218 protein-coding genes, 4 tRNA genes and 4 pseudogenes (2 of these 226 running past the window's edge) are annotated in these 226331 nt (G+C 60.1%); 131 read left to right on the plus strand and 95 right to left on the minus strand.

Annotation, left to right across the window (positions count from 1 at the left end):
• The 10 genes from HBO41_RS07445 to wecB form a co-directional block, all read right to left on the minus strand.
• Positions 1 to 333, minus strand: the beginning of a protein-coding gene (locus HBO41_RS07445; protein WP_017136099.1) for a glycosyltransferase family 4 protein. Its footprint begins 684 nt before the window's first position; the window shows 333 of its 1017 coding nt (coding positions 1-333); its start codon is at positions 331 to 333; its stop codon lies beyond the left edge, outside the window.
• Positions 330 to 1289 (minus strand): SDR family oxidoreductase, encoded by a 960-nt coding sequence (locus HBO41_RS07450; protein WP_138449026.1) that lies wholly within the window; start codon positions 1287 to 1289, stop codon positions 330 to 332. Before HBO41_RS07450 ends, HBO41_RS07445 begins: the two co-directional genes overlap by 4 nt.
• Positions 1290 to 1291: 2 nt before the next feature.
• Positions 1292 to 2470 (minus strand): glycosyltransferase family 4 protein, encoded by a 1179-nt coding sequence (locus tag HBO41_RS07455; protein ID WP_017136097.1) that lies wholly within the window; start codon positions 2468 to 2470, stop codon positions 1292 to 1294.
• A 7-nt stretch (positions 2471 to 2477) separates the two neighbouring features.
• Positions 2478 to 4106, minus strand: a complete 1629-nt coding sequence (locus tag HBO41_RS07460; protein ID WP_169985673.1) for a heparinase II/III family protein — start codon at positions 4104 to 4106, stop codon at positions 2478 to 2480.
• A gap of 60 nt (positions 4107 to 4166) precedes the next feature.
• Positions 4167 to 6008 (minus strand): asparagine synthase (glutamine-hydrolyzing), encoded by a 1842-nt coding sequence (asnB, locus tag HBO41_RS07465; protein WP_169985675.1) that lies wholly within the window; start codon positions 6006 to 6008, stop codon positions 4167 to 4169.
• Positions 6008 to 7630: an O-antigen ligase gene (locus tag HBO41_RS07470; RefSeq protein WP_099549092.1), complete on the minus strand. Its 1623-nt coding sequence runs from the start codon at positions 7628 to 7630 to the stop codon at positions 6008 to 6010. Before HBO41_RS07470 ends, asnB begins: the two co-directional genes overlap by 1 nt.
• A gap of 16 nt (positions 7631 to 7646) precedes the next feature.
• Positions 7647 to 8108 (minus strand): serine O-acetyltransferase, encoded by a 462-nt coding sequence (locus HBO41_RS07475; RefSeq protein WP_026013606.1) that lies wholly within the window; start codon positions 8106 to 8108, stop codon positions 7647 to 7649.
• Between the two features lie 2 nt (positions 8109 to 8110).
• Entirely contained in the window at positions 8111 to 9355 is a 1245-nt protein-coding gene (locus tag HBO41_RS07480; protein ID WP_017136092.1) for a hypothetical protein, read from the minus strand.
• A 136-nt stretch (positions 9356 to 9491) separates the two neighbouring features.
• Positions 9492 to 10757 carry a UDP-N-acetyl-D-mannosamine dehydrogenase gene (gene wecC, locus HBO41_RS07485; RefSeq protein WP_099549091.1) on the minus strand — a complete coding sequence of 422 codons (1266 nt, stop codon included), beginning with the start codon at positions 10755 to 10757 and terminating at the stop codon, positions 9492 to 9494.
• Positions 10754 to 11893 (minus strand): non-hydrolyzing UDP-N-acetylglucosamine 2-epimerase, encoded by a 1140-nt coding sequence (wecB, locus tag HBO41_RS07490; protein WP_099549090.1) that lies wholly within the window; start codon positions 11891 to 11893, stop codon positions 10754 to 10756. Before wecB ends, wecC begins: the two co-directional genes overlap by 4 nt.
• 1189 nt (positions 11894 to 13082) lie before the next feature.
• On the opposite strand from wecB, the gene HBO41_RS07495 reads away from it, so the two are divergent.
• Complete coding sequence (locus HBO41_RS07495) at positions 13083 to 15077, plus strand: nucleoside-diphosphate sugar epimerase/dehydratase (protein WP_099549089.1); 1995 nt, start codon at positions 13083 to 13085, stop codon at positions 15075 to 15077.
• Between the two features lie 111 nt (positions 15078 to 15188).
• Entirely contained in the window at positions 15189 to 15521 is a 333-nt protein-coding gene (locus HBO41_RS07500) for a helix-hairpin-helix domain-containing protein (protein ID WP_017136089.1), read from the plus strand.
• Positions 15522 to 15548: 27 nt separating this feature from the next.
• On the opposite strand, the gene HBO41_RS07505 is transcribed toward HBO41_RS07500, so the two are convergent.
• The gene (locus HBO41_RS07505; RefSeq protein ID WP_169985677.1) at positions 15549 to 16127 is read right to left on the minus strand and encodes a TetR/AcrR family transcriptional regulator; all 579 of its coding nucleotides are present in this window, start codon (positions 16125 to 16127) and stop codon (positions 15549 to 15551) included.
• Between the two features lie 133 nt (positions 16128 to 16260).
• Here HBO41_RS07505 and HBO41_RS07510 point away from each other — a divergent pair, with 133 nt between their 5' ends.
• The gene (locus HBO41_RS07510) at positions 16261 to 16905 is read left to right on the plus strand and encodes a GntR family transcriptional regulator (RefSeq protein WP_169985861.1); all 645 of its coding nucleotides are present in this window, start codon (positions 16261 to 16263) and stop codon (positions 16903 to 16905) included.
• A 15-nt stretch (positions 16906 to 16920) separates the two neighbouring features.
• Positions 16921 to 17769 carry a DUF1989 domain-containing protein gene (locus HBO41_RS07515; RefSeq protein ID WP_169985679.1) on the plus strand — a complete coding sequence of 283 codons (849 nt, stop codon included), beginning with the start codon at positions 16921 to 16923 and terminating at the stop codon, positions 17767 to 17769.
• Positions 17770 to 17775: 6 nt separating this feature from the next.
• Here the strand turns inward: HBO41_RS07515 and HBO41_RS07520 are convergent, their stop codons facing one another.
• Positions 17776 to 17943: a DUF2897 family protein gene (locus HBO41_RS07520; protein ID WP_017136085.1), complete on the minus strand. Its 168-nt coding sequence runs from the start codon at positions 17941 to 17943 to the stop codon at positions 17776 to 17778.
• Between the two features lie 111 nt (positions 17944 to 18054).
• Positions 18055 to 19419 (minus strand): ethanolamine permease, encoded by a 1365-nt coding sequence (eat, locus tag HBO41_RS07525; RefSeq protein ID WP_017136084.1) that lies wholly within the window; start codon positions 19417 to 19419, stop codon positions 18055 to 18057.
• 396 nt (positions 19420 to 19815) lie between these two features.
• Here eat and kdpF point away from each other — a divergent pair, with 396 nt between their 5' ends.
• The 6 genes from kdpF (at position 19816) to HBO41_RS07555 (ending at position 27819) form a co-directional block, all read left to right on the plus strand.
• The gene (gene kdpF / locus HBO41_RS07530) at positions 19816 to 19905 is read left to right on the plus strand and encodes a K(+)-transporting ATPase subunit F (protein WP_003218754.1); all 90 of its coding nucleotides are present in this window, start codon (positions 19816 to 19818) and stop codon (positions 19903 to 19905) included.
• A 9-nt stretch (positions 19906 to 19914) separates the two neighbouring features.
• Positions 19915 to 21615 carry a potassium-transporting ATPase subunit KdpA gene (gene kdpA / locus HBO41_RS07535; protein ID WP_017136083.1) on the plus strand — a complete coding sequence of 567 codons (1701 nt, stop codon included), beginning with the start codon at positions 19915 to 19917 and terminating at the stop codon, positions 21613 to 21615.
• Positions 21616 to 21636: 21 nt separating this feature from the next.
• Positions 21637 to 23694 carry a potassium-transporting ATPase subunit KdpB gene (gene kdpB / locus HBO41_RS07540; RefSeq protein WP_169985681.1) on the plus strand — a complete coding sequence of 686 codons (2058 nt, stop codon included), beginning with the start codon at positions 21637 to 21639 and terminating at the stop codon, positions 23692 to 23694.
• A gap of 75 nt (positions 23695 to 23769) precedes the next feature.
• Positions 23770 to 24315, plus strand: a complete 546-nt coding sequence (gene kdpC, locus HBO41_RS07545; protein WP_017136081.1) for a potassium-transporting ATPase subunit KdpC — start codon at positions 23770 to 23772, stop codon at positions 24313 to 24315.
• 125 nt (positions 24316 to 24440) lie between these two features.
• Positions 24441 to 27092 (plus strand): sensor histidine kinase KdpD, encoded by a 2652-nt coding sequence (locus HBO41_RS07550; protein WP_169985683.1) that lies wholly within the window; start codon positions 24441 to 24443, stop codon positions 27090 to 27092.
• A 37-nt stretch (positions 27093 to 27129) separates the two neighbouring features.
• Positions 27130 to 27819 carry a response regulator gene (locus tag HBO41_RS07555; protein ID WP_017136125.1) on the plus strand — a complete coding sequence of 230 codons (690 nt, stop codon included), beginning with the start codon at positions 27130 to 27132 and terminating at the stop codon, positions 27817 to 27819.
• Between the two features lie 122 nt (positions 27820 to 27941).
• Here the strand turns inward: HBO41_RS07555 and HBO41_RS07560 are convergent, their stop codons facing one another.
• A complete protein-coding gene (locus HBO41_RS07560; RefSeq protein WP_026013612.1) occupies positions 27942 to 28979 on the minus strand; it encodes a patatin-like phospholipase family protein in 1038 nt (345 codons plus the stop codon).
• A gap of 237 nt (positions 28980 to 29216) precedes the next feature.
• On the opposite strand from HBO41_RS07560, the gene HBO41_RS07565 reads away from it, so the two are divergent.
• The 3 genes from HBO41_RS07565 to HBO41_RS07575 all read left to right on the plus strand — a co-directional run bounded on the left by HBO41_RS07565 (position 29217) and on the right by HBO41_RS07575 (position 31187).
• Positions 29217 to 29495, plus strand: coding sequence for a hypothetical protein (locus tag HBO41_RS07565; protein ID WP_010176194.1), 279 nt, complete (start codon positions 29217 to 29219; stop codon positions 29493 to 29495).
• A 42-nt stretch (positions 29496 to 29537) separates the two neighbouring features.
• Positions 29538 to 30299, plus strand: coding sequence for a CHAD domain-containing protein (locus HBO41_RS07570; RefSeq protein WP_017136127.1), 762 nt, complete (start codon positions 29538 to 29540; stop codon positions 30297 to 30299).
• Between the two features lie 90 nt (positions 30300 to 30389).
• A complete protein-coding gene (locus tag HBO41_RS07575) occupies positions 30390 to 31187 on the plus strand; it encodes an acyl-CoA thioesterase II (protein WP_169985685.1) in 798 nt (265 codons plus the stop codon).
• Positions 31188 to 31193: 6 nt separating this feature from the next.
• Here HBO41_RS07575 and HBO41_RS07580 read toward each other — a convergent pair.
• From HBO41_RS07580 to HBO41_RS07590, 3 genes and pseudogenes are all read right to left on the minus strand, one after another.
• Positions 31194 to 31442: pseudogene (locus tag HBO41_RS07580) on the minus strand (terminase); the annotation flags it as partial.
• 109 nt (positions 31443 to 31551) lie between these two features.
• Positions 31552 to 33033, minus strand: coding sequence for a methyl-accepting chemotaxis protein (locus HBO41_RS07585; protein WP_138449876.1), 1482 nt, complete (start codon positions 33031 to 33033; stop codon positions 31552 to 31554).
• A gap of 210 nt (positions 33034 to 33243) precedes the next feature.
• Positions 33244 to 34065 (minus strand): TatD family hydrolase, encoded by an 822-nt coding sequence (locus HBO41_RS07590; RefSeq protein ID WP_099549080.1) that lies wholly within the window; start codon positions 34063 to 34065, stop codon positions 33244 to 33246.
• A 236-nt stretch (positions 34066 to 34301) separates the two neighbouring features.
• Between HBO41_RS07590 and HBO41_RS07595 the strand changes: the two genes are divergently transcribed.
• The 3 genes from HBO41_RS07595 (at position 34302) to HBO41_RS07605 (ending at position 36830) form a co-directional block, all read left to right on the plus strand.
• Entirely contained in the window at positions 34302 to 35723 is a 1422-nt protein-coding gene (locus HBO41_RS07595; RefSeq protein WP_017136131.1) for a transglycosylase SLT domain-containing protein, read from the plus strand.
• A 103-nt stretch (positions 35724 to 35826) separates the two neighbouring features.
• Positions 35827 to 36261 (plus strand): DoxX family protein, encoded by a 435-nt coding sequence (locus HBO41_RS07600; RefSeq protein ID WP_017136132.1) that lies wholly within the window; start codon positions 35827 to 35829, stop codon positions 36259 to 36261.
• A gap of 260 nt (positions 36262 to 36521) precedes the next feature.
• Positions 36522 to 36830, plus strand: a complete 309-nt coding sequence (locus HBO41_RS07605) for a hypothetical protein (protein ID WP_003172695.1) — start codon at positions 36522 to 36524, stop codon at positions 36828 to 36830.
• 7 nt (positions 36831 to 36837) lie between these two features.
• Here the strand turns inward: HBO41_RS07605 and HBO41_RS07610 are convergent, their stop codons facing one another.
• Genes HBO41_RS07610 through HBO41_RS07620 form a run of 3 tightly spaced genes read right to left on the minus strand, consistent with a single transcriptional unit; the run spans position 36838 to position 40220 of the window.
• A complete protein-coding gene (locus HBO41_RS07610; RefSeq protein ID WP_026013613.1) occupies positions 36838 to 38556 on the minus strand; it encodes a Gldg family protein in 1719 nt (572 codons plus the stop codon).
• Positions 38557 to 38571: 15 nt separating this feature from the next.
• Positions 38572 to 39297: an ABC-2 transporter permease gene (locus tag HBO41_RS07615; protein WP_017136134.1), complete on the minus strand. Its 726-nt coding sequence runs from the start codon at positions 39295 to 39297 to the stop codon at positions 38572 to 38574.
• A complete protein-coding gene (locus HBO41_RS07620) occupies positions 39294 to 40220 on the minus strand; it encodes an ABC transporter ATP-binding protein (protein WP_099549078.1) in 927 nt (308 codons plus the stop codon). The genes HBO41_RS07615 and HBO41_RS07620 overlap by 4 nt, the downstream gene beginning before the upstream one ends.
• A gap of 238 nt (positions 40221 to 40458) precedes the next feature.
• Between HBO41_RS07620 and HBO41_RS07625 the strand changes: the two genes are divergently transcribed.
• Together HBO41_RS07625 and greB are read left to right on the plus strand one after the other, a co-directional pair.
• Positions 40459 to 41505, plus strand: coding sequence for a hypothetical protein (locus HBO41_RS07625; protein ID WP_169985687.1), 1047 nt, complete (start codon positions 40459 to 40461; stop codon positions 41503 to 41505).
• A 126-nt stretch (positions 41506 to 41631) separates the two neighbouring features.
• Positions 41632 to 42105 carry a transcription elongation factor GreB gene (greB, locus tag HBO41_RS07630; RefSeq protein WP_056857197.1) on the plus strand — a complete coding sequence of 158 codons (474 nt, stop codon included), beginning with the start codon at positions 41632 to 41634 and terminating at the stop codon, positions 42103 to 42105.
• A 44-nt stretch (positions 42106 to 42149) separates the two neighbouring features.
• Here the strand turns inward: greB and HBO41_RS07635 are convergent, their stop codons facing one another.
• On the minus strand, positions 42150 to 44660 hold the full coding sequence (locus HBO41_RS07635; RefSeq protein WP_169985689.1) for an ABC transporter permease: 2511 nt from the start codon (positions 44658 to 44660) through the stop codon (positions 42150 to 42152).
• Positions 44660 to 45343: an ABC transporter ATP-binding protein gene (locus HBO41_RS07640; protein WP_017136140.1), complete on the minus strand. Its 684-nt coding sequence runs from the start codon at positions 45341 to 45343 to the stop codon at positions 44660 to 44662. Before HBO41_RS07640 ends, HBO41_RS07635 begins: the two co-directional genes overlap by 1 nt.
• A gap of 10 nt (positions 45344 to 45353) precedes the next feature.
• Here HBO41_RS07640 and HBO41_RS07645 point away from each other — a divergent pair, with 10 nt between their 5' ends.
• The 3 genes from HBO41_RS07645 to HBO41_RS07655 all read left to right on the plus strand — a co-directional run bounded on the left by HBO41_RS07645 (position 45354) and on the right by HBO41_RS07655 (position 47364).
• Positions 45354 to 45959: an arylesterase gene (locus tag HBO41_RS07645; RefSeq protein WP_017136141.1), complete on the plus strand. Its 606-nt coding sequence runs from the start codon at positions 45354 to 45356 to the stop codon at positions 45957 to 45959.
• Positions 45960 to 46017: 58 nt separating this feature from the next.
• Complete coding sequence (locus HBO41_RS07650; RefSeq protein ID WP_017136142.1) at positions 46018 to 46308, plus strand: hypothetical protein; 291 nt, start codon at positions 46018 to 46020, stop codon at positions 46306 to 46308.
• An 84-nt stretch (positions 46309 to 46392) separates the two neighbouring features.
• Positions 46393 to 47364 carry a L,D-transpeptidase family protein gene (locus HBO41_RS07655; protein ID WP_017136143.1) on the plus strand — a complete coding sequence of 324 codons (972 nt, stop codon included), beginning with the start codon at positions 46393 to 46395 and terminating at the stop codon, positions 47362 to 47364.
• A gap of 135 nt (positions 47365 to 47499) precedes the next feature.
• Here the strand turns inward: HBO41_RS07655 and oprI are convergent, their stop codons facing one another.
• Entirely contained in the window at positions 47500 to 47751 is a 252-nt protein-coding gene (oprI, locus tag HBO41_RS07660; RefSeq protein WP_003172710.1) for an outer membrane lipoprotei OprI, read from the minus strand.
• Positions 47752 to 48373: 622 nt separating this feature from the next.
• On the opposite strand from oprI, the gene HBO41_RS07665 reads away from it, so the two are divergent.
• Positions 48374 to 48655: a GNAT family N-acetyltransferase gene (locus HBO41_RS07665; RefSeq protein ID WP_003189869.1), complete on the plus strand. Its 282-nt coding sequence runs from the start codon at positions 48374 to 48376 to the stop codon at positions 48653 to 48655.
• A gap of 128 nt (positions 48656 to 48783) precedes the next feature.
• On the opposite strand, the gene HBO41_RS07670 is transcribed toward HBO41_RS07665, so the two are convergent.
• Both HBO41_RS07670 and HBO41_RS07675 read right to left on the minus strand, forming a co-directional pair.
• Complete coding sequence (locus tag HBO41_RS07670; protein ID WP_017136144.1) at positions 48784 to 49860, minus strand: 3-deoxy-7-phosphoheptulonate synthase; 1077 nt, start codon at positions 49858 to 49860, stop codon at positions 48784 to 48786.
• 130 nt (positions 49861 to 49990) lie between these two features.
• Positions 49991 to 50425, minus strand: coding sequence for a PilZ domain-containing protein (locus HBO41_RS07675; RefSeq protein ID WP_099549075.1), 435 nt, complete (start codon positions 50423 to 50425; stop codon positions 49991 to 49993).
• Here HBO41_RS07675 and HBO41_RS07680 point away from each other — a divergent pair.
• From HBO41_RS07680 to cysB, 5 genes are all read left to right on the plus strand, one after another.
• A complete protein-coding gene (locus HBO41_RS07680) occupies positions 50424 to 50810 on the plus strand; it encodes a co-chaperone YbbN (RefSeq protein WP_099549074.1) in 387 nt (128 codons plus the stop codon). The two genes, HBO41_RS07675 and HBO41_RS07680, sit on opposite strands and share 2 nt — an antisense overlap.
• Positions 50807 to 51760 carry a putative 2-dehydropantoate 2-reductase gene (locus HBO41_RS07685; RefSeq protein WP_017136147.1) on the plus strand — a complete coding sequence of 318 codons (954 nt, stop codon included), beginning with the start codon at positions 50807 to 50809 and terminating at the stop codon, positions 51758 to 51760. The genes HBO41_RS07680 and HBO41_RS07685 overlap by 4 nt, the downstream gene beginning before the upstream one ends.
• 16 nt (positions 51761 to 51776) lie before the next feature.
• The gene (locus HBO41_RS07690; protein ID WP_017136148.1) at positions 51777 to 52694 is read left to right on the plus strand and encodes a 5'-nucleotidase; all 918 of its coding nucleotides are present in this window, start codon (positions 51777 to 51779) and stop codon (positions 52692 to 52694) included.
• Between the two features lie 48 nt (positions 52695 to 52742).
• Positions 52743 to 53243: a universal stress protein gene (locus HBO41_RS07695; protein ID WP_099549072.1), complete on the plus strand. Its 501-nt coding sequence runs from the start codon at positions 52743 to 52745 to the stop codon at positions 53241 to 53243.
• A 103-nt stretch (positions 53244 to 53346) separates the two neighbouring features.
• A complete protein-coding gene (gene cysB, locus HBO41_RS07700) occupies positions 53347 to 54321 on the plus strand; it encodes an HTH-type transcriptional regulator CysB (RefSeq protein ID WP_003189876.1) in 975 nt (324 codons plus the stop codon).
• A gap of 135 nt (positions 54322 to 54456) precedes the next feature.
• On the opposite strand, the gene HBO41_RS07705 is transcribed toward cysB, so the two are convergent.
• Positions 54457 to 54939, minus strand: coding sequence for a GreA/GreB family elongation factor (locus HBO41_RS07705; protein ID WP_069788694.1), 483 nt, complete (start codon positions 54937 to 54939; stop codon positions 54457 to 54459).
• Between the two features lie 12 nt (positions 54940 to 54951).
• A complete protein-coding gene (locus HBO41_RS07710; RefSeq protein ID WP_069788695.1) occupies positions 54952 to 55332 on the minus strand; it encodes a hypothetical protein in 381 nt (126 codons plus the stop codon).
• A gap of 132 nt (positions 55333 to 55464) precedes the next feature.
• On the opposite strand from HBO41_RS07710, the gene earP reads away from it, so the two are divergent.
• Together earP and HBO41_RS07720 are read left to right on the plus strand one after the other, a co-directional pair.
• Positions 55465 to 56598: an elongation factor P maturation arginine rhamnosyltransferase EarP gene (earP, locus tag HBO41_RS07715; RefSeq protein ID WP_169985691.1), complete on the plus strand. Its 1134-nt coding sequence runs from the start codon at positions 55465 to 55467 to the stop codon at positions 56596 to 56598.
• Positions 56599 to 56647: 49 nt separating this feature from the next.
• Entirely contained in the window at positions 56648 to 57220 is a 573-nt protein-coding gene (locus tag HBO41_RS07720) for an elongation factor P (protein ID WP_017136152.1), read from the plus strand.
• 67 nt (positions 57221 to 57287) lie between these two features.
• Here the strand turns inward: HBO41_RS07720 and HBO41_RS07725 are convergent, their stop codons facing one another.
• The 3 genes from HBO41_RS07725 to HBO41_RS07735 all read right to left on the minus strand — a co-directional run bounded on the left by HBO41_RS07725 (position 57288) and on the right by HBO41_RS07735 (position 59440).
• Positions 57288 to 57707, minus strand: coding sequence for an organic hydroperoxide resistance protein (locus HBO41_RS07725; RefSeq protein ID WP_056857183.1), 420 nt, complete (start codon positions 57705 to 57707; stop codon positions 57288 to 57290).
• 250 nt (positions 57708 to 57957) lie between these two features.
• Entirely contained in the window at positions 57958 to 58410 is a 453-nt protein-coding gene (locus HBO41_RS07730) for a MarR family winged helix-turn-helix transcriptional regulator (RefSeq protein WP_017136154.1), read from the minus strand.
• A gap of 79 nt (positions 58411 to 58489) precedes the next feature.
• Positions 58490 to 59440, minus strand: coding sequence for a LysR family transcriptional regulator (locus HBO41_RS07735; RefSeq protein WP_017136155.1), 951 nt, complete (start codon positions 59438 to 59440; stop codon positions 58490 to 58492).
• 108 nt (positions 59441 to 59548) lie between these two features.
• Here HBO41_RS07735 and HBO41_RS07740 point away from each other — a divergent pair, with 108 nt between their 5' ends.
• On the plus strand, positions 59549 to 60298 hold the full coding sequence (locus HBO41_RS07740; RefSeq protein ID WP_065929730.1) for a sulfite exporter TauE/SafE family protein: 750 nt from the start codon (positions 59549 to 59551) through the stop codon (positions 60296 to 60298).
• Here the strand turns inward: HBO41_RS07740 and HBO41_RS07745 are convergent.
• The gene (locus HBO41_RS07745) at positions 60288 to 61169 is read right to left on the minus strand and encodes a LysR family transcriptional regulator (RefSeq protein WP_169985693.1); all 882 of its coding nucleotides are present in this window, start codon (positions 61167 to 61169) and stop codon (positions 60288 to 60290) included. The genes HBO41_RS07740 and HBO41_RS07745 overlap by 11 nt on opposite strands.
• A 70-nt stretch (positions 61170 to 61239) precedes the next feature.
• Here HBO41_RS07745 and HBO41_RS07750 point away from each other — a divergent pair, with 70 nt between their 5' ends.
• Positions 61240 to 61446: a DUF1127 domain-containing protein gene (locus tag HBO41_RS07750; RefSeq protein WP_026013616.1), complete on the plus strand. Its 207-nt coding sequence runs from the start codon at positions 61240 to 61242 to the stop codon at positions 61444 to 61446.
• Positions 61447 to 61491: 45 nt separating this feature from the next.
• Positions 61492 to 62664, plus strand: a complete 1173-nt coding sequence (locus HBO41_RS07755) for a winged helix-turn-helix domain-containing protein (RefSeq protein WP_169985696.1) — start codon at positions 61492 to 61494, stop codon at positions 62662 to 62664.
• Between the two features lie 172 nt (positions 62665 to 62836).
• Here HBO41_RS07755 and HBO41_RS07760 read toward each other — a convergent pair whose 3' ends face one another.
• Complete coding sequence (locus HBO41_RS07760) at positions 62837 to 64183, minus strand: class II 3-deoxy-7-phosphoheptulonate synthase (RefSeq protein WP_017136160.1); 1347 nt, start codon at positions 64181 to 64183, stop codon at positions 62837 to 62839.
• Positions 64184 to 64307: 124 nt separating this feature from the next.
• Here HBO41_RS07760 and HBO41_RS07765 point away from each other — a divergent pair, with 124 nt between their 5' ends.
• Positions 64308 to 65063 carry a spermidine synthase gene (locus HBO41_RS07765; protein WP_017136161.1) on the plus strand — a complete coding sequence of 252 codons (756 nt, stop codon included), beginning with the start codon at positions 64308 to 64310 and terminating at the stop codon, positions 65061 to 65063.
• A gap of 120 nt (positions 65064 to 65183) precedes the next feature.
• Here the strand turns inward: HBO41_RS07765 and HBO41_RS07770 are convergent, their stop codons facing one another.
• The gene (locus HBO41_RS07770; protein WP_017136162.1) at positions 65184 to 65975 is read right to left on the minus strand and encodes a crotonase/enoyl-CoA hydratase family protein; all 792 of its coding nucleotides are present in this window, start codon (positions 65973 to 65975) and stop codon (positions 65184 to 65186) included.
• Between the two features lie 424 nt (positions 65976 to 66399).
• On the opposite strand from HBO41_RS07770, the gene HBO41_RS07775 reads away from it, so the two are divergent.
• Positions 66400 to 68073: a DEAD/DEAH box helicase gene (locus HBO41_RS07775; protein WP_017136163.1), complete on the plus strand. Its 1674-nt coding sequence runs from the start codon at positions 66400 to 66402 to the stop codon at positions 68071 to 68073.
• Positions 68074 to 68270: 197 nt separating this feature from the next.
• Here HBO41_RS07775 and HBO41_RS07780 read toward each other — a convergent pair whose 3' ends face one another.
• Positions 68271 to 69038: a class III extradiol ring-cleavage dioxygenase gene (locus tag HBO41_RS07780; RefSeq protein ID WP_169985698.1), complete on the minus strand. Its 768-nt coding sequence runs from the start codon at positions 69036 to 69038 to the stop codon at positions 68271 to 68273.
• Between the two features lie 103 nt (positions 69039 to 69141).
• Here HBO41_RS07780 and HBO41_RS07785 point away from each other — a divergent pair, with 103 nt between their 5' ends.
• Entirely contained in the window at positions 69142 to 69798 is a 657-nt protein-coding gene (locus HBO41_RS07785) for a thiopurine S-methyltransferase (RefSeq protein ID WP_138451883.1), read from the plus strand.
• 133 nt (positions 69799 to 69931) lie between these two features.
• Here the strand turns inward: HBO41_RS07785 and htpX are convergent, their stop codons facing one another.
• Together htpX and HBO41_RS07795 are read right to left on the minus strand one after the other, a co-directional pair.
• Positions 69932 to 70819: a protease HtpX gene (gene htpX / locus HBO41_RS07790; protein ID WP_017136167.1), complete on the minus strand. Its 888-nt coding sequence runs from the start codon at positions 70817 to 70819 to the stop codon at positions 69932 to 69934.
• A 305-nt stretch (positions 70820 to 71124) separates the two neighbouring features.
• On the minus strand, positions 71125 to 72336 hold the full coding sequence (locus HBO41_RS07795; RefSeq protein ID WP_017136168.1) for a pyridoxal phosphate-dependent aminotransferase: 1212 nt from the start codon (positions 72334 to 72336) through the stop codon (positions 71125 to 71127).
• 202 nt (positions 72337 to 72538) lie between these two features.
• Between HBO41_RS07795 and msrB the strand changes: the two genes are divergently transcribed.
• The 3 genes from msrB to HBO41_RS07810 all read left to right on the plus strand — a co-directional run bounded on the left by msrB (position 72539) and on the right by HBO41_RS07810 (position 74111).
• Positions 72539 to 72931, plus strand: a complete 393-nt coding sequence (gene msrB, locus HBO41_RS07800) for a peptide-methionine (R)-S-oxide reductase MsrB (protein ID WP_017136169.1) — start codon at positions 72539 to 72541, stop codon at positions 72929 to 72931.
• Positions 72932 to 73137: 206 nt separating this feature from the next.
• Positions 73138 to 73623 (plus strand): glutathione peroxidase, encoded by a 486-nt coding sequence (locus tag HBO41_RS07805; protein WP_017136170.1) that lies wholly within the window; start codon positions 73138 to 73140, stop codon positions 73621 to 73623.
• Complete coding sequence (locus HBO41_RS07810; protein WP_017136171.1) at positions 73620 to 74111, plus strand: MarR family winged helix-turn-helix transcriptional regulator; 492 nt, start codon at positions 73620 to 73622, stop codon at positions 74109 to 74111. Before HBO41_RS07805 ends, HBO41_RS07810 begins: the two co-directional genes overlap by 4 nt.
• Here HBO41_RS07810 and HBO41_RS07815 read toward each other — a convergent pair.
• A complete protein-coding gene (locus tag HBO41_RS07815; RefSeq protein WP_169985700.1) occupies positions 74065 to 76374 on the minus strand; it encodes a response regulator in 2310 nt (769 codons plus the stop codon). The two genes, HBO41_RS07810 and HBO41_RS07815, sit on opposite strands and share 47 nt — an antisense overlap.
• Before the next feature lie 163 nt (positions 76375 to 76537).
• Between HBO41_RS07815 and HBO41_RS07820 the strand changes: the two genes are divergently transcribed.
• Both HBO41_RS07820 and HBO41_RS07825 read left to right on the plus strand, forming a co-directional pair.
• On the plus strand, positions 76538 to 77428 hold the full coding sequence (locus tag HBO41_RS07820; protein WP_017136173.1) for an ATP-binding protein: 891 nt from the start codon (positions 76538 to 76540) through the stop codon (positions 77426 to 77428).
• Positions 77425 to 77907, plus strand: coding sequence for a GAF domain-containing protein (locus HBO41_RS07825; protein ID WP_017136174.1), 483 nt, complete (start codon positions 77425 to 77427; stop codon positions 77905 to 77907). The genes HBO41_RS07820 and HBO41_RS07825 overlap by 4 nt, the downstream gene beginning before the upstream one ends.
• Before the next feature lie 25 nt (positions 77908 to 77932).
• On the opposite strand, the gene HBO41_RS07830 is transcribed toward HBO41_RS07825, so the two are convergent.
• From HBO41_RS07830 to HBO41_RS07865, 8 genes are all read right to left on the minus strand, one after another.
• Positions 77933 to 81568 carry a transporter substrate-binding domain-containing protein gene (locus HBO41_RS07830; protein WP_138450034.1) on the minus strand — a complete coding sequence of 1212 codons (3636 nt, stop codon included), beginning with the start codon at positions 81566 to 81568 and terminating at the stop codon, positions 77933 to 77935.
• Positions 81569 to 81576: 8 nt separating this feature from the next.
• The gene (locus tag HBO41_RS07835; protein WP_017136176.1) at positions 81577 to 82203 is read right to left on the minus strand and encodes a response regulator transcription factor; all 627 of its coding nucleotides are present in this window, start codon (positions 82201 to 82203) and stop codon (positions 81577 to 81579) included.
• A 256-nt stretch (positions 82204 to 82459) separates the two neighbouring features.
• The gene (locus HBO41_RS07840) at positions 82460 to 82855 is read right to left on the minus strand and encodes a response regulator (protein ID WP_138450038.1); all 396 of its coding nucleotides are present in this window, start codon (positions 82853 to 82855) and stop codon (positions 82460 to 82462) included.
• Between the two features lie 166 nt (positions 82856 to 83021).
• Entirely contained in the window at positions 83022 to 84353 is a 1332-nt protein-coding gene (locus HBO41_RS07845; RefSeq protein WP_017136178.1) for a deoxyguanosinetriphosphate triphosphohydrolase, read from the minus strand.
• Between the two features lie 71 nt (positions 84354 to 84424).
• Entirely contained in the window at positions 84425 to 85588 is a 1164-nt protein-coding gene (locus HBO41_RS07850) for an EAL domain-containing protein (RefSeq protein WP_169985702.1), read from the minus strand.
• A gap of 93 nt (positions 85589 to 85681) precedes the next feature.
• Positions 85682 to 86014, minus strand: coding sequence for a hypothetical protein (locus HBO41_RS07855; protein WP_017136180.1), 333 nt, complete (start codon positions 86012 to 86014; stop codon positions 85682 to 85684).
• On the minus strand, positions 86011 to 86400 hold the full coding sequence (locus tag HBO41_RS07860; RefSeq protein WP_017136181.1) for a phage holin family protein: 390 nt from the start codon (positions 86398 to 86400) through the stop codon (positions 86011 to 86013). The genes HBO41_RS07855 and HBO41_RS07860 overlap by 4 nt, the downstream gene beginning before the upstream one ends.
• 5 nt (positions 86401 to 86405) lie before the next feature.
• Positions 86406 to 86720, minus strand: coding sequence for a YqjD family protein (locus HBO41_RS07865; RefSeq protein ID WP_017136182.1), 315 nt, complete (start codon positions 86718 to 86720; stop codon positions 86406 to 86408).
• A gap of 352 nt (positions 86721 to 87072) precedes the next feature.
• Between HBO41_RS07865 and HBO41_RS07870 the strand changes: the two genes are divergently transcribed.
• Both HBO41_RS07870 and HBO41_RS07875 read left to right on the plus strand, forming a co-directional pair.
• Positions 87073 to 88281 carry an ammonium transporter gene (locus HBO41_RS07870; RefSeq protein ID WP_138450029.1) on the plus strand — a complete coding sequence of 403 codons (1209 nt, stop codon included), beginning with the start codon at positions 87073 to 87075 and terminating at the stop codon, positions 88279 to 88281.
• A gap of 89 nt (positions 88282 to 88370) precedes the next feature.
• Positions 88371 to 88607, plus strand: a complete 237-nt coding sequence (locus HBO41_RS07875; RefSeq protein WP_169985704.1) for a glutaredoxin family protein — start codon at positions 88371 to 88373, stop codon at positions 88605 to 88607.
• Between the two features lie 49 nt (positions 88608 to 88656).
• Here HBO41_RS07875 and lysA read toward each other — a convergent pair whose 3' ends face one another.
• A complete protein-coding gene (gene lysA, locus HBO41_RS07880; RefSeq protein WP_169985706.1) occupies positions 88657 to 89979 on the minus strand; it encodes a diaminopimelate decarboxylase in 1323 nt (440 codons plus the stop codon).
• A gap of 166 nt (positions 89980 to 90145) precedes the next feature.
• On the opposite strand from lysA, the gene HBO41_RS07885 reads away from it, so the two are divergent.
• The 3 genes from HBO41_RS07885 (at position 90146) to HBO41_RS07895 (ending at position 92473) form a co-directional block, all read left to right on the plus strand.
• The gene (locus HBO41_RS07885; protein WP_017136185.1) at positions 90146 to 91057 is read left to right on the plus strand and encodes a LysR family transcriptional regulator; all 912 of its coding nucleotides are present in this window, start codon (positions 90146 to 90148) and stop codon (positions 91055 to 91057) included.
• Positions 91058 to 91175: 118 nt separating this feature from the next.
• Positions 91176 to 91511, plus strand: a complete 336-nt coding sequence (locus HBO41_RS07890; RefSeq protein WP_003189932.1) for a hypothetical protein — start codon at positions 91176 to 91178, stop codon at positions 91509 to 91511.
• A gap of 71 nt (positions 91512 to 91582) precedes the next feature.
• Entirely contained in the window at positions 91583 to 92473 is an 891-nt protein-coding gene (locus HBO41_RS07895; protein WP_017136186.1) for a pseudouridine synthase, read from the plus strand.
• A 56-nt stretch (positions 92474 to 92529) separates the two neighbouring features.
• Here the strand turns inward: HBO41_RS07895 and HBO41_RS07900 are convergent, their stop codons facing one another.
• Positions 92530 to 92751, minus strand: coding sequence for a YgdI/YgdR family lipoprotein (locus HBO41_RS07900; RefSeq protein WP_017136187.1), 222 nt, complete (start codon positions 92749 to 92751; stop codon positions 92530 to 92532).
• A gap of 79 nt (positions 92752 to 92830) precedes the next feature.
• Positions 92831 to 93433: a molybdenum cofactor guanylyltransferase MobA gene (gene mobA / locus HBO41_RS07905; protein WP_099549058.1), complete on the minus strand. Its 603-nt coding sequence runs from the start codon at positions 93431 to 93433 to the stop codon at positions 92831 to 92833.
• Between the two features lie 76 nt (positions 93434 to 93509).
• Here mobA and moaB point away from each other — a divergent pair, with 76 nt between their 5' ends.
• Both moaB and glp read left to right on the plus strand, forming a co-directional pair.
• Positions 93510 to 94049, plus strand: a complete 540-nt coding sequence (gene moaB, locus HBO41_RS07910) for a molybdenum cofactor biosynthesis protein B (RefSeq protein ID WP_017136189.1) — start codon at positions 93510 to 93512, stop codon at positions 94047 to 94049.
• Positions 94050 to 94071: 22 nt separating this feature from the next.
• The gene (gene glp / locus HBO41_RS07915) at positions 94072 to 95259 is read left to right on the plus strand and encodes a gephyrin-like molybdotransferase Glp (RefSeq protein ID WP_050547735.1); all 1188 of its coding nucleotides are present in this window, start codon (positions 94072 to 94074) and stop codon (positions 95257 to 95259) included.
• Between the two features lie 118 nt (positions 95260 to 95377).
• On the opposite strand, the gene HBO41_RS07920 is transcribed toward glp, so the two are convergent.
• Positions 95378 to 95707, minus strand: coding sequence for an EscU/YscU/HrcU family type III secretion system export apparatus switch protein (locus HBO41_RS07920; protein WP_099549057.1), 330 nt, complete (start codon positions 95705 to 95707; stop codon positions 95378 to 95380).
• Positions 95704 to 97281 carry a flagellar hook-length control protein FliK gene (locus tag HBO41_RS07925; protein WP_169985708.1) on the minus strand — a complete coding sequence of 526 codons (1578 nt, stop codon included), beginning with the start codon at positions 97279 to 97281 and terminating at the stop codon, positions 95704 to 95706. Before HBO41_RS07925 ends, HBO41_RS07920 begins: the two co-directional genes overlap by 4 nt.
• A 200-nt stretch (positions 97282 to 97481) precedes the next feature.
• On the opposite strand from HBO41_RS07925, the gene ccmA reads away from it, so the two are divergent.
• The 10 genes from ccmA (at position 97482) to HBO41_RS07975 (ending at position 104828) form a co-directional block, all read left to right on the plus strand.
• The gene (ccmA, locus tag HBO41_RS07930) at positions 97482 to 98117 is read left to right on the plus strand and encodes a cytochrome c biogenesis heme-transporting ATPase CcmA (protein WP_138451781.1); all 636 of its coding nucleotides are present in this window, start codon (positions 97482 to 97484) and stop codon (positions 98115 to 98117) included.
• Positions 98114 to 98782, plus strand: coding sequence for a heme exporter protein CcmB (gene ccmB, locus HBO41_RS07935; RefSeq protein WP_014717701.1), 669 nt, complete (start codon positions 98114 to 98116; stop codon positions 98780 to 98782). The genes ccmA and ccmB overlap by 4 nt, the downstream gene beginning before the upstream one ends.
• 85 nt (positions 98783 to 98867) lie before the next feature.
• Complete coding sequence (locus tag HBO41_RS07940; RefSeq protein WP_169985710.1) at positions 98868 to 99623, plus strand: heme ABC transporter permease; 756 nt, start codon at positions 98868 to 98870, stop codon at positions 99621 to 99623.
• Positions 99620 to 99796: a heme exporter protein CcmD gene (ccmD, locus tag HBO41_RS07945; protein WP_017136196.1), complete on the plus strand. Its 177-nt coding sequence runs from the start codon at positions 99620 to 99622 to the stop codon at positions 99794 to 99796. Before HBO41_RS07940 ends, ccmD begins: the two co-directional genes overlap by 4 nt.
• A complete protein-coding gene (gene ccmE, locus HBO41_RS07950) occupies positions 99793 to 100248 on the plus strand; it encodes a cytochrome c maturation protein CcmE (protein WP_017136197.1) in 456 nt (151 codons plus the stop codon). Before ccmD ends, ccmE begins: the two co-directional genes overlap by 4 nt.
• A gap of 3 nt (positions 100249 to 100251) precedes the next feature.
• Complete coding sequence (locus HBO41_RS07955; protein WP_017136198.1) at positions 100252 to 102240, plus strand: heme lyase CcmF/NrfE family subunit; 1989 nt, start codon at positions 100252 to 100254, stop codon at positions 102238 to 102240.
• Positions 102237 to 102773 carry a DsbE family thiol:disulfide interchange protein gene (locus tag HBO41_RS07960; RefSeq protein WP_017136199.1) on the plus strand — a complete coding sequence of 179 codons (537 nt, stop codon included), beginning with the start codon at positions 102237 to 102239 and terminating at the stop codon, positions 102771 to 102773. Before HBO41_RS07955 ends, HBO41_RS07960 begins: the two co-directional genes overlap by 4 nt.
• Positions 102770 to 103243 (plus strand): cytochrome c-type biogenesis protein, encoded by a 474-nt coding sequence (locus HBO41_RS07965; protein WP_017136200.1) that lies wholly within the window; start codon positions 102770 to 102772, stop codon positions 103241 to 103243. Before HBO41_RS07960 ends, HBO41_RS07965 begins: the two co-directional genes overlap by 4 nt.
• Positions 103236 to 104420 carry a c-type cytochrome biogenesis protein CcmI gene (ccmI, locus tag HBO41_RS07970; protein ID WP_169985712.1) on the plus strand — a complete coding sequence of 395 codons (1185 nt, stop codon included), beginning with the start codon at positions 103236 to 103238 and terminating at the stop codon, positions 104418 to 104420. The genes HBO41_RS07965 and ccmI overlap by 8 nt, the downstream gene beginning before the upstream one ends.
• Positions 104421 to 104435: 15 nt before the next feature.
• Positions 104436 to 104828 carry a hypothetical protein gene (locus HBO41_RS07975; protein ID WP_099549051.1) on the plus strand — a complete coding sequence of 131 codons (393 nt, stop codon included), beginning with the start codon at positions 104436 to 104438 and terminating at the stop codon, positions 104826 to 104828.
• A 173-nt stretch (positions 104829 to 105001) separates the two neighbouring features.
• Here the strand turns inward: HBO41_RS07975 and HBO41_RS07980 are convergent, their stop codons facing one another.
• Positions 105002 to 106186 carry an MFS transporter gene (locus HBO41_RS07980; RefSeq protein ID WP_017136203.1) on the minus strand — a complete coding sequence of 395 codons (1185 nt, stop codon included), beginning with the start codon at positions 106184 to 106186 and terminating at the stop codon, positions 105002 to 105004.
• A gap of 110 nt (positions 106187 to 106296) precedes the next feature.
• Here HBO41_RS07980 and HBO41_RS07985 point away from each other — a divergent pair, with 110 nt between their 5' ends.
• Positions 106297 to 107199 (plus strand): LysR family transcriptional regulator, encoded by a 903-nt coding sequence (locus HBO41_RS07985; RefSeq protein ID WP_169985714.1) that lies wholly within the window; start codon positions 106297 to 106299, stop codon positions 107197 to 107199.
• Between the two features lie 121 nt (positions 107200 to 107320).
• Here HBO41_RS07985 and HBO41_RS07990 read toward each other — a convergent pair whose 3' ends face one another.
• Positions 107321 to 107596, minus strand: coding sequence for a DUF6124 family protein (locus tag HBO41_RS07990; RefSeq protein WP_138454414.1), 276 nt, complete (start codon positions 107594 to 107596; stop codon positions 107321 to 107323).
• A 663-nt stretch (positions 107597 to 108259) separates the two neighbouring features.
• Between HBO41_RS07990 and phnC the strand changes: the two genes are divergently transcribed.
• The 13 genes from phnC to phnP all read left to right on the plus strand — a co-directional run bounded on the left by phnC (position 108260) and on the right by phnP (position 118700).
• Positions 108260 to 109093 carry a phosphonate ABC transporter ATP-binding protein gene (gene phnC / locus HBO41_RS07995; RefSeq protein WP_017136206.1) on the plus strand — a complete coding sequence of 278 codons (834 nt, stop codon included), beginning with the start codon at positions 108260 to 108262 and terminating at the stop codon, positions 109091 to 109093.
• A 32-nt stretch (positions 109094 to 109125) separates the two neighbouring features.
• Positions 109126 to 110127 carry a phosphonate ABC transporter substrate-binding protein gene (phnD, locus tag HBO41_RS08000; protein ID WP_099549047.1) on the plus strand — a complete coding sequence of 334 codons (1002 nt, stop codon included), beginning with the start codon at positions 109126 to 109128 and terminating at the stop codon, positions 110125 to 110127.
• A gap of 147 nt (positions 110128 to 110274) precedes the next feature.
• On the plus strand, positions 110275 to 111057 hold the full coding sequence (phnE, locus tag HBO41_RS08005) for a phosphonate ABC transporter, permease protein PhnE (RefSeq protein WP_056857139.1): 783 nt from the start codon (positions 110275 to 110277) through the stop codon (positions 111055 to 111057).
• Between the two features lie 36 nt (positions 111058 to 111093).
• Positions 111094 to 111798, plus strand: coding sequence for a phosphonate metabolism transcriptional regulator PhnF (gene phnF / locus HBO41_RS08010; protein WP_169985717.1), 705 nt, complete (start codon positions 111094 to 111096; stop codon positions 111796 to 111798).
• A 3-nt stretch (positions 111799 to 111801) separates the two neighbouring features.
• Complete coding sequence (phnG, locus tag HBO41_RS08015) at positions 111802 to 112239, plus strand: phosphonate C-P lyase system protein PhnG (protein ID WP_169985719.1); 438 nt, start codon at positions 111802 to 111804, stop codon at positions 112237 to 112239.
• The gene (gene phnH / locus HBO41_RS08020; RefSeq protein WP_017136211.1) at positions 112239 to 112829 is read left to right on the plus strand and encodes a phosphonate C-P lyase system protein PhnH; all 591 of its coding nucleotides are present in this window, start codon (positions 112239 to 112241) and stop codon (positions 112827 to 112829) included. The genes phnG and phnH overlap by 1 nt, the downstream gene beginning before the upstream one ends.
• The gene (locus tag HBO41_RS08025; RefSeq protein WP_169985721.1) at positions 112829 to 113905 is read left to right on the plus strand and encodes a carbon-phosphorus lyase complex subunit PhnI; all 1077 of its coding nucleotides are present in this window, start codon (positions 112829 to 112831) and stop codon (positions 113903 to 113905) included. Before phnH ends, HBO41_RS08025 begins: the two co-directional genes overlap by 1 nt.
• Positions 113898 to 114764, plus strand: a complete 867-nt coding sequence (locus tag HBO41_RS08030) for an alpha-D-ribose 1-methylphosphonate 5-phosphate C-P-lyase PhnJ (RefSeq protein WP_017136213.1) — start codon at positions 113898 to 113900, stop codon at positions 114762 to 114764. The genes HBO41_RS08025 and HBO41_RS08030 overlap by 8 nt, the downstream gene beginning before the upstream one ends.
• Complete coding sequence (gene phnK, locus HBO41_RS08035) at positions 114725 to 115534, plus strand: phosphonate C-P lyase system protein PhnK (protein WP_169985863.1); 810 nt, start codon at positions 114725 to 114727, stop codon at positions 115532 to 115534. Before HBO41_RS08030 ends, phnK begins: the two co-directional genes overlap by 40 nt.
• A complete protein-coding gene (gene phnL / locus HBO41_RS08040; RefSeq protein ID WP_169985723.1) occupies positions 115531 to 116253 on the plus strand; it encodes a phosphonate C-P lyase system protein PhnL in 723 nt (240 codons plus the stop codon). Before phnK ends, phnL begins: the two co-directional genes overlap by 4 nt.
• Positions 116243 to 117388, plus strand: a complete 1146-nt coding sequence (locus HBO41_RS08045; protein WP_169985725.1) for an alpha-D-ribose 1-methylphosphonate 5-triphosphate diphosphatase — start codon at positions 116243 to 116245, stop codon at positions 117386 to 117388. The genes phnL and HBO41_RS08045 overlap by 11 nt, the downstream gene beginning before the upstream one ends.
• On the plus strand, positions 117388 to 117960 hold the full coding sequence (gene phnN / locus HBO41_RS08050; RefSeq protein WP_169985727.1) for a phosphonate metabolism protein/1,5-bisphosphokinase (PRPP-forming) PhnN: 573 nt from the start codon (positions 117388 to 117390) through the stop codon (positions 117958 to 117960). The genes HBO41_RS08045 and phnN overlap by 1 nt, the downstream gene beginning before the upstream one ends.
• Complete coding sequence (gene phnP, locus HBO41_RS08055) at positions 117951 to 118700, plus strand: phosphonate metabolism protein PhnP (protein ID WP_169985729.1); 750 nt, start codon at positions 117951 to 117953, stop codon at positions 118698 to 118700. The genes phnN and phnP overlap by 10 nt, the downstream gene beginning before the upstream one ends.
• 117 nt (positions 118701 to 118817) lie before the next feature.
• Here the strand turns inward: phnP and HBO41_RS08060 are convergent, their stop codons facing one another.
• Positions 118818 to 119549 carry a helix-turn-helix transcriptional regulator gene (locus HBO41_RS08060; RefSeq protein WP_169985731.1) on the minus strand — a complete coding sequence of 244 codons (732 nt, stop codon included), beginning with the start codon at positions 119547 to 119549 and terminating at the stop codon, positions 118818 to 118820.
• A gap of 74 nt (positions 119550 to 119623) precedes the next feature.
• Here HBO41_RS08060 and HBO41_RS08065 point away from each other — a divergent pair, with 74 nt between their 5' ends.
• The 3 genes from HBO41_RS08065 (at position 119624) to HBO41_RS08075 (ending at position 121465) form a co-directional block, all read left to right on the plus strand.
• Complete coding sequence (locus HBO41_RS08065; protein ID WP_138453469.1) at positions 119624 to 120745, plus strand: cytochrome P450; 1122 nt, start codon at positions 119624 to 119626, stop codon at positions 120743 to 120745.
• A gap of 115 nt (positions 120746 to 120860) precedes the next feature.
• The gene (locus tag HBO41_RS08070; protein ID WP_169985733.1) at positions 120861 to 121049 is read left to right on the plus strand and encodes a type II toxin-antitoxin system HicA family toxin; all 189 of its coding nucleotides are present in this window, start codon (positions 120861 to 120863) and stop codon (positions 121047 to 121049) included.
• Between the two features lie 11 nt (positions 121050 to 121060).
• On the plus strand, positions 121061 to 121465 hold the full coding sequence (locus HBO41_RS08075) for a type II toxin-antitoxin system HicB family antitoxin (protein ID WP_099489991.1): 405 nt from the start codon (positions 121061 to 121063) through the stop codon (positions 121463 to 121465).
• Here HBO41_RS08075 and HBO41_RS08080 read toward each other — a convergent pair.
• The gene (locus HBO41_RS08080; protein ID WP_169985735.1) at positions 121462 to 122658 is read right to left on the minus strand and encodes an MFS transporter; all 1197 of its coding nucleotides are present in this window, start codon (positions 122656 to 122658) and stop codon (positions 121462 to 121464) included. The genes HBO41_RS08075 and HBO41_RS08080 overlap by 4 nt on opposite strands.
• 178 nt (positions 122659 to 122836) lie before the next feature.
• Here HBO41_RS08080 and HBO41_RS08085 point away from each other — a divergent pair, with 178 nt between their 5' ends.
• Positions 122837 to 123451 carry a DUF5666 domain-containing protein gene (locus HBO41_RS08085; RefSeq protein ID WP_017136233.1) on the plus strand — a complete coding sequence of 205 codons (615 nt, stop codon included), beginning with the start codon at positions 122837 to 122839 and terminating at the stop codon, positions 123449 to 123451.
• Between the two features lie 144 nt (positions 123452 to 123595).
• Here the strand turns inward: HBO41_RS08085 and HBO41_RS08090 are convergent, their stop codons facing one another.
• The 8 genes from HBO41_RS08090 to gcl all read right to left on the minus strand — a co-directional run bounded on the left by HBO41_RS08090 (position 123596) and on the right by gcl (position 133049).
• Positions 123596 to 124600: a sulfate ABC transporter substrate-binding protein gene (locus tag HBO41_RS08090; RefSeq protein WP_169985737.1), complete on the minus strand. Its 1005-nt coding sequence runs from the start codon at positions 124598 to 124600 to the stop codon at positions 123596 to 123598.
• 96 nt (positions 124601 to 124696) lie between these two features.
• The gene (locus tag HBO41_RS08095) at positions 124697 to 125521 is read right to left on the minus strand and encodes an ion transporter (protein WP_017136235.1); all 825 of its coding nucleotides are present in this window, start codon (positions 125519 to 125521) and stop codon (positions 124697 to 124699) included.
• 31 nt (positions 125522 to 125552) lie between these two features.
• Positions 125553 to 126425 carry an urea transporter gene (locus HBO41_RS08100; protein ID WP_169985739.1) on the minus strand — a complete coding sequence of 291 codons (873 nt, stop codon included), beginning with the start codon at positions 126423 to 126425 and terminating at the stop codon, positions 125553 to 125555.
• A gap of 138 nt (positions 126426 to 126563) precedes the next feature.
• On the minus strand, positions 126564 to 127979 hold the full coding sequence (gene pyk, locus HBO41_RS08105) for a pyruvate kinase (RefSeq protein WP_099549034.1): 1416 nt from the start codon (positions 127977 to 127979) through the stop codon (positions 126564 to 126566).
• Positions 127969 to 129249, minus strand: a complete 1281-nt coding sequence (locus HBO41_RS08110; protein ID WP_099549033.1) for a glycerate kinase — start codon at positions 129247 to 129249, stop codon at positions 127969 to 127971. Before HBO41_RS08110 ends, pyk begins: the two co-directional genes overlap by 11 nt.
• Before the next feature lie 168 nt (positions 129250 to 129417).
• A complete protein-coding gene (locus HBO41_RS08115) occupies positions 129418 to 130308 on the minus strand; it encodes a 2-hydroxy-3-oxopropionate reductase (RefSeq protein ID WP_026013623.1) in 891 nt (296 codons plus the stop codon).
• Between the two features lie 172 nt (positions 130309 to 130480).
• A complete protein-coding gene (gene hyi, locus HBO41_RS08120) occupies positions 130481 to 131263 on the minus strand; it encodes a hydroxypyruvate isomerase (RefSeq protein ID WP_017136239.1) in 783 nt (260 codons plus the stop codon).
• Between the two features lie 10 nt (positions 131264 to 131273).
• Positions 131274 to 133049, minus strand: a complete 1776-nt coding sequence (gene gcl / locus HBO41_RS08125; RefSeq protein WP_099549032.1) for a glyoxylate carboligase — start codon at positions 133047 to 133049, stop codon at positions 131274 to 131276.
• Positions 133050 to 133305: 256 nt separating this feature from the next.
• Between gcl and HBO41_RS08130 the strand changes: the two genes are divergently transcribed.
• On the plus strand, positions 133306 to 133746 hold the full coding sequence (locus tag HBO41_RS08130) for a heme-binding protein (RefSeq protein ID WP_017136241.1): 441 nt from the start codon (positions 133306 to 133308) through the stop codon (positions 133744 to 133746).
• Positions 133747 to 133873: 127 nt separating this feature from the next.
• Here the strand turns inward: HBO41_RS08130 and HBO41_RS08135 are convergent, their stop codons facing one another.
• Complete coding sequence (locus tag HBO41_RS08135) at positions 133874 to 134332, minus strand: REP-associated tyrosine transposase (protein WP_099549031.1); 459 nt, start codon at positions 134330 to 134332, stop codon at positions 133874 to 133876.
• Between the two features lie 210 nt (positions 134333 to 134542).
• A complete protein-coding gene (locus HBO41_RS08140; protein ID WP_017136243.1) occupies positions 134543 to 135148 on the minus strand; it encodes a TetR/AcrR family transcriptional regulator in 606 nt (201 codons plus the stop codon).
• Positions 135149 to 135281: 133 nt separating this feature from the next.
• Between HBO41_RS08140 and HBO41_RS08145 the strand changes: the two genes are divergently transcribed.
• Both HBO41_RS08145 and HBO41_RS08150 read left to right on the plus strand, forming a co-directional pair.
• The gene (locus tag HBO41_RS08145; RefSeq protein WP_017136244.1) at positions 135282 to 136187 is read left to right on the plus strand and encodes a DUF808 domain-containing protein; all 906 of its coding nucleotides are present in this window, start codon (positions 135282 to 135284) and stop codon (positions 136185 to 136187) included.
• A 65-nt stretch (positions 136188 to 136252) separates the two neighbouring features.
• Complete coding sequence (locus HBO41_RS08150; RefSeq protein WP_169985741.1) at positions 136253 to 138250, plus strand: FUSC family protein; 1998 nt, start codon at positions 136253 to 136255, stop codon at positions 138248 to 138250.
• Between the two features lie 29 nt (positions 138251 to 138279).
• On the opposite strand, the gene HBO41_RS08155 is transcribed toward HBO41_RS08150, so the two are convergent.
• Positions 138280 to 139068, minus strand: a complete 789-nt coding sequence (locus tag HBO41_RS08155) for a VacJ family lipoprotein (RefSeq protein ID WP_017136246.1) — start codon at positions 139066 to 139068, stop codon at positions 138280 to 138282.
• On the minus strand, positions 139061 to 140359 hold the full coding sequence (locus HBO41_RS08160) for a serine protein kinase PrkA (protein WP_017136247.1): 1299 nt from the start codon (positions 140357 to 140359) through the stop codon (positions 139061 to 139063). Before HBO41_RS08160 ends, HBO41_RS08155 begins: the two co-directional genes overlap by 8 nt.
• 235 nt (positions 140360 to 140594) lie before the next feature.
• Here HBO41_RS08160 and HBO41_RS08165 point away from each other — a divergent pair, with 235 nt between their 5' ends.
• Positions 140595 to 140963: a hypothetical protein gene (locus HBO41_RS08165; protein ID WP_099549028.1), complete on the plus strand. Its 369-nt coding sequence runs from the start codon at positions 140595 to 140597 to the stop codon at positions 140961 to 140963.
• A gap of 113 nt (positions 140964 to 141076) precedes the next feature.
• Here HBO41_RS08165 and HBO41_RS08170 read toward each other — a convergent pair whose 3' ends face one another.
• Positions 141077 to 142630 carry a glycosyl hydrolase family 17 protein gene (locus HBO41_RS08170; RefSeq protein ID WP_169985743.1) on the minus strand — a complete coding sequence of 518 codons (1554 nt, stop codon included), beginning with the start codon at positions 142628 to 142630 and terminating at the stop codon, positions 141077 to 141079.
• A 332-nt stretch (positions 142631 to 142962) separates the two neighbouring features.
• On the opposite strand from HBO41_RS08170, the gene HBO41_RS08175 reads away from it, so the two are divergent.
• From HBO41_RS08175 to HBO41_RS08185, 3 genes are all read left to right on the plus strand, one after another.
• Positions 142963 to 143814, plus strand: a complete 852-nt coding sequence (locus HBO41_RS08175) for a glycine betaine ABC transporter substrate-binding protein (protein WP_017136250.1) — start codon at positions 142963 to 142965, stop codon at positions 143812 to 143814.
• A 226-nt stretch (positions 143815 to 144040) separates the two neighbouring features.
• Positions 144041 to 144352 (plus strand): DUF485 domain-containing protein, encoded by a 312-nt coding sequence (locus HBO41_RS08180; protein WP_017134441.1) that lies wholly within the window; start codon positions 144041 to 144043, stop codon positions 144350 to 144352.
• Positions 144349 to 146007, plus strand: a complete 1659-nt coding sequence (locus tag HBO41_RS08185) for a cation acetate symporter (RefSeq protein ID WP_017134442.1) — start codon at positions 144349 to 144351, stop codon at positions 146005 to 146007. Before HBO41_RS08180 ends, HBO41_RS08185 begins: the two co-directional genes overlap by 4 nt.
• 272 nt (positions 146008 to 146279) lie before the next feature.
• Here HBO41_RS08185 and gltA read toward each other — a convergent pair whose 3' ends face one another.
• A complete protein-coding gene (gltA, locus tag HBO41_RS08190) occupies positions 146280 to 147569 on the minus strand; it encodes a citrate synthase (protein ID WP_017134443.1) in 1290 nt (429 codons plus the stop codon).
• A gap of 364 nt (positions 147570 to 147933) precedes the next feature.
• Between gltA and sdhC the strand changes: the two genes are divergently transcribed.
• From sdhC to HBO41_RS08245, 11 genes are all read left to right on the plus strand, one after another.
• Positions 147934 to 148308, plus strand: coding sequence for a succinate dehydrogenase, cytochrome b556 subunit (sdhC, locus tag HBO41_RS08195; protein WP_016979564.1), 375 nt, complete (start codon positions 147934 to 147936; stop codon positions 148306 to 148308).
• Positions 148302 to 148670, plus strand: coding sequence for a succinate dehydrogenase, hydrophobic membrane anchor protein (gene sdhD, locus HBO41_RS08200; RefSeq protein ID WP_003172805.1), 369 nt, complete (start codon positions 148302 to 148304; stop codon positions 148668 to 148670). Before sdhC ends, sdhD begins: the two co-directional genes overlap by 7 nt.
• 3 nt (positions 148671 to 148673) lie before the next feature.
• Positions 148674 to 150446 carry a succinate dehydrogenase flavoprotein subunit gene (gene sdhA, locus HBO41_RS08205; RefSeq protein WP_017134444.1) on the plus strand — a complete coding sequence of 591 codons (1773 nt, stop codon included), beginning with the start codon at positions 148674 to 148676 and terminating at the stop codon, positions 150444 to 150446.
• An 11-nt stretch (positions 150447 to 150457) separates the two neighbouring features.
• Positions 150458 to 151162, plus strand: a complete 705-nt coding sequence (locus HBO41_RS08210; protein WP_003172807.1) for a succinate dehydrogenase iron-sulfur subunit — start codon at positions 150458 to 150460, stop codon at positions 151160 to 151162.
• 261 nt (positions 151163 to 151423) lie between these two features.
• Positions 151424 to 154255, plus strand: a complete 2832-nt coding sequence (locus tag HBO41_RS08215) for a 2-oxoglutarate dehydrogenase E1 component (protein ID WP_017134445.1) — start codon at positions 151424 to 151426, stop codon at positions 154253 to 154255.
• 44 nt (positions 154256 to 154299) lie between these two features.
• Positions 154300 to 155523, plus strand: coding sequence for a 2-oxoglutarate dehydrogenase complex dihydrolipoyllysine-residue succinyltransferase (gene odhB, locus HBO41_RS08220; protein ID WP_017134446.1), 1224 nt, complete (start codon positions 154300 to 154302; stop codon positions 155521 to 155523).
• A 99-nt stretch (positions 155524 to 155622) separates the two neighbouring features.
• The gene (gene lpdA, locus HBO41_RS08225; protein WP_017134447.1) at positions 155623 to 157059 is read left to right on the plus strand and encodes a dihydrolipoyl dehydrogenase; all 1437 of its coding nucleotides are present in this window, start codon (positions 155623 to 155625) and stop codon (positions 157057 to 157059) included.
• A gap of 204 nt (positions 157060 to 157263) precedes the next feature.
• Entirely contained in the window at positions 157264 to 158430 is a 1167-nt protein-coding gene (sucC, locus tag HBO41_RS08230; protein WP_003210567.1) for an ADP-forming succinate--CoA ligase subunit beta, read from the plus strand.
• Complete coding sequence (gene sucD, locus HBO41_RS08235) at positions 158430 to 159311, plus strand: succinate--CoA ligase subunit alpha (protein WP_056859731.1); 882 nt, start codon at positions 158430 to 158432, stop codon at positions 159309 to 159311. Before sucC ends, sucD begins: the two co-directional genes overlap by 1 nt.
• Positions 159312 to 159742: 431 nt before the next feature.
• Positions 159743 to 161056 (plus strand): branched-chain amino acid transport system II carrier protein, encoded by a 1314-nt coding sequence (brnQ, locus tag HBO41_RS08240; protein ID WP_169985745.1) that lies wholly within the window; start codon positions 159743 to 159745, stop codon positions 161054 to 161056.
• 233 nt (positions 161057 to 161289) lie between these two features.
• Positions 161290 to 162030: a DUF599 domain-containing protein gene (locus HBO41_RS08245; protein WP_017134479.1), complete on the plus strand. Its 741-nt coding sequence runs from the start codon at positions 161290 to 161292 to the stop codon at positions 162028 to 162030.
• Positions 162031 to 162126: 96 nt separating this feature from the next.
• Here the strand turns inward: HBO41_RS08245 and HBO41_RS08250 are convergent, their stop codons facing one another.
• A complete protein-coding gene (locus HBO41_RS08250) occupies positions 162127 to 162384 on the minus strand; it encodes a hypothetical protein (protein ID WP_017134478.1) in 258 nt (85 codons plus the stop codon).
• Positions 162385 to 162543: 159 nt separating this feature from the next.
• Between HBO41_RS08250 and HBO41_RS08255 the strand changes: the two genes are divergently transcribed.
• The 4 genes from HBO41_RS08255 to HBO41_RS08270 all read left to right on the plus strand — a co-directional run bounded on the left by HBO41_RS08255 (position 162544) and on the right by HBO41_RS08270 (position 166258).
• Entirely contained in the window at positions 162544 to 163020 is a 477-nt protein-coding gene (locus HBO41_RS08255; RefSeq protein ID WP_017134477.1) for a PaaI family thioesterase, read from the plus strand.
• A complete protein-coding gene (locus HBO41_RS08260) occupies positions 163017 to 163469 on the plus strand; it encodes a PaaI family thioesterase (RefSeq protein WP_017134476.1) in 453 nt (150 codons plus the stop codon). The genes HBO41_RS08255 and HBO41_RS08260 overlap by 4 nt, the downstream gene beginning before the upstream one ends.
• Positions 163470 to 163558: 89 nt before the next feature.
• A complete protein-coding gene (htpG, locus tag HBO41_RS08265) occupies positions 163559 to 165463 on the plus strand; it encodes a molecular chaperone HtpG (protein WP_169985747.1) in 1905 nt (634 codons plus the stop codon).
• Between the two features lie 66 nt (positions 165464 to 165529).
• Entirely contained in the window at positions 165530 to 166258 is a 729-nt protein-coding gene (locus HBO41_RS08270) for a dienelactone hydrolase family protein (RefSeq protein WP_099549023.1), read from the plus strand.
• A 99-nt stretch (positions 166259 to 166357) separates the two neighbouring features.
• Here HBO41_RS08270 and HBO41_RS08275 read toward each other — a convergent pair whose 3' ends face one another.
• Both HBO41_RS08275 and HBO41_RS08280 read right to left on the minus strand, forming a co-directional pair.
• Positions 166358 to 167224 carry a pirin family protein gene (locus HBO41_RS08275; RefSeq protein WP_169985749.1) on the minus strand — a complete coding sequence of 289 codons (867 nt, stop codon included), beginning with the start codon at positions 167222 to 167224 and terminating at the stop codon, positions 166358 to 166360.
• A gap of 64 nt (positions 167225 to 167288) precedes the next feature.
• The gene (locus HBO41_RS08280) at positions 167289 to 167705 is read right to left on the minus strand and encodes an OsmC family protein (protein ID WP_099549021.1); all 417 of its coding nucleotides are present in this window, start codon (positions 167703 to 167705) and stop codon (positions 167289 to 167291) included.
• Positions 167706 to 167910: 205 nt separating this feature from the next.
• On the opposite strand from HBO41_RS08280, the pseudogene HBO41_RS29780 reads away from it, so the two are divergent.
• Together HBO41_RS29780 and HBO41_RS29785 are read left to right on the plus strand one after the other, a co-directional pair.
• A pseudogene (locus HBO41_RS29780) lies at positions 167911 to 168681 on the plus strand (MCP four helix bundle domain-containing protein); the annotation flags it as partial.
• A complete protein-coding gene (locus HBO41_RS29785) occupies positions 168673 to 169536 on the plus strand; it encodes a methyl-accepting chemotaxis protein (RefSeq protein ID WP_371318486.1) in 864 nt (287 codons plus the stop codon). The pseudogene HBO41_RS29780 and the gene HBO41_RS29785, both read left to right, overlap by 9 nt.
• Positions 169537 to 169712: 176 nt before the next feature.
• Here the strand turns inward: HBO41_RS29785 and fabB are convergent, their stop codons facing one another.
• The 5 genes from fabB to HBO41_RS08310 form a co-directional block, all read right to left on the minus strand.
• Entirely contained in the window at positions 169713 to 170933 is a 1221-nt protein-coding gene (gene fabB / locus HBO41_RS08290) for a beta-ketoacyl-ACP synthase I (protein ID WP_017134470.1), read from the minus strand.
• 11 nt (positions 170934 to 170944) lie between these two features.
• Positions 170945 to 171460, minus strand: coding sequence for a 3-hydroxyacyl-[acyl-carrier-protein] dehydratase FabA (gene fabA, locus HBO41_RS08295; RefSeq protein ID WP_003210552.1), 516 nt, complete (start codon positions 171458 to 171460; stop codon positions 170945 to 170947).
• Between the two features lie 249 nt (positions 171461 to 171709).
• Positions 171710 to 173611, minus strand: a complete 1902-nt coding sequence (locus tag HBO41_RS08300) for an ATP-binding protein (protein ID WP_017134469.1) — start codon at positions 173609 to 173611, stop codon at positions 171710 to 171712.
• Complete coding sequence (locus HBO41_RS08305) at positions 173608 to 174537, minus strand: ABC transporter substrate-binding protein (RefSeq protein ID WP_169985751.1); 930 nt, start codon at positions 174535 to 174537, stop codon at positions 173608 to 173610. Before HBO41_RS08305 ends, HBO41_RS08300 begins: the two co-directional genes overlap by 4 nt.
• Before the next feature lies 1 nt (position 174538).
• Entirely contained in the window at positions 174539 to 176659 is a 2121-nt protein-coding gene (locus HBO41_RS08310) for a TonB-dependent siderophore receptor (protein WP_099549020.1), read from the minus strand.
• Between the two features lie 193 nt (positions 176660 to 176852).
• Here HBO41_RS08310 and HBO41_RS08315 point away from each other — a divergent pair, with 193 nt between their 5' ends.
• The 9 genes from HBO41_RS08315 (at position 176853) to HBO41_RS08355 (ending at position 184701) form a co-directional block, all read left to right on the plus strand.
• Positions 176853 to 177878: an NAD(P)H-dependent glycerol-3-phosphate dehydrogenase gene (locus HBO41_RS08315; RefSeq protein WP_099549019.1), complete on the plus strand. Its 1026-nt coding sequence runs from the start codon at positions 176853 to 176855 to the stop codon at positions 177876 to 177878.
• A gap of 11 nt (positions 177879 to 177889) precedes the next feature.
• Positions 177890 to 178237, plus strand: coding sequence for a DUF4389 domain-containing protein (locus HBO41_RS08320; RefSeq protein ID WP_099549018.1), 348 nt, complete (start codon positions 177890 to 177892; stop codon positions 178235 to 178237).
• Positions 178234 to 178683, plus strand: a complete 450-nt coding sequence (sixA, locus tag HBO41_RS08325; RefSeq protein WP_017134464.1) for a phosphohistidine phosphatase SixA — start codon at positions 178234 to 178236, stop codon at positions 178681 to 178683. The genes HBO41_RS08320 and sixA overlap by 4 nt, the downstream gene beginning before the upstream one ends.
• 86 nt (positions 178684 to 178769) lie before the next feature.
• Positions 178770 to 180419 carry an AMP-binding protein gene (locus HBO41_RS08330; protein WP_169985753.1) on the plus strand — a complete coding sequence of 550 codons (1650 nt, stop codon included), beginning with the start codon at positions 178770 to 178772 and terminating at the stop codon, positions 180417 to 180419.
• Between the two features lie 30 nt (positions 180420 to 180449).
• On the plus strand, positions 180450 to 180893 hold the full coding sequence (locus HBO41_RS08335; protein ID WP_169985755.1) for a hotdog fold thioesterase: 444 nt from the start codon (positions 180450 to 180452) through the stop codon (positions 180891 to 180893).
• Between the two features lie 97 nt (positions 180894 to 180990).
• Positions 180991 to 181794 (plus strand): alpha/beta fold hydrolase, encoded by an 804-nt coding sequence (locus HBO41_RS08340; RefSeq protein ID WP_099549015.1) that lies wholly within the window; start codon positions 180991 to 180993, stop codon positions 181792 to 181794.
• Positions 181791 to 182645 carry an alpha/beta hydrolase gene (locus tag HBO41_RS08345; RefSeq protein ID WP_099549014.1) on the plus strand — a complete coding sequence of 285 codons (855 nt, stop codon included), beginning with the start codon at positions 181791 to 181793 and terminating at the stop codon, positions 182643 to 182645. Before HBO41_RS08340 ends, HBO41_RS08345 begins: the two co-directional genes overlap by 4 nt.
• A 102-nt stretch (positions 182646 to 182747) precedes the next feature.
• Positions 182748 to 183566, plus strand: a complete 819-nt coding sequence (locus tag HBO41_RS08350; RefSeq protein WP_017134459.1) for a DUF4892 domain-containing protein — start codon at positions 182748 to 182750, stop codon at positions 183564 to 183566.
• 73 nt (positions 183567 to 183639) lie between these two features.
• Positions 183640 to 184701, plus strand: a complete 1062-nt coding sequence (locus tag HBO41_RS08355) for an AI-2E family transporter (protein ID WP_056859710.1) — start codon at positions 183640 to 183642, stop codon at positions 184699 to 184701.
• Here the strand turns inward: HBO41_RS08355 and HBO41_RS08360 are convergent.
• Positions 184698 to 185732, minus strand: a complete 1035-nt coding sequence (locus HBO41_RS08360) for a HAMP domain-containing sensor histidine kinase (protein ID WP_017134457.1) — start codon at positions 185730 to 185732, stop codon at positions 184698 to 184700. The genes HBO41_RS08355 and HBO41_RS08360 overlap by 4 nt on opposite strands.
• Positions 185732 to 186496, minus strand: coding sequence for a response regulator (locus tag HBO41_RS08365; protein WP_026013476.1), 765 nt, complete (start codon positions 186494 to 186496; stop codon positions 185732 to 185734). Before HBO41_RS08365 ends, HBO41_RS08360 begins: the two co-directional genes overlap by 1 nt.
• A 261-nt stretch (positions 186497 to 186757) precedes the next feature.
• Here HBO41_RS08365 and pyrF point away from each other — a divergent pair, with 261 nt between their 5' ends.
• A complete protein-coding gene (gene pyrF / locus HBO41_RS08370; protein WP_169985757.1) occupies positions 186758 to 187456 on the plus strand; it encodes an orotidine-5'-phosphate decarboxylase in 699 nt (232 codons plus the stop codon).
• A 111-nt stretch (positions 187457 to 187567) separates the two neighbouring features.
• Here pyrF and HBO41_RS08375 read toward each other — a convergent pair whose 3' ends face one another.
• Positions 187568 to 188575, minus strand: coding sequence for an NADP-dependent oxidoreductase (locus HBO41_RS08375; protein WP_169985759.1), 1008 nt, complete (start codon positions 188573 to 188575; stop codon positions 187568 to 187570).
• 228 nt (positions 188576 to 188803) lie between these two features.
• Between HBO41_RS08375 and HBO41_RS08380 the strand changes: the two genes are divergently transcribed.
• The 4 genes and pseudogenes from HBO41_RS08380 to HBO41_RS29795 all read left to right on the plus strand — a co-directional run bounded on the left by HBO41_RS08380 (position 188804) and on the right by HBO41_RS29795 (position 193263).
• The gene (locus HBO41_RS08380) at positions 188804 to 189565 is read left to right on the plus strand and encodes an SDR family oxidoreductase (protein ID WP_017134453.1); all 762 of its coding nucleotides are present in this window, start codon (positions 188804 to 188806) and stop codon (positions 189563 to 189565) included.
• Positions 189566 to 189768: 203 nt separating this feature from the next.
• The gene (locus tag HBO41_RS08385; protein ID WP_017134452.1) at positions 189769 to 191181 is read left to right on the plus strand and encodes a PLP-dependent aminotransferase family protein; all 1413 of its coding nucleotides are present in this window, start codon (positions 189769 to 189771) and stop codon (positions 191179 to 191181) included.
• Between the two features lie 996 nt (positions 191182 to 192177).
• Positions 192178 to 192405: pseudogene (locus tag HBO41_RS29790) on the plus strand (HAMP domain-containing protein); the annotation flags it as partial.
• Between the two features lie 15 nt (positions 192406 to 192420).
• Positions 192421 to 193263 (plus strand): methyl-accepting chemotaxis protein, encoded by an 843-nt coding sequence (locus HBO41_RS29795; RefSeq protein ID WP_371920520.1) that lies wholly within the window; start codon positions 192421 to 192423, stop codon positions 193261 to 193263.
• A 27-nt stretch (positions 193264 to 193290) separates the two neighbouring features.
• Here HBO41_RS29795 and HBO41_RS08395 read toward each other — a convergent pair whose 3' ends face one another.
• A complete protein-coding gene (locus tag HBO41_RS08395; RefSeq protein ID WP_169985763.1) occupies positions 193291 to 194103 on the minus strand; it encodes an alpha/beta fold hydrolase in 813 nt (270 codons plus the stop codon).
• Between the two features lie 702 nt (positions 194104 to 194805).
• Positions 194806 to 195564 (minus strand): hypothetical protein, encoded by a 759-nt coding sequence (locus tag HBO41_RS08400; protein WP_080593750.1) that lies wholly within the window; start codon positions 195562 to 195564, stop codon positions 194806 to 194808.
• A 383-nt stretch (positions 195565 to 195947) separates the two neighbouring features.
• Between HBO41_RS08400 and HBO41_RS08405 the strand changes: the two genes are divergently transcribed.
• The 4 genes from HBO41_RS08405 to HBO41_RS08420 all read left to right on the plus strand — a co-directional run bounded on the left by HBO41_RS08405 (position 195948) and on the right by HBO41_RS08420 (position 196363).
• Positions 195948 to 196023: transfer RNA gene (locus tag HBO41_RS08405), tRNA-Glu, on the plus strand.
• A gap of 3 nt (positions 196024 to 196026) precedes the next feature.
• Positions 196027 to 196102, plus strand: a tRNA-Gly gene (locus HBO41_RS08410).
• A gap of 105 nt (positions 196103 to 196207) precedes the next feature.
• Positions 196208 to 196283, plus strand: a tRNA-Glu gene (locus HBO41_RS08415).
• Positions 196284 to 196287: 4 nt separating this feature from the next.
• Positions 196288 to 196363: transfer RNA gene (locus tag HBO41_RS08420), tRNA-Gly, on the plus strand.
• 68 nt (positions 196364 to 196431) lie between these two features.
• Here the strand turns inward: HBO41_RS08420 and HBO41_RS08425 are convergent.
• A pseudogene (locus tag HBO41_RS08425) lies at positions 196432 to 196653 on the minus strand (hypothetical protein); the annotation flags it as partial.
• Between the two features lie 93 nt (positions 196654 to 196746).
• On the opposite strand from HBO41_RS08425, the gene gltS reads away from it, so the two are divergent.
• Entirely contained in the window at positions 196747 to 197958 is a 1212-nt protein-coding gene (gene gltS, locus HBO41_RS08430; RefSeq protein WP_099547845.1) for a sodium/glutamate symporter, read from the plus strand.
• Here the strand turns inward: gltS and HBO41_RS08435 are convergent.
• Together HBO41_RS08435 and HBO41_RS08440 are read right to left on the minus strand one after the other, a co-directional pair.
• Entirely contained in the window at positions 197915 to 200134 is a 2220-nt protein-coding gene (locus HBO41_RS08435; RefSeq protein ID WP_169985765.1) for a hypothetical protein, read from the minus strand. The two genes, gltS and HBO41_RS08435, sit on opposite strands and share 44 nt — an antisense overlap.
• A gap of 118 nt (positions 200135 to 200252) precedes the next feature.
• Positions 200253 to 201044, minus strand: coding sequence for a response regulator transcription factor (locus HBO41_RS08440; protein WP_099547847.1), 792 nt, complete (start codon positions 201042 to 201044; stop codon positions 200253 to 200255).
• Positions 201045 to 201182: 138 nt separating this feature from the next.
• Here HBO41_RS08440 and HBO41_RS08445 point away from each other — a divergent pair, with 138 nt between their 5' ends.
• On the plus strand, positions 201183 to 202286 hold the full coding sequence (locus HBO41_RS08445) for a polyamine ABC transporter substrate-binding protein (RefSeq protein WP_169985767.1): 1104 nt from the start codon (positions 201183 to 201185) through the stop codon (positions 202284 to 202286).
• 55 nt (positions 202287 to 202341) lie between these two features.
• Positions 202342 to 202593 (plus strand): hypothetical protein, encoded by a 252-nt coding sequence (locus HBO41_RS08450; protein WP_017136288.1) that lies wholly within the window; start codon positions 202342 to 202344, stop codon positions 202591 to 202593.
• A gap of 840 nt (positions 202594 to 203433) precedes the next feature.
• On the opposite strand, the gene HBO41_RS08455 is transcribed toward HBO41_RS08450, so the two are convergent.
• Entirely contained in the window at positions 203434 to 204915 is a 1482-nt protein-coding gene (locus HBO41_RS08455; RefSeq protein WP_169985770.1) for a PLP-dependent aminotransferase family protein, read from the minus strand.
• Between the two features lie 77 nt (positions 204916 to 204992).
• On the opposite strand from HBO41_RS08455, the gene HBO41_RS08460 reads away from it, so the two are divergent.
• The 3 genes from HBO41_RS08460 to HBO41_RS08470 all read left to right on the plus strand — a co-directional run bounded on the left by HBO41_RS08460 (position 204993) and on the right by HBO41_RS08470 (position 207618).
• Positions 204993 to 206654 carry an NAD(P)H dependent flavin oxidoreductase family protein gene (locus HBO41_RS08460; protein WP_169985772.1) on the plus strand — a complete coding sequence of 554 codons (1662 nt, stop codon included), beginning with the start codon at positions 204993 to 204995 and terminating at the stop codon, positions 206652 to 206654.
• Positions 206655 to 206794: 140 nt separating this feature from the next.
• Positions 206795 to 207049, plus strand: coding sequence for a hypothetical protein (locus HBO41_RS08465; RefSeq protein ID WP_017136409.1), 255 nt, complete (start codon positions 206795 to 206797; stop codon positions 207047 to 207049).
• A gap of 20 nt (positions 207050 to 207069) precedes the next feature.
• Complete coding sequence (locus tag HBO41_RS08470; RefSeq protein ID WP_169985774.1) at positions 207070 to 207618, plus strand: hypothetical protein; 549 nt, start codon at positions 207070 to 207072, stop codon at positions 207616 to 207618.
• Between the two features lie 72 nt (positions 207619 to 207690).
• Here the strand turns inward: HBO41_RS08470 and HBO41_RS08475 are convergent, their stop codons facing one another.
• From HBO41_RS08475 to HBO41_RS08500, 6 genes are all read right to left on the minus strand, one after another.
• Positions 207691 to 209430, minus strand: a complete 1740-nt coding sequence (locus HBO41_RS08475; RefSeq protein WP_169985776.1) for a dipeptidase — start codon at positions 209428 to 209430, stop codon at positions 207691 to 207693.
• Positions 209431 to 209667: 237 nt separating this feature from the next.
• Positions 209668 to 210885 carry a phospholipase D-like domain-containing protein gene (locus tag HBO41_RS08480; protein ID WP_138453824.1) on the minus strand — a complete coding sequence of 406 codons (1218 nt, stop codon included), beginning with the start codon at positions 210883 to 210885 and terminating at the stop codon, positions 209668 to 209670.
• Between the two features lie 56 nt (positions 210886 to 210941).
• Entirely contained in the window at positions 210942 to 211589 is a 648-nt protein-coding gene (locus HBO41_RS08485) for a MotA/TolQ/ExbB proton channel family protein (protein ID WP_017136406.1), read from the minus strand.
• A gap of 25 nt (positions 211590 to 211614) precedes the next feature.
• Positions 211615 to 213900, minus strand: a complete 2286-nt coding sequence (locus HBO41_RS08490; protein ID WP_169985779.1) for a TonB-dependent receptor — start codon at positions 213898 to 213900, stop codon at positions 211615 to 211617.
• A 23-nt stretch (positions 213901 to 213923) separates the two neighbouring features.
• Complete coding sequence (locus HBO41_RS08495; protein WP_169985782.1) at positions 213924 to 214649, minus strand: energy transducer TonB; 726 nt, start codon at positions 214647 to 214649, stop codon at positions 213924 to 213926.
• Positions 214650 to 214651: 2 nt separating this feature from the next.
• The gene (locus HBO41_RS08500) at positions 214652 to 215059 is read right to left on the minus strand and encodes a biopolymer transporter ExbD (protein WP_017136403.1); all 408 of its coding nucleotides are present in this window, start codon (positions 215057 to 215059) and stop codon (positions 214652 to 214654) included.
• A gap of 190 nt (positions 215060 to 215249) precedes the next feature.
• Between HBO41_RS08500 and HBO41_RS08505 the strand changes: the two genes are divergently transcribed.
• Positions 215250 to 215804 carry a GNAT family N-acetyltransferase gene (locus HBO41_RS08505; protein WP_169985784.1) on the plus strand — a complete coding sequence of 185 codons (555 nt, stop codon included), beginning with the start codon at positions 215250 to 215252 and terminating at the stop codon, positions 215802 to 215804.
• On the plus strand, positions 215801 to 217375 hold the full coding sequence (locus HBO41_RS08510) for an alkaline phosphatase D family protein (RefSeq protein WP_169985787.1): 1575 nt from the start codon (positions 215801 to 215803) through the stop codon (positions 217373 to 217375). Before HBO41_RS08505 ends, HBO41_RS08510 begins: the two co-directional genes overlap by 4 nt.
• Here HBO41_RS08510 and HBO41_RS08515 read toward each other — a convergent pair.
• Positions 217372 to 217998, minus strand: a complete 627-nt coding sequence (locus HBO41_RS08515; protein ID WP_026013638.1) for an alanyl-tRNA synthetase — start codon at positions 217996 to 217998, stop codon at positions 217372 to 217374. The genes HBO41_RS08510 and HBO41_RS08515 overlap by 4 nt on opposite strands.
• Positions 217999 to 218087: 89 nt before the next feature.
• Between HBO41_RS08515 and HBO41_RS08520 the strand changes: the two genes are divergently transcribed.
• Positions 218088 to 219020, plus strand: coding sequence for a LysR family transcriptional regulator (locus HBO41_RS08520; RefSeq protein WP_099547859.1), 933 nt, complete (start codon positions 218088 to 218090; stop codon positions 219018 to 219020).
• Between the two features lie 158 nt (positions 219021 to 219178).
• Here HBO41_RS08520 and HBO41_RS08525 read toward each other — a convergent pair whose 3' ends face one another.
• Positions 219179 to 219586, minus strand: a complete 408-nt coding sequence (locus HBO41_RS08525; RefSeq protein ID WP_010567536.1) for a PA2817 family protein — start codon at positions 219584 to 219586, stop codon at positions 219179 to 219181.
• Between the two features lie 91 nt (positions 219587 to 219677).
• Positions 219678 to 222125: an acyl-CoA dehydrogenase gene (locus HBO41_RS08530; protein ID WP_017136398.1), complete on the minus strand. Its 2448-nt coding sequence runs from the start codon at positions 222123 to 222125 to the stop codon at positions 219678 to 219680.
• Positions 222126 to 222303: 178 nt separating this feature from the next.
• Between HBO41_RS08530 and HBO41_RS08535 the strand changes: the two genes are divergently transcribed.
• From HBO41_RS08535 to HBO41_RS08550, 4 genes are all read left to right on the plus strand, one after another.
• Complete coding sequence (locus HBO41_RS08535; RefSeq protein WP_169985790.1) at positions 222304 to 222963, plus strand: transglutaminase family protein; 660 nt, start codon at positions 222304 to 222306, stop codon at positions 222961 to 222963.
• Between the two features lie 56 nt (positions 222964 to 223019).
• The gene (locus tag HBO41_RS08540) at positions 223020 to 223637 is read left to right on the plus strand and encodes a glutathione S-transferase family protein (protein ID WP_169985792.1); all 618 of its coding nucleotides are present in this window, start codon (positions 223020 to 223022) and stop codon (positions 223635 to 223637) included.
• A gap of 134 nt (positions 223638 to 223771) precedes the next feature.
• Positions 223772 to 224704, plus strand: coding sequence for an ABC transporter ATP-binding protein (locus HBO41_RS08545; protein ID WP_017136395.1), 933 nt, complete (start codon positions 223772 to 223774; stop codon positions 224702 to 224704).
• Complete coding sequence (locus HBO41_RS08550; RefSeq protein ID WP_017136394.1) at positions 224701 to 225480, plus strand: ABC transporter permease; 780 nt, start codon at positions 224701 to 224703, stop codon at positions 225478 to 225480. The genes HBO41_RS08545 and HBO41_RS08550 overlap by 4 nt, the downstream gene beginning before the upstream one ends.
• A gap of 175 nt (positions 225481 to 225655) precedes the next feature.
• On the opposite strand, the gene HBO41_RS08555 is transcribed toward HBO41_RS08550, so the two are convergent.
• A complete protein-coding gene (locus HBO41_RS08555; protein WP_099547863.1) occupies positions 225656 to 226195 on the minus strand; it encodes a TetR/AcrR family transcriptional regulator in 540 nt (179 codons plus the stop codon).
• Between the two features lie 91 nt (positions 226196 to 226286).
• On the opposite strand from HBO41_RS08555, the gene HBO41_RS08560 reads away from it, so the two are divergent.
• Positions 226287 to 226331, plus strand: partial view of an MFS transporter gene (locus tag HBO41_RS08560; protein WP_017136392.1) — the beginning only. The gene runs 1146 nt beyond the window's last position; only the first 45 of its 1191 coding nucleotides appear in the window; the start codon lies at positions 226287 to 226289; its stop codon lies off the right edge, out of view.

Consider the following 226331-nt stretch of genomic DNA (forward strand, 5'->3'; position numbering starts at 1 on the left):
CCATGCCGCGGCTATAAAGTGCCCTAGCAGGCGCCAACGTGCGCTGATATGGCCATGGTCGTCCAAAAAACCCAATACCGCGATGCCGGTCCCGGCGCCGAATAATGCGTACGTGAGTGGCCATGTAATCAGGCCAAGGCTGGCAGTCAGCAATAGCGCTAACAGAAAGCTGACGACGATCGAGACACCACCGCCCCTGGGCGTAGGCACGACGTGCGAGCTGCGCGCATTCGGGATGTCGATCAGGCTTCGAGCCAGAGCGTAATGACGCAAGGCCCCCGTTAAAAGGAGTGCGACAATCGTCACAGCCGGTAACAACCACCACATATTCATTTAGTTTGCCGTTCCAAAAAGTGTTTACCTGTTTTACTCAGTGCCTGGTCAACGCTGCTCGGCGGTGTCCAGCCCAGCAGTTCGCGGGTCTTGCCAATATCGACCTGCAGGGAGCCGCATAGCCTTTGAGCGAGTGCCCGGCGACCCAGCGCAGTGGCGCCGGTTTGCAGCAACCAACTCGGCACAGGTAGCAAGCGTGCGGGCTTGTTCAGAGCCGTTCCCATTCGACGCAAAAGCGCTGTGGTCGAGAGGTCCTCCCCGTCACTGACCAGGAAGGTTTGATTGGCGGCAGCGGGGTGCTCGGTGCACGTCACAATCAAATCAATCAAGTTGTCCAGGGCAACCAGGCTGCGTCGATTGTTCACGGCGCCAAAGGGCAAGGGCAGGCCTTTATGCAACCAGCGCATCATGCTCAGGAAGTTCGCTTGAACGCCGGGTCCGTAGACCAATACGGGACGAATGATCACCACTTCCATGCCAGTTTCAGAAGCCAGTTTTCGCAGGCCTTGCTCTGCTTCCTTTTTGGAGATGCCGTAAGGGTCGGTAGGGGTTGTGGGACCGTCAGCCGTATACGGCGCGCCAGTCGCCGTGCTCTCGCCATTGACCTTGATCGAGCTGATAAATATAAAGCGCTTAACCCCGGCAGCCGCCGCTTGGCGGGCCAGGTTTAAGGTGCCTTCGACATTGATCCGCCGGTATTCGGCAAGTGGATCGGTGGATGCGTCACTCATGACATGGACCCGGGCGGCCAGGTGGATCACCGTTTCTTGGCTCTCGAGCAACAGCTGCCAATCCTGATCGTCGGATAGCCCGCCGATAAGGCGCTGGTTGACGCGCGTATCAAGATCGGCCTTGAGCTCGCGTACAGCAGCGGTAATCGAGTGCTGGCGTTTAAGCAGTGGCGCGATTAACCCGCTACCGACAAAGCCACTCGCTCCCGTCAGGAGGATTTGCATAATCAAGGAGTTCCTGTGAGTGAAAGAACATCTTTCGCCATTTCGCGCATGATGCGGCCACGCGCGAAACGCTCGACGAAGGCATGGCGCGGGCGCGTCATAATATTGAGAGTCTTGAAGGACTGGATCCCTGCGGCGGCGTCACACGGCGCAAACACGGCAGCGTTTTCAATATGTTCAGAGACAAAACTGGCTGCGTAACCAGAGATGCCCGCCCAGATCGGTTTGCCCAGTGCAGCGTATTCAAAGACTTTTGATGGCAAGACCTTGCGGAAGGCGTCGTGGTCGTTCAAATGCAGGAAAAGCACATCCGCCGACTGATAAGCCTCGATCAATTGTTCGCGCTTGACCGGTTTCAAGAGTTCAACGTTAGTACAGGCGTGAGTGACAATGGCTTGTTTTAACAGCTCGATCCGGCCTCCGTCGCCGATCACGCGGAATCGCACCTTCCCTTCAAGTTGTTTGGCCAGTTGGGGGATAATGTTGTGCAGCCCCTGGCCTTCACCGATATTTCCCGCATAGACAATGTCCAGGATCGGGCTGGGCACCTTTTCTTCAGCGACGGGTTGCGCATCCAGGAATTCGCCATCGATGCCATTCGTATAGGTGGAGTAGCGTTGGTCGGGATAGCGTGATTTGAAGTAAGGAAGAAAACCCTCAGAGACCAGGTTGACCTTTTGCGCCGAGTGAATGGTAAAACGTTCAACCAGCGATAATAAGGGTTTAAGCAACCAGACTTTTTCTTTGGACAGCACATCCTTGATCGTGTCGACAAAGATGTCGCGTATATCCAAGTAGAGTGGCGTTCGTTTTGTGCGTGCGATCACCGCTCCCAGCGTAGCGGTCATCAGGCGTGAAGAAGTCGCATAGACAAGATCGTAGTCTTGGTTTCGCACAATCTTGCGTGCAGCGTTGGCATACACCAGAAACGCTCTTGCTTGATCGACCATCCCGCTCTTGTGGCCAGGCAGGGCCACTCGGCGGATGGTGAGCCTCGGGTGCTTCTCCAGTTCCGGGGCTTGACTGCTGAAGGAGCTGTAGCGATTCGGCAGGGTTGTGATCAACTCAATATGGGCGTCTGCAGGGAGTTGCTCCAGAAGTGCGTCTACCAGTGCTGTCGTGCGGAATGAACCGGCTGACAGATCAGGCTGGTAGTAAAAGCTCAAAATCAAAAGTTTCACGTAAGCCTCACCAGGTTATGCGGGTGGTCAGTTTGTCTGTCGACATTTCAGCGACGATGCACTGATTGGGAACAGACTTGCCGAATTCCGGATGCCATGTGGAAGACACCACATTGATCCGGGTTGCGCCCTCTAGTGTCGCGACAGCGACCTGACCGCCGGGCAGGGTGATCGTTACCGTGTTGCCTTGTTGAGTGGTGCGGATATCAGGGTGTAAAAATAGCCTTGATACAGCTTGATCAAATGTGCCGGAGACGGAATCTATCACCTGTAATTCACCGGCCATCGCAACCCACTCGCGAACGTGCAGGTTTTTCCCCGGTAGACGCAGGTAGCCGTCATGGCTGCCACTGACACGTACGGTGTCGACTGTGTGTTCCAGCTTACCCACGCAGGTGCGTGCGCGTCGTGCGACCCTGAATCCGGCCCAGACTTCAGATGAGTTTTCACCGTTCACTTCTATTGTGTTGTGCGCTGCCGTGCTGCGTTGCCGTTGACGTTCCGCGTCTTCGCCGTATTGAGACGTTCCAGAGTTGACGAACACGCGCTGTCCAAACAGGCTGAGTTCGAAGCTCAGGGTGTCCGCATGGGTATGACCTGGCTGGTAATCAGGCGCAACCTGCGCAAGGTTCAACAATGCTTTGCACTGATCGCCAAAATTGATCGCCACGTAGCCACTTTCAGCCTGGTGTACAGCTGCAATCGTAGCAGTGGGCATGTCATTGGGCGCACGGCATCCCAATTCAAACGCGTACGCCTCTATATCGAGCAGTGTGGGTGCAATGCCGAATGCCGAGTCATTAAAGAACGCAATGCCACCATCCGGGTGCTGGAGGCTGCGTAACCAGACCAGGCCTTGCTCGATCTGGTGCTTCCATTGGTTTTTGCGAATGTTAAGTTCCGGCAGCTCGGAGTGAGTGGCCAGGTTCAGCAGGTCGCAGATGTCCCAAAGAAGAGACGCGTGGTACATGGGTGAAAGTTCGAAGTGCGCACCGTCCGCCAGAAACTGCTCCTTGATTTCCTCATCAAGGATCTTCAAACCCTTGGACAGCCAGCTGTCTGCCCGATCGCCGTTCAGAAAGCTCCCGGCAAACACCAGTGCCTTGCCATTCACGAACAAATGGTTAGCGAGAATGTGATATTCGATCTGTTCAGACAGCGCGTGGGCCTGTGTAGCCAGGCTGTCCAGCCAGTGCGGTTCCAGGGTCGGTTGTTGTTGCATCCACTTGATCAGATTTACGATGCGCAAAGAGAGCGTATAGGGTTCCCAGCCGCATCCGTGAAAGGGGGCGTTGTTTGTGATCCAACTGTTGACCAGGCGCGTGTCGAAGTCTCTTCGGTCTTCGCCTGAAGAGGCCAGATGATCCAGATAATGCAGGTTGTATTGCCAAATTTTCGGGCGTGTCTGATCGTGCCAATCAATCGGCGCCGTCAGGCCCATGAATTCAAACTGTTCGTCGGCACCGAAGCGCGAGGCACACCAATGGGGAGCCTTCGCCAGGTTAATTCCGGGGCGCCGGGTAAAGCCTTGTGCCGAAAAAGGCCGAACTTTAGCGAAGCGATAGTAAAGACGGTAAACAACCTGCTTCAATCGCAGCATTTTAACGGTGTGGTAGAGCTTGATTATTCGTTGCATCAACGTCCTGCTTAGGTCAGTCACTTGAAAGTTAAAGTAGTGAGTATTGACTGACGCCAGTTAAGGGAAATTTATTTTCAGCCAGCGCTCGAAGTACAACACCTGCCAGAGTTTGTAGGTGTTGTTTGCGCTGCCTGAAAAATGATTGTTCACTAATTTTTCCACCTCTCCTCGGGCCACATAGGTGTAGATGCGCTCGAACTCGGCGAGCAGGCGTTGTTGGCCTATGCGTTGAATAATGCCATCCAGAGGTGGGTTGAAGCCTGTTTTGGGGCGATCAACCAATGAGGCGGGAAGCAGGCTTTTCAGGAGCTGTTTGAGTGGGGCCTTTGGCGCTCCGCCTTTAAGCAAATCTGCACTTGAGGTTGCAAGACCGCTGGCCACCACACGCTCGTCCAGCAACGGAACGCGCAGTTCGATACTGGCCAACATACTGGCCTTGTCCGAGACACTCAGGTTATGGCTCAAGAAGCCTGTCTGGTCAAAATGCTGTGCACATTTGACTTTGTCTTCAACGGCGCCGCTGTACTGATCCATTACGCCGGACAGGCGTTGCTTGTAGTGTCGTTCAAGCTCGTTGTAGTCACGAAAAAAGCCCTGCAACTCTTGGCGGGAGAAGTACCCCAGCATGCGCGAATACGCCAGGGGCCAATAGTTTTCCTGAGCATAGGACACCAACCGTTCGAACTTTTTGTCGAGCCGCTTTGGAAATAACTTGAGTTTTAGCAGTGCACTTAATACGGGATACAGCAGCCTGATGAGTGTGTGATGCTTGAGTACTGTGTAGCGTGGGTAACCTGCAAACGCCTCATCTCCGCCCATGCCACTGAGCATGACGGTATATCCACTTTTCCTGGCTTCGGTGGACAAGCGGTAGGTTGCCCAGAACGTATAGTCGGATACCAGTTCTTCGGTGTTGGCAGCGACGAAGTCGATGGACTCGAAGGGGTCTATATCTGAGTCGAGAATCTCCGTGACCACCAGCTTTTTGCCAAGGTGTTCGGCGATCCTGGCGGAAAACTTCGTATCGACAGCGGAGTCGTCCGTTGCGTCGTACTGTGCAAAAAATAAGTCAGCATCACCGGTGAAACTTGCCAGGATGCTGGAGTCTGCGCCACCACTGAAAAATACCCCGACCGGGACGTCCGCTTCCAATTGGCGCGTCACGGCAGAACGCACATCCTGCACGAGGCTTTGCTCGGTCTTGAAGTTCATGGCGCTCTGGTAACGCTGGGTTGTCATCTTGCCGGTTGCCAGGTCGAACGCCAGGTAACTACCGGGCATCAGTTTCTTGATGGATGTGTAGCCCGTGTTGGGCTCGTAGAGAAAGCCGTTGTTGAAAAACTCAAAGACATCATCAGGGTCTATGTCGGTGTTTACCTGCGAAAAACATTTCAGGCCGCGGATTTCTGAGCAGGCGTAGAAGCCGTCGACGCCGGTGTAGCAATACACCGGCTTGATGCCAACGACGTCCCTTACCAGAAAGGTTTTTTGGCGCGGCTCATCCAATATGACAAACGTGAACATGCCTTCAAGCAGTGCAAAGGCCTGCTCTTGATGTTCTACGTACAATTGCAGGATAACTTCGGTATCGGAGGTGCCTTTGAAGGTATAGCCTTTTTCGATCAGTTGCCGGCGCAATTCGTGATGGTTAAACACCTCGCCATTGAACACGATACTTACACCATGATTGTCGGCAAACATCGGCTGGCTGCCAGTCGGTGACAAATCCAGGATGCTCAGCCTGTTGTGTCCTAGCCCTACCTGATAGCCCGCGACACTGGCGAAATAGGTACCGGATGCATCCGGGCCACGGTGCCGTGTAACCGCCAGGCTTTTTTCCATTTGGGCCTGGGTCTCGGGTACACCGTCTTTGACTGCAAAAAAGCTGAGGCCACACATTATACCGACGTCTCCCTGGGGTCTTTGACGACCGTTTCCGGCCTGGTGTTGGAGAGTGACGCTGTATGCCCGTCAGGCAAGGCGGTACCCATCATTTGATTTGAATGCTTATGCGCCAGCATTACGCCCCAAGCTGCTGCGAGCAGTAAGTTGAAAGAGATCAGGCGAAACACCGCGAAGAACAACCCGTAGATCGCCAGCGTTATGACCGCCGTGCGAATCACGGTGAGGTGAGCGGGGTCGGACTTTAGAGTGGTGAACCGATATAAAACGGGAGCACCGAGGACAGTGATGTACATCAGCAGCCCTAAGACGCCGCCGACCATCAGCATGTACAGTGGCCAGTTATGGATATAGCCAACTGACTCCGTGAATGAATCACCGCCGGGCTTCTCCCAGCGCATCTCGTGTTTGATCCCGATACCATTGCCCAGCGCGGGGTGGTCCTGAAACATGCGCCAGGCGATTTTATATTCCTGTACCCGGGAAGAGACGTTGAAGTCCTGCTTCTCGTTGGCAGCGGGCTTGGACTCGGAGACTACAGGCGCCGTAGCGTCAGGCTGCGTGTGTTTCTCTCCCATGGACGCAATGGAAGAGGTTGCGATAGGTAATGCAGTATTCGCCAGGGAGTTCATGCGCCCGAGCCATACGTCTTGCATGCCGGTGGCAAAAATAAACACAAGGCAAAACAGCGCTTGAATGACAATGCCGGATACCACTTTTAGCCATAAGTGCCTGCGCGCGAAAAAGGTATAGAGCGCGAACAAGCCAATGACGAGAAGTGCACTGATCAGCATGCTTCGTGTGAATGTGATCAGCACGGCGGCTGTGCACAGCAGCGATATCAGGCCACTGATCCATGCAACCCTTCGGTCAGGGGTCAGCGTGCCGACGACATAGCCGAGCACCATGCCCAGCGGCAGGATCGCGTCGGTTGCTTGCGCCAGCACCATGGTGATGCGATCACGCATTGGGCCCTGTGCGTTAACGTTGCGCAGCGCTTCTTCATAAGGGATTTTTACCATCTCCCCGTTGACCTCAAGGGTCCAGTACGGCTGCCACAGACCGTGATAGAAGTAATAGAAAACGATGTAGCCTGCGGTCAATAAAATCAGGGTTCCCACCGAAGCGCCGAGCCAACGAACGTTGTTTTCTTCGCGGCCTACAAGAGCGCAGATCGGGATCAGTGCATAGATAAACAGAAAGGGCACTACCCCTCTGAGCCAATCAGTCATCGGAACATGGTGGTACATCGCTACAACCAGGTTCAGCACTAGAAACCCAAGGCCTATTAGCAATGGCGCGGCGAACAGGCGCAGGACCGATGTAAAACCCAGAGTACGGAGCAATTTGATCAATGCGCTGAGGAATACCGCCACCAGCAGGGCAGCAAACGCCACTTCCTGAGCGCCCAACGAAGTGGGCGCGGGGTGGAGAGCAAAGGCCAATGGGAATAGCGCCAATAAACCCAGCCAAGGCGACATGATGGCCGTCAATACCAATAAAGCGCTGCCGATAATGGCCGTGTAGAAAAGCACGCCAGGATCCAGCATAAATAAAATGGCGATGAGCGCTGCCGCCGTGATCGCCATGGAATTTTTTACGCAGTCAGGTTGACGCATTGCGGTACTCCATTGTTCAAGGGCGTATGGCTTTATAGTCGCTGGCTGTTTGTCCAATCACTTTTGCGGGTATTCCCACAACGATTGAATTATCAGGCACGTCTTTCAATACGACCGCTGAAGCGCCAATTTGACAGTTATTGCCGATGACGATATCGCCAATGATCTTTGCCCCGGCCCCTATGTAGCAGTTGTCACCGATGACGGGGCAGCGATTGATCTCGCTGGTGACATAACCCTCAGCGGCGCCGATGGTGATGCCTTGGCCCAGCACACAGCCGTCGCCAACCTTGGCATTTGCGTGCAGTACAACGCCGATCGCGCCATAGGCGAATATCGTGCCCCTTCCGATCGTTGCGGTAATTGGAATGTAAGAGTTGAACAGTAGGAAAATCACATTTCGAACAAGGCCTGGTAATAACGGCACTCGACGCCGGTGCAGCCAGTTTCCAACTCGATAAAGTTTTACTGCGTTCACGGTTAAAACCTCAGCGTGCGAAGATCAGCGGGTCGAAGCTGGAGTGCTCCCACTGCAATGATCATGAGCGAGCACATATACAGCACGGCCCAGACCAGGCTGATGTGTGTCAAAAAGATAGTCAGGGGAGAGAGTAAGGCGACCCAAAAAACTACCGGCAAGCGAATGCCTGGACGGCAGCTTATGTGCAGGAACAACAAGTAGGCCGAGAACCCGATAGCGTAGAACAACTGTGCCTGGTTCAAGTCTTTGACAAACAGAATCATGCTCGTTATGGCCAGTGGGGCAATGACAAGGTTTGCCACGATGACTTTACGGTGCAGGCCGGAGGCGACCAGATAGCGCTCTGTTACCACTGCCCAGTACAGCACTGGCAGGCAGGGCAGCATCACCAGATAGTTCGAGTACTGAGGGAACAGCCAAACCGCTGCGTACCCCGATAAGCCTACCAACGCGAAGTAGAAAATAGCGATCGACGTGATGATTCTATATTGCGCTTGGCGTTGCCCGCCCGAGACGAAGGCGACAAACACTGCCCTGACGTTGATGGGGAACAGGCTGGTAGCGGATTGAATGATCGAGACGATGACCCTGAACAATCCAAGGTCGCGCACGGGCAGGCTCTTGGAAAGAATGAAGGGCAAGATGTTGGTGAACAGATTGAACACCAGGGTGATGGATATCATTCTGGGTAATAACAGCAGCACACCTTGGCAGGTCTGCAGCAGCTGTTTGCCGACGGGCAGTTTCGCACCTTTGAAAAACAGCACCGCTACCGCAAACGCGCACGGAATCAAGTTGGTCAGAATCAGTATGTCGACGATAGTCAGCGAGACTATTTGTTGGTAGCTGATAAACAGGAGCGTGAAAAACACGCCAAGAAATAGCACCAGGTAGGCCACGATCCAGCGTTGCAGGCGTAGCCCGAACAGCGATAACAGGCATGCCGAGCTCAAAAGCATCACCCCAAGCAGGAGTGGGTTGCCAATGTGGTCAATCAGGTTCACAGCGCTGAACAGTACAAAAATCAGTACGGCCATAAATAATGAAGTCACCAGAATGTACTCGGCCTCCACGGTGGCAATCAGCTGCTCATTGACGATATCCAACAGTTTTTGAAATAAAAATACCAGCACGTTGGCCTTGATGAATGCGCCGTACGCTTCCAAGCCGTAAAGTCCGGGAATCACAAAGTTAACAACCAGGCCACTTATCAGTGTCAGCACCTGGATCAATAAATTGACCATGCCAGAACCTCTTGAACCTCATCATGACAAATGCAATTGCATGATCATTTAACAAACGTGCCCAGCTCGGTGCTCGGAAACCGACGCAATACTAACGGCTTGCGTCGATTTCCAAGCGGTATTCATCAAGCTTTTTTCAAGCCCACACACCGCGTGTGTCGATGACTTTGAGCGAGGACAGGCGTGCGCCCGGGATTTTCTTGAATACGCTGTGATCGACCAGCAGGACAATCACGTGCGCAGATGACAGCGCCTGATCGATTCCGCTCAGGGTTGCAATACCTTCAAGGCGAGCCGGCAGGTGCGCGATATTCGGTTCAATCGCCAGAACAGTACCGGGATGGGACTGGGCAATGTGTGCGGTGATCTCTAAGGATGGACTTTCACGCAAGTCGTCGATGTCCGGCTTGAAGGCCAGCCCGAGGCAGGCAACCGTAACGTCCTTGGCGGTTTTCGACGGGTGTTCCTGCAGGAATTGACCGATAGCCAGTTGAACCTGCTCCAATACCCACTTTGGCTTGCTGTCATTTACTTCCCTTGCGGTGCGGATCAGGCGTGCCAGGGCGGGCGTTTTGCTGACAATGAACCAGGGGTCGACAGCGATGCAGTGACCGCCCACACCGGGGCCAGGTTGCAGGATATTAACGCGAGGGTGGTGATTCGCAAGGCGGATCAGCTCCCATACATTGATGTTGAGTTCGTCGCAGATCATCGACAGTTCATTGGCAAACGCGATATTCACGTCGCGAAAGCTGTTCTCTGTGAGTTTGCACATTTCGGCGGTGCGGGCGTCGGTGATGATGCATTCACCCTCAACGAATGTTTTATATAGAGACCGCGCAGCTTCTGAACATTTGCTGGTAAGCCCGCCGATGATGCGATCGTTTTCGATCAACTCCCGCAGTACGTGACCCGGCAGCACGCGCTCGGGGCAATGCGCTATGCGGATGTCCGACTCTGCGCCATGGGTTTGCGGAAATGTCAGGTCCGGACGGGCTTCTGCCAGCCAGGCAGACATTTGCTCGGTAGCCCCGACTGGGGAGGTTGATTCCAGCACGACCAAGTCACCCTTTTTCAGGACGGGAGCAATGGCTCGGCTGGCTGATTCGATGTAGGAAAGATCGGGTTCGTGATCGCCCTTGAACGGTGTCGGGACGGCAATCAGGAAGGCATCGGCCGGCTCTGCGGTTAGAGTTGCCCGCAAATAGCCTTCGGTAACGGCGGCCCGTACGACGATATCCAGATCCGGTTCGATAATATGGATTTCGCCGCGGTTGATGGTTGCAACTGTGTTCGGGTTGACGTCGACGCCAATGACTTTTTTCTTACGTGCAGCGAAAACAGCTGCCGTCGGAAGCCCTATATAGCCGAGGCCGACTACAGAAACAGTTTCAAAGCTCATGAATTAGCCTTTTTAATTCGTGAAAGTACATCGAGAATTCGTGCGGATGCTTTTCCGTCACCATAGGGGTTGTGAGCGAAGCTCATCTGGCCATAGGCTTCAACATCAGTCAGCAAGACTCTCAAGTTAGAGGTAATGGCCTCAATTTCAGTCCCGACAAGTTTGACTGTGCCCGCGTCAACCGCCTCTGGACGCTCTGTGGTGTCACGCATCACCAGCACAGGTTTACCTAAAGAGGGGGCCTCTTCCTGAATGCCACCTGAATCACTCAAAATTAGATAAGAGCGATCCATCAAATACACAAAGGGCAGATAATCCAGGGGTTCGATCAGATGGATATTCTGGATGTCGCTGAGCAGGCGATTGACTGGCTCGCGTACATTCGGATTCAGGTGAACGGGGTACACAATCTCGACATCGGGGAACTCCAGGGCCGTATTGATCAAGGCCTGGCAGATATTCTCAAAGCCACCGCCGAAACTTTCGCGGCGATGACCCGTGACCAGGATCACTCGCTGGCAATCGCCCAGAAACGAGAACTGCTGGTGAAATTGCTGTTGCAGGGCAGGACGGGTCTTGATTCGGCCCACCACATCCAGCAACGCGTCAATGACAGTGTTGCCGGTCACATGGACGCTTTGGCTTGCGACCCCCTCTCTCAGCAAATTCTGCCTGGACGTTTCAGTGGGTGCGAAGTGCAATGCCGCAAGAGCGCCAGTCAGCTTGCGGTTTGCCTCTTCAGGCCACGGAGAATAGAGGTTTCCGGTGCGCAGGCCGGCTTCGACGTGAGCCACAGGAATTTGGTGATAGTAAGCGGCCAATGTGGTGGCGAACGTCGTCGCTGTGTCGCCATGGACCAGGACAATATCCGGTTTGAAGGTTGCGAAGACAGTTTTCATTCCCTGCAAGATGGCACTCGTGACATCGGTCAGATCCTGGCCGGACTTCATGATGTTCAAATCGAAATCAGGCTTGATTTCAAAGAGACTGAGCACTTGGTCGAGCATTTCTCGGTGCTGTCCAGTCACGCAGACCTTGGCAGTGAAGCGCTCATCTGCTGCAAGGCTCAACGCCAAGGGAGCCATTTTGATTGCTTCAGGTCGTGTGCCGAATACACACAGGGTTCTTAAAGTCATCGCAACACCGCTACTTAAAGTAAAAATCAATGCACGCTTACGTCATAATCCGCGGATTAGGGTGCCGTCAGTTGTGATACGTTTTTGCACACGCTATGCCAGGGCGCAGGGCCGCGGGACAGCACAATCAGATAGTGGAAACATGACATCTGATAGTTGTGCATGCGTTATTTTTTGGAATTCCACTCGCAGGCAGTTGCAGGCCCGTGAGTTGAGGTTCGTGCGAATTCCAAGCCATTTGCCTGGGTCTAGTGAAAATTCTCGGGCGTCCTCCTTTCGTCCCGTTTGGCAGTGCGTATGTACACCTGCGATGATCACTCAGCAAGTAGTGCGCATACTCTAAAGTATCCCTCCCATTCGGCTCCAAGGCAAAAATTGGCTTGCATTGGGGCTGGTTAGTTTCGTTAAAACATGATCGCGGATTAGCATCTCTATGATTAAAGTCAACCGTCAAGTGCGGGTGATCCGGTCATTATTTTGTCGCGGCGGATGCTTACAGATTTTTCCTACAGCGCTTTCCGCTGTAGCGGCGCAGGTGAACGCGTTGCGGAGTATAGCCTCTTTAGGCGTGTTTTTTCCAAGATTGGAATGGAACAGCTGTTCGACTGGCTCTAAAAGGGCATTCGCGGGACGTTCTAGATTAAGGGACTTAGAGTCCAGCTATACCATTAATGAACATCGACGGTGGCATCAGCCTCTCTCGTATTGTTTTAAGGGTGACCATTTTTGTTACATTTTGCTATACGATACTGTTGCTGTGCTAGCTAATGATACGGCTGCAACTCAACGTCTCGGGCCAAGCCTAGCAGCTTGTCAGGTGTTCGCCATTTTTTGTTCGTGAGCGCTCGAACCCCGCGGTTTCGTAGGGGTCAGTGCCTACCCGTCCTGGTTTTTTTTGGGGCTGAGAAAGGATTTCAAAGGATTTCCGACACAACAAGGGTATCATCCCATCTATGGTGTTTACTGTAGGTGTCGAGTACCACCGTGGTATTTTCTGTACAGAATAGGGGTTATTAACCCAAGGAAAGGTCGTCAAAGGAGTGCGATTTTTCTGAAAGGAGATTTTCATGCAGTTGCCACGTCTGTACGATTTTTGTTCAGTGCGGGTTATTCATTGTGGATCGCTATTTTCGTCTATTCGCGGGCAGGGTTTTGATTCTAGGAGCGTGGAAAAGTGTTGGAGAGGGGCATGGATAAGATGAGAGTTTTTTTATTAAATCTGCCGCGCCGCCACAAGCGCATTCTTCAGGTGCTTGTCGATATTGTACTGGTGTGGATTTCATTATGGTTGGCCTTCGTCGTACGGCTTGGAATTGCCGAGATGGAACAACCGATCCAGCGATACTTATGGCTGTTCGTGAGCGCTCCGGTTATTGCCATTCCCCTGTTTGTTCGCTTTGGCATGTACCGCGCCGTCATGCGTTACTTTGGTAACGATGCACTTATTACTATTATCAAGGCGGTGAGCCTTTCTTCACTTATTCTTGGCTTGGCTGTCTATCTTTACAGCAACCATCAATACGTTGTTCCACGCTCGGTTATTTTCAATTATTGGTGGTTGTGCCTGGTTACCGTAGGCGGGTTGAGACTAGCGATGCGCCAGTACTTCATGGGGGATTGGTTCTCTGCAGCACAGCATGTTCCCTTTACCAATCGTGATGATGGCTTGACGAAAGTTGCCATTTACGGAGCCGGCTCGGCGGGTAATCAATTGGTTGCTGCGTTGCGCATGGGGCGTGTCATGCGGCCGGTCGCCTTTATCGATGACGACGGGAGTATCGCAGGTCGTGTCATCTCTGGGCTGCAGGTGTTCAAGCCCAAGCATATTCAGCAGATGATCGACACAACAGGCGCTCAGCAGATATTGCTCGCAGTGCCTTCGGCGGGCCGCGGGCGCAGGCGTGAGATTCTCTCGAACTTGGAGCGTTTTCCGCTGCATGTGCGCAGTGTTCCGGATTTTATGGACCTGGCCAGTGGCCGCGTCAAGGTCGACGATATTCAGGAAGTCGATATTGCCGACTTGCTGGGGCGTGATGCAGTGCCAGCCCAGGAAGACCTGCTTGCACGTTGTATCGTTGGCCAGTCGGTCTTGGTCACGGGAGCAGGGGGGTCGATCGGGTCTGAGCTATGCCGGCAGATTTTGACGCAGAAACCCAAGACCTTACTCTTGTTCGAACACAGCGAATTTAACCTCTACAGTATCCTGTCCGAACTTGAACACCGCGTTGCGCATGAGTCAATGCCCATTAAGTTATTGCCCATTCTGGGTTCGGTACGCGACGAGAATAAATTACTTGATGTTATGAAGAGCTGGCACGTCGACACGGTTTATCATGCGGCTGCGTACAAGCATGTGCCGATTGTCGAACACAACATTGCCGAAGGTGTCTTGAATAACATCATTGGTACTTTGAATACCGCCCAGGCAGCCTTGAAGGCCGGTGTGGTGAACTTTGTGCTGATTTCCACCGACAAGGCTGTTCGCCCCACTAATGTGATGGGGAGTACCAAGCGCCTTGCAGAATTAGCCCTGCAAGCCCTCAGCGTTGAAAAAGCGCCGGTGATGTTTGGCGACAAGTCTGGCGTGGCCCGCGTAAACAAAACGCGCTTCACGATGGTCAGGTTCGGCAATGTACTGGGTTCTTCCGGCTCAGTGATTCCGCTTTTTCACCGGCAGATCAAGGCCGGCGGTCCATTGACCGTCACACACCCAAAAATTACGCGTTATTTCATGACCATCCCCGAAGCGGCCCAACTGGTGATCCAGGCCGGTTCCATGGGGCAGGGGGGGGACGTGTTCGTTCTGGACATGGGTGAGCCCGTAAAAATTGTAGAGCTTGCGGAAAAGATGATTCATTTATCCGGGCTGAGTGTACGCACGGATAAAAACCCTCTCGGGGATATCGCGATTGAGTTCACCGGATTGCGGCCAGGCGAAAAGCTTTACGAGGAGTTGCTGATCGGCAACAACGTCGTCGCTACCCAGCACCCGATGATTATGAGCGCCAACGAGGATCACCTGGCGTGGGACGTACTCAAAAGCAAACTGAGCGAATTGCTCGGCGCGGTGAGTGAGGACGACTACACCCGTGTGCGTCAGATCCTGCGCGAGACAGTCAGTGGCTACTCGCCCGACGGCGAAATCGTCGATTGGATCTACCAGCAGCGCCGTTTGGAGCCGTGAGTTAACACCCTGTTACTCACCCGTTTTTGACTCTCTCCCCACATCGCCTAAGTTAGAAAAGCAGCTTTTGGAAAGCTGCTTTTCTTCTACCGATGTCATGGAGTGTCACCAATGCAAAACGCCTATATCTCTTCCCTGATCTTTGCAGTCCTCACCAGCCTCTCCGTAGCAACCACCGCAGCCCCCTCCATCAAACCCGAAGCCCCGGCGCCTATCACGGCCCAGATGGCTAACGTCGAGCAATCCACCAAGGTCAATCTCAACACCGCCGACGCTGAAGTCCTGCGCCGCGACCTGTTCGGTATTGGCGCCGCCAAGGCCAAGGCGATCATCGCCTATCGCGACAGCAACGGGCCTTTCACGGCGGTAGACGAGTTGCTGGAAGTCAAAGGCATCGGCAAGGCGTTGCTGGAGAAAAACCGCGACAGGCTGGCAATCAACTAAGGGTGTAAATCCTGGGCAAGAGGCCGGTCATTGACCGGCCTTCTGTTTGTCCGAGACCTGTTCTTTCAAACACCCGCGTACCACTTCCATGATATGGGCTGCCAGTCCCGGGTTTTCGACGCTTCTGGCCAACACCAATGCGCCCACCAATGTCGACATCAGTACCAGGCTCTCGTGTTCCCCCTTTGGGTGCTCCAATGCTGAGTCGATCTGCGTCAACCTGGCTTCAAGTACCGCATCCGTTACCGGACTATGCTGCCCTCGCAGGCCCAGCTCCGACGACATCGTGGGCAGCGGGCAGCCTTCACCCGGCGAGGTCTGGTGCCATTGCGAAAGGTAACTGTCGATGAACGCATCCAGCGGCCGTTTCTGGCTGAACAACATTGCGCAATGGGCATCCAGCTCTGCGGCGGCGGCCAGAAGGGCTTTGTCCACCAGTTCATCCTTGGACTTGAAATGCGCGTAGAACCCGCCGTGTGTCAGGTTCAACGCTTTCATCAAGGGCTGCAGGCCGGTGGCGCCAATACCATCGCGGCGAAATCGTACGGAGGCTTCCTTGATGATGCGTTGGTGAGTCTGGGCTTTGTGGTCTGTTGAATAACGCATAGGACGGCCTCGAGAACGAGTGCGCATTTTAGCGGAGTCGAACCTGTTTACCCATAGAGACAGTATTCAGCGGGCTTGGCATGAAAAGTGATTACATCCGTTGCATGAATTGTTCAACAATCGAGGTGCCATGATGACGCTCAGCTTGTCTCTAGCCGATCAGATTGCCCTTGAACTGCGCGCCGACATCATGGGTGGGCGGCTGTTACCGGGGATGGCGCTGGTCGAAGTGGACCTGGTCAAGCGCTACAACGCCTCGCGCAATACCATTCGCGAAGCGTTACACCGTTTGGGGCAGGAGGGGCTCACCCGTTATGTGCGCAACAAGGGCGTGATGGTCCGGCGTGTGGCGCGCGACGACGTGCGTGACCTGTTTGTGGTCCGCCGTACCCTTGAGCTGCAGGCCATCGCCCAGAGTGGCACGCTGACGGGCGACCACGACGTGCGTATGCAAAATGCCATCGACGCCACCACGCTGGCGCGAGAGCGCGAAGATTGGCGCGCCGTTGCCACTCATAGCCTGGTGTTCCACCAGCACATTGTCGGGTTGATGCGCAGCCCTTTATTCGATGAGTTTTTCGCCCAAGTGATTGCTCAATTGCGCCTGGTGTTTTGTGCGGCGCCCGATGAACAACGTTTTCAGTCGCCCTGGCTGGAGCGTGATCGTGAGATCTACACCTTGCTGGCGCAGGGCAATAAACCAGCTGCGCAGGAGGCGATGAGCCTCTATCTGCACGATTCTGAACAGCTGTCCCTGGCGCTGTTTGACTACCCTTGATGGAGGATTGCACCCATGTACAAAGACTATCCGGCTGCCTATCAGGTCAGCAAAGGCTCGGCGCTGCAAGTGGACAAGGCCTTCTACGCACGTATTCGCGACCAGGCGGGTAAACGCACATTGATCGAGCAGTTCGAAGTGCCGATTCGCACGGGCAGGGCGTGGAAAGTGCCGGCCGGGCATGTGTTTCGCGTGACAACGCCGGTAGGGCCACAGGTCGGCGATTTCAACGTGTGGAACGCCAATGACCCGCGCGAACGCCTATGGGCGGCACGCACGCGGCAGTTGCAGGGCGCCCATGTCAGTACCCATGACCGGCTATGGTCGAACCTGCCGTTTCTGCGCCCCTTGGTAACCATCACCGATGACAGCCTGGCGGGCTATGGCATCGATGAACACGGTGGGCGCCTGCACGATTTGCTCGGCACTCGCTGTGACCCGTATGTGAACCGCATGCTTACCGGCGAAGACTTCCACCACCATTGCCATTCCAACTTGACCCGCGCCGTTTTGCCCCATGGCCTGACCGAATTTGACGTGCACGATGTGCTGAATATTTTCCAGTGCACCGGTCTTAATCATGACGACATGTACTTCATGAAAGCCTGCCCGGCGCAGAAGGGCGATTACCTGGAGTTTTTTGCAGAGATTGATTTGCTCTGCGCATTGTCGACGTGCCCGGGTGGGGACTTGTCGCTACCGATGTGGGGGCCGGACGCACAAGACCCATTGACCGTGTGCCGCCCGCTGGGCGTAGAGATCTATCGCTTGGAGGCGGAGTTGCTCAACGGCTGGAGCCAGCCTGAGCGTGCTGCCTACAAGGGGCAGCACGGCTTGCATATTGCCAAGGCAGCCTGGGAATAACCTGCTTCAGCGGTCCTGCGCATCCTTGGCGTCCGCCTGGGCGTTGCGCTCGACCACGCGTTTGCGTTGTTCGTCGGTGAGTTCCACCTTGTTGGCGCTGTCACGCAGCATCAGCAGCCCACCGACGATCGACCCGATCGCTACCACTAAAATCAACCACGCATACCACGGCATAAGGCTCTCCTTGAGGCGGACCAGCGTCGGAGGATGTTCCCACGCTAATAACGGCTTTGAGTAACAGGCGTTCTGAGTAGTTCATTGTAGGCCTGTTCCGCCTCGTTAACCTTAGCGCCCGGTCAACATCGCATCAGCCGGTGCGTCGGCACGGTCTTGGGCGGTCAGCTGGAAGTAGATGAACCCCGCCAGCATAAAGCCCAGGAATATCAAGCCGATCAGCGCATTGAACCAGGCCATGGCCACCAGGCACACCAGCGCCAATACCAGCGCAATAGCTGGCACGATCGGATAGCCCGGTGCGCGGAAGGTGCGCTCCAGCAGCGGTTCGGTCTTACGCAGCTTGAACAGGCTGAGCATGCTCATGATGTACATCACAATGGCGCCGAATACCGCCATGGTGATCATCGCTGCGGTCAGCGTCATGCCACCCAGGTTGATCAGGCCGTCGCTGTAGATCGCGGCGATACCGACCACACCGCCGGCGATAATGGCCCGGTGCGGTGTCTGAAAACGCGATAGTTTGGCCAGGAACGGCGGCAAGTAACCAGCACGGGCCAGGGCAAAGAACTGCCGCGAATAGCCGAGGATGATGCCGTGAAAGCTTGCCACCAAGCCAAACAGACCAATCCACACCAGCATGTGCAGCCAGCCAGAGCCGGTGCCCACCACACTTTTCATCGCCTGCGGCAGCGGGTCGTTGATGTTCGACAGGGTGCGCCAGTCGCCCACGCCACCGGCGAAGAACATCACGCCCATGGCCAGGATCACCAAGGTCAGGATGCCGCTGATGTAGGCTTTTGGAATAGTGCGCTTGGGATCTTTCGCCTCTTCAGCTGCCATGGCTGCGCCCTCGATGGCGAGGAAGAACCAGATGGCGAAAGGAATGGCCGCAAACATCCCGGCAATGGCCGGTGCGCCAAAGGTGTCGGAACCCGCCCAGCCGTTCAGGGCAAAGTTGCTGAAGCTGAACGCCGGCGCGACCACGCCCATGAACACCAGCAATTCAGCGACGGCGAGCACGCACACCACCAGTTCAAAGGTCGCGGCGAGCTTCACCCCCAGGATATTCAGGCCCATGAACACGATGTAGGCCCCCACAGCCGCGTGTTTCGGGTCGAGTGCCGGGAACTGCACGTTCAGGTAAGCGCCGATGGCCAAGGCAATCGCGGGTGGTGCGAAGACAAATTCGATCAAGGTCGCCAGGCCCGCGATCAAACCGCCTTTCTCGCCAAAGGCGCGACGGCTGTAGGCGAACGGCCCGCCCGCGTGAGGAATCGCGGTGGTCAGTTCGGTGAAACTGAATATAAAGCAGGTGTACATGGCGGCGACCATCAACGAGGTCACCAAAAAGCCCAGCGTGCCGGCCACGCCCCAGCCATAGCTCCAGCCAAAGTATTCGCCGGAAATCACCAGCCCGACGGCAATGCCCCATAAATGCAGGGTGCCCAAGGTGGGTTTGAGTTGTGTGTTCATCGTGTGGCGCTCCCTGAACGGGTTGGAATGATTACTGGGTGTTGCAGCGGCCATGCCATTGCGCGAACTCATGTCGTAAAGGCGCCGAACTGTCGCCATGGGGACGGTTTGGCGTTTGAATTTTTTCGGCGTCGCACCAGATGGGTGCGGTGGTGGCCTCACCGACGCCATCGCGGGCAAGCCCGGCTCCCACAGGGAATGCATTTCAATGGTGGGAGCCGGGCATGCCCGCGATGAGGCCCGCCCAGGCGCTGAAAATCCCCCTGTAAACCCCGCATAAACCCACTCTTTACGCCGTCTTTACGCCCCGCCCATACCCTCGCTCTCGTTCCTTTACGCCACTCCTGCCGACAATTGCCCCACACGCGGCAATCGCCGCAAAACGGAGAGACTTCCATGAGCGTTCTGGACGGGGTGTCACTGCTATTGGCCGTGGCGCTGTTCATTTATCTGCTGGTTGCGCTGTTACGCGCGGATCGGAACTAGGAGCAGGCTATGCACAGTTATGACTATTGGCTGATCATCGCCTTCTTTGCCGTGGTGCTGGTGCCGGCACCGTTCCTGGGGCGGTTCTACTACAAGGTGATGGAAGGCCAGCGCACCTGGCTCTCGCCCGTGCTCGGCCCTGTCGAGCGCGGCTGTTATCGCCTGTCCGGCGTGGACGAGCACCAGGAACAGAGCTGGCAGAAGTACACGCTGGCACTGCTGGCGTTCAACCTGGCCGGTTTTGTGTTGCTGTTTACCGTGTTGTTGTTCCAGGAATATCTCCCACTGAACCCGCAGAAATTGCCGGGTCAGGAATGGACGCTGGCCTTCAACACGGCGGTCAGTTTCATGACCAACACCAACTGGCAGAACTACAGCGGTGAAGCCTCGCTGAGCTATCTCAGCCAGATGATCGGTCTCACCGTGCAGAACTTCGTCAGCGCCGCCACTGGCCTGGCTGTGCTGGTCGCGTTGTGCCGTGGTATCGGGCGTAAATCCACCAAGACCCTGGGCAACTTCTGGGTCGACATGACCCGCGCCACCCTCTACGGCCTGCTGCCGATGTGCCTGGTGTTCGCGTTGTTCCTGGTGTGGCAGGGCGTGCCGCAAACCTTCGCGCACTATGTGAATGCCGTGACGATGCAGGGCGTGGACCAAGTGATCCCACTCGGCCCGGCAGCCAGCCAGATTGCGATCAAGCAGTTGGGCACCAACGGTGGCGGGTTCTTCGGTGTCAACTCGGCGCACCCGTTTGAAAACCCGACTGCCTGGGCCAACCTGTTCGAGTTGTCGGCGATCATCCTGATCCCGGTGGCGCTGGTGTTCACCTTCGGCCATTACGTGAAAGACCTGCGTCAGAGCCGGGCGATCCTCGGTTGTATGCTGGCCTTGTTCCTGATCGGCGGCGCGACCTCGCTGTGGGCCGAATACCAGCCCAACCCCACCCTGAACAACCCAGCTGTTGAGCAAACCGCGCCGCTGGAAGGTAAAGAGGTGCGCTTCGGTACCACTGCCACCGTGTTGTGGTCGGTCACCACTACAGCGGCGTCCAATGGTTCGGTCAACGGTATGCACGACAGCCTCAACCCGCTGAGCGGCATGGTGGCGCTGGTCAACATGATGGTCGGCGAAGTGATCTTCGGCGGCGTCGGCGCCGGTATGTACGGCATGTTGCTCAACGTGTTGATCGCGGTGTTCCTCGCCGGCCTGATGATCGGCCGCACCCCGGAATACCTGGGCAAGAAGCTGCAGGCCAAGGAAGTGCAATTGCTGGTGGTGACTTTGCTGGTGATGCCGATCGGCACCCTGGTACTGGGCGCCATCGCCGCCAGCCTGCCGGGTCCGGCGGGGGCCATCAGCAACCCCGGCCCGCACGGTTTCAGTCAATTGTTGTATGCCTACACCTCGGCCAGTGCCAACAACGGCTCGGCGTTCGGCGGCTTCAGTGCCAACACTACGTTCCACAACCTGATGATGGGCCTGGGTATGTTGATCGGCCGCTTCGGCTACATCCTCCCGGTACTGGCCCTTGCCGGCAGCCTGGCGATGAAGAAAACCGCACCGATTGGCCAGAACAGCTTCCCGACCCATGGCCCACTGTTCGTGACCCTGTTGACCGTGACCATTTTGCTGGTGGGCGGCCTGACTTTCCTGCCGACGCTGGCACTGGGCCCAATTGCTGAACACCTGAGCATGGCTGCTCCTAAATAAAGAGCTAGAGGGGATATGAAAATGAATATGCCTGCAAAAAATGCGGCCCCTGTGAGTTCTCAGGAACCGGCCAAAACCGCCATCTCCGCTCTTTGGCGTCCGGCGCTGGTCCAGGCTTTCGTCAAGCTTGACCCACGCCAACTGCAACGCTCGCCGGTGATGCTGGTGGTCGAGTTGACCGCCATCCTCACCACCGTGTTGTGCTTTGTGCCGGACACTGCGGTGCCGACCTTTGTGGCGGTACAAATCGCCGTGTGGCTGTGGTTCACCGTGCTGTTCGCCAACTTTGCCGAAGCCTTGGCCGAAGGTCGCGGCAAGGCCCGCGCCGACAGCCTCAAAGCCGGCAGCGAAGGCCTGAGCGCTCGCCGCAAAGAGGCCGACGGCAGCTTCAAGGTCGTGCCGGCCACCAGCCTGCGCAAAGGTGATGTGGTGCGCGTCGCGGCCGGGGAGATGATCCCCGGTGACGGCGAGGTCATCGAAGGTATCGCGGCCGTCAACGAGGCGGCGATCACTGGCGAATCCGCACCGGTTATCCGTGAATCCGGCGGCGACCGTTCGGCCGTCACCGGCAACACGCGGCTGGTGTCGGACTGGTTGCTGATCCGCATCACCGTCAATCCGGGCGAGTCCACGCTGGACCGCATGATCGCTCTGGTGGAAGGCGCCAAACGCCAGAAAACCCCGAATGAAGTGGCGCTGGATATCCTGCTGATCGGCCTTACGCTGATCTTCCTGCTGGTGGTGGTCACCCTGCAGCCGTTCGCCCACTTCGCCAATGGCAGCTTGCCGCTGGTGTTCCTGGTCGCGCTGCTGGTGACACTGATTCCGACCACCATCGGCGGCCTGTTGTCGGCCATCGGTATCGCCGGCATGGATCGCCTGGTACGCCTCAACGTCATCGCCAAATCCGGGCGTGCGGTGGAAGCGGCGGGTGACGTGCATGTGCTGCTGCTGGACAAGACCGGCACCATCACCTTCGGCAACCGTCGCTGTGCAGCCGTGATTGCAGCGCCTGGCGTCAGTGGTCGCGACCTGGCTGAAGGCGCGTTGCTGGCGTCCCTGGCGGACGACACGGCGGAAGGCAAATCCATCGTCGAATACCTGCGTGCTTTGCACCCTCAGGCCGAGCCAACCGTGGAGGAGCTGACCTCCGTGCCGTTCAGTGCCGAAACGCGCTTGTCCGGTGTCGACTACCAAGGCCGTGTGTTCCGCAAAGGCGCGGTCGATTCACTGCTGGCGTTCATCGGCCAACAACGCCGTGACCTGCAGCCGGCACTCTCGCGGGAAATCGACAAGATCGCCCAGAGCGGCGGCACGCCATTGCTGGTATGCGCCGATGGCAAACTGCTCGGCGCGATCCACCTCAAGGACGTGGTTAAACCCGGCATCCGCGAACGCTTCGCCGAACTGCGCAAACTGGGGATTCGCACCGTGATGGTCACCGGCGACAACCCGTTGACCGCCGCCGCGATTGCCGCTGAAGCGGGCGTGGACGACGTGCTGGCCGAAGCCACGCCAGAGAAGAAACTCGCCCGCATCCGCCACGAGCAGAACGACGGTCGCCTGGTTGCCATGTGCGGCGACGGCGCCAACGACGCTCCGGCGCTGGCCCAGGCCGACGTCGGCATGGCGATGAACGACGGCACCCAGGCCGCTCGCGAAGCGGCCAACATGGTCGACCTCGACAGCGACCCTACCAAGCTGCTGGACGTGGTGCAGATCGGCAAGGAACTGCTGGTGACCCGCGGTGCGTTGACGACCTTTTCCATCGCCAACGACGTGGCTAAATACTTCGCGATTTTGCCGGCGCTGTTTGCCTCGATCTACCCGCAGTTGGGCGTGCTCAACGTGATGCATTTGCAAAGCCCGCAGAGCGCGATTCTCTCGGCGATCGTCTTCAACGCGCTGATTATCGTGGTGTTGATTCCCCTGGCACTGCGCGGTGTGCGCGTACAGGCAGCGAGTGCGGCGGCGTTGCTGCGCCGCAACCTGCTGATCTACGGGCTGGGCGGGCTTTTGGTGCCGTTCGTGGGCATCAAGGCGATCGACATGCTCCTGACCGCGCTGCACCTGGTGTAACTGGATCGCACTTTTTGTGGAGAGGGAGCAAGCTCCCTCGCCACAGTGGTTACTCGATTTATTGAGGATTTAAAGATGACTAACATGATCCGCCCGGCCCTGAGCCTGCTGGTCCTCATGACCCTGATCACCGGCGTTGCCTACCCGCTGGTGGTCACCGGTGTCGCCCAAGTTGCGTTCCCCGACCAGGCCAACGGCAGCCTGGTGCGTGACGCCGAGGGCAAAGTGCGCGGCTCCAGCCTGATCGCCCAGGATTTTACCGGTGACAGCTGGTTCCACCCACGCCCATCGGCTGGCGCGTTTGCGACGGTCTCCAGCAGCGCCAGCAACCTGGCCCCAAGCAACCCGGCATTGGCCACGCGTATTTTTGATGACGCGAATAAACAGTTGGTGCCAGGTCAGGGGCCGGTGCCTTTGGCCTCCCTGACTACCTCCGGCAGCGGCCTTGATCCACACTTGCCTCCGGCGGCGATTGCCTATCAACTGGCGCGAGTGGCGGCGGCGCGAAATGTGCCCGTGTCTACACTGCAGCGCTTGCTCGATGAGCACATCGAAAGCCCGCTGGTGGGGCCGCCGGTGGTGAATGTGCTGGCGCTGAACATGGCGCTGGAAACGTTGTAAACCGTGGTGCCGTCATCGCGGGCAAGCCCGCTCCCACAGGGAAATGCATTCCAAATATGGGAGCGGGCTTGCCCGCGATGACGGCCTGAAGGATTCCAAATAAACACCTGAAGGAACTCCAAAGCATGAGCGACTCCGGCCGCGCCGATGCCCTGTTAGCCGATCTGCCACGGGACGGCCGTGGCCGGCTCAAAGTCTTCCTCGGTGCGGCGCCCGGTGTGGGCAAGACCTACGCCATGCTCCAGGCCGCCCACACTCAACTGCGCCAGGGTGTGCGCCTGATCGCAGGCGTGGTTGAAACCCACGGCCGCGCCGAGACCGAAGCCTTGCTCAGCGGCCTGCCGCAGCAACCCTTGCTGCGCAGCGAATACCGTGGCGTGATGCTCGAAGAAATGGACCTCGACGGCCTGCTCGCCGCCAAGCCCAAGCTGGTGCTGGTGGATGAGCTGGCCCACAGCAACGCCCCCGGCAGCCGCCATGAAAAACGCTGGCAAGACATCCAGGAACTGCTCGCCGCCGGCATCAACGTGTTCACCACGGTCAACGTCCAGCACCTGGAAAGCTTGAACGATCAAGTGCGTGGCATCACCGGCGTGCAAGTGCGTGAAACCTTGCCCGACTGGGTGCTGCAAGAGGCCGACGAACTGCTGCTGATCGACCTGCCGTCCCGCGAGCTGCTCGAGCGCCTGCGCGACGGCAAGGTGTATGTGCCGGAACAGGCCCGCGCCGCCATCGACGCATTCTTCACCCAGACCAACCTGATGGCCCTGCGCGAGCTGGCCATGCAAACCGCTGCTGCGCATGTCGATGACGATTTGGCCCAAGGCTACCGCCAGCTCGGCCAGGCCGCCCCGGCGGTGCGCGGGCGTTTGCTGGTGGGCGTGGACGGTGATGCGCAGGCCGAACGCCTGGTGCGTCACGCCAGCCGCGTGGCCCAGCGCCGGCATTTGCCGTGGAGCATGGTGCATATCGATAACGGCCGTGCGCACGACGAGCAATCGCGCCTGCGCCTGCAGAACGCCCAGCAATTGGCCGAACGGCTGGGCGGCGAAGTGGTGTTGCTGCGCGCTGGCGAAGTGGCCAAGACGCTGATCCAGCATGCCGCCGAACGCCGCGCCAGCCTGCTACTCGTGGGGCAGTCGCGGATGCGCTGGCGGCGCAGGCTGTTCGGAGGTGGCTTGGCGGCACGCTTGCTGCGCAATGCGCGGGGTTTGGAGATCAACGTGCTCGACAGCGACGACATGCCCGCGCCGCCACGCCTGCCGGATGTGCGCGGGCTGGTGTGGTTCGACTATGGCCTGGCGGTGGTTGCAACCATCGTCGCGGCGGCGCTGGCCTGGGCGGTAGCCAGTGTGTTGCCGCTGCCGAATATCTCATTGGTGTTTCTCGCTGCGGTACTGCTGGTCGGTGTGCGCAGCAGCCTGGGACCGTCGCTGGTGTGTGCGGCGCTGTCGTTCCTGAGCTACGACTTTTTGTTTATCCCGCCGAAATTCTCCTTCGCCATCCAGCGTGAAGAAGACGTGCTGACCCTGTTGTTTTTCTTGCTGATGGCGGCGCTGACCGGCAACCTCGCGGCGCGTCAGCGTCGGCAGTTGCAGGCCTTGCGCGACACCCAGGAAGAAACCAGCGAACTGCTCGACCTGTCACGCAAGCTCACTGCGGCCACCGACCGCCAGGCGGTGATCAGTGCAGCGGCCCATCATCTGGACGGCTGGAGTGATCTGGACCTGTGTCTGCTTAATCGCGACGGCCAGGGCGGCTGGAAGGTTGAAACCGGCACCGCGCTGAACCTCACCGAAGCCGAACGCGCCGCCGCCGATTGGGCCTGGCAGCATGATCAACCGGCTGGCATGGGCACCGGCACGTTGCCGTTTGGGCGTTGGTGGTGGTGGCCGCTGTCTGGCGAGGAGGGGCCGTTGGGTTTGCTTGGCGTCAGCCCCAAACCCGGCCTGGAATTGAGCGGCCAACGCCGTCGCCTGCTCACTGCATTGAGCCAGCCATTGGCCCAGGCTCTGGCGCGCGCACAGCTGGCGCAGGAGCTGGAATCGGCGCGCCTGCACGGCGAAACCGAACAACTGCGCAGCGCCTTGCTGGCCTCGGTGTCCCACGATTTGCGCACGCCGTTGACCTCGATGCGCGGCAGCATCGACAGCCTGCTGGCGCTCGGTGAAGCCATCCCGCTGGAAGACCGCCGCGAATTGCTGGAAGGCACTCGCGATGAAGCCGAGCGCCTGGACCGCTATATCCAGAACCTGCTGGACATGACACGCCTGGGTCACGGCGCCCTGAAGCTGGCACGCGATTGGGTCTCGCCGGGTGATATCGTCGGCAGCGCCCTGGGCCGCTTGCGCGCGGTACTGGCGCCGTTGCAGGTACACACCGACGTGCCGGCGCAGTTGCCGTTGCTGTATGTGCACGCCGCGTTGATCGAGCAGGCCTTGGTCAATGTGCTGGAAAACGCCGCGCGGTTTTCACCGCCCCACGGCCGTTTGCAGGTGAGTGCCGGCGTGGCCGATGAGCAGCTGTTTTTTGCCGTGGCCGACGAGGGGCCGGGGATCCCCGAGGACGAGCGTGCGAAGATTTTCGATATGTTCTACACCGCCGCCCGTGGTGATCGCGGCGGGCAGGGCACAGGCCTTGGCCTGGCGATCTGCCAGGGCATGGTGGGCGCACACGGCGGGCATATCCGCGTCGAGGATGGTATAGAAGGGCGCGGCACCTGCATCAGCTTGTTCCTGCCGTTACCGACGCAACCTGGCCCGGAGCGCGAGCCTTGAGCTACCCTCTTTTTTCCACGGATTTTGATTGGACACCATGAGCCAGACCGCGACGATTTTAGTCATTGATGACGAACCGCAGATCCGCAAATTCCTGCGTATCAGCCTGGCCTCCCAGGGCTACAAGGTGATCGAGGCCGGCACCGGCAACGAGGGCCTGGCCCAAGCGGCATTGAGCAAACCGGATTTGCTGGTGCTCGACCTTGGCCTGCCCGACATGGACGGCCAGCAAGTGTTGCGCGAGTTTCGTGAGTGGTCGACGGTGCCGGTATTGGTGCTGTCGGTGCGCGCCAGCGAAGTGCAAAAAGTCGAAGCCCTGGACAGCGGCGCCAATGACTACGTGACCAAGCCCTTTGGCATCCAGGAATTTCTTGCCCGTGTGCGCGCCTTGTTGCGCCAGGCGCCGGCGGGAGAAGCTCAGGAAGCGGCGTTGAGTTTCGGCCCGTTGACCGTGGACCTGGCCTATCGCCGGGTGCTGCTGGACGGTGCCGAGGTGGCCCTGACCCGCAAGGAATACGCGGTGCTGGCGCAACTGGCGCGGCATCCTGGGCGGGTGATCACCCAGCAGCAATTGCTCAAGGATATCTGGGGGCCGACCCATACTGAAGACAGCCATTACCTGCGCATTGTGGTGGGCCATCTGCGTCAGAAGTTGGCGGATGATCCGACGCAGCCACGGTTTATCGTGACCGAGGCGGGTGTGGGGTATCGGTTGTTGAATGCCTGAATGTTGCAGTGCCTGAACGGGCCTCATCGCAGGCAAGCCAGCTCCCACCTTTTGATTTGTGAATACATTCAAAGGTGGGAGCTGGCTTGCCTGCGATAGGGCCATCAACCACGCCGCCTATCTCAATGTTGCTCACTCTCATACCGATCCAAGGTATCACTGGCAATTTCGCGCCCCAACGCGATCAACTCCGGCGCCTTGTAGAACTCGAAAAACCGGCACACCCGCTTCGGCACGTTGATCAGCACGTCCGGCGGGTAACCGGCAATCTTGTACTGCGCCAACGAGGTCTGCATCACTTCGAAGCTCTGGTTGATCAGGTCCAGCAGTGACGCCGGCCCGACGTTATCGATAATGAACGAGCCGGTTGCGGACTTCGGCGCACCTTGTTTTTCCGGGGCGGCCGCAGGTTGTTGGGCTTCGGGTTCGGCCGACTCCAGCCACGGGTTGATTTCGGCGGCCTGGGACTGCAAGGCTTCCTGTTCCAGCTTCATCAGTTGCTCGGCCTGTTTGCGCCGAAACGGCAGGTGCGAACCCAGTGATTTGGCCAAGCTGTTGAAGCGGCTCTTGAACGCCGGCGGGCGCTGGATCACTGGCAGGTGGTAGTGCTTCTGGTTGGTGGCGTTGAGGTTGACTGCGATGATCAAGTCGCAATGGCTCGACACCACCGGCACGATCGGCAGCGGGTTGAGCAGGCCGCCGTCCACCAGCATGCGGTTGCCTTGCATCACCGGCGTGAACAGGCTGGGAATCGCCGCCGAAGCGCGCATGGCCTGGTGCAGGCAGCCTTCCTGGAACCAGATTTCCTGTTGGTTGGTCAGGTCGGTGGCCACGGCGGTGTAGGGAATCCGCAGTTCTTCGATATTGATCTCGCCGACAATCTTGCGGATTTGCCCGAAGACTTTTTCGCCACGAATCGCCCCCAGTCGAAAGCTCACGTCCACCAGGCGCAGCACGTCCAGGTAGTCGAGGCTCTCGATCCAGTTGCGGTATTCGTCGAGCTTGCCGGCGGCGTAGATCCCGCCGACCACGGCGCCCATGGAGCAGCCGGCGATACAGGCGATGTCGTAGCCGCGCCGTTCGATTTCCTCGATCACGCCGATGTGGGCGTAACCGCGGGCGCCGCCGGAACCGAGCACCAAGGCAACACGTTTTTTCATGAGCTGATCCTTCGCAAAACAGTGGCCCACAATGCGCTTACCGGCCGAGGGCATCAAAATATTTTTCCAGAATAGCCATTACGCTCGGGTATGCTCTGGCGGTAGGCATTTCTGAGCAAGCACTTCTGAAAGCACTTTTGAATGGACACTTCTGATTTCAGGCGGCCCCCAAGGCACTTTTCCTTGGAGGCAACGTCTACAGCCTACGACTGTTTTTCTATATTTGAGGTGTCATTGATGAAAGCCTGGATGTGTGTGCCTGTGATCGTGTTGGCCCTGGCCGGTTGTGCCGGCAAAACCGCATACCGCGACAGCTGTGGCACGCAATTGGATGCGGCCTGGCACGAGTTGGATTTGGCCAAGGCCGAAGGCTTTGCCGGCACCGTGAGCTACTCTAAGGCTTTGTCGCTGTTAACCGGCGCCAAGACCCAGCAGCAATTCGAAGCGTTTGAAGGCTGTTCCAATAAGGCCGAGAAAGCGCGCTTCTACATTCGTGAGTCCCGCGCCGGGCGTTGATCGGTAAGCGGGGACTAGGGTTTCATCGTTAAGGGGGAAGGGATGTCAGCGCTGGTTGATCAGTTAGTCGCTCAGGTCATTGGCCTGGAAGTAGGGTTACTGAGCTGCCAGGCTCGCCTCGCCGCCGTTACCGACGATGAAGCCTTGCATGACCTGCGCACCACCGTGCGGCGCCTGCGCAGTTTATTGCGCCCCTTGCGTGGGCTACCGGGTGTCGAGCAGCTGGAATTGGCCGCCAGCACGGTCGGCCAATTGACCACGCCGCTGCGTGACCGTGAGGTACTGGCGGCGTATTTGCAGCAGCACGGCCATCACGCGGCGGCCGACCGGCGCCTGCGTTTGCAGGCCGATGCTTACCGCCAGGTGGCGCAAAGCCCGGAACTCGCGCATTTGCTGCTGATCCTGGATGCCTTCCCGCGTTTTATCCGCGCCTCCCAACACCAGAGACTGCTCAAAGGCCTGCGCCCGCGCATCGAGAAGCGTCTGGCCAAGCAGTCGCAGAAACTCGATGACGCCCTCAAAGACCCGGATCATGACCGCCACCGTCTGCGCCTGCTGATCAAGCGCGTGCGCTACGCGGGCGAAGCCTACCCCGAACTGGACAAACTGCCGGCCAAGGCGATGCAACGCCTCAAGCAAGCGCAAGGCGCCCTCGGCGATTGGCACGATTGCTGGCAATGGCTGGCCCAGGCTGAACATCAACCCGACCTGCAGCCGTGTGTTGCGGTTTGGCAGCGCACCATGGCCAAGGCTGAAGGCCAGGCGGATCGGGTGCTGGACAAGCTCAGCGCGGATTGTTTCTAAACCGGTCCGGCTTTTGGCCGGAATAGGCGCTGTGCCTGCTCAACCTGCTGGTTAAGATCCCGACATCGGTTTTCTGGATGTGAGGTTGCCATGCGCTTTTGTGATTTGCTCGATGCCGCCCGTAACAACCCGCTCGAAGTGAGCATCCCTGCCGAGTGGGCGCAGGGCCGCGCAACCTTTGGTGGCCTGGTGGCTGCCTTGCAATACGAAGCCTTGCGCGCCCAAGTGCCGGCGGATCGGCCTTTGCGCTCGCTGGCCATCACCTTTGTCGGCCCGGTAGCGCCGGATGTGCCCGCCAGTTATCAAGTCGAAGTGCTGCGCGAAGGCAAGGCGGTCAGCCAGTTGCTCGGCCGCGTGGTGCAGAACGGCGAAGTGGCGACCTTGGTACAAGCCAGCTTTGGCGCGGCCCGTGAGTCGGTAATTGATGTGTCGAGCGAAGCGCCGCCGGTGTTCAAACACTGGGATGAGTGCCAGGAACTGCCCTATATCAAGGGCGTTACCCCCGAATTCATGCGTCATTTGGCGATGCGCTGGAGTGTCGGCGGCCTGCCGTTTACCGGTAATAAATCCCGCGACATGGGCGGTTGGGTGCGTTTGCGTGGGGACGTGAAGGAAGAGCCGCTGACCGAGTCGCATATTCTTGCTCTGGTCGACGCCTGGCCACCGGCCTTGCTGCCGCACCTGACCAAGCCCGCGCCGGGCAGCACCTTGACCTGGACCATCGAGTTCATCCAGCCGCTGCAAAGCCTGACCACCCTTGACTGGTGCCAGTACTACGTCAACATCGAGCACGCCCGCGACGGCTACGGCCATGCCGCTGCCGCGCTGTGGAGCCCGAGCGGCGAGTTGATCGCCATCAGCCGCCAGACCGTGGTGGTCTTCGCCTGAGCCTCAGAAGTGCTGGCTGCCCTGGGCTTCCAGCGTGCGGCCGTGGCGTTGCAGCGCCACGCCCGCCAACACGCCGACGACGCCGATGGCAAAACTGGCCAGGCTGAAGCTGAATACGCCAGACACCATCAACAGAAAGCCAATGATCAGCAAAGGCACGGCAATCAGTTGCAGGCCCAGGTTGGTGGGGTGCTGGTGAGCCTGTGGCTGAGTGCGCCATTGCCAGGCGGGGAAGTTGGGGTGACGTTTGCCCATGATGATCAATCCTCTGTCCGTTGAAACAACATGGACAAAGTTTAGGTCGCAGGCACCTGGGACGGCGAATCAAGGCTCGCTATGGAGGCCATAGCCAGCCTTGTTTGGCTTATAGCTTCAATTGCCCGATCGCCTTGCTCAACTCCCCGGCCAAGGTCGCCAGCTGATTGCTGGTGGTGGCCGACTCCACCGTCTGCTGCACGGTGTTCTCGGTCACATCGCGAATGCTCACCACCGCGCGGTTCATCTCTTCGGCCACATGGCTCTGCTGTTCGGCGGCCACGGCAATCTGGGTGTTGCTTTCGCGCATCTGGGCCACAGCACTGGTGATTTCGGCCAGTGCGGCACCGGCATCCTGGGCTTGTTGCACACAGTCGTCGGCCTTGAACGAGCTTTCCTGCATGAAGTCCACCGCGTCGCGGGTGCCGGCTTGCAGCGCCGACACCATGCGGGTGATTTCATCGGTGGAGCTTTGCACGCGCTTGGCCAGGTTGCGTACTTCGTCGGCGACCACGGCAAAACCACGGCCCATTTCGCCGGCGCGGGCGGCTTCGATGGCGGCGTTGAGGGCGAGCAGGTTGGTCTGTTCGGCAATGCTGTGGATCACGCCGACCACACCGTTGATTTTCTGACTGTCTTCGGCGAGTTTCTGGATCATTTCAGCCGTCTGCTGCACGCCGGTGGACAGGCCGGCGATAGAGCGCTGTACCCGGGTGACCACTTCCTGGCCGCTGCCGGCGAGGGTGTCGGCGGTCTGGGACAGGTCGCGGGTAGCGCCGGCATGTTGAGCGATATGGTAGACGGTGGCGGTCATCTCATTGATGGCGGTAGCCGCCTGGTCGGTTTCGCTTTGCTGGCCGAGCATGCCGTGCTGTACCTCGTTCATGCTGCTGGCCAGGCGCGCGGCGCCGTCATCGAGTTGCTGGGCGGTGCGCGCCACGGTACTGACCACGCGCTGATAGCCGGCCTGCATGGCGTTGAAGGCGCTGGCCATCTGGCCCACCTCGTCCGTGCAGGCCAGGGGCACGCGGGCCGACAGGTCGCCGGTCTTCTCCACGTGCAGCATTACGTCCTTGAGGGTGTTGAGTTGGCTGAGCAGGAAGCGGATCAACAACTGCGAGGCACCGAGCATCGCCAGCATGAGGATCAACACGGCCACGGCGTAGTTGGCGAAGCGTTCGCTGAAGACCTGGCTGAGGCTGCGGCCATAGGCCAACACGGCGATCTGTTGGCCATCGGCCCGTGTGACGACGTCGGCACCGATCAGTGGGTTTTCCCCGAGCAAGGGCATGTGATTGAGTTCGACCCAACCGCTGGCGGTGCTCAAGGCGGACAGATCCTGATCAGCCAACGATGGGATTTGGCCGCGGGCAAAGGTCAGCCAATGTTCATCTTTGGGTAATGGGGTGTTGGCCGGCCAGGCACCGAGTAATCGCGCCTGGGCCTGTGCCGAGGCCCGAGATGCATCGCTGCGGGCCTGTTGCTCGAGCTGCACGGCGTAGAGCACCAGCAGTAAGGTGGTGATGAAAGCGACCGCATTCACGGCCCAGAATTTGTACTTCAGCGAGATATTGCTAAGCCAGGCACCCATGGAAGGTTTTCTCTGATAGCGGAAACAGCATTGGCAAGGTGCCATTATTGTGCCGCTACTCAGGAAAGCGTTTTTGACATGGGTCAATGCGCCGCATCATGTGTGAGCTGGCTTGCCTGCGATGGCATCAACTCGGTACACCTGACATACCAAGGTGCCTGCATCGCAGGCAAGCCAGCTCCCACATTTAATCGGGTATGGCTTCTGAGCTCACGTCGAACCCTGCGTTGCCACCGAGGGCAGCCCAAAAAACGCACGGGAGCAGGCGGTGCTGTGCTCGGCCAGGTCTTCCGGCGTTTCATTGCGATGCAGTGCCACTTCACGCAGCACTTCGGGCAAATAAGCCGGTTCATTGCGGCCATTTTTCGGTTTCGGCCGCAGGGTGCGCGGTAGCAAGTACGGCGCATCGCTTTCCAGCATCAGGCGGCCACGGGGAATTTCTTTGACCAGCGGATGCAGGTGTGTGCCACGGCGCTCGTCGCAGATCCAGCCGGTGATGCCGATATGCAAGTCGAGGTCCAGGTAGCTGAACAGCGCCTGTTGCTCGCCGGTAAAGCAATGCACCACGGCGGCGCTGAGGTGGTCGCGGTAATCCTTGAGGATCTCCAGCAGGCGCTGGTTGGCGTCACGTTCGTGCAGAAACACCGGCAGTTTCAGCTCAACCGCCAGTGCCAGGTGCTCTTCAAGGACTTTTTCCTGCTGCGGACGCGGGGAAAAGTCGCGGTTGAAGTCCAGCCCGCATTCGCCCACCGCACGCACGCGGCTTTCGTTGAGCAACCCGCGCAAACGTTGGGCGCTGTCGCCGTTCCAGTCACTGGCCGAGTGCGGGTGGATGCCGGCGGTGCTGAACAGGCGTTGGCCGCTGTCATCGAGGTTTACGCACAGTTCCAGGGCTTGCTCGCTGCCTTCGACGCTGGTACCGGTGAGCACCAATTGTTGCACGCCGGCGGCGTAGGCACGGTCGAGAACGGCCTGGTGCCTCTCGTCGAAACTGGGGTTGGTCAGGTTGACGCCGATATCAATGAGTTGCATGGTGCTAGCTCCGCCTGCGGCCGGAAAGCATATCAGAGCTGTAGATTTATAAGAAAAACTAAGAACTACAACGCGTTATAGCTGTCTTTGAACGTCGCAAGTGACATTGTGGCTGGCCCGCCGCCTGCCCCGACGCCACCGTTGCGTGCCTTGCCAGCGCTTGAAGCGCTCTGTTTCTGACCTCCAGCTTCTCGTCTTTCACGAGATGGCTGGCCAGTATTCTTTCCGGAGAGCGGATGATCCGACCCTCGGCGTTGCTTATGTTGTGCCTGACGTTACTGCTGCCCATGGCGGCGGTCGCACGTCTGGACGGGCCGCTGGAAGTGACCAAGCCCGGCAAGGTTCGTGATTTGGCGCAGATCCGTTCCAGCCGCACCCTGCGTGTGCTGGTCAACCAGAGCCGTAACAGTTCCGGTGAGGTCCAGGGCCAGGCCATCGGGGTCGAATACCATCGTCTGCGAGCCTTCGAGCAATACCTGAACGGCCATGCCCGGGATGGAGAAGCAATCAACCTCAAGATTATTCCCAAGGCCAAGGACCAATTGCTCGGCGCGTTGGCCCGTGGCGAAGGCGACTTGGTGGCGCCGGGTGAATTACTCGATGTGAAGGCCGCGCACAAAATCAGCACCAGCGACCCGATTGCCAGTGGTGTGCCGCTATGGCTGGTGGGCGTGAAGGGTGAGCGGCGGTTTACCAAGCTGGAGCAATTGTCCGGGCGCACTCTGGCGTTGACCACCGGCAGTGCGGCGGCGGACGCGATCAATCAGGTCAACCAGCAACTGGCGCTGCACAAGCGCCCGCCGGTAAAGGTGGAGTGGGTTGACCCGACGCTGGCCGTGGAGGATGTGTTGGAGATGGTCCAGGCCGGGATCTTCCACCTCACCATCGTTGAAAAACCGATTGCCGAACGCTGGTCGAAAATCCTGCCCAAGTTACGCTTTGATCGGCAAGTGGTGATCAGCGAGCCGGGCGACGAATACTGGTTTGTGCGCCAGGATGCCTCGATGCTGCGGGCCAGTATCGATCGCTTCCTCAAGACTTACCACACGCCGTCCGACCAGGACGTGGCGTTCCAGCGGATCTATCGACGTCTCTACCAAGTGCGCAACCCGCTGGCCCGCGCCGACCGCCAGCGCCTGGAGAAACTGCGTCCGGTGCTGCAAAAGCACGCCCGTGAGCAGGGCATGGACTGGCTGAACCTGGCCGCGCTGGCGTTCAAGGAATCCGCACTCGACCCTGGCGCGCGCAACAGCGGCGGGCCGACCGGGCTGATGCAGATCACGCCATCGGCGGCGCAGCGGGTGGGGGTGAACAATATCGAGAGCCTGGACAGCAATGTGCAGGCCGGTGCGCGCTACCTGGCGATGATCCGCCGCAAGTTCTTCGCCAGCCCCAAACTCAACGAGCGCGAGCGCATGGCCTTTGTGCTGGCGGCTTATAACATGGGGCCGGAGCGGGTCCAGGGTATGCGTGCAGAAGCTCGCCGGCGGGGCTTGAACCCCAATCAGTGGTTCTTCCAGGTCGAACGTATTGCCATGGAACAGGTGGGAATGGGCGGCGTCAGCTATGTTAATAGCGTGAACAAGTATTACTTGGCGTTTGATCGGGAGCGTGAATCCCTGGAGCCGTCGGCGCCGAAAATTGCCTCACGAAAATAATCGGTTTTATCGATAAGTATTAGGCGATTTTTGCGCTTTTATCATTGTCTGATCCGATTAATATAGCGGCCAACCAACCCCTACTTTGAAAAGGATTCTCTCCATGAGCCCACTGATCACTCGCATTCTGTCCACTCGCGCCGGTTACGGCCTGACCATCCTGCGAATTTTTGTCGGCATCGTTTTCGCCGCTCACGGTTCGCAAAAGCTCTTTGGCTGGTTTGGCGGCGGCGGCTTGGCCGGTACTGCGCAATACATGGAAAGCCTCGGCCTGACCCCAGGCACGCTGATGGCGGTGTTGTCCGGCGGTACTGAGTTCTTCGCCGGCCTGGCCTTGATCATCGGCTTGCTGGCGCGTCCAGCGGCTTTGGGCCTGACCTTCCTGTCGCTGGTGGCAATCTTCTCGGTGCATATCCATAACGGCTTGTTCATGGCCAACAACGGTTATGAGTTCGCCTTGGCCTTGCTCGGTGGTGCGTTGGCGGTACTGTTCGAAGGTGCTGGCAAACTTTCGGTCGACCGCGCCATCGCCCACTGATGACCCGCGTTACCTGCTGAAAAAGCCCGCCATGAGCGGGCTTTTTCATTGCTCGGGATTCTTGACATCGCCCCACCGGCTTCTCTAGGATGCTGCTCATGCGCCGATTTAAACAGCTAATTGCGGGGCGCCACTGGGACTCAATGCAGCCCGACAGAAGCATGCACTCATCAAGAGTCAGGTTTCGAAATACCGCTAAAGCGCTGGTTCGGTGTTGCCTCTCACCTGCCCGCAGACTTTTGAGGCAGAGACACGACACGATGAATGCACCACGCCCCCTCATACGCCTGGCTCCGATCACCGCGGACCTGACTCAACGCAACCCCAAAATCCTCTTGGGTGGCAAGCATCAGCCGACCTTGCTGCGTTACCTCGACGGATGGCCGCGCCGCACCGGGCGCCCTTCAGCGTTTCTGATCCAGTTTGTGGAAGATGGCGACTCCCTGGCGCGTTTTGCCAGCAACAGCTTTGATCTTGCCGTTATCCAGGCACCCAGCGCGGGCGATGCCGAGGAGGTGATCCGCCAACTGACGCGCATCGCCCGGCAAGGGCTGATTGCGCGTCGTTGACGGCTGATCAGTGAACGACAGCCGCCGATCGACGACGCCGGTGGTAGAGGAACACTGCACAGGCGATCAGGCATAACGGCAGCGGTACTGCGCCAATCATCAGCAGCTTGAGGTTGCGTTCTGTTCGATGCACCGATGCATACGCCTGGACCTTGAGTGCCTGCAACTCCATGGGCAGCCGCAGGCGTTCCTTGTTGAGCGCCTGCAACTGGATATTGGTGTCCACTGCACGGGTGCCGAAGCCAATACTCGGTGGGTTCAGGCGTTGCCATTCTTGCTCGGTTTGCTCCAGCCGTTTTTGCAGTTCCCCGGCCTTTTGTGCATAAGCCTGTGCGGCCGCCTCGCGCAGTTGCTCCAGTGCGTGGGTGGACTGGCTGCTTGCACGGGGTTGAATGCTTGCGAGCACGTCGGGAGCCGCAAGGTTATCCAAGGTGTTCAAGACAAACATCACGTTGTTGTTGGGCGCAGAGTTGATCACAGCGTCCATCAGTAAATCGGTGTCCGCGACCACCACCACCTCGATCTGTGCGGCCTTTTGCAAGCCTGCAGGCTGCCCGTCAATGCCGTCTGGAAAGGCCGAGTAGGCGGGGCCTTCGAGGCGCGCCGCGATCACGTGGGGTTGCGTGGCAGCCGGTATCCTTTCAGCCAGTAAGTCGTCTGCAGACGTTGCTGCAAAGCGGCCTGCGTCCAGCAGGGTGGAGCGCCTGGAGCTTTGTAACAGAGGCGTGAGTGTGGTGCGGCTTTTCCTCACGCGCGACAGCGCACCGCTGCTTGATACGATGACTGTATCCAATTTCCAGGCACTCACATCGTTGGCCGCCATTGCTTGCCGTGGCAGGTTCAGCTTGGCCGGGTGCAGTACTGCTGGCGCACCTGAACCAAATGCGTGATCGACCAGCAGTTTGTCCGCCGGCATCTGTATGCCCCAAGCCGCCAGTAGCCCGTCCAGCCTTGTGTCGACGGGTTTGGCGTCTGTCTCGGCCTCGCTCACCGGGTCAATAAAGAGCATCAGTTTGCCGCCCCTCAATACAAACTGGTCAATTGCATACAGGGTTTGTTCCGGCAGGGCGCGCGGGTGCACAACCATCAGGGTTTTGATCGATTCGGGCACTGTCGGAGTGCTTGATGCCAGGCCTGTCAGATCAAAATGCTGATGCATCTGTGCCAGCAACTGTTCACCGGACGCGTTCAATGCCAACCCCGTCAATACGCCGACGGTGGGGGGCTCGGGGTGCATCAGTTGGTGGATCAGATGGCTGATTTCGTACTCAAGCAAGGGCTCGTCATCCAGGCGCAGTACATTGATACGTTGCGCGGGCTGGCCTGGGCGGGTGCCGATGAGGCCAAGAAAGCCTTGCTTGTCATCCAATCCGAACAGGCCGGCCTTGTAGGCATCCTCTGAATAAGGAGTAGGATCTATAACATGTAGGTTAATCATGGTTGCTGACGCTTTTTCGAACTCTTTGAGTAAATCTTCCACTCGTTCGCCGAAGCGGTTTATTGCCTGGCTTCTTCTTGGGTCATTACTTGAGTTGAAGTAATACAAATCCAGTGGGTGTTCCAGAGAGGCAAGCAGTTGTCGCGCAGGGGGCGATAACGTGTGGATTTTCTGCTGTGAGAAGTCCCAGCGGATATTCGGTAGTTTGCCGACCCACGCGAGATTGAATGCAAGGAAAAGCAGCAATATGACCACCAGTGTCATACCCGTACTCAGAGTAGAACGCATCGTTTGCTTTCCTTCTCAACTGGTTTTGTAGTTGAGCGTGACGGTGGATGCCGAGAGAAAGGCAAGGATCATGCTGATGTAGTACAAGCCGTCATGCAGCGTTAGTTTGCCGTTGTCGATAGCCCCGAAACGTGAAATCGGGTTAATCGAGACCAGGCTGTCTACGACCCAGATCGGCGCCTGATGCTCAAGTGCGTCGAGAACCGATGAAAGTCCGCTGGCGGCCAGTAACATCACCACCGTTATCAGGAAGACAGCCAAACGTTGGTGGGTCAGGGTAGACGTAAAGCATCCGACAGAAAGATAAGCACCGGCCAGCAACCAACTGGCTAGAAACTGTGAAGCGATAACACGGTTGTCGGCGGTGCCGAGGTAGTTGGCGAGGATTACCAGTGGGAAAGTAAGCAGCAATGCGATTGCGCACACGACCCACGCAGCCAGAAACTTTCCGATGACCCGCTCTGCGCTGGTGATAGGCAGGGTTTTCATCATGTCGCGCATGCCGGCGTGGTGTTCGTCCGACCATAATTGTGTCGACAACATGGGAATCAGCAGCAGGTAGAGCCAAGGGTGCAATTGGAAAAACACCTGCAGGTCGCCGCTTTCCTGTTCCAGCCATTTGCTTGTGTACAACCCCAAGGTGGCGCACAACACTAGAAACGCGGCAATACCGAGGTACGTGCTGGGTGTACAGGCATAACTGGCCAGTTGGCGCTTGAAAATGACAGGCAGCAGTTTCAAAGAGTGACCTCGTGGCTCAGATGCTGAACGACTTCGTTCAGGCGACCTGGCTCCAGATTCAGTGACGTTATGTTCCAGCCGCGGCTGGCGATAAGTGCGTTGATATGGGGGTAGATGGCGTGCCCGGGCATCGCCAGAACCGTTACGGTGCCGGGCGCATGCCGGTCCTCTTCTATACCTGCCACGCCGGGTAATACGGCAAGGGCGAGTAAATCCAGGGGTGTTTCTGCGGCCAGCGTGACAGCTCGGTAATGCCGGGAGTTGCGCTGCAAATCGGGCAGCGGGGTGTCTGCCACAAGGTGCCCTGCTGCGATAACCAAGGCGCGCGTGCAAAGGCTCGACAGGTTGTCGCAATGCCGGGAGGCGATCAGGACCGTCATGTCTTCGGTCAGCGACTGGATCAGGGTCTTGAACTTGAGCAGTTGATCCGTTGCCAGCCCCTCAATCGGTTCATCGAGCAGCAGCAGGCCGGGGGTGTGCAGGATCGCCTGGGCGATAGCGACTCTGCGCTTCAAACCGACGGAAAGCGTATCGATCGGTGCATCGAGTACACGTGATAATTCCAGGCGCATGGCTGCTCGATCAACCCGGCTGCGTTTTTCAGCACCGCTGAAGCCGCGTACGGCGGCAATGAAATTGAGCACGCCTTTGACCGACATCGTTTGATGGCTAAGGCCGTCCTGGAGTTGATAGCCGAGGGCTCTTCGCGCTTGCAGAGGATGAGCCTGGGTATCAAAGCCTTCGACAGTGACATGCCCGGCCGAGGGGCTGGCCAAACCGGAGATAACATTCAGCAGTGTGGTTTTGCCTGCGCCACTCTCCCCGAACAAGCCGATACATTCCTGGCGTTGAGCGCTGAACGAGAGATTAGTGATGACGTTTCTTTTACCCAAACGCTTTGTCAGGCTGCTTATCTCGAGCATCTTTTTACCGAATAAGTTTTGCGAGGCGTAAGAACTTGTACCGTCATGCACGGTAAGCGCCGAGAAAGATACGTTTAATCATTGGACTTGGGAACAAGGGGACATACTTCTCAGATAATTCCTACGCCGAATCGGATAACTTGCTGAAACAATTGCGTTGTTCCGAGGTTAGTTAATGGCCGGGTATTTATCTGGCGCTTATATAAGGTTTACTCTTTCGCAATAAGGCCTGAATATCATGATGCTTCTTCGCACGCTTGTTCTTGAACGCAGCGGTCAGGACACGCCGGTCAACGGTGCACTGCTTTGTGGGTTTGCCGTTGCACAGACCGATTCCAATTTTTTGGTCTATAGCCTGGATGAAGAGACCGAACCTGGTAACTCCAGGGTCTACATCGCGGCGCTACGCAAGAAACTCGACCGGTACTTCCTCGGCGGGGTCGAGTCCAAGGAAGACCTGCAAGTTGCCATGCAAGTGTTCAAGCAAATCCTGATTGTGGCCGCCGCTTCCGGGACTAAGAACGGCACCGTTATCGAATCCTCGGTGCCTTTTCATTTCATTGATTTGAAAGGCTGCAAGTTACCGCCCGCCAGGCCTGAGGACCATCACTCGATGATCATCAAGAAGGCATTGGTCATGAAGGTCATTACCCTGGGCATGTCCGCACCCGTACTGCCGGCCATCGAAAGTGCTTCGTTGATCGTGCCTTCGATTCGCTTCTCGTCGCAGATGATTTCGCCGCCCAGGGCCACGAACCCAGCCAGGCCCGTCGAGCCGCCCGTTTCAGAGCCGGCCCAGGCTCAACCATTGGAGGCTCCCGCCGCGATAGCCCCTGCGCCAGAACCTGAACCTGAACCAGAACCCGTGCCAGTGCCAGTGCCAGTGCCCGTCGAGCTCAGCGCGCCACCTGTTCAGGTCGAGCAAGCAGCGCCTGCACCGCGCCCACCTGTGCCGAAGATGGAACATGCCTCGTTGGTTGAGGTAGACAGCACGTTGTCCAGCCTGGCAAAGGTCGCCCAAGAGCTGTCGCAACAGCAACTTGCGGTGAACGAGCGCGAGGAAATGCTAACGCAGTGGCAGGCACGACTCGAGCAGGAACAGAGTGAGCTGGACGAAAGGAGCCAGGAGTTGCAGCAACAAGCAACGCAGTTGCAGGCGCGAAACCTTGAGGTTGGCCAAAAGGCTGAGAAGTTGACGCTGGCGCTGTCGCAGGTGGCGGGAATACGCCAGCGCCTGCAGAGTGTACTCCTGGAGCTTGATCAAACCCTGGACGGCCAGGCTTGAAGCTGATGTGTTCTACGGTCTGGCTACTTTTCAGGGTTCATTTATCATCAACCCCAGCCGGCCGGCGCCAGGGCATGACGCCTTGGCGTATCGGCACCATTGGACACTGTCTGGGGATGCACGCGTTTGAGTACCAAGCTGATAACCAAAGAAGGTCATGAGGCGCTGAAAAAAGAGCTGGATTACCTGTGGCGTGAAAAGCGTCCAGATACCACCCGCAAGGTGACTTGGGCGGCGTCCCTCGGTGATCGCAGCGAGAACGCGGACTATCAATACAACAAGAAACTGCTGCGTGAGATTGATCGGCGTGTGCGTTACCTGCGCAAGCGCCTGGAAGACATGCGGGTGGTGGAGTACATGCCCGAGCAGGAGGGCAAAGTGTTTTTCGGCGCCTGGGTCGATATCGAAAATGAGCAGGGCGAGACCAAGCGGTTTCGGATCGTCGGCTATGACGAAATTTATGAGCGCATGGATTACATCTCCATCGACTCCCCGATGGCCCGGGCGTTGCTGCGCAAGGAAGTCGACGATGAAGCCATGGTGCAGACGCCAACCGGCGAGGTGTGCTGGTGGATTACGGGTATCGAGTATGTGAAGTAAACGCTGGCCGGCACGCCGTCGGGCGTGCTGGCCAGCGCTGGTTTTCAACCTTCGCGTAACACCGTCAATGGGCTGGCATTCAACGCGCGACGCGTACCGAATACACCAGCGCCGCCGATCAGCACGGCACCGATCACTGGCAGCAATAGCAACCACGCGTGCGGATGCCACGCCAGGTCAAAGGCGTAACGGTACAGCACCCAGGTCACCAGCTCGGTGCCCAGGGCTGCCAGCAAGCCGCTTACCGCACCCAGCAAGCCGAACTCGATCCGTCGCGCCTTGACCAGCAACTTGCGCTCGGCCCCCAGCGCACGCAACAGCGCGCCTTGGCGAATTCGCTCATCCAGAGTGGCCTGCAGGCCCGAAAACAGCACGGCCATGCCCGCCGCCAGCACAAACAGCAACACGTACTCCACCGCCAGGGTCACTTGGGCGAGGATGCTGCGCAGCTGCTCCAGCAAGGCTTCGACCTGCAGGATAGTGACGGCCGGGAAGGCCCGGGACAGGTCGACGATCTGTTGGTCATGCCCCGGCGCCAGATAGAAGCTGGTCAGGTAAGTAGCGGGCAGGTCCTTCAAGGTGCCCGGCTGGAAAATCATGAAAAAGTTGGGCTGGAAGTTGTCCCAGTTGATGGTTCGCAGGCTCGTCACCCGTGCTTCGCGGTTCTCGCCACCGACGGTGAACACCAGGTGATCATCGAGCTTCAGCTTCAGGCTTTCAGCGACCTTGGCTTCTACCGACACCCCTGGGATGCCATCGCCCGGTTGCTGTGACCACCAAGCGCCTGCGGTGAGGACATTGCCCGGTGGCAGGTCGGCTGCCCAGGTCAGGCTCAGGTCGCGCTGCACAGCGCGGTCACCGCTGGAGTCTTTGCTGACAATCTCCTGCACTGGCGCGCCATTAATGCTGATCAAGCGGCCCGGCACCACCGGGTACAGCGGCGCCGCTTGTGCTTGCAACTCCAGCAGGCGGGCGCCAAAGGCGTCTTTGTCGGCCGGCAGGATGTTCAGGGCGAAATAGTTGGGGGCGTCCTTGGGTAGCTGGTTTTGCCAGGTGTCGAGCAATTCGCCGCGCAGCAGGGCGATCAAGCCCATGGACAACAGGATCAAGCCAAATGCCAGGGACTGGCCGGCTGCGGCCAAGGGATGGCGCAGCAACTGGCCCAAACCCAGGCGCCAGGGCAGCGAGGCGCGAGCCAGTAGCCGGCGCAGGCTTTGCAGTAACAACAACAGCAGGCCGCCAAGGATCAGCGCGGCCATCACGCCACCGCCGAGCAATGCGAAGGTCAGCACCAGATCGAGGCTCAGGCGCCACATGATCAGGCCGAGGGCGAACAGCGCAGCGCCATACACCATCCAGGTGCTGGAAGGGATCGGCAGCATGTCACGTCGCAATACCCGCAGTGGCGGCACCCGGCCCAACGCTGCCAGGGGCGGCAATGCGAAGCCGGCGAGGGCGACCAGCCCGGTGCCGATGCCGGCCACTGCTGGCAGCAGCCCGCCGGGCGGCACGTCGGCCGGCAGCAAGTCATGCAGGAAATAGAACAGGCCAAATTGCGCCAACCAGCCGAGCACGGCGCCGGTGAGGCTGGCCAACAGGCCCAGTACGCTCAGTTGCAGGCTGAACAGCAGCATTGTTTCGCGGCGTGACAAACCCAGGCAACGCAGCAGCGCGCTGGCGTCGAAACGGCGGCTGGCGAAGCGGTTGGCCGACAGCGCCACGGCCACGCCGGCCAGCAGCACTGCCACCAGGCTGGCCATGTTCAGGTAACGCTCGGCCTTGCCCAGGGCTCCGCCGATCTGCTGGTTGCCGTCACGCGAATCCTGCAAGCGCTGGTTGGCGGCAAGGCCCGGCTTGACCAGGTCGCGATAGGTTTGCAGTGCCGTGCTGCCCTGGGGCGCACGCCACAGTTCGCGGTAGCTCACGCGGCTGCCGGGTTGCACCACGCCGGTGGCATCGAGGTCGGCGAGGTTGATCATTACCCGTGGCGTGAGGCTGTAGAAGTTACCGGCGCGGTCGGGCTCGTAGGTCAGTATGTGCGTCAGCCGCAGGGTTTTCATGCCCACGTCGATGCTGTCGCCGACTTTGAGGTCCAGCGCCGTCAGCAGCCGTGCTTCCACCCAGGCTTCGCCGGGTTTTGGGCCGCCTCCTGCAGTTTCTGCGCCGAACGGCTGCGTGGCGCTTTTGAGTTCGCCGCGCAACGGGTACTGCTCGTTGACCGCCTTGATGCTGGAGAGCTGGATGCCATTATCGGTCGCGATAACGCTGGAGAACTCAACAATGCGCGCGTGATCCAGGCCCAGTTCGGTGCCTGACCTGATTTGCTCGAAGCGGGCCGGCGAGCTGCCTTCGAGCACCAGGTCGGCACCGAGGAATTCGGTGGCACGCAACAGCATGGCGCCGTTCAGGCGTGCACCGAAGTAGCCAATGGCGGTGCTGGCCGTGACCGCCACCAGCAGGGCGAAAAACAACACGCGCAACTCACCGGCGCGGGCGTCGCGCAGTAATTGGCGCATGGCAAGGCTGAACAGGCGCAACAGCGGCAAACGTGCCATCAAGGCTCCAGGGGCGCGACCATCAGGCCGGCTTCAAGGCGGATCAGGCGCCGGCAACGGTGGGCCAGGCGCTCGTCGTGGGTGACCAGCACCAGGGTCGTGCCGCTTTCTTTGTTGAGTTCGAACAGCAGGTCGCTGATGCGCTCGCCGGTGTGGCTGTCGAGGTTGCCGGTGGGTTCATCGGCAAACAGCACATCCGGTTCGGCGGCGAAGGCCCTGGCGATAGCGACGCGCTGCTGCTCGCCACCGGAAAGCTGGCGCGGCGAGTGGGTCAGGCGTTGGCCCAGGCCCACACGCTCCAGCAGGTGGGTGGCGCGCTCGCGGGCGTCCTTGCGGCCGTCCAGCTCCAGCGGCAGCATGACGTTTTCCAGCGCATTGAGGCTGTCGAGCAGTTGGAATGACTGGAAGACAAAACCCACGTGCTCGGCGCGTATGCGTGCGCGCTGGTCTTCGTCGAGGGTGCTCAAGGCTTGCCCGGCCAGCGTGACTTCACCGCTGCTGGGCAGATCGAGGCCGGCCAGCAGGCCGAGGAGGGTGGATTTGCCGGAACCGGAGCTGCCGACGATAGCCAGGCTATCGCCCTTGTTCAGTTCCAGGCTCAGTTCGTGCAGGATAGTCAGTTCACCTTCCGCGCTGGGAACCACTTTGCTAAGGTTTCGCGCGGTGAGAATGCTTGCGCCCATGGAGAATCCGATGCGAATGTGGTTTTTGAGTGCTGGCCTGGCCTTGATGTGCATGGCCCAGAACGCAGCGGCGGGTACAGTCCTGATCGTTGGCGATAGTATCAGTGCCGGTTTCGGGCTGGATACCAGCAAAGGGTGGGTAGCGTTGCTGGGACAACGGCTCAAGAGCGAAGGTTTCGACGATAAAGTGGTCAACGCCTCCATCAGCGGCGACACCAGTGCCGGAGGCCTGGCGCGGCTGCCGGCGGCGCTTGCAGAGCATAAACCGGATGTGGTGATTCTCGAGTTGGGCGGCAATGATGGCCTGCGTGGGCAGCCGCCAGCGCAATTGAAACAAAATCTTGCGTCGATGATTGACCAGTCCAAGGCCAAGGGCGCCAAGGTGCTGCTGCTGGGGATGCAGTTGCCCCCAAATTATGGCCCTAAATACACCACGGCATTTGCCGAGGTCTACGGTACCTTGGCCAAGGAAAAAAGCATCCCGCTGGTGCCGTTTTTCCTTGAGGGCGTGGGCGGCCATCCCGAGTTGATGCAGGCCGATCAGCTTCACCCGGCAGTCGGCGCACAGGGCAAGTTGCTGGAAAATGTCTGGCCGACGCTAAAACCGCTGCTATGACGCTTTTCTACCGGCAGGCTTTCGGCTAAGGTGGCGCCCCCCCGATCTGGAGCCCCCGATGTCGCGCCCTGCCTGGTCCCTGTTCAACTACCAACTGATCGAGCCTGACGAGCAGCTGGATCTGTTCGCCTGCCAGGAAGTCCGGGTGCATCTGGTTGCGCGTCAATTGGAGCTGGGTGGCTCGATCGACCGCACGCTGTGCGGCACTTTGTTGCCGGCGCAACCACGCTGGTCATCGGTGGACCGAGCGATTTTTCAGGACCAGCGCCTGTGCCCGCTGTGCCGGGCAATTCTCGAATCGCAAAAGCGTGGCACGCCGCTGATCTGGCCAGAGCTGCGCTTCGAGTAGCAGCGGGGCAGGTTGATGCCTGGATCGCGCTTCACGTATACAATCAGTGTTTTCCTACCCGTCGTTCTGCGAAGGATTTTCCGGATGTTGTCGCGCCTTTCCGTCGTTACCTGCTGCCTGTCTCTTGCTGCCTTGTGTGCAGCCGGTTCGGCGTCAGCCTTGCAGTTGCCCTTGCCCCCGCCGGGTGAAGACATCGTCGGTCAGGTCCAGGTGATCAAGGCCAAGTACGAAGACACCTTTGCCGACCTGGGCACCACCTATGACCTGGGCTATTCGGAAATGGTCGCGGCCAACCCCGGTGTGGATGCCTGGTTGCCCGGCGCGGGCACCGAGATTGTGCTGCCCACGCGGTTTATTCTGCCGCCCGGCCCGCGCGAAGGCATCGTGATCAACCTGGCGGAATACCGGCTCTATTACTATCCCAAGGGCCAGAACGTGGTGTACACCTTCCCGTTGGGCATTGGCCGTGAGGGCTGGGGTTCGCCGGTCGCGCACACCACCATCACCGGCAAAATCCCCAACCCGACCTGGACCCCGCCCGCCTCGATCAAGGCCGAGCACGCCGCCAATGGCGACCCGCTGCCCAATGTGGTGCCGGCCGGGCCGGATAACCCACTGGGGCCGTTCAAGTTCACCTTGGGTACGCCGGGTTACCTGATCCATGGTTCGAACATGAAATTTGGTATCGGAACGCGTACAAGCCACGGTTGCTTCCGCATGTTCAACAACAACGTGCTGGAGATGGCCGACATGGTGCCGGTCGGCACCTCGGTGCGCATCATCAACGATGCGTACAAGTTCGGCAGCAGTGGCGGCAAGGTCTACCTTGAAGCGCATACGCCGCTGAACGACGATGGCACGCCTTCGGTGGTCGACAAGCACACCGCGGTCATCAATGCCCTGCTCAAGCGCGAAGACCTGGCCAACAATTTGCGCGTCAATTGGGATCAGGTGCGTGATGTGGTGGCCGCCGAAGATGGCCTGCCCACCGAGATTGGGGTACCGGGTGCCAACACGCCGGTGGTGTCCAGCACGCCTATCGATCTGCAGCAATAAGCCTGTTCGATCAAAAGCCCGCCAAGGCCTTGCGCTATGGCGGGCTTTTTATTGCGCTGGATTCAGGGCTGAATTGCAGGCAATAAAAAAGCCGATCCAAGAATGGATCGGCTTGATAACAACCCCGAGGGATTATTACTTGCGGCTTGCTTTTTCAAGCATGCGCAGAGCGCGCTCGTTAGCTTCGTCAGCAGTCTGTTGTGCTTTTTGAGCAGCAGCCAGAGCTTCATCAGCTTTACGGTAGGCTTCGTCTGCACGAGCCTGGGAGCGAGCTGCTGCGTCTTCAGTTGCAGTCAGACGAGCTTCGGTTTCTTTGGAGACGCTGCTGCAACCGGTAGCCAGAACTGCGGCCAGAGCCAGAGCAGAGAATTTCAGAACGTTGTTCATCGTGTTCCCCTTCAAGGACTTTCTATTAAATGGCTACTTTCTCAGGGTGAGCTGATAGCCGGCGTACATACTACTCATTACTTGTAGTAAGTAAACTGACGTAGCGCAAGAAGCAAAAAAAATTCTTGTGCCGTATCTATTTTGGCTAATCTTTTGGAGGTTTGTATAAAAACTGCTCAAAAATTTTCATTTCGTCGGGAACTGGATCCAAGCTGAGAGGTCCGGCCAGCCTGTGTCAGGCTGGGTAAGCAGGTGTAAATTTATATATCTACGATGACACTTTTTTTCAGTTGGCCTTTGCCTGGCCCGGCATCTTTTGCGCATGTAGGCGCATCTAGAGGTGACTTTAAGAGCGGCAGTTCGTCTCAAGCTTCAACTGCCGGCAATGTTCAGGCTATCGATCATCGATTGATCGAAGCCCTTTCTGCAACCGCCAGCGGCAAGGGATGACGAGTGCGCCTTGAGCTATTGCAGCATTGGTGCCTACTATTCTCTACGTGCTGGTTGTGAGCGCTATAGGTTTTCTCGTTGTCGAAACCGGCACGGGGTGGCGTAGATGTTCCTTCGCCGGAAAAACATCGGTAAGGTAGGGGTCGAAATCCAAGACCCGCGAGGAGTAGTGATGAGCGAGGCGTTGTCCATCCACCATGACCAGGCTGGTCATCAGTTCGAGACCAATGTGGACGGTCATCGTGCCTATCTGACCTATATGGACCTGGGCAAACAGACCCTGGACATCTATCGCACCTTCGTGCCCAACGCATTGCGCGGGCGCGGCATTGCTGCTGCGTTGACCGAGGAAGCGTTGAAGTTCGCCGAAGAGGCCGGGTACACCGTGATCCCTTCGTGCTCTTACGTAGAGCGCTACATGGAGCGCCATCAGCGCCATGCCGCGAAGCTCTGAATATTGAGTGAGGCGGGACGCGGAGCGTCCATGGCTGCATTCCCACGCAGAGCGTGGGAACGATCAATCAGATGCCGCACACAAAAACGCCGGGCTAAGCCCGGCGTTTTTGTGTGCGCAGTGTAAGGTCAGGTGCGTTTGCGCTTGGGCAACACGTCCTTGAGCTTGGCATGCATGCTGCGCAGGGTGGTCTCGGTGGCTGACCAGTCGATGCAGGCATCGGTGATCGACACGCCGTACTGCAAGTCGGCCAGGTCTTTTGGAATCGACTGGCAGCCCCAGTTCAAGTGGCTTTCGACCATCAAGCCGATAATCGACTGGTTGCCTTCAAGAATCTGGTTGGCGACGTTTTCCATCACCAGCGGTTGCAGGGCCGGGTCCTTGTTGGAGTTGGCGTGGCTGCAGTCGACCATGATGTTCGGCTTGATCCTGGCCTTGTTCAGCGCCTGTTCGCACAGCGCCACGCTGACCGAATCATAGTTGGGCTTGCCGTTGCCGCCGCGCAATACCACGTGGCCATAGGCGTTGCCCTTGGTGGTGACGATGGACACGCCACCTTCCTGGTTGATACCCAGGAAGCGGTGTGGGCTGGACACCGATTGCAGGGCGTTGATCGCAACCGTCAGGCCGCCATCGGTGCCATTCTTGAAACCCACGGCCGAGGACAGGCCGGACGCCATTTCGCGGTGGGTCTGGGACTCGGTGGTGCGTGCGCCGATGGCCGACCAGCTGATCAGGTCCTGCAGGTACTGCGGGGAGATCGGGTCCAGCGCTTCGGTCGCGGTCGGCAGGCCCATTTCGGCCAGGTCCAGCAGCAATTGGCGACCGATGTGCAAACCGTCCTGAATCTTGAACGAGTCGTCCAGGTACGGGTCGTTGATCAAACCTTTCCAGCCGACGGTGGTGCGTGGTTTCTCGAAATAGACGCGCATCACCAGATACAAGGTGTCGGACACTTCAGCCGCCAGCACTTTAAGGCGCTCGGCGTATTCGTGGGCAGCCTTGAGGTCGTGGATCGAGCACGGGCCGATCACTACAAAAAGGCGGTGGTCGGTGCCATCGAGAATGTCACGAATGACTTCGCGGCCCTTGGTCACGGTCTGCAGGGCAGCATCGCTCAAAGGGATTTCGCGCTTGAGCTGATCAGGGGTGATCAGGGTCTCGTTGGATTCGACGTTAAGGTCATTGATCGGTAAATCAGCCATCGTGTTACTCGCCAGGGTCACGGGTGCCGGCCGCCTGCTATCCCCGTGCGGCGGGCACAGCATGATTTGAATGCAGGGGGGAGGAACCTTAGCGCGTAACACGGGGCCGCGACAATGGGCAAAGCCGGCTTTAATCCAGCACCGGCGCCACAAAGGTGTCGTGGGCGAACTCACTGGCATGGCGTGAAACCCACTCACGGGCCATGGTCTCGAGCTGGGCAGGGGTTGGCTCGGCGTCTTCGTGCAGGCGGCAGTAGCGTTCGATCTGGCACACTTGCTCGCCCATGCGCGCACCGAACAAGGCATGTTCATCGGTAAAGGAAACGCCGATACGGTAGCCATTATCGACTTTGCGACACCAGGCTACATAGCCCGGATAACGGGCGCTGGCACCCAGTGACGGGATGCGTAGATCAACCGCCGTGCCCTGGCGCCAGGCACGCGGGCAATTGCAGGCGACGCCGCCCAGGCCGATAGTGTGCAGGCGTTGGCGGGGAATAGCGGGGGCGGGACGTTGGATTAACTCGACAGCGACATCATCAGGGTGAGGTAAAAAACGACCCATGTACACGGACTCCGAGCACCGTCCAATTGACGGCAGTGGCAGCAGTATAGTGAAGGAACTGGAATTGACCGACCTGGATATTGACCAGCAATTGCTGGGATTGCCAGGTATTTCGCTGCTGGTGTTTACCAGCGTGGGCTGTTCCAGTTGCCGTTGGGCACGCCAGCAACTGCCCGGCTGGACGTTGCCGGTCGAGCGCGTGTGCTGGGTGGATGCCGGGCACAACGGCGGGGCGGTTGAGCGCTACCAGATCTTTCATTTGCCCACGTTGTTCCTCGTGTGCGAGGGTCAATTCCTTGGGCAGTTACAGGCGCGTCTTACCCGGCCCGACCTTGCGGACGCGATTAATCAAGCACTTACCCGTACTCCAGAGGATCTGCCATGACAGCACAGTCGCCCCGCATCGGCATTATCGGCACCGGCGCCATCGGTGGTTTTTACGGCCTGATGCTGGCGCGTGCCGGGTTCGATGTGCACTTTCTGTTGCGCAGTGAATATGCGGCGGTCGCCGAGCATGGCCTGCACCTCAACAGTACTGTGCACGGCAAGTTGCACCTGCACCCTGTGCAGGCCTATGCCCAGGCTGCCGATATGCCGGCGTGCGACTGGCTGCTGGTCGGCACCAAATCCACCGGCAACGTGGAGCTGGCCCCAACCCTTGCCCAGGTCGCCGCACCGGGCGCCAAGGTAGTGCTCCTGCAAAACGGCCTCGATGTTGAAGACAGCCTGCGCGAACACCTGCCATCGTCGCTGCACCTGTTGGGCGGCTTGTGTTACATCGGCGTGCATCGTTCCGGGCCGGGTGTCGTCGAGCATCAGGCGTTGGGCCGGGTGAATCTTGGCTATCACAGTGGCACGGCGGCCAACGATGAGGCGCAGCAGAAGGCCATTGTCGAGGAGGGCGCCGCGCTGTTTCACCAGGCCGGCATCGAGTCCCAGGCCATGGCCAACGTGCACCAGGCGCGGTGGCATAAATTGGTCTGGAATGTGCCGTTCAATGGCCTCTCGGTATTGCTGGGCACCGGCACCAGCGCGATGATGGCCGATGAGTCCAGCCGCGAACTGATCCAGGCCCTGATGACTGAAGTGGTGAAGGGCGCCCACGCCTGTGGCCATGAAATTCCCGGCAGTTACGTCGAGCAAATGCTCACCATGACCGACACCATGGCTGACTACCTGCCCAGCATGTACCACGACCACGTGCACAAACGCCCGCTGGAACTGGCGGCGATCTACGCCCGGCCATTGGCCGCTGCCAAAGCGGCGGGCTGTGAATTGCCATGCATGCAGGCGCTCTACCAGGCCTTGAGTTTTATTGATCGGCGCAATCGCTGAATTGGGGAGAAACACTATGGCGAAAGGATTGGGCGACAAACTGGTGCTGGCGATTTCGTCGCGGGCACTGTTCGACCTGAGCGACAGCCACAAGATCTACCTGAACGAAGGGGTGGAGGCGTATCGCAAATACCAGATCGAACACGAGGAAGAAACCCTCGAACCCGGCGACGCCTTCCCGCTGGTCAAAAAGCTCCTTAGCCTTAACGCCAGCCTCGGGCGTGCCCGCGTCGAAGTGGTGCTGGTGTCACGCAACAGCGCCGACACCGGTTTGCGCGTGTTCAATTCGATCCAGCATTACGGCCTGGATATTTCCCGCGCCGCTTTCGTAGGAGGGCGTAGTCCATATCCTTATTTGGCCGCGTTTGGTTGCCATTTGTTTTTGTCGACCCATGCTGAAGATGTGCGCAGCGCCCTGGATGCTGGTTTCGCTGCGGCGACGATTCTGTCCGGCGGCGCGCGCCGGGCATCGAGTGAAGAACTGCGCATTGCATTCGACGGCGATGCGGTGCTGTTTTCCGATGAGTCGGAGCGCGTGTATCAGGTCGGTGGGATAGAGGCGTTTCATGCCAGCGAGCGCGAGTCGGCACGCGAGCCTTTGCACGGCGGTCCGTTCAAGGGCTTCCTGGCGGCGCTCAACCTGTTGCAGCGCGAGTTCGCGGACGACGCCTGCCCGATCCGCACCGCCCTGGTCACCGCGCGTTCGGCGCCGTCCCATGAGCGGGTGATTCGCACCTTGCGCGAATGGGACATCCGCCTGGATGAGTCACTGTTCCTTGGCGGCCTGGAGAAATCCGCGTTTTTGGAGGCGTTCGCCGCCGATGTGTTTTTCGATGACCAGGCCGGTCATTGTGAGAAAGCCAGGGAGGTGGTGACCACCGGGCATGTGCCCCATGGCATCAGCAATGAGTTGAAAATCCAGACCGAGAGCTAGCTGCTAAGCTCAATCAATCCCCGCCATCCTGGCAGTCCAGGAGGTTCTATGATTCGTTCGATGTTGTATGCCACGGACCTCGGTCTGTATGCGCCGTATGTCATGCAACATGCGCTGGCGCTGGCCCGGACGTTCAAGGCGGATTTGTATGTGATTCATGTGGTCGAGCCGATCGGGTTGTTCGCCGAATCGGTGTTGCAAAGCTACCTTGATGAGAAGGCCCTGAGTGAATGGCAGAGCCAGGGCCTGAACACGGTGATGGCGACCATCGAGCAACGGGTGCTCGACAGTTTCCGCGAGGAGTTGGGGGAGGGCGAGCAAGACCTGCAGTTGATTCGCTCGGTGCGCGTGATCCAGGGGGACCCGTGCGAGGTGATTCTCGATGAGCTGCGTAAACTTTCCGTTGACCTGTTGATCGTAGGTAGTCATAGCCACACAACCGCGACCGCCACACCGCTTGGGCGCACGGCGGCGCGGGTACTGCAACTGGCCACAGTGCCGGTTTACATGGTGCCGTCGCTGCAGCGTCGACGCACTGATGACACGTGATGGGTAAAAACGATAAAAAGTTCTAGATTTATCTGTCTGACCTTTAATATAGTTATATACCGTCGCTGATACCCGTGGCGTCTATCCGCTTTGAGGGACATATATGAAGCTTCAACAACTGCGCTACATCTGGGAAGTGGCGCACCACGACCTCAACGTTTCCGCTACCGCTCAAAGCCTTTACACCTCGCAACCCGGTATCAGCAAGCAGATCCGCCTGCTCGAAGACGAGCTGGGCGTCGAAGTATTCGCGCGCAGCGGCAAACACCTGACCCGTGTGACCCCGGCCGGTGAGCGCATTATCACCACCGCCGGCGAGATCCTGCGCAAAGTCGAAAGCATCAAGCAGATCGCCCAGGAATTCTCCAACGAGAAGAAAGGCACCCTGTCGATCGCCACCACCCACACCCAGGCGCGTTATGCCTTGCCGCCGGTGATCCGCGATTTCATCAAGCAATACCCCGATGTGGCCCTGCACATGCACCAGGGTTCGCCGATGCAGATCGCCGAGATGGCCGCTGACGGCACCGTCGATTTTGCCATCGCCACCGAAGCCCTTGAGCTGTTCGGCGACCTGGTGATGATGCCGTGCTACCGCTGGAACCGTTGCGTGGTCGTGCCCCAGGGCCACCCGTTGGCCAAGCTGCCGAAGCTGACCCTCGAAGCCCTGGCTGAATACCCGATCGTCACTTATGTGTTCGGCTTTACCGGCCGCTCCAAGCTCGATGAAGCCTTCAGCCATCGCGGCCTCACACCGAAAGTGGTGTTCACCGCCGCTGACGCCGACGTGATCAAGACCTACGTGCGCCTGGGCCTGGGTGTGGGTATCGTCGCTAAAATGGCGGTCGACACCAACCTCGATAAAGACCTGGTCGTGCTCGACGCCAGCGAATTGTTCGAGTCCAGCGTGACCAAGATCGGCTTCCGCCGTGGCACCTTCCTGCGTGGTTTCATGTGCGACTTCATCGAGAAGTTTGCACCGCACCTGACCCGTGAAGTCATGGCCAAGGCGATCCAGTGCCATAACAAGCAGGAACTGGAAGAGCTGTTTGACGGCGTTGAATTGCCCGTCCACTGATATTGATTATTGCAGGTGTGGCGAGGGAGCTTGCTCCCGCTGGGCTGCGTAGCGGCCCCAAAAAGCTTGCGGGCGCTGCGCACCCGAGCGGGAGCAAGCTCCCTCGCCACGGTAAGCCCCCGTGCTTAGAGTGGTTTACTTGGCCTCGGTAACCGTGAAGTGTTGCCGGGCGCCCGCCACCAGAATCTCCACCTCATCACCCTCGAACTTGCCCAGCAGGCTTTTGCCCAGGGGCGAGCGCGGGGTGATGACGGTCACCGGCTGGCCCACCACATCGACTTTCAAGCCTGCCGCATCCGGCGCCAGGAACAGCCACTGCTGGCGGCTGTTCTCGTCCTCCAGGCCTAGTAGCGTGCCGACCTCAATCCCGCGTTGATCATCGTAGGCGCGTAGTTGCAGGTTCTGGCACAACGCCAGCGCTTGCTTGATCTCTTCGACGCGTTTGGCTTGCCCGGCCGCGAGGTAGGAAGCTTCCAGCCCCAAGGTGTCGTACTTGTTCTCCGCGATGTTTTCTTCGTGGGTCGCGGTTTCGTAGGCGGTCTGTGCGGCACGCTGAGCGATGTCGAGGTCGACGCTGAGTTTTTCCAGGATCAACTGGTGAACGGCATGTTTATTCATGGGTGTGCTGGGTCATTCGCAAAATTGCAGGACATTCGCCTTGCTCTTTTCATTGGGCGCGTTCTGGTCTTGTTGCAGCCAGAACTGGCATTTGGGGTTAGACAGGTTGCGCGCATTGTTGCGCGCCTGGTCCAGGGTTTGTTGTTGTTCCTGCTTGCGCAGGTTCTCGGTGTATTGCTCGAACATACGGTTCGGCGGCTCCGGCGCCACAGCGGCCGGTTTGCCCATCTGTTGAACGGCTTGTTGAACCGCTTGAGCCACGGGTGCGAGGCTTTGCGGGAACAGGTAGCGCGAGGCCAGCCAGGCGGTCAGCACAATGGCGATAAACCCCAGCCACAGGCCAAAGGCCACGGCAGCACTGAGCTTGAACAGCGACAACGGACGTTCGGACATGTTGGCCTCCTGGCAGGCATTGACGGCGTGGCGGCGATTGTCGCACAGCCACTGTGCAGAATAATCGCGATCAAGCCTTCTGCATCGGCGCATTTATGCGGACAATCGAGCCTTTGAATGTTGGAGCCCGGAATGAAAGCCCGCTGGGATATTTTTTGCAGCGTCGTCGACAACTACGGCGACATCGGCGTGACCTGGCGCCTGGCCCGGCAGTTGGTGGTTGAGCATGCGTGCGAAGTGCGCTTATGGGTCGACGACCTGCGCGCCTTCGAACGCATGTGCCCCGAAATCGAGGTGCAGCGCGATCAGCAATGGCAGGAAGGCGTTGAAGTGCGTCACTGGGCGGCCGACTGGCCGCAGACGCTACCCGCCGACGTTGTGATCGCCGCCTTCGCTTGCCAGTTGCCGCCCGATTATATGGAGGCCATGGCCGCGCGCGAACGCACGCCGTTGTGGATGAATCTGGATTACCTCAGCGCCGAAGACTGGGTGGTGGGTTGCCACCGTCTGCCGTCGGTGAAGTTCAAGGGCGTGCAAAAGTACTTCTTCTTTCCGGGGTTTCGTCCGGGCACGGGCGGGCTTTTGCGTGAAGGCGGGTTGTTGGAGCAGCGTCAGGCATTTCAGCATGACGGCGCAGCGCGACAACAATTCCTGCAGTCGATAGGCGTCGTTCCGGCAGCCGGTGCGCGGCTGATGTCGTTGTTTGCCTATGAAAATGCCGGGCTCGCCAGCTGGCTGGACGTGTTGGCGACGGATGGGCATGCCACTCATCTGTTGGTGCCGGAAGGCCGCATCCTCGGCGACGTGCAGCGCTGGCTCGGTGTCGAGGCGCTGGCGGTGGGCGATGTGCATCAACGCGAGGCGCTGACCGTGCAGGTGCTGCCGTTCGTGCGCCAGGAACAATATGACCGCCTGCTGTGGTGCTGCGACTTCAACGCCGTGCGCGGCGAAGACTCGTTCGTGCGTGCCCAATGGGCGGGGCGGCCGTTGCTGTGGCACATCTACCGCCAGGACGAAGACATCCACCTGGACAAGCTCGACGCCTTTCTGGCGCTGTACACCGCCGCGTTGTCGCCCGCCGCCAAGGTCGCTGTGGTGACCCTGTGGCAAGCCTGGAACGCTGATGGCGATATGGCACAAGCGTGGAAAATGCTCATGGAACACTGGCCGGAGGTACACCTGCACGCGCAAACCTGGTGTCTGGAACAAGGCTTGCAGGCCGATCTTGCGACGGCGCTGGTACAGTTTTATGAAAGTTGGATATGATACGCCACCTTGAATTTTGTAAATCCCATCCAAATTTCGGATATATGCAATGAAAACTGGTAAAGAACTGAAACCCGGTACAGTGATCCGTCTCGAAAACGACCCTTGGCTGGTTCAGAAAGCTGAGTTCACCAAGTCTGGTCGTAACAGCGCAATCATGAAGACCAAGCTGAAGAACCTGCTGACCGGTTACAAGACCGAGATCGTCTACAGCGCCGATGACAAACTGGACGACGTGATCCTCGACCGCAAAGAAGCGACCCTGTCCTTCATCAGCGGCGACACCTACACGTTCATGGACACCACCGACTACACCATGTACGAGCTGAACGCTGAAGATATCGAAGCCGTTCTGCCGTTCGTGGAAGAAGGCATGGAAGACGTCTGCGAAGCGATCTTCTTCGAAGACCGTCTGGTTTCCGTAGAGCTGCCGACCACCATCGTGCGTAAAGTTGCCTACACCGAAGGTTCCGCTCGCGGCGACACTTCGGGCAAGGTGATGAAGCCTGCCAAACTGGCTAACGGTACCGAGCTGCAGGTTGCTGATTTCATCGAAATCGACGACATGATCGAGATCGACACCCGTGAAGGTGGTTCGTACAAAGGTCGCGCCAAGAAGTAATTCTGGCCAAACCGTACGACAAAAAAAGCCCGACCTGGTGTCGGGCTTTTTTGTGCGCGCTTGTAAATCAGACCGTCACGTGCAGGCGCACATCGACGTTGCCACGGGTGGCGTTGGAGTACGGGCAGACCTGGTGCGCGGCGTCGACCAGGCTTTGCGCCTCGTCTTGTGCCAGGCCCGGCAGGCTGATGTGCAGGTCGATGTCCAGGCCGAAACCGCCGGGGATTTGGCCGATGCCGACGTGGGCGGTGATCGAGGCGTCATCCGGGATTTTGCGTTTTGTCTGGCTGGCGACGAATTTCAGCGCGCCGATAAAGCAGGCCGAATAGCCGGCGGCGAACAGTTGCTCGGGGTTGGTGGCCTGGCCGCCAGCGCCGCCCAGTTCTTTTGGGGTGGAGAGTTTGACGTCGAGGATGTTGTCGCTGGAAACAGCGCGACCATCACGGCCGCCGGTGGCGGTGGCTACTGCGGTATAGAGCGTTTGCATGGTATCGTCCTCTTGTTGTTTAGCGCTAAATGTTTGCGCGCTAAGTAGTTGGTGAGGCGAATATATAGCGCTAATATTTAGCGCGCAAGATAAATATAAAAAATGTTTTGTTGAGTACAAAGATCCCAAAATGTGGGAGCGGGCTTGCCCGCGATGGCGGTGAATCAGTTAGCACATCTGGCGACTGACACAACGCTATCGCGGGCAAGCCCGCTCCCACATTCAGATTTTTAGTGTTTGGAAAATCGCGTCAGACAGCGCCCTGCAAATTACTACGCAACGCAATCAGATCCGCCTGCAGCTTGCGCAACTGCTCAAGCTGCATACCGCTCGCCCCCAGAATGCACTGCGGAATCCCCATCGCCTTTTCCTGCAAGGCACGTCCCGCTTCGGTCAGTTCCACCACCACCACCCGCTCATCTTCACGCTTGCGGGTGCGGCTGAGCAGGCCTTCGGCTTCCAGGCGTTTGAGCAATGGCGTGAGGGAGCCCGGGTCGGTGAGCAAGCGGTGGCTGATTTCGCCGACGGTCAAGCCATCCTCTTCCCACAGCACCATCATGGCCAAGTACTGCGGGTAGGTCAGGCCGAGGGCTTGTAGCAGCGGCTTGTAGACTTTGGTCATCAGCAACGAGGTGGAGTGCAGGGCGAAACACAGCTGGTTGTCCAGCATCAGGTTTTCGCACGGGTTGGGATTTTTACTCATGGTGCTGCCTTAAAAAGCGTGTATGCCCAGGAATCTAGCGGGCAAACCTTTAATGCGCCAGATAATTCTGGCGCACCGGTCAGACCAGGCCGCTTTGCAGCGCCAGATCCCATGGCGGCACAGGGCTGAAACGCGATTTGAGGTATTCCAGCAGCAAACGGCTGCGCGCATTCGGTTGCTGTTCCAGGCGCAACGCGTAGATGCCAGCGGTTTCCGGGCTGGGCAGGCCTTTTTCGCAAAACAGCGGCAGCAACTCGCCGCGCACCAGGTATTCGCTGGCCAGCCACGTGGGCAGGTGGGCGATACCCAGCCCGGCAAGGGCGCCAGACAGTAGGGCTTCGGCGTTGTTGGCGCTCATGCGGATACGCCGCGGCCGGTAGAGGGTGCGGCGCCCATCCAGTTCGAAGCGCCACGCGAACATCGGCGCCAGGCCGTCCCAGTCCAGGCCATCGTGCTCGCTCAGCTCGCGTGGGTGGCTGGGCGTGCCATGGCTTTTGAGGTATGCCGGGCTGGCACAGGCGATGCGCACAATGCTCGCCAGGGGCGTGGCCACCAGGCGAGTGTCAACGATATGCCCGGCGCGCAGCACCAAATCGACTTTGCCCAGGTGCGCGCCCTGCATATCGACAAAGCTGTCGATCAAGTGCAGGTGCACATCGAGCCCAGGGTACACATTCAAAAAGTCGGCAATTACCGGCGCCAAGTGCCGTCGACCAAAGGCGGCCGGGGCGTCCACCCGGATCAAGCCTTCCGGCGCATGGCTCAAGGACACGGCTTCGGCACGGGCCAGCTGCAATTCGCTGACGATCCGCCGCGCCCGCTCGGCGAAGGCCAGGCCCGCCGGCGTGGGCAGCACCGCGTGGGTGCTGCGCTGGAACAGGCGGCTGCCCACCGAGCTTTCCAGGCTGTCGATGCGCCGCGCTACCGCCGAGGGTGTCAGTGGGTGGCGGCGCGCGGCGGCGGAAAAACTGCCGGTCTCCAATACATCCAGAAACAGGCTCAGTTGCTCGGTCAGAGTGTTGGGGTTCATGGGTGTGCGCTTATGCGAGATTGGCACAGCCATTGTGCGTTGCTGTGCGTTTCCACGCTATAGCCGACTGCGTAGCATGCAAGGCCTGGGCTTCTGGAGTGGTGAGCGGTGATGGATTTGGCGATGTATCTGGTATTGGGCGCGGCGCTCGGTACGGTCGGCGGGTTGTTTGGCATTGGTGGCGGGCTGATCGCAATTCCGGTACTGGGCGTGTTGTTCGGCCTGGATCAACAGATTGCCCAAGGCACGGCCTTGGTGATGGTCGTGCCCAACGTGATGCTGGCGTTGTGGCGTTACCATCAACGCAACCGGATTGAATTGCGTCACGCGCTGCCGCTGGGGGTCATGGGCTTCAGCTTTGCCTGGCTGGGTTCGATCTGGGCGGTGGGCCTGGACGCCGGGGCCATGCGCATCGGCTTCATCGCGTTCTTGCTGACGCTGGCGGCGTACAACCTGCTGCGCCTGTTCACCCGCAACGCACCGCCGACTGCGCAAATGCGTTATTCCTGGCCATGGCTCGGCGTGCTGGGTGCTGCGTCCGGTTCCATGGGCGGCTTGTTCGGCGTGGGCGGCGCGGTGGTTGCCACGCCGGTACTGACCAGCCTGTTCGGCACCACCCAAGTGGTTGCGCAAGGCTTGTCGCTGGCCCTGGCATTGCCCAGTACCAGTGTGACGCTGGTCACCTACGCCTGGCACCATGAAGTGGACTGGATGATCGGCGTGCCGCTGGCGGTGGGTGGCCTGCTGAGCATCAGTTGGGGCGTGAAAGTCGCCCATGCGTTGCCGGAGCGTGTGTTGCGCGGGCTGTTCTGCGCTTTCCTGGCGGTGTGTGCGGTGATGTTGACCTTTAAAGTCTGAAGCCTTCGACGATGTATTGCGCCAGGCATTCGGTGATCGGCGAGGTCATTGCCGGGTTGCGTAACAAGTGCAGGTTCATCGAGGGCAGTGGCGGGAAGCCGTCGTCGCTGCTCAGGATTCGCAAGTCGTCGGTCACCAGGCTTTCCATGCACACCATCACGGCCAGGCCCGCGTTAACCACCGCCTGGATCGCTGCCACATTAGAGCTGTGGTAGGCCATGCGATAATCACGCCCGGCCGCATCCAGCGCTGCGCGGGTCCACTGGTAGTAAAGGCAGTCAGTACCGGAACCGGCCAGGGGCAGTGCCTCGTGCTCGTCCACGCAGAAGCACGGCGCGGCCGCCCACACCATGCGCTCGGTGCGCAACAACTCGCCGATTTCCTTACCGGGTTCACGGCTGATGACGGTCAGCGCCAAGTCTCTGCGCTGCATCAACACCGATGACGACTCGCAGTGCATCTCGATCTGGATCAGTGGGTAGGCCTTGGAAAACTGTTTGAGAATGCCCGGCAGAAAGCGCATCACGTAGTCATCCGGCGTGCCGATGCGCACCAATCCCACCATATGCGGTTCGCGCAGGGTGTTGAACACTTCACTGTGCAGTTTCAGGATGCGCCGTGCATAACCCAGTAATACCTCGCCTTCCGGCGTGAGCCTTACTTGGCGGCCATCGCGCTCGAACAACTTGCGTTGCAGCACGTCTTCTTCCAGCCGCTTCATCTGCATGCTCACCGCCGATTGCGTGCGGTTGACCAACTCGCCGGCGCGGGTAAAGCCGCCCTGGTCGGCGATGGCGACGAAGGTGCGCAGTACGTCGGTGTCAATGCTTGGGTAGCTGGACAATTGATCAATCTCAGAGATGTATTGCATAAGAAACATTCGTTGGATTGATCATAAGGCCAGGCACACACTTGCGCCATCCCCACTGGAGGGCGAGAAGATGAAAGGTCAGAAAGGTTTTGTGTTGCTGGGCAAGCGCCCGTTTTCCGTGCTGCTTCGCAGCATTGCCCGCTGGCAGGCGCTGCATGAGGAGCGCCATGCCCTGGCAAGCTTGAGCGATGAAGCGCTTAAGGATATTGGGCTTAACCGCAGCGATGTCGAGCAGGAGCGTCATCTGCATTTCTGGCAAGACCCGCTGCGAAAATAAGCCAGGATGCAGTAGGGTGGTCGGCGAGCTCACACGGAGAGACCCATGCCCGTCGACCTGTCGTTTTCCCTCAAGCAAGCACGCCGCATGGCGCTGGTGGCCCAGGGATTTTCCGGGCGCCAGGCGCCAGCATTGATCAAGGCTGCGCACCTCAACCGTTTGATTGAGCGGTTGGGTGTATTGCAGATCGATTCGGTCAACGCCGTGGTGCGTTCCCATTACCTGCCGCTGTTTTCGCGCCTGGGCCATTACTCCCCGTTGATCCTTGAACACGCTGCCTGGAGCCAGGGCCGGCGCCGCTCGTTGTTTGAGTATTGGGGCCATGAGGCCTCCTTGCTGCCCATGGCGCTGTACCCGTTGATGCGCTGGCGCATGGAGCGGGCAAAGATGGGGCAGGGCATCTATTCGCAGATGGCGCGCTTTGGGCGTGAGCAGCAGGCCACCATTCAGCGCGTGCTGCACACCGTCGAGCAGCAAGGCGCATTGGGCGCGGGCAGCTTGTCGACCCGCGAGGAGCGTGCCGGCCCCTGGTGGGATTGGAGTGAGGAAAAACACGCGCTGGAATGGCTGTTCGCCGCCGGTTTGGTCACCGTCGCGGGGCGGCGCGGTTTTGAGCGGCTCTATGATTTGCCGGAACGGGTCATTCCCGCCGATATTCTTCAAGCGTCTGTGAGCGAAGCCGAAGCTCAGCGCGGTTTGCTGCTGCACAGCGCGACTGCATTGGGCGTCGCCACCGAAAAAGACCTGCGCGACTATTTCCGCCTGGACCCCGCCGACAGCCGTGGCCGCCTGGCCGAGTTGGTCGAGGATGGGCAGTTGCAGGTGTGCCAGGTGCAGGGCTGGAAGCAGGCGGCTTACTGCCTGCCTGAACCCAAAGTGCCACGCAAAGTGCCCGCAAGCGCCTTGCTCTCGCCGTTCGATTCATTGATCTGGGAGCGCAGCCGCACCGAGCGTCTGTTCGATTTTCGTTACCGGCTGGAGATCTACACCCCGCAACACAAACGGGTGTATGGCTACTACGTGCTGCCGTTTTTGCACAATGAGCGGATTGCCGCGCGGGTTGACCTGCGCGCCGAACGCGCCAATGGGCGCCTGGCAGTGCACGCGGTGCACGAGGAAGAACCGGGGCTGGATGAGGAAGGGATGCAGGCGTTGGCCCTGAATCTGCGGCAGATGGCGGGCTGGCTTGGGTTGGAGCAGGTGCAGCTCAACTGCTAGCGGCCGAGTGCGGCGCGGCTTCGGGTGGCGATGCTCAGCTTGGGTGTTGAACTTTAGGACGCCATCGCGGGCAAGCCCGCCTCCCACATAAAAATTGCATTCCCCTGTTGGAATGCATTCCCCTGTGGGAGCGGGCTTGCCCGCGATGGCGTCGGCCCAGGCAACTAAAATCTCAGCGTTTGACTTGCTTTAAGGTTTCGGCAATCAGAAACGCCAATTCCAGCGACTGATCGGCATTCATCCGTGGGTCGCAATGCGTGTGATAACGGTCAGACAAGCCATCTTCGGTAATCGGCCGCGCGCCGCCAATGCATTCGGTGACGTTCTGCCCGGTCATCTCGATATGGATCCCGCCGGCATAGCTGCCCTCGGCCTGGTGGACCTGGAAGAACTCCTTCACCTCGCCAAGAATCTGCGCAAAGTCGCGGGTCTTGTAGCCGCTGCTGGCCTTGATGGTGTTGCCGTGCATCGGGTCCGAACTCCACAGCACCTGCTTGCCCTCGCGCTGTACCGCACGAATCAGGTTGGGCAGGTGGTCGCCGACCTTGCCGGCGCCCATGCGCGCAATCAGGTTGAGGCGGCCTGGGTCGTTGTCCGGGTTGAGGATGTCGATCAGGCGGATCAGGTCCTCAGGCTTCATGCTCGGGCCGACCTTGACCCCGATCGGGTTGTTGACGCCGCGCAGGAACTCGACGTGGGCACCGTCCAGCTGACGGGTGCGGTCGCCGATCCAAAGCATATGGGCCGAGCAGTCGTAGTAGTCGTTGGTCAGGCTGTCGCGGCGCACGAAGGCCTGTTCATAGTTCAGCAGCAGCGCTTCGTGGGCGGTGAAGAAGCTGGTTTCGCGCAATTGCGGCGAGCTGTCCATACCGCAGGCGCGCATGAACGCCAGGGTTTCGTCGATGCGATCGGCCAGTTGGCTGTATTTTTCGGCCAGCGCGGAGTTGGCGATAAAGTCCAGGTTCCACTTGTGCACCTGGTGCAGGTCGGCAAACCCGCCCTGGGCAAACGCGCGCAGCAAATTCAGGGTGGCAGTGGACTGGTGGTAGGACTGCAGCAGGCGGTCCGGGTCTGGCACGCGGCTCTTTTCGTCGAAGCCGATACCGTTGACGATATCGCCCCGGTAGGCGGGCAGGGTGACGCCGTCGATGGTTTCATCGTTGGCCGAACGCGGCTTGGCAAACTGGCCGGCCATGCGTCCAACCTTGACCACCGGGCAACCGGCGGCGAAGGTCATCACGATCGCCATCTGCAGCAGCACCTTGAAGGTGTCGCGGATTTTTGCAGCAGAAAACTCGGCAAAGCTTTCGGCGCAGTCACCACCTTGCAACAGGAAGGCGCGGCCCTGGGTCACTTCGGCAAACTGACGGCGTAATTCGCGTGCTTCCCCGGCAAATACCAGTGGCGGGTAGCTGGCCAGGCTTTGCTCCACTTGCAGCAAGTGCGCAGCGTCCGGGTACTGGGGTTGTTGCTGGATCGGCAGGGCGCGCCAGCTGTCGGGGCTCCAGGGTTGGCTCATCATGAACTCGATAGGTTGATTGACGGTCGGGCGCCAATGTTAGCAGCAATTAGTGCGTGACCTGTTGCCGCCGCTTGGCCGACAATCGCGCCTTTGCCGTGCGGTAAACCCTTTAGGAGTAGTGATGAGCGAGGAGCGTGTCGAGCGCCTGCTGGCTGAAGTCCATGATGATTTCGGCATGATTCGTGTGCTCGAAGTGGCCGATTACCGTTTTCTCGAGTTTGGCGATGCCATCGAGCAAAGCTGCGTGTTTACCGCCGACCCGAGCTGGCTGGAGTACGACTACACCCGCGCGATGTTGATTGGCGCGTTGTGCCATGAGCAACCGGAAAGCGCGCTGTTCCTCGGCCTGGGCGCCGGTACGCTGACCCAGGCGTGCCTCAAGTTTCTGCCGCTGGAAGACGTCGAGGCCATCGAGCTGCGCCCGGATGTGCCGCGCCTGGCCATCGAGTACCTGGGGCTGGATGACGACCCGCGCTTGTACATCCGTATTGGTGACGCGTTGCAATTGCTTGATACCGCCGAGTCGGCCGACTTGATTTTCGTCGACTTGTATACGGATGTTGGCCCAGGCGTCGGGCACCTGGCCTGGACCTTTCTGGAAAACTGCCAGAAAAAACTCAACCCGGGTGGCTGGCTGGTGATCAACCAGTGGGCGACCGATGACGGTAAACCATTGGGCGCGGCGTTGTTGCGCGGGTTGTATCACCGGCATTACTGGGAACTACCGGTGAAGGAGGGCAATGTGATTTTGCTGGTGCCTTCGGAGCTGGATCAGGAACTGGATATGGCAGCGTTGTCGGACCGCGCCGAGGCGTTGGCGCCGCGGTTGGGGTATTCGTTGCAGGCGTTGATCAAGGCGATTCGGCCGGCGACCTAGTTGCCTGTACTGACGCCATCGCGGGCAAGCCCGGCTCCCACAGTTGAATAGCATTTTCCGGTTGAAATGCATTCCACCTGTGGGAGCGGGCTTGCCCGCGATGAGGCCCGCACAGCCTACTCAAATCCCCTTGAACACCCCCGGCCGCTTCTCAACCATCGCCCGCACACCTTCTTTGGCATCTTCACTGTTCAACAGTTTCTCCACCACCACCTGCAACCCGGCCGCCGCCACGGCTTCACCTTCCATGCGTGCCTGGCGCGCCGACATCAACGTCGCCTGCACGCCCAGCGGTGCCTGGCGGGCAATGCGGCTGGCCAGTTCGATGGCGCGCGGCAGCAGGTCTTCACTGGCCATCACTTCCTGCACCAGCCCCAGACGCAGCGCCTCATGGGCGTCGAACTCATCGCCGGTCAGCAGCCAGCGCATCGCGTTGCCCCAGCCGGCGATCTGATGGAAGCGCAGGGTCGCGCCGCCAAACGGGAAAATCCCGCGCTGCACTTCCATCTGCGCAAAGCGCGTATTGCTGGCACAGAGGTTGATATCCGCCGCCAGCATCAATTCGATGCCGATGGTCAGGCAGTAACCCTGGGCCGCGACGATCACCGGTTTATTGACGCGGGGGCCGGCAAACACGCCCCACGGATCGCAGCCGCCCAACGGTGGTTGCCAGCCTCCCGACATCACGCCACTGACATTGGCCAGGTCCAGCCCGGCGGTAAAATGCTCGCCGTGGGCAAATACCACGGCCACCCGAGCGTCGTCGTTTCGATCAAATTCGCCATAGGCCAGGCTCAACTCATTGAGCAGGTCCAGGTCAAAGGCGTTGCGCTTGGCCACTCGATCCAGCCCCAACAGCAGGACATGACCCTGTAATTCACGGCTGACGCGACTGCTGCTGGCTTGATTCATCGGGGGTGGCCTCGGGGGCTTGGGTAGGGTTTTAGACCAGTGGGCCTTAATGGGCAGGTGAACCGTTTAAGTGTTGTGACCAACAGGGCCGGGCCTTTGAAAAATAGACCTTGGCGCGGGTATACGCAAAGAAGGTGACGCAGCGCGGTATATCGGCACTTTCGGATAAAAAAAGCTCCCTTTTTCAGCTATTTCCGGTATAGTGCGCGCCGGCCTTTAACCGGGCCGCGTTTAGGTAGCGCAATTCCCCGAAGTCAGCTTCGGCTGCACGTCCGCACAGCGGACTCTCCCTTGACGAATCTTTTTCATTCATTCGTTTTCGCAAATCCCCGCCGACAAAGCAGCCAGGGCGACTCTTGAGTCTCAACACGGCATGCGCAGCTTTGGAGCATGGGTCTTTGCGGATGCACTTAGAGGCAGACCCATGACCCAGGAAACCGGCGGCTTCGCCGCTTTTAATCTTAACCCGAACATTCTCGCTGCCGTCATCGCGACCGGCTACGAAGAACCTTCGGCTATTCAGCAGCAATCGATCCCGATCATCATGGCCGGCCAGGACATGATTGGCCAGGCGCAAACCGGTACCGGTAAAACCGCCGCGTTCGCCCTGCCTATCCTGCACTGCATCGATCCTGCCAAGCGCGAGCCGCAAGCCCTGATCCTGGCGCCAACCCGTGAGTTGGCGCTGCAAGTAGCAACCGCTTTTGAAACCTACGCCAAGCAAATGCCAGGCGTAACCGTTGTGGCCGTTTACGGCGGCGCGCCTATGGGCCCACAACTTAAAGCAATCCGTAACGGCGCACAGATCGTTGTCGCCACGCCGGGCCGTCTGTGCGACCACCTGCGTCGTGACGAGAAAGTGCTGTCGACCGTGAACCACCTGGTTCTGGACGAAGCTGACGAAATGTTGAAGCTGGGCTTCATGGATGACCTGGAAGTCATCTTTAAAGCACTGCCACCGACCCGTCAGACCGTACTGTTCTCGGCCACCCTGCCACAGTCGATCCGTGCCATTGCCGAACGCCACCTGCGCGATCCGCAACACGTGAAGATCCAGACCAAGACTCAGACCGTTACCGCGATCGAACAGGCTCACCTGTTGGTTCACGCTGACCAGAAGACCTCGGCTGTATTGAGCCTGCTGGAAGTCGAAGACTTCGACGCCCTGATCATGTTCGTGCGCACCAAGCAAGCGACCCTGGACCTGGCCAGTGCCCTGGAAGCCAAAGGCTATAAAGCCGCTGCGCTGAACGGTGACATTGCCCAGAACCAACGTGAGCGCGTGATCGACTCCCTCAAGGATGGCCGTCTGGACATCGTTGTGGCGACCGACGTTGCCGCCCGTGGCCTCGACGTTCCACGTATCACTCACGTGTTCAACGTTGACATGCCTTACGATCCAGAGTCCTACGTTCACCGTATCGGCCGTACCGGCCGTGCGGGTCGCGAAGGTCGTGCACTGCTGCTGGTGACTCCGCGTGAGCGCCGCATGCTGCAAGTGATCGAGCGTGTAACCGGTCAGAAAGTTGCCGAAGTCCGCCTGCCGGATGCCCAGGCCGTTCTCGATGCTCGCATCAAGAAACTGACCAACAGCTTGTCGCCGCTGGTGGCTGACGCTGAATCGACCCACGGCGACCTGCTGGACCGCCTGACTGCCGATATCGGTTGCACCCCACGTGCCCTGGCTGCAGCTCTGCTGCGCAAAGCCACCAACGGTCAGGCCCTGACCCTGGCAGCGATCGAGAAAGAACGCCCACTGGTACCGAACAACGCGCCACGCGGTGATCGTCCAGAGCGTACCGGTGACCGTCCAGACCGTGGTGATCGTGAGCGTCGCGCTCCGGTTCCATTGGCTGAAGGTCGTGCTCGCTGCCGTACCGCGCTGGGCGCGCGTGATGGCATCGCTGCCAAGAACCTGCTGGGCGCTATCCTCAATGAGGGTGGCCTGGCACGTGAAGCCATCGGTCGCATCCAGGTTCGTGACAGCTTCTCCCTGGTGGAGCTGCCGGAAGACGGCCTGGAAAAACTGCTGGCCAAGCTCAAAGACACTCGCGTTGCCGGTAAGCAGCTGAAGCTGCGTCGCTACCGCGAAGATTGATCCGCCCTTGGGCTGATTGATCGCAGATAAAAAATCCCCGACTGGTTCGGGGATTTTTTTTGCCTGGCATTTCTTTCGGATCAGCACCCGATCAAATGTGGGAGCTGGCTTGCCTGCGATAGCGGTGTATCAGTGGCAAATAGGCTAACTGAACCACCGCTATCGCAGGCAAGCCAGCTCCCACCTTTAGATCTCTGTTAGCCGAAACGATAGATGTCCATCCCCAGCGCGCCCAAGGTGAACCCCTGATGCGCCACACTGAAATCCCCTCCGGCGCCCCGTGCAAAGTACAACGGCAACAAATGCTCATCGCTGGGATGGCTGCGCACGGCATGCGGCGCCTGGCGGCGGTAGTCGTGCAGGGCCGCTTCATCGTTGGCGGCAAGTTTATCCACCACCCAATCGCGAAAATCCCGCGCCCACGGCTCGATGCTCTCAGGGCCGGCGCGCCAGTTCAGCTCACCCAGGTTATGGGTGATGCTGCCGGAGCCGATCAGCAGCACACCCTGTTCGCGCAGGCTCGCCAGGGCATGCCCGACTCGGGTTTGCAACGCCGGGCCCATGCGGCTAGGCAAGGAAACCTGCACCACCGCAATATCCGCCGCCGGGTACATCAGTGACAGCGGCACCCAGCTGCCGTGGTCGAAGGGGCGGCGTTCATCGAGTTGCGCGTCGAGGCCATCGGCTTGCAGCAGCCCGACGATTTGCGCGGCCAACTGCGGGTTGCCCGGCGCCGGGTACTGCACGGCAAACAGTTCGGGAGGGAACCCACCGAAGTCGTGCCAGGTTTGCGGGGCGGCGCTGCCAGTGACGAGTAATTGGTCGCTTTCCCAGTGCGCCGATACCACCACAATCGCCTTTGGCCGTGGCAGTTCAGCCGCCAAACGGCGCAGCGCCGGGCCACTGGCACCGGGTTGCAGGGCGAGCATGGGCGAACCGTGGGAGATAAACAGGCTGGGGAGCATAAGTCGGGTCCTGAGGGTTAACATAGGCCCATCTTCAATCAGATCATTGATCTAAATCTAATATAAGTTTTAGCGCCTTTTGATCGAATTTTCAGGGTGATTTATGGAGCCTAAGTTTTGGCAAGAGCGCTGGGCGCGCAATCAGATTGGCTTTCACCTGCCTGACGTCAACCCTTACCTGCAACGGCATTGGCCGAAACTGGTACTGCCGGTTGGCGCAAAAGTGCTGGTGCCGTTGTGTGGCAAGAGCCTGGATATGATCTGGCTCGAAAGCCATGGGTATCGCGTAATGGGCGTGGAATTGTCGGAGCAGGCGGTTGAAGCCTTCTTCAATGAGCAATCGTTGACGCCGCATATCCGCCAGCAAGGCGCGTTCAAGGTGTATGCGTCCGGCTTGATCGAGGTGTGGTGCGGCGACTTCTTCGCTGTCGACGCCGAGGCGGTGAGCGATTGCACTGCACTCTATGATCGCGCGGCGTTGATCGCTCTGCCGCCACTGATGCGGGCGCAATACGCTGAGCACCTCAATACGCTTCTGCGTCCGGGTTGCAAGGGGCTGCTGATCACCCTGGACTATGATCAGACGCAGAAGGCTGGACCGCCGTTTGCGGTGACTGACGAAGAAGTCAGGGTATTGCTGGGCTTGCGTTGGAGCCTGACTGTACTTGAAGAGCAAGACATCCTGGGCGAGAGCTGGAAGTTTGTGCAGGACGGCGTTACGCGGCTGGAGGAGCGTGTGTATCAACTGACTCTGCGTTGACTATTGCATCGCCATCGCGGGCAAGCCCAGCTCCCACAGTGAATGCGTTCCAATGTGGGAGCCGGGCTTGCCCGCGATGGCGTTATCAGCACCTACAAAAAGGGGCGATCAAATCGCCCCTTTCTGTGTCGCATCAGCCCCGACGACGCAGCGCGTCGATACGCTCCTCCAGTGGCGGGTGGCTCATGAAGAAGCGGGCAAAGCCTTGCTTGATGCCACCGTTGATGCCAAACGCGGTCAGGCTGTCGGGCATGTGTACCGGCAGGCCCTGTTCGGAGCGCAGGTGTTGCAGCGCTGCGATCATTGCACCGGTGCCGGCCAGGCGGGCGCCGGCTTCGTCTGCGCGGAACTCGCGTTTGCGTGAGAACCACATGGTGATCGCACTGGCCAGGAAGCCCAGCACCACTTCAGCAAAGATGGTCGCCACGAAGTAAGCGATACCACGGCCTTCTTCGTTCTTGAAGATCACCTTGTCGACAAAGTTGCCGATGATCCGTGCGAAGAACATCACGAAGGTGTTCACCACGCCTTGTACCAGCGCCAGGGTGACCATGTCGCCATTGGCTACGTGGCCGATCTCGTGGGCCAGCACGGCCTTCACTTCGTCGTAGGAGAAGCGTTCGAGCATGCCCTGGCTCACCGCAACGAGCGCGTCGTTCTTGTTCCAGCCGGTGGCGAAGGCGTTGGCTTCATAGGCGGGGAAGATCCCGACCTCAGGCATCTTGATGCCGGCCTCGCGGGACAGTTGCTCAACGGTTTGCAGCAACCATTGTTCATGCCGGGTGCGTGGCTGGGTGATGACCTGGGTGCTGGTGCTCATCTTCGCCATCCATTTGGAGATGAACAGCGAAAACAGCGAGCCGGCAAAACCAAAGACCGCACAGAAAACCAGCAGCTGATTGAGGTTCAGATCAACCCCGTTGGCCGCCATGAACCCGTTGAAGCCGAAAAGGCTCAGGGTGATGCTGGCAATCAGCACGACCGCCAGGTTAGTGGCCAAGAACAGCAGGATGCGCATCATGGTTGTAGAGTTCTCCTCATGCTTAATATGTCGCGTACTGCGGGGTATATAAGGTGCGGCCTAAGGTGATTCAACCGAGCGACTATTTCAAACTGTGTCCTACAGCATCAATGTAGAGCCTTGAAGGGAATTTCTGACCTGGAAAGTGACGGGTGATCACCCCGCTCATGGCTTGGCGCCCTGTAATTACAAGGGGTTGACCGGTGCGTGGTGTGCAGCGGCGAGCGAGGAGGGAAGGCAGGCTAGAGAAGTGTTGCCAGATACTCGCTGTACGACCGAATGGCGGTCGTACCGCGACTTTTAGGTTACTGGCGATAGGACTTGAGGAAGTTGCCGATGCGACCAATGGCCATGTCCAGGTCATCCACACGCGGCAAGGTCACCACGCGGAAGTGATCCGGCCACGGCCAGTTGAACGCCGTTCCCTGCACCACCAGCAGCTTTTCCGACAGCAGCAGGTCGAGCACGAATTTCTCGTCGTTGAGGATCGGGCAGACTTTCGGGTCGATGCGTGGGAAGGCATACAACGCGCCCATGGGTTTCACGCAGCTGACGCCCGGGATCGCGTTGAGCAGTTCCCAGGTGCGGTTGCGTTGCTCCAATAGACGGCCCTGGGGCAAGACCAGGTCGTTGATGCTCTGGTAGCCGCCGAGAGCGGTTTGGATCGCATGTTGGCTCGGCACGTTGGCGCACAGGCGCATATTGGCGAGCATGTCGATGCCTTCGATGTAGCTCTGGGCATTGTGCTTGGGGCCCGAGATGGCGATCCAGCCGGAGCGGAAACCCGCCACCCGGTAGGACTTGGACAGGCCATTGAAGGTCAGGCACAGCAGGTCCGGTGCCAGGGAGCCGGTGCAGATGTGCACGGCGTCGTCGTAGAGAATCTTGTCGTAGATCTCGTCGGAGAACACCACCAGGTTGTGCTGGCGCGCCAGTTCGAGCATGCCCAGCAACACTTCTTTGGAATACACGGCGCCGGTGGGGTTGTTCGGGTTGATGATCACCAGGGCCTTGGTGTTCGGGGTGATCTTGGCCTTGATGTCGGCCAGGTCCGGGAACCAGTCCGCGCCTTCATCGCACAGGTAGTGCACCGGGTGGCCGCCGGCGAGGGTCACGGCAGCGGTCCACAGCGGGTAGTCGGGCGCCGGCACCAGCACTTCATCGCCATTGTTGAGCAAGGCCTGCATGGACATCACGATCAGCTCGGACACGCCATTACCCAGGTAGATGTCTTCGATGCCGACACCTTCGACCTGCTTTTGTTGGTAGTACTGCATCACGGCTTTACGCGCGCTGAACAGGCCCTTGGAGTCGCTGTAGCCCTGGGCTGTCGGCAGGTTGCGGATCACGTCCTGGAGGATTTCGTCCGGCGCTTCGAAACCAAAAGGCGCCGGGTTGCCAATGTTCAGCTTGAGGATGCGATGGCCTTCCTCTTCCAGGCGTTTGGCGTGCTTGAGCACTGGGCCGCGAATGTCGTAGCAGACGTTGGCGAGCTTGTTCGATTTGCTGACCTGCATGGCGATGTGATCCTGAAAATGAACGATCCAGACGGCGTGGACACTACCGTACTGCGAAACCTGCGGGGCTCGCACCCATAAATACGTTTGAATGCCGGTAGCGCGGGTGCCAGACTGGCGTTTTGAAGAGGCGCAATCATACGTGCCGCCTGATCCATGGAAAAGACACAGATCAGGGTTTTTCAGTTGCCGAGGTGTATCGATGGATAAGTTGCAGAAAACCGTTGAAGAATGGAAGGCGATGCTCGATCCGGAGCAGTACAACGTGTGCCGTCTCAAAGGCACCGAGCGACCTTTCAGCGGCAAATACAATGCCACCAAGACTGATGGCGTGTACCACTGCATTTGCTGCAATGAGCCGCTGTTCGATTCCACCACCAAGTTTGATTCCGGCTGCGGCTGGCCGAGTTTCTACGCGCCGATTGCCGACAGCGCGATGATCGAGATCCGTGACATCAGCCACGGCATGATCCGCACCGAAGTCACCTGTGCCAAGTGCGACGCGCACCTGGGGCATGTGTTCCCGGACGGTCCGCCGCCCACCGGCCTGCGTTACTGCATCAACTCGGTGTGCCTGGACCTCGTTCCACGCTGACTGATCGTTCCCACGCTCCGCGTGGGAACGCCTCCTGTGACGCTCCGCGTCACGACTTTAGAAGCGAACGCAGAGCGTTCTGGGCTGCATTCCCACGCGGAGCGTGGGAACGATCTATGTGCAGGCATCACTGCGGTCAATTAAATTGCACGCAATTGAATTGCCTACTACCTTTATAGCTCTTTATCCGTATCCGAGGCGCTGCCATGAGCGACAACCTGCTGAGCATCCCGTGCACCACCATCAAGGGTGAGCAAAAGACCTTGGCCGATTTTGCCGGCAAGGCCATTTTGGTGGTCAACACTGCCAGCAAATGTGGTTTCACCCCACAATACAAAGGCCTGGAGCAGGTTTGGCAGCAGTACAAGGACCAGGGTCTGGTGGTGCTGGGCTTTCCCTGCAATCAGTTCGGCAAACAGGAGCCAGGCAACGAAGGGGCGATTTCCGAGTTCTGCGAGCTGAACTTCGGCGTCAGCTTCCCGCTGTTCAAGAAGATCGACGTGAATGGCAGCGACGCCCACCCACTGTTCGTGCAACTTAAAAAACAAGCGCCGGGGATGCTGGGCTCCAAAGGTATCAAGTGGAACTTCACCAAATTTCTGATCGGCCGTGATGGCAAGGTGGTCAAGCGTTTTGCCCCGACCACCAAGCCCGAAGCCCTGACCCAAGAGATTGAAGCCCTGCTCAAATGACCGACTTGCCCCGCGTGTCCCTGGCGCTGGACGACCAGCTGTGTTTCAAGCTCTATGCCGCGTCCCGAGCGGTGACGCGGGCTTACAAGCCCATGCTCGATCAGTTGGGCCTGACCTACCCGCAATACCTGGCGATGCTGGTGTTGTGGGAATGGCACTGCGCGACCCCAACGCAACCCACGGTCAAGGCCCTGGGCGAGCGCCTGATGCTGGACTCTGGCACGCTGACGCCGCTGCTTAAGCGCCTGGAACAGCTGGCGCTGGTGCAGCGCCGGCGCAGCGCGCTGGATGAGCGCGAGGTGCATCTGAGCCTGAGCCCCGCGGGCGTACAGTTGCGCGACCAGGCCCATGCCCTGAAAACCCGGCTGCTGTGCGACAGCGGTGTGGACCTGAACCAGGCCGACGTGTTGCGCAATGGTCTGGACGAGCTGCTGGCGCAGATCAAAAACTTGTCGAGTTCGGCACCCACAGGTCCAGCAGGGCTTTGAGCTCTTCGCGACGAAACGGTTTGGCCAGGTAGTCATCCATTCCCGCCGCCCGGCAGCGCTCGCGTTCTTCCGCCAGGGCGTTGGCGGTCAGGGCGACGATAGGCAGCTCCGGCCAGCGCCCGCTGCGGCGAATCTGCCGGCTGGCCTCGTAGCCGTCCATCACCGGCATATTGCAGTCCATCAACACCATGTCGAAGCGCTGCTCCTCCAGCAACTTGAGCGCCTCGCCGCCATGGGCAGCCACAATCACTTCGCAGCCGAGCTTGCTGAGCATGCCCTTGGCTACCAATTGATTGACCGGGTTGTCCTCCACCAGCAGGATGCGCGCGCGATGTGCCAGGGGCACGGTTTCCATCTGGACAGGGTCGAGGATCAGTTGCGCCTCGCTGCGCAGGTTGCGCTGCAGAATCTGATACAGCGCGTTGCGGCTCAACGGGCGTGCCTGTTGCTGCAGCGGCATCAGAGCCGTGACTTCTTCGCTGGGCATGAAGTTGCCATAGGCCGTCACCAGCAGGATCGGCGCGCTGATGCCAGGGCGCAGGCGGAACAGGCACTCCGGGCAATCGGTGATCAGCAGGTCGGGGGCCAGCCCGGTCAGGTCGTCATCCTGGGAGTAACAGCGCAGCGCCAGCCCCCAAGCCGGCAGCAAGGTGCCGAGCAATTCCGCCAGGCCACTCCCGGTGTTGGTGATGGCGATGACTTCGCCCAACAGCGGCGCTTGTCGTGCGGCCGGCAAGTGTGTGGGCAGCGGCAGGTCGGCACAGAACTGGCTGCCAAAACCGACTTCCGAGCTGATGCTCAAGCGGCCCTTCATCGCTTCACACAGGTTATGCGTCAACGCCAGCCCCAGCCCGGTGCCGCCGAACTGGCGTGTGATACCCGCACCGGCCTGGGTAAACGGCTGGAATATTTTCACCTGCGCTTCCTGGGCAATGCCGATGCCGGTGTCACAGACTTCGATTTTTACCCGGCCACCCTCGGCACTGAGGCGCACATCCACACGCCCGAAGCGGGTGAACTTCAAGGCATTGGAAAGCAGGTTGCTGACGATTTGCCGCACCCGTGTCGGGTCGCCAATGACTTGCGCAGGAAACAGCGGGTCGATCAGGCAGGTCAACTCGACACTCGGCGCCGCGTTCTGCGACAGCAGGTTGGCGGTGTCTTCCACCAATGAGCCGAGGTCGAACGGGATGCGTTCGAGCTCCAACTGGCCGGCGTCGAATTTCGACAGGTCGAGGATATCGTTGAGCAGTTCCACCAGCACCTTGCCCGAATCGTGGGCGATGGACAGTTGCTGGCGTTGTTCGGCGTTCAGCGGGCTGTCGAGCGACAGCGCGATCATGCCCAGCAAGCCATTGAGCGGCGTGCGGATCTCATGGCTCATATTGGCCAGGAACGCGGCGCGCGCCTGGGCCATGGCCAGGGCGGTCAATTTGGCGGCTTCGAGTTCATCGTTGGATTGGCTCAAGCGCTGGTTGCTGGCCTTAAGCTCCAGAGTGCGTGCCGAGACGATATCTTCCAGTTGGCCCAGGTACTCGGTGAGGCGGTCCTCGGCATGGCGCCGTTGCTGGATTTCGGTCTGCATGTTTTCGAATTGCTGGTTGGCGACGTTCACCAGCACGCCGATTTCATCGTTTTCGTGACCTGGCGGGCAATCCAGGCGGGCCTGCTTGCTGGTGCTCAAGGCACGGATGATGCGCACCAGTGGCTGAGTCAGCATCACGTAGAACAGGCCCAGCAGAATGCCTGTCAGCAGCAGGCTGCGGGCGAACCCGTTGAGCAAGGTTATCTCGGCGCGGTGCAGGAAACGGCTGCCAAAGGCGTAGGTGTCGACGTCCAGGCGCAGCACGCCGAGGGAATCCTCGGGCATGTGGCTCAGGAACAGTCGATCTTCAAACAAGCGGTTGGCGCCAAACAGGAAGTCACTGATGGGCCGGTAGGCGCTCTCTTTGCGCGGCCGGTTCACGTCGGCCAGTACCACGCCATTGTTATCGACCAGTTGCGCGTGGGTGATGGCCGGCGAGTGCAACAGGCCCAGGGTCAGTTCCTGGGCAAGTTCGGCATCAATGTTGTAGGCGATACGTGAGGCAGGGTTATGGCTGATTTCGATCAGTGAGCGTATTTCACGGTTGATCGAGGCGTCTTCGCTGGCATAATCAATGCCGATTTGGATCAGGCTGAGCAAGGTTCCCAAGACGAAACCGACCAGCACAGTCAATCGAGCTTGTTTATAAGACAAGCGGTGGGCGAACTTGATATCCATCGGGTGTTGAACCACTTCACGTTTCCCTTCGCCCGGCAAGCATAGCTGAACATCCACAGGCTTTGGCTTGGCCGGCATGAATCGTTTTATACGCAGCCTCGTGGGGTCTGCCACAGGGTTGCCAATACGCCATCTTTTGCAAGAACTTGCCAGAGGAATAATCGTGGATTCTCGATTGAATGCCTTTCTTGAGCGGGCCGATGCGGTCCTTGCGCGCCTGGAACCGCTGTTACCTGCACCGCGCCAAGCCATCGATTGGAATAACTGCCTCGCCGCCCGTTGGCAGCGCGAAGGCCGTACTGGCTTTTTGCTCCCGCTGGAAGTGAGCCTGGACATGCGCCTGTCCGACCTTATCGGCGTGGACAAGCAACGTGAGCAACTGGCTCGCAACACTCAGCAATTTCTCGATGGCCTGCCCGCCAACCATGCGTTGCTGTGGGGCTCGCGTGGCACCGGCAAATCTTCCATGGTGCGTGCTTTGCTGGCCCAGCATGCCAAGGCCGGTTTGCGCCTGATTGAAATCGAGCGCGATCACCTGGCTGACCTGCCGCGCGTGGTCGAGCAACTGCTCAAGCTGCCGCAACGGTTCATCCTGTTCTGTGACGACCTGTCTTTCGAAGCGGGTGAGGGCGATTATCGCGTACTCAAGAGCGTACTGGACGGCTCCCTTGAGCAAGCGCCGGAAAATGTGTTGCTGTATGCCACCTCCAACCGTCGTCACCTGGTGCCGGAAAACCAGAGCGACAACGACAATTGGAAGCGCGTGGACGGTGAGTTGCACCCCAGCGAGGCGGTGGAAGACAAGATCGCCTTGTCCGACCGTTTTGGCCTGTGGCTGTCGTTCTATCCGTTCAGCCAGGAACACTTCCTGGACGTGGTCGAACACTGGATCGGCGAACTGGCCAGCAAGGCCGGCTTGCAGTGGCAGCGTGATGAAGCCCTCGACATCCTGGCCGTGCGCTGGGCCACCGGGCGTGGCAACCGCAACGGCCGTTGCGCGTATCAATTCGCCCGTTACTGGGTGGGTCTCAAGTTGTTGGAGCGTCAACCATGATCGATTTACAACAGGCCGGCACCGGCCTGGATGGCTACGCCATGCTCTGCGCGCAGCTGGAATCGCTGCTCGCCGATGAGCGTGACTTTATCGCCAACAGTGCGCAGTTCTCGGCGTTCCTGTTCAACCAGTTGGACGACTTGAACTGGGCGGGCTTCTACCTCAATCGCAATGAAGAACTGGTGCTTGGCCCGTTCCAGGGCCAGATCGCTTGCGTGCGTATTCCCTTCGGTCGTGGCGTCTGCGGTGCGGCGGCGGCATCCCGGCAAACCCAGCGGGTAGAAGATGTGCATGCGTTCCCAGGCCATATTGCCTGTGACAGTGCCTCCAACAGCGAACTGGTGGTGCCCTTGGTCAAGGATGGCCTACTGGTGGGTGTCCTGGATCTGGACAGCCCGTCGCTGGCCCGTTTTACCGCGCAGGACCAGGCGGGCATCGAGCAGTTGGCGGCGATTTTCCTGCGGTTGACCGACTGCTGATCCCGCAGGAGAGGGTCGGCCGCCGTTATTGGCTGTCCAGCTTATGCAGCTGCACTTGCAACGTCCTCTCCAGCTCCAGCATGAGTTTTTCCAGGGCCTTGACCCCCATGTCTATCGTGGGGCGCTCCTCGTTGCGGGCGCAGGCCAGCTCCAGTGCTTCGCATTGCGCGGCCAATGCACTTGCCTGGACGATGCGCGCGGCGCCCTTGATCTTGTGGGCTTGCTCAATGATCGCCTGGGGCGCTGCCTGGCGGGCCATCAAGGCCACCAGGTCCTCGCGGTCCTGACGGCTGCTGCTTAACAGTTGCGCAAGCAAACGCCGGCTCAGCTGCGGGTCGCCTCCGGTCAGTGCGTCCAGGCAATCGAGTTCCAGCCGCTGGCCGCTGGATCGGGGTTTGATCTGCGCCAGTTGCTGCTCCAGTGCAGTGAGGCTGATGGGCTTGAACAGGCAGTCATTCATGCCCGCCTGCGCACAGCGAAGTTTCTCCTCGGGTTGGGCATTGGCGGTGAAACCGAGGATTACGCAGGGCACCTGCTGTTCTCGCTGCTCGTATTCACGGATCGAACGGCTCAGCTCATAGCCATTCATGATGGGCATGTTGCAATCGGCAATCACCAGGTCGAAGTGCTCCTGGCGCCAGGCCTGAAACCCTGCGGCGCCATGTTGGGCTGCCGTGAACTGGTGCCCGAGGTAACCTAATTGCTGGCACATCAGCAAACGGTTCGCCGGGTGGTCGTCCACTACCAGCACATTGAGCACCGCCGCGGCTGTTGGCGCCTGAGACTTGAGCTCGTCCAGCGCTTCAATGGGCTTGAGGCAGGTCATCTTCAGGCTGACCTGCACTTGAGTGCCCACCATTGGCACGCTGCTCAGGCTCAGTTGCCCACCCATCATCTCGCACAGGCTGCGACAGATCACCAGCCCCAGGCCCGCTCCGCTCCTGGCCAGGTGCCCGGAGTTGTCCGCCTGGGCAAAGGGTTCGAACAGGCGCAATTGGTCGTCCCGGCTGATGCCGATGCCTGTGTCCTCGACCACCAGCTTCATCTGCACCTCTTGGGGCTGCTCGGTGGCTTGCACCTGCACCTTGATCTTCACCTGCCCGCGCTCGGTGAACTTGATCGCGTTGCTGACCAGGTTGGACAGCACCTGCTTGAAGCGCAGCGGGTCTATCAGCACGGCGGTGTTGTCGAGGTTGGGGTCGAATTCGAGTAACAGGCTGAGGGTTTTCTGGCGGGCCAGACCATCGAAGACGCGCACCACCGATTCGATCACTTCGCGCAGGTTCACGCGCTCGGGAGCCAGGCTCAGGCGGCCGGATTCGATACGTGCAATGTCGAGGATATCGCCGATCAGCTCCAGCAGGTCCTTGGCCGAGTTGTAGGCCACTTCGATAGCCGGACGGTCGAGATGGCCCTGATCGGCGCGCTTGAGCGTCAGTTCCAGCATCCCGATCACGGCATTCATCGGCGTGCGGATTTCATGGCTCATGGTGGCGAGGAAGGTGCTTTTGGCGCGGTTCGCCTCGTCGGCGCGTTCCTTGGCAGTGCGCAACTCGTCGAACAGTTGGCGCCGGTCACTGATATCGATCCAGCCACCGATGATGCCCTGGACTTCGCCGTCCGAGTCGCGATAGGGCAGGATCCAGTGGTAGATCGTGAGTTTTTTGCCGTGAATGTGCAGGGTGCGATCAAGGATCAGCGGAGTGCCTTCCACCACCACCCGTTGGTAGTCGGCATGGTACTGCGCGGCTTCAGGCGCCAGGGCCATGTCCATTTGCACCACACTCTTGCCGATGACCTCTTCGCGTTTGACCCCGAACACTTGCAGGTAGCTGTCATTGCAGGTCTGCAACAGGCCCTTGCGATCACGCACATAGATTGGGTGCGGTGTTTCATTGACCAGTGCGCGCATGAACTCGAACTGGTCATTGAGGGCGCGCTCGGCCATTTTGCGGTGCTTGATCTGGCGGCGCATGTAGGCGTTCCAGGTCAGGGAAATCAGCAGCAGCAACCCGGTGCCAATGATGATTTGCGCAATCAGTTGGTGGTAATTGCGCCAGTAACTGTCCGAGGCTGGCGTGTAACCGCGCCAGCGGCTGTTGATCACGCCCATTTCGTCCGGGGCAATGCTCAGCAGCGCCTTGTCCAGGATTGAGCTCAGTTCGACGGCACCGCGCGGCGTGGCCAGGGCGAAGGTGGCGGGCAGCGTGCCAATGCTGGCGCTGATCTGCAGTTTGTCCTGGAACACCTGGGAGGCCAGGAAATAGTTGGCGATGACCAGTGAGTTCACTGCCCCGTCCACGCTTCCCTGAGCCAGCATTTCCGAGGCCTTGAAGGTATCGCTGACTTCCACCAGGCGAATCTGTGGGAAGTTTTCTTGCAAGGTTTTTTCCAGCGGGTTACCGAGGGTGATTGCCAGGCGCTTGCCTGCCATCTGCTCCAGGTTTGTGGCCGCGTCGGGCTCCTTGCGGGTCAGCAGGACGTAGGAGTTTTCCAAGTACGGGCGGCTGAAGCTGAGCTGAACCTCGCGTTCGGTGCTGGGGACGATGGCCCCGATGATATCGGCTTTACCCGTGGTGAGCTGCTCGATCATCGTGCTGACTTCGCGACTGCGCTGTATTTCAAAACGCAGGCCGGTGCGCAGGCGGATCAGTTCCAGCAGGTCGGCGGTAATACCGCGAAAGTTGCCGTCGGCATCGAAGAACGTCAGCGGCGCGAACGTCTCATTGACCACGACTTTTACCACCGGGTGATCTTTGAGCCAGCGCTCTTCACGCTGGGTCAGTTGCAGTTTCTTGTCGGTCAGCAAGATGTCGCTGCCGGCGCTCCAGCGCTTGGCAATGCTGTCTCGTTCATTAACGGGGACGGCCGTCAGCACCGCGTCGACGATGCTCTGTAGAACCTCCTGATCGTGACGCAAGGCGAAGCTGAACCCATAGGCTTCATGCTTGCCGAAGTTGGCCATGTGGATATTTTTGAGGTAGCCCTTGTTGATCATGTAATGGGTGGAAATAGTGTCCCCCAGAAACACGTCCGCCTGATCGAACGCCACGGCATTGAGCGCGTTTTGATAGGAAGGAAAGGCGCGGATATCCGCCTGCGGGTATAACTTTTCCACTTCGTTCAGCGGCAGGTAGTGATAAACAAGGCTCAAGCGCAGGCCGGCCAGACCATCGCTTAAACTGCGCGTTTCACCTTCGCGGGTCACCAGTACGGGCTGGTCCACCGCATACGGCTGCGACAGGATGAGTTTCGGGTTGGCGGCCTCAAAGCCATTGGATGAGCCCAGCAGGTCGATTTCCCCGGTTTCCAGCGCATGGATCGCGGCGTCTCGTGTCGGATAACGCAATACCTTGACGGGCAGGGCCATGGCTTTGGCCAGCAGCCCTGCGTAATCGGCGGTCAGGCCTTCATAGTCGCGACCGCTGGAGGTGAGGTCGAAGGGCGGATAGTCGGGTGCCGAGGTGCCCAGTACCAGCTCACGTTTGTACATTAGCCACTGGCGCTGGGTCTTATCCAGCTGAATATCGAGTTGAACGGTACCCGCGCGGCTCAATAAGGTGAAGTGTTCCGGTCCGATTTGAGGGGCCGCGGGCACGGTAGTGCTCAAGCACAGGCCGGCCAATAATATAATCAGATAGTCCTTTATACGCCTTGGCATCCGCTTTCTCACACTAGCGCGTTTCGTTTTGCCATCTCGATAAGTTCTACCAAGGACTTGGCTTTAAGTTTTTGCATCAGCCTTTTTTTGTAGGTACTTACTGTCTTGTTACTTAGAAACATACCTTTGGCGATTTCTTTGTTTGTACGACCTTGTGCAAAAAGTTGCAGCACCATCAGTTCCCGGTCGTTCACGGCCTTGAATAATTCAAGTTCCAGTGCGTCCTTGCTGTCGGCGCCATTGGAATTGAGTGCCTGGCTGGGGAAGTAGTTGTAGCCAGACAGTACCGCACGAATGGCACTCAGCAGTTCGCTCAGGTCGCCTTCCTTGCACACATAGCCGTCTGCGCCCGAGCGCATGCAGCGGGTGGCAAACAACGTCGGGCTCTGGGCCGTCAGGATCAGGGTTTTCATCGAGGTGTTCATCGCGTTGAATCGGCAGAGCACTTCGAGGCCGTCGAGTTTTGGAATACTGATGTCCAGGATGATCAGGTCGGGCAGGCATTCGCGAACCATTTGTATCGCGTCACAACCGTTGTCCGTTTCGCCAACGATTTTATAACCTTCGTGTTCCAGCAACATGCGAATCGCCAGCCTGATAACCGGGTGATCATCAATGATAAAAACCGTGTTCATAATCATATTCCATGCAAGTGCAAATAAAGCGGGCACATTAGCTCAGAAGAAGAGGGAGGAGGACGAGCGTTGGGGGGAGTAGATATAAAACAGGAGAATTCCTACATAATAAAAGGTAACGACCTACGGTTCGATAAGGCTTTGCGTCGTCGGATGTAAGTAATAGTTGGATCAGTAAGCCTTGGAGCCGTGCCAGGGATTCGGCGATGGTTTTGCGGCGATTGTTTACCGGTGAACGGTGTTTATAGTCCTACAGTTATAACGAGAGCAGTGGCTCAATCAACTCTGTCAGTGCATCTTTATTCAGGGGCTTCAATAAATAACCAAGCAGGGGCAGCCCGCGCCGCCGGGCCTGGAGTGTCAGGTTGGACAACTCTGTTGCGGGCAGCCCGCTCAACAGGATTGCGCCGGTGATGAAGTGTTGGCGGCTGGCAATGTCTACCAGTTCCAGCCCAGGCAGGTCAGGCAGGCATTGATCGCACAGCATCAAGTCAAAGGGGCGGGTGGCGCAAGACATCGAGCGGATCGCCTGCTCGGCATTTTCCGCAAGGGTCAGTTGTTCGAAACCGAAGCTTTTGAGCAGGCACTGCGTGGCCAGGAGTTGAAAGGGATGATCCTCCACCAATAGGATTCGAAGACGGGGTATGGGCATAGAAGGCACATGGCTCAGTCAGAGGGGCGTGACGTAGGAATTGCGTGTCAGGTTCGCAAGAAGCGTGCGCGATTATTCCTCGAGCGGATGTGCGAATTCGATCAGGCCGCTCTGTTCCCGTCGTAGGTAAAGTCTGTACGGGACGCAGGCGGCATAACCTAAGGTTTTACTGTGGGCTGGAACGCCCGGTCATCTCCCGTGCCATTTCGGTGGCGTAGCTGTCGGTCATGCCGGCGATAAAGTCGATCATGCGCAGAAACGAAGCGTGCAGCGACCAGGCTGGGTTCGGCGCGCTGTTGCCCAGCAAGTCAAGGATGCGTCGGTTCTTGAACGACGGCGTACGCCCGCCATGCTGCTCCAGGGCGGCACCGCAAAACGCGTTCAACAGGATTTCCAGGGTGGTGTAGGCGCCGATCTCGTGCAGGGTCTTGCGTTTGTCCTGGAAGATTTTTTTGCGCGCCATGTCCTTGGCGTCCAGTACACAGCGCTTGGCCGGGCCGTGCATGTGTTCCACCAGGTCGCCTGGCAGCGTGCCGGCGAGCAATGCGTCCTGCTGCTCGACGAAGGCGCGTGCCGCCGCATTGGTCAGGTGCTCGATGGCCTTGCCGCGCAGGATCGCCAGCTTGCGCCGGCGTGAATCCTGCGGGCCCAGTTGCCGGTAGGTCTGGGGCAAATCATCACCCACCAGATCGAGCAGCAGCGACTCGACTTCGGCATATTCGAGCAGCTCCATTTCCAGGCCGTCTTCGAGGTCGATCAAGGCGTAGCAGATATCATCGGCCGCCTCCATCAGGTAGACCAGCGGGTGACGGGCCCAGCGTTGCTCTTCCAGCTGGGGCAGGCCGAGCTTGTGGGCGATCTGTTCAAGGATCGGCAACTCGCTCTGATAACAACCGAACTTATGCTTCTTGTAGCCCAACGAATCCGCGTGGCGGGCGGTCCAGGGGTACTTCAGGTAAGTGCCGAGGGTGGCGTAGGTCAGCCGTGTGCCGCCGTCGAACTGGTGGTACTCCAGCTGGGTAAGCACCCTGAAGCCTTGGGCATTGCCTTCGAAATTGAGGAAATCGTTGCGTTCGGCACTGCTCATGTCATCCAGCCAGCCGCGTCCGGCCGCCTGTTGGAACCAGTGGCGAATGGCATCTTCACCCGAGTGCCCGAACGGCGGGTTGCCGATGTCATGGGCCAGGCAAGCCGATTGCACCACCATGCCCAGGTCGCTTGGCTCGCACCAGTCGGGCAGGGCGCTGCGCAAGGTTTCGCCGACACGCATGCCAAGGGAGCGGCCGACGCAGCTGACTTCCAGGGAGTGGGTCAGACGTGTATGGATATGGTCATTACTGGACACCGGGTGCACTTGAGTCTTGCGGCCCAGGCGGCGGAACGCGCCGGAGAAAATAATCCGATCGTGGTCTTTGTGGAACGGACTACGGCCGAGTTCTTCCGGGCTGTGCAGGGGTTTTCCAAGACGTTCGCGGGTAAGCAGGGTGGGCCAATCCAAGGCGGTTACTCTCCGTGCGGTGAATGACCCTCCCAGCTTCCCGGTTCAGCGCGGCATCGGCAAGCAAAAATCTACAGGCCGGCCGCATCGATATCGATTAACAGCAAGCGCTGACCGTTATCGAAGAACTGCCCGGCGGTGAGGCAGTATTGGTTGGTAGTGGCATCGCGGTAGGTCGACGACAGCGTCAGGCGCCGCTCCTCCCAGCCTTCGGCGAGCAGGTGATAGAAGTATGGCCGCCATGACCAGTTGTGGCCCAGGTAGCGGCTGTCGGCCTGCCAGGCATCCTGGCGCCACTCGAAGTTGGGCGTCAGCTGGGTGCCATGGCGGTCGCACTGGTAAAAGCGCAGCAGCCATGGAAAGTCCGGCAATTGGGGCAGTTGATCGAGCGGCGCGCGGGCCTGTGCCCAGCGTTGGAGGATGCTCATCAGCTCGGCCAATTGCACGCGCAACTGCATCACACGGCCACGCTCGGCGAGTTTGTGTTGCACGTAAACCCCGCGCAGTTGGGCAAAGCGCGCGACGAACGCATCGGCCGCAAACCAGTCCAGTTGGGCCTGGGCAAACAGATAACCCTGCACATAACGCGCGCCGCACTCCAGGGCAAAATTCAGTTGCGCCTCGGTTTCCACGCCCTCGGCGATGATCCAGCAGCCGGTTTTTTCGGCCATTTGCGCCAGCGCCCGCACCACGTCACTGCTCGGCCCGCCTTTGGCGGCTTCCTGGAACAGGCGCATGTCGAGCTTGAGAATGTCCGGCTGCAGCGCCAGTACGCGGTCGAGTTGCGAATAGCCGGCACCGAAGTCATCGATGGCGATGCGTGCGCCAGCGTCGCGATAGCGTGCGACCACCTCGGCCAGGCGCTGGATGTCGCCGCCCAGCTCGGTGATTTCAAACACAATGCGCCGCGGATCGACATTGTGGGCCTGCACTTGTTTCAGGCTGGGCAAGGCTTGGCCAGGGCGCAGGCGGTTGATCCAGCGCGGTGAGATATTCAGGCTCAGAAACCAGTCGGCGGGGGCTTCATGCAGGCGGCTCAAGGCGTTTTCGCGGATCTGCCGGTCCAGACGGCGCAGGGCCACACCCGGTGTGCGTGGGTCGGCAAACAGCGGGCCTACCGACTGCAAGTGACCATCGGCCTGACGCAAGCGGCCCAGGGCCTCGACGCCGGCAATGCGCCCGGTGGCGGTGTCGATGAATGGCTGGAAACAGGCGAGCGGTTGCCCGTCGATCACGGGGCCTCCTTAAGAGAGCTGGCGAAAAAAAGGCCCGGCCCTCAGTGACGAGGGCCGGGCCGATTCTGTTTGCAAGAATGCAGCCAGCCAGCTTCAGCCTTTACGCTGCATGGCCAATTTGATCAGCGGGATCAAACCGGCACCCAGCCGCACCAGGCGCGTCAGGCTGCTGATGCCGCCGCCCTTGGCGCCCTTGCCGGTGAAAAAGCCCATCAGGGTCACCGCCGCCACGCCCCACAGCGGGGCGTGCTTGATGCCCAGGCTGTCTTGCCAGTTGTGGCGCATGTCGCGCATTTTGTTCAACGGCGCCATCAGTTGCTGGGACTCGTGACGGATCTCCTGGCGATGCATTTCCATGCGCAGGCGAATCAACGCCTTGCGCATTTCCCGGCGCGAGGTGTTTTGCGGGATTTCAGTCATGCTCATGGCAGCAGGCGCTCCCGATCATTGGCCAACTCTTCAAGGGTGGCGTGGAAGGGCGTGGACTCATCGAACACCGCCGCTTTCAAGCGCACCCCGCAGAAGGCCGCGGCCAGGCTGTAGAACACGCAAAGGCAGATAATCCCGGTGAGACGATAGCCGGTGTCCCACACCAGAATCATCACCAACGTCGACAACCCCACCAGCAATAACAGCGCAAACACCAGCGCCAAGCCTGCAAACAGCAGCAGGCTCACGGTGCGGGCCTTCTGTTCCTGCAACTCGATGCCAAATAATTCGACGTGGCTGTGCAGCAAGCCCAGAACGGCTGCGCCCAGGCGTCGTGAAGTGGAACTGGTGCCCGTGGACGAGCCGGTTTCGCCGATAGACATGATAGTTAGCGCCTTGTAGCCAGCAGACCGATCAAAAAGCCCACGCCGGCGGCAATGCCTACAGACTGCCAAGGGTTGGCCTGCACGTAATCTTCGGTGGCCGTGACCGCCGCCTGGCCGCGTTCACGCAGGGAATCTTCGGTCAGTTGCAGGGTTTCACGGGCTTTGAGCAGGCTTTCGTGAATCTTGCTGCGCAGCTCATCGGCCTGGTCACCGGCCAGCACGGCGGTATCGTCGAGCAACTTTTCGGTGTCACTGACCAGGGTTTGGAAATCCGCCATCAGTATTTCTTGAGCAGTCTTTGCAGTTCTTCTGGCCATGGGTATCTCCGTGATTGGCTGATCTGTTTGGTACGTGTGGTTTCGAGTCACCGGTTTCGGTGAAGGTTCACTTCAATTGTCTGGTACAGCTTTTGCTTTGCCTTGGTGCGCAGGCCCTGGGGCTTGCGCCGAGTCGGGGCGGATCGAGGCCAATGCCTGGAAAAACCTTACCCTAAATCACACAAACTCGCGGAAAAACCCTGTCGGCAACGGCCCATTGTGTTGATCGCTGCGCTAAAGCGGTTCACGCCCTCTCAAGAGGGGCGGTGCCGGTGGTGCCAATTTAGTGCGCGCAACCCTGGCTTGAACCGCTTTGGTGCTTTTTGCCTTGAATGCAGGCCTGCCAACCTCCATGGAAAATTTGCAAAGCGCAGTGGACACCCTCGTCCACAGCTCCAATACCCTGTTTATCCTGATTGGTGCGGTCATGGTCCTGGCCATGCACGCCGGCTTCGCGTTCCTGGAAGTCGGCACCGTGCGCCAGAAAAACCAGGTCAACGCCCTGTCGAAAATCCTCAGTGACTTCGCCATCTCGACCCTGGCTTATTTCTTTATAGGCTATTGGATCTCCTATGGCGTGAGCTTTATGCAGCCGGCGGCGGTGATCAGCGCCGATCACGGCTATGGCCTGGTGAAGTTCTTCTTTCTGTTGACCTTCGCGGCAGCGATCCCGGCGATCATTTCCGGCGGCATTGCCGAACGCGCCAAGTTCGCCCCGCAGCTGTGTGCCACCGCGCTGATCGTGGCGTTTATCTACCCGTTTTTCGAAGGCATGGTGTGGAACGGCAATTTTGGCCTGCAAGCCTGGTTGCTCGCGCGCTTTGGCGCCAGCTTCCATGACTTTGCCGGCTCCGTGGTGGTGCACGCCATGGGCGGCTGGCTGGCGCTGGCGGCGGTGCTGCTGTTGGGCCCGCGCAACGGGCGCTACAGGGAAGGGCGGCTGGTCGCGTTTGCGCCTTCGAGCATTCCGTTCCTGGCGTTGGGTTCGTGGATTCTGATCGTCGGCTGGTTCGGCTTTAACGTGATGAGCGCGCAAACCCTCAACGGCGTCAGCGGCCTTGTCGCCGTCAACTCACTGATGGCGATGGTCGGCGGTACGGTCGCAGCCTTGGTGATCGGCCGCAATGACCCTGGCTTCCTGCACAACGGCCCGCTGGCAGGGCTGGTGGCGATTTGCGCCGGCTCCGACCTGATGCACCCGGTGGGCGCACTGGTCACGGGCGTGGTCGCGGGTGGGCTGTTCGTGTGGTGCTTTATTGCCGCCCAGGATCGCTGGAAGATCGACGACGTGCTGGGCGTATGGCCGCTGCATGGCCTGTGTGGTGTGTGGGGCGGCATTGCCTGCGGGATCTTTGGCCAGACCGCATTCGGTGGCCTGGGCGGCGTCAGCCTGATCAGCCAGTTGATCGGCACCGCGCTGGGCGTGGCCGTGGCATTGGGCGGCGGCTTGCTGGTATACGGCGTGATCAAGCGCGTGCACGGGCTGCGTCTGAGTCAGGAGCAGGAGTATTACGGCGCGGATCTGTCGATTCACAAAATTGGTGCGGTCAGCCAGGATTGATCGACTGTCTGGCAACAGGCTGGCCCGCTCGCCACAGTCAGGTGGGTGGGCTTAGAATGGTTGCCTGTTTTTGATCGGGTCCATTCGCCATGCTTCCTGAATGCCAGTTGTTCGGCACCCTGGGTTGCCATCTCTGTGAGCTTGCTGAAGCCGAAATCATGCTGCTCGTCGAGGGCGGGTTGCTGGTGGAGTTAGTGGATATTACTGACCCCGACGACCTCACTGAAGTTTACGGGCTGCGCATCCCGGTGCTTCGGCGCGCCGATACAGGGGCGGAGCTGGATTGGCCGTTTGAGAGCGAACAGGTGGTCAACTTCCTTAAATAGCGCGAACCCGGTGGCTTGCCGACCACCAGGCTTTGGTTGTTCAAGCGCTTTAAGTGTTCTCCAGACCGCAGCGCTCATGCGCGATCAAGTCATCGTGGGTTTCGCGCCGCCGTATCAATTTGGCGTGTGCTCCCTCCACCAGCACTTCTGGTGGGCGCCCTCGGGAGTTGTATTGGCTGGCCATGCTCATCCCATAAGCGCCACATGAGAAAATCGCCAACAAGCTTGCGTCTTCCAGTACGGGCAAGGGCCGGCCTAATGCGAAGTGATCGCCGGTTTCACAAATGGGGCCAACAATGTCGACCTCTTCCAGAGGCGCGGCTCCCGCCTCACGGACGCTTTCGCTCAACGCCGTCCAATGGCCGGAAAAGTCGCCAAATCGGGTTGGCCAGATGACGTGATTCGCGCCGTATAAAGTGGGGCGCAGCAGGACGTTCATACCCGCATCAACAATCGCAATCTTGCGATCCCAGCCTTGTTTGATGTACTCGACCGTGGTGAGTAAAACGCCCGCGTTCGCGCTGATCGAACGGCCCGGCTCAATGATGAAGCGCAGACCACGACGTTTCAGTTCTTGCAGACGCTCACAAATATGCGCTCCCGTTTCAGCCAATGAACAGACGGGATTGCTTTCGGTGCCGTATTGCGCTGGAAACCCACCGCCGATATTGATGAACTCAATCGGGCAGTCAGCGGCCTGAAGCCGGTTGACCATTTCTTCAATCTTGTCGATGGCAGACAAGTAGGTGTGGGCCGATGGGATCGGGGACCCGAGATGTATATGGATGCCAACGACATCGACGCTCGCGTAACGCTTTGGGGCAAACAGTTCATAGGCGCGTTCAATCGGTATGCCAAATTTCGTCTGGCGGCCGCCAGTGGCCGTTTTCTCATGGGTACCGGCATCCACCACATCCGGATTGACCCGAATGGCCACCTTTACACGCTTGCCGGCCGCCGACGCTACCGCATCCAGGCGCAGCAGCTCTGCCTCGGACTCCACATTGAAAAGGAATACGCCCACGTCAACGGCATAGCTGATTTCTTCGTGGGACTTGCCGACACCCGCGAACACTATCTTGTCTGCGGTCACGCCTGCCATCAGTGCCCGGTACAGTTCACCGCCACTGACCACATCGAGGCCGGATCCTTGGTCGACCAAGAGCTTGAGGACGCTGAGATTGCTGCAGCTTTTAACCGAGAAACAAATCAAAGGCGCCAGTGCAGAAAATGCGTTTTGTAGTACGGCATAGTGATTTTTCAGCGTCTGTGCTGAATAGAGATAAACAGGGCTGCCGTGCTGTTCGACAATGGCACTTACATCCACTTGCTCTACATGTAAATGGCCGTTGATAAAATTAAAATGGTCCATCTTCCTACCTCGATTGGATGACTCCGACTAAACGCACTGACAACTTTCTCGGCGCAGACGATGCAAGTGTGCATGGCGAAAAAATAAAGAAAAAATATCAAAATGATGGCCATCTATTCATTTCTGATATGGTTCGACCCATTCAATTCAGCGCGTGGGTGTGCTCATGAATTTCAGTTTTCGCCATGTGGAAGTGTTCTGGGCGGTCATGACCACCGGCAGTGCGACCGCTGCCGCGGCATTGCTGCATACCTCGCAGCCCACTATCAGCCGCGAGCTGAGTCGTTTTGAAACTTTGACTCAGTTGACCTTGTTCAAACGCGCGGGCGCGAAACTGATTCCCACCGAGCATGGCCTGATGCTCTTCGATGAAGTTCAGCGCAGCTATGTGGGCCTGGCTCGCGTCAAGAACGCCGCTGAGGCCATCCGGCACTTTCGCCATGGGCAAATTTCGCTGACCTGCCAGCCTGCGTTTTCGAATGCCTTGCTGCCACAGGTCTGCCAGGATTTTTGTATTAAGTTCCCGGGTGTCAGCATCAATGTCACGCCGCAGGAATCTCCTGCCCTGGAAGAGTCACTGACGGCTCAGCGTTATCATTTGGGGCTGACTGAAACCCTTGAGACACCACCTGGAACCCACAGCGAAACCTTGTTAAACCTTGATGTGGTGTGTGTATTGCCTTCTCATCATGTGCTCAATGCAAAAGCAGTCCTCACGCCAGAGGACTTCATTGGGCAAAACTTTGTTTACCTTGCGGCGGATGACCCCTACAGGATCAAAACCGACGCGATCTTTCAGCAGGCGGGCATTGAGAGACGGCTGGTGGTCGAAACGCATAACGCCAGCGCTGTGTGTGCGACCGTAAACCTGGGTGTGGGCGTAGCAATCGTCAATCCGCTCACCGCTCTGGACTATGTAGGCAGAGGTTTGCAGATCCGACGTTTTTCCCATTCGATTTCTTACTGTGTGAGTGTCGTGCGGCCGTTGCACCGCCCTGAATCGTCCAGCGTCATTCACTTTGTGGATGTGCTGCGCAGCCATTGTCAGCGCATAAGTGCTCAGTTGCAGAACCTCTGAGCAGGCCCACTGGTCGCGCACGGGTGGTCTTGATTGCACAGGCGCGTTTTCGCGATGGCGAGTTTCCGAATATTAAGTTACTGTATGTTTGTACAGCGATTGAATAGAGGGAACGCCCGTGGTGAATGTTGAACAACTGAAAAGCAGCGTCAATCGCATGTCCGCCGACGTCGTGCGCGACGCGGTGAATGAGCTGCGCCTCGACGGCCTGGTCACGGAAGGCAAGACGCCGTTTAACAAAGTGCATTTCAATACCTGCTTTGCCGAGATCGAGGCGTTGTTCCAGCGCGCCGGTTACCACAAGCAGTTGGACGTGGTGGGTTACCAGGGCTTGTTGTACGCGCTCTACGATCCCGGCCGCTGGGAAGCGGTGGACGTGTTGCGCTGGCTCAAGGAATTTACCGAGGCGGCCAGCGCCTCGCCGGTGTTGCGAGCGCAATTGGCCAAGGCCTGAGATCCGCCCTAGGCCCAATCGCGTTCCATGCGGGATAATGCCTGCCGGTTTATCCAGGTTTCGAGCATTGCATGTCCACATCCGCTTTCTCTGCGTCCCAGCATCAAGCCAGCACCTTGTACCTGCCGCCCGGCCCCTGGGCGACGGTGCTCGATTGCCTGTGCGAGCACTTTCCGGCGATCAGCCGTGAACACTGGCTGGACCGCGTCGCCCGTGGCCGCGTCTTGGACATCAATGGCCAGCCGATCAGCCTGGACCTCGCCTACAAGGAAGGCCTGTGCATTTATTATTTCCGCGAAGTGCCGAATGAGAAGGTGATCCCGGTTCAGGAAAGCATCCTGTATGCCGATGAGCACTTGGTAGTGGCCGACAAACCACACTTTCTGCCGGTGACCCCGGCCGGCGAATACGTCGAACAAACCCTGTTGCGCCGCCTGATTCGTCGCCTGGATAACCCCGCGCTGGTGCCCCTGCATCGCATTGATCGGCACACGGCGGGGCTGGTGCTGTTCTCGGCCAACCCGCAAACCCGGTCGGCGTATCAACAGCTGTTTCCCACACGGCGCATCGATAAATTCTACGAAGCCATTGCCCCGGCCTTACCCGACCTGACCTTCCCGCTGGTGCATAAAAGTCGCCTGGTCGATGGCCAGCCGTTCTTTCGCATGCAGGAAGGGCCGGGCGCCAGCAACACCGAAACGGCGGTGCAAGTGCGCGAGAAAAATGGCGATCTGTGGCGCTACGGCCTGTTCCCCGTGACCGGCAAGAAGCACCAGCTGCGGGTGCACATGACGGCGCTGGGGGCGAGTATCTGCAACGACCCGTTCTACCCCGATGTGCTCAAGGATGCCGAGGACGACTACGCCAACCCACTCAAACTGCTGGCCCAGGGCGTGCGCTTTATTGACCCGGTGACCGGTGAACAACGCCATTTTCGCAGCCGCATCACCCTCGACTGGTAACCGCCAGAAACGACAAGGCCCGCACATGGCGGGCCTTGTGGGCAAACGCTTAAGACTTACAGGTCTTTAACGGTGCGAACCTGATCCTTGTTGATACGGGTCTGCTTGCCGTCAAGTTGTTCGAACTCGTAGAAGCCCGAAGCCTTGTCGTATTTAGGGGTGTCGACGGCCTGGATTTCGCGACCGTCATTCAGGGTGATCACTGTAGGCGAAGCGCAACCGGCGAGAGTGGCGAGGCCCAGTGCAAGCATGAGAGCGGCGATGGTCCGTTGAGTCATGAGTTTGTCTCCAAGAGAATTCTTTTAAATAGCTGACCTTGTGACGCGCATGGCGTCGACAAAGTTCCTTGTGCGAGGTTCATTCTGACACGCCAGACCCAGGGTGCAACAGCTCGGGTGTATTCAGATTGGCCAGGCGTGGGTCGTCAGCTTGGCATTCCAGGCCCACACCGCCCAACTGCAGGAATATCTTGCGCGGGCTGCGCTCACCGGCGTCCCATGCCTGTTGTACCTGGGTTTTGAGGTGGGTGGGGATGATGCAGATCAAGGGTTCCCAGAACTCGCCATGGCGTACCATCACCGGCACCTGCGGGTTGCGGTGTGCCGTCTCACACAAATCGGCCAACAGTCTCACGTCGATGTTGGGTACGTCACACGGCAGTATCAGCACATGCGCATGGCGCGCGGCGGCCAGGCCCGCGCGGATGCCCGCCAGCGGGCCGGGGAAGTCCGGGCTGTCGTCGCTCACCAACTGGTCGGCATAGGGCGCGTACTGCTCATGGTTGCGGTTGCACGAGATGATCAGGTCATCGGTCAGCGGTCGGGTCAGGCGCTGCAAATGTGCAACCAATGGCTGGCCGTGCCAGGGCAGCAGGCCTTTGTCCTGGCCGCCCATGCGTTGGCCACGGCCGCCGGCCAGCAGCAGGATCGAACAAGGCAGGGGCGAAGAATCAAGCGACATGGTGGTTCCGCAGCGGCAGGCAAATAGGGGCCTGTGATATAACATCGGGCTGTTCATTCGACAACCGGACCAAGCCATGAAAGCCAAGGCTGATGCGCCCTTCGTACCCCTCAATATCGCTGTGCTGACTGTCAGCGACACCCGCACCCTGGACACCGACACCTCCGGCCAGGTCTTCGTCGATCGCCTGGCCGCCGCCGGCCACAACCTGGCCGAGCGCGTGCTGCTCAAGGACGACCTGTACAAAATCCGCGCCCAGGTCGCCCACTGGATCGCCGAAGACGTGGTGCAAGTGGTGCTGATCACCGGCGGCACCGGCTTCACCGGCCGCGACAGCACGCCCGAAGCCGTCAGTTGCCTGCTGGACAAGCAGGTCGATGGTTTTGGCGAGCTGTTCCGCCAGATCTCCGTGGCTGATATCGGCACCTCCACCGTCCAATCACGCGCCCTGGCCGGCCTGGCCAATGGCACGCTGGTGTGTTGCCTGCCGGGTTCGACCAACGCGGTGCGCACCGGTTGGGATGGCATCCTTGCCGAGCAACTGGATAACCGCCACCGCCCGTGCAACTTTGTGCCGCACCTGAAGCAGGCCGAACCCTGCGAATCCCGTGGATAAGCCTGGCAAGTCCGGTGCACTGATGCCGGTGGAACAAGCGCTGCAGCAACTATTGGACATGGCTGAAGCAACGCCGATTCGCGAGCACGACGTGCAGCCCTTGGCCGAGTGTGATGGCCGCGTATTGGCGCAAGATTTGGTCTCCACCCTCGACCTGCCGCCCTGGCCCAACAGCGCCATGGACGGTTACGCCCTGCGCCTGTCGGACTGGACCGGCGAGCCGCTGCCCGTGAGCCAGCGCATCTTCGCCGGCCAGGCACCGCAGCCACTGGCGGCCGGCACTTGCGCGCGCATCTTTACCGGCGCGCCCGTGCCCGAAGGCGCCGATTGTGTAGAGATGCAGGAAAACGCCGTGGTCCACGCCGACGACCGCGTGAGCTTCACCGAGCGCTTGCGGGCCGGCCAGAACATCCGCCCCCAAGGCCAGGAAACCACGGTCGGCGAGTTGGTGCTAAACGCAGGCACCCGGCTTGGCCCGATAGAGCTGGGCCTGGCTGCTTCCCTCGGGCATGACTGTTTAAGTGTGGTGCGCCGGGTACGCGTGGCCGTGCTGTCCACCGGCGATGAACTGATCGAACCCGGCCTGCCGCTGGGGCCGGGGCAGATCTACAACAGCAACCGGCGTGTGTTGTGCAGCTGGCTTGTGCGCATGGGCTGTGAAGTGATCGATGCCGGGATTCTTCCGGATGACCTGGAAAAGACCCGCACACGCCTGGCAAGCCTGGGCAGTGTCGACCTGATCCTGTCCACCGGCGGTGTCTCTGTCGGCGAGGCGGACTTTCTCGGCATCGCCCTGCGCGAAGAGGGCGAACTGGCCCTGTGGAAACTTGCGATCAAGCCGGGCAAACCGCTGACCTTCGGGCACTTTCGCGGTGTGCCGGTGATCGGCCTGCCCGGCAACCCGGCGTCGACTTTGGTGACCTTTGCGCTGCTGGCCCGGCCCTATCTGCTGCGCCGCCAAGGCGTGCAGGACGTGGCGCCGCTGCGCTTCGAAGTGCCGGTGGGGTTCGTGTGGCCTCAGCCGGGCAACCGCCGCGAGTACCTGCGCGGGCGTATCGAGCAGGGCCGGGCGATTATCTACCGCAACCAGAGCTCCGGCGTGCTACGCAGCGCGGCGTGGGCCGAAGGGTTTGTGGAGGTGTTGGAGGGGACGACACTCGATATTGGCGACCGCGTCAATTTCATTCCCTTGAGTGAAGTCCTGAACTGACAATAGAGACCGACTGTGGGAGCTGGCTTGCCTGCGATGCAGACACCTCGGAGTGTCAGGTACACCCGGTTGATGCCATCGCAGGCAAGCCAGCTCCCACATTTGGATTTGCGTGCAGCTAGTAATCATCCCCACGCGCAGTCACATCCCGCTCCACCGGCTCGGCATTCGGGTCATAGCCCACCGGGAATTTGCCCTTGAGCGTCCACGCAAACGCAATAATTTCGGCCACCGTGCGGTACAACTCCTCCGGAATGCTGTCGCCCAATTCCATGCGCGCCAGCAGTTTCACCAACTCGGCATTCTCATAGATCGGCACTTCATTTTCCCGCGCCAACTTCAAAATGGCTTCGGCCAGGGCATCGTCGCCCTTGGCCGTCAGGGTTGGCGCTTGCTGGCCGTCGTACTTGAGGGCAATCGCCTGGCGTGGCGGAAGGGAGTTTTTCATGCGGTTTCATCCACCCAGCGTTGCTCCAATCCGGTTCGTGGCCCACGTGGCGGCGTACCGAGGTGGCAGTCCAGGTCGCCGACATTGATGCCCGAGGTCACCAGGCGCTCGCGCAAGCTGCCCAAGTGGCTTTCGATCAGGCTGGCGGTAAACGGGCGCGAGGCCCACAGCTGGCTGGACAATTTGCCCTGGGTCAGTTGCGCCTGCACCTGCAACGGCCCCAGCGGCTCCATGTCGAAGGCCAGCTCGACGCGCCAGAGCATTTGCTTGGGGTCTTTCTTGTCCTTGCGCTCCGGTTGGTCCTTGTCCGGCGGCGGTTCTTCACGCTGGAACTTGACCTGCAACGGCACAATGTCCTGCAAGGTGCGCATGGGGATTTCCAACTGCCAAGTGGTTTGCAGGCGGCCATCGGCGGTAGTGCCGGTTTGCTCCAGGCTCGATAACTGGTGGCTTTGCAGCCGGGAAATGGCCCCGGCGGCCAGGCGCAGCAGGTTTTCCAGGTCGCCTTCGCCTGCAAGTTTGGCCATCAGCCGGTCCGGCAGCGGAAAGCCCGCCGGGGCTTGTCGTGCGCCGATCTGGCCGAGGGTGCTGAGCGGGTTGCGCACGAAGTTGGGCAGTACCTGGGCCAGGGTATTGGCGGCGAGGATGGCGTTCAGATTAGTGGCGGCGGGCAGCGCCGGCAGCAGTTCGGCGACCAGCCGCAGCAGGCTGCCTTTCATGTCCAGCGGTGGCACTTGCGGGTCTTGCCCGGCCAGCAGTTTGGCTTCAAGAAACACGCCGCTACTTTGTACCAACTGCGCCAGCACCTTGGGGTTGCTGACTTGCGCCAGGTCGGGCAGGGCGTTGAGCAAGCGCGCGGCGGCGGCGCGCAGGTCGCTGGAGGTGGTGTCGTCGGCAGGCAGGCTTTGCAGCGCGTTGAACAGCACATCCAGCGAGCCTTGGCGACTTTGCTGGGTCGACAACTGTTGCGCCACGGCCAGTTGATCCTTGAGACCGCTCAACGGCACGAAATTCAGGGTCTGCGCATTTTGCACCACGGCGCTGAGCAAGCTGCCGACCCGCAGCGGCTGCGGGCTTTCCAGACTCAACGTGGTGCCGGCCAGGGCGTTATTGAGTACGCTGACCAATGAGCGATAGATCGCCGGTTGCGCGGTGCCTTGCGGCAGCATCTGGGTGGTCAGCACCTTGGCCTGCAACAGCGTGCCCACCGGCAGTTGCGTGGTGTCGATCCGGGTCAGGGCGGCCACATTGGCACTCAGGGCTTGCTGCAAGGTGATGGTCAGGTTGCCGGTCGGCGTCTGGCTCACCGCCACGTTGCTGCCCAGCGGCAACGGCTGGGCGCTGCTGGCCTGTACCAATGTCTGGCGGCCGCTTTCGAGGGTCAACTTGAGCAACAGCTGAAATGCATCGCCGCCTTGTTTAAGCGCTATCACCTCGGCGTTCGCGGTTTTGCCAGGGTCGATCAGGCCGGTCTGCGGCTCCAGCAGTTTCAACAACTCGCCGGTCGGCGGCAGCGGGGCAGGCCCGGGCGTCGGTGCTGGCGGCAGCGTAGGAAGGTTGATCTCACCGGTCATCGTGCGCGTCGTCTCTGGGGAAATTGCCCTCTTTAGAGTAGGGCATCACATGTATAATGCCGCCCGTCTGCAAAGAGAGCGGTAAAAACCTCACAACTATTTGATCCAGCTCTCTAAAATCGGTCGCCAAAGCCGTTATTGTGCACTTCTCTATAACGGCCGCTGCACCGCCGACTTGAACCGTAAAGGCCCGCGATCTTTTGACCAGCCCTCTTCTAGAAGCCGTAGCGCTTGCCTGTGAACGCGACCTGCGCCTGCTGTTCGAGCACCTCGAACTGCGGCTGGCGGGCGGCGACATGGTGCAGATCAGCGGCCCCAATGGCAGCGGCAAGACCAGTTTGCTGCGCCTGCTGGCCGGGTTGATGCAGCCGACGGCCGGTGAGGTTCGACTCAACGGCAAGCCCCTCAACGAACAACGCACCGAGCTTGCGCGCAACCTGATCTGGATCGGCCACGCCGCCGGCATCAAGGACGTGCTCACGCCGGAAGAAAACCTCAGCTGGCTCAGCGCCCTGCATCATCCGGCGCCCCGCGATGCCATCTGGCAAGCCTTGGCCGCTGTTGGCCTTAAAGGCTTCGAAGATGTCCCTTGCCACACCTTGTCCGCCGGCCAGCAGCGCCGCGTGGCGCTGGCACGTTTGTATCTGCCTGGCCCGCCGCTGTGGATTCTCGACGAACCCTTCACCGCCCTCGACAAGCAGGGCGTCGCCCAACTCGAAGAACACCTGGCACAGCACTGTGAACAGGGTGGCCTGGTGCTGCTCACCACCCACCACACGCTGGCGCGCAGGCCCGCCGGTTACCGCGACCTGGATTTAGGGCGGTGGTCGGCATGAGTGTGTTCGCGCTGTTAGTCGCCCGTGAAGCCCGCCTGTTGTGCCGTCGCCCGGCTGAATTGGCCAATCCCTTGGTATTCTTCGCCATCGTTATCGCGCTGTTCCCGCTGGCAGTCGGCCCCGAGACTAAACTGTTGCAAACCTTGTCCCCGGGACTGGTGTGGGTGGCCGCGCTTTTATCGGTGCTGCTCTCGCTGGACGGGCTGTTTCGCAGTGATTTTGAAGACGGTTCCCTCGAGCAGTGGGTCCTTTCGTCGCACCCCTTGCCACTTCTGGTACTGGCCAAGGTGCTGGCACACTGGGTTTTTTCCGGCTTGGCGCTAGTATTGCTCTCGCCGCTGCTGGCGATGATGCTCGGCTTGCCCGTTGAGTGCCTGCCGGTGTTGCTCCTGTCCTTGTTACTCGGTACGCCGGTGCTCAGCCTGTTGGGGGCGGTGGGCGCAGCGTTGACCGTCGGTTTGAAGCGGGGTGGCCTGTTGCTGGCCCTGCTGATTCTGCCTTTGTACATCCCGGTGTTGATCCTGGGCAGCGGCGCCTTGCAGGCCGCGCTCATGGGCATGCCGGCGACCGGTTACCTCCTGTGGCTTGGCAGCCTGACCGCCCTGGCGGTAACCCTGACACCCTTTGCTATAGCGGCTGGCCTGAAGATCAGCGTCGGCGAATAATGAGGTCTGGCCAAGTGTTATGCCTTGGCCAGTAAAGACCCTGAGCTTTGCGCAATGACGCACAGCCACCGTGATGGAAACAGCAATGAACTGGACCTGGTTTCACAAGCTCGGCTCGCCCAAATGGTTTTACGGCATCAGCGGCAAATTGCTGCCGTGGTTGAGCATCGCCGCCATTTTGCTGATCGGCATCGGCCTGGTCTGGGGCCTGGCCTTCGCGCCGCCGGACTACCAGCAAGGCAACAGCTTTCGCATCATCTATATCCACGTGCCCGCCGCCATGCTGGCGCAGTCCTGCTATGTGATGCTGGCGGTGTGCGGCATCGTCGGGCTGGTGTGGAAGATGAAACTGGCCGACGTGGCCCTGCAATGCGCCGCGCCCATCGGCGCCTGGATGACCGCCGTGGCGCTGGTCACCGGCGCGATCTGGGGCAAACCCACCTGGGGTTCGTGGTGGGTGTGGGATGCGCGACTGACCTCCATGCTGATCCTGCTGTTCCTGTACTTCGGCCTCATCGCCCTGGGCAATGCCATCAGCAACCGCGACAGCGCGGCCAAGGCCTGTGCGGTGCTGGCGATTGTCGGCGTAATCAACATTCCGATCATCAAATACTCGGTGGAGTGGTGGAACACTCTGCACCAGGGCGCCACCTTCACCCTCACCGAAAAACCGGCGATGCCCGCGGAAATGTGGGCGCCGCTGCTGCTGATGGTGCTGGGGTTCTACTGCTTCTTCGGCGCCGTGCTGCTGATGCGCATGCGCCTCGAAGTGCTCAAGCGTGAAGCCCGCACCAGTTGGGTCAAGACCGAAGTGCAAAACAGCCTGGAAGCGCGCGGATGAACTTCAACTCGTTCAGTGAATTTCTCGCCATGGGCCATCACGGCCTGTATGTCTGGACGGCCTATGGCATCTGCCTGGCAGTGCTGGCCCTCAACGTTGCCGCGCCGATCCTGGCCCGCAAGCGTTACCTGCAACAAGAGGCGCGTCGTTTGCGCCGGGAGACCGATAAGTGAATCCGCTGCGTAGAAAGCGTCTGTTGATCATCCTCGCCATCATGGCCGGCGTCGGCATTGCCGTGACCCTGGCCCTGAGCGCCTTGCAGCAGAACATCAACCTGTTCTACACCCCGACCCAGATCGCCAATGGCGAAGCGCCTGTCGACACGCGCATCCGCGCCGGCGGCATGGTCGAGAAGGGCTCCTTGAAGCGTTCCGGTGATTCCCTTGACGTGACCTTTGTGGTCACCGACTTCAACAAAGCCGTGACCATCACCTATCGCGGCATCCTCCCGGACCTGTTCCGTGAAGGCCAGGGCATCGTCGCCCTGGGCAAGCTCAACGCCGACGGCGTGGTGGTGGCCGATGAAGTACTCGCCAAGCACGATGAGAAGTACATGCCGCCGGAAGTGACCAAGGCGTTGAAAGACAGCGGCCAATCGGCCCCAGCACCTGCCAAGGAGGGCTAAGCCATGACGTCCGCACTGTTTATTCCGGAGCTGGGCCAGTTGGCGATGATCCTCGCCCTGTGCTTCGCCATCGTCCAGGCCGTGGTGCCGTTGCTCGGCGCCTGGCGCGGCGACCGCCTGTGGATGAGCCTGGCGCAGCCGGCCGCCTGGGGCCAGTTTGCCTTTTTGGTGTTCGCGTTTGGCTGCCTGACCTACGCCTTTATGACCGACGACTTTTCCGTCGCCTATGTCGCCAATAACTCCAACAGCGCGCTGCCGTGGTACTACAAGTTCAGCGCCGTGTGGGGCGCCCACGAAGGTTCGTTGCTGCTGTGGGCCTTGATCCTTGGCGGCTGGACCTTTGCCGTATCGGTGTTCTCGCGCCAACTGCCGCAGGTCATGCTGGCCCGCGTGTTGGCGGTGATGGGCATGATCAGCATCGGCTTCCTGCTGTTTTTGATCATGACCTCCAACCCGTTCACGCGCATCCTGCCGCAGATCCCGATGGATGGGCATGACCTCAACCCGTTGTTGCAAGACATCGGCCTGATCGTGCACCCGCCGATGCTCTACATGGGCTACGTCGGTTTCTCCGTGGCCTTTGCGTTTGCCATCGCCGCCTTGCTCGGCGGGCGCCTCGATGCGGCCTGGGCGCGCTGGTCGCGGCCATGGACCATTGTGGCCTGGGCGTTCCTCGGTATCGGTATCACCCTCGGTTCGTGGTGGGCCTACTACGAACTCGGCTGGGGCGGCTGGTGGTTCTGGGACCCGGTGGAAAACGCCTCGTTCATGCCCTGGCTGGTGGGCACCGCGCTGATTCACTCGCTGGCCGTCACCGAAAAACGCGGCGTGTTCAAAAGCTGGACCGTGTTGCTGGCCATCGCCGCGTTTTCCCTCAGCCTGCTGGGTACTTTCCTGGTGCGTTCGGGCGTGTTGACCTCGGTGCATGCGTTTGCGTCCGACCCGGAGCGCGGCGTGTTCATCCTGATCTTCCTGCTGTTTGTAGTCGGCGGCTCGCTGACCCTGTTTGCGTTGCGCGCACCCGTGGTCAAGAGCCAGGTCGGCTTTAACCTGTGGTCGCGGGAAACCCTGCTGCTGGGCAATAACCTGGTGCTGGTGGTGGCCGCGTCGATGATCCTGCTCGGCACCCTGTACCCCTTGGTGCTGGACGCTTTGAGCGGCGCCAAGCTGTCCGTCGGGCCGCCGTACTTCAACGCGTTGTTTATCCCGTTGATGGGCCTGTTGATGGTGGTCATGGCCGTTGGTGTGCTGGTGCGCTGGAAAGACACGCCGGTCAAATGGCTGGCCGGCATGCTGATGCCGGTGCTGCTGGGCAGCGTGGCCCTGGCAGTGATCGCCGGGTTCGCCTACGGCGATTTCAATTGGGCGGTGCTCGCCACTTTCCTGCTGGCTGCCTGGGTATTGCTGGCCGGCGTTCGCGATATTTTCGACAAGACCCGTCACAAAGGCCTGATCAAAGGCTTGCCGACGTTGACCCGCAGCTACTGGGGCATGCAAGTCGCCCACATCGGCATCGCCGTGTGCGCCCTCGGCGTGGTGCTGTCCAGCCAGAACAGCGCTGAGCGCGACCTGCGCCTGGCGCCGGGTGAGTCCATGGACCTGGCCGGTTACCACTTCATTTTCGAAGGCGCCAAGCACTTCGAAGGCCCGAACTTCACGTCCGACAAAGGCACTGTTCGTGTCGTGCGCAACGGCAAGGAAGTGGCGGTGCTGCACCCGGAGAAACGCCTGTACACCGTGCAAAGCTCGATGATGACCGAAGCGGGTATCGACGCCGGTTTCACCCGTGACCTCTATGTGGCATTGGGTGAGCCGCTGGGCGACGGCGCCTGGGCGGTGCGCGTGCACGTCAAACCGTTTGTGCGCTGGATCTGGTTCGGCGGTTTGCTCACCGGTTTCGGCGGGTTGCTGGCCGCGCTGGACCGGCGTTATCGCGTCAAGGTCAAAAGCCGTGTGCGTGAAGCCCTCGGCCTGCAAGGAGCGGCGGCATGAAGCGTTGGTTGATGGTGTTGCCGCTGGCGGCCTTTCTGGTGATGGCAGTGTTCTTGTATCGCGGCTTGTACCTCGATCCGGCCGAGTTGCCCTCGGCGATGATCGGTAAACCCTTCCCTGCGTTCAGCCTGAAGACCGTGCAGGGCGACAAAACCCTGACCCAGGCCGACCTGCTGGGTAAACCGGCGCTGGTCAATGTGTGGGGCACCTGGTGCATTTCCTGCCGCGTTGAACACCCGGTACTGAACAAACTGGCCGAGCAGGGCGTGGTGATCTACGGCATCAACTACAAGGACGACAATGCTGCCGCCTTGAAGTGGCTGGCCGAGTTCCATAACCCCTACCAGTTGGATATCCGCGATGAGGACGGCAACCTCGGTCTCAACCTCGGTGTATACGGCGCGCCGGAAACCTTCTTCATCGATGCCAAAGGCGTGATCCGCGACAAGTATGTTGGCGTGATCGACGAAGTGGTCTGGCGCGAGCAACTGGCCGCCAAGTACCAGGCACTGGTCGATGAGGCCAAGCCATGAAGCGTCTGTTAGCCGCTGCGGTTCTTGCACTTGGACTGGTTGGCGTCGCCCATGCGGCCATCGACACCTACGAGTTCGCCAAGGACGGTGACCGTGAGCGTTTTCGCGAATTGACCAAGGAACTGCGCTGCCCCAAGTGCCAGAACCAGGACATCGCCGACTCCAACGCCCCGATCGCCGCCGACCTGCGCAAAGAGATTTTCCGCATGCTGGGGGAGGGCAAGGACAACCAGCAGATCATCGACTTCATGGTCGACCGCTACGGTGATTTCGTGCGCTACAAACCGGCCCTTACCGGCAAGACTGCGTTGCTCTGGTTCGGCCCCGCTGGGCTGTTGCTGGCCGGCGTGGTGGTGATGGCCGTGATCGTGCGCCGTCGCCGCGCTGCGCCTACTGATGGTTCCGATGCGCTCTCCCCGGATGAACGCAAACGCCTCGACCAATTGCTGGACACCAAGACTGATGATTGATTTTTGGCTCGCAGCAGGGTTGCTGCTCCTGATTGCCCTGAGTTTTCTGTTGATCCCTGTACTGCGCGGCCGCCGTGCCCAGCGTGAAGAGGACCGCACCGCACTGAACGTGGCGCTCTACCAGGAACGCGTAGCCGAGCTGCAAGTGCAGCAGGACGAAGGCGTGCTGAATGCCGCCCAGCTCGACACCGGCCGCGCCGAGGCTGCGCGTGAGTTGCTGGCTGATACCGAAGGCGTGGAAAAGCCGCGTGAATCGCGCCTGGGCAAACCACTGCCGTTGTTGGCGGCGTTTCTCGTGCCGGTCCTGGGCGTTGCGCTGTACCTGCATTACGGGGCGAGCGACAAGGTCGAGCTGACCCGCGAATTCTCCCAGCCGCCGGTGTCGATGCAAGACATGACCCAGCGCCTGGAGCGCGCCGCCGCCGCCCAGCCGGACTCGGCGGAAGGCTTGTACTTCCTCGGTCGCGCTTACATGGCTCAGGACCGTTCCGCCGATGCCGCGAAAATCTTCGAGCGCACCGTCGCTCTCGCCGGTCGCCAGCCCGAACTGCTCGGCCAATGGGCCCAGGCGCAGTACTTTGCCGACAACAAACAATGGTCGCCCAAGGTGCAGGCGCTGACCGATGAAGCCTTGAAGCTCGACCCCAAGGAAGTCACCAGCCTTGGCCTGCTGGGTATCGCCGCCTTTGAAGGTCAGCGTTATCAGGAAGCCATCGATTACTGGAACCGCCTGCTGGCCCAGTTGCCAGCGCAAGACAACTCCCGTGTCGCGCTGCAAGGCGGTATCGACCGCGCGGCCGAGAAGCTCAAGGAAAGCGGTGGCACCGTCGCGGCAAAAACCGTGATGAAAGTCCGTGTGGACCTGGCACCTGATGTGAAGGCCAAAGCCCTGCCCACCGACAGCGTGTTCATCTTCGCCCGCGCCGTGAATGGCCCTCCGGCACCGTTGGCGGCCAAGCGTGTCACCGTGGCTGAACTGCCGGTTACCGTCGAACTGGGCGATGCGGACGCAATGATGCCGCAGTTGAAACTGTCGAACTTCCCCGAAGTCCAACTGGTTGCGCGCATATCCCGGGCCGGTCAGCCGACCACTGGCGAGTGGATCGGCCGCAGCCAACCTTTGGCCAGCACTACCACTGCGCTGCAGCAACTGACCATTGACACTCCGGACAAGTAAATCGAGGAAACGCCTATGACCGCATTTGCACGTATCACCTTGCTCAGCCTGGTATTGGGGCTGAGCGCTTGTGCGGTCCATCGGCCTCCCGCACCCACCGGCCCGACCATCCCACCGTCTGGCCCGTCGACCCAACCGGGCACCAAGCCTTCCGGCCCGGTAACACCGCCGCCGAAACCTGTGCCAAGCAAGTCGCCGACCTTCGCCCCTCCACCGGGCGCCGCCAGCCACTGGGACGGCAAGATGCAGGTGTACGTGCTCGACGAACAGCCCGACACCTTCTACCGCCAACGCACCTACTACCGCTGGAGCAACGGCTGGAGCCGCTCCATCAGCCCGAACGGGCCGTGGGAAGACACCGATGTGCATGGCGTGCCGCCGGGGTTGAGCAAGCAATACGCGCAATAACAAAAGGCGACCTTTGAAAGGTCGCCTTTTTTATTACTCAACTTGAAATGCAATCCCCTGTGGGAGCTGGCTTGCCTGCGATAGCGGTGTATCAGCTACCCATCTGCCAACTGACTCACCGCTATCGCAGGCAAGCCAGCTCCCACAGTTTTGATCTCCATTTGATCTGAGATTTACGCCAGTTCTTGAATGCGGCGCGGCGCTCCGAGCCAGTGAATCACCCCAGCCACCACCCCCAACACCACCCCAAATTCCACAATCCCCACCCAACCAAACTGCGCCATCAACCACCCACTCACCGTCGCCCCAACCGCTCCACCCACAAACGTCGCGGTCATATACAAACTGTTAATCCGCCCCTGCGCCTTGAGGTCCACCGCAAACGCCCGCGTCTGATTGGCCACCAACCCGGCCTGCACACCGATATCCAGCACAACTACGCCCAGCACCAGCAAGATCAGCGAGGTCTGCGCCCCCGCCAGCAGCAAAAACGCCAAGGTCACAATCCCCACGCTGGCCCCGATCACCTTGCGACAACCCAGTTTGTCCGCCGCCCGGCCGCCATACGACGCCGCGAACGCACCCACCGCGCCGATAATCCCGAAACCACCGGCCCAGGCACTGCCCAGCTGCCACGGCCCATTGGCGAGCAACCCGGCCAAATTCACCCAAAACGCGTTGAAGCATGCCCACAACAACGCCTGCACCAACATTGATTGCCGAATCGGGCTGTTATCGCGCATCAACGGCCACAGTGAAGCCAGCAGGCGAGGGTAGGACAGGTTCGTACTCGGCACGCCCGGCGGCAGTAGCCTCGCCGCGATAAACCACACCGGGATCATGAACGCCGCCTCCATGGCGTACACCGCCCGCCAGCCATACGCCTCACCGACCACACCACTGATGGTGCGGCCGAGCAAAATCCCCAACATGATCCCGCTGACCACCGTGCCCACATTGCGCCCGCGTTCGTGGGGCTGCGACATCACTGCCGCAAAGGGCACCAGTTGCTGCGGAACGCAACACACCACGCCCAGCCCGAACGAGGCGCCGATCAACGCCCAGATACTCGGCGCAAAAGCCGCCGCCAAGGCAAAGCAGAACGCCAGCGCAATCTGCCCGAGTACCAGCTTGCGCCGGTCAAAGCGGTCGCCCATGGGCAATAAAAACGCCAACCCGGTGGCAAACCCCAGCAAGGCCGCGCCTGCCACCAGGTTGACCGTCGACACTGCGACGCCCATGTCCGAGGCGATCAACGGCAGCACCGGCTGGGTGCAGTAAATGTTGGTGACCACCGCGCCGGCGATCACCGCCATCATGATGATCTTGCCTCGCGGCGGTGCATTCTCGGATGTCATGGCGTTTGCCTCATGTCGCTGGGGGATGAGTCGCCAACCTTACGCAGTCGCGTTTATGTCGATAATCCCCTAGGATCGGGAATCATCCTTCCAAAAATTGATAGGGCGTTATGAACCGTCTTGAATCGATGTCGGTGTTTGTTGCGGTGGTGGAGGCGGGCAGCCTGTCGGCGGCTGCGCGCCAGTTGGGCATACCGCTGGCCACCGTCAGCCGTAAAGTCGCGGAACTGGAAGCTCACCTGAAATCCCGGCTGCTGCACCGCACCACGCGGCAGTTGTCGCTGACGGACGTGGGCGCTTCCTATCTGGCGGCGTGCCGGCGGATTCTCGAAGAGATCGGCGAAGCCGAACGGGCCGCCACCGGCGAATATGCCGTGCCCAAAGGCGAGCTCACGGTGACCGCGCCCATCGTGTTCGGGCGCCTGCATATCGTGCCGGTGGTGGCGGAGTTTCTGGCGCAGTACCCCGAGATCAGCGTCAACCTGGTGCTCACCGACCGCGTGGTGCACCTGATGGAAGAACAGTGCGACGTGGCCGTGCGCATTGGCGACCTGCCGGACAGCTCACTCAAGGCGGTGCAAGTCGGCACGGTGCGGCGGGTGGTGTGTGCCAGTCCTCATTATCTGCAAACCCATGGCGAACCGACCACGCCGCAGACGCTGACGGACCACAGTTGCATCACCTTTGAAGTGCTGTCCTCGGTGGGCGCGTGGGTGTTTGGGGCGGGTAAAGCGCAACAGAGCGTGCCCGTGCATTCGCGGCTGTCGGTGAACACCGCGGAAGCGGCGATTACGGCGGCAACGCTGGATGTTGGCGTGATTCGGGTGCTGTCGTATCAAGTGGCGGACGCAGTGCAAAAGGGTGATTTACAGGTGGTGCTGCAGCCCTACGAATCAGCGACGTTGCCGATCAGCTTGGTGCACAAAGGGCAGGCGCCATTGCCGCTGAAGGTGCGCGCCTTCCTGGATTTCGTCACCCCGCGACTGCGCGTGCGTGACGCAAATATCCCCTGATGTACGCACAACCAATGTGGGAGCTGGCTTGCCTGCGATACCGTTGGGTCAGTTGGCAGATGGGTAGCTGACACACCGCTATCACAGGCAAGCCAGCTCCCACACTAGATCGCCTCAGCCATCAGGCCACGGGACACTCCCGATTCAGCGCTTGATCCACCAACAATTGCGCAATCTCAACCATCTGCACCACTGCCAGCACCTGCTTGCGGCTTGATCCATCCAAGTGCTCGGCACAGTCGTAGGCACACACCGTCGCCGATTCCAGCATCTCGCTGGCATTGCTCAAGGCAACTTCGGTACTGAGGCCGGGGCGGACGGTGAAGATGATGTTCTTTGTGGCTTGTGAGGTTTCATCCGGGGTAGACGATATTGGGTTAGGCGTTACTTTTTTCATACGGATACTCCGTGAGTTATGAAAAAAGCGCTCACTTCTGTGGGCGCTAAGGCGCCTGGATCATTCGGGCTTCCACACCCGGTCGTTGATTTTGCAACGACTCGAGAAGGTTAGCGGTGAGCTATGTTCGGACGCAACCCGAAATCTGTGTAGGGCATGTCCTAACAAGAGGGCTGCTAAGAAGAGAGAGCCATACGCAGGCTACCGATCGTTCCCACGCTCTGCGTGGGAATGCATCCCGTGACGCTCTGCGTCACCGTTGCGCAAACCTTCGCCTGCTTCGGGACGCAGAGCGTCCCAGGCGGCATTCCCACGCAGAGCGTGGGAACGATCGGTCAACACTGAATACCTTAAGGCAAGCCAATCCCCTGTGGCGAGCAGGCTTGCCCTGCGTTGGGCTGCGAAGCGGCCCTAAAACCTGAGGACGCGTTCTGCCTGAATAAGCGCGGTGGTCTTATTGGGGCTGCTGCGCAGCCCAACGCAGGGCAAGCCTGCTCGCCACAACAAGACCTCTCAGGGTCGCATCCAACCTTTCACAAAACCTTCATCAATCCGCCCCCCGCCAGTCATGTGCAAGTAATAGCACTGACACCTCCCGCGCCTACTGTCGTTTGAACTCAACCGCAGCCCTTGTGTGGCTGTTCAAACCAGACAGAGAAGCCCATGACTCACGCTATCCATGTCGATCACTTGAACAAGACCTTTGCGAAGAAGTCCGCATTGGTCGACCTCGAACTCACCATTGCCGCAGGTGAGATGGTCGCGCTGATTGGCGCTTCCGGTTCCGGCAAGTCCACGTTGTTGCGCCATTTGGCGGGCCTGGCCTGTTGCGACAAGAGCAACGGTGGCAGCGTCAAGGTGTTGGGCCGGGAGGTGCAGGCCAGTGGGCGCTTGAATGGCAAGGTGCGGCGGTTGCGCGCAGACATCGGCTACATCTTCCAGCAGTTCAACCTGGTCAACCGCCTGAGCGTGCTCGACAACGTATTGCTCGGCTGCCTGGGCCGGATGCCGCGCTGGCGCGGCAACCTCGGTTTGTTCAATGCCGAGGAAAAGGCGTTTGCCCTCGAATCCCTCGCCCGCGTGGGTTTGGCCGATTTGGCCGGGCAGCGTGCTTCGACCTTGTCCGGCGGCCAGCAGCAGCGCGTGGCGATTGCCCGTGCATTGACCCAGCGCGCCGAAGTCATCCTCGCTGACGAGCCTATTGCCTCGCTGGACCCGGAGTCGGCGCGCAAGGTCATGGAGATCCTCGCCGACATCAACCGCCGCGACGGCAAGACCGTGGTGGTGACCCTGCATCAAGTCGATTACGCCATGCGTTATTGCCCGCGTGCCGTGGCCCTTAAAGGTGGGCGCATTCATTTCGACGGGCAGGGCAGCGCCATGAGCAGCCAGTTCCTCAACGATTTGTACGGTGCCGACGTCGACACCAGCCTGATGTTTTCCGACCACACCCGCACAGCCGTCGCCACGCCTCGGCTGGCCATGGCGCGCGCTTGAAACCCTACTCACGACCCACAGGAATCCCGTCCATGTTGAACCGTATCGGCCAAGTGTTTCTGTCTGCGGTGTTGCTGGCCGGCGCCGCCATGGGCACTGCCCAGGCCGCCGACAAAGCCATCAACTTCGGCATCATGTCCACCGAGTCTTCGCAGAACCTCAAGAGCATCTGGCAGCCGTTTTTGGATGACATGCACAAGAAAACAGGCCTGACCATCAACGCCACCTTCGCCTCCGACTACGCCGGTTTGATCCAGGGCATGCGCTTTAACAAGGTCGACGTGGCCTGGCTGGGCAACAAGGCGGCGATGGAAGCCGTGGACCGTTCCAACGGCGAGATCTTCGCCCAGACCGCCGCCGCCAACGGCGCCGCCGGTTACTGGAGCGTGCTGATCGTGCGCAAGGACAGCCCGATCAACAACGTCGACGACATGCTCAAGAACGCCAAGAACCTGACCTTCGGCAACGGTGACCCGAACTCCACCTCGGGCTACCTGGTGCCGGGCTACTACGTGTTCGCCAAGAACCATGTGGATGCCGCCACCGCGTTCAAACGCACGCTCAACTCCAGCCATGAAGTCAACGCACTCAGCGTGGCCAAGGGGCAGTTGGACGTGGCCACCTTCAACACCGAAAGCTGGGACCGCCTGGAAGTCACCCAGCCGGACAAAGCCGCAATGCTCAAGGTGATCTGGAAATCGCCGCTGATTCCGGCCGACCCGATGGTGTGGAGCAAGGCGCTGACGGACAGCGAGAAAACCAAGATCCGTGATTTCTTCGCCCACTACGGCGACACCGATGAAGAGAAGGCGGTGTTGAAGAACATGCAGTTGGGCAAGTTCCTCGCCTCCAACGACGACCAGCTCTTGCCGATCCGCCAGCTGGAGCTGTTCAAGCAGCGCACCACCATCAGTGCCGACAACAAGCTTGAGGCAGCCGACAAGGCCAAGAAGCTCGCCGACATCGATGCTGACCTGGCCAAGCTGCAACAGCGCATCTCCGAGCTGGACAAGAAAACTGCGGCAAACGGCTAACCCCAGTAGGAACCGGCTTTTGTGGCGAGGGAGCTTGCTCCCGCTGGGGTGCGAAGCACCCCAATAGCTGGCGACTGCTTCGCAGTCGAACGGGAGCAAGCTCCCTCGCCACAGAAAGCACACCTCACAACAACTGAGAGTGAACCCATGACTACCTTACACGCTGAAGCCGTCGGCAAGCGCACTTGGCCGCAATACCTCGGCTGGGGCCTGTTCCTGGTCCTGCTGGCCTGGGCCTGGCACGGCGCCGAGATGAACCCGCTGGCGCTGTACCGCGATTCCGGAAACATGGCGACCTTCGCCGCCGACTTCTTTCCACCCGACTTCCACGAGTGGCGCTCCTACCTCAAGGAGATGATCGTCACCGTACAAATCGCCCTGTGGGGCACGGTGCTGGCCATCGTCTGCTCGGTGCCGCTGGGCATTCTGTGCGCCGACAACATCACCCCGTGGTGGGTCCACCAACCGCTGCGCCGCGTGATGGATGCCTTCCGCTCCATCAATGAAATGGTCTTCGCCATGTTGTTCGTGGTCGCCGTCGGCCTCGGTCCTTTCGCCGGTGTTTTGGCCTTGTGGATCAGCACCACCGGCGTGCTCGCCAAGCTGTTTGCCGAAGCCGTCGAGGCCATCGACCCAGGCCCGGTAGAAGGCGTGCGAGCCACCGGCGCAAGTGCCTTGCAGGAAGTGATCTACGGCGTGATCCCGCAAGTGATGCCGCTGTGGGTGAGCTACGCGCTGTACCGCTTCGAAGCCAATGTGCGCTCGGCGACGGTGGTGGGCATGGTCGGCGCCGGCGGGATCGGCGTGATCCTCTGGGAAAACATTCGCGCCTTCCAGTTCGTACAAACCTGCGCGGTGCTGCTGGTGATCATCGTGGTGGTGAGCGGTATCGACGTGCTGTCCCAACGCCTGCGCAAGCAGTTCATCTGACGCCTGAGGGGTGCCCGCGCGGCGCTTTTTTTAAGCATGCAGTTGTCTAGACAAGATGAGCCGGTGTACCGCGAACTCGCGGATATTTTGCGCCGTGAATTGAGCAGCTACCAGGCCGGTGACTTCCTGCCCGGCGAGGTGCACATGGCCGAGCGCTTTGGCGTCAACCGCCACACCTTGCGCCGCGCCATCGACGAGCTGGTGTTTGAAGGCAGCCTGTTGCGCCGTCAGGGCAAGGGCACTCAAGTGCTCGACCGCCCGCTGATTTACTCGATGGGCGCCGAGACCTCCTACAGCCAATCGCTGTCGGCCCAGGGCGTCGGCGTGCAGGCGGTGTTGCTCAAGCGCCGCTATTGCTACGCCAGCCGCGACGAAGCCGAGCATTTGGGCATCGCCGAGATGGCCCCGATGATCGAGCTGCAAACCCTGCGCAAGCTTGATCACCAGCCCGTCAGCCTGATCCGTCATCGCTACTGCGCCAGCCGTGCGCCATTGCTGGCCGATTACAACGGCGGCTCTCTGCGCCAGTACCTGCGTGAACGAGCGCTGCCGCTGACCCGCACCCAAAGCCTGATCGGTGCGCGTTTGCCCAACCGTGATGAAGCCGCGCTGCTGATGATGCCTCGGCACTTGCCGGCCCTCACGGTGTTTACCCTTTCCTGCGATCGCGATGGCCGCCCGGTGGAGCTGGCGCAGTCCACCAGCCGTTCGGATCGCTTCCAGTACCAAGTGGTGACTTGAATGATGAGTGTGTCCCCGCGACAACATTGGATCGGCGTATTAGCCCGCGCCCAGCTCAATGAACTGCAACCCTTTGAGGCCGCGTTGAAAGACGCCGAGTACCAACTGATCCGCGCCCCGGAAATCGGCATGACTCTGGTGCGCGGGCGCATGGGCGGTGACGGCGCGGCCTTCAACGTCGGCGAAATGAGCGTGACCCGCTGCGTGGTGCGCCTGGCCGACGGCCGTACCGGCTACAGCTACCTGGCCGGGCGCGACAAGCTGCATGCCGAGTTGGCCGCGTTGGCGGACGCCCATCTGCAAGGCACGCAACCGAGCCTGTGGCTCAGCGACTTGATCACCGCCCTGGCCACTGCCCAAGCCAAACGCCGCGCCGAAAAAGAAGCTGACACCGCTGCCACCAAGGTCGAGTTCTTCACCCTGGTACGAGGAGAAAACTGATGAACGCTCAACTGTTGCAACCGGCGTTTGTCGAGCCGGTGCTGGATGCCCAGCGTGGTTTTCGTGCGGCCCTCAAGGCATTGGCCGAACCCGGTTTGATCCAGCATCTGCCGTCCGCGCCACGCCTCGACGGCCTGGCGCCCGCCACCTACGCGCTGTGCCTGGCCCTGCTGGATATGGACACGCCGCTGTGGCTGGCGCCGAGCTTCGACACGCCGCTGATCCGCGCCAACCTGGCCTTCCACTGCGGTTGCCCGCTCACCGATAAACGCGAAGACGCGGTGTTTGCGCTGCTTGGCGAGCAAGACCTGCTCGACCTCGGCGGCTTCGACCACGGCAACGACCGTTACCCGGATCAGTCCTGCACCTTGCTGGTTCAGCTTACCGACCTGGAATCCGGTCGCGGCCTGCACTGGCGCGGCCCAGGGATCAAAACCCAGCGCCTGGTCAACCTGCCGGTGCCGCAAGCCTTCTGGCAAGAGCGCCAACGCCGTGAAGCTTTCCCGCGTGGCCTGGACCTGGTGTTCACCGCCGGCCACCACCTGATCGGCCTGCCGCGCAGCAGCCGTATTGCACAGGAGCACGCCTGATGTACGTAGCCGTCAAAGGTGGCGAACAGGCCATCGACAATGCCCACCGCCTGCTGGCAAAAAAACGTCGGGGCGATACGGCCATTCCTGAACTCAGCGTGACGCAAATCCGCGAGCAATTGCCGCTGGCGGTGGCGCGGGTGATGACCGAAGGCTCGTTGTTCGACGAAGAGCTGGCTGCGCTGGCGATCAAGCAGTCAGCAGGGGATTTGGTCGAGGCGATCTTCCTGCTGCGCGCCTACCGCACCACGCTGCCGCGCTTCAGCCCGAGCCTGCCGATTGATACGTCGCAGATGTGCTTGAGCCGACGTTTGTCGGCCACGTTCAAGGACGTGCCCGGCGGCCAACTGCTCGGCCCGACCTTCGACTACACCCACCGCCTGCTGGATTTTTCGCTGCTGGCCGAAGGTCAATACCCAGGCCCGCAGACCACGACGGATGCACAAATTGACGCCTGCCCACGGGTGCTCGGTTTGCTTGCCAAAGAAGGCCTGATCAAGCACGAAGCCGACGACAACGCCAGCGTCGCCGACATCACCCGCGACCCCTTGGAATACCCGGCCAGCCGTGCCGAGCGCCTGCAAGCCCTGGCCCGTGGCGACGAAGGCTTTCTGCTGGCGCTGGGCTATTCGACTCAACGCGGTTACGGCCGCAACCACCCGTTTGCCGGTGAGATTCGCATCGGCGACGTCGAGGTGTGGATCGACCCCGAAGAGTTGGGCTTTCCCATCTGCCTGGGCAGCATCGAAGTCACCGAGTGCGAGATGGTCAACCAATTCGTCGGCTCGGCCACTGAGCTTGCGCAGTTCACCCGTGGTTACGGCCTGGCGTTCGGGCATGCCGAGCGCAAGGCCATGGGCATGGCGCTGGTCGACCGCTCGCTGCGCGCCGGGGAGTACAACGAAGAAGTCGTCTCACCGGCCCAACGCGAAGAGTTTGTGCTGGCCCATTGCGACAACGTCGAGGCGGCGGGGTTTGTTTCGCACCTCAAATTGCCTCACTACGTGGACTTCCAGTCCGAGCTGGAACTGATCCGCAAACTGCGCCAACCGGCCGAGGGCAACCGCCATGAATGACTTGACCCTACCGGCTGTGCGCGACCCGGCGTACAACTTCGCCTACCTCGACGAACAGACCAAACGCATGATCCGCCGCGCCTTGCTCAAGGCCGTGGCGATTCCCGGTTACCAAGTGCCGTTTGGCGGCCGCGAAATGCCGTTGCCTTACGGCTGGGGCACCGGCGGCATGCAATTGACCGCCGCGATCCTCGGTGATGATGACGTGCTCAAGGTGATCGACCAGGGCGCCGACGACACCACCAATGCCGTGTCGATCCGGCGCTTTTTCGCCCGCACGGCGGGGGTTGCCACCACCGAAGCGACGCCCGACGCCAGCGTGATCCAGACCCGCCACCGCATCCCGGAAACGGCGCTGCAGGCCGGTCAGATCATGGTTTACCAGGTGCCGATCCCCGAGCCGCTGCGCTTTATCGAACCCTCGGAAACCGAGACCCGCACCATGCACGCCCTCAACGACTACGGGGTGATGCACGTCAAACTCTACGAAGACATCGCCACCTTCGGCCATATCGCCACCAGCTACGCCTACCCGGTGATGGTCGATGAGCGCTACGTGATGGACCCGTCGCCGATCCCCAAATTCGACAACCCCAAACTCGACATGAGCCCGGCGCTGATGTTGTTCGGCGCCGGTCGCGAAAAGCGCCTGTACGCGGTGCCGCCGTACACCCGGGTCACCAGCCTGGACTTCGAAGACCATCCGTTCGAAGTGCAGCAGTGGGAACACAACTGCGCCATCTGCGGCAGCCACGATTCCTTCCTCGACGAGCTGATTCTCGACGACGCGGGAACCCAGAGTTTTGTGTGTTCCGACACCTGGTATTGCGCCCAACGCGTCAAGGAGAACAACCAGTGAGCCAGCCTTTGCTTCAAGTACGTGACCTGTCGTTGCTGTACGGCCCGGAGAAGGGTTGCCAGGGCGTGAGCTTTGATCTTTACCCTGGCGAAGTGCTGGGAATTGTCGGCGAATCCGGCTCAGGTAAATCCACCTTGCTCTCGCTGCTGAGCGGGCGTTTGCCGCCGCAAGCGGGCAGCATCGGCTACCGCAGCAAGGACGGCGAATGGCTGGATTTGTACAGCGCCAGTGAAGCCGAGCGCCGCACCTTGCTGCGCACCGAGTGGGGCTTTGTCGAGCAGAACCCACGGGACGGCCTGCGCATGGGCGTGTCGGCCGGTGCCAACATCGGCGAACGCCTGATGGCCCAAGGCGTGCGCAACTACGCGCAACTGCGCGGCGCCGGTCTGGATTGGCTCGGCCAGGTGGAAATCGACCCGCAGCGCATCGACGATTTGCCGCGCACCTTCTCGGGCGGCATGCAGCAGCGCCTGCAAATCGCCCGCAACCTCGTCTCCAGCCCGCGCCTGGTGTTTATGGACGAACCCACCGGCGGCCTGGATGTGTCGGTGCAAGCGCGCCTGCTCGACCTGTTGCGCGGCCTGGTACGTGAGCTGGATTTGGCGGTGGTGATCGTCACCCACGACCTGGCCGTTGCGCGTTTGCTCGCCGACCGCCTGATGGTGATGCGCCGCTCCCATGTGGTGGAAACCGGGCTCACTGACCAGATCCTCGATGATCCACAGCACCCTTACTCTCAACTGCTGGTGTCTTCGGTATTGCAGCCATGACAAATGCCTTGATCGAGGTCCGTGACCTCTCGAAAACCTTCACCCTGCATCAGCAACACGGCGTGGTGCTTAACGTGTTGCGCGGTGTGGCGTTCAGTGTGCAGGGCGGTGAGTGCCTGGTGCTGCATGGCCAGTCCGGCGCGGGTAAAAGCACCTTGCTGCGCACCCTGTACGGCAACTACCTGCCGGCGGGCGGCAGTATTCGTGTGCAGCATGCCGGTGAGTGGCTGGAGCTGGTCGGCGCCGAGCCGCGTGACATTCTCCAGGTGCGCCAGCAGACCCTCGGTTACGTCAGCCAGTTTCTGCGCGTCATCCCCCGCGTGGCCTGCCTGGACGTGGTGATGGAGCCGGCCCTGGCACGTGGTTGGCCGAAGGCCGATGCACAGGCCCGCGCCGAACAGCTGCTCACGCGCCTGAACATCCCGCAGCGCTTGTGGCAACTGGCGCCCGGCACCTTCTCCGGTGGCGAACAACAGCGCGTCAATATCGCCCGGGGCTTCATGGTCGCCTGGCCGGTGATGTTGCTGGACGAACCTACCGCGTCCCTGGACGACAGCAACCGCCAAGTGGTGCTGGAACTGATGAACGAAGCCAAGGCCGCCGGCGCGGCGCTGATCGGCATCTTCCACGACCGCGCCGCTCGTGAAGCGGTCGCCGACCGCCATTTCGACATGACCCCATCGCCCGTTGCTCAAGAGGAATACGCCCATGCCCGCTGAACAGATCCTCACCCATGCCCAGGTCGTCACGGCTGAGCGCATGTTCCTGGGCACGGTGGTGCTGCGCGACGGCAAGATTGTCGACATCGCCGAAGGCCGCAGCCAGTTGCCCCAGGCCCAGGACCTGGGCGGCGATTGCCTGCTGCCGGGCCTGGTGGAGCTGCACACCGACAACCTGGAAAAACACATGACCCCGCGCCCAGGCGTGGATTGGCCGTCGATCTCGGCGGTGCTCAGCCATGATGCGCAAATCATCGCGGCGGGGATCACTACAGTGTTCGACGCGGTGTCCATCGGCGATGTGAACCCCAAGGGCAACCGCATGAAAAAGCTGCCGGCGATGCTCGACGCGATCGCCCAGGCTGAAGACGCCGGCCTGACCCGCGCCGAACACCACCTGCACCTGCGCTGCGAGCTGTGCCACCCGGACACCCTCAGCGTGTTCCGCGACCTGGTGGAAAACCCGCTGGTGCGCCTGGTGTCGGTGATGGACCATTCGCCGGGCCAGCGACAGTTCGTGCTCGAATCCAAGTACCGTGAGTACTACATGGGCAAGTACCACCTCAACGACGAAACCATGGACGCGTTTATCGTGCTGCAAATGGCCAATTCCAAGCAATACAGCGACCGCTATCGCGCCGCCATTGTTGCGCATTGCCTGGAACGCGGCCTGTCGGTGGCCAGCCATGACGACGCGACGCTGGCGCATGTGGAGGAGTCGGCGGGCTATGGCATGACCATTGCTGAATTCCCCACCACACTTGAGGCGGCCAAGGGCTGCCAGGCGCTGAACATGAAAGTGCTGATGGGCGCGCCGAACGTGGTGCGCGGAGGGTCGCACTCGGGTAATGTGGCCGCCGCCGGCCTGGCTGCCGAGGGATTGCTGGATATACTTTCCAGTGATTACTACCCGGCCAGCCTGTTGCAGGCGGCCTTTGTGCTGGCCGATCAACAGGATGGCGGCGACCTGTCGCGGGCCGTCAAGATGATCAGCCTGGCGCCTGCACAAGCGGCGGGCCTCAATGATCGCGGTGAAATTGCCATTGGCCTGCGAGCGGATTTGGTGCAAGCCCGCCGCTGCGAGGGGCTTCCTGTAGTGCAACAAGTCTGGCGACAAGCGAAGAGGGTGTTTTGATGGCAGGCAGGTTGATCTATCTCATCGGGCCATCCGGTTCGGGCAAGGACAGCCTGCTGGATGCCGCACGCCCGCGCTTGGCCGAGCGCGGCTGCCGCATTGTGCGCCGGGTGATCACCCGCTCGCCGGAAGCGGTGGGCGAGGCCGCACAAGGGGTGAGCCCGGAGCAGTTCGCCGCGATGCAGGCCGAGGGCGCGTTTGCCCTCAGTTGGCAGGCCAATGGCTTGTGGTATGGCATTCCCAAGGCCATCGACGAATGGCTGGCGGCGGGGGACGATGTGCTGGTCAATGGTTCGCGTGCGCACCTGGCACAAACCCGCGAGCGCTATCCGAGCTTGCTGGTATTGCTGTTGACGGTGGATCAGGCCGTATTGCGCCAGCGCCTGATGGCACGCGGGCGCGAGTCCCAGGCCGATATCGAGGAACGCCTGGCGCGCAATGCGCGGTTCACCGCCGATTTGATCGCGGGTAATGGCGCCGGGTTGTTTGTGCTCGACAATTCCGGCCCGCTGGAAAACACCGTCGAGCGCTTGCTGTGCTGCCTCGATCACGGGCATACCGCATGCGCCTGACCTTGCTGGGCACTGGTGACGCGCGGCAAGTCCCGGTGTATGGCTGCGAGTGCGCGGCGTGCGGTTTGGCGCGCACCGATGCCAGCCTGCGCCGCCGCCCGTGCAGCGCGTTGATCGAGTGCGGCGAGCAGCGCTGGTTGATCGACAGCGGCTTGCCCGACCTCTGCGAACGCTTCCCGCCACGCAGCTTCAACGGGATTTTGCAGACCCACTATCACGCCGATCATGCGCAGGGTTTGTTGCACCTGCGCTGGGGCCAGGGCTTGATCATTCCGGTACACGGCCCCGCCGACCCGGAGGGTTTGTCCGAACTCTACAAACATCCGGGCATCCTCGATTTCAGCCAGCCGTTTGCCGAGTTTGAAACACGGCAGTTTGGTGAGCTGAGCGTCACTGCATTGCCGTTGCAACATTCAAAACCGACCTTGGGTTATCTGCTGGAAGGCGAGGGGCGGCGCATCGCCTACCTCACCGACACGGTGGGTTTGCCGCCGGCCACGCTGGCCTGGTTGCAACGGCAGCCGTTGGACGTGTTGGTGCTCGACTGCTCCATGCCGCCGCAGCCGCAAGCGCCGCGTAACCACAATGACCTGACGTTGGCGTTGCAGGGCATTGAGGAGACGGGTGCGCAGTTGGGCGTTTTGACCCATGTGGGGCACACCTTGGATGCGTGGCTGCTGGAGCACCGACGCGAGTTGCCACGGCATGTGACGGTGGCCTGGGATGGCCGGATTATTTGAACACCGCATAACCCTGTGGGAGCTGGCTTGCCTGCGATGGCATCAACTCGGTGTGCCTGATGTGCAGAGGTGCCTGCATCGCAGGCAAGCCAGCTCCCACATTTAGACTGTGTTGCATCAGGTAGATAGGCTTTTGCTTTGCACTTGATCTGGCTCTTGCTTCAACCACTCGACTCCAAAGCGCGCTGCAAACGCCTTGCGCCCCTTGGCGGTGACCCCCAGCGCGCGGCTGTCCAGATCCTGAGTCACCCACCCACGACGAATCACGCACTGCAAGACCGCTGCGCCCAATGCCCCGGCCAAATGCGGGCGGCGCATGCTCCAGTCCAGGCAGGCACAGGCGAAACGCCGACGTTGCGCGCGTAACGCAGGCATATTCAGCCCCAACGCGATCATTGCGGTTTCGCCGGGGGCCGTCAGTGCATAGGTGCCGTCGCCAACCAGCCAACCAGAGGCAATGAAATGGTCGTGCAGGTGCACCGCCAGCGTGCCGGCCATGTGGTCGTAGCAGGTGCGTGCGAGCTGCAGGCGGTTGGGCGTGCTGGGGACAAATGCTTGGGCGGTGTTGCGGCTGATCACCATCAACCCTTCGATGGCCTGGGCCACGTGTGCGCCGGCGAGGCTGTAGTAGCGGTGTCGGCCCTGGGTGTGCAGCTTGAGCAGGCCATCGTCCTTGAGCCTGGCCAAGTGGGCGCTGGCCGTCGAGGTGCTGACGCCGGCAATCACGGCCATCTCGGTACTGGTGCGCGCATGGTCATCCATCAGCGCGCAGAGCATTTTTGTGCGCGCAGGCTCTGCTATCGCACCGGCGATTTGTGAGAGTGCCGCGTCATCATCAAAGGCGTTCATATTTCGTTCCTGAACGAATCATTGCCGCGTGGGAGGGCCGATAGTAACGCTTCTTTAAGCACAGGACGTCCCGGATGACACCGCTGCAAGCCGCTACCCATGTTGATCCCTATCCGTATTACGCAAGCCTGCGTCGCCATGAAGAACTGCTGTTCGATGCCGAGTTGGGGCTGTGGGTCGCCAGCCGCGCCAAGACGGTGGAGGCGGTGCTGACACACCCGGATTGTCGCGTACGCCCGTTGCATGAGCCGGTGCCCAAGGCGCTTGCACAGGGCGCGGCAGGACAGGTTTTTGCGCGGTTGATGCGCATGAACGAAGGCCCGGCGCATCGATGCCCGCGGGCGGCGATTGAACCGGCGTTGGCGGCGGTGGAGGCGTCGGCCATTGCTGAACGGGTCGCTCGGTTGATCGGCAGCGTGCAGACCCTGGATGCGCTGATGTTTACCTTGCCCGTCTCGGTGGTCGCGTCGCTGCTGGGATGCCCGGCGCCACAGCTGGCGTGTGTCGCCGGGCTAACGCGGGCGTTTGTCGCCGGCCTTTCACCGCTGAGCAGTGAAGCGCAGTTGTGCAATGCGCAGGCCGGCGCGTCGCAGTTGCAGCAGATGTTTTGTGCGGTGTTGGAAGAAACAGCGCTGCTGGCTCATATCCGCACTGGCAACTGGGAAAGTGCGCAGGTATTGACGGCCAATTTGATCGGCCTGTTGTCGCAGACCTGCGAAGCCAGCGCCGGGTTGATCGGCAACTCACTGGTGATGCTCGCGCGGCACCCTGAGCGGGTTGCGCAGATTATGCGCACGCCAGCCCTCGCCACGGCGCTGGTGGAGGAGGTGGCGCGTTACGATTCACCGGTGCAAAACACACGGCGATTCGTGGCGGCGCGCTGCACCATCGGCAACCGGGTGTTGGCGGCGGGAGAGAGTGTTTTAGTCCTGCTGGCGTCGGCCAATCGGGACGCTGAGGCCAACCCCAATCCTGATAGCTTCCAGTTGGAGCGCGCGCAACGGCGGCTGTTCAGCTTTGGTATCGGGCGCCATCAGTGCCCAGGCCAACAGATGGCGTTGACGATCGCCGCGCAAGCGCTGTTGGGTTTGTTGCGTCATCAGCCTGCCTTGCTGGCGGACGCTGGCCGGTTCAGCTACTGGCCCTCGCTTAACGGCCGTATCCCCAGGTTCAGTGCCGCGACGCTAAGCCAGTAACTCTTCTGCATTTCAATATTCAGCAAAACACCCGGCAGTCCGACTAACAAAAACTGTGCTTGAGTAAAGATAACTCTAGGGTTACTTTTATTCGGGCCAAGCCAAGGAGGCAGGGGTGCAAAGCAGGTTATTGATCAAGGAGCTGCAAGAGGCGGGTTGGGTGCTGGATCGGGTCACGGGCAGTCATCATGTTTTTACCCACCGCTATAACCCGTACACGATCCCGGTGCCTCCTCCCAAAAAGGACCTGCCTATGGGCACGGTCCGCAGCATCAGAAAGCGCGCCGGGCTGATTCAGTTTTAAGGAGAGCATGCATGCAATACCCAATGTGTATCGAATGGGGCGATGACTTCACCGCCACCGGTATCCAGATCCCCGATATTCCAGGCGCGGTCACTGCCGGGGACAGTTTTGAAGAGGCGTATAACGCAGCGGTAGAAATCGCCCACATCCTGCTGCAAGAGATCGCGGCCGAAGGCGGGGTGATTCCGATGCCGACGTCAGTGGCCAACCACCATGCCCACGAAGATTACGCAGGCATGGGCTGGGGGATGCTGGAGTTGGATATCTCGCCCTATCTGGGCAAGACCGAAAAGGTCAATGTGACCTTGCCCGGTTATGTCATTCAGCGCATCGACCGCTATGTGCGCGAGCACAAGGTCAAAAGCCGCTCGTCGTTTCTGGCGGATGCGGCGTTGGAGAAGTTGGTGCGTTCTTAAGCGGTAGCCACCTCGGCCTGGCGCGAAGCACCCAGGAACCGCAACAACGCCACCAGCGGGAACGCACTGCCCACCAGCATCACGCCCAGCCAGCCGCCGTGTTCATACACGCTGCTGGCAATCGCCGAGCCGAAGGCGCCGCCGATGAAGATGCTGGTCATGTACAGCGCGTTCAGGCGGCTGCGGCTGTTGGCGTCGAGGGCGTAGATGGTGCGTTGGCCGAGGACCATGTTCATCTGCACGCAGAAGTCCAGGACCACGCCGGTCACCGCCAGGCCGATCACGCTGTACAACGGGTGCATAAAGGCTGGCAGAAAACTCAACGCGGCAAACAGCATGGCCAGCAGTGAAGCGCGGTGCGTGTGCCCGGCATCGGCCAGGCGCCCGGCGATAGGCGCGGCGATCGCGCCCAGGGCGCCGACCAGGGCAAACAGGGCGATTTCGCTTTGGCTCAGGCCGTGGTTACGCGCCAGCTCCAACGGTGCAGCGGTCCAGAACAGGCTGAAGGTGGCGAACATGCAGCCTTGGTAGAAGGCGCGCTGACGCAGTAGCGGTTGCTTGCGCAGCAAGGTACCCAGCGAGCCCAGCAGTTGGCCGTAACTGGCGCTGTGGTCGGGTTGGCGCTTGGGGATAGTCAGCATCAGCACGGCACTGATAAACACCATCACCGCGGCGGCCGCCATGAACATTGCACGCCAGCCAAAGTGGTCAGCCACCAGGCTGGACACCGGCCGCGCCAGCAGGATGCCCAGCAACAGGCCGCCCATGATGCTGCCGACTACACGGCCTCGGGACTCGGCGGGCGCCAGATGCGCGGCCAGCGGGATAAGAATCTGCACCGAGACGGAACTGAAGCCGATCAGCAACGACACAAGCAGGAACACATTCGGCTGCTCGGCAAACGCCGCACCCAGTAGGCTGGCGATGGCCACCAGGTTGGTGATGATCATCAGCTTGCGGTTTTCCAGCAGGTCGCCCAGCGGCACCAGAAAGAACAGGCCCAGGGCATAGCCGATTTGCGTGAGTGAGACGATCAGGCTCGCCAGTGCCGGGGTCAGGCCGATGTCCGGCGCGATCAACTCGATGATCGGCTGGGCGTAGTAGATGTTGGCAACAATGGCGCCGCAACAGAACGCAAACAGCATCACCATGCCTCGGGTCATGGTGCTTGAAGCGTGTGAGGTAGCGGTCATGGTGTTCTCATTCAAGCGAAGGAAGGTAGCGGGCGAGAGTAAAGACAACGTCTGCGCCGGTGTAGAGCGCGCGCATTGATATCACTCATGCCGCAAATTAATGACTGAATCGTTAACTTTTGGGGCGAGCGCCAATGATACATTCAGGCATAACTGTCGAAACAGGAAATCCACTGCGATGAAAATCACGCTGAACAAGATGCTCCTGGCCTCCACCCTGGCTGCGGCCATGGCCATCGGGCTGGCCAACGCCGCCGAGGCCCCACGGGTCGGCGTACGCGGCGCCATTACTGCGATGGACGGTGACGCGATGCACGTCAAGGTCAACAGTGGCGAAGAGGTTGTGGTGCATCTGACGCCGGCCACCCAGGTACGCGCCGTTACCTTGGCCAAGATCGATGAGATCAAGCCCGGCAGCTACATTGGCTCGGCTGCCATGCCGAACGCCGATGGCACCCTGACTGCGCTGGAAGTCCACGTATTCCCACCGGCCATGGCCGGCACGGGTGACGGGCACCGCGCGTTTGATTTGAAAGAAGGCAGCAGCATGACCAACGGCACGGTTGGCGACCTGGTGGTCAGCAACGGGCGCACCCTGACCGTGAAGTACAAAGGCGGCGAGCAGAAGATTGTGGTGCCGGATGATGTGCCGATCGTGAACCTGGAGCCGGGCGATCGCAGCTTGCTCAAGGCGGGCGTGAAGGTGGTGTTGTTTGCGGCGCAGGGCGCGGATGGGACCATTACGGCCCAGGCGATCTCGGCCGGCAAGGATGGCGTGACACCGCCGATGTAACGGACCCAACACAAAACAAATGTGGGAGCTGGCTTGTGTGGGAGCTGGCTTGCCTGCGATAGCATCCCCTCGGTGTAACTGACACACCGAGGGGATGCTATCGCAGGCAAGCCAGCTCCCACATTTTTTACCGCGTACCTTCAGTTATTGACCCGAATAGATCTGGTCAAAAACCCCACCATCATTGAAGTGGGTCTTCTGCACGGTACGCCAGTCACCAAAGGTCTTCTCCACCGACAGGAAGTCGACTTTCGGGAAGCGGTCGGTGTACTTGGCCAGCACTTTCGGGTCACGTGGGCGCAGGTAGTTGTTGGCGGCGATTTCCTGGCCTTCCGGCGACCACAGGTACTTCAGGTAATCCTCGGCAGCCACACGGGTGCCTTTCTTGTCGACCACTTTGTCGACCACCGACACCGGCGGCTCGGCTTCGGCGGAGACGCTTGGGTAGATCACTTCGAACTGATCACGGCCGAATTCACGGGCGATCATTTCGGCTTCGTTCTCAAAGGTTACCAGCACATCGCCGATCTGGTTGGTCATGAAGGTGGTGGTAGCAGCACGGCCGCCAGTGTCCAGCACCGGTGCATGTTTGAACAATTCACCGACGAACTTCTTCGCCTTGTCTTCATCACCACCATTTTTCAGCACATAACCCCAGGCCGACAGGTAGGTATAACGGCCATTACCCGAGGTCTTCGGGTTGGGCACGATTACTTGCACGCCATCTTTGAGCAGGTCGGGCCAGTCTTTCAGGGCTTTGGGGTTGCCCTTGCGCACGATAAACACGGTGGCGGAGGTGAACGGCGCGCTGTTGTTCGGCAGGCGGGTCACCCAGTTGTCCGGCACCAGTTTGCCGTTGTCCGCCAGGGCATTGATGTCGGTGGCCATGTTCATGGTGATCACATCGGCCGGCAGGCCGTCGATCACCGAGCGCGCTTGTTTGCTGGAACCGCCGAAGGACATCTGCAACGTCAGCTTGTCGTCCGGATGTTCGGCTTCCCAGTGCTTCTGGAAGGCGGCGTTGTAGTCCTTGTAGAAGTCGCGCATCACGTCGTAGGAGACGTTAAGCAGTGTGACCGGTGCGGCTTGTACGGCACCGGCCAGGGCCAGGCCCGCGGCCAGAAGAGTGGCGCTGAGGATTTTTTTCACTGCTCATTCCTTGTTGTTCGAGAGAAGACTGGGGGCAATTTGCCAGCGACTATAGCCGGGCCTGCATAGGCTTTTAAAGATTAAAACGTACTGTGCTTATTCCACTTTATGAAACAGATTACTGCCGCAGCGCGAGCAAAACGCCGCGTTGGGTTCGTGGCTGTTTTTCTTGCACACCGGGCAATCGTGTTCCAGCTGCTCCCCGCGCATGGCGCTGGCCAGTTCAGCGGTAAAAATCCCGGTGGGCACGGCGATGATCGAGTAACCGGTGATCATCACCAGCGATGAGATCACCTGGCCCAGCGGCGTCTTCGGCACGATATCGCCAAAGCCTACGGTGGTGAGGGTCACGATCGCCCAGTAAATGCCCTTGGGAATGCTGGTAAACCCGTGCTCCGGGCCTTCAATCACATACATCAGGGTGCCGAATACCGTCACCAGGGTGCACACGCTGACCAGGAACACCACGATCTTCTGCTTGCTGCCGCGCAGCGCCGCCATCAGGTAGTTGGCTTGCTTGAGGTACGGGCTGAGCTTGAGCACGCGGAAAATCCGCAGCATCCGAATGATGCGGATAATCAGCAGGTATTGGGCATCGCTGTAATACAGCGCGAGGATGCCGGGCACGATGGCCAGCAAGTCCACCAAGCCATAAAAGCTGAAGGCATAGCGCAAGGGTTTGGGCGAGCAGTACAGCCGCAAGCCGTACTCGATGGCGAAGATCAGCGTGAAGCCCCATTCGATATAGGCCAGCACATCGGCGTAGTTCTGGTGGATTTCGTCGATGCTGTCGAGCATCACGATCACAATGCTGGCAAGAATGATCAGTAGCAGGATGCCGTCAAAGCGCCGCCCGGCTGCGGTGTCGCTCTGGAATACCATGACATAGAGGCGCTGGCGCCAGTCGCTGTTGCTGTTCATAAAACCCGCCTGAATCGAATATCGAGCAAGCCTAGGGGGATTCGAACGGGCTGTCCACGCGGGCTTTGAACATCCGCTGCGTGGCGCGCACCAGCCAGCAGGCGAGGATAAACGGCGCAGTCAACGCGGGCAGGTGCAGGGTGGCAAAACCGGGTGTGAGGATAATCGCCAGCAGGATGCCCAGCAGTGGCAGCCACGGCTGGCGTCGTGACTGGCTCAAGGCCAGTGCCGCCAGCGCCGGGTTGTAGCTGTGCAGGCCGAGGAGGGCGCTGGCGGGTTCGTCGAGCAGTAGAGCGACCAGCACGCCAGCAGTAGCGCCGATCAAGGCCCACAGGGCGGCGCGACGGTTGGCCAACAACAAGCCGACGGCAATCAAGACTCCCGCCAGTGGTTGGTCCAGCAGCATGACTTGCGCAAGGCCAATAAAGGGCGCGCTGACAATCGCAAAGAAGTTGGGCTCGACCAAGGCAAACGTAGGCTGAGGCGCGCTGCCGATCAACAGCCAACCCAGGCCGACAAAGGGCGCGGTGTACGCGGACAAGTCATCCGGGTGATGGGTATGTTTCAACCATAGCCGCGTGAGCATCGCACTCAGGCCGCCGCACGCCAGGATCAACGGCGGCAACAACGCAGACCAGGCGAAGTGCTGGCTGATCAACACACCCAGCAGCACGCCGTTGTAGCTATACAGGCCGGCCTGGCGCTCTGCCTTGGGATAACCCCGGCGCTGGGCCGTGAGCAAACCGGCGAGGCCGCCCAGCAACGCCCCGCCGAGCAAGGCCGGGGCGCCGATCAGGATGGCCAACAGGCACAGCAGGCCGCACAACGGCTGGCGCTGCAGGAATATCTGGCTGAAGCCGTTGAGCAGCGCTTCGGCCCAGTCGGGGCAGGTTGGGTTGTGCATGGTGGTTAGTCAGTGAGACCGAGTTGCCCTTATCGCAGGCAAGCCAGCTCCCACAGTTGGCTGTGTTCACACATAAAGAGGTGTGAACCCAATCAACTGTGGGAGCCGGGCTTGCCCGCGATGAGGCCCTTACAGACGCTAAATCAACGTCTCGATACGCAACGAATTGGTCGACCCCGGCTGCCCGAACGGCACCCCCGCGGTAATCACCAGGGTGTCCCCGCGCTGCGCCATGCCCTGCGCCTGGGCAATCTCCAGCGCCGTCGAGCACACCTCGTCCACCTGGCGCAGCCGGTCATTGACCACCGAATGCACGCCCCAGGCCACACTCAGCCGCCGCGCCGTGGACAGGTTCGGCGTGAGGTTGAGGATCGGCGCCACCGGCCGTTCCCGCGCCGCGCGCAGGCTGGAACTGCCGGACTCGCTGTAGTTCACCAGAACCGCCACTGGCAGGATGCTGCTGATGCGCCGGATCGCGCAGCTGATGGCGTCCGACACCGTGGCATCCGCCTTGGGCCGGCTCACGTCCAGTTGCGCCTGGTAATCCGGGCCGTTTTCCACTTGGCGGATGATCTTGCTCATCATCTGTACGGCTTCCAGTGGGTATTCGCCCGAGGCGGTTTCGGCCGAGAGCATCACCGCGTCCGCGCCTTCGGCCACGGCGTTGGCCACGTCGGTCACTTCGGCGCGGGTCGGTGCCGGTGAGAAGCGCATGGATTCGAGCATCTGCGTGGCTACTACCACCGGTTTACCCAATTGGCGGCAGGTGCTGATGATGTCTTTCTGGATCTGCGGCACGCTCTCGGCGGGCACTTCCACACCCAGGTCGCCTCTTGCAACCATGATCGCGTCGCTCAGTTCGGCGATCTCCTGCAAGCGCAGCACGGCTGAGGGTTTTTCGATCTTGGCCATCAGGAAGGCTTTGTCGCCGATCAGTTCGCGGGCTTCGCGGATATCTTCCGGACGTTGCACAAACGACAGCGCCACCCAATCCACGCCCAGCTCCAGGCCGAAGCTCAGGTCGCGGCGGTCCTTGGCGGTCAGCGGGCTGAGTTCCAGCAGCGCTTGCGGCACATTCACGCCTTTACGGTCGGACAGCTCGCCGCCATTGAGCACGGTGGTGTCGATGGCGTCGGCATGTTTGGTGATCACGCGCAGGCGCAATTTGCCGTCGTCCAGCAGCAGGTCCATGCCCGGCTCCAGCGCCGCGATAATCTCGGGATGGGGCAGGTTGACCCGGCGCTGATCGCCCGGGGTCGGGTCCAGGTCCAGGCGCAGCGCCTGGCCGCGCACCAGTTGCACTTTGCCCTCGGCAAAGCGCCCGACCCGCAGTTTCGGCCCTTGCAGGTCCATGAGGATGCCCAGCGGGTAGTTGAGCTGGCGCTCCACCTGGCGAATCCACTGGTAGCGCTGGGCGTGGTCGGCATGCTCGCCGTGGCTGAAGTTCAGCCGGAAGATATTCACCCCGGCTTCCACCAGCTCGCGGATGTCATCGATGCCGTCAGTGGCCGGGCCGAGGGTGGCGAGGATTTTGACTTTCTTGTCAGGCGTCATGTTTGGCAGTCTCAAGAATCAGGATGGCGCGCAAGTCATTGACATTGGTGCGGGTCGGCTCGGTGACGATCAAACCGTCGAGTGCGGCGAAGTAGCCATAGCCATTGTTGTTGTCCAGCTCGTCGCTGGCCGACAGGCCCAGGGCTTCGGCGCGGCGGTAGCTGCACGGGGTCATGATTGCGCCGGCGTTGTCTTCGGAGCCGTCGATGCCGTCGGTGTCACCGGCCAGTGCGTACACGCCGGGCAGGCCTTTGAGGCTGTCGGTCAGGCTCAGCAGGAATTCGGCATTACGCCCGCCACGGCCATTGCCGCGCACGGTGACGGTGGTTTCACCGCCCGAGAGAATCACGCACGGCGCCGCCAAGGGCTGGCCATGCTGCACGATCTGCCGGGCGATACCGGCGTGTACCTTGGCCACGTCGCGTGCTTCACCTTCGAGGTCACCGAGGATCAACGGGCTGAACCCGGCCTGGCGAACTTTCACCGCTACCGCTTCCAGCGATTGCTGCGGGCGGGCGATCAATTGGAAGTGGCTGCGGGCGAGCACCGGGTCGCCGGGTTTGACGGTTTCCGAGGCTGGGTTCTGCAACCAGCTGCGCACCGACGCCGACGCCTCAATGCCGTAGCGCTTGAGAATCGCCAGGGCTTGCTGCGAGGTGCTCGGGTCGCCGACGGTGGGGCCGGAGGCGATCACTGTGGCCTGGTCGCCCGGCACATCCGAGATGGCGTAGGTGTACACCGTCGCCGGCCATGCGGCCTTGGCCAACCGGCCGCCCTTGATGGCCGAGAGGTGCTTGCGCACGCAATTCATCTCGCCAATGGTCGCGCCGGATTTGAGCAAGGCTTTGTTAATGGTTTGTTTGTCGGCCAGTGTGATGCCTTCGGCGGGCAGGGCCAGCAAGGCCGAACCACCGCCGGAGAGCAGGAAGATCACGCGGTCGTCTTCGGTGAGGTTGCTGATCAGTTCCAGCACACGCTTGGCGACGGCCAGGCCGGCCGCATCGGGCACCGGGTGTGCGGCCTCGACCACTTCGATTTTCTTGCACGGTGCGCCGTGGCCGTAACGGGTGACCACCAGGCCCGAGACTTCGCCCTGCCAGCAGTTCTCGACCACCAGCGCCATGGCGGCCGCGGCTTTGCCGGCGCCGATCACGATTACACGGCCGCTGCGGTCGGCGGGCAGATAAGGTTCAAGGACTTGTCGGGGGTGGGCGGCGTCGATGGCTGTGGCAAACAGCTCGCGAAGCAGGTGTTGCGGATCGACCGACATAAGCGGGCTCCCGGGGGATTCTTGTTATTAGAATTAAGACTTGAAACGGGATCAAAATGTGGGAGCTGGCTTGCCTGCGATAGCGGTGTACCAGGCAATGAATGTCTAACTGAAAGACCGCTATCGCAGGCAAGCCAGCTCCCACATTGGCCTGCATTTCAAATCGAATTACTTATCGCGAATCGAAAAATTCGCCATATGCTCCAACCCTTTGATCAGCGCCGAGTGGTCCCAATTACCGCCACCAATCGCCGTGCACGTGCTGAACACCTGCTGCGTGCCAGCCGTGTTCGGCAGGTTGATCCCCAGCTCCTTGGCCCCGGCCAGCGCCAGGTTGAGGTCTTTCTGGTGCAGGTTGATGCGGAAGCCCGGATCAAAGGTGCCCTTGATCATGCGCTCGCCATGCACTTCCAGGATCTTCGACGAAGCAAACCCGCCCATCAGCGCTTCGCGCACCTTGGCCGGGTCGGCGCCGTTCTTCGATGCGAACAGCAGTGCTTCGGCCACTGCCTGGATGTTCAGCGCGACGATGATCTGATTCGCCACCTTGGCGGTCTGGCCATCGCCATTGCCGCCGACCAGGGTGATGTTCTTGCCCATGGCCTGGAACAGCGGCAGGGCGCGTTCGAACGTCTGCGGCTCGCCACCGATCATGATGCTCAAGGTGCCGGCCTTGGCGCCGACTTCACCGCCGGACACAGGCGCGTCGAGGTATTGCGCGCCGGTTGCATTGATCTTGGCGGCAAAGGCCTTGGTGGCGGTGGGGGAGATCGAACTCATGTCGATCACTACTTTGTTGGGTGACAGGCCGGCGGCAACACCGTCGGCGCGGAACAGCACATCGTCCACCTGTGGGGTGTCGGGCACCATCACGATGATGAACTCGGCTTCCTGGGCGACTTGCTGCGGGTTGGCCAAGGCCACGGCGCCGGCCGCGATCAGGGCTTCGGGCGCCTTGCCGTGATGCTCGGACAGGAACAGTTGGTGGCCGGCCTTTTGCAGGTTGGCGGCCATGGGTTGGCCCATGATGCCGGTGCCGATAAATCCGATTTTAGCCATGATCAACATCCTCTTTTTATTCTAGGTGCAGGGCGGACACGGTCCACCAAACACTGAAGATCCAAATGTGGGAGCTGGCTTGCCTGCGATGGCATCACCCGGTTTTGCCTGATACACCGCAGTGTCTGCATCGCAGGCAAGCCAGCTCCCACATTCTTTTGTGTTGTGTCAGTCAGATGGCGTTATGGGTCTTGAGCCAACCCAGTCCCGCTTCGGTGGTGGTCAGCGGCTTGTACTCACAGCCGACCCAACCGGTGTAACCAATCCGATCCAGATGCTCGAACAGGAAGCGATAGTTGATCTCCCCGGTCCCCGGCTCGTTACGCCCAGGGTTGTCGGCCAACTGGATGTGGTTGATCTCACCCAGGTGCGCAGCCATGGTTCGGGCCAGGTCGCCTTCCATGATTTGCATGTGGTAGATGTCGTATTGCAGGAACAGGTTGGCGCTGCCCACCTGCTCGCGAATCGACAGGGCCTGCGCCGTGTTGTTCAGGTAGAAACCCGGGATGTCGCGGGTGTTGATCATCTCCATCACCAGCTTGATGCCCGCCGCTTGCAGCTTGTCGGCGGCGTACTTGAGGTTGGCGACAAAGGTCTTTTCTACGGTTTCGTCATCCACACCGGCGGGGCGAATCCCGGCCAGGCAGTTGATCTGGGTATTGCCCAGCACTTGGGCGTAGGCGATGGCCAGCTTGACCCCGGCACGGAACTCCTCGACCCGGTCCGGGTGGCACGCCAAACCGCGCTCGCCCTTGGCCCAGTCACCCGCCGGCAGGTTGAACAGCACTTGGGTCAGGCCGTTGGCATCCAACTGCGCCTTGATCTCGGCGGAGCTGAACTCGTACGGGAACAGGTATTCCACACCCTGGAAGCCGGCGTCGGCGGCCGCTTTGAAACGGGCGAGAAAGTCCTGCTCGGTAAACAGCATGGACAGGTTGGCGGCAAAACGCGGCATAGGGTTCTCCTTAATCGAGCAGGGAAATGGCAGTCGGCGCGTCGTTGCCGACCAGGGCCAGATCTTCGAATTCGTTGACGGCGTTGATCTCGGTGCCCATGGAAATATTGGTCACGCGTTCCAGAATAATCTCAACAATCACCGGAACCTTGAATTCTTCGATCATTTCCTGCGCCTTGCGCAACGCCGGCTGGATCTGGCCCGGCTCGAATACGCGCAGCGCCTTGCAACCCAAGCCTTCGGCGACAGCGACGTGGTCGACGCCATAACCGTTGAGTTCCGGCGCGTTGAGGTTGTCGAAGGACAGCTGCACGCAGTAGTCCATTTCAAACCCGCGCTGGGCCTGGCGAATCAGGCCCAGGTAGGAGTTGTTCACCACTACGTGGATGTACGGCAGCTTGAACTGCGCGCCCACCGCCAGCTCTTCGATCATGAACTGGAAGTCATAGTCGCCCGACAACGCCACCACCTTGCGGCTCGGGTCGGCCTTGACCACGCCGAGTGCCGCCGGAATGGTCCAGCCCAAGGGGCCGGCCTGGCCGCAGTTGATCCAGTGACGTGGCTTGTATACGTGCAGGAATTGCGCGCCGGCAATCTGCGACAGGCCGATGGTGCTGACGTAGCAGGTGTCTTTGCCGAACACCTGGTTCATCTCTTCGTACACGCGTTGCGGCTTGACCGGCACGTTGTCGAAGTGGGTCTTGCGGTGCAGGGTGGCCTTGCGCTGCTGGCAGTCGTGCAGCCAGGCGCTCCGATCCTTGAGCTTGCCGGCGGCTTTCCACTCGCGGGCCACTTCAATGAACATCGTCAGCGCAGAACCGGCGTCGGACACTATGCCCAGGTCCGGCGTGAACACGCGGCCAATCTGCGTCGGTTCGATGTCGACGTGAATGAACGTGCGGCCTTCGGTGTATACCTCCACCGAACCAGTGTGGCGGTTGGCCCAGCGGTTGCCGATGCCCAGCACCACGTCCGACTTGAGCATCGTTGCGTTGCCATAACGGTGCGAGGTTTGCAGGCCGACCATGCCCACCATCAGCGGGTGATCGTCCGGGATCGTGCCCCAGCCCATCAGGGTCGGGATCACCGGGATGCCGGTGAGTTCAGCAAATTCAACCAGCAACTCGCTGGCGTCGGCATTGATCACGCCGCCACCGCTGACCAGCAAGGGGCGTTCGGCCGCATCCAGCAGCGCCAGGGCTTTTTCCACCTGGATGCGCGTAGCCAAGGGCTTGGCCAGCGGCAGTGGCTGGTAGGCGTCGATATCGAATTCGATCTCGGCCATCTGCACGTCGAACGGCAGGTCGATCAGCACCGGGCCAGGGCGGCCGGAGCGCATTTCATAGAAGGCTTTCTGGAACGCGTAGGGCACTTGGCCGGGCTCCAGAACAGTGGTCGCCCACTTGGTCACCGGCTTGACGATGCTGGTGATATCCACGGCCTGGAAGTCTTCCTTGTGCATCCGTGCACGTGGGGCCTGGCCGGTGATGCACAGAATCGGGATCGAGTCGGCCGAGGCGCTGTACAGGCCGGTGACCATGTCGGTGCCCGCCGGGCCGGAAGTACCGATGCACACGCCGATATTGCCGGCCTTGGTGCGGGTGTAGCCCTCGGCCATGTGCGAGGCGCCTTCAACGTGGCGAGCAAGGACGTGATCGATGCCACCGACCTTCTGCAAGGCCGAATACAGCGGGTTGATCGCGGCGCCCGGGATACCGAAGGCGGTGTCCACGCCTTCACGGCGCATTACCAGGACGGCGGCTTCGATTGCTCTCATTTTGCTCATGGTTTTGGTGCCTCTTGCGTTTTGTAATTGTATACAAGTGGTGTCTGGGCAAAGTGTATTCACGGCGAGCGGCGAAGGTCAATGCATTTTGCAAAGTGGCCATGGCGTTCGTCGGAAGCACTTTTTTCGACGTGTGGAGCCTTTGTGCGAAAATATTGTATACAAAAATAAATGTCATTGTGTTCTATTTGTTTGATCGAGCATCTGATCAAACAGACCTCCACCGCATTCCCAATAACAAAAGAAGGACGGCACCATGAGCGCTTTAACCTTGAAACTTGCCACCCAACTCGCCAGTCAGGCCCTCACCGCAGGCCGCACGATCTCAGCCGCGCCGCTGACCATTGCGGTGCTCGACAGCGGCGGCCACTTGATCACCCTGCAACGCGAAGACGGCGCCAGCCTGCTGCGCCCACAAATCGCCATCGGCAAGGCCTGGGGCGCGATTGCACTGGGCAAGGGCTCGCGCTTGCTGGCGCTGGACGCACAGCAGCGCCCGGCGTTTATCGCCGCGTTGAACAGCCTGGGGCAGGGCAGCGTGGTGCCGGCACCGGGTGGTGTGTTGATACGGAATCAGGATGGGGTAGTGCTGGGGGCGATCGGGATCAGCGGAGATACCTCGGATATTGATGAGCAGTGCGCGATTACGGCTATCGAGGGGGTGGGGTTGTTGGCGGATGCGGGGGTTTCTGCTTGATTCTGTGGTGACTGTAAGGGCCTCTTCGCGAGCAAGCCCGCTCCCACACTTGGCTGCATTCCAAAGGTGGAACTCGGTCAAGTGTGGGAGCGGGCTTGCTCGCGAAGGCGGCGACCCGGTCTTGGCTTTAAACCCAAATCGCATCCCACAACGGATAGTCGCCAATCCGCTCTACCAACCCTGCTCGCAGTGGATTGGCCACCACATACCTGGCCATTTTTACCAAATCATCCTCCCTGCGCAGTGCCCGATCATGAAAACCGGTTTGCCAAAGCCGGCCCTTGCGCCCGGTTGCACCATTCACCGATCGCGTACTTTTGGATTTCACCTGACACATCAAATCCCCCAACGAGCCTTTTTGCAGTTCGATCAGCCAGTGGAAATGGTCTGGCATCACCACCCAGGCCAATGAATTAGCCAGGCCTTGGTATTGGGCCAGTCTGAACTGCCAGACCACCAGGCGGCCGAGGTGAAAGTCGCCGAATAGTGGGACTCGCTCCTGGGTGTTGGTGGTGATCAGGTAGACGCGGTTCGGTTCGCTGAACCGCCCGATGCGCAGGCGGTGTGAAGTCGCTAGATCAGGCATTCCATGGCCTCTCTTCAGATGGGTTCTGAGAGGCTAGATCTCGGTGGCTGATGCTGATCGGCAGGCTTTTGGCAGGATGTGTCTGGATGGGCGCTTTCGCGAGCAAGCCCGCTCCCACATGGGGTCTGCGGTGTTAATACAATTTATGTCTCGCGCGGATCAAAATGTGGGAGCGGGCTTGCTCGCGAATAGCACCGGCACCTCGGCCCATCAACCCAACTCACACCCCTTCAACACCAACCGAATAATCGTTTGCGCCGCCGCCTCATAATCCGCCTCATCCAGCTTGGCTTTGCCGGTCACCGCCGATATCTGCCAGTCAAAATCGGCATAGGTCTGCGTCGCCGCCCAGATGCTGAACATCAGGTGGTTGGGGTCTATGGCGGCGATCAGGCCGCGATCTACCCAGCTTTGGATGCAGTTGATGTTGTGCTTGGCCTGGGCGTTGAGCTGCTCGATCTGCTCGGGGCTCAGGTGCGGGGCGCCGTGCATGATTTCGCTGGCAAACACCTTGGACGCAAACGGCAAATCGCGGGAGATGCGGATTTTCGAGCGGATGTAGTTGCTCAGCACCACCGACGGCTCGCCCTCGGGGTTGAACGGTGTGGAGGCGGCCAGGATCGGCTCGATAATGCTTTCGAGCACCTCGCGGTAGAGGTTGTCCTTGGACCTGAAATAGTAATAGACGTTGGGCTTGGGCAGCCCGGCCTTGGCGGCGATGTCGCTGGTTTTGGTCGCGGCGAAGCCCTTGTCGGCAAACTCCTCGCTGGCCGCCCGCAGGATCTTTTCTTTATTGCGCTCGCGAATGGTGCTCATAAACCAGGAGTTTCCTTGCCAGATCGGCGGTTGTGCATGGTAGCACCGGCTATCCGCGAGCCTCAAGAATGCGCCCGTAAAGCTTTGCGCCGCGCTATGCTCGGCGTTTCTCATTCTTATGGAAGCCCGATTGATGGCAGGAAGCAGCTTGTTGGTATTGATCGACGATATCGCCGCCGTACTCGATGACGTTGCGCTGATGACCAAAATGGCCGCCAAGAAGACCGCCGGCGTGCTGGGCGATGACTTGGCACTCAACGCCCAGCAGGTTTCCGGCGTGCGCGCCGAGCGGGAAATCCCTGTGGTGTGGGCGGTGGCCAAGGGGTCGTTTGTCAACAAACTGATCCTGGTGCCGGCGGCATTGCTGATCAGCGCCTTTGCGCCGTGGGCGGTCACGCCGCTGTTGATGCTCGGCGGCGCCTATTTGTGTTTTGAAGGCTTTGAGAAGCTTGCGCACACCTTCTTGCATAAACGCACCGAAGAACAGGCTCACCTGGTTGAAGCCGTGGCTGATCCGGCGACTGACTTGGTGGCATTTGAGAAGGACAAGATCAAAGGTGCAATTCGCACCGATTTCATCCTCTCGGCGGAAATCATCGCCATCACCCTGGGTACCGTTGCGGATGCGCCTTTGATGCAGCAAGTGATAGTGCTGTCGGGCATCGCCATTGTCATGACCATTGGCGTGTACGGGCTGGTGGCCGGTATCGTCAAGCTCGATGACCTGGGTCTGTGGCTGACGCAAAAGCCCGGCCAGGCGGCTCGCAGTATCGGTGGGGCGATCTTGCGCGCCGCGCCTTACATGATGAAAAGTCTGTCGGTGATCGGCACAGCGGCGATGTTCATGGTCGGCGGCGGCATACTCACCCATGGCGTGCCGGCGGTGCATCACTGGATCGAGACGCTCAGCCAGAGTGTCGGCGCGGCGGCGTGGTTGATGCCTACGTTGCTCAACGCAGTGGCCGGGATTATTGCCGGGGCGCTGGTGCTGGCCGTGGTTTCACTGGTAGGCAAAGTGTGGCGCGCGCTGAAACGCTAGATTGGCATTCGGCGGGCATATAGATACTATGCTAATCATTAGCTAGCTATCTATGTGTTCGCTGAATGAAGCTTTCCACGTTTCAACTGCCTGACTTCTGGCAAGCCACCCTGGCGCCCTCGCGGGACGATCTGCTGTTTGCGTTGCGCAACATGATCGCCGGCGGGGTCGCGTTGTATCTGGCCTTTTGCTTGGACTTGCAGCAGCCGCAATGGGCGCTGACCACGGTATTTATCGTCGGCCAGTCCACCAGCGGCATGGTCTTGGCCAAGGGTGCCTATCGGTTACTGGGCACGTTTGTGGGCGCGGCGGCTTCGGTGGTGATGATTGCTGTCTTCGGCCAAGCGCCTTTGTTGTTTCTACTGTGCATGGCGTTGTGGTTGGCGTTTTGCACCACAGGCGCGTCGTTGCTGCGCAATCACGCCTCTTATGGGTTTGTGCTGGCGGGCTACACCACGGCGATTATCGCGCTGCCTGCGACTGCGGCGCCGCTTGGGGTTTTCGATGAGGCGGTAGCCCGTTGCCAGGAAATCAGCCTGGGGATTCTCTGCGCGTCTATCGCCAGCACGATTTTATGGCCGCGCCGGGTTGAGCAGACGCTGGCGGTTCAAGGCCGTGCGGCCTGGCAGGCGGGCCTGCGCGCCGCGGCGTCGGAGCTGCTGGGCACCGATCAGCGCAAGGGGTTGCTCGAAGCACTGGGCCGTCTGGTTGCAGTTGATGCCCAGCGTGACCATGCCTGGTTCGAAGGCCCCAAGGGCCGGCGCAGATCCCAGGCGCTGCGGGTGCTGAGCCGGGACTTGCTGGGACTCTTGCGCGCGGCCCGCGGCGTGGCACGGCAGCGACTGATGCTGGAAGATACGACCCGCGTGGCGCCTTGGGTGGACGAGGTGGCCGCGACGCTACAGCAAGAGCGGCCCGATGCGCTGCCTGCACTCTCGCAGCGCCTGAGGTTGGCGCTGGGTGATCCAGGTTTGAGCGCGGAGGCGCACTTTTGCCTGGTGCAATTGGCCGAGGTGCTGCGCTTGATTGACGTGGGCACAGTGACCCTGGCGGCCGTCGAAGCTGGCAGGGTGCCGCCCGGTGCGCCAGGCGCCCTGTCCTGGCATCGGGATATCGAGCAAGGCATGCTCGGTGGGCTGCGCAGTGCCTTGGCGTTTCTGGCCGTTGCGGCATTCTGGATTTTTACCGACTGGCCCTCGGGCCTGGGCGCAGTGTCGATCAGCGGCGTGGTCTTGAGCCTGTTTGCCGCACGGGAAAACCCTTCTGCGTCGGGCCTCAATTTTCTCAAGGGCATTGCGCTGTCGATCCCGATAGCCGGCTTTGTGCGCTTTGCCTTGTTGCCCGGGTTTGATGCTTTCGCGCTGTTATGCGTGGCGTTGGGCGTGCCGTTGTTTTTCGCCTCGCTGTGCATGAGCCGGGCAAAACTTGTGGCCACCGCTTCGGCGTTTTGTATCTTCTTCGTCAACAACGTCGGGCCGAGTAACCTGATGAGCTACGACATTGCCGCCTTCCTCAACAAGGCCATCGCGACCTTGGTGGGCGTCGGGATTGCGGTGCTGGTGTTTCGCCTGATTCAGCTCAACCCTGGCGAGCGACACTACCGGCGTATGTTCAAGGCTTCGTTGTTCGATTTGGCGCAGTTGACTTCGCGCCCTCTGGAGCAGGCCGAGAGCTGGTTTGGCGGGCGCATGGCCGATCGCTTGATTCGCCTGTCACGCTACAGCCAAACCTTGCCCGCCGAGCGTCGTACCCATTGGGACAATGGCCTGCTCGGGTTGGACCTGGGTGATGAGTTGCTGGAGTTGCGTGCAAGCCTTGCGGGCAGCCAGGGCGCCTTGGCTGGCGAGCGTGATAATTATCTGCGGCAGTTGGCGGTGATACTCAGGCACGCGGGGCCAGGCTTGGCAACGGCGGGGATGCTGGATGGGCCAAGTGCTGCACTGCTTCAAGCACTTGAGCAGCCGTCGGGGTTGACGGAGCAGGATCGGGAGATGGCCAGGGCGGCGGTGCTGCAGTTGCGGTTTACCTGGCAGAAATGGTGTCAACGGGGCGTTGAGCAGTAGGAGCTGGCGAACCAGCTCCTGCAGGGAGGTTACTCGGCGATCTGCAACTTGCGCGACTCGGTATAGATGTAGCGCACCTTTTCATACTCAAACGGCGAGTTCATCTGACCGTAGCGGAAGCTGGTCTGGTAGCGCTTGTCGACGGCGCGCAAAGCCCAGATTTCCGGGTGGTTTTCGCTGACCTTGGAGACGTTGAGGAAGTTGATCTCGGTCTCGGCGCCGTAGTCGACGATCAGGCCGGTAGTGTCACGCAGGTTCGAGGGCCCGAAGATCGGCAGCACCAGGTAGGCGCCGCCAGGGACGCCGTAGAAGCCCAGGGTCTGGCCGAAGTCTTCGCTCTGGCGCGGCAGGCCCATGGCGGTGGCCGGGTCCCACAGGCCGGCGATGCCGATGGTGGTGTTGAGCAGCAGGCGCCCGGTGGTTTCCAGGGAGCGGTGGCCCTTGAGTTGCAACAGGCTGTTCACCAGGTTGGGCACATCGCCCAGGTTGTTGAAGAAGTTGCTCACACCGGTACGCAGGAAGCTGGGAGTGACGTAGGTGTAGCCGTTGACCACCGGCAGGAACACCCATTGGTCGAAGCGGTAGTTGAAGTGGTACACGCGGCGGTTCCACGACTCCAGCGGGTCATAGACGTTAAGTGCCGTCAGTGATGAACGCTCGAATTCACGCTGGTCCAGGCCCGGGTTGAACTTGAGTTTGGTCAGCGGTTCCTTGAAGCCGTCGGCGCCGACTTTGACCGGCTCGTGGGCCTTGCTGTTGTCGGCATTGGCCACGCCTGCGCACATCAAGGCGGCAAGCAGCAGAAGATATTTAGCCACGGAAGAACTCCAGCATGGCGTCGGCGTTGACGCGGTAATTGAGGTTGCCGCAGTGGCCGCCCAACGGGTAGACGGTCAAGCGATCGCCGAAGGTTTTACGCAGGAAACCCAGGTCGCCAGGGCCGAGGATCAAGTCGTCGGCGTTGTGCATCACGGCAATTTTCGGGCTGTCGTGCAGGTAGTCCTTGAGGGCATACAGGCTGACCTGATCGATCAGTTGCAGCAGGCTGCCGCCGTCGGAGCGCGCGCGCCACATCGGGATCACTTGTTCGGTGAGGTAGCAGTCGAAGTCGCATTGCAGCGCACGCTTGAGGAACGGGGTGAGGCTGGTGCCTTCGGTGATCGGGTATTTCGGCGGGATGATCAGGCCGCGACGGTTGATCAGGTCCGAGGTGAAGGCAATGTCGGCCGCCGAGAAGCGGAACGAGGTGCCGATCAGCATCGCCATCTGTTCGTTGGTCAAGTGCTGCTTGGACTGCTGGAAGTCATAGAGCAGGGCATCGTTGAGGTCGATGTAGCCTTTTTGCTGGAAGTAACGGGTCAGCTTGCTCAGCACCAGCTCATAAAACGTGGTGGTGTTGTTGATGCCCTTGACCTCGGTCTGTACCAGCTTGTCGAGGTTGGTGATCGAGGTGTAGAGGTTGACCGGCGGGTTGAGCAGCAGCACTTTCTTGAAGTTGAAGCTGCGGCGGGTCTCGTCGAGCTTGCTCACAAATGCCGCGTCCAAAGCGCCCAGGCTGTAGCCGGAGAGGTAGTAGTCGGTCACCGGCAGCGTGGAGTTCTGCGCGCGCACCGCCTGCATCACGCGGTACATGTCTTCGGCGTCTTCCTGGGTAATGCCGGGAGTGGCGAAGCGCGAAGCCGCGGCGATGAAGTCGAAGCTGGTGGGCGAGGACAACTGGACCACGTGGTAGCCGGCTTTGTAATAGAGCTTTTTGAGGTATTCGTTGATGCTGCTGTCATACCGCGCACCGGTGCCGGAAATCAGGAAAATCAGCGGTGCGGCGTGGTCTTGCTTGGCGATGCGGTAGGTGAGTTTCTTTACCGCCCAGAAGTTGTCCGGCAGGCTGAACTGGCGCTCAGGGCGCATGGTCAGGCTGTAGTCGGACTGGTTGATCTCGTCGTCGCTCGGCAATTGCGGGCGCAGATTCGGCGGAGTGGTGGCGATAGTCGCTTCGAACGGGTTGGTCAAAGGGTAGCCATAGCTGGCTGGGTCGATATCGACGGCCAGTGCTGACGCACTCAAAAATAGGCTGCCCAGCAAGGCAGCGCAGCGCAAGGAACGGAGCATGACTTAATCCCTAAGAGGAAACGTGCTGAATGAAGTTCGCAGGCTATGACCACCGCGTTGCCACCGAAGTGCCAGCCCTCGGCACTAAAAGTCGGAAAAAACCACGGAATCGGGGTAATAGTAGCCAGAAGATACACGTTGCCATGCATTGATGAACACTAATTGTGTGTATGCGCCTTGCTAACGGCTGCCGGCGCATTAAGCTGAGCGCCGTTTTTGCCTATCGGAGTACCCCATGTCCCGTCGTTTGCCACTGATCCTGCTGCTTATTGCCCTGCCGTTATGGTTGGCCGCCAGTTATGGCGCCCGTTACGGGTTTATGGAAGACGGCCAGTGGGTGGGGGTCTGCGTTGACGAGGCCAGCCGCTGGGAATGCCAGTTGCGCTCGAACCTGGGGCTGATGATTCACTTCAAGGTATTGGGCTGGGCCGCATTGGTCACGTCGGTGCTGGCGTTTTTTGTGCCGGGGCGAGCGGGCTGGGGTTTGGCGGTGTTGGGGATGGTGTTCGGGTTGCCGGCACTGGCGTTGTATAACACCACGTTTGCGGTGTTTGCGGTGGTGATTGCGGGGTTGCGGTTGGTCAGGAAGCCTCGGGGCGTCTGATAGAGCCTCATCGCAGCGGTGCGACGATTCGACAAGCCAGTTCCCACATTAGATTGGGTGCATCCCATGAAATGCGGTCGAATGTGGGAGCTGGCTTGCCTGCGATAGCATTTTTAAGCTTTGCGCACCCGCAAGCAACGCCACAACGCTACAACCATCAATCCGCTGACCAGCGCCCAACCCCACGCCTGCTGGTTCAACAAGCCTTCGCGATACAGCTGCGGCGCAATGCCGGCGCCAATAATGAAGGCCAGCAGCGCAATCTCCCGACGCGGGCCGGTGACCGGGCGAACCAGGTAAACCAGTGCCGGCAATACCAGTGCCGCACTTGGGAAGCTGCGATAGCGCGGGTCAAACACCAGCGCCAGCATCATCACTGCACCGGCGAACCCGGCAATTGCCACCAGCCAACCTGCGCGTTGCTCCAGCCAAGTGAAGGCGCGTTCCCGCCAAGCTTCCCGAGCGCTTAAAGCCAGCGCGGCATGGGCCAGTACCAACAGGTTCAACACCACCAGTAAGCCCGCCCACACCCATTCATCGTTGAAACGTGCTGTGACACGGGTCAGCTCGGCCCAGGTGCCAATGGAGCAGGCGGCCACTACGCCGAGTAATGGCAGCATGAATGCGGCACGCGCGCTGCGCACCCGGCCGCCCAGTGCCAGAGTGCCCAGCAGAATCAGGCCGCCGATGCCCAGCCACAGCGGCCAATACGGCACGTTACTCACCGGCCCGGCAAGGATGCCCTTGTCCTGGCGGTCGGCGTCAAACAAGCCCCAGTAACCACCGACTGCACCTTCGCTGGCGCGTTTCCACGGCTGGTCAAACGCTTCGATCAGGTTGTAGCGCCAGCCATTGGCCTCGGCCATGGCCACAAAACCACGCATGAACTTGGCCTCGTTGACCCGGCTCGGCACCGCGGTTTCGCGCTGGCGGCCTTCGCTGGGCCAGCCGGTCTCGCCGATCAGCACATCTTTAGGGGCGAATTTGTTGCCAAAGGTCTGGCGCACATCCCCAACATGCTTGAGGGCCTGGTCGATGCCCGACGGGTCATCTTCCCAGTAGGGCAGCAGGTGAATGGTCAGGAAATCCACCGCCGGGGCGATTTCCGGGTGTTGCAGCCAGAACTCCCACACATCGGCATAAGTGACCGGCTGCTTGATCTGGCTTTTGACCTGATGGATCAGCGTCACCAACTGCTTGGCGGTGACTTCCTTGCGCAACAGGGCCTCGTTACCGACGATCACCGAAGTGACCACATCGGGGTTGGCGTTGGCAGCAGCAATCAGTTCTTTGATTTCTTTTTCGGTGGCCACCGGGTCACTGCTGACCCAAGCGCCGGCCATCACCTTCAAACCATGCTTGCGCGCCATGCCAGGCAGGGCTTCCAGGCCGACCATGGTGTATGTGCGGATGCATTCAAAGCGCGTGGCGAGCACGGCCAGGTCAGCGTCCATGCGCTCAGGGCGCAGTTTGAACGGCTGGTCGAACGGCGACTGGTCCTTGTCGAACGGCGTGTAGGACGCGCATTGCATCTTGTGGCTGGCACTGGCCACATCCGGCAACACCACCGGTCGGCCAAGGCCGTACCAATAGCCGACGAGGGCAAGCACGCCGAGGATCAAGGCGCAGAAATAGGGCAGGGCAGGGAAGCGGGCAGTCGCGGGCATGGTCAGCTTATCTGGGGGAGCAAAGGCGCGCATCTTACCCGGATTTGGCCCGTCCCAGTGGGGCTGCATAATTTAGACATGCAAAGTTCGGGCGGGAAATTGACGCCAAGTCCTAGGAACTGTCCTGCTGGCGATGTGATGTCGTTTCTTGCTTACCCGAGGTCGCTGACAGAGCAGGTCCAAGGCCCCGGCAGGTTGATGATCGAAGTGTCAGCACTCCACTGGCGGCGCACCACCGTGATCGACGCGCGTGAAGGGGGCGCGATGCACCCTATAACAACAGGTTGACGTCGCTCGGCATCCGCCGAGCGCAGCACTTTCGGGGAAGTATTATGAAGATGCGACGACTCTTGGGCGCAGCTGCCACTCTGGTAGTTGCGATGGGCTCCACACTGGCCAGCGCCGACAGCAAAACCCTGAGCATCGGCTATGTAGATGGTTGGTCCGACAGCGTTGCCACGACCCATGTGGCGGCCGAGGTGATCAGGGAAAAACTCGGTTACGACGTGAAACTGCAAGCGGTCGCTACCGGGATCATGTGGCAGGGCGTAGCTACCGGCAAACTCGACGCCATGCTCTCCGCCTGGCTGCCCGTGACTCACGGTGAATACTGGACCAAGAACAAGGACAAGGTGGTCGACTACGGCCCCAACTTCAAGGATGCCAAAATTGGCCTGATCGTGCCGGAGTACGTTAAAGCCAAGTCCATCGAAGACCTCAAGACCGACACCACCTTCAAGAACAAGATCGTCGGCATCGACGCCGGTTCAGGCGTGATGCTCAAGACCGACGAAGCCATCAAGGCCTATGGCCTGGACTACAAACTGCAAGCCAGTTCGGGCGCTGCGATGATCGCCGAGCTGACCCGTGCCGAAGACAAGCAGGAATCCATTGCGGTGACCGGCTGGGTGCCACACTGGATGTTCGCCAAGTGGAAACTGCGCTTTCTGGACGACCCAAAAGGGATTTATGGTGCTGCTGAGACCGTCAACAGCATCGGCAGCAAGGGCCTGGAGAAGAAAGCGCCGGAAGTCGCCGCTTTCCTGAAGAAATTCCAGTGGGCCTCCAAGGACGAAATCGGCGAAGTGATGCTGGCAATTCAAGAGGGCGCCAAGCCTGATGCCGCGGCCAAGGATTGGGTCGCCAAGCACCCTGAACGTGTCGCCGAGTGGACCGCAAAATAAAGCACTAACCCTTGTGGGAGCGGGCTTGCCCGCGATGGCGGCGTATAAGTCACAGATGTTTTGACTGATACACCGCCATCGCGGGCAAGCCCCACATTAGCCTCGCACGCCCGTAAACCCTCGCTACACTCCCTCTACTACTAAGGTCGTCTGGAACCTGTTCCGCAGCCGCATACAGTGGATATGTTCCAAAATAATAAAAAGCTGTGCTGCGAGGATAAAAACAATGAACGACAGCATTTACCTCTCGATTCAAAACAGCCCGCGTTTCAAGGAGCTGGTCAGAAAAAGGGAAAGGTTCGCCTGGATTCTCTCGGCGATCATGCTAGGGCTTTACTCCGCTTTCATCCTGTTGATTGCCTACGGGCCACAAATACTGGGGGCCAAACTCAGCCCCGGCTCATCCATCACCTGGGGCATCCCCATCGGGGTCGGCCTGATTGTCTCGGCCTTTGTCCTCACCGGCATCTATGTACGACGCGCCAACGGCGAATTCGACGACCTGAACAATGCGATTCTCAAGGAGGCTGCGCAATGATCCGTCGTCTATTGGCTGTACTTGGCGCTTCGGTCTTTGCGCCCGCCGTTTGGGCGGCGGATGCATTGACCGGTGAAGTGCACAAACAACCGCTGAACGTTGCAGCGATCCTGATGTTCGTGGTCTTCGTCGGCGCGACGTTGTGCATCACCTACTGGGCGTCCAAACGCAACAAGTCGGCGGCCGACTACTATGCGGCCGGCGGCAAGATCACCGGTTTCCAGAACGGCCTGGCGATTGCCGGCGACTACATGTCGGCGGCGTCCTTCCTGGGGATTTCCGCGCTGGTGTTCACCTCCGGCTACGATGGCCTGATCTACTCGATCGGCTTCCTGGTGGGCTGGCCGATCATTCTGTTCCTGATCGCCGAGCGCCTGCGTAACTTGGGCAAGTACACCTTTGCCGACGTGGCGTCCTATCGCCTGGGGCAAACCCAGATCCGCAGCCTGTCGGCCTGTGGCTCGCTGGTGGTGGTGGCGTTCTACCTGATCGCGCAAATGGTAGGGGCGGGCAAGCTGATTCAGCTGCTGTTCGGTCTGGACTACCACGTAGCGGTGATCCTCGTGGGTATCCTGATGTGCATGTATGTGCTGTTTGGCGGCATGCTGGCAACCACTTGGGTGCAAATCATCAAGGCGGTGCTGTTGCTGTCCGGTGCTTCGTTCATGGCGTTGATGGTGATGAAGCACGTCAACTTCGACTTCAACATGCTGTTTTCCGAGGCGATCAAGGTTCACCCTAAAGGTGAGGCGATCATGAGTCCCGGCGGCTTGGTGAAAGATCCGATTTCGGCATTCTCGCTGGGCCTGGCGCTGATGTTCGGTACGGCCGGCCTGCCGCACATCCTGATGCGCTTCTTCACCGTAAGCGACGCCAAGGAAGCACGTAAGAGCGTGCTGTATGCCACCGGTTTCATCGGCTACTTCTATATCCTGACGTTTATCATCGGCTTTGGCGCGATCCTGCTGGTGAGCACCAACCCGGCGTTCAAGGATGCTGCAGGTGCCTTGCTCGGCGGTAACAACATGGCGGCGGTGCACCTGGCCAACGCGGTGGGTGGCAGCATTTTCCTCGGCTTCATCTCGGCCGTGGCGTTTGCCACCATCCTGGCAGTGGTTGCCGGTTTGACCCTGGCCGGTGCTTCGGCGGTGTCCCATGACCTGTACGCCAGTGTGATCAAGAAGGGCAAGGCCAACGAGAAAGATGAGATTCGCGTGTCGAAGATCACCACCGTGGCGTTGGGCGTGTTGGCGATCGGCCTGGGTATCCTGTTCGAAAGCCAGAACATCGCGTTCATGGTCGGCTTGGCGTTCTCGATTGCTGCCAGCTGTAACTTCCCGGTGCTGCTGCTTTCCATGTACTGGAAAAACCTCACCACCCGTGGCGCCATGATTGGCGGCTGGCTGGGCTTGATCAGTGCCGTCGGCCTGATGATCCTTGGCCCGACCATCTGGGTGTCGATCCTGCACCATGAAAAAGCGATCTTCCCTTACGAATACCCAGCGCTGTTCTCGATGATCATTGCGTTCGTCGGCATCTGGTTCTTCTCCATCACTGACAAGTCGGCGGCGGCAGAAAAAGAGCGTGCGCTGTACTTCCCGCAGTTTGTGCGTTCGCAGACTGGCCTGGGGGCGAGTGGGGCGGTAAACCACTAAGATTTGTAACGGCTACAAAAAAAATGCCCCGGTCGTGAGATCGGGGCATTTTTTTGCTTTTATTGGTAACGGATTTCACAAAACAGTTTCTCAACCCTTGCATCAATAAAGTGCCTCTACGCCGATCGTTCCCATGCTCTGCGTGGGAATACAGCCATGGACGCTCTGCGTCCCGGTTGGCGCTGGCCTCAGGTCTTGCGCTCAATTCCTGCACAAATAAAAACGGCCTCCTTGTGAAAGGAGGCCGTTTTTAAGACCAAATAGTTAGATGCTTACTTGCGATCTTCCAGTTTGGTGATATCACGCGACTCGTAGCCGGTGTACAGCTGGCGCGGACGGCCAATCTTGTACGGGCTGGAGAGCATTTCTTTCCAGTGCGAGATCCAGCCGACAGTGCGTGCCAAGGCGAAGATCACGGTGAACATGCTGGTTGGAATGCCGATCGCCTTGAGGATGATCCCCGAGTAGAAGTCGACGTTCGGGTACAGCGAGCGTTCGATGAAGTAAGGGTCGGTCAGGGCGATCTCTTCCAGGCGCATGGCCAGTTCGAGTTGCGGATCGTTCTTGATGCCCAGCTCCTTCAACACTTCGTCGCAGGTCTGTTTCATCACGGTGGCACGCGGGTCACGGTTCTTGTAGACGCGGTGACCGAAGCCCATCAGTTTGAACGGATCTTCCTTGTCCTTGGCCTTGGCGATGAACTTGTCGATGTTGGACACATCGCCGATTTCATCGAGCATGGTCAGCACGGCTTCGTTCGCACCGCCGTGGGCAGGGCCCCACAATGCGGCAATGCCGGCGGCGATACAGGCGAACGGGTTGGCGCCCGAAGAGCCCGCCAGACGTACGGTGGAGGTGGAGGCGTTTTGCTCGTGGTCGGCGTGGAGGATGAAAATCTTGTCCATCGCCTTGGCCAGCACCGGGCTGATCGGTTTGATCTCGCACGGGGTGTTGAACATCATGTGCAGGAAGTTTTCCGCGTACGTCAGGTCGTTGCGCGGGTACATCATGGGTTGACCCATGGAGTACTTGTAAACCATTGCGGCCAGGGTTGGCATCTTGGCAACCAGGCGGATCGCGGAAATTTCGCGATGCTGCGGGTTATTGATGTCCAGGGAGTCGTGATAGAAGGCCGACAGGGCGCCGACTACACCGCACATGACGGCCATCGGGTGGGCGTCGCGACGGAAGCCGTTGAAGAAGGTCTTCAACTGCTCGTGAACCATGGTGTGGTTCTTCACGGTGCTGACGAACTGGGCTTTCTGCTCAGCTGTTGGCAATTCGCCATTTAGCAGCAGGTAGCAGGTTTCCAGGTAGTCCGACTGTTCAGCAAGCTGTTCGATCGGGTAGCCGCGGTGCAGCAAAATACCATTGTCACCATCGATATAGGTGATCTTCGACTCGCAAGAGGCGGTCGACATGAAGCCTGGGTCGAATGTGAAACGGCCCGTGGCCGTCAGGCCCCGTACGTCGATAACATCGGGACCAACGGTGCCGGTTAAAATGGGCAGCTCGACGGGGGCTGCGCCCTCGATGATCAACTGCGCTTTTTTGTCAGCCATGTGGCCTCCTATTTATGCTTCAAATCATCAGACAGACCCCCCACGCAGGGCCCGCACCACTATATTGATATAAATCCAGATGTCAATTTGCCTAAAGTCTTGCTCCAGAAGGCTTTAACCATACTTTTTCGTCGAAATTGACTGCCATTTACGCCTTTTATACCGCCAGCGCAATCCGCTATTAGGGTGAGGAGTGCGCGTTGTCATTAGTAACCTAACTGTCTATACTCGGCCACCGACCGCCAAGGGCTTTTGGGCTTGCTTTCATTGGGGGTCGCACTCCCTGGGTGGTGCTTACCTGACCAGTGCACTCCCCAACAACTTTGCCCTGATTGTTAGGGGCTCTTCAGTGTGAAAAAAAGCCGTGAATAGCCAACGACCTGTAAACCTAGACCTAAGGACCATCAAACTCCCCATCACCGGCGTTACGTCGTTCCTGCACCGTGTTTCCGGCATCATCCTGTTCCTGGGCTTGGGCATCATGCTTTATGCATTGAGCAAATCCCTGGGTTCCGAGGAAGGATACGCCGAGGTGAAGGCATGCTTGACCAGCCCGCTGGCCAAGTTCGTAGCATGGGGCCTCCTGTCCGCTCTGCTGTATCACCTGGTAGCCGGTGTGCGCCACTTGATCATGGATGCGGGTATCGGTGAGACGCTGGAAGGCGGCCGCCTGGGCTCGAAAATCATCATCGCCATTTCCGTGGTGCTGATCGTTCTGGCAGGAGTTTGGATATGGTAACCAGCGTTACGAACCTTTCGCGTTCGGGCCTCTATGACTGGATGGCACAGCGTGTGTCTGCGGTCGTTCTCGCGGCTTATTTCATTTTCCTGATCGGATACCTCGTCGCAAACCCGGGCATCGGCTATGAGCAATGGCATGGCCTGTTTTCCCACAATGCGATGCGAATCTTCAGTCTGCTGGCCCTTGTAGCCCTGGGCGCTCACGCCTGGGTCGGCATGTGGACCATCGCGACCGACTACCTGACGCCGATGGCGCTGGGCAAGTCCGCGACTGCAGTACGTTTTCTCTTCCAGGCAGTCTGCGGCGTTGCGATGTTCGCTTACTTCGTCTGGGGTGTGCAGATTCTTTGGGGTATCTGATTCATGGCTAACATTCCAACTATTTCCTTCGACGCCATCATTATTGGTGGCGGCGGTGCCGGCATGCGCGCAGCGCTGCAGCTGGCTCAGGGCGGTCACAAGACTGCCGTGATCACCAAGGTGTTCCCGACCCGTTCCCACACTGTGTCGGCCCAGGGTGGCATCACCTGCGCCATCGCCTCCGCCGACCCGAACGATGACTGGCGCTGGCACATGTACGATACCGTCAAGGGTTCCGACTACATCGGTGACCAGGACGCTATCGAGTACATGTGTCAGGAAGGCCCGGCTGCCGTGTTCGAGCTGGACCACATGGGTCTGCCGTTCTCGCGTACCGAGCAAGGTCGTATCTACCAGCGTCCATTCGGCGGCCAGTCGAAGGATTACGGTAAAGGCGGGCAGGCTGCCCGTACGTGCGCCGCTTCCGACCGTACCGGTCACGCGCTGTTGCACACCCTTTATCAGGGCAACCTGAAAGCCGGTACCACGTTCCTGAACGAGTACTACGCCGTTGACCTGGTGAAGAACGCCGACGGCGCCTTCGTCGGTGTGATCGCCATCTGCATCGAAACCGGTGAAACCACCTACATCCGTGCCAAGGCTACTGTGCTGGCAACCGGCGGTGCAGGTCGTATCTACGCGTCGACCACCAATGCCCTGATCAACACCGGTGACGGCGTCGGCATGGCCCTGCGTGCTGGCGTGCCGGTACAAGACATTGAAATGTGGCAGTTCCACCCGACCGGCATCGCCGGCGCCGGTGTACTGGTTACAGAAGGTTGCCGTGGTGAAGGTGGTTACCTGATCAACAAGCACGGCGAGCGTTTCATGGAGCGTTATGCTCCGAACGCCAAAGACCTTGCAGGTCGTGACGTTGTGGCCCGTTCGATGGTTAAGGAAATCATCGCCGGTAACGGCTGTGGCCCGAACGGCGACCACGTACTGCTGAAACTCGATCACCTCGGTGAAGAAGTCCTGCACAGCCGCCTGCCAGGTATCTGCGAATTGTCCAAGACTTTTGCGCACGTTGACCCGGTAGTTGCTCCGGTGCCGGTTGTTCCGACTTGCCACTATATGATGGGCGGCGTGCCGACCAACATTCATGGCCAGGCGATCACCCAGAACGCCGAAGGCGTGGACGAGATCATCCACGGTCTGTTCGCCGTAGGCGAAGTGGCTTGCGTATCGGTACACGGTGCCAACCGTCTGGGCGGCAACTCGCTGCTCGACCTGGTGGTATTCGGTCGTGCTGCCGGCCTGCACCTGGAAAAAGCCCTGACCGACGGCATCGAATACGATGACGCCACCGACGCCAACATCGAGGCCGCCCTGGCGCGCCTGAACGCTCTGAACGAGCGTACCGATGGCGAAGACGTGGCTACCCTGCGTCGCGAGCTGCAAAGCTGCATGCAGAACTACTTCGGTGTATTCCGTACCGGCGAATACATGCAGAAGGGTATTGCCCAGCTGGCCGACCTGCGCACGCGCATCGCCAACGTCAAGATCAACGATAAGAGCCAGGCGTTCAACACGGCTCGTATCGAAGCCCTTGAGCTGCAAAACCTGCTGGAAGTGGCCGAAGCCACTGCGATCGCCGCCGAGGTTCGTAAAGAATCCCGTGGTGCCCACGCCCGTGAAGACTTTGAAGATCGCGACGACGAAAACTGGTTGTGCCACACCCTGTACTTCCCGGGTGACAAGCGCGTGACCAAGCGTGCCGTGAACTTCTCGCCGAAGACGGTGCCGACGTTTGAACCGAAGATTCGGACTTACTAAGGGTGGCTGCCATGTTGAAAGTCAGTGTTTACCGCTACAACCCTGATCAGGACGCCGCGCCGTTCATGCAGGAATTTCAGGTCGATACCGGTGGTAAAGACCTGATGGTGCTGGATGTACTGGCACTGATCAAAGAGCAGGACGAAGGTTTCTCCTATCGTCGCTCTTGCCGTGAGGGCGTTTGTGGCTCCGACGGCATGAACATCAACGGCAAAAACGGCCTGGCGTGCATCACGCCGCTGTCGGCTGTTGTTAAAGGTAACAAGCTGATCGTTCGTCCTCTGCCAGGTTTGCCGGTTATCCGTGACCTGGTGGTCGATATGAGCATCTTCTACAAGCAATACGAGAAAGTTAAGCCGTTCCTGCAGAACGACACGCCGGCTCCGGCCATCGAACGTCTGCAGTCCCCTGAAGAGCGTGAAAAGCTCGACGGTCTGTACGAGTGCATCCTGTGCGCTTGCTGCTCGACCTCGTGCCCGTCCTTCTGGTGGAACCCGGACAAGTTCCTGGGTCCAGCTGCCCTGCTGCAAGCGTACCGCTTCCTGGCAGACAGCCGTGACACCAAGACGTCCGAGCGTCTGGCTTCACTGGATGACCCGTTCAGCGTATTCCGCTGCCGCGGGATCATGAACTGCGTCAACGTATGTCCCAAAGGCCTGAACCCGACTAAGGCCATTGGTCACATCCGTAACATGCTGCTGCAAAGCGGCGTGTAAGCGACGTTGTAGCAAAGCAGGACCGTTGTGCCCGTAAATGCTACGGCGCAGGCTTCAACCGGCGCCGTAGTTTTAACTTGAGCAGCGACTTACAAAGCCGCAGCTCTTATTTTGAAGAAATGAGACAAGCAGGGGCATTCGGGTTGGTACCCGAACTATCAGCGTGATCCTAAGTGGCTTGTTTTGGTCGCTGCACTTGGCCTTTTGCAAGCAAACTCGGTGTTTTCGCCGGTGGTGTCCCCAAATCGAGGGTGACCAAGCATGCAAGAAAGCGTGATGCAGCGCATGTGGAACAGCGGCTATCTTTCAGGTGGTAACGCTGCCTATGTGGAAGAGCTTTATGAGCTCTACCTGCACGACCCTAACGCTGTGCCAGAAGAATGGCGCACCAAATTTCAGACGTTGTCTTCAGACGGCAACGCTGCCACCGATGTATCGCACGCAACAATTCGCGATCAATTTGTGCTGCTGGCAAAGAACCAGCGCCGCGCCCAACCGGTTTCCGCCGGTAGCGTGAGCAGCGAGCATGAGAAGAAGCAAGTTGAAGTATTGCGACTGATCCAGGCTTACCGGATGCGTGGCCACCAGGCGGCCCAGCTTGACCCGCTGGGGCTCTGGAAGCGTCCTGCACCTGCTGACCTGTCGATCAATCATTACGGCTTGACCAATGCCGATCTTGATACGACCTTCCGTGCCGGCGACCTGTTCATCGGCAAAGAGGAAGCGAGCCTACGCGAAATTCACGAAGCGTTGCAGCAGACATATTGCCGCACCATCGGCGCTGAGTTTACGCACATCACCGATTCCGAGCAGCGCCACTGGTTCCAGCATCGCCTGGAAGGTGTGCGTGGCCGTCCGGTTTTGTCCGCCGACGTGCGCAGCCACTTGCTGGAGCGCGTGACCGCGGCCGAAGGCCTCGAGAAATACCTGGGTACCAAATACCCGGGCACCAAGCGTTTCGGCCTGGAAGGCGGCGAAAGCCTGATTCCAATGCTCGACGAGTTGATCCAGCGTTCCGGTTCCTACGGCACCAAGGAAATCGTGATCGGCATGGCTCACCGTGGTCGCCTGAACGTGTTGGTCAACACCTTCGGCAAGAACCCGCGTGAACTGTTCGACGAGTTCGAAGGCAAGAAGAAGGTCGAACTGGGTTCCGGTGACGTCAAGTATCACCAGGGCTTCTCGTCCAACGTAATGACTACCGGCGGTGAAGTTCACCTGGCCATGGCCTTCAACCCGTCCCACCTGGAAATCGTTTCTCCGGTGGTCGAGGGTTCGGTGCGTGCTCGCCAGGATCGTCGTAACGATTCCACCGGTGAGAAAGTCCTGCCGATTTCCATCCACGGTGACGCGGCGTTCGCCGGTCAAGGCGTGGTCCTGGAAACGTTCCAGATGTCGCAGACTCGCGGCTTCAAGACCGGCGGTACGGTTCACATCGTCATCAACAACCAAGTCGGTTTCACCATCAGCAACCCGCTGGACGCGCGCTCTACCGAGTACGCGACCGACGTTGCCAAGATGATCCAGGCGCCGATCCTCCATGTGAATGGTGATGATCCGGAAGCCGTGTTGTTCGTGACCCAGCTCGCCATCGACTACCGCATGCAGTTCAAGCGTGACGTGGTCATCGACCTGGTTTGCTACCGCCGTCGCGGTCACAACGAAGCGGATGAGCCGAGCGGCACCCAGCCGTTGATGTACCAGCAGATCACCAAGCAGCGCACCACCCGTGAACTGTACGCCGACAGCCTGATTACGGCCGGCGTGGTTGACGATGCGCGTGTTCAGGCGAAAGTCGACGAATACCGCAACGCGCTGGACAACGGCCTGCATGTAGTGAAAAGCCTGGTTAAAGAGCCGAACAAAGAGCTGTTCGTGGACTGGCGCCCGTACCTGGGCCACGCCTGGACGGCGCGTCACGACACCTCGTTCGACCTCAAGACCCTGCAGGAACTGTCCGCCAAGCTGCTGGAAATTCCAGATGGCTTCGTGGTGCAGCGCCAGGTTGCGAAGATCTACGAAGACCGTCAGAAGATGCAAGCCGGCGGCCTGCCGATCAACTGGGGTTACGCCGAAACCATGGCGTACGCGACCCTGGCGTTCGAAGGTCACCCGATCCGCATGACCGGCCAGGACATCGGCCGTGGTACGTTCTCGCACCGTCACGCGGTACTGCACAACCAGAAAGACGCGACCACCTACGTACCGCTGCAACACCTGTACGAAGGCCAGCCACGTTTCGACCTGTACGACTCGTTCCTGTCCGAAGAAGCCGTACTGGCGTTCGAATACGGCTACTCCACCACCACGCCAAATGCGCTGGTGATCTGGGAAGCCCAGTTCGGCGACTTCGCCAACGGTGCCCAGGTGGTTATCGACCAGTTCATCACCAGCGGTGAGCACAAGTGGGGCCGTCTGTGCGGTCTGACCATGTTGCTGCCACACGGTTATGAAGGTCAGGGTCCGGAGCACTCCTCGGCCCGTCTGGAGCGTTACCTGCAGCTGTGCGCCGAGCACAACATCCAGGTGTGCGTGCCGACTACCCCGGCCCAGATCTACCACTTGCTGCGTCGTCAGGTGATCCGCCCGCTGCGCAAGCCGCTGGTAGTGCTGACCCCGAAATCGCTGTTGCGTCACAAATTGGCCATCTCGACCCTGGAAGATCTGGCCGACGGTTCGTTCCAGACCGTGATTCCAGAAATCGACACCCTGGACGCTGCCAAGGTCACTCGCCTGGTCCTGTGCAGTGGCAAGGTTTACTACGACTTGCTGGAAAAACGCCGTGCCGAAGGCCGCGAAGACATCGCCATCGTGCGTATCGAGCAGCTTTACCCGTTCCCGGAAGACGACCTGATGGAGGCCATCGCGCCTTACACCAACCTCACCCACGCGGTGTGGTGCCAGGAAGAACCGATGAACCAGGGCGCGTGGTACAGCAGCCAGCATCATTTGCGTCGCAGTATCGGTAACCACAAAACAGGCCTGGGCCTGGAGTACGCCGGTCGTGATGCTTCTGCTGCACCTGCGTGTGGTTATGCGTCGATGCACGCCGAGCAGCAGGAAAAACTGCTGCAAGATGCTTTCACTGTTTAACGCCTTCGCGCTGACTGAAACCGAATTTTAAGGACCCACAGATAATGGCTATCGAAATCAAAGCCCCGTCATTCCCGGAATCGGTTGCCGATGGCACCGTTGCCACCTGGCACAAGAAACCAGGCGACGCTGTAAAGCGTGACGACCTGATCGTCGACATCGAGACCGACAAAGTCGTTCTGGAAGTGTTGGCCGAAGCTGACGGCGTGCTGGGCGCGATCGTGGCTGAAGAGGGCGCTACCGTCCTGTCGAACCAGATCCTGGGCTCGATCGAAGCGGGCGGCGCTGCTGCTCCTGCTCCGGCCGCCGCTGCTGCTCCAGCTGCCGCACCTGCCGCTGCCGCTCCGGCTGCAGGTGGTGAAGACCCGATCGCTGCACCGGCTGCGCGTCAGCTGGCTGAAGAAAACGGCATCAACCTGGCGTCCCTCAAGGGCACCGGCAAAGACGGCCGCGTAACCAAGGAAGACGTGGTTGCTGCTGTCGAAGCCAAGAAAAACGCTCCGGCTGCTGCACCGGCCAAGGCTGCAGCACCTGCTGCCGCTGCGCCTGTGTTCGCTGCTGGCGACCGTACCGAGAAGCGCGTACCGATGACCCGCGTGCGTGCCACCGTGGCCAAGCGTCTGGTTGAAGCGCAGTCGAACATGGCGATGCTGACCACCTTCAACGAAGTCGACATGACTGAAGTCATGGCCCTGCGTTCGAAGTACAAGGATCTGTTCGAGAAGTCCCACAATGGCGTGCGCCTGGGCTTCATGTCGTTCTTCGTGAAAGCGGCCACCGAAGCGCTGAAACGCTTCCCGGCAGTCAACGCTTCCATCGACGGCAGCGACATCGTTTACCACGGCTATGCAGACGTCGGCGTTGCCGTGTCCAGCGACCGTGGCCTGGTAGTACCGGTCCTGCGTAACGCCGAGCTGATGAGCCTGGCTGAAATCGAAGGCGGCATCGCCGGCTTCGGCAAGAAAGCCCGTGACGGCAAGCTGACCATCGACGAGATGACCGGCGGTACCTTCACCATCACCAACGGTGGTACCTTCGGTTCGATGATGTCGACCCCGATCGTCAACCCGCCGCAAGCTGCGATCCTGGGCATGCACAACATCATCCAGCGTCCGATGGCCATCAACGGCCAAGTCGTGATCCGCCCGATGATGTACCTGGCGCTGTCGTACGATCACCGCCTGATCGATGGTAAAGAAGCCGTGACTTTCCTGGTAACCATCAAGAACCTGCTGGAAGACCCGGCTCGTCTGCTGCTGGACATCTAAAGACGCAGCTGCAAGTTGCGAGCTACAAGCTGTAGGAAAAAGCAGCTTGGCTTGCAGCTTGTCGCTTGAAGCTTGTCGCTGAATAGAGGATCTATTTTCATGACACAGAAATTTGACGTTGTAGTGATTGGTGCCGGTCCTGGCGGCTACGTTGCCGCGATCAAGGCCGCACAACTGGGCCTCTCGACTGCTTGCATCGAAAAATACACCGACAAGGAAGGCAAACTGGCGCTGGGCGGTACTTGCCTGAACGTTGGTTGCATTCCTTCCAAGGCGCTGCTGGACAGCTCCTGGAAATTCCACGAAGCCCAAGACGGTTTCGCGATCCACGGCATCAACCATGCTGGCGTGACCATGGACGTGCCAGCAATGGTCGGCCGTAAAGCCAACATCGTTAAAGGCCTGACTTCCGGCGTTGCCACCTTGTTCAAGGCCAACGGCGTGACTTCCCTGCAAGGCCACGGCAAGCTGCTGGCCGGCAAGAAAGTTGAAATCACCAAGCCGGACGGCTCGGTTGAAGTCATCGAAGCCGAAAACGTGATCCTGGCACCAGGTTCGCGTCCAATCGACATTCCGCCTGCTCCTGTTGACCAGAACGTGATCGTTGATTCGACCGGCGCCTTGGAATTCCAAGCGGTTCCCAAGCGTCTGGGCGTGATCGGCGCTGGCGTAATCGGCCTGGAACTGGGTTCGGTATGGTCGCGCCTGGGTTCTGAAGTGACTGTGCTGGAAGCCCTGGACACGTTCCTGCTGGCTGCCGACACTGCAGTGTCCAAAGAAGCGCTGAAAACCCTGACCAAGCAAGGTCTGGATATCAAACTGGGCGCCCGTGTTACCGGTTCCAAGGTCAACGGCGAAGAAGTCGTTGTGACCTACACCGATAAAGAAGGCGAGCAGACCATCACCTTCGACAAGCTGATCGTAGCCGTGGGTCGCCGTCCAGTGACCACCGACCTGCTGGCTTCCGACAGCGGCGTGAACATCGACGAGCGTGGTTTCATCCACGTTGACGATCATTGCGCTACTACCGTGCCAGGCGTGTATGCCATCGGCGACGTGGTTCGCGGTATGATGCTGGCGCACAAGGCTTCCGAAGAAGGCATCATGGTTGTCGAGCGCATCAAGGGTCATAAAACCCAGATGAACTACGACCTGATCCCATCGGTTATCTACACCCACCCGGAAATTGCATGGGTCGGCAAGAACGAACAGCAGTTGAAAGCTGAAGGCGTTGAAGTTAACGTCGGCACCTTCCCGTTTGCCGCTTCTGGCCGTGCCATGGCAGCTAACGACACCGGTGGTTTTGTCAAAGTCATCGCTGATGCCAAGACTGACCGCGTATTGGGCGTCCACGTGATTGGCCCAAGCGCTGCCGAACTGGTTCAGCAGGGCGCGATCGGTATGGAATTCGGCACCAGTGCCGAAGACCTGGGCATGATGGTCTTCTCCCATCCGACCCTGTCCGAAGCGTTGCACGAAGCAGCGTTGGCAGTGAATGGCGGCGCCATCCACATCGCCAACCGCAAGAAGCGCTAAGCGAGATAATAAGAAACCACGGCGGAGTTGCCCGTCGTGAGCCTTGCGCGCAAGACTCACCGCGGAATATCCGCTGGACGCAGCCTTGCACAGTTTTACGGGTCTTAAGCCTCGCAAATTGTGCAAGCAGCAGTCACAGGTGGTGCGGCACTCATAATGAGCGCAGCGCCGAATGCGCAGTACCTAACGAAGACGGTAAAAAGCATGAATCTTCACGAGTATCAGGGTAAGCAGCTGTTCGCTGAATACGGCCTGCCAGTATCCAAGGGTTACGCAGTAGACACCCCGGAAGCAGCAGCAGAAGCTTGCGACAAAATCGGTGGTACCGAATGGGTTGTCAAAGCCCAGGTCCACGCCGGTGGTCGCGGTAAAGCGGGCGGCGTTAAGCTGGTTCGCAGCAAAGAAGACGCCAAGGCCTTCGCACAGCAGTGGCTGGGCAAGCGTCTGGTGACTTACCAGACTGATGCCAATGGCCAACCAGTCACCAAGATCCTGGTTGAATCGTGCACTGATATCGCTAAAGAGCTGTACCTGGGCGCTGTCGTTGACCGTTCGAGCCGTCGCATCGTGTTCATGGCTTCCACCGAAGGTGGCGTGGACATTGAGAAGATCGCCGAAGAAACCCCAGAAAAAATTCTGAAAGCCACTATCGATCCACTGGTTGGCGCTCAGCCATTCCAGGGTCGCGAGCTGGCTTTCCAGCTGGGCCTGGAAGGCAAGCAAGTTGCCCAGTTCGCCAAGATCTTCGTAGGTCTGGCCAAACTGTTCCAGGATCACGATCTGGCCCTGCTGGAAGTGAACCCACTGGTGATCAAGGCTGACGGCGATCTGCACTGCCTCGACGCCAAGATCAACATCGACGCCAACGCCATGTACCGTCAGCCTAAGCTGAAGACTTTCCACGATCCGTCGCAAGACGATCCGCGCGAAGCGCACGCTGCCAAGTTCGAACTGAACTACGTAGCCCTGGAAGGTAACATCGGTTGCATGGTCAACGGTGCTGGCCTGGCCATGGGTACCATGGACATCGTCAACCTGCATGGCGGCAAACCAGCCAACTTCCTCGACGTGGGCGGCGGTGCTACCAAAGAACGCGTTACCGAAGCGTTCAAGATCATCCTGTCCGACTCCAACGTCGCCGCAGTATTGGTCAACATCTTCGGCGGCATCGTTCGTTGCGACATGATTGCCGAAGGCATCATCGGTGCAGTGAAAGAAGTTGGCGTTAAAATCCCGGTGGTTGTTCGCCTTGAAGGTAACAACGCTGAACTGGGCGCTAAAGTACTGGCAGAAAGCGGTTTGAACATCATCGCGGCTACCAGCCTGACCGACGCTGCTCAACAAGTTGTCAAAGCTGCGGAGGGCAAATAATGAGCGTCCTGATCAATAAAGACACCAAAGTTATCTGCCAGGGTATTACCGGTTCGCAAGGTAGTTTCCACACCCAGCAAGCCATCGAATACGGCACCAAGATGGTTGGCGGCGTAACTCCGGGCAAAGGCGGTACCGAGCACCTGGGCCTGCCAGTGTTCAACACCGTGAAAGACGCTGTAGCTGCCACTGGCGCCACCGCCAGTGTGATCTACGTTCCAGCTCCTTTCTGCAAAGACTCGATCCTGGAAGCGGCATTCGGCGGCATCAAGCTGATCGTTTGCATCACCGAAGGCATTCCTACCCTGGACATGCTGGACGCTAAAGTTAAGTGCGACGAGCTGGGCGTAGTCCTGATCGGCCCTAACTGCCCAGGCGTGATCACCCCAGGCGAATGCAAGATCGGCATCATGCCAGGTCACATTCACTTGCCAGGCAAAGTCGGTATCGTTTCGCGTTCCGGCACCCTGACCTACGAAGCTGTCAAGCAGACTACTGACGCCGGTTTCGGTCAGTCGACTTGTGTCGGCATCGGCGGTGACCCGATCCCAGGTTCGAACTTCATCGACATCCTGAAGCTGTTCCAGGAAGACCCGAAGACCGAGGCGATCGTAATGATCGGTGAGATCGGCGGTTCGGCTGAAGAAGAAGCGGCTGCCTACATCAAGGCCAACGTGACCAAGCCGGTTGTTTCCTACATCGCTGGTGTGACTGCCCCTGCAGGCAAGCGCATGGGCCATGCTGGCGCAATCATCTCTGGCGGCAAGGGCACAGCAGACGAGAAGTTTGCTGCCCTGGAAGACGCAGGCGTTAAAACCGTGCGTTCGCTGGCAGATATCGGCAAGGCTTTGTCCGAACTGACCGGTTGGGCTGTCAAGTAAGCCTCGCGCTTAGCTGACGCTTCACCACACAAAGGCCACCTTCGGGTGGCCTTTGTGCATTCTGGATTTGCCCATTTTTTGGCAGATTTACTCGGTCAAATGTGGGAGCTGGCTTGCCTGAGATAGCAGTGTGTCAGCCAACACATTTGGCACAGACAGATCGCTATCGCAGGCAAGCCAGCTCCCACAGGGACGGCACTGCCAAATTAAGTATGAAAACGCGACATTTGGATGTCGCTTATCGGACAGTCCGCCCCGCAACAGTGCGTTTGTCGGCTTATTTCTGTACTCTAGCCGCCTCTTTATGCGTCCGCCTCCCAAAAGGAAGCCGCGCGCTAGACCGGTTGGTCCCCATCAGGGCCGGCAGCAGTTCCCTCATCCACAGGGAATCCCTCTCTAAATTCCGATTCAGTAGTGTGGTATTTCCTGAAATGAAAGTGTTGAAAAGCCAGGACATCCTGGCGTTAGGCTTTATGACTTTTGCCCTGTTCGTGGGCGCCGGCAACATCATCTTCCCGCCTATCGTTGGTTTGCAGTCCGGGCCTCACGTCTGGATGGCAGCGCTGGGCTTCCTGATCACCGCAGTTGGCTTGCCGGTGGTCACCGTGATCGCGCTGGCCAAGGTCGGCGGCGGCATGGACGCATTGAGCAGCCCGATCGGCAAGATCGCCGGTGGCCTGCTGGCGGCGGCGGCGTACCTGGCGGTAGGCCCGCTGTTCGCCACCCCGCGCACCGCGACCGTTTCGTTTGAAGTGGGCCTGGCGCCGCTGACCGGCGAAAGCCCGCTGGCGCTGTTCCTCTACAGCTCGGTGTACTTCCTGCTGGTGTTCTTCATTTCCCTGTACCCAGGGCGTCTGCTGGACACGGTAGGGCGTTTTCTCGCACCGTTGAAGATCATCGCCCTGGCCGTACTGGGCATCGCTGCGTTTGCCTTGCCGGCCGGTGATGTGGGTGTTGCCACCCCGGAATACGTCGCTGCACCGTTCTCCCAGGGCTTTATCAATGGCTACTTGACCATGGATACCCTCGGCGCGCTGGTGTTCGGTATCGTCATCGTCAACGCGATTCGTTCCCGTGGTGTTGAGTCGCCAAAGCTGATCACTCGCTATGCGATCATCGCCGGGCTGATTGCCGGCGTGGGCCTGGCGCTGGTGTACATCAGCCTGTTCCGCCTGGGTTCGGGCAGCCACGCGGTGGCGGCCGGTGCCAGCAATGGCGCGGCAGTGCTGCACGCCTACGTGCAACACACCTTCGGCTCCCTGGGCAGCGGCTTCCTCGCTGTGCTGATCTCCCTGGCGTGCCTGGTCACTGCCGTGGGCCTGACCTGTGCTTGCGCCGAGTACTTCAGCAAAGTGCTGCCATTGTCTTACAAGACGCTGGTGGTGATCCTGGCGCTGTTCTCGCTGTTCGTGTCCAACCTGGGCCTGACCAAGCTGATTGCCTTCTCGATCCCGGTACTCACCGCGATCTACCCGCCGTGCATCGTGCTGGTGGCCCTGAGCTTCTGCAAAGACTTCTGGCAGGAGCAGGGCCGTATTGTTGGCCCGGTGATGCTGGTGTCGTTCATCTTTGGTTGCATCGACGCGCTTAAAGGCGCTGGCTTGGCCGATTGGATGCCTGCACAATTGGCGCACCTGCCGCTGAGTGAGCAAGGCCTGGCATGGCTGGTGCCGTCGGTGATGACGCTGGCCGTGGCGGTAGTGGTTGACCGTATGCTCGGCAAGCGTAGCGAAGCCATCGCCTAACCCGCGGTTTCACGCTGTACTGAAATGCCCCGTATCAATCGATACGGGGCATTTTTTATGCCTGCAAGACCACAACGCTCTAAAGTTGGAGTTCGGTCAATGTGGTAGCTGGCTTGCCTGCGATGGCGTCGGTTCAGTCACTGCTGTGTCGCCTGATCCACCGCCATCGCAGGCAAGCCAGCTCGCACATTTTTAACCGTGTTCGTCTTCATCCATCGTATACAAGGCCCCGCATGTCGTTCATCGAAACCAATCAAATCCACCTGCTGGCCGCCTTCTGGTTTGCCCTGTGCTGGGGTGGCTACACCCGCTATGCCAGTTGGAAAGCCCGAGACACCGCCTGCCTGGCCAGCGTGCTGCACCTGTATCGCGAAGACTGGATGCGCCGTATGCTGCTGCGCGATAACCGGATTGCCGACGCCAGTGTGATCGGCAACCTGGAGCGCAATGCCTCGTTCTTCGCCTCCAGCACGTTGATTATTCTCGCCGGTATTCTCACCGTGCTGGGCGCGTCCGAGCGTGCGGTATCGTTGCTGGCGGACATCCCCATGGTGCAGCAGGCGTCACAGGGCATGTCGGAAATCAAGCTACTGTGCCTGGCGCTGGTGTTCGTCTACGCGTTCTTCACCTTCAGCTGGTGCATGCGTCAATACAACTTTGCCGCCGTTCTGGTGGGCTCGGCGCCGATGATCGGTGAGCGGCAGGTGTCGGAGCAGGAGCGCAAGGCATTTGCCCTGCGGGCGGCGCGGGTGATTTCGATGGCGGCCAACCAGTTCAACTTTGGCCTGCGCTCGTATTACTTCGGCATGACCATGCTGGCCTGGTTTGTCAGCCCCTGGTTGTTCATGTTGATGAGCAGCGGTGTGGTACTGGTGCTGTATCGCCGCGAGTTTCATTCCGACGTACTGCAGGTGATGGTTTATACGCCGACCGATATGCCGGTAGCCGAGCCGGCTAAAGAAACCGTGTCTTGATGAGTGGCACCCAGGGTTAATCAAATTCTATAAATCGCAGGCAAAGTAAAGCCCGCTATGTAAGCGGGCTTTCTTTTTGCAGCAAATGCCAGGCTATTAGTTCTTGGCAGGTTCTGCAGGTGCGGCAGGTGCAGCTTCTTTCGCGGCGGCTTCGTTCGATTCAGCCTGAGCTTTGGCAGCATCGGCGTTTTCTTTCGCAGCGTCGTTCACTTTATCCTGTGCTTTCGCCATGTCCTTCTGAGCTTGCTCAGAATGCGCGGCGGCATCTTGGGCTTTGTCTTCGGATTTCTTATCGCAGGCAGCGAGACCGAGGGCAGCGGCCAACATCATGGAAATAGCTAAAGTCTTGCGCATGGGGTGTTTCTCCTTATTGAAGATATCTACTGGCCTTTCGAGCTTGGACGGCCAGCATTAGTTCCTTTTGTTTCAAAGATATATAAAACACCGCTGCCAAGGAACTTTTAGTCCTGTCCCGGCTACTGCGCAAACCCACACTAATAAGAGTCTGCACACATGACCGAAAATCCCTTGTTAGAGCGTGCCACACGCTTTGTTTTGGCCCTGCGCCATTGCCAGGTGCTGGGCATTATCGTGCATGCCGCCAGCGAGGAGGGCATGACGCTGGCCCTGCCTTACGGCCCGCATATCGTCGGTGACCCTCAGACCGGCGTGATTCACGGCGGCGCGCTGACCTCACTGATGGACACCGCCTGCGGCATGGCCACGCTGTGCGTGCTGCCGGAGTTCGAGGTGTGCCCGACCCTGGATTTGCGCGTCGACTACATGCATCCCGCCGAGCCGCACAAGCCGGTGTATGGCTTTGCACAATGCTACCGGGTGACCACCGACGTGATCTTTACCCGTGGCTTTGCCTACCAGGATGATCCTCAGCAACCCATCGCCCATGTGGTGGGCACCTTCATGCGCATGGGCAAGCGCCTCAAAGGCACGCAAGGACTCGGCAATTCGATCAAGGGAGACCAGGCATGACGCATCGATTCAAGACCCGCCTCGAACAGGCCCATGAGCGCGGCGACTATGAGGCGTTGCTCAACCTGGTGCCCTACGCCAAGCTGATCGGCATCGAATGCTCAAGGTTGGGGGATGAGCTGCTGTTTCGCCTGCCGGCCAACAAGGACAATATTGGTAACCCGATATTGCCAGCGCTGCACGGCGGTGTGATCGCAGGTTTTATGGAGCTGTCGGCAGCGTTACATTTGCTGGTATTTACCGGTGCGCCAGGTTTGCCGAAAATCATCGATTTTTCCCTGGATTACTTGCGTGCCGGGCAGTTTCGCGACACTTACGCCAAATGCCAGGTGTGGCGCCAAGGCCGCCGGGTGGCGAATGTGGCGATCACCGCCTGGCAAAGCACCGCCGCTGAGCCGATTGCCACCGCTCGCGCACATTTCAAAATTGAGGAATTGGTGCGCCCTTGAAATCCTGGTCTTAGCCCCCAACTTTGATGACAACCCGCCGCCAACCCTTTCGGGCGCGGCCACTGCCATCCAATTGGAGTTTGATGACCATGAGTGTGGAAACTCAAAAGGAAACCCTGGGCTTCCAGACCGAGGTGAAGCAACTGCTGCACCTCATGATCCATTCGCTGTATTCCAACAAGGAAATCTTCCTTCGCGAATTGATCTCGAACGCCTCTGACGCTGTCGACAAATTACGTTTCGAAGCCCTCTCCAAGCCTGAGTTGCTGGAAGGTGGCGCCGAACTGAAAATCCGTGTGAGCTTCGACAAGGACGCCAAGACCGTCACCCTCGAAGACAACGGCATCGGCATGAGCCGCGAAGACGCGATTACCCATCTGGGTACCATCGCCAAATCCGGCACCGCAGACTTCATGAAGAACCTGTCGGGCGACCAGAAGAAAGATTCGCACCTGATCGGCCAGTTCGGCGTGGGCTTCTATTCGGCCTTCATCGTCGCCGACAAGGTTGAAGTATTCAGCCGCCGCGCCGGCCTTGACGCCAGCGAAGGCGTGCACTGGGCCTCCAAAGGTGAGGGCGAGTTCGAAATCGCCACTATCGACAAGGCTGACCGTGGCACGCGTATCGTGCTGCACCTCAAAGCCGCTGAAGATGAATTCGCCGACGGCTACCGCCTGCGCAATATCATCAAGAAATACTCCGACCACATCGCTTTGCCGATCGAACTGCCGAAAGAACAAGCGGCTGTCGAGGGCGAAGAGAAACCTGCCCAGGAATGGGAAGTGGTCAACCGTGCCAGCGCCTTGTGGACCCGCCCTCGTACCGAAGTCAAAGACGAGGAGTACCAGGAGTTCTATAAGCACATCGCTCACGACTACGAGAACCCGCTGAGCTGGAGCCACAACAAGGTCGAAGGCAAGCTGGAATACAGCTCGCTGCTTTATGTACCTGCCCGTGCCCCATTCGATCTGTACCAGCGTGAGGCGCCAAAAGGCCTGAAACTGTACGTGCAGCGTGTGTTCGTGATGGACCAGGCGGAATCGTTCCTGCCGCTGTACCTGCGCTTCATCAAAGGTGTGGTCGACTCCAACGACCTGTCGCTGAACGTGTCGCGGGAAATCCTGCAGAAAGACCCGATCATCGACTCCATGAAGTCGGCGCTGACCAAGCGCGTGCTCGACATGCTGGAAAAACTGGCGAAGAACGAGCCTGAGCAATACAAGGGCTTCTGGAAAAACTTCGGCCAGGTCATGAAAGAAGGCCCGGCAGAAGATTTCGCCAACAAGGAAAAAATCGCCGGCCTGCTGCGTTTTGCCTCGACTCAGGGTGACGACGGCGAGCAGATCGTGTCGTTGGCCGAGTACCTGGCACGCGCCAAGGAAGGTCAGGACAAGATCTACTACCTGACCGGCGAAACCTACGCCCAGGTCAAGAACAGCCCGCACCTGGAAGTCTTCCGCAAGAAAGGCATCGAAGTGCTGCTGTTGACCGACCGTATCGACGAGTGGCTGATGAGCTACCTCAGCGAGTTCGACGGCAAGACCTTCGTCGACGTGGCCCGTGGTGACCTGGACCTGGGTAACCTGGACTCCGAAGAAGAGAAGAAGGAAGCCGAAGAAGTCGCCAAGGCCAAAGAAGGCCTGGTTGAGCGGATCAAGACTGCCTTGGGCGATGCCGTCAGCGAAGTGCGGGTTTCCCACCGTCTGACCGACTCTCCGGCGATTCTGGCCATCGGTGAGCAGGACCTGGGCATGCAGATGCGTCAGATCCTCGAAGCCAGCGGGCAGAAAGTGCCGGATTCCAAGCCGATCTTCGAATTCAACCCGGCTCACCCGCTGATCGAGAAACTCGATGGCGAGCAGAGTGAAGAGCGTTTTGGCGACCTGTCGCACATCCTCTTCGACCAGGCAGCCCTGGCTGCCGGTGACAGCCTTAAAGATCCGGCCGCGTATGTGCGCCGCCTGAACAAGCTGTTGGTTGAACTGTCGGTTTAACACCGTTGTAGAAAAACCCGCTTCGGCGGGTTTTTTCGTTCTAACGCACCTCAACTGGAGTAAATGATGAGCCAAGTCACTGTACGTTCCGTGGTCTATCAGATTGATGGCCAGTCTTATGAAAGCCGCCTGGCGTTCGATGCCAGCCACAAAGGCCCGCTGCCGGGCCTGCTGATGGCGCCGAACTGGATGGGGGTGAGTGCGGGTGCCGAGGAAATCGCCAAGAGCGTGGCCAGCCAAGGCTACGTGGTACTGATCGCCGACCTGTACGGGCAGACCGTGCGCCCGACGAATGGCGATGAAGCCGGCGCTGCGATGATGCCGTTGAAGAACGATAACCCGGCGCTGCTCAAGCGCATGCAGGCGGCCTTTGAGCAACTGCAAAGCCAGACCGAAGCGGCCGTTGATACCTCGAAGCTGGCGACCTTCGGTTTCTGCTTTGGTGGTTTCTGCTCGCTGGAGCTGGCACGTACCGGTGCGCCGTTGAAGGCTGCTGTGTCGTTCCACGGCACGATCGACACACAAAACCCGGCAGGTGCCAAGCACGTCAAGGGTTCGGTGCTGGTGCTGCACGGCGCGTCCGATCCGTTGGTGCCGAAAGAGCAACTGCCGGCGTTTGAGCAAGAAATGAACGCCGCCGGTGTGGATTGGCAACTGCTGAGCTACGGCGGCGCGGTGCATTCCTTTACTGACCCGCACGCCAATGTGCCGGGCAAGATGATGTACGACGCGAAGACGGCCAAGCGTGCGTTCCAGTCGATGCATAACTTGCTGGATGAAGTGTTCAAGGGCTAAAGCTCTAGCGCCTGTTCCGGCCTCATCGCAGGCAAGCCAGCTCCCACACTTTGAACTGTGAAAACAGTCGACAGGTTGGAGCTGGCTTGCCTGCGATAGCTATCTGACAGGCAACTCGATTCTTTCTGACTCACCCGGCACCGTCGGCCAATCCCCGGCCGCCCAGCGCTGCCTGGCCTGTTCAATCACCGCCGGATCGCTCGCGACAAAATTCCAATTGATCCGCCGTGGCCCATCCAGCGGCGCGCCGCCGAACACCACCACGTGGCAATCGCTTTCGGCAAACAAGGTCATTTCCTGCCCGCTCGGCAATACCACCAGGCTATGCGCCTCCACTGCCTCACCGTCCAACTGCACCTCGCCGTCCAGCACATACACCGCGCGCTCCTCATGCTCATCCGGGATCAGCAGCGTCGTGGCCGTGTGCATCTGCACCTCGGCATATAACGTAGGCGACAGCACCGGCACCGGCGATTTAAGGCAGAAGCCCGCGCCTGCGATCAGGCGAATCTGCACGCCCAGGTTATCGCTCACCGGCAGGCTTGCCGCCGGGTGATAGCTGTAGTGGCCCGGCCCGGTTTCATGGTCCTTGGGCGAGGCCAGCCACACCTGCAGGCCGTGCAGGCTGAAACCACTGGCCTTGAGGGCTTCGGGCGTGCGCTCGACGTGGGCAATTGCGCTGCCGGCGGTCATCCAGCTGACGTCGCCGGCTTGCACTACCTGGTCCGAGCCCAGGCTGTCCTTGTGTTGCAGGGCGCCTTCGAACAGGTAGGTGAGGGTGGACAGCCCGATATGCGGGTGCTGGCGGATATTCATGCCGGTGCCGGGTGCATAGCGGGTCGACAACATATGGTCGAAAAACACAAAAGGCCCGACGCTGCGGCATTCGCGTGACGGCAGCGGTCGCAGGATCGGCTGGCCTTCGACGTCTTCGGCGCGCGGGCGGATCACGGTGAGGGTGGTCATGGGGCGTCCCTGTCTGAGCGGGTTAGGTGCTACTGAGCATAACCCGCTCGACGGGAGGTTGGGGCTACTGGCTGAAAGCGCCTTCGGACAGTTTGGTTTCGATGGTGACGTCGGCGGTGGTCATCAGCTTGTGTACCGGGCACTTATCGGCGACGCGATGCAGTTCATCGCGCTGCTCATCGCTGAGTACGCCCTTGAGCGTCAGCTTGACGTTGAGCTTGTACTTGCCTTTTTGCTCCTCTGAGCTGTCGTGGGTAACTTCCACGGTGACGCCGGTGAGCGGGATGTCTTTTTTCTGCGCGTAGAGCTTGACGGTCAGCGCCTTGCACGAGGCCAGGGCGGCGTCGAAATAATCGTGGGGCGAGGGCGCCGAATCATCACCGCCCAGGCTCTTGGGCAGGTCGGTGAACAGTTCGTGGTTGTTGATGTTCACGCTGTGGCGAAAGTTGTCGTGGTTAAGCGTATTGACGGTAACAGGCATGGCAAACCTCACGAGGGCAGTAAAAGGTCATGCAGTTATAGAGCATGCTGGCACTTCAGTGTTCCGTGTTTTTTCCAATGGCTGCCCGCGCGATTGCCAAGCGCGTTGATATCGCGTTTTCGTCTTACGCAAACGCGACAAAGGGCCGATACCTTTCAGGAGACCTGCTGCAGGTGGATGCAGCGCATTCGGAAGGAATCCAGGCATGAGTATCCGTAGTTTGAATATCGCCCCGCGCGCAGGCTTAGGCTTTGGCGTGCTGGCATTGATGGTGTTTGCCCTGGGCGGCTTCGCCCTGCTGCAGATGGCCAATATGCGCCAGCAGTCCGATCAGGTGGAGAACAACTGGCTGCCCAGCGTGATGGCGGTGGGGGAGATGAGCCAGGACCTGTTGCGGGTGCGTGCCCTCACCCTGCGTTTGGTGGTCAACCGTGACCCGCAGGCGCTGGCGCAGAACGAACAGAAGCTCACCGACCTGAAAAACGGCCTGCACCATGCGCAGACGCTCTACGAAGGGTTGATCGTACTGCCCGAAGAGCGTGTACTGTTTGATCGTTTCAAAAACCAGGAGCAGCAATACCTGCAACGTCAGGAGCAGGTGATGGCGTTTTCCAAGGCCAACCAGCTGGAGGATGCGGTCAGGATCGTCAATGGGGAGATGAATCAACTGGCCGATGAGATGGCCGCGACCCTGCACGACCTGGTCGCCTTGAACAAGGCCAGTGCCAACCAGGCCGCGAACCTCGCGCAGAGCGTATTCACCCAATCGCGCACATGGGTGGTTGGCATGATAGTGCTCACAGCATTGATCACCATTGGCCTGGCGGTATGGCTGACCCGCAGCATCGTGCTGCCGTTGGCGCAGTCGCTGAAGGTTGCCCAGGGCGTGGCAGGCGGCGACCTCACTGGTGAGATCAACGTAACCGGCAACGATGAACCCGCGCGCTTGCAGCAGGCGCTCAAGGGCATGCAGGAGAACCTGCGCGACACCATTCGACGGATTGCCGAGTCTTCGAACCAATTGGCCTCGGCTTCTGAAGAACTCAGTTGTGTGACTGAAGATGCGACCCGTGGTTTGCACCAGCAGAACCAGGAAATTGAACAGGCGGCCACGGCGGTCAACCAGATGACCGCGGCGGTGGAGGAGGTGGCGAGCAATGCGGTGGCCACGTCACAGGCGTCCCGTGAGTCTGACCGCATTGCCCAGCGTGGGCGCGAGCAGGTGCATCAGACCGTGGTGTCGATTGAAGCGCTGGCCGATGACGTCACATCCAACGCGACCCAGGTTGAGGACTTGGCGCAGAAGGTCTATGGCATCAGCAAGGTGTTGGATGTGATTCGCTCGATTGCCGAGCAGACCAACTTGCTGGCGCTGAATGCCGCGATCGAAGCGGCGCGCGCGGGCGATGCCGGACGTGGGTTTGCGGTGGTGGCCGATGAAGTGCGGGCACTGGCCCATCGCACGCAGCAGTCGACTCAGGAAATAGAATTGATGATAAGCGGGATTCAGCAAGGCACCGATCAAGCTGTCAGTTCGATGCAGCAGAGCAATACGCGGGCGCGCTCTACGTTGGATATCGCCAAGTCGGCGGGCACGGCGTTGGAGGAGATTGCGTCGGCCTTTACCTTGATCAACGAGCGCAACCTGGTGATTGCGAGTGCCTCGGAGCAGCAGGCAGCGGTGGCGCGGGAGGTGGATCGCAATTTGATGAATATTCGCGACCTGGCGCATCAGACGTCGACGGGCGCTAACCAGACCAGTGCGGCGAGCCAGGAGTTGTCGCGGTTGGCGGTGGACCTGAATACCATGGTGGCGCGGTTTTCGGTGTAGGGCTTGGGACCGAGGTGACGCTATCGCAGGCAAGCCAGCTCCCACATGTTGAATGGCGAACACCGTCATATGTGGGAGCTGGCTTGCCTGCGATGAAGGCGACTCGGTCTCATTCCATTGCCCACAAAAAAGCCCCGAACCAGTCGGGGCTTTTCCAGGTGATCAACCTGCGGGGCTTACTTGCCCTGCCAGCGTTTCAGTACCAGGGTGGCGTTGGTGCCACCGAAGCCGAAGCTGTTGCTCATCACGGTGTCGATTTTTGCGTTTTCAACGGTCTTGGTCAGGATCGGCATATCGGCGACGACCGGGTCGATCTCGTCGATGTTGGCCGAGCCGGCCATGAAGTTGCCTTCCATCATCAGCAGGCAGTAGATCGCTTCGTGAACGCCGGCGGCGCCCAGGGAGTGACCCGACAGGCTCTTGGTGGAGCTGATGGCCGGAGCCTTGTCACCGAATACCGCACGCACGCCTTCCATTTCCTTGGCATCGCCGACCGGAGTCGAAGTGCCGTGGGTGTTCAGGTAGTCGATTGGGGTGTCCACGGTGGACATGGCCATCTGCATGCAACGAATGGCACCTTCGCCGCTCGGCGCAACCATGTCGTAGCCGTCGGAAGTAGCGCCGTAGCCGACGATTTCCGCGTAGATTTTTGCACCACGGGCCAGAGCGTGTTCCAGCTCCTCGACCACCACCATGCCGCCACCGCCGGCGATGACGAAGCCGTCACGCTTGGCGTCGTAGGCGCGGGAGGCCTTTTCCGGGGTTTCGTTGTACTGGGTGGACAGCGCGCCCATGGCGTCGAACAGGAACGACTGGCTCCAATGTTCTTCTTCGCCGCCGCCGGCAAATACGATGTCCTGTTTGCCCAACTGGATCTGCTCGACCGCAGTACCGATGCAATGAGCACTGGTGGCGCAGGCGGAGGAGATCGAGTAGTTCACACCCTTGATCTGGAACGGGGTGGCCAGACAGGCCGAAACAGTGCTGCCCATGGTCCGCGTTACGCGGTACGGGCCCACGCGCTTCACGCCTTTTTCGCGCAGGATGTCCAGCGCTTCCATCTGGTTGAGGGTCGATGCGCCGCCGGAGCCGGCGATCAGGCCGGTGCGTACGTTCGAAACCTGGTCTTCGCTCAGGCCGGAATCGGCAATGGCGTCTTTCATGGCCAGGTAAGCGTAAGCGGCAGCGTGGCCGACGAAGCGATAGATCTTGCGATCAATCAGTTCTTCGAGGGGCAGGTCAATGGAGCCGGAAACCTGGCTACGCAGACCCATTTCGGCATATTCCGGGTTGAAGCGGATGCCAGGGCGACTTGCACGCAGGTTAGCGGTGACGGTCTCTTTGTCATTGCCCAGGCAAGAAACAATGCCCAGACCAGTGATAACGACGCGGCGCATGCGGATAACCCTTAAAAGTTGTCAGTGGAAGTGAATACGCCGACCCGAAGGCCTTCGGCAGTATAGATCTCGCGACCGTCGACAGTCACCGAACCGTCGGCGATAGCGAGGTTCAGCTTGCCCTTGAGGACGCGCTTGATTTGAATGTTGTAGGTGACTTTCTTGGCAGTCGGCAGGACCTGGCCAAAGAACTTCACTTCGCCCGAACCCAGGGCGCGGCCGCGACCTGGCAGGCCTTGCCAGCCCAGGTAGAAACCGACCAGTTGCCACATGGCATCAAGGCCCAGGCAGCCCGGCATCACAGGGTCGCCTTCGAAATGGCAGGCGAAGAACCACAGGTCAGGGGTGATATCCAGCTCGGCGACCAATTCACCTTTGCCGTACTTGCCACCCTCTTCGCTGATATGGGTGATGCGATCCACCATCAGCATGTTCGGGGCGGGCAGTTGCGCGTTACCTGGGCCGAACAGCTCACCGCGACTGCAGCGCAGCAGGTCTTCCCGAGTAAAGGCGTTTTGTTTGGTCATGCGAGCTCCTCAATAATCCCATGCGGCAGGGCAGGGTAAATCTTCCCGGACCGAATGAAGCGTTCATGCCTCATACCGGCAGCCTACACATAGACTATTGCGTTGTAGTGAAAGTCACAGCGTCAAGGTACTCAATGTACACTTGTTCACTGAAATTTTAAACCGAGCCTGTTTATCGGCCCGTTTGGGTGCCTAAGACTGCCGCACTTTCGTCTCTCGCGCCAGTCGCAGTTGGTTGATGGCGCGGCGCTATTGCACCCAGCGCTGCAGTATTTGCTGCAAATCCGTGCGTTTGAACGGCTTGGCCAGGTAATCGTTCATTCCGGCTGCCAGACAGGCTTCGCGATCGCCCTGCAAGGCGTTGGCCGTCAACGCGATAATCGGCAGGTCGGCGCAGCCGGGCAGTTGGCGAATCCGGCGGGTGGCTTCGTAGCCGTCGATCAGCGGCAGGCGGCAATCCATCAGGATCGCGGTAAAAATCAGGCTCTCGGCGCTGCGGATTGCCTCGGCGCCATCGGTGGCCAGGCTCACTTCAAAGCCCAGGCTGCGCAACATGGCCTCGACCACGGTGCGGTTGACCGGGTTGTCTTCCACCAGCAACACATGGCGGCCATCACCCGCGCTGGCCTTGCCCTCGGCGTCCAGGGCGATCGCCGGCAAGCTGTGCTGGTCGATGGCCAGTGGAATTTCCAGGGTAAATACCGAGCCACGGCCTTCCTGGCTTTGCGCGCGCAACGTGCCGCCCATTCGTTCGGCCAGCGTGCGAGCAATAGGCAGGCCCAGGCCGGTGCCGCCGTAACGTCTGGAAATGGAACTGTCAGCCTGCTGGAACGCATCGAACATCAGCTCCAGGCGTTCAGCGGAAATCCCGATGCCGCTGTCGCGCACCGTGCAGGTGAACCACACCAGTTCATGGTCGAGAGTTTGCCAATGGGGCTCGACGGTGACGCTGCCGTGCTCGGTGAATTTGAGCGCGTTACCGATCAGGTTCACCAGGATTTGGCGGATACGCGTCGGGTCACCCCTCACGCGCAAGGCGTCCATGCCCAGCGGAATCGGTAATTCCAGGCTCAGGCCACGTTGCTGTGCGCTGTGCTGGAAGGCCTGGGCGCAACTGTTGATCAGGTCCGCCAGGTTGAAGGCGATATGTTCCAGCTCCAGCGCGGCGCGTTCGATACGTGAGAAATCGAGGATGTCGTTGATGACTTTAAGCAGGTGCTCGGTGGACTCCGAGGCCAGCGCCGCGTACTCGGTCTGCTCCTCGGTCATCTCGGTGGTTTCCAGCAGTTGCAGCATACCCAGCACGCCGTTCATGGGCGTGCGCAACTCGTGGCTCATCATCGCCAGGAAGTCCGACTTGGCGTTGTTGGCCCGTTCGGCTTCTTCGCGGGTCTGGATCAACTGGGCCATGGCCTGGTGCTGTTCGCGGCTGGCCTGGTTAAGGCCTTCGGCGAGGTTGTTGATGTGCCGCGACAAGTCGCCCAGCTCCGAATCATCGACAATCGGCAGCGGTGTCTTGTAGTCGCCTTGCTGGATGGCTTTTACCGCGTGGCCCATGGCGCTGATCGGCTGCGACAGGCTCGCGGCCAGGCGTCGCGCGAGCAGGAAGGTAAACAGCAGGGCGAACAGTGCGAGGATGCCGGCCTTGAACAGAATCTCCTGCTGGCGCTGGCTGAAGGCGTCGTTGGACATGCCGACGATCACCCGGCCCAGGTAATCGGCACGCGGCGCCTTGGGTTCGTTGAGGTTGTCCTGGAAAAAGTCATTGCCCAGCTGGATATGCTGTAAGCGGATGGGCGCCTGGAACACTTTCACCGACAGCGAACGGTCGTGTTTTTCCGAAGGTTGTTCGACGTACACCAGGATGTTCTCAGTGCTGTCCTGAATCTCCAGGAAGCGCACATGCGGGGTGGCCAGCGTGGCACGCAGCAGGCTTTCGAGCACATCGTTGTTGCCGGAAATCACCCCGTACTCCGTGGCCGGGGCCAGTTGGTTGGCGATCAACTGGCCGGTGTGGTCGAGTTCCTGGCGCAGGTCCTGGATACGCACGAAGGTAAAGAAGCTGATCAACAGCAAGGTCAGCAACAGCGCCGGGCCCAGGGTGATGAGCTGGGTGCGGGTGTTGATGTCCCAACGACGGCGCAAGGTCATGGGCGTTTTTCTCCTTCGGCCAGGCGGGCGGCGACGGCGGTTTCGTCCACCTGTTCGATCCCCAGTGAGCGCGCGACCTGCGGGTTACCCACGACTTTGAAGTGTTGCGGGTACAGGCTGCGTGGCCAGTTGGCTGGCGGATGATCCAGCAGGCGGTCGAGCACCGCCAGCCAGTCGGCCTGGTCGCTGTAGGTGGTGGCCAGGCTGCCGGCCTTGACGAACCCGGCGTTGGGCCCCACCAGCGGCAGTTGCTGGGCGTAGCTGCTGAGCAACAGGTTCTTCACGGTTTTCGGGTTGTACAACTGCGGGTCGTCGAGGCCGAGCAGCACGTCACTGTTCTTGAGCAGGTTTTGCAACGGGCGGCTGTCGTTAATGTTGTCCCAGCGTTGCGCCACGATTTCCAGGCCCATGGGCGCTGCATACTCGCGCAACTCCGGCAGCAGGAACTCACTGTCGCTGCCATAGAGCACACCGATGCGTTGGGCCTGCGGCAGGATGTTGGCGATCAGCTTGAGTTGGCGCGCCAGCGGCGGGTCGCTCCACAACAGGCTGATTTTTGCCGGGTGGGTGGTGCCCAGGCGCTGGCGTGCCTGTAGGCGGCTGATGCGCAACACCAGGGTCGGCGGGCCCTGGTCATCCTGCAGGCGCCAGTCGAGGCCGGGCAGGTCCAGCAGGATCAGGCGCGTACCGGGCGGCAACTGGCTCGGCGCGGGCAAGTCTTTGAGCGGGACAAAGCTCACCTGGTCTTCGGGGCGTTGCTGGGCGAGGGCCTGGGTAAATGCCTGAACGCCGGCACCGTCTTCGGCGGCGGTCAACAGGATATCGGCGCTCCACGCCGGCGCGGTCAGCAACAGGCACACCAGCAGCAAGGCGCGGCGCCAGAGCCGAGAGATAAAGAAGGGGGTCATCCGTGACTGAGCGCCCATGTCAGAATTCCAGCTCCGCGCTGAAATACAGGACATGGCGACTGTCGTAGTTGTTATCGGCCCAGGTGGTGGGCTGGTTATCGAGGCGTTGTTGCAACATGCCGGCCAGCTCCACATTGGCTTTGCCCAGGGCAATGCGCTTGGCCACCCGCAGGTCGACCCGTTCGAAGCGATATTGGTTGAGCGCATCGTCGCCGTAGTAGAACAGCGCACTGGACCAGCCGTGGCCCCACTCGCGCAGCCAACCGGCCGAGCCGCTGTTGCGCGCGGTTTGCGCCTTGTCCAGCGGGTTGCTGGAAGCGGCGTCGACGTAAGCATAGGTCAGGCGCAGACGGTCGGTATTGCTCATGCGCCAGTCGAACTGCGATTCGGCGCCGGTGAACCGTGCGCTGTTGGCGTTGCTGGCAATGTATTGGTTGTTGCGCAGCGGCGAGCTGATCATCTCGGTGATTTCGTCGTAGAACAGTTTCACGTCGACATTCAACCCGAAATCGGCAAAGAAGCCGTTGTAGCCCAGCTCTCGTGAACGCATCAACTCTTTATCGAGGTTGCCGGGGCCTCGCGTTACCACAAAATATTGCCCGGAGTTCTGCCCGTAGGTCGGGGAGCTCAAATTGGTGACGCGGTAGCTCCAGTTGACGTTGTTCTCGAACATGTCCGGCGAGCGAATCGCCTCGGAGTACACCGCCCGCAAGCCGTGGCGCGGGTTGATCAGGTAGTTGACCGCCACCCGTGGCGTCAGCGAGTTGCCGCTCAGGTGGGTGTCTTCGTACATGGCGCCGCCTTGCAGCAGCCAGTGTTCGCTGGCGCGCCATTCCAGGTGGCCGAACAAGCGCCAGGTGGTGTCGTCTAGGGTGCCGTTGAAGTAGGTGTCGGAGTCGGCGCGGTCGTAACGGTAGTTCATGCCGCTGACCAGGCGCAGGCTATCGGACAGGCTCAGGGTGTCCTGAATCTCCAGGTCGTAGCGGCTTTCGCGGGTGCTTTGGTCGATGTCGCCGCACACGCTTTGGTTAGCGCCGTTGCGCCACTGGTCGAGCACCTGGTTGCCCAGCGTTTGTTCGGCGGCACTGCCGGGTGGTGCAACGCCCTGGCTGTAGGTGTCCATGTGCCGCGCCAACCGTTCGGCATAGTTGGGGTTCAACTGCCACAACTGCGTCAGTTCCGGGCTGAACGAGACCTTGGCGTCACAGGCTTTCCAGACCTGCTGGCGGTCCCATTGCTGGGCCGAGCCTTGAATGTACAGGCTGTGTTCGGGGTTGAAGTCGAAGTTCCAGCGCAACGACCCGGCATAGTCCTTGGCGACGGCATCGGAATTGGTGCCGCCTTCGGTAATCCCGGCGAACACCGGCAGGTAGGTATAAGGACGCTGGTTGGTGCCTTCCTTAGCATCAAATTGCCAGTCGAGACTCTGTTGCGCATTCAGGGTCTGGCTCACCGCCAGGCTGAAGCGGTTGAGGCGGCGGCCGTCACGACGGTCGGCACCGACGGCATCACTGTCAAAGCCATCGTCCTGCTGGCCGGACAAGGACAGGCGCAAGTCACCGGTTTCCCAGCCCACACCCTGGCTGGCGTAATAGTCGTTGATGCCGCGTTGGCCACGGATGACTTTAATCCGCGAGCCGTGGCTGTTGGCCGGTGAGCGCGTGAGGATATTGACCACCGCCATCAGCGCGTTGGCGCCATAGCTGACGGTGTTGGGGCCACGGAACACCTCGATGCGCTCGATATCTTCCATGGCCACCGGGATGTCGCTCCAGTCCACGGTGGCCAGGCCCGCGCGGTACACCGAGCGCCCGTCGATCAACACCTGCATGCGTCGCGCGTCGCTGGCGCTGGTGCCGTGGTAGTTCACCGCCGCCTGGTTGCCGGTGGTGTAGCCGACCATCATCCCCGGCACCAGCCGCAGCAGTTCGGCGATGTCGCGTGCGCCGCTGGCCTTGATCAGCTCGCTGTCGATCACTGTCATGCTGCCGGGCACGGCCGCGGCCGATTGCTTGAGGCGTGTGGCGGTCAACACTTGCGGCAGTGGCTGGCTGTCGAGAAACAGGTCATCCGCCAGCGCAGCTGTGCTGCACAGCAATATCAGCAACAGAGATGAGCGAGGAGGATGGCCCAGATGCACGGTGCAGCCTTGATAATTACGGATAGCCGCCCATGTTAACTGAGGTGGGGCCATTTGCCAGTCGTGGGACTTGCAATTACTTCACACAAGTGTGGCATTTTCCGACAAGCGCACGAATTGACGCGGGGGCTGGCCGCAAGCGGGTCGCCCCGTATAATGCCGCCATCGCCATGTAAGGATTAACGGATTGCATATGACTGAACAGCGCCCTATTGCGGTCCTGGGAGGCGGAAGTTTTGGTACCGCCGTGGCTAACCTGCTGGCTGAGAACGGCCACGCGGTGCGCCAGTGGATGCGTGATCCCGAGCAGGCCGAGGCCATCCGCGTGCATCGGGAAAACCCCCGTTACCTTAAAGGCATCAAGATTCATCCGGCGGTGGAGCCGGTCACCGACCTGTTGGCCACGCTGACCGACTGTGACCTGTGCTTTGTCGCGCTGCCTTCCAGCGCCTTGCGCTCGGTGTTGGCGCCCCACGCTGAACGCCTGGCCGGCAAGCTGCTGGTCAGCCTGACCAAAGGCATTGAGGCGCAGACCTTCAAGCTGATGAGCGAAATCCTCGCCGAGATCGCCCCGCAGGCGCGCATCGGCGTGCTGTCCGGGCCGAACCTGGCACGGGAAGTCGCCGAGCACGCGCTGACCGCCACGGTGGTGGCCAGTGAAGACGAAGCACTGTGCGAACGTGTGCAGGCCGTGCTGCATGGCCGTACCTTCCGCGTCTACGCCAGTGGCGACCGCTTTGGCGTCGAGCTGGGCGGGGCGCTGAAAAACGTCTACGCGATCATCGCCGGCATGGCCGTGGCGCTGGGCATGGGCGAGAACACCAAAAGCATGCTGATCACCCGCGCGCTGGCGGAGATGACCCGCTTTGCCGTGAACCAGGGCGCCAACCCGATGACCTTCCTCGGGCTGGCCGGCGTAGGTGACTTGATCGTCACCTGCTCGTCGCCCAAAAGCCGCAACTATCAAGTCGGCTTCGCCCTCGGCCAGGGCCTGAGCCTGGAAGACGCGGTCACGCGCCTGGGCGAAGTCGCCGAAGGCGTCAACACCCTCAAGGTGTTGAAGGCCAAGGCCCAGGAAGTCGGTGTGTACATGCCGCTGGTCGCCGGCCTGCATGCGATCCTGTTTGAAGGGCGCACCTTGGACCAGGTGATCGAGGTGCTGATGCGCGCCGAGCCCAAGACTGACGTCGACTTCATTTCCACCAGCGGTTTCAACTGAGGAACGCGCACATGAACGATCCTAAAGACACCCCAAAATACGAGTCCATCCTGCTGCGCGTCCTGTGGATGCTGGTGTTTGCCCTGGTGTGGCAAGTGGCGCAGTTCCTGCTCGGTGCGCTGGTGGTGGTGCAGCTGATTTATCGCCTGATCTACGGCGCGCCGAACCTGGGCCTGATGAACTTTGGCGACAGCCTCAGCCAGTTCCTGGCGCAGATCGGCCGTTTCGGCAGCTTTCATACTGAACAGAAACCTTGGCCGTTTGCCGATTGGCCAACCCCACGCGCACCCGAAGGCGAAGCCGCCCACAGCGTGCCACCCGCGCCGCACCCGGCGCGTGATGAGGAGCCAAAGCTGTGAAGCTATGGATTTTGCGTCACGGTGAAGCCGAAGGGCATGCGCGCACCGACGCCGAGCGCAACCTCACCGAGCATGGCCGTGGTGAAGTGTTGCGCAGTGCTGCGCATCTGATTGGTCAGCCCATCAGTGCAATTATCGCCAGCCCTTATGTGCGGGCGCAGCAGACGGCGCAGTTGGTGCGTGGTGCACTGGGGTTCGAGCCGCAGGTGCGCACGGTGCCGTGGTTGACGCCTGAGGGCAACCCGCTGCAAGTGCTGGAAAAGCTCGACACCGATGACAACGTGCTGTTGGTCAGCCATCAACCCTTGGTGGGCAGCCTGATCAGCTTTTTGCAGCATGGTCACCAGCGCCAGCCAGAGCCGATGCACACCGCGAGCCTGGCGGAGCTGGAAGGCGATTTTCCGCTGGCAGGGCTGATGAGCCTGGTCAGTGTGAAGCATCCGTAGGAAAAGCAATCGCGACTTTGTGTGCTATATAGTCAACCAAGCAAGTGCTTGGTTGGCTATCATCGGATCACATAGGAGCGCGTCCCATGCCTGTCGCTTTTCGTTTGCCGTTGCAGGTCTTCTTCGAACGTGAAGCGCGACATCCGCGCAAACCCTTTCTGGTGCAACCCATCGGCGGCGGCGAGGTGCAGACGCTCACCTGGGGCGATGTCGGCCATCAGGCCCGTTGCGCCGCGCATTGGTTGCGCGCCCGGGAATTGCCCCAAGGCTCGCACATTGCCCTGATCTCGAAAAACTGTGCGCACTGGATCATTGCCGACCTGGCGATCTGGATGGCCGGGCATGTTTCGGTGCCGTTGTACCCCAACCTCACGGCCGAGTCCGTCAACCATGTGCTCACGCATTCCGAGGCGGCGCTGGTGCTGATCGGCAAGCTGGATGACTGGCCTGCGATGGCGCCCGGCATCCCGGCCGGGTTGCCGACCATCAGCTTGCCGTTGTGCCCGGCCGGCGACTTTGATTTCAGCTGGGCAGACCTGCAAGCCAATGCGCCGATCCAGGACAACCCCGCGCCGGATGCCGCAAGCCTGGCAACCATCGTCTACACCTCCGGCACGACCGGCCTGCCCAAAGGCGTGATGCAAACCTTTGGCGCCCTTGGATTTGCGGCCACGCGCGGCACAGAGATATTTGGCTTGGGCGAGGGCGACCGGCTGCTGTCGTACTTGCCGCTGTGCCATGTGGCGGAGCGCATGTTTGTCGAGCTGGCCTCGATCTATACCGGGCAAACTGTGTTTTTCGCCGAAAACCTCGAGACTTTTCTGACCGACCTGCGCCGGGCGCGGCCCACAGCCTTGTTCGGCGTGCCGCGTATCTGGACCAAGTTCCAGATGGGCGTTTACGCCAAAATGCCGGAAAAACGCCTCGATACCCTGTTGCGCCTGCCTTTTATCGGCAAGCGCGTCGGCCACAAAGTGCTGGCCGGGCTGGGCCTGGATGCACTGCGCATCGCGCTGTCCGGCGCAGCCCCGGTGCCCGAGGCCCTGCTGCGCTGGTATCAACGCCTGGGCCTGGATGTGCTGGAGGTGTATGGCATGACCGAAAGCTGCGGCTATTCCCATGTATGCCGCCCTGGCCAACAAACGCTGGGTTGGATCGGCCTGCCGTGCCCTGGCGTCGAAGTGCGCATCGACTTGACGGGTGAAGTGCAGGTGCGCAGTGGTGCGACCATGCTCGGCTACTTCAAGGACCCGCAGAAAACCGCCGAAACCCTCACTGACGATGGCTTCCTGCGCACGGGCGACAAGGGGGAGCAGGACGCCGATGGCCGCCTGCGCCTGACCGGGCGGCTCAAGGAGATCTTCAAGACCAGCAAGGGCAAATACGTGGCCCCGGCGCCGATCGAAAACCGCCTGGCTGAACACGCACGCATCGAACAGGTGTGCGTAGTCGGCGATGGCTTGCTGGCGCCGATGGGCCTATGCGTGTTGTCGGCTGGCAGCCAGGACCGGCAGGCACTGCGCAGCAGCCTGGAACGCTGGCTGGAACAGGTCAACGGCGCATTGGACAAGCATGAACGCTTGCGCCAACTGGTGGTGGTCAAAGACAACTGGGCGGTGGAAAACGGCTTTTTGACGCCGACCTTAAAGATAAAACGCAACGTGATCGAGTCGACTTACGGTGCACAATTTTCGGCCTGGAGCGAACGCAGTGAGCCGATTGTGTGGCAGGATTAGGACCGTAATAAAACCAATAAGGACGACTTCATGAGCTTGTGGCGCACCCAACCGAATATCGAGCAACTCAACGCCATCCAGAAAAACACCATCGGTGAACTGCTGGATATCCGTTTCGAAAGCTTCGACGACGAGTCGCTGACCGCGAGCATGGTGGTCGACCATCGCACCCACCAGCCGTACGGCCTGCTGCACGGTGGCGCGTCGGTGGTGCTGGCCGAAAGCGTCGGCTCCATGGCGGCTTACCTGTGCATTGATGCCAGCAAGTTCTATTGCGTAGGCCTTGAGGTCAACGCCAACCACTTGCGTGGTGTGCGCAGCGGGCGGGTGACGGCGGTGGCGCGGGCGATTCATATCGGCCGTACCACTCAGGTGTGGGACATTCGCTTGACCAGCGACGATGGCAAAGCCAGCTGTGTGTCGCGCCTGACCATGGCCGTGGTGCCGTTGGGCGAGAACCCACCCGCACGATAGGCGTGGCGTGAGTGTCATCATTCCTGGCGGTTACAGTCATTGCTGTACGGCTCAAGGCTGGTGACAATTCACTTCTGTTCCCGTAGATGGATCCTGTATGTCGCAGCACGTGTTTTTTGCCCATGCCAATGGCTTTCCTTCGGCCACTTACGGCAAGTTGTTTGCCGCCCTGGCCCCGGAGTACGCGGTGGCGCATTTGCCGCAGCACGGTCACGACCCCAGGTTTCCGGTGGATGACAACTGGCAGAACCTGGTGGATGAGCTGATCCATCACCTGGAACAGCAACCGGAACCGGTGTGGGGCGTGGGCCATTCCTTGGGCGGCGTGCTGCACTTGCACGCGGCCATGCGCCGCCCGCAGCTGTACCGTGGTGTGGTGATGCTTGATTCGCCGGTATTGACCCGCGCTGACCGCTGGGTAATTCGCGCTGCCAAACGTTTTGGCTTTATAGACCGCCTGACCCCGGCGGGGCGTACCTTGGGCCGGCGTGAAGAATTCAGCGACCTGGCCGCCGCACGCAGCTACTTCGCCGGCAAAACGCTGTTTCGCGGCTTCGACCCGGAGTGCTTTGACGCGTATTTGCAACACGGCCTGCAACAGGTGGGCGATCGCCTGCGCTTGCGCTTTGACCCGGCCACCGAAATCAGTATCTACCGAGGCGTGCCCCATACCAGCCCAGGCCAGGTTCGCCAGCTGAAGGTGCCGCTGGCGGTGGTGCGCGGGCGTCAGAGCCGGGTGGTGATGCGTCACCATGCCAGTGGTGTCGATCGTCTGCCCATGGGTGAAATGCTCACCATGCCCGGCGGCCATATGTTCCCTCTCGAACGCCCTCAGGACACCGCGACGTTGATCAAGAACCTGTTTTCCCGCTGGGAAGCCCGTGAGCGCAGCTGCGCATGAGCAACCCCGTCGAAGAAGTGCGCCTGAGCCTGCCGCATATCGAATTGGCCGCGCATTTGTTCGGGCCTGAAGACGGCCTGCCGGTGATCGCCTTGCATGGTTGGCTGGACAACGCCAACAGCTTTGCGCGGCTGGCACCCAAGCTTGCGGGTTTGCGCATCGTTGCGCTGGACATGGCCGGGCATGGGCACTCGGCGCATCGGCCTGCCGGGGCCGGCTACGCCTTGTGGGATTACGTGTTTGATGTGCTGCAAGTGGCTGAACAACTGGGCTGGAAACGTTTTGCATTACTTGGCCATTCCCTTGGCGCCATCGTTTCCCTGGTGTTGGCCGGAGCGCTGCCGGAACGCGTCACACACCTGGGGTTGATCGACGGCGTGATCCCGCCGACCGCCGCTGGCGAGAACGCCGCCGAGCGCCTCGGCATGGCGTTGCAGGCGCAATTGAGCCTGCAAGACAAGCGCAAACCGGTCTACAGCACCTTGGATCGGGCCGTCGAAGCGCGCATGAAAGGCGTGGTGGCGGTCAGCCGTGAAGCCGCTGAACTGCTGGCCCAGCGCGGTTTGATGCCCGTGCCGGGCGGCTATACCTGGCGCACCGATGCACGCTTGACCCTGGCGTCGCCGATGCGCCTGACCGATGAACAGGCGATGGCTTTCGTGCGACGTGTGGGTTGCCCTACACAATTGGTCGTCGCGGCTGACGGCATGCTGGCGAAACATTCCGAATTGCTTTCTCAGCTACCTTTTACGGTGAACACGCTGCCGGGCGGCCATCATTTACACCTTAATGATGAGCCCGGCGCGATCCTTGTTGCAGACTGTTTCAATCGGTTTTTCTCCATGCCTTGACTTGGCGGGGTCAACTGCCGAGGCTGGGCGGATTGAAAGGGAGTCAACCATGTACGAACTCAACACCGCTGCGCACTTCGATGGCCAGGGCTCAATCATCCGATGAGCCTGCGTAAAGAATGTCTCCGTGTCCTCGGGCTGTGCTGTTTCAGCCCCTTGGTGTTCGCCGCCGATGTGCCAGGCAGCCAGGATCTGCCGACCGTGGCCCGTCAGGTCGACGCGCAAATCGTCGATTATCGCCCCGCCGAAGAAAAAGAACGCATCTACCCCATGGGCGCGATCCGCAAGATCAGCGGCCAGTTGCGCTACGAAGGCCAGGCTACGGCGCGCGGCCAAACCACTGCAATCACCTATGAGCTGCCTGCCGAGCACACCTCCAGCGCCGCATTTACCGCGACGCGCGAAGCGCTGCAGGCCAAGGGCGCGCAGCTGTTGTTCTGGTGCCAGGCGCGTGATTGCGGCGAAAGCAGCCTGTGGGCCAATGAAGTGTTCGGCAATGCCAAGCTGGTCGGCGCCGACGGCCAGCAGGAATACCTGCTGCTGCGCCTGGCCGCCCCGCAAGACAACTCGTTGGTGGCGCTGTATGGCATAACGCGCGGCAACCGCCGGGCTTATCTGCATGTAGAACAACTGGACGCCGGGGCGCCGTTGGGCGACTTGCTGCCCACCTCGGCAACCTTGCTGCGCGAGCTGAAAAGCACCGGCGAGCTGGACTTTCCGGCACTCGGCAGCGCGCCTGACGCCACTTGGCTGACCTTGATTTCCCGTGGCTTGAACCTCGACGCCACCTTGCGCGTGAGCCTCACCGGGCCGACCGCCGAAGCCTGGCGCCAGGGTCTGATCGACAGCGGTGTGCGGGCTGCCCGCCTGGAAACCGGCAGCGGTGACGCTAAGGGTTTGCACCTGCATCTGATACGCTGACCGTTATCAAGGCGAACGGACCCGTGCCGTTCGCCTAAGCTCTCTTCCTACAGCCTTATTCTCGAGATACCCGATGCTCAATAACGATCGCCTACTGGTGCAAATCCTGCTGCTGGTGTTGTTTGGTGCCAGCTTCTGGGTGATGGCGCCGTTCTGGTCGGCGCTGTTCTGGGGCGCGGTGCTGGCGTTTGCCAGCTGGCCGCTGATGCGTTTGCTCACGCGCTGGCTGGGTGGCCGCGAATCCCTCGCGGCGGGCATCCTGACCCTGGGCTGGATGTTGCTGGTGGCGGTGCCGCTGGTGTGGCTGGGGTTCAACCTGGCCGACCATGTGCGCGATGCGGTCGGCCTGATCAAGGATATCCAGGTTGACGGCTTGCCCGCCGCACCTGCCTGGCTGAACTCGATCCCCTTTGTTGGCGAGCGGCTGGTGGCGACCTGGGACAGCATCGACCAACAGGGCGCGGCGCTGATGGTCAGCATCAAGCCGTACCTGGGGCAGGTGGGTAACTGGCTGCTGGCGCGCAGTGCGCAAATTGGCGGCGGTATCCTCGAGCTGACCCTGAGCCTGGTGTTCGTGTTCTTCTTTTACCGTGATGGGCCACGGCTGGCGATGTTTGCCCATCGGTTGCTGGAGCGCCTGATCGGCGAGCGCGCCGGTTACTACATCGAGTTGGTGGCCGGCACTGTGCAGCGCGTGGTCAACGGCGTGATTGGTACGGCGGCGGCCCAGGCCCTGCTGGCGCTGATCGGCTTCCTGATTGCGGGGGTGCCGGGCGCGCTGGTGCTGGGCATCGTCACCTTCCTGCTCAGCCTGATCCCCATGGGCCCGCCGCTGGTGTGGATCCCGGCCACGGCCTGGCTGGCATGGAAGGGCGACTACACCTATGCGGTGTTCCTCGGTGTATGGGGCACGTTCATCATCAGTGGCGTGGACAACGTGCTCAAGCCGTACCTGATCAGCCGAGGCGGCAACCTGCCGCTGGTGATCGTGCTGTTAGGCGTGTTTGGCGGCTTGATTGCCTTTGGCTTCATCGGCCTGTTTATCGGCCCGACCTTGTTGGCGGTGGCCTACAGCCTGCTGACGGATTGGAGCGCGACCCAGTCCCAGGAACGTCGCGAAGATAAAGCACTTTAGGCCCTCGGTAACCACATCACGGCCGTGAGGCCACCGCCTGGGGTTTCCTCCAGGCTGAGGTGGCCGCCGAGGCGCTCTACGGCTTCCTTGGAGATCGTCATGCCCAGGCCAACGCCGCCGGAGTTGCGGTTGCGTGAGCCTTCGAGGCGAAAAAACGGTTCGAACACCGCCTCGCGTTTATCCGCCGCAATCCCCGGCCCGTGGTCGATCACGCGGATCACCAGGGCGCCACGGCTGTCCGCCAACTCAATACGCGCCGTGCCGGCATACCGCAGGGCGTTGTCGATCAGGTTGTTGAGGCACGAACGCAGTGCCATCGGTTGCACCTGCAACGGTACGCACGTGCCGGAGAACTGCACGTCCGAGCCTTGGTCCTGGGCGTTTTCGCTGAGGGACTCGACCAGCGCCTGCACATCGAGCCAGTGCCGGGTCTCGCTGGTGCGTTGTTCGTGCAGGTAGCTCAAGGTGGCGTCGAGCATACCGATCATGTCGTCCAGGTCCTGGCGCATCTGGCCTTGCAGCTTGGTGTCTTCGATCTGCTCCAGACGCAGCTTGAGGCGTGACAGCGGCGTGCGCAGGTCATGGGAGACGGCGCCGAGCATGCGCGCGCGCTGGCTGACTTGTTCGCGGATGCGTTTTTGCATCAGGTTGAAGGTCGATGCAGCCTGGCGTGCTTCCCGTGGCCCGGATTCGTCGAGTGGCGGGCTATCGAGGTCAAGGCTCAAGCGTTCGGCCGCTGCGCTCAGGCGCTGGATCGGCCGGCTCAGCAGTTTGGCGCCGTACCAGGCGGCGATGATCAGCGAGATAAACTGGAAGGTCAGCGGTACCACGGGGCCGCCGTACCATGGGCGGTGATGGCGGGCCAATGGCTTCATCGTGCCGTCTGGTTGCTCGACAAAGGTTTCCTGGGGCCGTGGTGGTGGCGGGCCGTAATGACGGAACCAGAAGATCGCCAGCACATGAGCGAGCACAATAGCCACCAGCAATACGCCGAACAGCCTGCCAAACAGCGTATTGAAGGTGGCGCGCATCAACCGATATCCCGGGCGTCGAACAGGTAGCCTTCGCCACGCACGGTTTTGATCAGTTGCGGTGCTTTCGGGTCATCCCCAAGCTTCTGGCGCAGGCGCGATACGAGCAGATCGATGCTGCGGTCAAAGGCTTCGATGGAGCGGCCACGGGCAGCATCGAGCAATTGTTCGCGGCTCAACACACGGCGCGGGCGCTCGATAAACACCCACAGCAAGCGAAATTCCGCGTTGGACAGCGGCACCACCAGGCCATCATCGGCCACCAGTTGGCGCAATACGCTGTTGAGCCGCCAGTTGTCGAAACGGATGTTGGCGCGCTGCTCGGTGCGGTCATCGCGCACCCGACGCAGGATGGTCTGGATACGCGCCACCAGCTCGCGCGGTTCGAACGGCTTGGACATATAGTCATCGGCGCCCAGTTCCAGGCCGATGATGCGGTCGGTGGGTTCGCAGCGTGCGGTGAGCATCAAAATCGGGATGTCCGATTCAGTGCGTAACCAACGGCACAGCGACAGGCCGTCTTCGCCCGGCAGCATCAGGTCGAGCACCACCACATCAAAGGTTTCGGCTTGCATGGCGGTGCGCATGGCCGTGCCGTCGGTGACGCCGGTGGCAAGAATATTGAAGCGGGCCAGGTAGTCGATCAGCAGTTCACGGATCGGCAGGTCGTCATCGACGATCAGCGCGCGGGTGTTCCACCGCTTGTCTTCGGCGATCACCGCGCTTTTTTGCTCTTCGTTTACAGAGACGGTAGGGGTATGCATAGTGCGATCATCTGCCTGGGTTGTTGCATTGAGCATAGGCGCCCGGCTCCATGGCTGGAAGTGCCGGGCGAGCGGTCATGTGCGCGAGGCTAGTCGCGGGGCGTGTTGAGGGCATGTCGGGAATGTATCAGTCTTGACACAACTTCTTAAAACACTGGGTTATGCGCGTTTGATCAGCATTTTACCGATCATCGGATCCCGCAACGGCGCCGCTTGCGCTACAATCCGCGCCGATTTCGACTTGCCTGAGAGCCCATTCCAATGTCCGTCTGCCAGACTCCTATCATCGTCGCCCTGGATTACCCCACTCGTGACGCCGCACTGAAGCTGGCTGACCAGTTGGACCCCGCGCTTTGCCGGGTCAAGGTCGGCAAGGAGCTGTTCACCAGCTGCGCCGCCGAAATCGTCGGCACTCTGCGTGACAAAGGCTTCGAAGTATTCCTCGACCTGAAATTCCATGACATCCCCAATACTACGGCCATGGCGGTTAAAGCCGCCGCCGAAATGGGCGTGTGGATGGTCAATGTGCACTGCTCCGGCGGCCTGCGCATGATGAACGCCTGCCGTGATGTGCTCGAGCAGCGCAGCGGCCCGAAACCCTTGCTGATCGGTGTGACCGTGCTCACCAGCATGGAGCGCGAAGACCTGGCCGGCATCGGCCTGGACATCGAGCCGCAGGAGCAGGTACTGCGCCTCGCAGCCTTGGCGCAGAAGGCTGGCCTGGATGGCCTGGTGTGTTCGGCCCTGGAAGCCCAGGCGCTGAAGACCGCGCACCCGTCGCTGCAACTGGTAACCCCGGGGATTCGTCCCGCGGGCAGCGCCCAGGATGACCAGCGTCGTATCCTGACGCCGCGTCAGGCGCTGGATGCAGGCTCGGACTACCTGGTGATCGGTCGCCCGATCAGCCAGGCGGCGGACCCGGCCAAGGCACTGGCCGCAGTCGTCGCCGAAATCGCCTGATGATCGTTCCCACGCTCTGCGTGGGAACGCCTCTTGTGACGCTCTGCGTCACGCTTTGGGACGCAGAGCGTCCCGGGCTGCATTCCCACGCAGAGCGTGGGAACGATCGGGTCAGCTGACTTTAAGCACCAATTTCCCAAAGTTCTCGCCGTTGAACAGCTTCATCAACGTCTCCGGGAACGTCTCCAGCCCCTCGACAATATCTTCCTTGCTCTTGAGCTTGCCCTGGGCCATCCAGCCGGCCATTTCCATGCCGGCGGCGGCAAAGTTCGCCGCGTGGTCCATTACCACAAACCCTTCCATGCGCGCACGATTGACCAGCAACGACAAATAGTTGGCCGGGCCTTTCACTGCTTCTTTATTGTTGTACTGGCTGATTGCGCCGCAGATCACCACCCGTGCCTTCAAGGCCAGGCGGCTGAGCACGGCGTCGAGAATGTCGCCGCCGACGTTATCAAAATACACATCCACGCCTTTAGGGCATTCGCGCTTGAGGGCGGCGGGCACGTCTTCGCTTTTGTAGTCGATGGCCGCGTCAAAGCCCAGTTCATCAATGAGGAACTTGCACTTGTCGGCGCCCCCGGCGATGCCCACCACGCGGCAACCCTTGAGCTTGGCAATCTGCCCGGCAATGCTGCCCACTGCGCCAGCGGCGCCGGAGATCACCACGGTATCGCCAGCCTTGGGCGCGCCGGTGTCGAGCAGGGCGAAGTAGGCGGTCATGCCGGTCATGCCCAGCGCTGACAGGTAGCGCGGCAGCGGGGCCAGTTTGGGGTCGACCTTATAAAAGCCGCGCGGCTCGCCCAGGAAATAATCCTGCACACCCAGCGCGCCGTTCACATAATCACCCACGGCAAATTTCGGGTTGTTCGAGGCAATCACCTTGCCCACGCCCAGCGCCCGCATCACTTCACCGATGCCGACCGGTGGAATGTAGGATTTACCCTCGTTCATCCAGCCACGCATGGCCGGGTCCAGGGACAAGTATTCATTGCGCACCAGCACTTGCCCATCACCTGGCGTGCCCACCGGCACTTCGTGGTAGGTAAAGGTCTCCCGCGTGGCGGCGCCGACCGGGCGTTTGGCGAGCAGGAATTGGCGGTTGGTCTGGGCAGTCATGGCAGGGACTCTGTTAGAAGTGAACCCTGAGTGATAGACCTTCAGCGGCCTGGGGGCAAGGTTAAGGGTGGCTGCGAATGCCCGCCGATAGGTTGGACTGATAGTTGGCCTGGGCGTCTTATCACTGCGATTCATGCAACCCCAACCGGCCATATGATAGTGCTGACGCGCCCGCCGTCGGCTTGGCTAGACTCGGCCCACGGCTATTTCTTGCATAGGACATCCCCCATGAGCATGACGTTTTCCGGCCAGGTTGCCCTGGTGACCGGCGCCGCCGCCGGTATTGGCCGCGCCACCGCGCTGGCATTTGCCGCAGAAGGCTTGAGAGTAGTGGTAGCCGACCTGGATGTGGCGGGCGGCGAGGACACGGTTGCGTTGATTCAACAGGCGGGCGGCGAAGCGCTGTTCGTGCGTTGCAATGTCACGCTGGATGCCGACGTACAGCAATTGATGGCACAGACCCTCGCCGCCTATGGGCGCCTGGACTATGCCTTCAACAACGCCGGCATCGAGATTGAGAAGGGTAAGCTGGCCGACGGCAGCCTGGATGAGTTCGATGCAATCATGGGCGTCAACGTCAAGGGCGTGTGGTTGTGCATGAAGTATCAACTGCCGCTGTTACTGGCCCAGGGCGGCGGTGCGATCGTCAACACCGCCTCGGTAGCCGGGCTGGGCGCTGCGCCGAAGATGAGCATCTATGCGGCGTCCAAGCATGCTGTGATCGGCCTGACCAAATCGGCCGCAATTGAATATGCAAAGAAGAAAATCCGCGTGAATGCGGTGTGCCCTGCGGTGATCGACACCGACATGTTCCGCCGTGCCTATGAAGCAGACCCGCGCAAAGCCGAGTTCGCCGCCGCCATGCACCCGGTTGGGCGCATCGGCAAGGTCGAGGAAATCGCCAGTGCCGTGCTGTACCTGTGCAGTGATGGGGCGGCGTTTACCACCGGGCAAGCCTTGGCGGTGGATGGTGGCGCAACGGCTATCTAGGACTCCATGCCATGCACTCTTAGAAAAGGATGGGGCTGCTGTGGGGCGTTTCCATGGCTGGCACAAGGCCTCGTCAGAATGTGTATCAGCAGGTAAATAAGTCAATAAAATCAATACTTTAATAATTTTTTGCGACCGGCTTGAGCGAGCTTCTGTGCTTAACTGTTTGGGGTTGAATAACAGACAGTTCAAGTGAGTGGCTCATGGATTTAGGGATCGATCGACAAGCCCTTGTACCGGTGGTGCAGCAAATCGTCAGCGCGGTGGCGCAATGGATACGCAAGAGCGGCGCGAGCCCCGGCACGCGCTTGCCGTCCATCCGGCAACTGGCCCTCGACAACCTGCTCAGCCAGTCCAGCGTGATCGAGGCTTTCGAGCGAATGGTGGCCCAGGGGTTGCTGGCGTCCAGGCAAGGTTCGGGATTTGTGGTCGCCCAGCCGCCTGTTTGCCTTGAAGGCCACTGGTATGAGGGTGCAGAGCTGGGCTGGGGCGCCTATGTCGATGGCCCGTTGGGCGAGTTGAAGCTGGGTTGCGGCTGGCTGCCGGACACATGGCGTGAAAGTGATGACCTGTGCTACGCGATACGGGAAATCAGCCGCACCGACACGGCCGGTCTCTTCAACTACAGCACGCCATTGGGCCTGCCAGCATTGCGCGAGCAACTGCTCAAGCGGCTGACCCAGATAAAGGTGGGCACCTGCCTGGATCGCATCCTGACCACCCATGGTGCCGGCCATGCACAGGACCTGTTGATCCGCTCATTGCTCAAGGCTGGCGATACGGTGGTGGTCGAGACGCCGGGCTACGCCAACCTCTATCGACAATTGGAGCGCCATGGCGTCACGTTGCTGGAAGTTCCGCGCACCGTGGGCGGCCCGGACATGCCAGTGCTTGAGCAACTGCTGCTACGGCATCGCCCCAAGTGCCTGTTCATCAACTGCCTCTACCACAACCCAACCGGCACCAGCCTGTGCCGCGCCGTGGCTGAACGGTTGCTGGAGCTTTCGCGACGCGATGGCTTCCTGATCATTGAAGAAGACGTCTATGGCGACCTGCAGCACGCCAGTTGCACGCGGCTGTCGGCGTTGCCCCATGATGACCGGGTGATCTACGTATCAAGCTTTTCCAAAACCCTGAGCAGTGCCTTGCGCGTGGGCTACGTCAGTGCCGGCACAGACATCGTTGCGAAAATGGCCAGCCTCAAGACCCTGACCGGTATCGGCACTTCACGGTTTGCCGAAGCAGTGGTCGCCACATTGCTGGCCAATGGCACCTACCGCAAGTGGGTGCAACGCCTGCGCAAGCGTTTGAATGCGCAAATGGCAGCCACCCTGCAGGTGCTGGAGGATGAGGAATGGCAGGTGTTTGCCGTGCCTGCTGGCGGTATGTTTGTGTGGGCGCGGCCGGGCCTGGGCGATCATTCACGGTTGCAGGCGTGCGCGCGCAGGCTTGGTGTCCTGCTGTCTTGCGGGGCGCTGTTCACTCCCCGCGGTGAGCACAGTGACTGGCTGCGCATAAATGTGGCCTATGCTGCTGATCAGCGGGCTTTGGAGTTGTTCCGTGCCATGGGGCCTGCCAGATCGACCTCAACCATTCTGAAAACGACGAGCATGTAGCTTTTTGCCATTATTGTGACGCCAACGTCTTGTGCCAATGGCGTCTCGTTGCGAATCTCGCTGCATGGCAACCAGGCTTGCTGGCATCTGCCCGTGCAAGAGGATTCAAGTGCAATGATTTCGGCCGTGCAACGACGTTTCGCCAACCTCGGTATGGCAAAAAAGCTGGGCTTGGGCTTCTTCCTGGTGCTGCTGCTGACGGCGCTGGTGGCGGCCATTGGCGTGTGGTCGCTGCAAACCATTGGCCAGCGTTTCGAAGGCCTCAATGCCATGTCCTCGCTCAACAGCGGCTTGCTCAAGGTGCGCTTGATCGAGCAGGACTACGCGTTGCACGCCGACCCCAAAGCCGTTGATGCCTTGCATGAGAGCGTCGATGCACTGGCCGCCCTGGCGGCCACGCTCAAGGCCCAGTCCGCCGCCAATGTGCTGGTGATGGGCGACGTTGAACAGGCGTTGGCCGCGTATCGCAAGGCGTTCGATGAATTTGTCGAGTTGACCCAGACCAAGGACCTGGCTTTGGAAATGGCCAGTTGGTCCGTTTCCAGCGTGGCCAATAACCTCGATGTGCTGCAAGCCGGCCTGGCCGACGATGGCGCCTATGGCCTTAAGGAAAGCCAGGGCAAGGAGGGCGCCGAGTTTATCGAACAGGCCGGGCAGGTCAGCCAGGTGTCTCGCTTGATGCTGCAAGCCATGAACGAGGCGCGGGTACGCCTGGACCAGAGCCGCAAGGCCGATGCCGACAACGCCGAACAGGGCAAGATCGAACAGGCCGACCAGGCCCTTGCGCAGGTTGAGCAGTTGAAAACCTCGGTCAAGGACGCGGGTTACCAGACCGTGCTCAATGAGGTGTCCGGGCATATTGCGGCCTTCAGCGAAAAGCTCGGTGAGTACACCGGTTTGCTGGCTCAGGAAAAAATCGTCTACAAGCAATTGCATGACCGCGCCGACCAGGTGGTCAGCTGGGTCAACCAGGCGTATGCCGCCGAAGACCAGTCGATGCAGGCGCAATTGAAGAAAAGCACGCTGCTGATCGTCGGTTCCTCGGCACTGGCGTTACTGGTGGGGCTGGTTGCAGCCTGGCTGATTACCCGCCTGATCGTGGCGCCGCTGCGCAGTGTGATCGCAGTGGCCCAGCGGATCGCCGCCGGTGACCTGAGCGGGCGGATGGAGGTCAGTCGCCGCGATGAAATTGGCCAGCTGATGCAAGCGATGCAACAGATGGGCAATGGCTTGAGCCAGATGGTCAGCGGCTTGCAGGCCGGCATAGAGCAATTGGCCAGCTCTGCGCAATCACTCTCCAGCGTCACCGAACAAACCAATCTAGAGGTCAGCAGCCAGAAGGAGGAGACCGAGCAGGTCGCCACGGCGATGAACCAGATGACCGCCACCGTGCATGACGTGGCGCGTAACGCCGAAGAAGCCGCGCAAGCGGCGCAGACCGCCGATGCCAAGGTCGACAGCGGCCAGCAGGTGGTGCGTCAGAGCCTGCAACGCATTGAGTTGCTGGCGTCCTCCAGCACCAGTGCCAGCGCCAGTATCGACAGCCTCAGTGCCGAAATCCAGCACATCGGCACGGTATTGGGGGTAATTAAAAGTGTCGCCGAACAGACCAATCTGCTGGCCCTTAACGCCGCCATCGAGGCCGCCCGTGCCGGCGAGCAAGGCCGGGGGTTTGCGGTGGTGGCCGATGAGGTGAGGGCACTGGCCAAGCGCACTCAGCAATCGACCGAGGAGATCGAGCGGTTGGTGAGTACTTTGCGCAGTGCGGCGCAGTCATCGGTGCAGCAGATTCAGCAAAGCGGCGAGCTGGTGAAACTCGCCGTCAGCGATGCGCTGGAAACCGAGAGCGCGTTGGGCAGCATCGCCGCTGCCGTGTCCCTGATCCAGCAGATGAATCAGCAGATTGCCGCCGCCGCCGAGGAACAAAGCTCGGTGGCCGAAGAGATCAATCGCAGTGTCACCAGTATTCGCGCGAGTGCCGACCAATCAGCGCTGAGCATGCAAGGCAACGCCGCGTCGAGCATTCAGCTGGCGCAGTTGGGGGCGGAGCTCAAGGGCATGGTGGGGCACTTCCGCCTTTGATCAATGAGCAAAGGCGGAGCCGTACGATCAGGCGTTGTTGGCGAGGAAGGTCAGCAGGGCTTCGTTGACGAAGTCCGGGTTTTCGCGGCTGGAGATGTGCCCGGCGTCTGGAATCAGGGTCAGGCTGCAACCGATCAACTCAGCCATTTCCCTGGATTCGACGGGTGGGCGTGGTTTGTCCTGCTCACCGCACATGATCAGGGTGGTGTCGGTGTCCAGGCGGTGCAGTTGGTCGAGGATATCGGCGCGGCTGAAGATCTGGCGGCCCAATGGCACGATGCTGTCCAGCAGGCGCTCCTTGGAGAAGGCCTGCAGTGACTGGCGGAAATCCTGGTACAGCGCCGACTCGCGGTCGATGCCTGGCCGGAAGAAGATCGGTGCGATCACATCCAGCAACGGCTCAGGGATGGCACCGGCGTCTTCGATCATCTTGAACAGCGAGAAATAATACTGACGCGTGGCCTCGGGCTCGGCGCCCAGGTAGGTGTCCATCAGCACCAGGCTGTTGATGCGCTCTGGGGCCAGTAATGCCAGGCGTGCGCCCCACATGCCGCCGACCGACAAGCCCACCAGATTGATCTGTGGGATGTCCAACTGATCCAGCAGGGCCAGGGTCTGGCGCGCCAGGTCGTCCAGGGACTGGGTTTGGGCCGGTAGCGCGCCGGATTCACCATGGCCCCAGAGCTCGGGGACGATCACGCGGTACTGTTGCGACAGGGCTTCGATTTGCGGCGCCCACATGTGGCGGTCCCACAGGTAGCTTGAGCCCAGCAGAACGACCGGGCCGGTGCCCTGGTCGACGTAGTGCAGCGGTTGTCCATCAATGACGGCGACAGGCATAGCAGGCCTCTGACTTCATGGAGTTAGGGGCACTTTTTTACGCTAGTCGGGGGCGGGGGGATAGGTGCAAAGTGATGGCACTTTGTTGTGGCGTGTTGCGTTGGGGGGCATATCCGTTATTTAGGTAACGGCGGCTTAGGAGTCCGCCCTGACAGCGGGGCACTTTTGTAAAGACCGGAATGGCGGCCCAGACAAAAGCAACCAAAAAGTCTTCGCCCCAACACTCGGCAACAGCGACAGCAACAGCAAAGCCAAACTCGGTCAACTGTGGGAGCTGGCTTGCCTGCGATGGCATCAACTCTGTGTACCTGATACACCAAGGTGTCTGCATCGCAGGCAAGCCAGCTCCCACAGCAAAGCAGCTCTTCAGTGTATGCAAATCCGCTTTTGCTTTTGATTCAACCACTCAGGTCGGCTACTAGGCCGCCGTGCTCTGCTTTTGATCTTGCTTTTGATCTGAGGCGCCCCGTCAACCATGCTGGCCCATCGCGGCGGCCCACGGATTCAAGCCTTCGTTCTGGCACACCGAGCCTAAGCGAGGTGCCGAGTGGTGGGGCGAAGACTTTTTGCTTACTTTTGGCTGGGCCGGCATTCCGGTCTTTCCAAAAGTGAGCCGCCGTCAGGGCGGAACCCTAAGTAGCCGTTACCGCAGCAACGGATATGTACCCAACCCATCCATCCACCGCGCCCGCCCCCCAACGATCAATCGTAGATAGCTTTCTTCTTCCACTCCGCATCCGCATCCACAACTTTAAGCCCTTCAGTCAACTCATTGACCTCATCTTCAGCCGGCTTGCTGTTAGTCAGTACCGTCGAATTAGCACGGGCCAATTGATTCTCAAGCAATTGCAACTGCGCGCTATAGAGCACCGGCTCTGGCTGTTTACGCAGGTACTGCACACCGCGCTCGAATGCCAGGCGTGCCTGGCCGGGTTGGTTCTGTTGCAGGGCGTGCTGGCCGAGGTTGTTGAAGAACTCGATGTGCAGCAGCACCAGGATATGACGAATTTCCTTGATCCAGTGCTTGGCCTCGTTGGTCGGCAGAAAACCATCCTGAGCCGCGCGGGTCACTTGGCCATGCAGGGCTTCAAGGAGGAAACGCACATCCTTGGCCTTGGCTTCAGTCTGGATCGGCGCCGGCGGGTTGGTCACCGGAATCGATTCGCCCTGGGCGATCAGCGCATTCAACTCAGTGATACGCGCCTTGAGTGCTGCACTGGACTTGTTGAGGTGCAACAGACGCTGGTTGACGTTCAGCTCAAGGCGGGTGAGCAGCAGCTTGAGCGCCGGGGTCATCAATTGGCCAGGAAAGGTCTCGGTGATTTCACCGCACCGACGCAGCCGATCATTGAGCTCGATCTCGGTACGTTTCTTTTCCAGCTTGTTGTTTTCCACCACGTGGTTCATGTAGCCAATGGCGATCAGTATTACGATCCCGGCTATTACCAGCAGGGTGATCATGAGTGGTGTCACCGGTGTGACCTCTTTTATAGGGTTTGCTGTGGAGTGTAGTGACTGGACCATCCGGCGGATAGGACTGTTCGACCAGTTGCCCAGGTAGTTTCTTCTATATAGGTAAGCGTTGCCGGGCGGGCTCCCTGCATAGATGCACATTGCCATCATTTGCTCGGACGAACTATAGCGCCTTGTCGGGCGCCAGAATATAGGCGTCAAAGCCCGGACGGGCAGAATGCCCGCCAAGGCCCGGAAAGCAGGGCGAAGTCATTGATTTAAATAAATTTATCCTTGGGGGTTGACGACCTTTCAATCCATCCATAGAATGCGCGCCACTTACAGCGTAAAGCACACAGCGAAACGCGGTAGGGAGTGAATGTTGTACGTGTGTCCCCTTCGTCTAGTGGCCTAGGACACCGCCCTTTCACGGCGGTAACAGGGGTTCGAGTCCCCTAGGGGACGCCATATGCGGGAATAGCTCAGTTGGTAGAGCACGACCTTGCCAAGGTCGGGGTCGCGAGTTCGAGTCTCGTTTCCCGCTCCAATTTACAAGCAATGTGGCCCTCGGGCGGCATTGAGTGAAACCAGGGCATAATCTTCGGATTTAACCTCTGGGCACTGAAATACACACCATGTGTTTCAGTTGTGTGTCCCCTTCGTCTAGTGGCCTAGGACACCGCCCTTTCACGGCGGTAACAGGGGTTCGAGTCCCCTAGGGGACGCCATTTTGCGGGAATAGCTCAGTTGGTAGAGCACGACCTTGCCAAGGTCGGGGTCGCGAGTTCGAGTCTCGTTTCCCGCTCCATATTTAACGAAAACGCCGATCAGCAATGATCGGCGTTTTTGTTTGTGCTGATTTTAATCAGCCGGGTCAGGAATCTGCGCCAGGGCATAGGCGAGAAGGAACAGGCTTATCAGGCCGCCTGCCTCGGCGTTGCTCATGTCGAATTCTTTGCGAATAAATGGCATCGCCACACCGAGGTTGGCGCGGTCGGCCGCCGCAATGGCGTAGATGACGAAAATCAAACCGGCGACCACCCAGCGATAGCGGCTGCACGCGACATGTGTAGGCCTTGTTGTGAAGTGCGTGGGAATAGTCTGTAGTTAATAGCGGGTGGGTGTGTACTGGTTCTGCTGTCTCTACTCTGGCCAGCCCCGTGTGCCTGTTCACTTCAGAGAACTGCCCAGATGTTCCAACTCGATTTTTACTCAACCCTGGTCGCCGCCTCTCTGGTGCTGCTGTTGGGGCGTTGGCTGGTCGCCCGTATCGGCTTTTTACGCGCCTACAGTATTCCGGAGCCGGTGGTCGGCGGCTTATTGGTGGCTGCGCTGCTGCTGTTGCTGCGCGCATTAACGGATATCGAGGTTCGATTCGACGCCTCATTGCAGGCCCCCTTGATGCTGGCGTTCTTTGCCACCATCGGCCTGAATGCGGACTTTGCCAGCCTGAAGAAAGGCGGGCGCATCCTCGGCATCTTCCTGCTGGTCGTGACGGCCCTGCTGGTGGTGCAAAATGCCATGGGCATTGCCCTGGCCAAGGCGCTGGGGCTCGACCCGTTGATGGGGCTGTTGGCAGGCTCCGTCACCTTGTCCGGCGGGCACGGCACTGGCGCAGCCTGGGGCGCGGTGTTCAGCGAAAAATATGGCGTGGCTTCGGCGTCCGAACTGGCGATTGCCTCGGCGACGTTTGGCTTGGTATTGGGTGGGCTGATAGGTGGCCCCGTTGCCCGCTTGCTGATCAAACGTGTGCAGGTGCCCGGCGTTGAGCTGGCGCAACCGCCCCAGCCCAAAGGCTTTGAGCAGCCCAACCAGGAACGCATGATCACCTCGTTTTCATTTATCGAGACCCTGGCGTTATTGGCGATCAGCTTGCAGGTCGGCACCTTCCTGTATGGCTTTATTAAAGGTACGGCTTTCGAATTGCCGACGTTTGTATGCGTGCTGTTTGTGGGCGTGGTGTTGCGCAACGGCTTGTCGGCGCTTGGCTGGCATCAGGTGTTTGAGCGTGAAGTGTCGCTGCTGGGCAATGTCAGCTTGTCGTTGTTCCTCGCGATTGCGCTGATGTCGCTCAAGCTCTGGGATCTGGCGGCGTTGGCCTTGCCGATAGTGATTCTGTTGGCGGCCCAGGCGTTGCTGATGGCCCTGTTTGCGATCTTTGTGACGTTCCGGGTCATGGGCCGCAACTACGACGCGGCCGTGCTGGCGGCGGGGCATTGCGGTTTTGGCTTGGGGGCCACGCCGACCGCCATTGCCAATATGCAGGCGGTCACGCAGCGCTTCGGGCCATCGCCGATTGCGTTTCTGGTGGTGCCGATGGTGGGGGCGTTTTTTATCGACATTACCAATGCGGTGGTGATCAAACTGTACCTGGCGTTGCCGTTTTTGGGGGCGGCGGGTTGAGGGGGCCTTCGAATGGTCGCCAGGCGGCGCCGTCCAGACGGATCAGTACGGCGTCGTGGCTCATGTACAGGTCGATGACTTGCTCTATTTGCACGTGGCGAAGCTTGAAGTCATGCGTGGGGGTGATTATCGCGCCATGTTTGTACAGCGTGTAAAAATGCACCTCACCCGAGAGTTGCAAGCCGGCCTCTTGCTGCGCAACTTCGAACGCTTGATCCGGTAATTGCACCTGAAAAAACGCCAGCAGAGGCCAGCGTTTTCGTTGTTCTTTGTCTGATCCGACCCCTACTGCCTCATAAGCACGACGCATCCCCAGCACCCTCTGGTGGTACTGCGCGGTGCTGGTCTGCCCGGTGATGGCCAGCGACAGTTGGCCATCCAATGCGGCCTGCGTGTAGTCGCTGTACTCATAAGCACGGTACTGCACCAGCATGCGCCCCTGCGACTCAATCAAGGTGGGACCGGCGCGGCCATCCCAGGCAGGGCTGTCGCCCAGGCCGATTTCGCTGTCTGTCAGCGGAATGACCGTGGCCGAAACATTGCGCGGTTCAAAGCTGCGGGTGGAGTCAGGTGCCACCCCTGGCCAGTAGGAGCCGAGTGCCGCACAGATGCGTGCATCCTCAGTAAACGGGCTGGCTAACTGATAACCGCACAGCATGTTCGTAAACGGAGCGTCTACCAGGCCCCGGCCCACTTCCCAGCCCGGTCCAAAGACCCCGCTGGCGAAATCCGGTAGCCAGGATTGCCGTTGAGCACGCTGCACAGGAAGGGCCAAGTCGGGTGTTGTGGAGGACTGTGGGTGGGAGACGATGGCGGTGACGCCACGGTCTTCAGGGGCGAAGTAACCACCGGCAAGGGCCTGATTGATAAAAAAACGCACGTCGGACAGTGGGTTGACCCGTGTATGCCAAACCTCTGGGCAGGGCGGCGCAGGGCAAGGGAAAACCGCCGGGTCGCTGGACCATTGCTTGAGCTCTCGTTGCCCACATAACGGAAAAAAATCCGGCGCACCGATGATGGAGTAGGCGGCGATGCTCGCCAGTTCCAGCGCAGGGCAGTGGGCCCGTACCCAGCCGTCGGCCATGGCATCCTGATAGTGCAGGGCTCGGTAGCCGCCCGCCTTGACGATGGCGTCGACATCCTGTCGCTGATTGAGGTCTTCGATCGAACCGTCGTCGCGTAGATGATGGCGCCCATGCACCAACCCGCCGGTATTTGGGGGCATCATGAACGACAGCGGACGGTCTTGGTAATAGGCCAGTTCCACCAGCGCCTCTTTGGCGTCGGGCATCAACAGCCCCGGCGCGAACTCATCGGTATTCGCCCAATGGGACAAGCCCTCGGTAATGACGAAAGGCGCATTGAGAATGTCAGGCTCTTGCCAGCCGGTATCGCGAAATCGCCTATGGATCTGTCCGATTTTTTCATTGATCTGGTGGTTTTCCAACTGCACAGTCAGGTCCATTCCGGCCAGGCACTCGTTGCCATCGAACACTTTGTGCAGGGGCACCCAGAACTCCAGATCCTCATCGATAGGTTGAGCATCCATTGGGCCAAACCGCGCCGGTTGGCCGGTGTGCCGGGCAGCGATGAACGCGCCGTAGCGCGCCGGTATCACCCGCATCTGGTTTGGCTGGCCCTCGACAAAGGGCAAAAAACCTCTTTGCTGCGGGTTATAGAGCGCGTCCGCCGTGCCGACCCGGGCCACCCCGGTACGCGAGAAACACAGGTCCGCCTGGCGCCTGTGCACAGTTTCGGCGTAGGGCCGGTATTCATACGCGAACACTGCAATCGCCAGTTGCGCCTCACCGGCCAGTTGCTGCAAAGCCTCCAGGGTCGGGGGAGCGGCGCCGTAGACATAATTGAGGACGTGCTCGATTTCAGCGGCTGTGGGGAAGGCCGTGAGCGTTTTACCCTGGACCGCGGTGACCACATTGGGCGAGGCGAAGGCATGAAACAGCAGGCTGTCGGCCGGGTGCCCAGGCTCTATACCGCGTGTGGCATCAGCGGAAAAATCCTCAAAGCCTGGCTGGGTGCGATCAATCTGCACAGGCCTGGCGAGTTCCTCACGCAGGCTTGTCGAGGTGATGTCCAGGCCGTGGTGCAGCAACAGGTCATGCCATCCTGCTGAGGCCAGGCGTGTGCAAGCGCGTTCTACATCGCTGATCAAGGACATCACGCCCCCTCCGATAGAAACCAGGGGAAAGGGTAAGCAAAGGGGGCATGCGCGGTAACTGACCGAACGGCTAGGTTACCGCCCGGGGGCTTCTTGAGGATGGCGAGTGATCGCGCGCCTAACTCAGCGTGTAAACGTCCTGTTTAGGCATGAAAAAACGCGAAAAGAGTTCGGACTGCGATTTGATGTTGAGCTTGGTGTAGATATTGCGCCGGTGCACCTTGATGGTTTCTGTCGACAGCGCCAGTTTGCCGGCGATTTCTTTATTGGAAAAACCACTGAGCAGCAACTTGAGCACGTCCTTCTCGCGCGTGGTGATCTGTGTGCCCAACTGCACAATGGCTTCGGACCAGGGCGGCGGCTCACTGAGGTTTTTTTCTTCATCGACTTCAAAACACATGCGTTGATGCATCAATGCCATGACCCACGGCTTGATGATATCCAGTGTGGTGATCTGTTCCGGGGTGTAGCGCGTGTTACTGCCAAATGAAATACACAGGGTTCGATCCGCGTCGAGCTGGACGTTGTACTGCACCTCATCGACGGACACGTACCGGGCGAAATACTGATGGTAGTACTCGGTGGTCAGGAAGTGCTCGGGTGCAATGTCTGACAGATGGAAAAAACCGCTCTGCGGGTTTTCACGGTTGGCAATGTAAAACGGGTCCAGCAGGTAAAGGCCTTTTACATACAGTTGCGTCAGGGCGTCGACTTCGTCGGCATCGGCTACCTCGGTCACGCTGACGACGTTGACTTGCTGGTTGCTGAACACCAGGACCACCCAATTGTCGATCTGCACGTACTCATTCAGGACGCGAACCAGCGAGCTCCAGAAAGCTGGGCGGTTCAGCTCCATGATGAGTTTGCCGGCTGACCGGTGCCAGGCGAGGTTGTGAAGGTCGAGTGACATGGACTACCCCTTTAGGGTTAGGGATTCAGGCGAATGAGCTAAGTATTTGTAGGTATTTACTATTCGACGACGCCGGGTATATTCACCCACCAGCGTTGATGGCCATGAAGGCCTGTCGTTTTTGACAAGGATAGTTATATGAATAAATCACATTTGCGAGCCATTTTTTTAGCCTCGCTTGTCTGTGTCGGGGCCAGCACGCCCGCAGCGGCGGCAGAACCCCGGGTTAACCTGTACAACTGGTTCGGGTTGATCGCTCCCGAGACACCGAAGGAATTCGAGCAAAAAACCGGCACCAAGATGCACATCGATACCTTCGACAGTGCCGAGGTCATGCAAAGCAAGGCCATGGCCGGGCGCACGGGGTATGACGTCGTCGTCGCCACCTCCAACGTGTTGCCAAGCCTGATCCAGGCGGGTGTGCTGGCCCCGCTGGATCGCAGCCAACTGAGCAACTATGCGCATATCGACCCGGAAATGCTGGCCTTGCTCGCCACTAATGATCCGGGTAACCAATACGCGATTCCGTACCTGTGGGGCACCACCGGCATTGGTTATGACGTGGATAAGGTCAAGGCGGCACTGGGTGATAACGCCCCGGTGGACAGCTGGGACTTGATCTTCAAAGAAGAAAACATCAGCAAGCTCAAGTCCTGCGGCGTGGCGATGCTCGACTCGCCGAGTGAAATCATCTCCATCGCCTTGCATTACCTCGGCCTGCCGAGCAACAGCCAGAACCCTGAGGATTACCAGAAGGCCCAGGCGCTGCTGCTGAAAATCCGCCCTTATGTTCTCTACTTCGACTCCTCCAGAACCGACGCCGACTTTGCCGATGGCAATATCTGCGTGGTCGTGGGTTGGGCGAGCGGGGCGCTGACGGCCCAGGGCATCAATGAGAAAAACCACACTGGCCGCAAGATTGCCTACAGCTTGCCGCGCGAGGGTGGGCTGGTCTGGTCGGAAAACTTTGTGTTGCTCAAGGATGCGCCCAACGCCAAGGCCGGCTTGGCGTTTATCAATTACATGCTTGAGCCCGAGGTGATTGCCAAGAGCTCCAATCACACGCTGTACCCGAATGCCAACAAGGACGCCACCGCGCTGGTTGAGCAGAAGTTGCGCGATAACCCGTGGATTTATCCGTCCAAAGCCACCATCGCCACGCTGGTGCCGCTTGAGCCGTTGCCCTTGAAGCTGGAGCGTATCCGTACACGTGTGTGGACCAAGGTGAAGAGCGGTACGTGACTGGCTGAGTGAGGCCCGAGTGCTTTCGCATAGATCCCAGAGAGGGAGATAAATCATGGCCCGACGTGATGACCCGTGCGATGTGAAATCGGACGATTATCAGGCGTACAAGGAGATTGAGGAGCAGATCGGTCACTGTACGCCGGAGCAGGCCTGGGCCATGTATTACGTCTCGACCGGGATGGTGCGTGAACACGTTACGCGGGCGGTCATGGAGCATATCGGCAGGGGTAATCGGGCGCTGCTGCTGGAGTTTCCTGAGTTGGCGCGGGTGCAAGAGCGGTCTCGATTGATGCTTCCTCTTTGAGGGTGGTGCTTTTTCAGGTCTTTTGAGGCGGTCTTAGGGGCGGTGGTTTTGAGTGTATATCCGTTGCTGCGGTAACGGCTTCTATTGGTTCCGCTCTTACAGCGGGTCACTTTTGGCAAACGCCCCAAAAGTAACCAAAAGGTCTTCGCCCCACCACTCGGTGCCTCGCCTAGGCTCGGCATGCCCTCACTCCGGCTTGAATCCGTGGGCCGCCGCGATGGGCCATCCTTGGCCCAGCGCGGCTAACCCGGCGTCCTGCCGGGTTACCCACGGATTCAAGCCTGCGTTCGGCCATCGTGGTTAACGGGGCGCCTCAGATCAAAAGCAAGATCAAGATCAAAAGCAGAGCACGGCGGCCTGAAAGCCGACCTGAGTGGTTGAATCAAAAGCGAAAAGCGAAAAGCGGATTTGCATACACCTGGGATCTGCTTTTCTGTGGGAGCTGGCTTGCCTGCGATGCAGACACCTCGGTGTGTCAGGTACACAGAGTTGATGCCATCGCAGGCAAGCCAGCTCCCACATTAGACCGAGTATGGCTCTGCTGTTGCTGTTGCTCTGGCCCTTACATCCTTTTCGATGACGAAGTCAGCGGTCTTTTGATCTGCGCTTTTGATCTTGATCTGAAATCGCCCCCCAAATCACTGGCGGATTGCGGGCATGCCGAGCCATAGCGAGGCACCGAGTGTTGGGGCGAGGACCTTTTGGTTACTTTTGACTGGGCCGGCATTCCGGTCCTTGCAAAAGTGACCCGCTGTAAGAGCGGAACCATAAGCCGCCGTTACCGCAGCAACGGATATGTACTCAACAACCATCCCCCCACACAGAGCGTTCGGCCTGTGTTCAACACGTCTTCATGGCCCGCGCCAAGCGCAACGTACCCTGGCGTATCTCATCCCGATTGAGCGAAGCAAACCCCAGGCGCAACGCGTTCTCCGCCAAGCCCTCAGGCGAAAACTGACGCGCACTGCGCACCACAACTCCCTGGCCCAGGGCATCCTCCACTAACCGGTCAACATTCGTCTCATCCTGGAAACGCACCCACAGCGCCAGCCCGCCCTCGGGCGTACGCACCTGCATACGCTCGCCGAACGCCTCGTGCAGACAGCTCTGCAACACTTCGCGCCGCGCGGCGTATTCTTTCGAAACACGGCGCAAGTGCTTCTTCAATTCACCCTCATTGATCAGGTCCGCCAACATTTTCTGCGCGACGGCATCGGTGTCGCCCACCACCAGTGCGGCGCTTTTTTGCAGCACTTCAGTCACATGGGCAGGCGCCACCACATAGCTGCACCGGAACGTCGATCCCAATGCCTTTGAAAGCGAGCCGATGTAGATCACATGGCGTTGCGAGCTGTCACTGGCCAGCGGCAAATAGGGCCGCCCGTTAAAGTGATACTCGTGGTCGTAGTCTTCTTCGATCACGCAAAAATCATGCAGCGCCGCCAAGGCCAGCAGCTGTTGCCGACGTGCCGCATGCAGGCTTACGGTGGTGGGGAATTGATGGTGCGGGGTGAGATAGATCATGCGCACTTTATGCGTTTGGCAGAGCTGCTCGATATGGTCGGTGCGGCAGCCCTCATCGTCCATGTCGACCGTGATCAAACGCGCACCGAGTTTGCGGAAAATCTCCCACGCCGGCGGGTAACTCAGGCGCTCCACCAACACCACGTCACCGGGCTGGATCAGCAGGCTGGCCGTGAGGTACAGCGACACCTGGGTGCCTGGCGTCAGGCAGATATTCTCGGCGCTGATCATCAGCCCGCGATTGTTGCGCAGCATGTCGGCCAGCGCGCAGCGCAGGTAATAGCCGGTGCCTTCGCTGCCGTAGCGCACTGTGTTGGTGGTAAAGCTGCTGCGCAAGGCGTTGCGGTAGTAACGATGCAGCACGGCTTGCGGCAGCAAGCGGTGATCGCACGCGCCGTTATCGAAAAACAACGCGTCATGCCGGTGCTCCAGGGCAATCACCTGGGCGTTCTGGGCGAAGTAGGGCACGACCGCCTGTGGCACCAGCGCCGGGGCGAAAGACGGTTGCGAGCGACTGGGCACGGGCTTGGGCGCCAGTTGCGCATTGACGAAGGTGCCACGGCGCGGCTCGCTGATCAGCCAGCCTTTGGTCATGGCCTCTTCGTAGGCCAGGATCACGGTTTTGCGGTTGACGTCGAGCAGGTGCGCCATCTCCCGAGTGCCCGGCAGCAGCGTGCCGGGCGGCAGCCGCCCTTCGAGGATGGCCGCGACGAGGCCTTCGGCAATCTTGCGATAGGAGGCTTGGCTTGAACCGTCATCAAGTTTGAGCAAGGGGCGCCACTTACGCATCTGGACCATCTGAAGTATCCAAAACTGGAGGTTTTAATGGGCCTAGTCTAGCGCAACAATCAGGCCTCACTTACTCCGAGGTCTTTATGAACACACGCCATGTAATCGAACTCTCTCCCTCGGGTAAAACCTTTGAAGCCGGTGATGAGCTGTTGCTGGACGCGATGCTCGCCAGCGGTTTGTCAGTGCCGTTCTCGTGCCGACGCGGTGCCTGTGGGTCGTGCAAGGTGGTGGTCACCCAAGGTGAATACCGCGCCAAGCAACTGGCCCCCGGCGCACCCGCGCCGAGCTACCCGCTGGCGGCCAATGAAATGCTGCTGTGCCAAAGCCATGCCTGCGCCGACATGCGCCTGGAAATTCCCGGCTGGTCGCTGGACACGCCCGCGCTGGTCGTCGAGTCGACAGTGCTGAGCAAGCGCGCACTGAGCCCCGACATCATCGAGTTGGTGGTGATGCCGGATATGCCATTGGCCGTGCGGGCAGGCCAGTACCTCAAGGTCCGCCTGGTCGATGGCGATTCGCGGTGCTTCTCGATCGCCAACTTGCCGGCCGACGGCGATGGGCGGCTGGTGTTTCAGATTCGCCAGGTGAGCGGCGGGTTGTTTTCCGAGACCCTGCTGGGCAGCCTTGAGGCCGGCGACCTGTTGCCGCTGGAAGGGCCTTTTGGTGCCTGCACCTGGCAGGACGATGACGCTGCGCCGGTCGTCCTGTTTGCCACCGGCACCGGCTATGCGGGTATCAAGCCGATCTTGCTGACCGCCTTGAAGCGTGATGTGGAGGTGACGTTTTACTGGGGCGGCGCGCAAGCAGCAGATTTTTACGACCGCGCATTCCTGGACCAGGCGGTCATCGACCACCCGCGTTTCCACTGGCACCCAGTATTGGCCTCGCAGGGCAAGGTGCAGGAAGTCGCGCTAGGCCACGGGCACCGTTGGGAAGCCGCTCAGGTGTATGCCTGCGGTAATGGCGGCATGATCAGCCAGACGCGTGCCAAGTGCCTGGAAGCAGGTTTACCGAGCCATCGGTTTATCGCCGAAGCCTTTGTGCCCAGCGGCCAGTCGAGCGCCGACGCGCTGCTCAAGACCCTGGATGACACCTGGGAAAAGGTCGGCCCGAGGTATTCGCTGGACGGCATGCTCGCCGCTCGTGAAAAAACCATCCGCGCCCTGGCAGCGATTGCCAGCCAGCTCAAGGTCGGCATGACCACCGGGGAAGCCCTCGACATGGCCGCCGAGCAGTTGCAGGCCATGGGCGCCTCCCACACCTGGCACCCGACGTACATCCGTTTTGGCGACGACACGGTTCGCCCACCGAGAGAAGGCATTGACCCACTGCGCCCGCTGCGTGCCAGCGATATCGTGGTGGTCGACCTCGGCCCGGTGTGGGACGGCTACGAGGGCGACTATGGCGACACCTTCGTCTTCGGCGAGTCAGCGCTGCACCGCGATTGTTTCAAGGCCGTGCATGAAGTGTTCGATGAAACCCGCGAGGCCTGGAAGCGTGGCATGACCGGCTGTGAACTCTATGACTTTGCCGAAGAACGGGCCGTTTCCAAGGGCTGGCGGCTGTCGCGAAACCTGGCCGGCCACCGTATTGCGGATTTTCCCCACGCACTGTTCGGCACCACGGAATTGGCCGAGCTTGAGATCACACCGAGTGAAATGGTGTGGGTGCTGGAGATCCAGCTCTGCCACCCCACCGAGCCGGTTGGTGGGTTCTTTGAGGATATCCTGATGCTTGAAGCTTGAAGCTTGAAGCTTGAAGGGCTGAGGCACTCTAGGTGTTATGTAGGAGGTTTCCCGAGTTTCCCTGAACTATATGGGCGCAGTCGGCTCATACAGCCATTGCCAATCACGGCAATTATTTCTGTGCGATAGGGACATCACCTGTGAAATATGCAATCTGCGCCACCTTGCTGCTGTCACTGAGCGGCTGCCTGACCATGTCGGGTGAATACACCGTGACGGCTCAGGACGCCTCCGGCGCCCCGTTAACCAGGCTCGGCACCTTCACCGCCGAGGGCCATAACATTTACCCCATACGCAATGCGTTCTGCCTCAATGCGCCGGGGGCGACGGTCATCATTCGCGATGCCCGGACCGGCGAGGAACTGCGCAGCGAAAGCCCTTATCACTGCCGTTAAGCCTCAAAAAAAGGATTTCCATGAGAGCGTTTCTGATAGCAGGCCTGGCCGTGGCCGTGAGTGGCTGCGGCAATATTTCCAATATCCGTGCTTACAACACGGCCTATGTTGAACCCACATCCGGGGATACCGCACTTTTGCGTGTAATCACCAATGGCATGGCGCGCGGCGTGCCGGGCCGTGATTGCATCGACTGGCGTGTGCCTGGCGCCGGGGTGATGGCCGTGTCCGAATCCGGCTTTGCGGGTCAGAATAATGGCCGCAGCCTGGGCATGCCCGAGAGCAACCGCCGGGTGGAGGCGCAAGGCTCGGCGCGTAGCGAACTGAAGGTGCCGGCGAACAAGCCTTTTGCCATGAACTTCCAGAGTGAGGGCTATGTTTCTGGCGGCAATTCCTACAGCTGCAGGCAGAGCTTTCACTTCACCCCCAAGGCCGGGCAAGATTACGAACTGATCCTGCTGGACGGTGGCCAGTGCCTGATTGCATTGCAGCGCCTGAACCCGACGGGAAAACCGGAGAACGTGCCGGTAGAGAAGGCCAAGCTGTGCAATGCGATGGATATGTTTTAGGCCGCAAGCCAGACCTGTTTAATCACAACGCCGATCAATGTTGATCGGCGTTGTGGTTTTTACCTGCGCTTATCAGAGCTTCGGCAGTTGCCCCACACGGCCGATCATTTCCGTGACGATCTGCAGGTCCAACAGGAACTGCTCGACGGTCTTGAACTCACCGTCGGTGTGCCCGGTGTACTTCACGTCCGGCTTCGCCAGGCCGAATTGCACGCCATTGGGCAGCTCATGCACGGAGGTCGCGCCGGCTGAGGTGCCGAACTTGTGCTCCATGCCGAGGTTTTCGCTGGCCACGGCCAACAGCGCTTTGACCCACTCACCTTCAGGGTTGCGATACATCGGTTCTGCCACCGAGTAAGTGACGTCCATGGCCACTTTGGTGTGTTTGTCCCAGGCGCTGATTTTCTCTTCGATCTCGGCCTTGAGTTTTTCCGGCGACTTGCCCTTGGGAATGCGCAAGTTCACCGCCAGTTTGAAGGCTTTGGCGTCTTGGCCAACAAAGGTCAGCGAAGTGGTCAGCGGCCCCATGAATGCATCGGAGAAGCCCACGCCCAACTTGCCGCCCAGGTAATCCAGGCCCCAGTTGTCGGCGGCATATTTTGCGGCGTCGGTGATGTGGTTGTGCTTAAGGGCGATCTTGCCGTCGACGCTGTGGATCAGCTCCAGCATGCGTGCGACCGGGTTCACGCCGGTTTCCGGCTCGGACGAGTGCGCGGACACACCAGTGACCGTCAGCTTGACCTCTTTGCCCACCACCTTGGCCGCCACGGTGAAGTCAGCGCCATTATTTTTGGCGTATTCATCGCCGGCTTTTTGCAGGTTGGCCGCCAGCTCCGCAGGCTTGTCGCTGAGCAGAGTGGCCACCGACACCGAAGGAATCTGATTGGTGGCCGCGCCGCCGGTCATGGCGATGATTTCTGCGCCTTTGCCGTCACCTTTGCGCACCGGGAAGCTTGCCATGACGGTGCCGTAGCCTTTTTCGGCAATCACCACCGGGTAGCCGCCATCCAGCGCCAGGTTGTATTGCGGCGTCGGGTTATGCTCGAAGTAGTAAGGAATGGCGTCTCCGGACGTTTCCTCGGTGGTGTCCACCAGCAGCTTGAAGTTGCGCGCCAGTGGCAGCTTTTCTTCCTTGATGACCTTCATCGCATACATCGTCACCACGATGCCGTTCTTGTCATCCTCGGTGCCACGGCCGTACATGCGGTCGCCGATCAGGGTGACTTTGAACGGGTCGAGCCTGGTGCCGTCCTTGAGCACCCAGTTTTCCGGGGTCACTGGCACCACGTCGGCGTGGGCGTGAATGCCGACCACTTCATCGCCGCTGCCTTCCAGGGAGATTTCATACACGCGGTTGTCGACGTTACGGAAGTTCAGGTTGAAGGCTTTGGCCAGGCCCTGGATCTTGTCGGCGATCTTGAGGAATTCCGGGTTCTTGTGCTGCGGCAGGCCGTCGATGTTGAAGGTTGGGATCTCGACCAGCTCGCGCAGGGTTTCCAGGGCGGCCTTGCCGTACTTCACGCGGGTATAAATCCCCAGCAGGCGATTGATTTCGTTCTGCTGGTCGGCGCTCAGGGGTTTGTTGGCGAGGAAGGCTTCGATGGCCGGGCCGACGTCGTCGGTTTTTCCCAGGTCGCCCTTGGCCAGGGTGCCGAGGAAACCACGGAAATCGGTGGTTGGGGTTTCACCAAAGTGCTTGATGATGGCTGTGCTTTGTTCGACGCTGATATTGGCGGACGCAGGCGTGGCGACGGCCGCAAAGCTGGCGACGAACAGGGTGGCAGCCACCAGTTTCTTGAGTGGAAAGTGCATGGTTAGAGGCATTCCTTTGCAGGCGGTGAGTAAGAGGTTTCTGATCGATCTGTCAGAAACATTTCCACACACTACCATCACCAAGGCCGGGATAGGGAGCCTTGTGGGAGCTGGCTTGCCTGCGATAGCGGTGGATCAGCAATGAAGTTGTCGACTGACAGTCCGCCATCGCAGGCAAGCCAGCTCCCACACAAGCCGGTTCCCACAGGGGAATAGGGTGAAGTTTGAAATGAGTGCTCAAGGCTTACCCGGATGCGGCTCCGGATACGATGCCATCACGTCCAACGCCTTGGCATACGGCCCCTCCCACAACTGCTCGTGCAACTGCCCGATGCGCTTGGCCATCGCCGCGTCGTGCATCACCACTTCCAGGTTGCGCGAGTTATCCAGATACCCGCCCAACCAGTTGCTGGTGCCAACCCAGGCCACTTGCCCGTCGATCTCCATGGTCTTGCTGTGGATCACCCGCGCATACGGAATAAACCCTTGTTTGGCTTCGGGCAGGGTGACGATCTTGACCTCGACGTTGGGCAGCACGGCCAGGCTTTTGAGGTAGGGCAGTTCCAGCTTGTCGGTGTTCCAGTTGGACACCATCAGCTTGACCGACACCCCACGCGCAGCGGCGGCGCGCACGGCGTTGTCGATCACTGCGTAGTAGGGGCGGGTTCTATCCGGCCCGTAGGACAGCGGTGCGTAGTCGAGCAATTGCACGCGCACTTCTTTCTTGGCCTCGCTTAGCAGGCGCGGCAGTTCCAGTTGTGAGTCGCCCACGCCGGGCGGGTTGTAGCGTTGCGGGCTGGCCACCAGGTAGTTGCCGGTGCGCGCAGGCTCCTGGGCCGCAGCGGGCAGTGGCACCGGTTGCTTATCTGCCAAGGCGGCCTGGGCTTGCCAGTCCTGGTTGAAGATCGCCTGCACCTGGCTGACCACGCTGGCATCGCTGATGCGCAGCCCGGTTTCATGGATATGCTCCAGCGAGCGCCAATCGAAATTCTGACTGCCGACAAACGCCTGCTTGCCGTCCACCACCATGTACTTGGCGTGGATGATCCCGCCGCTCAACTGCCCATAGGCCAGCACGCGAAAGGTCAGGTTAGGAATTGCGCGCAGGCGTTCCAGCGTAGACGCCTCCGACAGCCGAATACCTTTTTCCTCCAGCAGAAAGCGAATCTTCACACCCCGTTTGCCGGCAGCTTCCAGATGCTCGATCACCTTGTCCATCACCGAACCGGGATGGTCGGCCGCGTAGAACTGGCCGATATCAATGCTGCTTTTTGCGCCGTCAAACAGCTCGATCCACACCGGCCCTGGCTGGCGCAAGTCGGCAGTCCCCAGCGCAGTGTCCACCGGCACGGTGTGTACCAGTTCAAACCCTGGAATTGAAAAGTCCGCCTGGGCAAGCGGACTCAACAGAAGGCCGGTCAGGCCTGCGATACGCAACTTTATCGAGAGGGACATAGGCGTCTCATCGGGGCAAAAAGAAAGGCGGGCGCATCATGCGCCCGCCCTGAAGGTCATGCCGTGCGGGTGTGCAACGGCGTTGGCACCAGATGCGGTACTTCACCCTGTACACGGGCGCCGGTGGCCGCACGGATCAGCAGGATTTTCAGCTGGTCGTTGATGCGCTCCAGGCTGTCCTGGAAGAAGTTGTGGAACACCACGCAGAACAGCGCGATGGCGATACCCAGGCCGGTGGCGAACAAAGCCGTACCGATGCCACCGGAGATCTGGCCTGGGTCGGACACGCCGGCACTGGCCAGCGCCTTGAAGGTGTCGATGATGCCGAGGATGGTGCCCAGCAGGCCCAGCAATGGCGCGGCGGTGGTGATGGTCTCGATGATCCACAGGCTGCGCGACAGCGGCGCACGGGTCTTGAGGTACTGGGTTTCGATTTCGTCGTCCAGGTCCTTGCGCGAGCCGTTGGAGGCCTTTTGCGCGAGGATCGGCAGCACCATGTTCAGCGGCAGGCTGTCGCGGCGGGTGAGGCTTTCTGGCAAGTCGCGCTCGCTGTGCACGTTGGCGCCCAGCACGTCGGTCAGGGCGCGGGCCTGGCGGCGCACGTAAGCGAAGTAGATGCCCCGTTCGATGGTGATGAAGATCGCGATCGCCATCGCGGCGTACATCACATAGAAGGTGATTTGGTGCAGCAGGTCCATGTCCATGAGTGTGTTCCTCTCAGGTGATTAATCAGAAATTCGCTTCCAGGGAAACCGTGACGGTACGGTCCAGGCCGACGATGTAAGCCGGGTCACCATCGCGGAAACCGCTGTAGCTCGCCGCGTTGGTCTTGGTGGTGTACACGCCGTCCAGGTACTTCTTGTCAAACAGGTTGTCGACGTTCAGGCGCAGGGTGGCGTCCTTGACCACTTTCTTGTCCACGGGCAGGTAGATACCGGCGCCGAGGTTGAAAACGGTGCGCGCCGAAATGGCTTCGTCGTTGGTCAGGTCACCGTAGAGCTTGCTGGTGAATTTGCCGCCGAAGGTGCCGTAGAAACGCCCGTCGTCATAGCCGATGTTGGCCGCCAGCATGTTGGCCGGCACGTTGGCGAACTGCTTGCCGCTGGTGGGCAATACGATCGGTTTGCCGGCGCTGAAGACGGTCAGGTCGTCCTGCTGCTTGGAGCTGGTGTAGGTGTAGGAGGTGTAGTAGTTGAAGTTGTGCGGCAGCTTGCCGCTCCACTCCAGTTCCAGGCCTTTGTTGATCACGGTACCGGCGTTGATGTCGGCCGAATCGCCGTTGCTGTCCAGGGACGTGAGCTGGCGGTTCTTGAACTGCATGTAGAACAGGGTGGCGGCGAGGGTCATGTCTTCGCCGGTGTAGCGCCAGCCCAGTTCCTGGTTCCAGCTCAGTTCCGGCTTGGAGTCCAGGGAGCCCACGCCTTTGTCGTACAGCACGTAGTTCTGCGGGATACGCATGTTGCGCGAAAGGCTGTAGAACAACTGGTCACGTTCGTCGAGCTGGTATTTCAGACCGGCGTTGGGCAGCAGCTTGTTGTAGGTCTGGTTGGCCTTGCCCGGTTGTTCGGTGAGGCTGCCGTGGTTGGTGCCCTCACGCTCGACATTCATGTAGGCAAGGCCCGCGATCAGGGTCCAGTCCGAGTTGATGTACCAGGTGTCCTGAGCCCAGACTTTTTGCGCCGGCGTTACGGTGTAGCGGTCGCGGCCTTGTACGGTGTTGCCATTGGCGTCGACCACGGAGCTGGCGTCCGGCCAAGTGTCGCTGGGCTTGCCGCTGTTCTTGAGGGCAATGAACGGTTGGGTCTGGCTTTGGCGGGCGCGCTCGTACCAGTAGCCGAATTGCAGGCTGTGGTCGCCCAGGTCCCAGTTCAGCTTGGTGGTGATGCCCGGGCGCCAGGTCTGGGTGCGCGAAGGGCGGTAGTAGACGCCCGTCGTCGCGGAGCCGTCGGCGTTGTATTGGGCCTGCGTCGGCAGGTTGCCGAGGTCGAATACGCCGCCTTTGTTGGAGCCGCTGTTGAGCGCATAGGCGGAGGAGCCCACGCCGCTGCCGTTGCCGTAGTAGTAATACGGGATCACCGAGAGCGACAGGTTGTCGCTCAGCTTGTACTGGGTGTTGAGCACGGCGGTGAAGGTCTGGAACGGGTTCTGTGCCAGGTCGTAATAGCTGCTGATCTTGCCGTTGGAGCCCAGCGCCGGCTTGGCCGGGTACGGGTCATACTGGCGGCCGAACTGCTGGAACTGCGCCTTGGTCAATTGGCTGTAACTGTTGTTGTCCTGCTCGTGGTACTTGAGGATCAGGTTGGCGGTGTTGCCGTTGCCGGCGTCGAAAAAGCTGTTCCACTCCACCTTGTCCGCACGCACCGCGCCCGAGCCGCGCCACATCTGGCCTTCGGTGTGGGACGCCGACAGCCAGTTGGAGAGGCCGTTGACTTCGCCGGTGTTGAGGCGCGCAAAGGTCTTGCGGGTGGCGTTGCTGCCCACCACTTGTTTAACGAACGCACCGGTTTCCTTGGTCGGGCGAATCGTCACGATGCCGATGTTGCCGCCACTGGAGCCGATGTGCGGGCCGTCGGCTTCCGACGAGCCCTGGGTGACGAAGATCTGGTCGATGTTTTCCGGATCGCCGAGCAGGTTGGAGTACAGCGCGTAGTTGCCGGAGTCATTGATCGGCATGCCATCCACCGACATACCGACCTGGTCGGAGTTCATGCCGCGCATGGTGAAGCGAAAGCCCGACAGACCGGTGTTGTCCTCACTGGAGATGTTCAGGCCCGGCGTGTACTTGAGCTTGTCGATGGCGTTGCCGGTGGCGGTTTGTTTGTCCAACGCTTCCTTGGTGATGGTCGAGCGGCCCTTGGCGCTCTCTTCCTGGACCATGTAACCGCCCCCCGCGGTCGCCTTGCCTCCCTGAACTCCGATCGTGCCGACGTCACTGTCGCTGGTAGCTGCCATGACCACTGCGTGGGTCATGCTCGTCGCGGCAACAAGTGCCAGATGAATACGTGTGAACCTCATCACTGTCGTCCTGGTGTCGGTGCTTATTGCACGCTGTAGTTGAAGGTGGCGGTGAAGCGTTGCTCGTTACGTCCACCGAAGGCTTGTTCGGGGAACGGCTTGACCTGCTTGATGCGGCGCAGGCTATTGGTAGCGGCCCGATTGAGCAGCATGCTCGGCGCCGGGGTCTGGATCCCGGCATCAAGGACGCGGCCTTGTCGATCCACCATCAACCAGACCACCACCTCGCCACTGGGGCGCTCGAGGGACGCCTGGCGCCCGGTGGGGTATTGCTTGTACGTGTCCAGCTCGTTGCGCAGCCCCTTGAGGTAACCGCCTTCCAGTGCCTGGCCATCTACTTTGGGCGGTGCCGGTGGCGCAGGTGTTGGCGCGACAGCGGCCTGTACTGGCTTGGCCGCGACGGGTGCGACTGGCGCTGGCGTGGGAGTCGGTTTGGCGGCCACCACGGGCTTGGGTTTGGGCACCGGCTTGGGCTTGGGTTCAGGTTTTGGCAAGGGTTTGGGCGGTGGTGGCGGCGGGGCCGGTTCGGCTTCTTCGTCCTCGATCACCGGCGGTGGCGGCTCTTGCTCGACCACAGGCTCAGGAACCACTTCGGGATCGGGTTCGACCAGGGCCAGCTCGACCGCCGACTCGTCGTACTGCGGCTGGATTTTCAACGGTTGGGACTGGATACCCAGTGCAATCAGCACCAGGGCGATCAGGGCCGGGACACTGCCCAGCAGCTGACGCGCACGAAACAGTACATACATGATCAAGACTTACGCGTGGCAATGGACACGGAGGTAAAGCCACCCAGGCGCAGGGTGTCCATGACTTCCACCAGGCGCGAAACCTCTACGCCTTTGTCGCTGTTGACGATGATGGTCGACTTGGTATCAGGCTTTTCTGCAGCCTTCAGTGCCGGCACCAACGCATCGACCGTGAGGGCCTTGCCGTCGAGTTGCAACTGGCCTTCGAGGCCCAGGGTCAGGATGAATTTATTCTGCGGCTTGAGTTGCTGCGAGCTGCTGGCGCTGGGCAGTTGGGTCTTCATGCCGAGTGCGGGGATCACGTTCAAACTCACCAGTACGAAAAACACCAGGAGGAACATCATCACGTCGATCATGGGGATCAACTCGATATGTGCCTTGCGTTTCTTGGGTTCATCCCAGGTTCTCATTCTGTTACCCCGTCGTTGAATTAGGGGCGACACGCTAACAACCAAAAATGACCGAATGGTTAACTTTAATTGACGTTTTAAAGGCTCTAGGACGCGTCTTTCAGAGATTTTACCTTGCGGTTTCATGACGTAATGCAATTGACACGAAGGCAGTACATTCTGGGGGAATTTACTTGAAGAGCTGCCGCGTATGCCCACTGCACTGCCTCAATTGTCGACCCCGCGACTACTATTGCGGGCGCTGGAAATAGACCAGGCCGAGGTGCTCTTCATGCTCGCCAACGGGCCGAAAATCGCTGACAACACGGCCAACATTCCGTCGCCCTATACCTTGGAAACTGCACAGAGTTTTATTGCCGGGGCCGCAGACAAATATCGGGCGGGCGAGTTGTTGAACCTGGGCATGCATGTGCGTGAAACCGGTGAGTTGGTTGGCATGGTCAGCCTGCGCCTTAACGCTCGTCATCACGCCGGGCATTTGGGCGGCTGGGTCGCGGCGCATGCGCGTAACCTGGGGTATGCCGCTGAGGCGGCGAGCGCGATGATGAGTTTTGGCTTCACCGAGCTTGGGCTGCAGCGTGTCGGCAGCCAATGCTTTGGCCGCAACAAGGAATCGGCGCGAGTCATGCAGAAAATCGGCCTGCGCTACGAGGGTTGCCTGCGTCAGGCGTTTCTCAAAAATGGCGTGTACGAAGACCTGCTGGGCTTTGCCACCGTGCGTGAGGACTGGGAGCGCGCGTTGTGAATGACGCAGTGGACCAAGGCAGGCGGCGAGTCCTTAGCGGGCTGGCGGTCGCTACCGCGTTTTCAATCCTCAGCCCATTTGCGCGCAGTGCCGGGGTGGATTACCCGTTCACCCTCGGCGTGGCTTCGGGCGACCCGCTGCCGGATGGTTTTGTGATCTGGACGCGCCTGGCGCCGTTGTTCAATGCAGCCGATGGCAGCGGTGGGTTGAAGCGCGCGGTGCCGGTGCGTTGGCGGGTGGCCAGTGATGCGGCGATGACGCGCATCGTGAAGCAGGGCGAAGTCTTGGCGACTGAGCGGTTCGCCCATTCGGTGCATGTTGAAGTGGCCGGGCTGGCGGCGGGCCGGCCGTATTGGTACCAGTTCGAAGGCCTCGGCGCGCAGAGCCCGGTGGGCCAGGCACGTACCACGCCACCTTTGCAGGCGATGGCCTCGGCTCGGCTGGGGTTTGTTTCCTGCTCGCATTGGGAGCGCGGTTACTTCAGCGCCTATCGCCATTTAGCCGCAGAGCAACCTGACCTGGTGTTTTTTCTCGGGGACTACATTTACGACAGCTCTTACGCCGTCGACTCGGGGAAAGTCTTTCGGGCCCACGGCAGCGGCAACGCGGTGAGCTTGAGCGACTACCGCAACCGCTACGCGCTGTACAAAACCGATCCGGACCTGCAAGCCCTGCACGCGGCTGCCCCCAGCGTGGCAACCTGGGATGACCATGAAGTGCAGAATGACTACGCCAACCGCTGGTCCCAGGACCCGAAGATTCCCGTGGCGCAATTTCTCCAGCAGCGGGCGGCGGCGTACCAGGCGTTTTACGAGCACATGCCGCTGCGCGCCAGCAGTGTGCCGAAGGGGCCGGACATGCGCATTTACCGGCGCCTGGATTACGGTCGGCTGGCGCGCTTCCATGTGTTGGATGGGCGCCAGTATCGCTCCGAGCAACCCTGCATCCAGGCCAACGGCAGCCATCAGGGGCATATCGCCGCCAACACTTGCAGCGACCTGCGTGATCTCGGCCGCACCATGCTGGGTTGGCAACAGGAAGCCTGGCTGGACCAGGGCTTTGCCCAGTCGCAGGCACAGTGGAATGTGATCGCCCAGGACTTGCTGGTGGCGCCCTTGCTCCAGCGCGACCTGAGCAACCACAAGGTGGGCCATTGGACCGATGGTTGGGACGGCTACGTGGCCAATCGTTCACGCATGCTGGCGTCCATCGGGCGTCACAAGGTCAGCAACCCGGTGTTCTGGGGCGGTGATATCCATTCGTTCTGGACCACTGACCTGCACGCCGACGCCAACAACCCGGACTCGCCAGTGATCGCCACTGAGTTTGTCGGCAGCTCGGTGACCTCCGATGGCCCGCCCTTTGAAGCGTTCAGCAAGATCCTGCCGCTTAATCCGCATGTGAAGTTTTTCGACAGCCGCCAGCGTGGGTATGTGTCGGTAGAGCTTACGGCTCAGAAGATGCTGACGAACTTTCGGGTGATAACTGACCCGCGCGATCCCAACGCCACGGTGTCGACCCTCAAGTCGTTTGTGGTGGAGCCGGGGCGGGCGGGGGCGATTGCGGTTTAGTCCAGGCTGTAACGCACCGACAGCGCGCCTTTTTTCTCCGACAAGGCCAGGATGGTCACTTGGCCGAGCTCGTTCAGGGCTTGCACATGGGTGCCGCCGCAGGCGTAGGCGGGCAGTTCGCCGAAACCCACTTCGCGGGCGCCGTCTTCCAGGGTCATATGGCGCGGGTAGTCGGCGGCGATCCATTGGTTGACCTGTTGCTGGATCGCCTCGGCGTCGATGGCCTGGGCCATTTCGCCACGGATAAAGGTGATTTTGCACTCGCCCGGCCAATGGTGGGCTTTGATCGGCATCCAACCGAAGCTTTCTCCCGCATTGCCGATCAGGTGCCCGGCCGAATGCAGGCGCGTGTACAGGGCACGGCGTTGTGCGTCGACCCGTGCGCTGATCGGGCCGGGCTGCACAGGCTGGTCCACGTAATGCACCACACGGTCAGCCTCCTGAGTCACGCGCAGCACCTGGCTGTCGCCCAGCCAACCGGTATCAAAGGGTTGCCCGCCGCCTTGGGGATGAAAAATCGTCGACTGCAGGGTGACCGCGAACAGGCCTTCGTGGGGTGTGCAGCTCAGCACTTCAAGCTCGGCGGTCAGGTGGTCGTGGGTGAAAAACAGGCGCTCGGTCATCATTTACATCCGCATCAGGGTTCTACGGGCAGTATAAATAGTGCGTGGATGGGTGATAATCCGTTCAATTATCAATGGACCTGTGCGTCATGAGCATCAATCTTCCTTTGCCACTGCTGGGTGAAATGGCGATTTTCGTCAAAGTCGTGGAGACCGGCAGTTTCTCCGAAGCGGCGCGACAGCTGAGCGTTTCGCCCTCGGCGGTGAGCCGCAGTATCTCGCGTCTCGAACAGGCGCTGGCGACACGCTTGCTGCAACGCACCACGCGTAAATTGCGCTTGAGCGAAGGCGGCGAAGAAGTGTTCAAGCGTTGCCAGGAGATGGTCAACGCAGCGCGCTCGGTGATGGAGATCAGTGGCCAGTTCACCCATGAAGCCGAAGGCCTGGTGCGGGTCAGCGTGCCCAAGGCGGTGGGCCGGTTTGTGGTGCACCCGCATATGTCGGAGTTCTTGCGGCGCTATCCCAAGGTGGATGTGCAATTGATCCTGGAAGACCGGCATGTGGACCTGATCGACGACAATGTGGACCTCAGCATCCGCATCACCGACAGCCCGCCGCCGGGCTTGGTCGGCCGCCAACTGTTACCCATCGAGCACCTGTTGTGTGCCACGCCGCAGTACCTGGCCGCGCAGGGTACGCCTGAACATCCCCATGATTTGCTGGAACACAGCTGCATTTACCTGGGCGAAACGCCGGGGGATTCACGCTGGAAGTTTCGTCAGGGTGCCAAGGCGGTGACCGTGGGCGTGCGCGGGCGCTACGCCGCGAACCACACCGGCGTGCGCCTGGATGCGGTGTTGCAGCATGTGGGGATTGGTAGCTTGCCGTACTTCACGGCGCGCCACGCCTTGGCGGCGGGGAGCCTGGTGCAGGTATTGCCCGAGTGGGATTTTATTGCGTCCTACCATGGTGAGGCGTGGTTGCTGCATTCGCCCACGCGGTATCTGCCACCGAAGTTGCGGGTGTTTATTGATTATCTGGTGGAGTGCATGGCGAAGGAGCCGACACTGCGCCGAAGGTAGGAGTGCGGTCCAACTGTGGGAGCTGGCTTGTGTGGGAGCTGGCTTGCCTGCGATGCAGGCGACTCGGTCTATCAGTTAAACCGAGGCGATACAATCGCAGGCAAGCCAGCTCCCACACAAGCCAGCCCACACATTTAGATCTCGGCGTTCTGAAAAAATCAGTGCTTGCTCTGATCCTGCGGCATGGCCAGCAGCTGTTTTTCCTGGTTCCAGTCGAACGGTTCATCGTTCTGTTCGGCTTCAAAACGACGTTCTTCCAGGGCCTGGTACAGGTCCAGTTCTTCATCGGGCATGAAGTGCAGGCAATCACCGCCGAAGAACCACAGCAGGTCGCGTGGCACAAGGTGGGCGATTTGCGGGTAACGCAGGATGACCTGGCTCATCAGGTCCTGGCCCAGGTACTGGCTCTCGATCGGGTCGATCGGCAGCAGGGCGCGCAATTCGTCGAAGCGCTCCAGGAACAGGGTGTGGCTTTCCTCGGGCACCTGTTCGGCTTCGCCGACGGCAACCAGGATGCTGCGCAAGTGGTCGAGCAAGACGAGATGATCGGCAACGACGTTGGACACGAGATAAGTCCTCTAAAGCAAAAACGGGCGCGAGAGTATATGCCTCTCGCGCCCGTATTTATATGACCTTAGCTTTATAGGGTGTGAGCGGTCAGCGCACTTTACCCTCAGCCTGGGTCAGCTCTTCCTTGCTGAAATCATCCACATCGATCACCTTGCGGCGCGCGGCTTCGGCGTCGCGCAGGGTTTGCGCTTCGGCCGGTTGCAATACGCCCGCGTGCAGCGCCGCGTCGATGGCATGCTCGCCGGCGGCCGGTTTGACCTGGCCGCTTTTGAGCGCGGTGTGGAGTTTTTTCTGCAAGGGGTGGCTGGCACCCAGCAGGTCGTAGGCATGTTGCAGGGCACCCACCGGGTCTTCTGCCGATTGCGGGCGATAGCAACCCGCCAGCAACTCTTCCAGGGTCGGGTCGCCTTTGGCACGGCCAATCACCGCAGCCACTTCGGCGTCCAAAGCATCGGACGGCCCGGTGTGACGACGGCCGAACGGGAACACGATCACCCGCAGCAGGCAACCGAGGACCTTGTTCGGGAAGTTGCTCAGCAGCTCATCCAGGGCACGCTCCGACTCACCGAGGCTTTCTTCCATGGCCCAGGCAAACAGCGGCTCCAGGTGATCCGGCGAATCCAGGTCGTGGTAACGCTTGAGCGCGGCCGAGGCCAGGTACATATGGCTCAGCACATCACCCAGGCGTGCCGACAGGCGTTCGCGGCGTTTCAATTCACCACCCAGCAACATCATGCTCAAGTCGGCGAGCAGGGCGAATGCGGCGGCCTGACGGTTCAGTGCGCGGAAGTAGCCCTGGCTCAAGCGGTTACCCGGTGCCTTCTCGAAGTGGCCGATGCCGAGGTTCAGCACCAACGTGCTGGCGGCGTTACTCACGGCAAATCCGATATGTTGCATCAGCAGGCCGTCAAATTCCTTGAGCGCCTGGTCATGGTCTTCACGACCGGCCAGGGCCATTTCCTTAAGCACGAACGGGTGGCAGCGGATCGCGCCCTGGCCAAAGATCATCAGGTTGCGCGAGAGGATGTTCGCGCCTTCCACTGTGATGAAGATCGGCGCGCCTTGCCAGTTGCGGCCCAGGTAGTTGTTAGGCCCCATGATGATGCCCTTGCCGCCGTGCACATCCATGGCGTGGCTGATGCACTCGCGACCGCGCTCGGTGAGGTGGTACTTGAGAATCGCCGACAACACCGAAGGCTTTTCGCCCAGGTCGACCGCGTTGGCGGTGAGCATGCGCGCGCTGTCCATCAGCCAGGCGTTGCCGCCAATGCGCGCCAGGGCTTCCTGGATACCTTCAAAGGCCGACAGCGGCACGTTGAATTGCTCGCGCACTTGAGCGTATTGGCCGGTCACCAAACTGGTGAACTTGGCCGCGCCGGTACCGACCGCAGGCAGGGAGATCGAACGGCCGACCGACAGGCAGTTCATCAGCATCATCCAGCCCTTGCCGAGCATTTCCTGGCCACCGATAAGGAATTCCAGGGGGATGAACACGTCCTTGCCGGAGTTGGGGCCGTTCATAAAGGCGGCGCCCAACGGCAGGTGGCGACGGCCGATTTCCACGCCGGGCGTGTCGGTGGGGATCAGCGCCAGGCTGATGCCCAGGTCTTCTTCCTCACCCAACAAGTGGTCCGGGTCATGGGCCTTGAAGGCCAGGCCGAGGAGGGTCGCGACCGGGCCGAGGGTGATATAGCGTTTTTCCCAGTTCAGGCGCAGACCGAGGGTTTCCTTGCCTTCCCATTCACCTTTGCAGATCACGCCCGTGTCGGGCATGGCGCCGGCGTCGGAGCCGGCCAGTGGGCCGGTGAGGGCGAAGCAGGGGATATCGTCGCCACGGGCCAGGCGTGGCAGGTAGTGGTTGCGTTGTTCGTCGGTGCCGTAATGCAGCAGCAGCTCGGCCGGGCCGAGGGAGTTAGGCACCATCACGGTGGAGGCGAGGTCGCCGCTGCGGGTGGCGAGTTTCATCGCGACCTGGGAGTGGGCATAGGCGGAGAAACCCTTGCCGCCATATTCCTTGGGAATGATCAGGGCGAAGAAACCGTGGGTCTTGATGTGCTCCCAGGCGGCGGGCGGCAGGTCCATGGCCTGGCCGATTTCCCAGTCGCTGACCATCGCGCAGAGCTCTTCGGTAGGGCCGTCGATAAACGCTTGTTCTTCTTCAGTCAGTTGCGCCTTGGGGTAGGCCAGCAATTTGTCCCAATCGGGGCGACCGCTGAACAGTTCGCCGTCCCACCACACGGTGCCGGCGTCGATGGCGTCGCGCTCGGTCTCGGACATCGGCGGCAGGACTTTCTGGAACCAGCTGAACAGCGGCTTGGTGAAGTATTGGCGGCGCAGGTCGGGCAGCAACAGGGGCACGGCCACGGCGGCGATCAGCACCCAGAGGATGACCAGCAGCCAACCCGGTGCATGGCTCCAGGCGCCCATCGCCAGCAGGTAGACGGCAACCACGCCCAGCGCGGGCAGGGGCGCGGTGCGGCGGTGTGCCAGGTAGGCAATGCCGACCACCAGAACCAGTATCCACAACAACAGCATATTCAATCCTCCGTGAAACCAAGGGCGAAACCACCATGGAGCTTAGTCGGCATCCGAAAAAGCGCGGTGGCGAGGGTGTAACGAGTTGTGCTGGCGCACGCCGACATTTGGCCGAATCGTCGTTATCTCCACGGCAGGCCTGTCGTTAGACTCAAGGCTTCCCTTGGAGATAAAGCTCATGGATACGTACTTGAATCCCAGCCGCTTCATCGATAGTGACCACCCTGCGGTGGTGGAGTTCGCCGAAAAACATCGCGGAACCCGCCCGGATTTAAGTGACCAGGCGGTCAGTCTCTACTACGCCGTGCGTGAGGCGATTCGCTACAACCCGTACACCTTCAGCCGTGATCCAAATACCCTCAGTGCCAGCTTTGCCCTGGCCACCGGCGAGAGCTACTGTGTACCCAAGGCCACCTTATTGGCCGCCTGTGCCCGTCATTGCGGGATCCCGGCGCGCATTGGCCTGGCGGACGTGCGCAATCATTTATCGACACCGCGCCTGCTCGCGCTGCTCAAAAGTGATGTGTTCGCCATGCACGGCTATACCGAGTTGTACCTGCACGGCCGTTGGGTCAAGGCCACGCCGGCGTTCAACAGTCAACTGTGCGAGTTGCTCGACGTACCACCGCTGGCGTTCGATGGGGTCAACGACAGCGTGTTCCACGCCTTCAACCGCCAGGGCCGGCGCTCGATGGAATATGTGCTGGACCACGGGCAGTTCAGCGACGTGCCCGAAGCGCTTTTCTTTGCGCATATTCAGCAGTGTTATCCGCACCTGTTTGCCGACGACATGCCGATCTCGCTGAAGGACATGCACAGCGATTTAAGCCGCGGGTGAACCGGCGTATGCTGCTGCGTTCATCAAGCCATGTTCATCAACGATAAGGCGCGGTCATGCTGAAAATCTGGGGTCGTAAAAATTCATCAAACGTCAGGAAGGCACTGTGGTGCGCCGAGGAACTCGGCCTGGACTATGAGGCAATTAATGCGGGCGGAGCTTTTGGTGTGGTCGACACGCCGCAATACCGGGCCTTGAACCCCAATGGCCGGGTGCCGATGATCGAAGACGGCGACTTTGTGTTGTGGGAATCCAACACCATCGTGCGTTATCTGTGCGCCAAGAGCGCGTCGGATTTTTACCCGAACGACCTGCAAGCCCGGGCCAGCGCCGAGAAGTGGATGGACTGGACCACGTCCACGCTCGCCGATCCGTTCAAGGCGGTGTTCTGGGGCATCCTGCGTACCCCGGCGGAAAAACAGAACTGGGACAGCATCAATGCCGGGCGTCAAGCCTGTATCGATGCGCTTAACACCGTTGACCAGGCCCTCGCCGAGCAACCCTACCTCAGCGGCGAGCATTTCGGCATGGGCGATATCCCCTTGGGCTGCTTTGCCTACGCCTGGTTCGAGATGCCCATCGAGCGCCCGGCAATGCCCCATCTAGAGGCCTGGTACCAGCGCCTCAAAGATCGCCCGGCCTACCGCAAGGCCGTGATGACCGCGTTGACTTAATACTGACTATTAATACAGGTGACTGTACTTGTGCGGCGCGGGCAAGCACCATGCTTGTCATGCGCCGCCGTTGAACTACATGCGCTGCGCGCTCATCTACTCTTTCTATTCCCTTCTCTGGTGCGTAATCCGATATGAGTTCCGCTCTGTCCATCCGGCAGCTAACCAAAACCTACGGCAACGGTTTCCAGGCCCTGAGTGGTATCGATCTGGACGTTGCCGAAGGTGACTTCTTCGCCTTGCTCGGCCCCAACGGTGCCGGCAAATCCACCACCATCGGCATCCTCTCGACCCTGGTCAACAAAACCAGTGGCTCGGTGAATATCTTTGGCCATGACCTGGACAAATCCCCGGCGGCGCTCAAGCGCTCCATCGGCGTAGTGCCCCAGGAATTCAACTTCAACCAGTTTGAAAAGACCTTCGACATCGTCGTGACCCAGGCCGGCTATTACGGCATCCCGGCGAAAATCGCCAAGGAACGCGCCGAGCAGTACCTGACTCAGTTGGGCCTGTGGGACAAGCGCGACGTGCCTTCGCGTTCGCTGTCCGGCGGTATGAAGCGCCGCCTGATGATCGCTCGCGCGCTGGTGCATGAACCGCGCCTGTTGATCCTCGATGAGCCGACCGCCGGTGTGGATATCGAGCTGCGCCGTTCGATGTGGACCTTCCTCACCGAGCTGAACGAGAAGGGCATCACCATCATCCTCACCACCCATTACCTGGAAGAGGCTGAGCAGCTGTGCCGCAACATCGGCATCATCGACCACGGCACCATTGTCGAGAACACCAGCATGCGCAACCTGCTGGGCCAGTTGCATGTGGAAACCTTCCTGCTGGACCTGAAAAACAACCTGTCGGTGGCGCCGCAACTGCTCGGCTACCCAAGCCGCCTGGTCGATGACCACACCCTGGAAGTGCAGGTGGACAAAGCCATGGGCATCACCGCGTTGTTCACCCAGTTGGCGGCCCAGAGCATCGAAGTGCTGAGCCTGCGTAACAAAACCAATCGCCTTGAGGAGTTGTTCGTGTCCCTGGTGGAGAAAAATCTGGCGAAGGTGGCGGTATGAGTTCCGAACTGCAACCCAACCTCGTCGCACTGCAGACCATCGTTTACCGCGAAGTGAAGCGCTTTACCCGGATCTGGCCGCAGACCCTGCTGCCGCCGGCGATCACCATGGTCTTGTACTTCGTGATCTTCGGTAACCTCATCGGCCGCCAGATCGGCGACATGGGTGGCTTCACCTACATGGAGTACATCGTGCCGGGCCTGATCATGATGTCGGTGATCACCAACTCCTACGGCAACGTGGTGTCGAGCTTTTTCGGCAGCAAGTTCCAGCGCTCCATCGAAGAACTGATGGTCTCGCCGGTGTCGCCGCACACCATCCTGATCGGCTACACCCTGGGTGGCGTGCTGCGCGGCTTGATGGTCGGGGTGATCGTGACCTTGCTGTCGCTGTTCTTCACCCACCTGCAGGTGCATCACCTTGGGGTCACCCTGCTGGTGGTGGTACTGACGGCGACGATCTTCTCGCTGCTGGGGTTCATCAACGCCGTGTTTGCCCGCAACTTCGATGATATTTCGATCATCCCGACGTTCGTGCTGACGCCGCTGACCTACCTGGGCGGGGTGTTCTACTCCATTACCTTGCTGCCGCCGTTCTGGCAGACCGTGTCGCTGGCCAACCCGGTGTTGCATATGGTCAACGCCTTCCGCTACGGCATCCTGGGCGTGTCGGATATCAAGATCAGCGTGGCGATCACCTTTATGCTGGTGGCGACCGTGGTGCTGTATGTCGGCTGTGCGCGGTTGCTGGTGAGTGGGCGCGGGATGCGTACCTAAGCCGTTAGCTGCAATAAAAAACGGCCTCCAAGTGAGGCCGTTTTTTATTGACTGCAGGCAGGGTCAATGTGGGAGCTGGCTTGCCTGCGATAGCGATGGGTCAGGCAGCCATTGTTTAACTGACAGACCGCCATCGCAGGCAAGCCAGCTCCCACCTTTGGTTTTGTGCAGAGGTTTAACCTTTAAGTGCCAGCTCGATCAGTCCGTGCAGCTCTTGCACCGTCAGTGGTTCGGTCGAGAACAAAATGCGAAACACCGTCGGCGCCGCCAGCAGGTTGATTAAATGGTCCACGCTCGGCGGCGTACTCTGTGGGTAGCGATCGATAATCGTCTGAAGCTGCCCACTCAGAATGCTCACGCAATAACCCGGTGTGATCATGCTCTGCAGGTCACGCATCATGTTGCGCCCTGGCTCGGAGCTCATTTCATCCAGGTATTGCTCGGCCCAGGCCCGCAGATCACCGCGCAGGCTGCCGGTATTCGCCGGCTCACAGTCGGGGCGCATGCGGGCCAGGGCCACATCAGCCAACAGCACGGATAAGTCGCCCCAGCGCCGGTAAATGGTCGAGGGCGTGACGCCTGCGCGCGTCGCAATCATCGGTACGGTAACGCTGGAGCGCTCATGGGCTTCCAACAGCTCACGCACTGCTGAATGCACCGATTCTTGGACCCGGGCACTGCGGCCTCCCGGGCGAAGGCCTTCTTTTATCGCCATGCGTAAAACCTTAACACAAAGAATTTGCTTTAAGCGCGCGCCGGTAGCACACTGCGCAAAAGCAAAGTATTAGCTTTAGTGGAGTGTGCCCATGTCTCGCGTTATTTCCCAGCGGTCCAGCCTGGCGTTCCTGGTC

The sequence above is a fragment of the Pseudomonas sp. WS 5146 genome, assembly GCF_012985495.1.
Classification (GTDB): Bacteria; Pseudomonadota; Gammaproteobacteria; order Pseudomonadales; family Pseudomonadaceae; genus Aquipseudomonas; species Aquipseudomonas edaphica.

Coding starts and splice junctions, on each gene's coding strand:
- kdpF (WP_003218754.1), top strand. CDS start 19,816: ATGAGCGTTCTGGACGGGGTGTCACTGCTATTGGCCGTGGCGCTGTTC.
- HBO41_RS08175 (WP_017136250.1), top strand. CDS start 142,963: ATGAAGATGCGACGACTCTTGGGCGCAGCTGCCACTCTGGTAGTTGCG.
- HBO41_RS07505 (WP_169985677.1), bottom strand. CDS start 16,127: ATGCGTTATTCAACAGACCACAAAGCCCAGACTCACCAACGCATCATC.
- HBO41_RS07635 (WP_169985689.1), bottom strand. CDS start 44,660: ATGGCACGTTTGCCGCTGTTGCGCCTGTTCAGCCTTGCCATGCGCCAA.
- HBO41_RS08395 (WP_169985763.1), bottom strand. CDS start 194,103: ATGCCTGTCGCCGTCATTGATGGACAACCGCTGCACTACGTCGACCAG.
- HBO41_RS08385 (WP_017134452.1), top strand. CDS start 189,769: ATGGATTTAGGGATCGATCGACAAGCCCTTGTACCGGTGGTGCAGCAA.
- gltS (WP_099547845.1), top strand. CDS start 196,747: ATGTTCCAACTCGATTTTTACTCAACCCTGGTCGCCGCCTCTCTGGTG.
- phnH (WP_017136211.1), top strand. CDS start 112,239: ATGAACGCTCAACTGTTGCAACCGGCGTTTGTCGAGCCGGTGCTGGAT.
- HBO41_RS07515 (WP_169985679.1), top strand. CDS start 16,921: ATGTACAAAGACTATCCGGCTGCCTATCAGGTCAGCAAAGGCTCGGCG.
- HBO41_RS07735 (WP_017136155.1), bottom strand. CDS start 59,440: ATGAACCCCAACACTCTGACCGAGCAACTGAGCCTGTTTCTGGATGTA.
- HBO41_RS07665 (WP_003189869.1), top strand. CDS start 48,374: ATGAGCGAGGCGTTGTCCATCCACCATGACCAGGCTGGTCATCAGTTC.
- HBO41_RS08245 (WP_017134479.1), top strand. CDS start 161,290: ATGTCGTTCATCGAAACCAATCAAATCCACCTGCTGGCCGCCTTCTGG.
- HBO41_RS07780 (WP_169985698.1), bottom strand. CDS start 69,038: ATGCTCCCCAGCCTGTTTATCTCCCACGGTTCGCCCATGCTCGCCCTG.
- lysA (WP_169985706.1), bottom strand. CDS start 89,979: ATGGACCATTTTAATTTTATCAACGGCCATTTACATGTAGAGCAAGTG.
- HBO41_RS08170 (WP_169985743.1), bottom strand. CDS start 142,630: ATGCCCGCGACTGCCCGCTTCCCTGCCCTGCCCTATTTCTGCGCCTTG.
- HBO41_RS07760 (WP_017136160.1), bottom strand. CDS start 64,183: ATGAGCCAACCCTGGAGCCCCGACAGCTGGCGCGCCCTGCCGATCCAG.
- HBO41_RS07885 (WP_017136185.1), top strand. CDS start 90,146: ATGAATTTCAGTTTTCGCCATGTGGAAGTGTTCTGGGCGGTCATGACC.
- sdhA (WP_017134444.1), top strand. CDS start 148,674: ATGGCTAACATTCCAACTATTTCCTTCGACGCCATCATTATTGGTGGC.
- HBO41_RS08095 (WP_017136235.1), bottom strand. CDS start 125,521: ATGAACAGCAACAGCGACTGGCGCCAGCGCCTCTATGTCATGGTATTC.
- HBO41_RS08215 (WP_017134445.1), top strand. CDS start 151,424: ATGCAAGAAAGCGTGATGCAGCGCATGTGGAACAGCGGCTATCTTTCA.
- HBO41_RS07775 (WP_017136163.1), top strand. CDS start 66,400: ATGACCCAGGAAACCGGCGGCTTCGCCGCTTTTAATCTTAACCCGAAC.
- phnL (WP_169985723.1), top strand. CDS start 115,531: ATGACAAATGCCTTGATCGAGGTCCGTGACCTCTCGAAAACCTTCACC.
- asnB (WP_169985675.1), bottom strand. CDS start 6,008: ATGTGTGGCCTCAGCTTTTTTGCAGTCAAAGACGGTGTACCCGAGACC.
- HBO41_RS08135 (WP_099549031.1), bottom strand. CDS start 134,332: ATGCCTGATCTAGCGACTTCACACCGCCTGCGCATCGGGCGGTTCAGC.
- HBO41_RS07645 (WP_017136141.1), top strand. CDS start 45,354: ATGCGAATGTGGTTTTTGAGTGCTGGCCTGGCCTTGATGTGCATGGCC.
- HBO41_RS08160 (WP_017136247.1), bottom strand. CDS start 140,359: ATGCTCCGTTCCTTGCGCTGCGCTGCCTTGCTGGGCAGCCTATTTTTG.
- HBO41_RS08400 (WP_080593750.1), bottom strand. CDS start 195,564: ATGATCACCCTGCTGGTAATAGCCGGGATCGTAATACTGATCGCCATT.
- HBO41_RS08330 (WP_169985753.1), top strand. CDS start 178,770: ATGCCTGTCGCTTTTCGTTTGCCGTTGCAGGTCTTCTTCGAACGTGAA.
- HBO41_RS08445 (WP_169985767.1), top strand. CDS start 201,183: ATGAATAAATCACATTTGCGAGCCATTTTTTTAGCCTCGCTTGTCTGT.
- HBO41_RS08250 (WP_017134478.1), bottom strand. CDS start 162,384: ATGCGCAAGACTTTAGCTATTTCCATGATGTTGGCCGCTGCCCTCGGT.
- moaB (WP_017136189.1), top strand. CDS start 93,510: ATGAAAGCCAAGGCTGATGCGCCCTTCGTACCCCTCAATATCGCTGTG.
- HBO41_RS07500 (WP_017136089.1), top strand. CDS start 15,189: ATGCAAAACGCCTATATCTCTTCCCTGATCTTTGCAGTCCTCACCAGC.
- sdhD (WP_003172805.1), top strand. CDS start 148,302: ATGGTAACCAGCGTTACGAACCTTTCGCGTTCGGGCCTCTATGACTGG.
- htpX (WP_017136167.1), bottom strand. CDS start 70,819: ATGATGCGCATCCTGCTGTTCTTGGCCACTAACCTGGCGGTCGTGCTG.
- HBO41_RS07805 (WP_017136170.1), top strand. CDS start 73,138: ATGAGCGACAACCTGCTGAGCATCCCGTGCACCACCATCAAGGGTGAG.
- HBO41_RS07625 (WP_169985687.1), top strand. CDS start 40,459: ATGATGCTTCTTCGCACGCTTGTTCTTGAACGCAGCGGTCAGGACACG.
- kdpB (WP_169985681.1), top strand. CDS start 21,637: ATGAATATGCCTGCAAAAAATGCGGCCCCTGTGAGTTCTCAGGAACCG.
- HBO41_RS08450 (WP_017136288.1), top strand. CDS start 202,342: ATGGCCCGACGTGATGACCCGTGCGATGTGAAATCGGACGATTATCAG.
- HBO41_RS08435 (WP_169985765.1), bottom strand. CDS start 200,134: ATGTCCTTGATCAGCGATGTAGAACGCGCTTGCACACGCCTGGCCTCA.
- HBO41_RS07450 (WP_138449026.1), bottom strand. CDS start 1,289: ATGCAAATCCTCCTGACGGGAGCGAGTGGCTTTGTCGGTAGCGGGTTA.
- HBO41_RS08365 (WP_026013476.1), bottom strand. CDS start 186,496: ATGCATACCCCTACCGTCTCTGTAAACGAAGAGCAAAAAAGCGCGGTG.
- HBO41_RS07965 (WP_017136200.1), top strand. CDS start 102,770: ATGAAGCGTCTGTTAGCCGCTGCGGTTCTTGCACTTGGACTGGTTGGC.
- HBO41_RS08300 (WP_017134469.1), bottom strand. CDS start 173,611: ATGACCTTGCGCCGTCGTTGGGACATCAACACCCGCACCCAGCTCATC.
- ccmI (WP_169985712.1), top strand. CDS start 103,236: ATGATTGATTTTTGGCTCGCAGCAGGGTTGCTGCTCCTGATTGCCCTG.
- fabA (WP_003210552.1), bottom strand. CDS start 171,460: ATGACCAAACAAAACGCCTTTACTCGGGAAGACCTGCTGCGCTGCAGT.
- HBO41_RS07990 (WP_138454414.1), bottom strand. CDS start 107,596: ATGAAAAAAGTAACGCCTAACCCAATATCGTCTACCCCGGATGAAACC.
- HBO41_RS08535 (WP_169985790.1), top strand. CDS start 222,304: ATGGATACGTACTTGAATCCCAGCCGCTTCATCGATAGTGACCACCCT.
- HBO41_RS07985 (WP_169985714.1), top strand. CDS start 106,297: ATGAACCGTCTTGAATCGATGTCGGTGTTTGTTGCGGTGGTGGAGGCG.
- HBO41_RS08495 (WP_169985782.1), bottom strand. CDS start 214,649: ATGTATGTACTGTTTCGTGCGCGTCAGCTGCTGGGCAGTGTCCCGGCC.
- HBO41_RS07695 (WP_099549072.1), top strand. CDS start 52,743: ATGATTCGTTCGATGTTGTATGCCACGGACCTCGGTCTGTATGCGCCG.
- HBO41_RS08545 (WP_017136395.1), top strand. CDS start 223,772: ATGAGTTCCGCTCTGTCCATCCGGCAGCTAACCAAAACCTACGGCAAC.
- HBO41_RS07865 (WP_017136182.1), bottom strand. CDS start 86,720: ATGGCCAGAAGAACTGCAAAGACTGCTCAAGAAATACTGATGGCGGAT.
- HBO41_RS08130 (WP_017136241.1), top strand. CDS start 133,306: ATGAGCGCTTTAACCTTGAAACTTGCCACCCAACTCGCCAGTCAGGCC.
- HBO41_RS07495 (WP_099549089.1), top strand. CDS start 13,083: ATGGATAAGATGAGAGTTTTTTTATTAAATCTGCCGCGCCGCCACAAG.
- HBO41_RS07480 (WP_017136092.1), bottom strand. CDS start 9,355: ATGGTCAATTTATTGATCCAGGTGCTGACACTGATAAGTGGCCTGGTT.
- glp (WP_050547735.1), top strand. CDS start 94,072: ATGCCGGTGGAACAAGCGCTGCAGCAACTATTGGACATGGCTGAAGCA.
- HBO41_RS07765 (WP_017136161.1), top strand. CDS start 64,308: ATGAGCGAGGAGCGTGTCGAGCGCCTGCTGGCTGAAGTCCATGATGAT.
- HBO41_RS08335 (WP_169985755.1), top strand. CDS start 180,450: ATGAGCTTGTGGCGCACCCAACCGAATATCGAGCAACTCAACGCCATC.
- HBO41_RS07550 (WP_169985683.1), top strand. CDS start 24,441: ATGAGCGACTCCGGCCGCGCCGATGCCCTGTTAGCCGATCTGCCACGG.
- brnQ (WP_169985745.1), top strand. CDS start 159,743: ATGAAAGTGTTGAAAAGCCAGGACATCCTGGCGTTAGGCTTTATGACT.
- oprI (WP_003172710.1), bottom strand. CDS start 47,751: ATGAACAACGTTCTGAAATTCTCTGCTCTGGCTCTGGCCGCAGTTCTG.
- HBO41_RS07710 (WP_069788695.1), bottom strand. CDS start 55,332: ATGTCCGAACGTCCGTTGTCGCTGTTCAAGCTCAGTGCTGCCGTGGCC.
- HBO41_RS08030 (WP_017136213.1), top strand. CDS start 113,898: ATGAATGACTTGACCCTACCGGCTGTGCGCGACCCGGCGTACAACTTC.
- HBO41_RS08360 (WP_017134457.1), bottom strand. CDS start 185,732: ATGCGCGCCACCTTCAATACGCTGTTTGGCAGGCTGTTCGGCGTATTG.
- HBO41_RS07685 (WP_017136147.1), top strand. CDS start 50,807: ATGACAGCACAGTCGCCCCGCATCGGCATTATCGGCACCGGCGCCATC.
- HBO41_RS08355 (WP_056859710.1), top strand. CDS start 183,640: ATGCTCAATAACGATCGCCTACTGGTGCAAATCCTGCTGCTGGTGTTG.
- HBO41_RS07555 (WP_017136125.1), top strand. CDS start 27,130: ATGAGCCAGACCGCGACGATTTTAGTCATTGATGACGAACCGCAGATC.
- HBO41_RS07860 (WP_017136181.1), bottom strand. CDS start 86,400: ATGTCTATCGGCGAAACCGGCTCGTCCACGGGCACCAGTTCCACTTCA.
- mobA (WP_099549058.1), bottom strand. CDS start 93,433: ATGTCGCTTGATTCTTCGCCCCTGCCTTGTTCGATCCTGCTGCTGGCC.
- HBO41_RS29795 (WP_371920520.1), top strand. CDS start 192,421: ATGGTCAGCGGCTTGCAGGCCGGCATAGAGCAATTGGCCAGCTCTGCG.
- HBO41_RS08455 (WP_169985770.1), bottom strand. CDS start 204,915: ATGGTCCAGATGCGTAAGTGGCGCCCCTTGCTCAAACTTGATGACGGT.
- HBO41_RS08475 (WP_169985776.1), bottom strand. CDS start 209,430: ATGCACTTTCCACTCAAGAAACTGGTGGCTGCCACCCTGTTCGTCGCC.
- kdpA (WP_017136083.1), top strand. CDS start 19,915: ATGCACAGTTATGACTATTGGCTGATCATCGCCTTCTTTGCCGTGGTG.
- HBO41_RS07725 (WP_056857183.1), bottom strand. CDS start 57,707: ATGCAAACGCTCTATACCGCAGTAGCCACCGCCACCGGCGGCCGTGAT.
- HBO41_RS08255 (WP_017134477.1), top strand. CDS start 162,544: ATGACCGAAAATCCCTTGTTAGAGCGTGCCACACGCTTTGTTTTGGCC.
- HBO41_RS07650 (WP_017136142.1), top strand. CDS start 46,018: ATGTCGCGCCCTGCCTGGTCCCTGTTCAACTACCAACTGATCGAGCCT.
- HBO41_RS07975 (WP_099549051.1), top strand. CDS start 104,436: ATGACCGCATTTGCACGTATCACCTTGCTCAGCCTGGTATTGGGGCTG.
- HBO41_RS08180 (WP_017134441.1), top strand. CDS start 144,041: ATGAACGACAGCATTTACCTCTCGATTCAAAACAGCCCGCGTTTCAAG.
- HBO41_RS08485 (WP_017136406.1), bottom strand. CDS start 211,589: ATGGACATGGACCTGCTGCACCAAATCACCTTCTATGTGATGTACGCC.
- HBO41_RS08340 (WP_099549015.1), top strand. CDS start 180,991: ATGTCGCAGCACGTGTTTTTTGCCCATGCCAATGGCTTTCCTTCGGCC.
- HBO41_RS07565 (WP_010176194.1), top strand. CDS start 29,217: ATGAAAGCCTGGATGTGTGTGCCTGTGATCGTGTTGGCCCTGGCCGGT.
- pyrF (WP_169985757.1), top strand. CDS start 186,758: ATGTCCGTCTGCCAGACTCCTATCATCGTCGCCCTGGATTACCCCACT.
- sucD (WP_056859731.1), top strand. CDS start 158,430: ATGAGCGTCCTGATCAATAAAGACACCAAAGTTATCTGCCAGGGTATT.
- fabB (WP_017134470.1), bottom strand. CDS start 170,933: ATGCGCCGCGTCGTTATCACTGGTCTGGGCATTGTTTCTTGCCTGGGC.
- HBO41_RS07585 (WP_138449876.1), bottom strand. CDS start 33,033: ATGGGTGCCTGGCTTAGCAATATCTCGCTGAAGTACAAATTCTGGGCC.
- msrB (WP_017136169.1), top strand. CDS start 72,539: ATGGATAAGTTGCAGAAAACCGTTGAAGAATGGAAGGCGATGCTCGAT.
- wecB (WP_099549090.1), bottom strand. CDS start 11,893: ATGACTTTAAGAACCCTGTGTGTATTCGGCACACGACCTGAAGCAATC.
- HBO41_RS08045 (WP_169985725.1), top strand. CDS start 116,243: ATGCCCGCTGAACAGATCCTCACCCATGCCCAGGTCGTCACGGCTGAG.
- HBO41_RS07595 (WP_017136131.1), top strand. CDS start 34,302: ATGATCCGACCCTCGGCGTTGCTTATGTTGTGCCTGACGTTACTGCTG.
- gltA (WP_017134443.1), bottom strand. CDS start 147,569: ATGGCTGACAAAAAAGCGCAGTTGATCATCGAGGGCGCAGCCCCCGTC.
- HBO41_RS07815 (WP_169985700.1), bottom strand. CDS start 76,374: ATGGATATCAAGTTCGCCCACCGCTTGTCTTATAAACAAGCTCGATTG.
- HBO41_RS07670 (WP_017136144.1), bottom strand. CDS start 49,860: ATGGCTGATTTACCGATCAATGACCTTAACGTCGAATCCAACGAGACC.
- phnC (WP_017136206.1), top strand. CDS start 108,260: ATGACTCACGCTATCCATGTCGATCACTTGAACAAGACCTTTGCGAAG.
- hyi (WP_017136239.1), bottom strand. CDS start 131,263: ATGCCGCGTTTTGCCGCCAACCTGTCCATGCTGTTTACCGAGCAGGAC.
- HBO41_RS07745 (WP_169985693.1), bottom strand. CDS start 61,169: ATGCAATACATCTCTGAGATTGATCAATTGTCCAGCTACCCAAGCATT.
- HBO41_RS07960 (WP_017136199.1), top strand. CDS start 102,237: ATGAAGCGTTGGTTGATGGTGTTGCCGCTGGCGGCCTTTCTGGTGATG.
- HBO41_RS08280 (WP_099549021.1), bottom strand. CDS start 167,705: ATGCCTGTTACCGTCAATACGCTTAACCACGACAACTTTCGCCACAGC.
- HBO41_RS08550 (WP_017136394.1), top strand. CDS start 224,701: ATGAGTTCCGAACTGCAACCCAACCTCGTCGCACTGCAGACCATCGTT.
- HBO41_RS08555 (WP_099547863.1), bottom strand. CDS start 226,195: ATGGCGATAAAAGAAGGCCTTCGCCCGGGAGGCCGCAGTGCCCGGGTC.
- HBO41_RS07560 (WP_026013612.1), bottom strand. CDS start 28,979: ATGAAAAAACGTGTTGCCTTGGTGCTCGGTTCCGGCGGCGCCCGCGGT.
- HBO41_RS08110 (WP_099549033.1), bottom strand. CDS start 129,249: ATGTCGGTCGATCCGCAACACCTGCTTCGCGAGCTGTTTGCCACAGCC.
- HBO41_RS08025 (WP_169985721.1), top strand. CDS start 112,829: ATGTACGTAGCCGTCAAAGGTGGCGAACAGGCCATCGACAATGCCCAC.
- HBO41_RS07920 (WP_099549057.1), bottom strand. CDS start 95,707: ATGAAAAACTCCCTTCCGCCACGCCAGGCGATTGCCCTCAAGTACGAC.
- HBO41_RS07680 (WP_099549074.1), top strand. CDS start 50,424: ATGTACACGGACTCCGAGCACCGTCCAATTGACGGCAGTGGCAGCAGT.
- HBO41_RS07825 (WP_017136174.1), top strand. CDS start 77,425: ATGATCGATTTACAACAGGCCGGCACCGGCCTGGATGGCTACGCCATG.
- HBO41_RS08500 (WP_017136403.1), bottom strand. CDS start 215,059: ATGAGAACCTGGGATGAACCCAAGAAACGCAAGGCACATATCGAGTTG.
- wecC (WP_099549091.1), bottom strand. CDS start 10,757: ATGAGCTTTGAAACTGTTTCTGTAGTCGGCCTCGGCTATATAGGGCTT.
- HBO41_RS07755 (WP_169985696.1), top strand. CDS start 61,492: ATGCCCGTCGACCTGTCGTTTTCCCTCAAGCAAGCACGCCGCATGGCG.
- HBO41_RS08375 (WP_169985759.1), bottom strand. CDS start 188,575: ATGACTGCCCAGACCAACCGCCAATTCCTGCTCGCCAAACGCCCGGTC.
- HBO41_RS08505 (WP_169985784.1), top strand. CDS start 215,250: ATGCCCACTGCACTGCCTCAATTGTCGACCCCGCGACTACTATTGCGG.
- HBO41_RS07620 (WP_099549078.1), bottom strand. CDS start 40,220: ATGCTCGAGATAAGCAGCCTGACAAAGCGTTTGGGTAAAAGAAACGTC.
- HBO41_RS08270 (WP_099549023.1), top strand. CDS start 165,530: ATGAGCCAAGTCACTGTACGTTCCGTGGTCTATCAGATTGATGGCCAG.
- lpdA (WP_017134447.1), top strand. CDS start 155,623: ATGACACAGAAATTTGACGTTGTAGTGATTGGTGCCGGTCCTGGCGGC.
- HBO41_RS08305 (WP_169985751.1), bottom strand. CDS start 174,537: ATGGGCGCTCAGTCACGGATGACCCCCTTCTTTATCTCTCGGCTCTGG.
- HBO41_RS08460 (WP_169985772.1), top strand. CDS start 204,993: ATGAACACACGCCATGTAATCGAACTCTCTCCCTCGGGTAAAACCTTT.
- kdpC (WP_017136081.1), top strand. CDS start 23,770: ATGACTAACATGATCCGCCCGGCCCTGAGCCTGCTGGTCCTCATGACC.
- HBO41_RS07520 (WP_017136085.1), bottom strand. CDS start 17,943: ATGCCGTGGTATGCGTGGTTGATTTTAGTGGTAGCGATCGGGTCGATC.
- HBO41_RS08150 (WP_169985741.1), top strand. CDS start 136,253: ATGAAGCTTTCCACGTTTCAACTGCCTGACTTCTGGCAAGCCACCCTG.
- cysB (WP_003189876.1), top strand. CDS start 53,347: ATGAAGCTTCAACAACTGCGCTACATCTGGGAAGTGGCGCACCACGAC.
- phnN (WP_169985727.1), top strand. CDS start 117,388: ATGGCAGGCAGGTTGATCTATCTCATCGGGCCATCCGGTTCGGGCAAG.
- HBO41_RS08540 (WP_169985792.1), top strand. CDS start 223,020: ATGCTGAAAATCTGGGGTCGTAAAAATTCATCAAACGTCAGGAAGGCA.
- HBO41_RS08490 (WP_169985779.1), bottom strand. CDS start 213,900: ATGAGGTTCACACGTATTCATCTGGCACTTGTTGCCGCGACGAGCATG.
- HBO41_RS07570 (WP_017136127.1), top strand. CDS start 29,538: ATGTCAGCGCTGGTTGATCAGTTAGTCGCTCAGGTCATTGGCCTGGAA.
- HBO41_RS08275 (WP_169985749.1), bottom strand. CDS start 167,224: ATGACCACCCTCACCGTGATCCGCCCGCGCGCCGAAGACGTCGAAGGC.
- phnE (WP_056857139.1), top strand. CDS start 110,275: ATGACTACCTTACACGCTGAAGCCGTCGGCAAGCGCACTTGGCCGCAA.
- HBO41_RS08260 (WP_017134476.1), top strand. CDS start 163,017: ATGACGCATCGATTCAAGACCCGCCTCGAACAGGCCCATGAGCGCGGC.
- phnF (WP_169985717.1), top strand. CDS start 111,094: ATGCAGTTGTCTAGACAAGATGAGCCGGTGTACCGCGAACTCGCGGAT.
- HBO41_RS07590 (WP_099549080.1), bottom strand. CDS start 34,065: ATGCAACTCATTGATATCGGCGTCAACCTGACCAACCCCAGTTTCGAC.
- phnG (WP_169985719.1), top strand. CDS start 111,802: ATGAGTGTGTCCCCGCGACAACATTGGATCGGCGTATTAGCCCGCGCC.
- HBO41_RS07830 (WP_138450034.1), bottom strand. CDS start 81,568: ATGCCAAGGCGTATAAAGGACTATCTGATTATATTATTGGCCGGCCTG.
- eat (WP_017136084.1), bottom strand. CDS start 19,419: ATGAACACACAACTCAAACCCACCTTGGGCACCCTGCATTTATGGGGC.
- HBO41_RS08065 (WP_138453469.1), top strand. CDS start 119,624: ATGACACCGCTGCAAGCCGCTACCCATGTTGATCCCTATCCGTATTAC.
- HBO41_RS07770 (WP_017136162.1), bottom strand. CDS start 65,975: ATGAATCAAGCCAGCAGCAGTCGCGTCAGCCGTGAATTACAGGGTCAT.
- HBO41_RS08145 (WP_017136244.1), top strand. CDS start 135,282: ATGGCAGGAAGCAGCTTGTTGGTATTGATCGACGATATCGCCGCCGTA.
- pyk (WP_099549034.1), bottom strand. CDS start 127,979: ATGACGCCTGACAAGAAAGTCAAAATCCTCGCCACCCTCGGCCCGGCC.
- HBO41_RS08470 (WP_169985774.1), top strand. CDS start 207,070: ATGAGAGCGTTTCTGATAGCAGGCCTGGCCGTGGCCGTGAGTGGCTGC.
- HBO41_RS07750 (WP_026013616.1), top strand. CDS start 61,240: ATGAAAGGTCAGAAAGGTTTTGTGTTGCTGGGCAAGCGCCCGTTTTCC.
- HBO41_RS07795 (WP_017136168.1), bottom strand. CDS start 72,336: ATGCAGGTCAGCAAATCGAACAAGCTCGCCAACGTCTGCTACGACATT.
- HBO41_RS07720 (WP_017136152.1), top strand. CDS start 56,648: ATGAAAACTGGTAAAGAACTGAAACCCGGTACAGTGATCCGTCTCGAA.
- HBO41_RS08080 (WP_169985735.1), bottom strand. CDS start 122,658: ATGACCGCTACCTCACACGCTTCAAGCACCATGACCCGAGGCATGGTG.
- HBO41_RS08315 (WP_099549019.1), top strand. CDS start 176,853: ATGACTGAACAGCGCCCTATTGCGGTCCTGGGAGGCGGAAGTTTTGGT.
- HBO41_RS08075 (WP_099489991.1), top strand. CDS start 121,061: ATGCAATACCCAATGTGTATCGAATGGGGCGATGACTTCACCGCCACC.
- HBO41_RS07605 (WP_003172695.1), top strand. CDS start 36,522: ATGAATGCACCACGCCCCCTCATACGCCTGGCTCCGATCACCGCGGAC.
- HBO41_RS07575 (WP_169985685.1), top strand. CDS start 30,390: ATGCGCTTTTGTGATTTGCTCGATGCCGCCCGTAACAACCCGCTCGAA.
- HBO41_RS07925 (WP_169985708.1), bottom strand. CDS start 97,281: ATGACCGGTGAGATCAACCTTCCTACGCTGCCGCCAGCACCGACGCCC.
- odhB (WP_017134446.1), top strand. CDS start 154,300: ATGGCTATCGAAATCAAAGCCCCGTCATTCCCGGAATCGGTTGCCGAT.
- HBO41_RS08350 (WP_017134459.1), top strand. CDS start 182,748: ATGAGCCTGCGTAAAGAATGTCTCCGTGTCCTCGGGCTGTGCTGTTTC.
- HBO41_RS08085 (WP_017136233.1), top strand. CDS start 122,837: ATGAAAATCACGCTGAACAAGATGCTCCTGGCCTCCACCCTGGCTGCG.
- HBO41_RS08165 (WP_099549028.1), top strand. CDS start 140,595: ATGTCCCGTCGTTTGCCACTGATCCTGCTGCTTATTGCCCTGCCGTTA.
- HBO41_RS08440 (WP_099547847.1), bottom strand. CDS start 201,044: ATGTCACTCGACCTTCACAACCTCGCCTGGCACCGGTCAGCCGGCAAA.
- HBO41_RS07940 (WP_169985710.1), top strand. CDS start 98,868: ATGAACTGGACCTGGTTTCACAAGCTCGGCTCGCCCAAATGGTTTTAC.
- HBO41_RS08345 (WP_099549014.1), top strand. CDS start 181,791: ATGAGCAACCCCGTCGAAGAAGTGCGCCTGAGCCTGCCGCATATCGAA.
- HBO41_RS07470 (WP_099549092.1), bottom strand. CDS start 7,630: ATGCGTCAACCTGACTGCGTAAAAAATTCCATGGCGATCACGGCGGCA.
- HBO41_RS07835 (WP_017136176.1), bottom strand. CDS start 82,203: ATGAACACGGTTTTTATCATTGATGATCACCCGGTTATCAGGCTGGCG.
- HBO41_RS08140 (WP_017136243.1), bottom strand. CDS start 135,148: ATGAGCACCATTCGCGAGCGCAATAAAGAAAAGATCCTGCGGGCGGCC.
- HBO41_RS29785 (WP_371318486.1), top strand. CDS start 168,673: ATGCAGGAGAACCTGCGCGACACCATTCGACGGATTGCCGAGTCTTCG.
- HBO41_RS07690 (WP_017136148.1), top strand. CDS start 51,777: ATGGCGAAAGGATTGGGCGACAAACTGGTGCTGGCGATTTCGTCGCGG.
- HBO41_RS08185 (WP_017134442.1), top strand. CDS start 144,349: ATGATCCGTCGTCTATTGGCTGTACTTGGCGCTTCGGTCTTTGCGCCC.
- HBO41_RS07460 (WP_169985673.1), bottom strand. CDS start 4,106: ATGCAACGAATAATCAAGCTCTACCACACCGTTAAAATGCTGCGATTG.
- HBO41_RS08520 (WP_099547859.1), top strand. CDS start 218,088: ATGAGCATCAATCTTCCTTTGCCACTGCTGGGTGAAATGGCGATTTTC.
- phnP (WP_169985729.1), top strand. CDS start 117,951: ATGCGCCTGACCTTGCTGGGCACTGGTGACGCGCGGCAAGTCCCGGTG.
- HBO41_RS07510 (WP_169985861.1), top strand. CDS start 16,261: ATGACGCTCAGCTTGTCTCTAGCCGATCAGATTGCCCTTGAACTGCGC.
- HBO41_RS08100 (WP_169985739.1), bottom strand. CDS start 126,425: ATGCACAACCCAACCTGCCCCGACTGGGCCGAAGCGCTGCTCAACGGC.
- HBO41_RS08480 (WP_138453824.1), bottom strand. CDS start 210,885: ATGTCCCTCTCGATAAAGTTGCGTATCGCAGGCCTGACCGGCCTTCTG.
- HBO41_RS07900 (WP_017136187.1), bottom strand. CDS start 92,751: ATGACTCAACGGACCATCGCCGCTCTCATGCTTGCACTGGGCCTCGCC.
- HBO41_RS07980 (WP_017136203.1), bottom strand. CDS start 106,186: ATGACATCCGAGAATGCACCGCCGCGAGGCAAGATCATCATGATGGCG.
- HBO41_RS07640 (WP_017136140.1), bottom strand. CDS start 45,343: ATGGGCGCAAGCATTCTCACCGCGCGAAACCTTAGCAAAGTGGTTCCC.
- HBO41_RS08210 (WP_003172807.1), top strand. CDS start 150,458: ATGTTGAAAGTCAGTGTTTACCGCTACAACCCTGATCAGGACGCCGCG.
- htpG (WP_169985747.1), top strand. CDS start 163,559: ATGAGTGTGGAAACTCAAAAGGAAACCCTGGGCTTCCAGACCGAGGTG.
- HBO41_RS08515 (WP_026013638.1), bottom strand. CDS start 217,998: ATGACCGAGCGCCTGTTTTTCACCCACGACCACCTGACCGCCGAGCTT.
- HBO41_RS07785 (WP_138451883.1), top strand. CDS start 69,142: ATGGAGCCTAAGTTTTGGCAAGAGCGCTGGGCGCGCAATCAGATTGGC.
- gcl (WP_099549032.1), bottom strand. CDS start 133,049: ATGAGCAAAATGAGAGCAATCGAAGCCGCCGTCCTGGTAATGCGCCGT.
- HBO41_RS07840 (WP_138450038.1), bottom strand. CDS start 82,855: ATGCCCATACCCCGTCTTCGAATCCTATTGGTGGAGGATCATCCCTTT.
- HBO41_RS07730 (WP_017136154.1), bottom strand. CDS start 58,410: ATGAGTAAAAATCCCAACCCGTGCGAAAACCTGATGCTGGACAACCAG.
- HBO41_RS08060 (WP_169985731.1), bottom strand. CDS start 119,549: ATGAACGCCTTTGATGATGACGCGGCACTCTCACAAATCGCCGGTGCG.
- HBO41_RS07870 (WP_138450029.1), top strand. CDS start 87,073: ATGGAAAATTTGCAAAGCGCAGTGGACACCCTCGTCCACAGCTCCAAT.
- earP (WP_169985691.1), top strand. CDS start 55,465: ATGAAAGCCCGCTGGGATATTTTTTGCAGCGTCGTCGACAACTACGGC.
- HBO41_RS08530 (WP_017136398.1), bottom strand. CDS start 222,125: ATGCTGTTGTTGTGGATACTGGTTCTGGTGGTCGGCATTGCCTACCTG.
- ccmD (WP_017136196.1), top strand. CDS start 99,620: ATGAACTTCAACTCGTTCAGTGAATTTCTCGCCATGGGCCATCACGGC.
- HBO41_RS07675 (WP_099549075.1), bottom strand. CDS start 50,425: ATGGGTCGTTTTTTACCTCACCCTGATGATGTCGCTGTCGAGTTAATC.
- phnD (WP_099549047.1), top strand. CDS start 109,126: ATGTTGAACCGTATCGGCCAAGTGTTTCTGTCTGCGGTGTTGCTGGCC.
- HBO41_RS07875 (WP_169985704.1), top strand. CDS start 88,371: ATGCTTCCTGAATGCCAGTTGTTCGGCACCCTGGGTTGCCATCTCTGT.
- HBO41_RS07955 (WP_017136198.1), top strand. CDS start 100,252: ATGACGTCCGCACTGTTTATTCCGGAGCTGGGCCAGTTGGCGATGATC.
- HBO41_RS08320 (WP_099549018.1), top strand. CDS start 177,890: ATGAACGATCCTAAAGACACCCCAAAATACGAGTCCATCCTGCTGCGC.
- HBO41_RS07610 (WP_026013613.1), bottom strand. CDS start 38,556: ATGCGTTCTACTCTGAGTACGGGTATGACACTGGTGGTCATATTGCTG.
- HBO41_RS07855 (WP_017136180.1), bottom strand. CDS start 86,014: ATGAGCATGACTGAAATCCCGCAAAACACCTCGCGCCGGGAAATGCGC.
- HBO41_RS07600 (WP_017136132.1), top strand. CDS start 35,827: ATGAGCCCACTGATCACTCGCATTCTGTCCACTCGCGCCGGTTACGGC.
- HBO41_RS07810 (WP_017136171.1), top strand. CDS start 73,620: ATGACCGACTTGCCCCGCGTGTCCCTGGCGCTGGACGACCAGCTGTGT.
- HBO41_RS07705 (WP_069788694.1), bottom strand. CDS start 54,939: ATGAATAAACATGCCGTTCACCAGTTGATCCTGGAAAAACTCAGCGTC.
- HBO41_RS08380 (WP_017134453.1), top strand. CDS start 188,804: ATGAGCATGACGTTTTCCGGCCAGGTTGCCCTGGTGACCGGCGCCGCC.
- sucC (WP_003210567.1), top strand. CDS start 157,264: ATGAATCTTCACGAGTATCAGGGTAAGCAGCTGTTCGCTGAATACGGC.
- ccmB (WP_014717701.1), top strand. CDS start 98,114: ATGAGTGTGTTCGCGCTGTTAGTCGCCCGTGAAGCCCGCCTGTTGTGC.
- HBO41_RS07655 (WP_017136143.1), top strand. CDS start 46,393: ATGTTGTCGCGCCTTTCCGTCGTTACCTGCTGCCTGTCTCTTGCTGCC.
- HBO41_RS08115 (WP_026013623.1), bottom strand. CDS start 130,308: ATGGCTAAAATCGGATTTATCGGCACCGGCATCATGGGCCAACCCATG.
- HBO41_RS07895 (WP_017136186.1), top strand. CDS start 91,583: ATGTCCACATCCGCTTTCTCTGCGTCCCAGCATCAAGCCAGCACCTTG.